At 67.4% G+C, this 227078-nt stretch carries 216 protein-coding genes and 3 pseudogenes (2 of these 219 cut by a window edge); 133 read left to right on the forward strand and 86 right to left on the reverse strand.

Going from position 1 to position 227078, the window contains the following annotated elements; all coding sequences use genetic code 11:
* The 6 genes in view from ureC to J2W14_RS01375 are tightly spaced (at most 34 nt apart) and all read left to right on the forward strand, a layout consistent with a single transcriptional unit that may run on beyond the window.
* Positions 1–1019: the 3' portion of an urease subunit alpha gene (ureC, locus tag J2W14_RS01350; protein WP_307457285.1), read on the forward strand. The gene continues 772 nt to the left of window position 1, outside the view; only the last 1019 of its 1791 coding nucleotides appear in the window; its start codon lies beyond the left edge, outside the window; its stop codon occupies positions 1017–1019.
* Positions 1020–1038: 19 nt separating this feature from the next.
* Positions 1039–1521, forward strand: coding sequence for an urease accessory protein UreE (gene ureE, locus J2W14_RS01355; RefSeq protein WP_307457286.1), 483 nt, complete (start codon positions 1039–1041; stop codon positions 1519–1521).
* Positions 1502–2191, forward strand: a complete 690-nt coding sequence (locus J2W14_RS01360; protein WP_307457288.1) for an urease accessory protein UreF — start codon at positions 1502–1504, stop codon at positions 2189–2191. The genes ureE and J2W14_RS01360 overlap by 20 nt, the downstream gene beginning before the upstream one ends.
* A gap of 34 nt (positions 2192–2225) precedes the next feature.
* Positions 2226–2843: an urease accessory protein UreG gene (ureG, locus tag J2W14_RS01365; RefSeq protein WP_307457291.1), complete on the forward strand. Its 618-nt coding sequence runs from the start codon at positions 2226–2228 to the stop codon at positions 2841–2843.
* Positions 2840–3715 carry an urease accessory protein UreD gene (locus tag J2W14_RS01370; protein ID WP_307457295.1) on the forward strand — a complete coding sequence of 292 codons (876 nt, stop codon included), beginning with the start codon at positions 2840–2842 and terminating at the stop codon, positions 3713–3715. Before ureG ends, J2W14_RS01370 begins: the two co-directional genes overlap by 4 nt.
* The gene (locus tag J2W14_RS01375) at positions 3715–4767 is read left to right on the forward strand and encodes a HoxN/HupN/NixA family nickel/cobalt transporter (protein WP_307457298.1); all 1053 of its coding nucleotides are present in this window, start codon (positions 3715–3717) and stop codon (positions 4765–4767) included. The genes J2W14_RS01370 and J2W14_RS01375 overlap by 1 nt, the downstream gene beginning before the upstream one ends.
* A gap of 76 nt (positions 4768–4843) precedes the next feature.
* Here the strand turns inward: J2W14_RS01375 and J2W14_RS01380 are convergent, their stop codons facing one another.
* The 4 genes from J2W14_RS01380 to J2W14_RS01395 all read right to left on the reverse strand — a co-directional run bounded on the left by J2W14_RS01380 (position 4844) and on the right by J2W14_RS01395 (position 8823).
* On the reverse strand, positions 4844–6211 hold the full coding sequence (locus tag J2W14_RS01380; RefSeq protein WP_307457300.1) for an MFS transporter: 1368 nt from the start codon (positions 6209–6211) through the stop codon (positions 4844–4846).
* A gap of 82 nt (positions 6212–6293) precedes the next feature.
* Entirely contained in the window at positions 6294–6764 is a 471-nt protein-coding gene (locus J2W14_RS01385; protein ID WP_307457303.1) for an RpiB/LacA/LacB family sugar-phosphate isomerase, read from the reverse strand.
* Positions 6761–7717 (reverse strand): ribokinase, encoded by a 957-nt coding sequence (locus J2W14_RS01390; protein ID WP_307457306.1) that lies wholly within the window; start codon positions 7715–7717, stop codon positions 6761–6763. The genes J2W14_RS01385 and J2W14_RS01390 overlap by 4 nt, the downstream gene beginning before the upstream one ends.
* Before the next feature lie 80 nt (positions 7718–7797).
* Positions 7798–8823 (reverse strand): LacI family DNA-binding transcriptional regulator, encoded by a 1026-nt coding sequence (locus J2W14_RS01395; RefSeq protein WP_307457309.1) that lies wholly within the window; start codon positions 8821–8823, stop codon positions 7798–7800.
* A 429-nt stretch (positions 8824–9252) separates the two neighbouring features.
* Here J2W14_RS01395 and J2W14_RS01400 point away from each other — a divergent pair, with 429 nt between their 5' ends.
* Positions 9253–9936: a GntR family transcriptional regulator gene (locus tag J2W14_RS01400; protein WP_307457312.1), complete on the forward strand. Its 684-nt coding sequence runs from the start codon at positions 9253–9255 to the stop codon at positions 9934–9936.
* A 1-nt stretch (position 9937) separates the two neighbouring features.
* Here the strand turns inward: J2W14_RS01400 and J2W14_RS01405 are convergent, their stop codons facing one another.
* The 3 genes from J2W14_RS01405 to J2W14_RS01415 all read right to left on the reverse strand — a co-directional run bounded on the left by J2W14_RS01405 (position 9938) and on the right by J2W14_RS01415 (position 12888).
* On the reverse strand, positions 9938–10765 hold the full coding sequence (locus tag J2W14_RS01405; RefSeq protein WP_307457315.1) for a putative hydro-lyase: 828 nt from the start codon (positions 10763–10765) through the stop codon (positions 9938–9940).
* Positions 10766–10769: 4 nt separating this feature from the next.
* Entirely contained in the window at positions 10770–11987 is a 1218-nt protein-coding gene (locus J2W14_RS01410; protein WP_307457318.1) for an NRAMP family divalent metal transporter, read from the reverse strand.
* 157 nt (positions 11988–12144) lie between these two features.
* Entirely contained in the window at positions 12145–12888 is a 744-nt protein-coding gene (locus J2W14_RS01415) for a GntR family transcriptional regulator (RefSeq protein ID WP_370871161.1), read from the reverse strand.
* Positions 12889–12996: 108 nt separating this feature from the next.
* Between J2W14_RS01415 and J2W14_RS01420 the strand changes: the two genes are divergently transcribed.
* The 4 genes from J2W14_RS01420 to J2W14_RS01435 all read left to right on the forward strand — a co-directional run bounded on the left by J2W14_RS01420 (position 12997) and on the right by J2W14_RS01435 (position 18573).
* Complete coding sequence (locus J2W14_RS01420) at positions 12997–13761, forward strand: LamB/YcsF family protein (protein ID WP_307457321.1); 765 nt, start codon at positions 12997–12999, stop codon at positions 13759–13761.
* A gap of 45 nt (positions 13762–13806) precedes the next feature.
* Positions 13807–15504 (forward strand): carboxyltransferase domain-containing protein, encoded by a 1698-nt coding sequence (locus tag J2W14_RS01425; RefSeq protein ID WP_307457324.1) that lies wholly within the window; start codon positions 13807–13809, stop codon positions 15502–15504.
* Entirely contained in the window at positions 15504–17258 is a 1755-nt protein-coding gene (locus J2W14_RS01430; RefSeq protein WP_307457327.1) for an acetyl/propionyl/methylcrotonyl-CoA carboxylase subunit alpha, read from the forward strand. The genes J2W14_RS01425 and J2W14_RS01430 overlap by 1 nt, the downstream gene beginning before the upstream one ends.
* Before the next feature lie 178 nt (positions 17259–17436).
* Positions 17437–18573: an acyl-CoA dehydrogenase family protein gene (locus tag J2W14_RS01435; RefSeq protein ID WP_307457330.1), complete on the forward strand. Its 1137-nt coding sequence runs from the start codon at positions 17437–17439 to the stop codon at positions 18571–18573.
* A 267-nt stretch (positions 18574–18840) separates the two neighbouring features.
* Here the strand turns inward: J2W14_RS01435 and J2W14_RS01440 are convergent, their stop codons facing one another.
* Both J2W14_RS01440 and J2W14_RS01445 read right to left on the reverse strand, forming a co-directional pair.
* Positions 18841–20256 (reverse strand): ferredoxin reductase, encoded by a 1416-nt coding sequence (locus J2W14_RS01440; RefSeq protein WP_307457332.1) that lies wholly within the window; start codon positions 20254–20256, stop codon positions 18841–18843.
* Positions 20253–21557, reverse strand: a complete 1305-nt coding sequence (locus J2W14_RS01445) for an aromatic ring-hydroxylating oxygenase subunit alpha (RefSeq protein ID WP_307457334.1) — start codon at positions 21555–21557, stop codon at positions 20253–20255. The genes J2W14_RS01440 and J2W14_RS01445 overlap by 4 nt, the downstream gene beginning before the upstream one ends.
* Positions 21558–21717: 160 nt before the next feature.
* On the opposite strand from J2W14_RS01445, the gene J2W14_RS01450 reads away from it, so the two are divergent.
* Entirely contained in the window at positions 21718–22650 is a 933-nt protein-coding gene (locus J2W14_RS01450; RefSeq protein ID WP_307458258.1) for a LysR family transcriptional regulator, read from the forward strand.
* Between the two features lie 153 nt (positions 22651–22803).
* Here J2W14_RS01450 and J2W14_RS01455 read toward each other — a convergent pair whose 3' ends face one another.
* From J2W14_RS01455 to J2W14_RS01475, 6 genes and pseudogenes are all read right to left on the reverse strand, one after another.
* A complete protein-coding gene (locus J2W14_RS01455) occupies positions 22804–24828 on the reverse strand; it encodes a BCCT family transporter (RefSeq protein ID WP_307457338.1) in 2025 nt (674 codons plus the stop codon).
* A gap of 652 nt (positions 24829–25480) precedes the next feature.
* Positions 25481–26281 (reverse strand): IclR family transcriptional regulator, encoded by an 801-nt coding sequence (locus J2W14_RS01460; RefSeq protein WP_307457340.1) that lies wholly within the window; start codon positions 26279–26281, stop codon positions 25481–25483.
* A gap of 383 nt (positions 26282–26664) precedes the next feature.
* Positions 26665–26908, reverse strand: a pseudogene (locus J2W14_RS21185) (molybdopterin molybdenumtransferase MoeA); the annotation flags it as partial.
* 87 nt (positions 26909–26995) lie between these two features.
* The gene (folE, locus tag J2W14_RS01465; RefSeq protein ID WP_307457343.1) at positions 26996–27583 is read right to left on the reverse strand and encodes a GTP cyclohydrolase I FolE; all 588 of its coding nucleotides are present in this window, start codon (positions 27581–27583) and stop codon (positions 26996–26998) included.
* An 8-nt stretch (positions 27584–27591) separates the two neighbouring features.
* Positions 27592–29919, reverse strand: a complete 2328-nt coding sequence (locus tag J2W14_RS01470; RefSeq protein ID WP_307457345.1) for an FdhF/YdeP family oxidoreductase — start codon at positions 29917–29919, stop codon at positions 27592–27594.
* Between the two features lie 12 nt (positions 29920–29931).
* Positions 29932–30801 (reverse strand): methylenetetrahydrofolate reductase, encoded by an 870-nt coding sequence (locus tag J2W14_RS01475; protein WP_307457348.1) that lies wholly within the window; start codon positions 30799–30801, stop codon positions 29932–29934.
* A 180-nt stretch (positions 30802–30981) separates the two neighbouring features.
* On the opposite strand from J2W14_RS01475, the gene J2W14_RS01480 reads away from it, so the two are divergent.
* Complete coding sequence (locus J2W14_RS01480; protein ID WP_307458261.1) at positions 30982–31677, forward strand: GntR family transcriptional regulator; 696 nt, start codon at positions 30982–30984, stop codon at positions 31675–31677.
* Between the two features lie 31 nt (positions 31678–31708).
* Here the strand turns inward: J2W14_RS01480 and J2W14_RS01485 are convergent, their stop codons facing one another.
* The 5 genes from J2W14_RS01485 to purU all read right to left on the reverse strand — a co-directional run bounded on the left by J2W14_RS01485 (position 31709) and on the right by purU (position 38600).
* Positions 31709–33391: an anthranilate synthase component I family protein gene (locus J2W14_RS01485; RefSeq protein WP_307457350.1), complete on the reverse strand. Its 1683-nt coding sequence runs from the start codon at positions 33389–33391 to the stop codon at positions 31709–31711.
* A 122-nt stretch (positions 33392–33513) separates the two neighbouring features.
* Positions 33514–34389: a bifunctional 5,10-methylenetetrahydrofolate dehydrogenase/5,10-methenyltetrahydrofolate cyclohydrolase gene (locus tag J2W14_RS01490; protein WP_307457354.1), complete on the reverse strand. Its 876-nt coding sequence runs from the start codon at positions 34387–34389 to the stop codon at positions 33514–33516.
* Entirely contained in the window at positions 34386–35012 is a 627-nt protein-coding gene (locus J2W14_RS01495; RefSeq protein WP_307457356.1) for a cyclodeaminase/cyclohydrolase family protein, read from the reverse strand. Before J2W14_RS01495 ends, J2W14_RS01490 begins: the two co-directional genes overlap by 4 nt.
* A gap of 126 nt (positions 35013–35138) precedes the next feature.
* Entirely contained in the window at positions 35139–37631 is a 2493-nt protein-coding gene (locus J2W14_RS01500; RefSeq protein WP_307457358.1) for a GcvT family protein, read from the reverse strand.
* 54 nt (positions 37632–37685) lie between these two features.
* Positions 37686–38600, reverse strand: coding sequence for a formyltetrahydrofolate deformylase (gene purU / locus J2W14_RS01505; protein ID WP_307457360.1), 915 nt, complete (start codon positions 38598–38600; stop codon positions 37686–37688).
* A 118-nt stretch (positions 38601–38718) separates the two neighbouring features.
* Between purU and J2W14_RS01510 the strand changes: the two genes are divergently transcribed.
* The 8 genes from J2W14_RS01510 (at position 38719) to pdxS (ending at position 48507) form a co-directional block, all read left to right on the forward strand.
* The gene (locus J2W14_RS01510; RefSeq protein ID WP_307457363.1) at positions 38719–39399 is read left to right on the forward strand and encodes a GntR family transcriptional regulator; all 681 of its coding nucleotides are present in this window, start codon (positions 38719–38721) and stop codon (positions 39397–39399) included.
* A 203-nt stretch (positions 39400–39602) separates the two neighbouring features.
* Positions 39603–40901 (forward strand): serine hydroxymethyltransferase, encoded by a 1299-nt coding sequence (gene glyA, locus J2W14_RS01515; RefSeq protein ID WP_307458263.1) that lies wholly within the window; start codon positions 39603–39605, stop codon positions 40899–40901.
* Positions 40901–42121 (forward strand): sarcosine oxidase subunit beta family protein, encoded by a 1221-nt coding sequence (locus tag J2W14_RS01520; RefSeq protein ID WP_307457366.1) that lies wholly within the window; start codon positions 40901–40903, stop codon positions 42119–42121. Before glyA ends, J2W14_RS01520 begins: the two co-directional genes overlap by 1 nt.
* 14 nt (positions 42122–42135) lie before the next feature.
* Complete coding sequence (locus J2W14_RS01525; RefSeq protein ID WP_307457370.1) at positions 42136–42531, forward strand: sarcosine oxidase subunit delta; 396 nt, start codon at positions 42136–42138, stop codon at positions 42529–42531.
* Positions 42528–45488: a sarcosine oxidase subunit alpha family protein gene (locus J2W14_RS01530; RefSeq protein ID WP_307457373.1), complete on the forward strand. Its 2961-nt coding sequence runs from the start codon at positions 42528–42530 to the stop codon at positions 45486–45488. Before J2W14_RS01525 ends, J2W14_RS01530 begins: the two co-directional genes overlap by 4 nt.
* The gene (locus J2W14_RS01535) at positions 45481–46116 is read left to right on the forward strand and encodes a sarcosine oxidase subunit gamma (protein WP_307457376.1); all 636 of its coding nucleotides are present in this window, start codon (positions 45481–45483) and stop codon (positions 46114–46116) included. Before J2W14_RS01530 ends, J2W14_RS01535 begins: the two co-directional genes overlap by 8 nt.
* Positions 46116–47489 (forward strand): L-serine ammonia-lyase, encoded by a 1374-nt coding sequence (locus tag J2W14_RS01540; RefSeq protein ID WP_307457379.1) that lies wholly within the window; start codon positions 46116–46118, stop codon positions 47487–47489. Before J2W14_RS01535 ends, J2W14_RS01540 begins: the two co-directional genes overlap by 1 nt.
* Positions 47490–47592: 103 nt before the next feature.
* The gene (gene pdxS / locus J2W14_RS01545; protein ID WP_307457382.1) at positions 47593–48507 is read left to right on the forward strand and encodes a pyridoxal 5'-phosphate synthase lyase subunit PdxS; all 915 of its coding nucleotides are present in this window, start codon (positions 47593–47595) and stop codon (positions 48505–48507) included.
* 286 nt (positions 48508–48793) lie between these two features.
* Here the strand turns inward: pdxS and J2W14_RS01550 are convergent, their stop codons facing one another.
* Positions 48794–49672 carry a helix-turn-helix transcriptional regulator gene (locus tag J2W14_RS01550; protein WP_307457385.1) on the reverse strand — a complete coding sequence of 293 codons (879 nt, stop codon included), beginning with the start codon at positions 49670–49672 and terminating at the stop codon, positions 48794–48796.
* Positions 49673–49862: 190 nt separating this feature from the next.
* Here J2W14_RS01550 and J2W14_RS01555 point away from each other — a divergent pair, with 190 nt between their 5' ends.
* The 3 genes from J2W14_RS01555 (at position 49863) to J2W14_RS01565 (ending at position 52157) form a co-directional block, all read left to right on the forward strand.
* On the forward strand, positions 49863–50906 hold the full coding sequence (locus J2W14_RS01555) for an NAD(P)-dependent alcohol dehydrogenase (RefSeq protein WP_307457387.1): 1044 nt from the start codon (positions 49863–49865) through the stop codon (positions 50904–50906).
* A gap of 111 nt (positions 50907–51017) precedes the next feature.
* Positions 51018–51704 carry an HD domain-containing protein gene (locus J2W14_RS01560; RefSeq protein ID WP_307457390.1) on the forward strand — a complete coding sequence of 229 codons (687 nt, stop codon included), beginning with the start codon at positions 51018–51020 and terminating at the stop codon, positions 51702–51704.
* A 72-nt stretch (positions 51705–51776) separates the two neighbouring features.
* The gene (locus J2W14_RS01565) at positions 51777–52157 is read left to right on the forward strand and encodes a DUF7793 family protein (protein WP_307457393.1); all 381 of its coding nucleotides are present in this window, start codon (positions 51777–51779) and stop codon (positions 52155–52157) included.
* Here J2W14_RS01565 and J2W14_RS01570 read toward each other — a convergent pair.
* Entirely contained in the window at positions 52154–52954 is an 801-nt protein-coding gene (locus J2W14_RS01570) for an IclR family transcriptional regulator (protein WP_307457395.1), read from the reverse strand. The genes J2W14_RS01565 and J2W14_RS01570 overlap by 4 nt on opposite strands.
* Before the next feature lie 120 nt (positions 52955–53074).
* Between J2W14_RS01570 and J2W14_RS01575 the strand changes: the two genes are divergently transcribed.
* The 8 genes from J2W14_RS01575 to J2W14_RS01610 all read left to right on the forward strand — a co-directional run bounded on the left by J2W14_RS01575 (position 53075) and on the right by J2W14_RS01610 (position 60302).
* Positions 53075–53578 carry a tripartite tricarboxylate transporter TctB family protein gene (locus J2W14_RS01575; RefSeq protein WP_307457400.1) on the forward strand — a complete coding sequence of 168 codons (504 nt, stop codon included), beginning with the start codon at positions 53075–53077 and terminating at the stop codon, positions 53576–53578.
* 2 nt (positions 53579–53580) lie between these two features.
* Positions 53581–55083 carry a tripartite tricarboxylate transporter permease gene (locus J2W14_RS01580; RefSeq protein WP_307457403.1) on the forward strand — a complete coding sequence of 501 codons (1503 nt, stop codon included), beginning with the start codon at positions 53581–53583 and terminating at the stop codon, positions 55081–55083.
* A 69-nt stretch (positions 55084–55152) separates the two neighbouring features.
* Positions 55153–56157 carry a tripartite tricarboxylate transporter substrate binding protein gene (locus J2W14_RS01585; RefSeq protein WP_307457407.1) on the forward strand — a complete coding sequence of 335 codons (1005 nt, stop codon included), beginning with the start codon at positions 55153–55155 and terminating at the stop codon, positions 56155–56157.
* Between the two features lie 32 nt (positions 56158–56189).
* A complete protein-coding gene (locus J2W14_RS01590; protein WP_307457410.1) occupies positions 56190–56819 on the forward strand; it encodes a methyltransferase in 630 nt (209 codons plus the stop codon).
* A 19-nt stretch (positions 56820–56838) separates the two neighbouring features.
* Entirely contained in the window at positions 56839–57627 is a 789-nt protein-coding gene (locus tag J2W14_RS01595; RefSeq protein WP_307457412.1) for an NAD(P)-dependent oxidoreductase, read from the forward strand.
* Positions 57628–57708: 81 nt separating this feature from the next.
* Positions 57709–59046 carry a TRAP transporter large permease subunit gene (locus J2W14_RS01600; RefSeq protein ID WP_307457417.1) on the forward strand — a complete coding sequence of 446 codons (1338 nt, stop codon included), beginning with the start codon at positions 57709–57711 and terminating at the stop codon, positions 59044–59046.
* A 12-nt stretch (positions 59047–59058) separates the two neighbouring features.
* The gene (locus J2W14_RS01605) at positions 59059–59316 is read left to right on the forward strand and encodes a hypothetical protein (protein WP_307457421.1); all 258 of its coding nucleotides are present in this window, start codon (positions 59059–59061) and stop codon (positions 59314–59316) included.
* Positions 59313–60302: a cyclase family protein gene (locus tag J2W14_RS01610; RefSeq protein ID WP_307457424.1), complete on the forward strand. Its 990-nt coding sequence runs from the start codon at positions 59313–59315 to the stop codon at positions 60300–60302. Before J2W14_RS01605 ends, J2W14_RS01610 begins: the two co-directional genes overlap by 4 nt.
* A 123-nt stretch (positions 60303–60425) precedes the next feature.
* On the opposite strand, the gene J2W14_RS01615 is transcribed toward J2W14_RS01610, so the two are convergent.
* The 5 genes from J2W14_RS01615 to J2W14_RS01635 all read right to left on the reverse strand — a co-directional run bounded on the left by J2W14_RS01615 (position 60426) and on the right by J2W14_RS01635 (position 64222).
* On the reverse strand, positions 60426–60917 hold the full coding sequence (locus J2W14_RS01615; RefSeq protein ID WP_307457428.1) for a hypothetical protein: 492 nt from the start codon (positions 60915–60917) through the stop codon (positions 60426–60428).
* 69 nt (positions 60918–60986) lie between these two features.
* A complete protein-coding gene (locus J2W14_RS01620; RefSeq protein WP_307458265.1) occupies positions 60987–62336 on the reverse strand; it encodes a permease prefix domain 1-containing protein in 1350 nt (449 codons plus the stop codon).
* Positions 62336–62698, reverse strand: coding sequence for a PadR family transcriptional regulator (locus J2W14_RS01625; RefSeq protein WP_307457431.1), 363 nt, complete (start codon positions 62696–62698; stop codon positions 62336–62338). The genes J2W14_RS01620 and J2W14_RS01625 overlap by 1 nt, the downstream gene beginning before the upstream one ends.
* Before the next feature lie 102 nt (positions 62699–62800).
* Positions 62801–63514 carry a GAF and ANTAR domain-containing protein gene (locus J2W14_RS01630; RefSeq protein ID WP_307457435.1) on the reverse strand — a complete coding sequence of 238 codons (714 nt, stop codon included), beginning with the start codon at positions 63512–63514 and terminating at the stop codon, positions 62801–62803.
* 27 nt (positions 63515–63541) lie between these two features.
* On the reverse strand, positions 63542–64222 hold the full coding sequence (locus J2W14_RS01635) for a GAF and ANTAR domain-containing protein (protein ID WP_307457437.1): 681 nt from the start codon (positions 64220–64222) through the stop codon (positions 63542–63544).
* Positions 64223–64571: 349 nt separating this feature from the next.
* Between J2W14_RS01635 and J2W14_RS01640 the strand changes: the two genes are divergently transcribed.
* The gene (locus J2W14_RS01640) at positions 64572–65132 is read left to right on the forward strand and encodes a hypothetical protein (RefSeq protein ID WP_307457440.1); all 561 of its coding nucleotides are present in this window, start codon (positions 64572–64574) and stop codon (positions 65130–65132) included.
* Positions 65129–65506 carry a DUF6221 family protein gene (locus tag J2W14_RS01645; protein ID WP_307457443.1) on the forward strand — a complete coding sequence of 126 codons (378 nt, stop codon included), beginning with the start codon at positions 65129–65131 and terminating at the stop codon, positions 65504–65506. Before J2W14_RS01640 ends, J2W14_RS01645 begins: the two co-directional genes overlap by 4 nt.
* A gap of 78 nt (positions 65507–65584) precedes the next feature.
* Here J2W14_RS01645 and J2W14_RS01650 read toward each other — a convergent pair whose 3' ends face one another.
* From J2W14_RS01650 to J2W14_RS01660, 3 genes are all read right to left on the reverse strand, one after another.
* Positions 65585–66631, reverse strand: coding sequence for a cytochrome b/b6 domain-containing protein (locus tag J2W14_RS01650; RefSeq protein ID WP_307457445.1), 1047 nt, complete (start codon positions 66629–66631; stop codon positions 65585–65587).
* Positions 66632–67293: 662 nt separating this feature from the next.
* A complete protein-coding gene (locus tag J2W14_RS01655; RefSeq protein ID WP_307457448.1) occupies positions 67294–68280 on the reverse strand; it encodes an electron transfer flavoprotein subunit alpha/FixB family protein in 987 nt (328 codons plus the stop codon).
* 11 nt (positions 68281–68291) lie between these two features.
* Positions 68292–69068, reverse strand: a complete 777-nt coding sequence (locus J2W14_RS01660; protein WP_307458267.1) for an electron transfer flavoprotein subunit beta/FixA family protein — start codon at positions 69066–69068, stop codon at positions 68292–68294.
* Positions 69069–69278: 210 nt separating this feature from the next.
* Here J2W14_RS01660 and J2W14_RS01665 point away from each other — a divergent pair, with 210 nt between their 5' ends.
* Positions 69279–69482, forward strand: coding sequence for a hypothetical protein (locus J2W14_RS01665; RefSeq protein ID WP_307457451.1), 204 nt, complete (start codon positions 69279–69281; stop codon positions 69480–69482).
* Positions 69483–69552: 70 nt separating this feature from the next.
* Here J2W14_RS01665 and J2W14_RS01670 read toward each other — a convergent pair whose 3' ends face one another.
* Complete coding sequence (locus J2W14_RS01670; RefSeq protein WP_307457454.1) at positions 69553–69900, reverse strand: hypothetical protein; 348 nt, start codon at positions 69898–69900, stop codon at positions 69553–69555.
* A 151-nt stretch (positions 69901–70051) separates the two neighbouring features.
* Between J2W14_RS01670 and J2W14_RS01675 the strand changes: the two genes are divergently transcribed.
* Entirely contained in the window at positions 70052–70237 is a 186-nt protein-coding gene (locus tag J2W14_RS01675) for a hypothetical protein (RefSeq protein WP_307457457.1), read from the forward strand.
* A gap of 102 nt (positions 70238–70339) precedes the next feature.
* On the opposite strand, the gene J2W14_RS01680 is transcribed toward J2W14_RS01675, so the two are convergent.
* From J2W14_RS01680 to J2W14_RS01700, 5 genes are all read right to left on the reverse strand, one after another.
* Positions 70340–70738, reverse strand: a complete 399-nt coding sequence (locus tag J2W14_RS01680; RefSeq protein WP_307457459.1) for a VOC family protein — start codon at positions 70736–70738, stop codon at positions 70340–70342.
* 34 nt (positions 70739–70772) lie between these two features.
* Entirely contained in the window at positions 70773–72308 is a 1536-nt protein-coding gene (locus J2W14_RS01685) for an FAD-dependent oxidoreductase (protein WP_307457462.1), read from the reverse strand.
* A gap of 78 nt (positions 72309–72386) precedes the next feature.
* Positions 72387–72797 carry a four-helix bundle copper-binding protein gene (locus tag J2W14_RS01690; protein WP_307457466.1) on the reverse strand — a complete coding sequence of 137 codons (411 nt, stop codon included), beginning with the start codon at positions 72795–72797 and terminating at the stop codon, positions 72387–72389.
* A gap of 127 nt (positions 72798–72924) precedes the next feature.
* Positions 72925–73191: a hypothetical protein gene (locus J2W14_RS01695; protein ID WP_307457469.1), complete on the reverse strand. Its 267-nt coding sequence runs from the start codon at positions 73189–73191 to the stop codon at positions 72925–72927.
* 198 nt (positions 73192–73389) lie between these two features.
* Positions 73390–74589: an NAD(P)/FAD-dependent oxidoreductase gene (locus tag J2W14_RS01700; protein ID WP_307457471.1), complete on the reverse strand. Its 1200-nt coding sequence runs from the start codon at positions 74587–74589 to the stop codon at positions 73390–73392.
* A gap of 465 nt (positions 74590–75054) precedes the next feature.
* On the opposite strand from J2W14_RS01700, the gene J2W14_RS01705 reads away from it, so the two are divergent.
* Together J2W14_RS01705 and J2W14_RS01710 are read left to right on the forward strand one after the other, a co-directional pair.
* Entirely contained in the window at positions 75055–75675 is a 621-nt protein-coding gene (locus J2W14_RS01705) for a hypothetical protein (RefSeq protein ID WP_307457475.1), read from the forward strand.
* 22 nt (positions 75676–75697) lie between these two features.
* On the forward strand, positions 75698–76150 hold the full coding sequence (locus J2W14_RS01710; protein WP_307457478.1) for an SRPBCC family protein: 453 nt from the start codon (positions 75698–75700) through the stop codon (positions 76148–76150).
* A 78-nt stretch (positions 76151–76228) separates the two neighbouring features.
* Here the strand turns inward: J2W14_RS01710 and J2W14_RS01715 are convergent, their stop codons facing one another.
* Complete coding sequence (locus tag J2W14_RS01715; protein WP_307457480.1) at positions 76229–76846, reverse strand: hypothetical protein; 618 nt, start codon at positions 76844–76846, stop codon at positions 76229–76231.
* Between the two features lie 171 nt (positions 76847–77017).
* Here J2W14_RS01715 and J2W14_RS01720 point away from each other — a divergent pair, with 171 nt between their 5' ends.
* The 9 genes from J2W14_RS01720 (at position 77018) to J2W14_RS01760 (ending at position 86552) form a co-directional block, all read left to right on the forward strand.
* On the forward strand, positions 77018–77566 hold the full coding sequence (locus J2W14_RS01720; protein WP_307457482.1) for a GNAT family N-acetyltransferase: 549 nt from the start codon (positions 77018–77020) through the stop codon (positions 77564–77566).
* 49 nt (positions 77567–77615) lie between these two features.
* Positions 77616–78887: a 3-hydroxyacyl-CoA dehydrogenase family protein gene (locus J2W14_RS01725; protein ID WP_307457483.1), complete on the forward strand. Its 1272-nt coding sequence runs from the start codon at positions 77616–77618 to the stop codon at positions 78885–78887.
* A 65-nt stretch (positions 78888–78952) separates the two neighbouring features.
* On the forward strand, positions 78953–80143 hold the full coding sequence (locus J2W14_RS01730; RefSeq protein ID WP_307457484.1) for an acyl-CoA dehydrogenase family protein: 1191 nt from the start codon (positions 78953–78955) through the stop codon (positions 80141–80143).
* 10 nt (positions 80144–80153) lie between these two features.
* Complete coding sequence (locus J2W14_RS01735) at positions 80154–81788, forward strand: AMP-binding protein (RefSeq protein ID WP_307457486.1); 1635 nt, start codon at positions 80154–80156, stop codon at positions 81786–81788.
* Positions 81785–82984: an acetyl-CoA C-acetyltransferase gene (locus tag J2W14_RS01740; RefSeq protein ID WP_307457488.1), complete on the forward strand. Its 1200-nt coding sequence runs from the start codon at positions 81785–81787 to the stop codon at positions 82982–82984. The genes J2W14_RS01735 and J2W14_RS01740 overlap by 4 nt, the downstream gene beginning before the upstream one ends.
* The gene (locus J2W14_RS01745; RefSeq protein WP_307457490.1) at positions 82968–83651 is read left to right on the forward strand and encodes a TetR/AcrR family transcriptional regulator; all 684 of its coding nucleotides are present in this window, start codon (positions 82968–82970) and stop codon (positions 83649–83651) included. The genes J2W14_RS01740 and J2W14_RS01745 overlap by 17 nt, the downstream gene beginning before the upstream one ends.
* A gap of 115 nt (positions 83652–83766) precedes the next feature.
* Entirely contained in the window at positions 83767–84675 is a 909-nt protein-coding gene (locus J2W14_RS01750) for a hypothetical protein (protein ID WP_307457492.1), read from the forward strand.
* Complete coding sequence (locus J2W14_RS01755; protein WP_307457494.1) at positions 84672–86138, forward strand: PGAP1-like alpha/beta domain-containing protein; 1467 nt, start codon at positions 84672–84674, stop codon at positions 86136–86138. The genes J2W14_RS01750 and J2W14_RS01755 overlap by 4 nt, the downstream gene beginning before the upstream one ends.
* A gap of 18 nt (positions 86139–86156) precedes the next feature.
* Positions 86157–86552 carry a hypothetical protein gene (locus tag J2W14_RS01760; protein WP_307457496.1) on the forward strand — a complete coding sequence of 132 codons (396 nt, stop codon included), beginning with the start codon at positions 86157–86159 and terminating at the stop codon, positions 86550–86552.
* A 10-nt stretch (positions 86553–86562) separates the two neighbouring features.
* On the opposite strand, the gene J2W14_RS01765 is transcribed toward J2W14_RS01760, so the two are convergent.
* Positions 86563–87246, reverse strand: coding sequence for a response regulator (locus J2W14_RS01765; RefSeq protein ID WP_307457499.1), 684 nt, complete (start codon positions 87244–87246; stop codon positions 86563–86565).
* A gap of 268 nt (positions 87247–87514) precedes the next feature.
* On the opposite strand from J2W14_RS01765, the gene J2W14_RS01770 reads away from it, so the two are divergent.
* Positions 87515–87751: a hypothetical protein gene (locus tag J2W14_RS01770; protein ID WP_307457501.1), complete on the forward strand. Its 237-nt coding sequence runs from the start codon at positions 87515–87517 to the stop codon at positions 87749–87751.
* 109 nt (positions 87752–87860) lie between these two features.
* Here J2W14_RS01770 and J2W14_RS01775 read toward each other — a convergent pair whose 3' ends face one another.
* Together J2W14_RS01775 and J2W14_RS01780 are read right to left on the reverse strand one after the other, a co-directional pair.
* On the reverse strand, positions 87861–89147 hold the full coding sequence (locus J2W14_RS01775; protein ID WP_307457504.1) for an MFS transporter: 1287 nt from the start codon (positions 89145–89147) through the stop codon (positions 87861–87863).
* A 22-nt stretch (positions 89148–89169) separates the two neighbouring features.
* Positions 89170–90411: a M20 metallopeptidase family protein gene (locus J2W14_RS01780; RefSeq protein ID WP_307457508.1), complete on the reverse strand. Its 1242-nt coding sequence runs from the start codon at positions 90409–90411 to the stop codon at positions 89170–89172.
* 136 nt (positions 90412–90547) lie between these two features.
* Here J2W14_RS01780 and J2W14_RS01785 point away from each other — a divergent pair, with 136 nt between their 5' ends.
* Positions 90548–91582 carry an Lrp/AsnC family transcriptional regulator gene (locus J2W14_RS01785; protein ID WP_307457511.1) on the forward strand — a complete coding sequence of 345 codons (1035 nt, stop codon included), beginning with the start codon at positions 90548–90550 and terminating at the stop codon, positions 91580–91582.
* 323 nt (positions 91583–91905) lie between these two features.
* On the opposite strand, the pseudogene J2W14_RS01790 reads toward J2W14_RS01785, so the two are convergent.
* A pseudogene (locus tag J2W14_RS01790) lies at positions 91906–92100 on the reverse strand (acetylxylan esterase); the annotation flags it as partial.
* Positions 92101–92425: 325 nt separating this feature from the next.
* Between J2W14_RS01790 and J2W14_RS01795 the strand changes: the two are divergent.
* Together J2W14_RS01795 and J2W14_RS01800 are read left to right on the forward strand one after the other, a co-directional pair.
* Entirely contained in the window at positions 92426–93157 is a 732-nt protein-coding gene (locus J2W14_RS01795) for a FadR/GntR family transcriptional regulator (RefSeq protein WP_307457515.1), read from the forward strand.
* Positions 93158–93217: 60 nt separating this feature from the next.
* Positions 93218–94000: a glucosamine-6-phosphate deaminase gene (locus J2W14_RS01800; RefSeq protein ID WP_307458269.1), complete on the forward strand. Its 783-nt coding sequence runs from the start codon at positions 93218–93220 to the stop codon at positions 93998–94000.
* Positions 94001–94055: 55 nt separating this feature from the next.
* Here the strand turns inward: J2W14_RS01800 and J2W14_RS01805 are convergent, their stop codons facing one another.
* From J2W14_RS01805 to J2W14_RS01840, 8 genes are all read right to left on the reverse strand, one after another.
* Positions 94056–95297, reverse strand: coding sequence for an N-acetylglucosamine-6-phosphate deacetylase (locus J2W14_RS01805; RefSeq protein ID WP_307457518.1), 1242 nt, complete (start codon positions 95295–95297; stop codon positions 94056–94058).
* An 11-nt stretch (positions 95298–95308) separates the two neighbouring features.
* On the reverse strand, positions 95309–95995 hold the full coding sequence (locus J2W14_RS01810) for an N-acetylmannosamine-6-phosphate 2-epimerase (protein WP_307457522.1): 687 nt from the start codon (positions 95993–95995) through the stop codon (positions 95309–95311).
* 45 nt (positions 95996–96040) lie between these two features.
* Positions 96041–96979, reverse strand: coding sequence for an ROK family protein (locus J2W14_RS01815; protein ID WP_307457526.1), 939 nt, complete (start codon positions 96977–96979; stop codon positions 96041–96043).
* A 44-nt stretch (positions 96980–97023) separates the two neighbouring features.
* Entirely contained in the window at positions 97024–97941 is a 918-nt protein-coding gene (locus tag J2W14_RS01820) for a dihydrodipicolinate synthase family protein (RefSeq protein WP_307457528.1), read from the reverse strand.
* Positions 97942–97986: 45 nt separating this feature from the next.
* Positions 97987–98793 (reverse strand): ABC transporter ATP-binding protein, encoded by an 807-nt coding sequence (locus J2W14_RS01825; RefSeq protein ID WP_307457530.1) that lies wholly within the window; start codon positions 98791–98793, stop codon positions 97987–97989.
* Positions 98790–100892 carry a dipeptide/oligopeptide/nickel ABC transporter permease/ATP-binding protein gene (locus J2W14_RS01830; RefSeq protein ID WP_307457532.1) on the reverse strand — a complete coding sequence of 701 codons (2103 nt, stop codon included), beginning with the start codon at positions 100890–100892 and terminating at the stop codon, positions 98790–98792. Before J2W14_RS01830 ends, J2W14_RS01825 begins: the two co-directional genes overlap by 4 nt.
* Before the next feature lie 3 nt (positions 100893–100895).
* Positions 100896–101852: an ABC transporter permease gene (locus tag J2W14_RS01835; protein WP_307457533.1), complete on the reverse strand. Its 957-nt coding sequence runs from the start codon at positions 101850–101852 to the stop codon at positions 100896–100898.
* Positions 101853–101965: 113 nt separating this feature from the next.
* Positions 101966–103624, reverse strand: coding sequence for an ABC transporter substrate-binding protein (locus J2W14_RS01840; protein WP_370871162.1), 1659 nt, complete (start codon positions 103622–103624; stop codon positions 101966–101968).
* Positions 103625–103772: 148 nt separating this feature from the next.
* Between J2W14_RS01840 and J2W14_RS01845 the strand changes: the two genes are divergently transcribed.
* Positions 103773–104675 carry a DUF4862 family protein gene (locus J2W14_RS01845; RefSeq protein ID WP_307457539.1) on the forward strand — a complete coding sequence of 301 codons (903 nt, stop codon included), beginning with the start codon at positions 103773–103775 and terminating at the stop codon, positions 104673–104675.
* 26 nt (positions 104676–104701) lie between these two features.
* Here the strand turns inward: J2W14_RS01845 and J2W14_RS01850 are convergent, their stop codons facing one another.
* The 3 genes from J2W14_RS01850 to J2W14_RS01860 all read right to left on the reverse strand — a co-directional run bounded on the left by J2W14_RS01850 (position 104702) and on the right by J2W14_RS01860 (position 107830).
* Positions 104702–106420 carry a sialidase family protein gene (locus tag J2W14_RS01850; RefSeq protein ID WP_307457542.1) on the reverse strand — a complete coding sequence of 573 codons (1719 nt, stop codon included), beginning with the start codon at positions 106418–106420 and terminating at the stop codon, positions 104702–104704.
* A 130-nt stretch (positions 106421–106550) separates the two neighbouring features.
* On the reverse strand, positions 106551–107237 hold the full coding sequence (locus tag J2W14_RS01855) for an ankyrin repeat domain-containing protein (RefSeq protein WP_307457546.1): 687 nt from the start codon (positions 107235–107237) through the stop codon (positions 106551–106553).
* Positions 107238–107245: 8 nt separating this feature from the next.
* Positions 107246–107830: a GlcG/HbpS family heme-binding protein gene (locus J2W14_RS01860; RefSeq protein WP_307457549.1), complete on the reverse strand. Its 585-nt coding sequence runs from the start codon at positions 107828–107830 to the stop codon at positions 107246–107248.
* Between the two features lie 214 nt (positions 107831–108044).
* Here J2W14_RS01860 and J2W14_RS01865 point away from each other — a divergent pair, with 214 nt between their 5' ends.
* Together J2W14_RS01865 and J2W14_RS01870 are read left to right on the forward strand one after the other, a co-directional pair.
* Complete coding sequence (locus J2W14_RS01865; protein ID WP_307457552.1) at positions 108045–109238, forward strand: sensor histidine kinase; 1194 nt, start codon at positions 108045–108047, stop codon at positions 109236–109238.
* Entirely contained in the window at positions 109235–109861 is a 627-nt protein-coding gene (locus J2W14_RS01870; RefSeq protein ID WP_307457555.1) for a response regulator, read from the forward strand. Before J2W14_RS01865 ends, J2W14_RS01870 begins: the two co-directional genes overlap by 4 nt.
* Positions 109862–109890: 29 nt before the next feature.
* On the opposite strand, the gene J2W14_RS01875 is transcribed toward J2W14_RS01870, so the two are convergent.
* Both J2W14_RS01875 and J2W14_RS01880 read right to left on the reverse strand, forming a co-directional pair.
* Positions 109891–111123, reverse strand: a complete 1233-nt coding sequence (locus J2W14_RS01875; protein ID WP_307457559.1) for an amidohydrolase family protein — start codon at positions 111121–111123, stop codon at positions 109891–109893.
* Positions 111110–111730, reverse strand: a complete 621-nt coding sequence (locus tag J2W14_RS01880; RefSeq protein ID WP_307458301.1) for a hypothetical protein — start codon at positions 111728–111730, stop codon at positions 111110–111112. The genes J2W14_RS01875 and J2W14_RS01880 overlap by 14 nt, the downstream gene beginning before the upstream one ends.
* A 160-nt stretch (positions 111731–111890) precedes the next feature.
* Here J2W14_RS01880 and J2W14_RS01885 point away from each other — a divergent pair, with 160 nt between their 5' ends.
* Positions 111891–112241, forward strand: a complete 351-nt coding sequence (locus tag J2W14_RS01885; RefSeq protein WP_307457563.1) for a DUF3846 domain-containing protein — start codon at positions 111891–111893, stop codon at positions 112239–112241.
* 173 nt (positions 112242–112414) lie between these two features.
* Here J2W14_RS01885 and J2W14_RS01890 read toward each other — a convergent pair.
* A pseudogene (locus tag J2W14_RS01890) lies at positions 112415–112614 on the reverse strand (aldehyde dehydrogenase family protein); the annotation flags it as partial.
* 79 nt (positions 112615–112693) lie between these two features.
* Between J2W14_RS01890 and J2W14_RS01895 the strand changes: the two are divergent.
* The 3 genes from J2W14_RS01895 (at position 112694) to J2W14_RS01905 (ending at position 115752) form a co-directional block, all read left to right on the forward strand.
* Positions 112694–113266: a GNAT family N-acetyltransferase gene (locus tag J2W14_RS01895; protein ID WP_307457566.1), complete on the forward strand. Its 573-nt coding sequence runs from the start codon at positions 112694–112696 to the stop codon at positions 113264–113266.
* A gap of 324 nt (positions 113267–113590) precedes the next feature.
* Positions 113591–114844 (forward strand): aminopeptidase P family protein, encoded by a 1254-nt coding sequence (locus J2W14_RS01900; RefSeq protein WP_307457569.1) that lies wholly within the window; start codon positions 113591–113593, stop codon positions 114842–114844.
* Between the two features lie 80 nt (positions 114845–114924).
* On the forward strand, positions 114925–115752 hold the full coding sequence (locus J2W14_RS01905; protein ID WP_307457572.1) for an IclR family transcriptional regulator: 828 nt from the start codon (positions 114925–114927) through the stop codon (positions 115750–115752).
* 39 nt (positions 115753–115791) lie between these two features.
* Here the strand turns inward: J2W14_RS01905 and J2W14_RS01910 are convergent, their stop codons facing one another.
* The gene (locus tag J2W14_RS01910; protein ID WP_307457575.1) at positions 115792–117396 is read right to left on the reverse strand and encodes a PucR family transcriptional regulator; all 1605 of its coding nucleotides are present in this window, start codon (positions 117394–117396) and stop codon (positions 115792–115794) included.
* A 105-nt stretch (positions 117397–117501) separates the two neighbouring features.
* On the opposite strand from J2W14_RS01910, the gene J2W14_RS01915 reads away from it, so the two are divergent.
* Both J2W14_RS01915 and J2W14_RS01920 read left to right on the forward strand, forming a co-directional pair.
* A complete protein-coding gene (locus J2W14_RS01915; RefSeq protein ID WP_307457578.1) occupies positions 117502–119031 on the forward strand; it encodes a purine-cytosine permease family protein in 1530 nt (509 codons plus the stop codon).
* Positions 119032–119047: 16 nt separating this feature from the next.
* Positions 119048–119851 carry a creatininase gene (locus tag J2W14_RS01920; RefSeq protein ID WP_307457582.1) on the forward strand — a complete coding sequence of 268 codons (804 nt, stop codon included), beginning with the start codon at positions 119048–119050 and terminating at the stop codon, positions 119849–119851.
* Positions 119852–120119: 268 nt separating this feature from the next.
* On the opposite strand, the gene J2W14_RS01925 is transcribed toward J2W14_RS01920, so the two are convergent.
* Positions 120120–120935, reverse strand: coding sequence for a CPBP family intramembrane glutamic endopeptidase (locus J2W14_RS01925; protein WP_307457585.1), 816 nt, complete (start codon positions 120933–120935; stop codon positions 120120–120122).
* A gap of 107 nt (positions 120936–121042) precedes the next feature.
* Between J2W14_RS01925 and J2W14_RS01930 the strand changes: the two genes are divergently transcribed.
* Together J2W14_RS01930 and J2W14_RS01935 are read left to right on the forward strand one after the other, a co-directional pair.
* The gene (locus tag J2W14_RS01930; RefSeq protein ID WP_307457588.1) at positions 121043–121516 is read left to right on the forward strand and encodes a MarR family winged helix-turn-helix transcriptional regulator; all 474 of its coding nucleotides are present in this window, start codon (positions 121043–121045) and stop codon (positions 121514–121516) included.
* Between the two features lie 89 nt (positions 121517–121605).
* Positions 121606–123063, forward strand: a complete 1458-nt coding sequence (locus J2W14_RS01935; RefSeq protein WP_307457591.1) for an MFS transporter — start codon at positions 121606–121608, stop codon at positions 123061–123063.
* A gap of 77 nt (positions 123064–123140) precedes the next feature.
* Here J2W14_RS01935 and J2W14_RS01940 read toward each other — a convergent pair whose 3' ends face one another.
* From J2W14_RS01940 to J2W14_RS01955, 4 genes are all read right to left on the reverse strand, one after another.
* Positions 123141–123899, reverse strand: coding sequence for a maleylpyruvate isomerase family mycothiol-dependent enzyme (locus tag J2W14_RS01940; RefSeq protein WP_307457593.1), 759 nt, complete (start codon positions 123897–123899; stop codon positions 123141–123143).
* A complete protein-coding gene (locus tag J2W14_RS01945; protein ID WP_307457597.1) occupies positions 123899–124720 on the reverse strand; it encodes a fumarylacetoacetate hydrolase family protein in 822 nt (273 codons plus the stop codon). Before J2W14_RS01945 ends, J2W14_RS01940 begins: the two co-directional genes overlap by 1 nt.
* A complete protein-coding gene (locus tag J2W14_RS01950; protein WP_307457600.1) occupies positions 124717–125862 on the reverse strand; it encodes a cupin domain-containing protein in 1146 nt (381 codons plus the stop codon). The genes J2W14_RS01945 and J2W14_RS01950 overlap by 4 nt, the downstream gene beginning before the upstream one ends.
* Before the next feature lie 198 nt (positions 125863–126060).
* A complete protein-coding gene (locus tag J2W14_RS01955) occupies positions 126061–126882 on the reverse strand; it encodes an IclR family transcriptional regulator (RefSeq protein ID WP_307457603.1) in 822 nt (273 codons plus the stop codon).
* A gap of 49 nt (positions 126883–126931) precedes the next feature.
* Here J2W14_RS01955 and J2W14_RS01960 point away from each other — a divergent pair, with 49 nt between their 5' ends.
* The 12 genes from J2W14_RS01960 (at position 126932) to J2W14_RS02015 (ending at position 140323) form a co-directional block, all read left to right on the forward strand.
* The gene (locus J2W14_RS01960) at positions 126932–128287 is read left to right on the forward strand and encodes an MFS transporter (RefSeq protein WP_307457606.1); all 1356 of its coding nucleotides are present in this window, start codon (positions 126932–126934) and stop codon (positions 128285–128287) included.
* Entirely contained in the window at positions 128280–129536 is a 1257-nt protein-coding gene (locus tag J2W14_RS01965) for an FAD-dependent oxidoreductase (RefSeq protein WP_307457609.1), read from the forward strand. Before J2W14_RS01960 ends, J2W14_RS01965 begins: the two co-directional genes overlap by 8 nt.
* A gap of 163 nt (positions 129537–129699) precedes the next feature.
* Positions 129700–130494 (forward strand): IclR family transcriptional regulator, encoded by a 795-nt coding sequence (locus tag J2W14_RS01970; RefSeq protein WP_307457611.1) that lies wholly within the window; start codon positions 129700–129702, stop codon positions 130492–130494.
* 230 nt (positions 130495–130724) lie between these two features.
* Positions 130725–132002 (forward strand): cytochrome P450, encoded by a 1278-nt coding sequence (locus J2W14_RS01975; RefSeq protein WP_307457613.1) that lies wholly within the window; start codon positions 130725–130727, stop codon positions 132000–132002.
* A gap of 5 nt (positions 132003–132007) precedes the next feature.
* Positions 132008–133171: a PEP/pyruvate-binding domain-containing protein gene (locus tag J2W14_RS01980; RefSeq protein ID WP_307457616.1), complete on the forward strand. Its 1164-nt coding sequence runs from the start codon at positions 132008–132010 to the stop codon at positions 133169–133171.
* A 69-nt stretch (positions 133172–133240) separates the two neighbouring features.
* Positions 133241–135109, forward strand: coding sequence for a PEP-utilizing enzyme (locus tag J2W14_RS01985; RefSeq protein ID WP_307457618.1), 1869 nt, complete (start codon positions 133241–133243; stop codon positions 135107–135109).
* Positions 135102–135908 carry an SDR family NAD(P)-dependent oxidoreductase gene (locus J2W14_RS01990; protein WP_307457621.1) on the forward strand — a complete coding sequence of 269 codons (807 nt, stop codon included), beginning with the start codon at positions 135102–135104 and terminating at the stop codon, positions 135906–135908. Before J2W14_RS01985 ends, J2W14_RS01990 begins: the two co-directional genes overlap by 8 nt.
* A gap of 47 nt (positions 135909–135955) precedes the next feature.
* A complete protein-coding gene (locus J2W14_RS01995; RefSeq protein ID WP_307457624.1) occupies positions 135956–136276 on the forward strand; it encodes a 2Fe-2S iron-sulfur cluster-binding protein in 321 nt (106 codons plus the stop codon).
* Positions 136277–136278: 2 nt separating this feature from the next.
* Positions 136279–137622, forward strand: coding sequence for an NAD(P)/FAD-dependent oxidoreductase (locus J2W14_RS02000; RefSeq protein WP_307457626.1), 1344 nt, complete (start codon positions 136279–136281; stop codon positions 137620–137622).
* Positions 137623–137663: 41 nt separating this feature from the next.
* Entirely contained in the window at positions 137664–138407 is a 744-nt protein-coding gene (locus J2W14_RS02005; RefSeq protein WP_307457629.1) for an HD domain-containing protein, read from the forward strand.
* Entirely contained in the window at positions 138404–139936 is a 1533-nt protein-coding gene (locus tag J2W14_RS02010) for an aldehyde dehydrogenase family protein (protein ID WP_307457631.1), read from the forward strand. Before J2W14_RS02005 ends, J2W14_RS02010 begins: the two co-directional genes overlap by 4 nt.
* Before the next feature lie 78 nt (positions 139937–140014).
* On the forward strand, positions 140015–140323 hold the full coding sequence (locus tag J2W14_RS02015; RefSeq protein ID WP_307457634.1) for an antibiotic biosynthesis monooxygenase family protein: 309 nt from the start codon (positions 140015–140017) through the stop codon (positions 140321–140323).
* Here J2W14_RS02015 and J2W14_RS02020 read toward each other — a convergent pair.
* Positions 140320–140934, reverse strand: coding sequence for a DUF6919 domain-containing protein (locus J2W14_RS02020; RefSeq protein WP_307457637.1), 615 nt, complete (start codon positions 140932–140934; stop codon positions 140320–140322). The genes J2W14_RS02015 and J2W14_RS02020 overlap by 4 nt on opposite strands.
* A 371-nt stretch (positions 140935–141305) precedes the next feature.
* Between J2W14_RS02020 and J2W14_RS02025 the strand changes: the two genes are divergently transcribed.
* The 9 genes from J2W14_RS02025 to J2W14_RS02065 all read left to right on the forward strand — a co-directional run bounded on the left by J2W14_RS02025 (position 141306) and on the right by J2W14_RS02065 (position 149724).
* Positions 141306–141869 (forward strand): LacI family DNA-binding transcriptional regulator, encoded by a 564-nt coding sequence (locus J2W14_RS02025; RefSeq protein ID WP_307457641.1) that lies wholly within the window; start codon positions 141306–141308, stop codon positions 141867–141869.
* A 100-nt stretch (positions 141870–141969) separates the two neighbouring features.
* Complete coding sequence (locus J2W14_RS02030; protein WP_370871165.1) at positions 141970–142269, forward strand: hypothetical protein; 300 nt, start codon at positions 141970–141972, stop codon at positions 142267–142269.
* 55 nt (positions 142270–142324) lie between these two features.
* A complete protein-coding gene (locus J2W14_RS02035) occupies positions 142325–142765 on the forward strand; it encodes a protein-tyrosine phosphatase family protein (protein ID WP_307457643.1) in 441 nt (146 codons plus the stop codon).
* Positions 142766–142886: 121 nt separating this feature from the next.
* Complete coding sequence (locus J2W14_RS02040) at positions 142887–143171, forward strand: DUF1540 domain-containing protein (RefSeq protein WP_307457646.1); 285 nt, start codon at positions 142887–142889, stop codon at positions 143169–143171.
* A 192-nt stretch (positions 143172–143363) separates the two neighbouring features.
* Positions 143364–144902, forward strand: a complete 1539-nt coding sequence (locus J2W14_RS02045; protein WP_370871177.1) for a pyridoxal phosphate-dependent decarboxylase family protein — start codon at positions 143364–143366, stop codon at positions 144900–144902.
* Complete coding sequence (locus tag J2W14_RS02050; protein WP_307457649.1) at positions 144899–146260, forward strand: lysine N(6)-hydroxylase/L-ornithine N(5)-oxygenase family protein; 1362 nt, start codon at positions 144899–144901, stop codon at positions 146258–146260. The genes J2W14_RS02045 and J2W14_RS02050 overlap by 4 nt, the downstream gene beginning before the upstream one ends.
* Positions 146257–146820 carry a GNAT family N-acetyltransferase gene (locus J2W14_RS02055; protein ID WP_307457651.1) on the forward strand — a complete coding sequence of 188 codons (564 nt, stop codon included), beginning with the start codon at positions 146257–146259 and terminating at the stop codon, positions 146818–146820. The genes J2W14_RS02050 and J2W14_RS02055 overlap by 4 nt, the downstream gene beginning before the upstream one ends.
* Complete coding sequence (locus J2W14_RS02060) at positions 146817–148781, forward strand: IucA/IucC family protein (RefSeq protein ID WP_307457655.1); 1965 nt, start codon at positions 146817–146819, stop codon at positions 148779–148781. The genes J2W14_RS02055 and J2W14_RS02060 overlap by 4 nt, the downstream gene beginning before the upstream one ends.
* Positions 148782–148983: 202 nt before the next feature.
* Entirely contained in the window at positions 148984–149724 is a 741-nt protein-coding gene (locus J2W14_RS02065; protein WP_307457658.1) for a peptidase E, read from the forward strand.
* Between the two features lie 12 nt (positions 149725–149736).
* Here the strand turns inward: J2W14_RS02065 and J2W14_RS02070 are convergent, their stop codons facing one another.
* Positions 149737–150843, reverse strand: a complete 1107-nt coding sequence (locus tag J2W14_RS02070; RefSeq protein ID WP_307457661.1) for a GTP pyrophosphokinase — start codon at positions 150841–150843, stop codon at positions 149737–149739.
* A gap of 221 nt (positions 150844–151064) precedes the next feature.
* Here J2W14_RS02070 and J2W14_RS02075 point away from each other — a divergent pair, with 221 nt between their 5' ends.
* The 10 genes from J2W14_RS02075 (at position 151065) to J2W14_RS02120 (ending at position 160630) form a co-directional block, all read left to right on the forward strand.
* Complete coding sequence (locus J2W14_RS02075; protein WP_307457664.1) at positions 151065–151859, forward strand: alpha/beta hydrolase; 795 nt, start codon at positions 151065–151067, stop codon at positions 151857–151859.
* 43 nt (positions 151860–151902) lie between these two features.
* On the forward strand, positions 151903–153294 hold the full coding sequence (locus J2W14_RS02080) for a TrkH family potassium uptake protein (RefSeq protein ID WP_307457667.1): 1392 nt from the start codon (positions 151903–151905) through the stop codon (positions 153292–153294).
* Entirely contained in the window at positions 153287–153982 is a 696-nt protein-coding gene (locus J2W14_RS02085) for a potassium channel family protein (protein WP_307457670.1), read from the forward strand. The genes J2W14_RS02080 and J2W14_RS02085 overlap by 8 nt, the downstream gene beginning before the upstream one ends.
* A 78-nt stretch (positions 153983–154060) precedes the next feature.
* Complete coding sequence (gene nhaA, locus J2W14_RS02090; protein ID WP_307457673.1) at positions 154061–155410, forward strand: Na+/H+ antiporter NhaA; 1350 nt, start codon at positions 154061–154063, stop codon at positions 155408–155410.
* A 127-nt stretch (positions 155411–155537) separates the two neighbouring features.
* Positions 155538–156911 carry an MBL fold metallo-hydrolase gene (locus J2W14_RS02095; protein ID WP_307457676.1) on the forward strand — a complete coding sequence of 458 codons (1374 nt, stop codon included), beginning with the start codon at positions 155538–155540 and terminating at the stop codon, positions 156909–156911.
* Positions 156912–156973: 62 nt separating this feature from the next.
* A complete protein-coding gene (locus tag J2W14_RS02100; RefSeq protein WP_307457679.1) occupies positions 156974–157978 on the forward strand; it encodes a carbohydrate kinase family protein in 1005 nt (334 codons plus the stop codon).
* Positions 157979–157987: 9 nt separating this feature from the next.
* Positions 157988–158500, forward strand: coding sequence for a YbhB/YbcL family Raf kinase inhibitor-like protein (locus tag J2W14_RS02105; RefSeq protein WP_307457683.1), 513 nt, complete (start codon positions 157988–157990; stop codon positions 158498–158500).
* A gap of 52 nt (positions 158501–158552) precedes the next feature.
* On the forward strand, positions 158553–159371 hold the full coding sequence (locus tag J2W14_RS02110; RefSeq protein WP_307457684.1) for an HAD family hydrolase: 819 nt from the start codon (positions 158553–158555) through the stop codon (positions 159369–159371).
* A gap of 149 nt (positions 159372–159520) precedes the next feature.
* Complete coding sequence (locus J2W14_RS02115; RefSeq protein ID WP_307457687.1) at positions 159521–159769, forward strand: hypothetical protein; 249 nt, start codon at positions 159521–159523, stop codon at positions 159767–159769.
* 117 nt (positions 159770–159886) lie between these two features.
* Positions 159887–160630 carry a glycerophosphodiester phosphodiesterase gene (locus J2W14_RS02120; protein ID WP_370871178.1) on the forward strand — a complete coding sequence of 248 codons (744 nt, stop codon included), beginning with the start codon at positions 159887–159889 and terminating at the stop codon, positions 160628–160630.
* A 17-nt stretch (positions 160631–160647) separates the two neighbouring features.
* Here J2W14_RS02120 and J2W14_RS02125 read toward each other — a convergent pair whose 3' ends face one another.
* Positions 160648–161667 carry an ADP-dependent NAD(P)H-hydrate dehydratase gene (locus J2W14_RS02125; protein ID WP_307457693.1) on the reverse strand — a complete coding sequence of 340 codons (1020 nt, stop codon included), beginning with the start codon at positions 161665–161667 and terminating at the stop codon, positions 160648–160650.
* Positions 161651–162400, reverse strand: coding sequence for a histidine phosphatase family protein (locus J2W14_RS02130; RefSeq protein WP_307458273.1), 750 nt, complete (start codon positions 162398–162400; stop codon positions 161651–161653). The genes J2W14_RS02125 and J2W14_RS02130 overlap by 17 nt, the downstream gene beginning before the upstream one ends.
* 143 nt (positions 162401–162543) lie before the next feature.
* On the opposite strand from J2W14_RS02130, the gene J2W14_RS02135 reads away from it, so the two are divergent.
* On the forward strand, positions 162544–163668 hold the full coding sequence (locus J2W14_RS02135) for a glycerate kinase (RefSeq protein ID WP_307457695.1): 1125 nt from the start codon (positions 162544–162546) through the stop codon (positions 163666–163668).
* A 34-nt stretch (positions 163669–163702) separates the two neighbouring features.
* Here J2W14_RS02135 and J2W14_RS02140 read toward each other — a convergent pair whose 3' ends face one another.
* Both J2W14_RS02140 and J2W14_RS02145 read right to left on the reverse strand, forming a co-directional pair.
* Positions 163703–164365 (reverse strand): DUF6766 family protein, encoded by a 663-nt coding sequence (locus J2W14_RS02140; RefSeq protein WP_307457698.1) that lies wholly within the window; start codon positions 164363–164365, stop codon positions 163703–163705.
* A gap of 49 nt (positions 164366–164414) precedes the next feature.
* Positions 164415–164888 (reverse strand): DUF6328 family protein, encoded by a 474-nt coding sequence (locus tag J2W14_RS02145; protein ID WP_307458275.1) that lies wholly within the window; start codon positions 164886–164888, stop codon positions 164415–164417.
* Between the two features lie 283 nt (positions 164889–165171).
* Here J2W14_RS02145 and J2W14_RS02150 point away from each other — a divergent pair, with 283 nt between their 5' ends.
* Both J2W14_RS02150 and J2W14_RS02155 read left to right on the forward strand, forming a co-directional pair.
* Positions 165172–166071: an SDR family oxidoreductase gene (locus tag J2W14_RS02150; RefSeq protein WP_307457702.1), complete on the forward strand. Its 900-nt coding sequence runs from the start codon at positions 165172–165174 to the stop codon at positions 166069–166071.
* A 68-nt stretch (positions 166072–166139) separates the two neighbouring features.
* Positions 166140–166658, forward strand: a complete 519-nt coding sequence (locus J2W14_RS02155) for a hypothetical protein (protein ID WP_307457705.1) — start codon at positions 166140–166142, stop codon at positions 166656–166658.
* A gap of 128 nt (positions 166659–166786) precedes the next feature.
* On the opposite strand, the gene J2W14_RS02160 is transcribed toward J2W14_RS02155, so the two are convergent.
* Positions 166787–168124, reverse strand: a complete 1338-nt coding sequence (locus tag J2W14_RS02160) for a uracil-xanthine permease family protein (RefSeq protein WP_307457708.1) — start codon at positions 168122–168124, stop codon at positions 166787–166789.
* Positions 168125–168336: 212 nt separating this feature from the next.
* On the opposite strand from J2W14_RS02160, the gene J2W14_RS02165 reads away from it, so the two are divergent.
* On the forward strand, positions 168337–168942 hold the full coding sequence (locus tag J2W14_RS02165; RefSeq protein WP_307457711.1) for a malonic semialdehyde reductase: 606 nt from the start codon (positions 168337–168339) through the stop codon (positions 168940–168942).
* A gap of 322 nt (positions 168943–169264) precedes the next feature.
* Positions 169265–170428, forward strand: coding sequence for a GGDEF domain-containing protein (locus tag J2W14_RS02170; protein WP_307457714.1), 1164 nt, complete (start codon positions 169265–169267; stop codon positions 170426–170428).
* Positions 170429–170524: 96 nt separating this feature from the next.
* Here the strand turns inward: J2W14_RS02170 and pgm are convergent, their stop codons facing one another.
* On the reverse strand, positions 170525–172186 hold the full coding sequence (gene pgm / locus J2W14_RS02175) for a phosphoglucomutase (alpha-D-glucose-1,6-bisphosphate-dependent) (protein ID WP_307457717.1): 1662 nt from the start codon (positions 172184–172186) through the stop codon (positions 170525–170527).
* A 136-nt stretch (positions 172187–172322) separates the two neighbouring features.
* Between pgm and J2W14_RS02180 the strand changes: the two genes are divergently transcribed.
* Positions 172323–172913, forward strand: a complete 591-nt coding sequence (locus J2W14_RS02180; protein ID WP_307457719.1) for a DUF4190 domain-containing protein — start codon at positions 172323–172325, stop codon at positions 172911–172913.
* Between the two features lie 21 nt (positions 172914–172934).
* On the opposite strand, the gene J2W14_RS02185 is transcribed toward J2W14_RS02180, so the two are convergent.
* The 4 genes from J2W14_RS02185 to J2W14_RS02200 all read right to left on the reverse strand — a co-directional run bounded on the left by J2W14_RS02185 (position 172935) and on the right by J2W14_RS02200 (position 177446).
* Complete coding sequence (locus tag J2W14_RS02185) at positions 172935–173120, reverse strand: hypothetical protein (protein WP_307457721.1); 186 nt, start codon at positions 173118–173120, stop codon at positions 172935–172937.
* A 29-nt stretch (positions 173121–173149) separates the two neighbouring features.
* Positions 173150–174619, reverse strand: a complete 1470-nt coding sequence (locus J2W14_RS02190) for a peptide MFS transporter (RefSeq protein ID WP_307457726.1) — start codon at positions 174617–174619, stop codon at positions 173150–173152.
* 184 nt (positions 174620–174803) lie between these two features.
* Positions 174804–175916 carry an alcohol dehydrogenase catalytic domain-containing protein gene (locus J2W14_RS02195; RefSeq protein WP_307457728.1) on the reverse strand — a complete coding sequence of 371 codons (1113 nt, stop codon included), beginning with the start codon at positions 175914–175916 and terminating at the stop codon, positions 174804–174806.
* A 90-nt stretch (positions 175917–176006) separates the two neighbouring features.
* Positions 176007–177446 (reverse strand): amidase, encoded by a 1440-nt coding sequence (locus J2W14_RS02200; protein WP_307457730.1) that lies wholly within the window; start codon positions 177444–177446, stop codon positions 176007–176009.
* A gap of 384 nt (positions 177447–177830) precedes the next feature.
* Between J2W14_RS02200 and J2W14_RS02205 the strand changes: the two genes are divergently transcribed.
* From J2W14_RS02205 to J2W14_RS02215, 3 genes are all read left to right on the forward strand, one after another.
* A complete protein-coding gene (locus tag J2W14_RS02205; protein ID WP_307457734.1) occupies positions 177831–178157 on the forward strand; it encodes a rhodanese-like domain-containing protein in 327 nt (108 codons plus the stop codon).
* Positions 178158–178175: 18 nt separating this feature from the next.
* Positions 178176–179156: a prephenate dehydratase gene (gene pheA / locus J2W14_RS02210; protein WP_307457736.1), complete on the forward strand. Its 981-nt coding sequence runs from the start codon at positions 178176–178178 to the stop codon at positions 179154–179156.
* A gap of 93 nt (positions 179157–179249) precedes the next feature.
* Positions 179250–179486 (forward strand): hypothetical protein, encoded by a 237-nt coding sequence (locus tag J2W14_RS02215; protein WP_307457739.1) that lies wholly within the window; start codon positions 179250–179252, stop codon positions 179484–179486.
* Here J2W14_RS02215 and J2W14_RS02220 read toward each other — a convergent pair.
* Positions 179483–180547: a diacylglycerol/lipid kinase family protein gene (locus J2W14_RS02220; protein ID WP_307457742.1), complete on the reverse strand. Its 1065-nt coding sequence runs from the start codon at positions 180545–180547 to the stop codon at positions 179483–179485. The two genes, J2W14_RS02215 and J2W14_RS02220, sit on opposite strands and share 4 nt — an antisense overlap.
* 78 nt (positions 180548–180625) lie before the next feature.
* Here J2W14_RS02220 and serS point away from each other — a divergent pair, with 78 nt between their 5' ends.
* Both serS and J2W14_RS02230 read left to right on the forward strand, forming a co-directional pair.
* Entirely contained in the window at positions 180626–181906 is a 1281-nt protein-coding gene (serS, locus tag J2W14_RS02225) for a serine--tRNA ligase (protein ID WP_307457745.1), read from the forward strand.
* Between the two features lie 133 nt (positions 181907–182039).
* On the forward strand, positions 182040–182912 hold the full coding sequence (locus J2W14_RS02230; protein WP_307457749.1) for an HAD family hydrolase: 873 nt from the start codon (positions 182040–182042) through the stop codon (positions 182910–182912).
* A gap of 90 nt (positions 182913–183002) precedes the next feature.
* Here the strand turns inward: J2W14_RS02230 and J2W14_RS02235 are convergent, their stop codons facing one another.
* Positions 183003–183602: a MarR family transcriptional regulator gene (locus J2W14_RS02235; protein WP_069950283.1), complete on the reverse strand. Its 600-nt coding sequence runs from the start codon at positions 183600–183602 to the stop codon at positions 183003–183005.
* 259 nt (positions 183603–183861) lie between these two features.
* On the opposite strand from J2W14_RS02235, the gene J2W14_RS02240 reads away from it, so the two are divergent.
* Positions 183862–186231, forward strand: a complete 2370-nt coding sequence (locus J2W14_RS02240) for a phosphoketolase family protein (protein ID WP_370871179.1) — start codon at positions 183862–183864, stop codon at positions 186229–186231.
* 17 nt (positions 186232–186248) lie between these two features.
* On the opposite strand, the gene J2W14_RS02245 is transcribed toward J2W14_RS02240, so the two are convergent.
* The 3 genes from J2W14_RS02245 to J2W14_RS02255 all read right to left on the reverse strand — a co-directional run bounded on the left by J2W14_RS02245 (position 186249) and on the right by J2W14_RS02255 (position 189008).
* Positions 186249–187010, reverse strand: coding sequence for a DUF429 domain-containing protein (locus J2W14_RS02245; RefSeq protein ID WP_307457757.1), 762 nt, complete (start codon positions 187008–187010; stop codon positions 186249–186251).
* A 37-nt stretch (positions 187011–187047) separates the two neighbouring features.
* On the reverse strand, positions 187048–188382 hold the full coding sequence (locus J2W14_RS02250; RefSeq protein WP_307457761.1) for a carboxylesterase family protein: 1335 nt from the start codon (positions 188380–188382) through the stop codon (positions 187048–187050).
* 137 nt (positions 188383–188519) lie between these two features.
* A complete protein-coding gene (locus tag J2W14_RS02255) occupies positions 188520–189008 on the reverse strand; it encodes an inorganic diphosphatase (RefSeq protein ID WP_307457764.1) in 489 nt (162 codons plus the stop codon).
* 160 nt (positions 189009–189168) lie between these two features.
* Here J2W14_RS02255 and dacB point away from each other — a divergent pair, with 160 nt between their 5' ends.
* The 15 genes from dacB to J2W14_RS02330 all read left to right on the forward strand — a co-directional run bounded on the left by dacB (position 189169) and on the right by J2W14_RS02330 (position 204597).
* A complete protein-coding gene (gene dacB, locus J2W14_RS02260) occupies positions 189169–190674 on the forward strand; it encodes a D-alanyl-D-alanine carboxypeptidase/D-alanyl-D-alanine endopeptidase (protein WP_307457767.1) in 1506 nt (501 codons plus the stop codon).
* A 184-nt stretch (positions 190675–190858) separates the two neighbouring features.
* Positions 190859–191977 carry a zinc-dependent metalloprotease gene (locus J2W14_RS02265; protein ID WP_307457770.1) on the forward strand — a complete coding sequence of 373 codons (1119 nt, stop codon included), beginning with the start codon at positions 190859–190861 and terminating at the stop codon, positions 191975–191977.
* 95 nt (positions 191978–192072) lie between these two features.
* A complete protein-coding gene (gene tilS / locus J2W14_RS02270; RefSeq protein ID WP_307457773.1) occupies positions 192073–193110 on the forward strand; it encodes a tRNA lysidine(34) synthetase TilS in 1038 nt (345 codons plus the stop codon).
* Between the two features lie 29 nt (positions 193111–193139).
* Positions 193140–193691 carry a hypoxanthine phosphoribosyltransferase gene (gene hpt, locus J2W14_RS02275; RefSeq protein WP_232082480.1) on the forward strand — a complete coding sequence of 184 codons (552 nt, stop codon included), beginning with the start codon at positions 193140–193142 and terminating at the stop codon, positions 193689–193691.
* 214 nt (positions 193692–193905) lie between these two features.
* Positions 193906–195978: an ATP-dependent zinc metalloprotease FtsH gene (gene ftsH / locus J2W14_RS02280; protein ID WP_307457778.1), complete on the forward strand. Its 2073-nt coding sequence runs from the start codon at positions 193906–193908 to the stop codon at positions 195976–195978.
* 9 nt (positions 195979–195987) lie between these two features.
* Entirely contained in the window at positions 195988–196632 is a 645-nt protein-coding gene (gene folE / locus J2W14_RS02285) for a GTP cyclohydrolase I FolE (protein WP_370871166.1), read from the forward strand.
* An 11-nt stretch (positions 196633–196643) separates the two neighbouring features.
* On the forward strand, positions 196644–197588 hold the full coding sequence (gene folP, locus J2W14_RS02290; protein ID WP_307457780.1) for a dihydropteroate synthase: 945 nt from the start codon (positions 196644–196646) through the stop codon (positions 197586–197588).
* A 14-nt stretch (positions 197589–197602) separates the two neighbouring features.
* The gene (gene folB, locus J2W14_RS02295; protein WP_307457782.1) at positions 197603–197971 is read left to right on the forward strand and encodes a dihydroneopterin aldolase; all 369 of its coding nucleotides are present in this window, start codon (positions 197603–197605) and stop codon (positions 197969–197971) included.
* Complete coding sequence (folK, locus tag J2W14_RS02300) at positions 197968–198495, forward strand: 2-amino-4-hydroxy-6-hydroxymethyldihydropteridine diphosphokinase (protein WP_307457785.1); 528 nt, start codon at positions 197968–197970, stop codon at positions 198493–198495. Before folB ends, folK begins: the two co-directional genes overlap by 4 nt.
* On the forward strand, positions 198495–199016 hold the full coding sequence (locus J2W14_RS02305) for a DUF3180 domain-containing protein (RefSeq protein WP_307457788.1): 522 nt from the start codon (positions 198495–198497) through the stop codon (positions 199014–199016). Before folK ends, J2W14_RS02305 begins: the two co-directional genes overlap by 1 nt.
* A complete protein-coding gene (locus J2W14_RS02310; RefSeq protein WP_307457791.1) occupies positions 198997–199509 on the forward strand; it encodes a PH domain-containing protein in 513 nt (170 codons plus the stop codon). The genes J2W14_RS02305 and J2W14_RS02310 overlap by 20 nt, the downstream gene beginning before the upstream one ends.
* A 36-nt stretch (positions 199510–199545) precedes the next feature.
* Positions 199546–201123, forward strand: a complete 1578-nt coding sequence (locus tag J2W14_RS02315; protein ID WP_307457794.1) for a PH domain-containing protein — start codon at positions 199546–199548, stop codon at positions 201121–201123.
* Positions 201116–202024, forward strand: coding sequence for a Rossmann-like and DUF2520 domain-containing protein (locus J2W14_RS02320; protein WP_307457797.1), 909 nt, complete (start codon positions 201116–201118; stop codon positions 202022–202024). Before J2W14_RS02315 ends, J2W14_RS02320 begins: the two co-directional genes overlap by 8 nt.
* A 14-nt stretch (positions 202025–202038) precedes the next feature.
* On the forward strand, positions 202039–202938 hold the full coding sequence (gene panC, locus J2W14_RS02325) for a pantoate--beta-alanine ligase (protein WP_307457801.1): 900 nt from the start codon (positions 202039–202041) through the stop codon (positions 202936–202938).
* A 183-nt stretch (positions 202939–203121) separates the two neighbouring features.
* Entirely contained in the window at positions 203122–204597 is a 1476-nt protein-coding gene (locus tag J2W14_RS02330) for a DHA2 family efflux MFS transporter permease subunit (RefSeq protein WP_307457804.1), read from the forward strand.
* Between the two features lie 100 nt (positions 204598–204697).
* Here the strand turns inward: J2W14_RS02330 and J2W14_RS02335 are convergent, their stop codons facing one another.
* The 3 genes from J2W14_RS02335 to J2W14_RS02345 form a co-directional block, all read right to left on the reverse strand.
* Complete coding sequence (locus J2W14_RS02335; RefSeq protein WP_307457806.1) at positions 204698–205531, reverse strand: alpha/beta fold hydrolase; 834 nt, start codon at positions 205529–205531, stop codon at positions 204698–204700.
* Between the two features lie 73 nt (positions 205532–205604).
* Positions 205605–206231 carry a thymidine kinase gene (locus J2W14_RS02340; protein ID WP_307457809.1) on the reverse strand — a complete coding sequence of 209 codons (627 nt, stop codon included), beginning with the start codon at positions 206229–206231 and terminating at the stop codon, positions 205605–205607.
* A 47-nt stretch (positions 206232–206278) separates the two neighbouring features.
* Positions 206279–207175, reverse strand: coding sequence for an alpha/beta fold hydrolase (locus tag J2W14_RS02345; RefSeq protein WP_307457812.1), 897 nt, complete (start codon positions 207173–207175; stop codon positions 206279–206281).
* A gap of 77 nt (positions 207176–207252) precedes the next feature.
* On the opposite strand from J2W14_RS02345, the gene lysS reads away from it, so the two are divergent.
* The 10 genes from lysS to dhaM all read left to right on the forward strand — a co-directional run bounded on the left by lysS (position 207253) and on the right by dhaM (position 218123).
* Entirely contained in the window at positions 207253–208785 is a 1533-nt protein-coding gene (gene lysS / locus J2W14_RS02350; protein ID WP_307457816.1) for a lysine--tRNA ligase, read from the forward strand.
* A 2-nt stretch (positions 208786–208787) separates the two neighbouring features.
* A complete protein-coding gene (locus J2W14_RS02355) occupies positions 208788–208976 on the forward strand; it encodes a hypothetical protein (protein ID WP_307457819.1) in 189 nt (62 codons plus the stop codon).
* Positions 208977–209112: 136 nt separating this feature from the next.
* Positions 209113–209439, forward strand: a complete 327-nt coding sequence (locus J2W14_RS02360) for a histone-like nucleoid-structuring protein Lsr2 (protein WP_307457822.1) — start codon at positions 209113–209115, stop codon at positions 209437–209439.
* A 399-nt stretch (positions 209440–209838) separates the two neighbouring features.
* A complete protein-coding gene (locus tag J2W14_RS02365; RefSeq protein WP_307457824.1) occupies positions 209839–212331 on the forward strand; it encodes an ATP-dependent Clp protease ATP-binding subunit in 2493 nt (830 codons plus the stop codon).
* A 260-nt stretch (positions 212332–212591) separates the two neighbouring features.
* Positions 212592–214721, forward strand: a complete 2130-nt coding sequence (locus tag J2W14_RS02370) for a S9 family peptidase (protein WP_307457828.1) — start codon at positions 212592–212594, stop codon at positions 214719–214721.
* Positions 214722–214802: 81 nt separating this feature from the next.
* The gene (locus J2W14_RS02375; protein WP_307457830.1) at positions 214803–215312 is read left to right on the forward strand and encodes an amino-acid N-acetyltransferase; all 510 of its coding nucleotides are present in this window, start codon (positions 214803–214805) and stop codon (positions 215310–215312) included.
* 121 nt (positions 215313–215433) lie between these two features.
* On the forward strand, positions 215434–215679 hold the full coding sequence (locus J2W14_RS02380; protein ID WP_307457833.1) for a hypothetical protein: 246 nt from the start codon (positions 215434–215436) through the stop codon (positions 215677–215679).
* A gap of 142 nt (positions 215680–215821) precedes the next feature.
* Positions 215822–216823 (forward strand): dihydroxyacetone kinase subunit DhaK, encoded by a 1002-nt coding sequence (gene dhaK, locus J2W14_RS02385; RefSeq protein WP_307457836.1) that lies wholly within the window; start codon positions 215822–215824, stop codon positions 216821–216823.
* Positions 216824–216825: 2 nt separating this feature from the next.
* Positions 216826–217452: a dihydroxyacetone kinase subunit DhaL gene (dhaL, locus tag J2W14_RS02390; protein WP_307457838.1), complete on the forward strand. Its 627-nt coding sequence runs from the start codon at positions 216826–216828 to the stop codon at positions 217450–217452.
* A complete protein-coding gene (dhaM, locus tag J2W14_RS02395; protein ID WP_307457840.1) occupies positions 217449–218123 on the forward strand; it encodes a dihydroxyacetone kinase phosphoryl donor subunit DhaM in 675 nt (224 codons plus the stop codon). Before dhaL ends, dhaM begins: the two co-directional genes overlap by 4 nt.
* A gap of 10 nt (positions 218124–218133) precedes the next feature.
* Here the strand turns inward: dhaM and J2W14_RS02400 are convergent, their stop codons facing one another.
* The 3 genes from J2W14_RS02400 to J2W14_RS02410 all read right to left on the reverse strand — a co-directional run bounded on the left by J2W14_RS02400 (position 218134) and on the right by J2W14_RS02410 (position 220266).
* On the reverse strand, positions 218134–218826 hold the full coding sequence (locus J2W14_RS02400; protein ID WP_307457842.1) for a hypothetical protein: 693 nt from the start codon (positions 218824–218826) through the stop codon (positions 218134–218136).
* A 24-nt stretch (positions 218827–218850) separates the two neighbouring features.
* Positions 218851–219342, reverse strand: a complete 492-nt coding sequence (locus J2W14_RS02405; RefSeq protein WP_307457844.1) for a hypothetical protein — start codon at positions 219340–219342, stop codon at positions 218851–218853.
* 87 nt (positions 219343–219429) lie between these two features.
* Positions 219430–220266 carry an A/G-specific adenine glycosylase gene (locus J2W14_RS02410; protein ID WP_370871180.1) on the reverse strand — a complete coding sequence of 279 codons (837 nt, stop codon included), beginning with the start codon at positions 220264–220266 and terminating at the stop codon, positions 219430–219432.
* 255 nt (positions 220267–220521) lie between these two features.
* Between J2W14_RS02410 and J2W14_RS02415 the strand changes: the two genes are divergently transcribed.
* The gene (locus J2W14_RS02415; protein WP_307457846.1) at positions 220522–221277 is read left to right on the forward strand and encodes a hypothetical protein; all 756 of its coding nucleotides are present in this window, start codon (positions 220522–220524) and stop codon (positions 221275–221277) included.
* Between the two features lie 98 nt (positions 221278–221375).
* Here J2W14_RS02415 and disA read toward each other — a convergent pair whose 3' ends face one another.
* A complete protein-coding gene (disA, locus tag J2W14_RS02420) occupies positions 221376–222452 on the reverse strand; it encodes a DNA integrity scanning diadenylate cyclase DisA (RefSeq protein WP_307457848.1) in 1077 nt (358 codons plus the stop codon).
* A 448-nt stretch (positions 222453–222900) separates the two neighbouring features.
* Between disA and J2W14_RS02425 the strand changes: the two genes are divergently transcribed.
* Positions 222901–224514 (forward strand): peptide chain release factor 3, encoded by a 1614-nt coding sequence (locus J2W14_RS02425; protein WP_307457850.1) that lies wholly within the window; start codon positions 222901–222903, stop codon positions 224512–224514.
* Between the two features lie 181 nt (positions 224515–224695).
* Positions 224696–226117, forward strand: coding sequence for a GAF domain-containing serine/threonine-protein kinase (locus J2W14_RS02430; RefSeq protein WP_307457853.1), 1422 nt, complete (start codon positions 224696–224698; stop codon positions 226115–226117).
* A gap of 142 nt (positions 226118–226259) precedes the next feature.
* Here the strand turns inward: J2W14_RS02430 and J2W14_RS02435 are convergent, their stop codons facing one another.
* Positions 226260–227078: the 3' portion of a PucR family transcriptional regulator gene (locus tag J2W14_RS02435; RefSeq protein ID WP_307457855.1), read on the reverse strand. The gene runs 393 nt beyond the window's last position; only the last 819 of its 1212 coding nucleotides appear in the window; the start codon falls outside the window, past its right edge — the gene reads right to left on this strand; it ends in the stop codon at positions 226260–226262.

Consider the following 227078-nt stretch of genomic DNA (forward strand, 5'->3'; position numbering starts at 1 on the left):
ACGTCCAGGTGGCCATCCACACCGACACCCTGAACGAGTGCGGCTTCGTGGAGGACACCATCCGGGCCATCGACGGGCGCGTGATCCACACCTTCCACACCGAGGGCGCCGGCGGCGGGCACGCCCCGGACATCATCAAGATCGCGGGGCTGCCCAACGTCCTGCCGGCCTCCACGAACCCCACGTTGCCGTACACGCGCAACACCATCGAAGAGCACCTGGACATGCTCATGGTCTGCCACCACCTCAACCCGGATATCCCGGAGGACGTGGCCTTCGCGGACTCCCGCATCCGCGCCGAGACCATCGCCGCCGAGGACGTGCTCCAGGATTTGGGGATCTTCGCGATCACCTCCTCGGACTCCCAGGCGATGGGCCGGGTGGGCGAGGTGGTCATCCGCACCTGGCAGGTCGCGGACAAGATGAAAAAGCAGCGCGGGATCCTGAAGGATCCAGACGGCGGCGAGCACGGCGCCGCGTCCGGACTGGGCGCGGAGAGCGACAACTTCCGCCTGAAACGCTACGTCGCGAAATACACCATCAACCCCGCCATCGCGCAGGGCATGGCGGACTCCGTCGGCTCGGTGGAGGTCGGTAAGTTCGCGGACCTGGTGCTCTGGGACCCGGCGTTCTTCGGGGTCAAGCCGGAACTGGTGCTCAAGGGCGGGCAGATCGCCTACGCCCTGATGGGGGACGCCAACGCCTCCATCCCCACGCCGCAGCCGCGCACCATGCGGCCGATGTTCGCCGCCTACGGCAAGGCCCTGCAACAGTCCTCCATCACCTTCCTCTCCCAGGCCGCCATCGACGCCGGGGTCCCGGCCGAGCTGGGCCTGGAGAAGGTCATCCGGCCCGTGTCCGGCATCCGCAGCCTCACGAAAGCGGACCTCAAGTACAACGGCGCCACCCCGGAGATCGACGTGGACCCGGAAACGTACAGGGTGACGGTCGACGGCGAGGACGTCACCTGCGAACCCTCCGATGTGCTGCCCATGGCGCAGCGCTACTTCCTTTTCTAGGCGTCCAGAGGAGACAGGAATGATCATCGACAAGGTCCTCGGCAACACGCACGATGTTCCCCCGGGTCCGGACCCGTATGCCGGGCTTCACCGCGAAAAGGTCGTGCTCCCCAGCGCCCAGCTGGTCAAACGCGTCCAGCGCGTCACCACCGACCATGGCAAGGAACTGGGCATCCGCCTCCCCTCCGGTTCCGGGGACCTGCGCGACGGCGACGTCCTGCACGTCGCGGAGGCCAACATGATCGTGGTGTCGGTGCTGCCCACCGATGTCCTCGTCATCGCGCCGCGCTCCATCCACGAGATGGGGGTAGTGGCGCATTCGCTTGGCAACCGCCACCTGCAGGCCCAGTTCTTCGAGGCCTCCTCCGAGTACGGTGCCGCCGTGATGGTCTGCCAGTACGACCACACGGTGGAGGACTACCTCAAACACGTCGGAGCGCCCTATGACCGCCAGGAGCGCGTGATGTCCGTCCCCTTCCGCCATGCCGAGCACTCCCACTAGCCCGGCGTCCTACCAGCTGGCCCTGCAGCAGCTGTGTGATTCGGCGCTGCCCACCGGGGCGTTCGCGCACTCGCTGGGGTTTGAGAGCTACATCGACCGCGGGCTGGTGCACGACGAGGCGTCGTTCGGGGTGTGGCTGGCGGCGTTCGTGGGGCAACAGCTGAGCTACTCGGACGCCCTGGCCATCCGGTTCCTCTACGAGGATGTTCCTGTTACTGAACTGGATGCCTTGCTGACGGCCCAGCTGCTGCCCCGGCAGCTGCGCGAGGCCAGCATCAAAATGGGCACCCGGCTCCTCGAGATCGGCGCCGAGATCTTTCCGTCCCCGGAGCTGGCGGAGTACCGCGAACTGGTGGGTTCCGGCCGCGCCGCCGGCCACCAGCCGCTGGCGTTCGCCGTCGTCGCGCGTTCCCTGGGTGTCCCGCTGCCCGAGGCCCTCGCCGCCTACCTGTTCGCCGCGGTCACGTCCTTGACGCAGAACGCCGTCCGGGCCATCCCGCTGGGGCAGAACGCCGGCCAGCGGCTGTTGCGGCAGGCGGCCGACGACGTCGTTGCCGCCGTCAGGCGCGCCGGAAGCCTGGACCGGTCCGACTTTGGCGCGGTCAGCCCCGGCCTCGAAATTTCGCAAATGCGGCACGAGCGCCAGCGTGCCCGAATGTTCATGAGCTAAGTCAGCCGCGAGAGAAATATGTCTGGAGAAGAATATGTCTGAGCCCATCAAAATCGGCATCGGCGGCCCGGTGGGCGCCGGCAAAACCCAGCTCGTGGAGCGCCTCACCCGCCACATGAGCCGGGAGATTTCCATGGCGGCGATCACCAACGACATCTACACGATCGAGGACGCCAAGATCCTGGCGGCCAACGGGATCCTCCCGATCGACCGGATCATCGGAGTGGAAACGGGCGGCTGCCCGCACACCGCCATCCGCGAGGACACGTCGATGAACACCGCGGCCATCGAGGAGCTGAAGCAGCGGCACCCGGATCTGCAGGTGATCTTCGTGGAATCCGGCGGGGACAACCTCTCGGCCACGTTCAGCCCCGAACTGGTGGACTTTTCCATTTACATCATCGACGTGGCCCAGGGCGAGAAGATCCCGCGCAAAGCCGGCCAGGGCATGATCAAGTCCGACCTTTTTATCATCAACAAGACCGATCTCGCGCCGCACGTCGGCGCGGACCTCTCCGTGATGGAGCGGGACTCGCGCGAATTCCGGGGCGAAAAGCCGTTCTGCTTCACCAACCTCAAGACCGACGAAGGACTGGAACGCGTGATCGAATGGATGCGGCGCGATGTCCTGATGCTTGACCTGGCGTCATGAGCACGACGGCGGCCGTTGAGCCTCCCGCGGTTGCTTCACCAATGGGGGAGCTTGAGTTGCGGATTGCCGTGCGCGGGGAGAAGTCCGTGGCCGTGCATCAGTACCATCGCGGGGCCTTGCGGGTTTTGCGGGCGCATTACCTGGATGATTCGGGGCAGGTTTGTTATGTCGTGGTGAATCCTGGCGGGGCGTATCTGGGGGCCGATCTCTATGTCATCCATGTGGAGGTGGCGGACCGGGCGAAGCTGCTGCTCACCACGCAGTCGGCCACCAAGATTTACCGGACGCCGGGCTCCTTCGCGGAGCAGCGGATGCGGCTGCGGCTGGGGGAGGGATCGCAGCTGGAGCTGGCCCCGGACCAGCTGATCGCCTACCGGGAGGCCAGCTACCGGCAGAACACGCACATCACCCTGCACCCGACGTCGAGCCTGGTCATGTCCGAGGTCGTCACCCCCGGCTGGTCGCCGGACGGTGCCTCCTTCCGTTACGAGGAACTGCGGCTCCGGACCGAGATCCGGGTCGAATCCGGGGGGAAGAGCGGACTGCTGGCCCTCGACAACCTGCTGATCCGGCCCCCAACGCACGACGTCACGGGGATGGGGTTCATGGAGGACTTCAGCCATGTGGGGTCCCTGATCGTGGTCGACCGGCGCGTCGACCAGGCCCTCGCGGACGAACTGCACGTGCTGACGGCCGGGAATGAGGCCTACACGGGAGTCTCATTAACTGCCACAGTTGATGGCATCAGCGGTCTGGTGCTCCGGTCCCTCTCGAACAGCACCGAAGAACTCAACCGGCTCCTGTGCGCCTGCAGCGCCCTGCTCCGGCAGCGGTGGCACGGCACGGCGCCCCTGGACCTAAGGAAATACTGATGACCACGTTGACCGGAGTTACCGCCCTGTACCGTCAGCGCGAGCAGCTCCCGTTGCGGACCCGGCTGTTGGTCACCTTCGGTGCGGTGCTGGCCCTGCATGCGGCCGCCGTCGTGCTCCTGCTGACCGGTCTGGTGACGGCCGGCGAGCCGCTGGCGCTCGGCCTGGTGCTGACGGCCTACCTGGCGGGCATCAAACACAGCTACGACTGGGACCACCTCGCCGCCATCGACAATTCGACCCGCAAGTTCGTGGCCCAGCGCCGGGACCCGGTGAGCGTCGGGTTCGCCTTCAGCCTGGGCCACAGCTCGGTGGTGATCCTGGCCGGGATCCTGGTGGTCGGCGGCGCCGCGCTGGTGGGCCAGTTCATGGAGGACGGCACCACCGGCAACCTGGTGCTGGGGCTGATCGGCAGCGGCGTCTCGGGGATCTTCCTTCTCGCGATGGGGCTGTTCAACGGATCCGCCTTCATCCGGACCGCGCAGGCCTACCGCAGCGTGCAGGGCGGCGGAGCGGTGCGGGAGGAGGACCTGGAGGCGAAGGGATTCGTGGCTCGGCTGCTGGCCAAACCCCTGTCCCGCGTCCGGCGGCCGCGGAACATCTACGTCATCGGCTTCCTCTTCGGACTGGGTTTCGACACGGCCACCACGATCGGCCTGCTGGTGATGGCCACGGCCGCATCGCTTGCCGGGGTCTCCCCGCTGGCCCTCCTGGCGCTTCCGCTGGCATTTGCCGCCGCCATGACACTGTGCGACACCATCAACGGAGTCGCCATGATGCGGATGTACAGCTCCGCCATCCACAATCCGCAGCGCACGCTGGGCTTCAACGCCCTGATCACCGGCATCTCCGCCGTGTCGGCCCTGGCCATTTCAGTCATCACCCTGGGCGGGTTCTTCAACGCGGCCTTCGGACTTGAGGATCCCGTGACCGGCTGGCTCGGGGACGTCGACCTGGGCGAGGCCGGGCTGCTGCTAGTGGCATCCCTGCTGACCGTCTGGGGAGCGGCCTCCGTGCGCGGGCGGTTGGCCATGTCACGTCGAGGGACCTAGCAGGCCTACATAGCCACTTAAGAAATGCGACCCGGGTCCGTCGAAGAGGGCGGGCCCGGGTCGCATTTTGTCCGTTCTAGCGCACGGAGGACGGTGCTGGCTGGTCCGCTGCGGAAGCGGCCGGCTCGCCGGCGATGATGGCGTCCACCTCGGCCTTTTCCTTGGCGCCCCAGGTTTCCCGGGTGTTCAACACCCCGATGAGGCCGATGACGCCCACGAGGACGTACAGCGAGGCGCCGCCGGCCCAGCCGAAGACGGAGGCCAACAGAACGGCCAGGAAGGGTGCGAATCCGGAAATGGACGCGGCAACCTGGTAGCCAATTGAGGCACCGGACGTCCTGGTGTTGGTCTGGAACAGCTCTGCGAACCAGGCACCCTGCGTGCCGGTAAACGTGGCGTGGATGATGCCGATGCCGATCACGAACGCCAGCACAATCAGGAACGGATTACCGGTGTTGCTGAGCAGGAACATCGGGAAGCCAAAGGCGATGACGGCGATGGTTCCGCCAAGGTAAAGCTTGCGACGGCCGATGCGGTCGGTAAGCGCGCCGGCGATCAGCGTGACCGGGATGGCAAGAAGGCTGGCGATCACAATGCCGGTGAGGCCGATGGCCCGGTCATCGGGGTTGTTCTTGGCGATGTAGGAGAGCAGATACGTTGCCGTGACGTAGTACGCGCAGCTCTCCACAATGCGAAGAGAGATCACCCGCAGGATGTTTCGCCAGTCGTTCTTGATCACGGTGGTCAGGGGGTTCTTGACGATCGCGCCCGTGGCCTTGGTGTGTTCGAACTCGGGGGATTCCTCAAGCTTCATCCGGACCACCAGGCCGACAACGATCAGGATGGCGCTGGCGAGGAACGGCAACCGCCAGGCCCAGTCGGTCTGCAGCGACGCGGAGAGCAGGAAGGCGGCGTTGGCCAGGGTGATGCCCAGCGGGTTGCCTGCCTGAGGGATGGCGGCGAAGCGGCCTCGCTGCTTCCACGGCGCGTGCTCGAACGTCATCATAACGGCGCCGCCCCACTCGGCCCCGAAGGCCAGGCCCTGGATCATCCGGATGATGACGAGCAGGATGGGTGCGAGGATGCCGACCTGCGCGTAGGTGGGGAGGCAGCCGATCAGGACGGTGGCGATGCCCATGGTCAGCAAGGCACCGACCAGCACGGGCTTCCGGCCATACTTGTCGCCGAGGTAGCCGCCGACGGCCCCGCCGATGGGCCGCATCAGGAAGCCCACAGCCAGCGTGGCGAAGGCCAGAAGAGTTCCGACGACGGGGTCCGTGTTGGGGAAGAAGACCTTGCCGAAGTACAGTGCCGCGGCCGTGCCGTAGGCCACGAAGTCGTAATTTTCCACGCAGGTGCCGGCGGCCGAAGCCATGGCAGTCTTGATCTTTCCGGGGGAACCGTGGGCGGCCTGGCGGGGCCGGTCCGTAATTGCTGCCGTCATGTTCGATATCTCCTTTGATATTGCTGGTCAGCCCTGGGCGGTGCGCCGAAGGCCTGTTGAACTTCTGGTGGGGCCGGACCGGTCAGATTTCGGCGGCCAGTTCCCGTGCTCCCTCGAGCTCCATCTCGCGCAGTTTCTGGACCCGCCGGATCGTGTCCTCGTCGTTGTCGAACTTGGCGTCCAGGAAGGACTCGAGGACTTCCTTGGCCGTGGCCCTGCCGATCAGCCAGGCGCCCATGGCGATGGCGTTCGCATCGTCGTGTTCCACGCTCTGATGGGCGGAGTAGACATCGTGTCCCAGGGCGCAACGGATGCCCGGGATCTTGTTGGCCGCCATGACGGCGCCCACCCCGGTCCCGCAGACCAACACGGCCCGCTCGGCCTCGCCGGAGCGGACCAGATCGCAGGTGGCTCGGGTGATGTCCGGGAAATCGACCGGGGTCTCGCTGGGTGCGCCGCAGTCGATGACCTCATGGCCGAGGTCTTCCAGGACGGACTGGACGAAGGCCTTCAGGGGGAAGCCGGCGTGGTCGTTGCCGAGTGCGATTTTCATGAGACTCCTTGGTACGGAATGGCGGGGTTGGTTGTTGCGGGGGACGGCTCGGATGCCGGTATTTCATGGCGCCATGGAATCGATTCCATGGCGCCGCTGCGCGTGACGGCGAGGGCCGATGCGCGGCTGGCTTGGATCAGTGCGGCAGGCAGCCGGCGTGGGCCGCCTGCGAGGGACGCGGCGAGGTAGCCCACGAACGTGTCGCCGGCCCCTGTGGTGTCCGTGGCGGTAACTTTCGTCGCCGGGACGTGCACAAGGTTGCCGTCCAGGACCGTGTGGGACCCTTCCGCTCCGGCGGTGCAGACGATTGCCGGACCAAGAACTGGTGGGAGCGTCTGGACCAGGTCCCGGTGGCTCCCGCGTATCCCGGCGTGGCCTGCCAGGACTTGGATTTCCTGCTCGTTCACTACCAGGAGGTCGACGTCGTCGAGCAGCCCGTCGATCCGCCGGGGGGCGGGGGCGGCGTTGAGGATGACAAACGCCCCGCGGCTCTTAGCGGTCCGTGCGGCCTGCCGGACCAGCGCCGTCGGGATCTCCAGCTGCAGGACCAGGACGTCGCCGGCCCGCATGGCGGCGAGTCCGGCTTCGACGTCGCCTGCGGTGAGCCCCGCATTAGCGCCCGGACTGACGATGATCTGGTTTTCGCCCTGGTCGTCGACAGCGATGACGGCAGTCCCCGTGGCGGCGCCGGCGACGACCCGTACATGACCGGCGTCGATGTGGGCCCCGGACAGGACCTCAAGGATTCGCCGTCCATGGGCGTCGTCACCGACAGCGCCGGTGAATTTCACCGAGGCACCCGCGCGGGCCGCCGCAACGCCCTGGTTGCCGCCCTTGCCGCCGGGGCTGAACGTTGCGTCCGATCCCGGGACGGTTTCGCCAGCCCTGGGCAGGGAGCGGACGCGGATGTTCTGGTCGATATTGAGGCTTCCGACCACAAAAACCGTGCTCATGGGACCTGCTCCTTTAGTGGTGTCGGATGGTGCCCCAAGCCGGAAATCAGAGGGGTCGGACGGGACGGAAGCGGCCGCTATCACGGCTGCCCCACGCTGGGGCCAGTCGTGCCTGAGGAGGCGCGGACTATCAGTTCGCTGGGCAGGACGACCGAGTCCGGCTTCTGACCGTCGATAACCTCGAGCAGGAGCCTGACCGCGGTCCGGCCCATCGCCTCCACGTCATGGGAAATGACGGTCAGCGGCGGATCCAGCAGGGAAAACCATTCGATGTCATCGAAGGCAATAAGCGCCATGTCCCGGCCGATGCGCAGGCCCTTCCGGTTCAAGGTGGCCAGCGCGCCGACGGCCATGGGGCTGTCGGCGGCCAGCAGCGCGGTCGGCGGCTGCGCGAGGCCCAGCAGGTGGTGCGCGCCGGCCGAACCGCTGGCGGACTGAAAGTCCCCGAAATAGGTCAGGGCGGGGTCGGTGCTCAGCCCGAATTCCCGGGCGGAACGGGAGAAGGACTTGAGCCGGTCCCGTCCCGTGGACGTGGTCTGGGGCCCAGCGATGTAGCCGACGCGCTCGTGTCCCTGGCGGGCGAGGTGCTCCACCGCCTGGCGGATGCCGGTATCACTGTCTGTTGTCACACTCGGGACGTCGACACCGTCGACAGTCCGGTCGACGAATACCGTGGGGATTCCCCGTTCCAGCAGGGCGTGGAGGCTGGAGCTGCCTTCACCCTGGGGCGCGGCGATCACGCCGTCCACGCGCTGCGAAATGAAGGTGTCCAAATACCGGTCCTGCTGCGGAATGCTCTCGTTGGCGTTCCCGAGGAGGGTGACAAGCCCCTCGGCGAGTGCCGCCTGCTCCGCGGCGTGTGCCAGATCGGCAAAAAACGGGTTGCGGACGTCTGAAAGGAGCAGCCCGATGACGTTGGTCCTGGTGGATCGGAGTGCTCGGGCCTGGGCGTTGGGATGGAAATCCAGTTGGGCGACCGCCGCGGCCACTCGCTGTCTGGACTGCGGCGACGTCGCCGGATTCCCCGACAGCACCCTTGACGCCGTGGCCGGCGAGACGCCGGCCAGTGCCGCTACGTCCTTGATGGTGATGGAAGGTCCTGTCACTGCTGCACACCTCATTGTGGGACTGCTTGTGAACTGCTCATGGAATCGATTCCATGGAATCGGTTCCACAAGTATGTGATGCGAATTACGTTGTGTCAATGGCTTCGGCTTCACGATCAGGATTGTGTCAATGATTGCGGCGTGATCGGCGTGAACGCGGACGAATGCCTATGGTGCCTGTGTTACCTGTGACTCCTTGAGGAATGAGACGGCGGACCCGCGGAGTGTCCGGTGCGGGGTCACGACGCGGAAGATTCCCCGCGCCTCGCGGAATTCCTGGCGCGCCGGTATTCCGGTAGCGGCAGGTGTTCACCGCCGCGCAGGCCTGAAGGCGCGTCGCAGCGATGCTGGCCTGGTCGTCCTGGTCGGCCGGGTCGGCCGTGCCGGACGCGGCGCGGGGAGTGCACGCTTCTTCGGTAGATTGGATCCATGCCGATGAATACCGCGCTTGAAGGGATCTCCGACGAGGTCCAGGCGACTCACGCCCACACCGGGTCGTGGGTGGCTGCTGTGCTGCGTTCGCGCATTTCGGCGGGCCAAATCGCCCCGGGAACGAAACTCTCCGAGCAGAGACTCTCCGAGGTCCTGGGCGTCTCACGGAATACGCTGCGGGAGGCTTTCACCGTCCTCGCCGGTGAGTCCGTGGTGCGGCGCATTCCGAATCGCGGCGTGTTCGTGTCCGCGCCGCAGGCCGAGGACGTCCGTGAAATCTACCGGGTCCGCCGGCTGATCGAACCGGCGGCCGTGCTGTGGGGGGAATACCGGGCAGAGACCCTGGATGCCCTCGACGCCATCATCGACCGGGCCCGCGCCGCCCTGAGCGCGGGGGCCGTGACGGAGATGGCCGATGCCAACCAGGACCTGCACAAGGCGCTGGTGGCGCTCTCCGGGAGTGCGTCAGTGGATGAACTCATGGACAGGGTCCTCGCCCAGATGCGCCTGGTCTTCCACGCCATGGCCACCACAACGGACTTCCACAGCCACTACGTGGAACGCAACGCCGCCCTCGTGGCGCTGCTGCGTGCCGGCCGCCGGGACGAGGCCGCGGCCGAGTTGCGCCGGTACCTGGACGCCGCCGAGCACGAACTCCTGGTGCATATCGGCGCCCAGTAACCTACGGGACCTGGTACGAGGTGTCGCGCGCGTCCGTGATGAGCATGTGCCCCGGGGCGTGGCCGATTGCCAGTGCCGGCCTCGACTCCATCACGGCTGCCTGCGGCGTCACCCCGCACGCCCAGAAGACGGGCACATGGCCGTCCGGGATCCGGACCGGGTCGCCGAAGTCGGGGCGGCCCAGATCCGCAATGCCCAGTTCGGCGGGGTTTCCGACATGGACCGGCGCGCCGTGCACGGCCGGATAGCGGGAGGTGATGCGGACGGCGTCGGCCACCTGGGAGGCCGGAACGGGCCGCATGGAGACCACCAGCGGGCCGGCCATTTGTCCGGCCGGTTCGCAGCGGACGGACGTGCGGTACATGGGCACGTTCACTCCCTGGTCGATGTGGGCCACCCGGATGCCGTTGTCCTGGAGGGCGGATTCGAAGGTGAAGCTGCAGCCCACAATGAACGTCACGAGATCATCGCGCCAGTGGTCCGTGATGTCGGTTGGTTCGTCGACCTTCCGGCCGTCTTGGTACACCACGTACTTGGGCACGTCGGTGCGGATATCACCTCCGGCCAGCAGCGCACCGGAGGTCGCGCCGGCGTCCAGCACGCCCAGGACAGGGCAGGGCTTGGGGTTGCGCTGGGCGAACAGCAGCACGTCGAAGGCCTGCGCCTTGGGCACGATGATCAGGTTGGCCTGTGCGTAGCCGCTGCTCCAGCCGGAGGTCGGCGTCACGAGGCCGGCGCGGAACAGGGCCCGGGCCTCGGCCGGGAGCAGACCTGACGGGTCTGCGGGGCGGGCGATGCGGGACGGGACGTTCACCTCGGGAAGATTCATTGGTCTAGGCCCACAGCTTTGCCAGGCTGGTCAGCGAGCTGTAGCCGAGGAACAGTGTCAGCAGCCAGGCCACGATGCCAATGACCAGCAGGCCCTTGGGGTAGACGTAGCCCTGCATGAGGTCCCGGCGGCGCCAGGCCACCCAGAGCAGGACTCCGAACCCGACGGGGAGGATGAGGCCGTTGAAGGCGCCGGCGAAGATGAGGAGCTGCTGCGGGGCCTGGCCGATCAGCAGGTAGGCCACGGTGCAGAAGGAGATGAAGCCGACGGTGATCAGGTTGCGGGTGCGGTCCTTGGTGGTGGACTTCGTCACGAAGGAGACCGAGGTGTACGCGGCACCGATCACGGAGGTGATGGAAGCGGCCCACAGGATGACACCGAAGACGCGCATGCCGATGTCTCCTGCTGCGGCCTGGAAAGCGGAGGCGGCAAGGTTGTTGCCGGTCAGGGCCACGCCGCCGGCGACGACACCGAAGATAGCCAGGAAGAGCAGGATGCGCATGACGCAGGTGACCAGAATCCCCACGATCGAGCTCTGCGTGATCTGTTTGACGTTCTCAACGCCGGTGACGCCGGTGTCCAGCATGCGGTGGGCACCCGCGTACGTGATGTAGCCGCCGATCGTTCCGCCGATGAGGGTGGTGATGACCAGGAAGTCGACCTTCTCGGGCATCACGGTGTTCTTGAGGGCCTCACCCAGCGGCGGGGCCGACACGACTGCCACGTACAGCGTCATCAGGATCATCAGGGCACCGAGGATCACCACGATCCGGTCGAGGGCCACGCCCGCCCGCTTGCTGAGGAAGATCAGGATGGCCAGCACGGCGGAGATGGCCCCGCCGATTTTGGGATCCAATCCCATCATGGCGTTGGTGCCGAGCCCGGTTCCGGCGACGTTGCCAATGTTGAAGACGATCCCGCCCATGAAGACGAGCGCGGCCAGGAACCAGCCGACGCCGGGGAGGACCTTGTTGCCGAGCTCCTGGGCCCGCAGGCCGGAGACGCCGATGATCCGCCAGACGTTCGCCTGCACGGCAATGTCGACCAGGATGGAGACCAGGATCGCGAAGGCGAAGGCGGCGCCGAGCTGGACGGTAAAGGCTGTGGTCTGGGTGATGAACCCCGGGCCGATGGCACTGGTGGCCATGAGGAACATGGCGCCCAGCAGGGCGGAACGCCGGGCGGCCGGTTTGAGGGCGGCCTTGACGGTGGTGGTTTCCATGGGGAGTCCCAACAGTTGGGTGACTGGCGTCACAACGATTGTCTCCCGCAACTGTACCGACTGTTGAACAATCTGCGCAAGGAATTGTTCAACAATTTTAAAGTGTGCTGTTCCGGCCCCGGTGATTTACCGGGGCCTCCGGCGGGTCAATTTTCGCTCAGTCGCCGTGGACCGCGCGCTGTTTCTCCTCCGAGTTATTCAGGTAGGCCAGCAGTAGGTCCCCGGCGCGGTCCAGCTGCCCGGCCTCAAGGGTCTTGCAGATTTTCTCGTTGTCGTCGAGGTAGCTGCGGTAGAAATGCGCATCCACGGTGGCCTTGTGAAAGAACAGTCGCATCTCGGCCAGCACCTGGGCCATGATCGTGTTGAGGCGCCGGCTCTCGGCCAGCGCCACGATGGCCCCGTGGAAATGCTGGTTCGCGGTGCCGAGGGCTTCCTCGTCGTCCGCTGCCGCCGCGGCCTTGCCTTCCTCCACCGCCGCGCGGACCGCCGCCACCCGCTCGGGGCTTCCTCCGCCGCGGATGGCGCTCACTTCAATGAACCGGCGCACGGTGTAGACGTCGTGGATCTCGCCCGGCCCCAGGGTCGCGACGAACACGCCGCGGTTGGGGTGCCGGACGACCAGCCGCTCGGCCGCGAGCTCGGCAAAGGCCTCGCGGATGGTGTTGCGGGAAACGCCCAGCTCCTCGGAGATGGTTGATTCGGTCAGCCGTGCGCCCGGCAGCAGCAGCCCTTCCGCCAGCTGCAGCCGCAGCTCGGCCGCGACCCGGTCCGCCACGGAAGGGGTGGCCACCCGCAGCCGGGCCGCCGACCCCAGGGCCGCACCCGCGGTGCCGGAGGCCTTGCTGCGTCCGGCGGCGATTGAGCCGGGAAGGCCAGGGAGTCCTGATTCGGCGCTCGTCATAGATGCGAATCTACACGATCGTCACATCGTGGAATTGAAGAATTGTTGAACAATTCTGAGATTTGGTGCATCCTAGATAGAGGAACCCCCATGAGACGAGGATCACAAATGGCAACCATCGACCTGAACAGCGACGTCGGCGAATCCTACGGACGCTGGAGCCTGGGAGATGACACGGCGATGTTCCGTTCGGTTTCCAGCGCGAACGTTGCCTGCGGATTCCATGCCGGGGACCCCAGCGTGATTCGGAAGACCTGCCGCGAGGCGGTGGCCGCCGGCGTCGTAATCGGCGCCCACGTCGGCTACCGCGACCTGGCGGGTTTCGGCCGCCGCTTTCTGGACATCGACCCGATCGAACTCGCGGACGACGTCGTTTACCAGATCGGCGCGCTGCAGGCCCTGGCCGCGGCGGAAGGCGGCAAGGTCACCTACGTCAAGCCGCACGGCGGTCTGTACAACGCGATTGTGGCGCACACCGCGCAGGCGAAAGCCGTCGTCGACGCCGTGAAATCCGTCGACCCGAACCTGCCCATCCTGGGCCTGCCGGGCTCAGAGGTGCTCCGCCTGGCCGAGGCCGCCGGCCTCCGGGCCGTGACCGAAGCCTTCGCGGACCGGGCCTACAACCCGGACGGCACGCTCGTGTCCCGCACCCTGCCCGGAGCCGTCCTGCACGACCATGCGGAGGTCACTGAGCATGTCCTGCGGATGGCCTCAGATTCCGCCGTCCGCACCATTGACGGCTCCATCCTGAAGATCCGCGCAGAGAGCATCTGCGTTCACGGCGACTCCCCGGGCGCCGTCACCATGGCCGCCGCAGTCCGGGCGGCCCTGACCGCCGCCGGCATCAGCACGGCCGCATTCGTCCACGCCTAAGCGGCGCGGCCCCCTCGAAGCACCGCCAAACGATGAAGGCAGCTCATGATTGATACAGCAGGGCAAACCCTGGCAGTACAGAAGGTCCGCTCCGTGCGGGCGGTGGGAACCCGCGCGGTACTGGCCGAGCTCTCCGGAACCCAGGACGTGCTGGCCCTGCAGGCACTGCTCGTTGAGCACCCGTTGCCGGGCCAGCTGGACGTCCTCGCCGCGGCGGAGACGGTGCTGGTGACAGCGGATTCGCCGGTGTCGGCACGGCGGATCGCCGCACGGCTGCTCCAGCTCGACCTCACCGCCCCCGCGCACCGGGAGGGCGAGCTGGTGGTCATCGACACCGTGTACGACGGCGAGGACCTCGCCGAGGTGGGCGAGCTGACCGGCCTTGGAACCGACGGCGTGATCGCGGCCCACACCGGCCAGATCTGGACCGTGGCCTTCGCCGGCTTCGCGCCGGGCTTCGGCTACATGGTGGGCGAAAACCAGGTGCTCGAGGTGCCGCGGCGCAGCTCCCCGCGCACCGCCGTCCCCGCCGGTTCGGTGGCGCTGGCCGGGAACTATTCGGCAGTGTACCCGCGCCGTTCGCCCGGCGGCTGGCAGCTGATCGGACGCACCGGCGCCACCATGTGGGACCTGGACCGGGAACAGCCCGCCCTGGCCGCCCCCGGCCACCAGGTGCAGTACCGCGCGGTCCGCGACATCGTCACGCTGGCGCCGGAACAGCAGGCCCAGATTCCTGCTCCCGAGCTGAGGTCCGGACTGCGGGTCGTCGCGCCGGGGCTGCAGAGCCTGATCCAGGACCTTGGCCGTTACGGCCACTCCGGCCTGGGCGTCTCCGCGGCCGGCGCGCTGGACCGGGCCTCGCTGCGCCGGGCCAACCGCCTGGTCGGGAACGCGCCGTCGGCCGCCGCGGTGGAGACCGTCGCCGGCGGGCTCACGGTGCAGGCCGTTGGAGACCAGGTCCTCGCCGTAGCCGGGGCGCCGTCGGAGCTGACCATCGAGTCGCGCTCCGACGCCGGCTTCGACGCCGGCTCCGACTTCGACGACGCCGACGAGGCCGGGTCCGGTCCGTCCTGGCGGACCGTCCCGATGGCCACTCCTTTCGCCCTGCTCGACGGCGAAACCCTGAGCATCGGCGCCCCCGAGAGCGGCTTCCGCAGCTACCTCGCCGTCCGCGGCGGCGTTGACACCGCCCCGGTGCTCGGCAGCCGCTCCACCGACACCATGTCAGGGATCGGCCCCGCCCCGCTGGCGACTGGCCAGCTCCTCGCCGCCGGCGGGGAGGCCGAATCCGGCGTTGTCGGCCACCCCGAACTGCAGCCGGAGTACCCGGGCACCGGGGTCACCGTGCTCGACGTTGTCCCCGGCCCCCGCGCCGACTGGTTCGATCAGGGGGCGCTGGACTCGTTCACGGCCCAGGACTGGGAAGTGAAGCCGCAGTCCAACCGGGTGGGCATGCGCCTGCAGGGAACCCCGCTGCAGCGCACCCGCCAGGGCGAACTCGCCAGCGAGGGCACCGTCGCCGGCGCCCTGCAGGTTCCGCCGGAAGGGCTCCCCGTGCTCTTCCTGGCCGACCACCCGATCACCGGCGGCTACCCGGTGATCGCCGTGGTGGTCGACTCCCAGCTGGACCGCGCCGGCCAGGTCCCGATCGGCGGGAAGATCCGCTTCCGCTGGGCCGAATCCACCCTCACCGGGAACGCCACCCCCCAACCCGTCACCCCCGAAGAAGAAGCGAGTTACTGATGCGCAAGGTCCTGATCGCCAACCGCGGTGAAATCGCCGTCCGGATCGCCCGGGCCTGCGACGACGCGCAGCTGGCCTCCGTCGCCGTCTATGCGGACATCGACGCCGACGCCCTGCACGTCTCCGCCGCGGACGAGGCCTACGCCCTGGGCGGCAACTCGCCCGCGGACACCTACCTCAACATCCCCAAGCTGCTCGCCGCGGCGGCGGAGTCCGGCGCCGACGCCCTCCACCCCGGCTACGGCTTCCTGTCCGAGAACGCCGACTTCGCCCAGGCCGTCCTTGACGCCGGCCTCACCTGGATCGGGCCCACCCCGGACGCCATCCGGCTGCTCGGCAACAAGATCACCGCCCGCGAGACCGCCGTCCGCGCCGGCGCCCCGCTGGTTGCCGGCAGCGATGGCCCGGTGGAATCCGCCGCCGAGGCCCGCGCCTTCGCCGAGCAGCACGGCCTGCCGATCGCCATCAAGGCGGCCTTCGGCGGCGGCGGCCGCGGCATGAAGGTGGTCCGCGCCCTCGACGAGGTCGAGGAAGCCTTCGACTCCGCTGTCCGGGAGGCCGTCGCCGCCTTCGGCCGCGGCGAATGCTTCGTGGAGCGCTACCTCGACCGGCCGCGCCACGTCGAGGCGCAGGTCCTCGCCGACGCGCACGGCAACGTCGTCGTCGTCGGAACCCGCGACTGCTCGCTCCAGCGCCGCCACCAGAAGCTCGTGGAGGAGGCGCCCGCGCCGTTCCTCAGCGACGAACAGACCCGCCAGATCTACGACGCCGCCAAGGCGGTCTGCCGCGCGGCCGGCTACTCCGGCGCCGGCACGGTGGAATTCCTGGTCGCCGCGGACGGCACCGTGGCGTTCCTCGAGGTCAACACCCGCCTGCAGGTGGAGCACCCCATCACCGAGGAAACCACCGGAATCGACCTCGTCCAGGAGCAGTTCCGCATCGCCGCCGGGGAACCGCTGCGCCTCACCGCGGACCCGACACCGCGCGGCCACGCCTTCGAATTCCGGCTCAACGCCGAGGACGTCGGGCGCGGCTTCCTGCCCTCGCCCGGCACCGTCGAGGAGTTCCACGCCCCCACCGGCCCCGGCCTCCGGCTCGACACCGGCGTCCGCCCCGGCTCCTTCGTCCCGCCGCAGTTCGACTCGCTGCTCGCGAAACTGATCGTCACCGGCGCCGACCGGCAGCAGGCGCTGCGCCGCGCCCGCCGCGCCCTCGCCGAAATCAGCATCACCGGGGTGGCCACCGTGCTCCCGTTCCACCGCGCCGTGGTCGACTCCCCGGACTTCACCTCCGAAACCGGCCTCGGGATCCACACGCGGTGGATCGAAACGGACTTCGCGGACACGATCGCCGCCGACCCGCGCTTCGGCACCACCGCGCCCGACGGCGAACGCCGCACCATCACCGTCGAGGTGGACGGCCGCCGGATGGCGGTCGGGCTGCCGGCGGACCTGCTGGACGGCTGGGCCCGGTCCGGCGTGCCCCTTCCCGCGGGGGTTTCCGTGGGCGGAACGTCCGACGGCGGAGCTGCCGCCCCCCACCCCGGGGAGCTGCGCGCCGGGATGGCCGGGACTGTGGTGAAGTGGCTCGTGGAACCGGGCGCCGAGGTCGCGGCGGGGGATCCCGTTGTCGTGCTGGAGGCGATGAAGATGGAAACCCAGGTCCCGGCCCACCGCGACGGCACCGTGACCGGCCTCCGCGCGGAAGCCGGCGGCGTCGTTACTGCCGGCGCGGTGCTGGCCCTGATCGGGTAGCCGCTCGTTCCTGGTTCCTGTGGCCCGCCGCTCGTTCACCGGCCAGTCGGCAAGCAGCGGGGGATCGGGGCCATGTCGGGTCCGGAGGGGGTCGTGAATTAAATGTAGTAGGAAGTCCTAGTAATAATTGGGCCGTCGTACTACATTGAGTCAAGATCTACACTTCGGAGGACTGGGAATGTTTGAACTCAACGAGGACCAGCAGTCGCTGGTTGCGATGGTGCGGGACTTCGCCAACGGGGCTCTGGCGCCGAACGCCGCGAAATGGGACGAGACCAAACACTTCCCGGTGGACGTGCTGCGCGAAGCCGGCGCCCTGGGTATGGGCGGCATCTATGTGCAGGAGCAGTTCGGCGGCTCCGGGCTAACGCGCAGCGATGCGGTGCTGATCTTCGAGGAACTGGCCAAGGCTGATCCGACGATTGCCGCCTACATCTCCATCCACAACATGGTGGTCTGGATGATCGACTCGTTCGGCAACGATGAGCAGCGCGCCCAGTGGGTGCCGCAGCTTGCCTCCATGGAAGCCCTGGGCAGCTACTGCCTTACCGAGCCCGGCGCCGGCTCCGATGCTGCCGCGCTGAGCACCAGGGCGGCGCGCGACGGCGATGAGTACGTGCTGAACGGCGTCAAACAATTCATCTCCGGGGCCGGGTCGTCGAGCTACTACATCGTGATGGCCCGCACCGCCGACACCGGAAGCCGCGGCATCACGGCCATCGTGGTCCCGGCGGGGACCCCGGGCCTGTCGTTCGGTCCGAACGAGAAAAAGATGGGGTGGAACGCCCAGCCGACCCGCCAGGTTATTTTCGACAATGTCCGGGTTCCGATTGCCAACCGCCTCGGAGACGAAGGCAGCGGTTTTGGGATCGCGATGAAGGGGCTCAACGGAGGCCGCGTCAACATGGGCGCCTGCTCCCTGGGCGGCGGCCAGACTGCCCTGGACAAGTCGGTGGCCTACCTCAAGGAACGCGAGGCGTTCGGCGGACCGCTGATCAACCAGCAATCCCTGCTGTTCCAGCTGGCCGACATGGAAACAGAGCTAGTGACCGCCCGGACGCTGCTCTGGCGGGCAGCGGACGCGCTGGACCGCGGCGCGCCCGACGCCGTCAAGCTCTGCGCCATGGCCAAGAGGGTCGCCACGGATGCCGGGTTCAACGTGGCCAACAGCGCTATCCAGCTCCACGGGGGCTACGGCTACCTTTCCGAGTACGGACTGGAGAAGATCGCCCGGGACCTGCGGGTCCACCAGATCCTCGAAGGCAGCAACGAGATCATGCGACTGATCATTGGCCGCACCGTGGCCGGTACCTAGCCAGGGACGCGGTTATTACCGTTGACAGCCGGGCGTTCCCGACAGTCGGCCGCCCCTTAGCCCTGCTTCAGCGGTTCCTGAGCTGAAGGTCGCCCACCACGGGGTGCCGAAAGTGCTTGAGCCCGGACAGCTCCACCGCGACGGCACCGTGACCGGCCCCTGCGCGGAAGCCGGCGGCGTCGTTGCTGCCGGCGCGGTGCTGGCCCTGATCGGGTAGCCGCTGATTGCTGCGTGCCGGCCTGTCCGGCCTAGAGCAGCAGGAGGCGGCTAAGCATCGATCACCAAATCGGTGCGCGCGGTAGAGCAGCAGGGCAGAAACTTGCCCGCATCGATTTCCCGTGCCCGGATCCCGCCCTGGTGGTTCATCTCGACCTCCCCGGAAAGCTTGACGACCTTGCAGGAGCCGCACATGCCTTCCTTGCAGTTCGCGCCGATCCTGACGCCCGCACGCTGGGCCACCCCGAGGATGTGTTCGGCGGGGTCGATGCGCACGTTGATGCCGGTGCGCATGAAGGACAGAGTGAGGCTTCCCGTTCCGACAGTGTCGAAGCTCGAGGCATCGGGGGAGCCTGCCTCCGGCCCCACGTCCGGACTGCCGCCTCGGCCTTCGGGACAGGGCGCGTCCGGGGCGACGGTTTCCAGCGGCAGCCCTGTGGCCTTCAGGGTTCCCCCGGCGTCGTAGCCGGGCTCGTAGAGCCCGAACGCGGTGGGCTGGCTTTCGTAGTAGTCCTCAGCGGAATCGGCGATTTCCTCGGCGATTCCCTCCGCAATGTCCACCGCAAGCGCGAGCTCCGCCTGGTATTCAAGGATCGTCTGGCGGTCTCCCGAAAAGAATTCCATGTGGATGGAGGTGTCGTCGACGCCGACCTTCCCAAGGAGCTCGGTGGCGGTGTTCAGGTAACCCTCGGGGCCGCAGGCATAGACCTGGCGGCCGTTGGCATCGGGGGCCACCTCGTCGAGCATGGCCGCCGTCAGCCTTCCGGTGAGCCCTTCCCACCCCTCGGGTTTGCCGCGGTCGCCCAGGGAGTAGAAGACCTTGACGCGCGAGTCCACGGAGGCGATGTAGGCCAACTCCTTGTGGAAGGCAAAGTCTCCGGCCGCCGCTCCGTGGTAGAGCACCACGACATCTGCCTGTCCGGGCAGGGAGTGGATGGTCCGCACCATCGACATGATGGGGGTAATGCCGGCGCCGGCGGCCAGCAAGAGGTACCGTGCCCGCCGGTCGGCGTCGGGCAGGTGGAATGCCCCGACCGGTCCCAGCATCTCGAGGATGGTGCCGGGTTTGACGTTCGCGTGCACCCACGGAGAGACCTGTCCCGTGTGGTCGCACTTGACTGTGATGTTGAAGGTCCACGGCTTGGTGGGCGAACTGGACAGCGAGTAGCTGCGGTCCACCGCTTCCTGGTCCTCGCCGTTCACGGGAAAGGCGACATTCACGTATTGGCCCGGACGGAACGCCAGGGGCGCCCCGTCGGAGCGGCGGAACACGAAGGTCATCATGCCGCCCACCTCGGGAACGGTCTCGACACATTCGGCCATGAACTCCTGCGGATGCCAGGGCCCCAACGCGCGGGCGGCACCGGCGGGTCCGTCGGTGCCGCCCATCACCCTGTTCCACGGCATCTCAAGACCGCGAATGCGCTGTGGTTCCTGGATTGCCGTGACGGTGCCGAGTTCAATCATGCCAAGTGCTCCTGCACGCGCTGCACATACCAGTTGATGAACGCCTCGACCTGGTATTCGCTCTTCATGTACGGGCCGGGCTGATAGGCGGGGCTGCCGGCGCCCTTCTGGCACAGCTCCACGAACGCCTTGTCCTGCAGGTTGGTCTGCTTCCAGGTGTGGGTGAGCTTCTCCAGGTCGTAGTCGACGCCTTCCACGGCGTCGTCAGCCACCAGCCAGGTGGTGCGTACCAGTGTCTGGTGCTCATTGACGGGGAAGACGGCGAACGTGATGACGTGGTCCCCGAGGAAATGGAACCAGCTGTTGGGCTGCAAATGCATCGAGCAGCGGCCAAGGCGGAAGTCCCGCAAGTCTCCGAGCAGCTTCTTGGACAGCCTGTGCCCGTCGGGTGAGAACGATTCGCCGTCACCGTCGAGCGAGTCTCGCGAGATGCGGATTCCCGCCACACGGGTGTCGAGCTCCTCGACGACCTCATAGGGAAGGCCATAGCGGCGGCAGCGGTCCTCGAGCGAGGACTGTGCTTCCTTGTTGCGGTCCCACACCTCCTCGAGATGGAGCGGGATCAGGCCCTCCGTCAGGCCCCAGGTGGGAAAGAGGGAGCAGGCGAGTTCCGGGTGGCCGTCGCAGTGGTAGCACTCACGGTTGTTCTCCATGACGAGCTTCCAGTTGCCCTCCTCGACGATGTTCTGCTGGTAGGCGATTTTCGTCTTCGACAGATCGTGCGGCGCGAGGTAGGGCTCGAATATCTTTCCGGTTTCGTCGAAATCCGTCGGCGGTTCGTCCGCAATGGAGACGAAGATGAGTCCGGCGAACACGCGGCTGTGGGCGCGCTTGAGGCCGAAGCAGCCCTTGTCGAACTTCGTTTCCCCCGGTGCCGAGGCATGGATCAAATCACCGTTGGGGGAGTAGGTCCAGGAGTGATAGCCGCATACCAGGTTGCCCGTGGTCCCCGCGGGTTCGGTCAGGACGCGGGCGCCGCGGTGGCGGCACACGTTGTGCAGGACGTTTACGCCGCCGTCGTCGTTGCGCAGCACGATCAGGGAGTAGGGCCCGTAGTCGACAGTGACGTAGTCGCCCGGTTCCGGGAGCTCAGCGATGCTGGCGGCAAAGATCCAGTGCTCGCCAAAAATGGCCTTCATGTCGATGTTGAAAATCGTCGGGTCCGTGTAGAAGGGGGCATCGAGGGAATATCCCACGCGTCGGAAATCGAACAACTCGGTGATTTCCGCCACCTGCTCGGCAGGCAATGATGAAGCGAGTTTTCCGCGTGAATTGAGGGGCACGTTCACTGGAGCAGACATGTGTTTCCTCCCGGGAGGGGTAAGTAAATGTGGATTCGTGGGGACTACGGGGTTGGTGGGGGCAACCGGCGCTGTCGAAAACGTTCTAGTCATGAGATTAGGGAGGATCGATCTGCAAGAAAAGCGCAAGATTTTGGAAATAACCGTGCATAATTGGTGCATGATCGATCCGCGGCTTATAACACTTCGGGTGTTTGCCCGGTGCGGCACCGTCGGGGCAACCGCGGAGCTCACGGGTTATTCTCCCTCCGCCGTCTCCGCGCAATTGCGGGAGCTCCAGCGTGTGCTTGGAATGCAGCTGCTGACGAAGGACGGCCGGGGGGTGCGGCTGACCGCCACGGGCCGCTATCTCGTGGCGGGATCGGACGCGCTCATTGCGGAATGGGAGAGCCTGCGCGCCGCGGCCATGGAGGCCGGCGACCAGGTGCAGTCCCGTTTTGGGCTCGGCGGATTCTCCACGGCGGCTGCCCAGTTGCTCGCGCCGCTGGCCGCCACCCTGCGCTCGACACGCCCCCTCCTGGAGGTGCAGGTACTCGAGGCCAACCCGGCCCGCTGCTTCGACTTGTTGGTTGCTGAGCGAATCGACCTCGCGGTCGTCGTCGCGATGCAGTCCGACACCTATGTTGAGGACGATAAGCGCTTCGAGCAGACCCTTCTGCTCGACGATCCCTTGGACGTGATCATTCCCGCCGACCATCGGTTGGCATCGCGGGAAACGGTGACGCTCGAAGAGCTGGCGTCGGAACCCTGGATCACCGAGGCCGCCGGTTCCACCTACCATGCCCTATTCACCGCGGCGTTCACGGCAGTTGGGGTGACACCGCGGATTGCCCACGAGGCCGTTGAATGGGAAACCCAGATCGCCTTCGTTGGTGCGGGACTGGGCGTGGGCCTGCTGCCGCGGCTGGCGCCCCTGCGCAGTGCCGAAAACGTGATTAGACTGCGCATTACCGGCAAGGGGAAGCCCGCGCGCCGCATTGTCGCTGCGGTGCGCAAGGGCAGCATCGCATCGCCCCTGATCCAGGAGTCGCTCGGCATCCTGCAGGTCAGCGCCAATCGGATACTCACCGCCCGGCCCAAAGACGATCTCTGAGACCGGATGGCCGCGATTCGTTGTCGACAGGCCAGCAGGTCCTGATGGTGGCGACACGTCCGCTCAGCCGGCCTTGGAGGTGGGCGTGCCTAGGCGGCACGGGCCGGAACAAGCCGCGTGCCGCCTAGGTGGGTTGCTACTTAAGGTGCGCAGCTATTTACTGTCCGGGACTGGATGCCGGGGTTCGACGGTTGGGATGCTCCCCGTGGGAGTACCTCCCAGACAGTCCGAGTCGGGGCACGTTTCGGCGCAGTCGTGCTTTGTTACGAGGTCGAACTGCACGCCGCCGTGTTGTTCCACGCCAGTGCGTATGGCCCGTTCCACTACGGATGTGGCCAGGCGACGCCGCAAGGAGAGGGGATCGCGACGCAGGTCCTTGGTGAGGGCAAAGCAGAGCAACATCATGACGATGACGAACGGTAGCGCTGCCACGATGGTGATTCGTTGCAGGCCAGCCAAGGCTTCCGAAGGTTCATCGCCGCCGGCCAGCAACATGACCGCCGCCACCGCGCCGGTGAGGCAGCCCCAGAAGATGACCACGCCGCGGCGGGGGTGCTCGGCGCCATTGGAGCTGAGCGATCCCATCACGATGGAGGCAGCGTCGGCGCCAGTGATAAAGAAGATGGCGACCAGAACCATGGCCAGCACGATAACGGCAGTGGTAGCCCAGTCAGGCATGCTCAGGTTCTTGATCAGGTCGAAGAGTGCTCCGTCGAAGTTGACGGACGGTGTCCCGTTGACCATGGTGACCAGGCCGGGGGTATTGGCCTTGTCGGCTTCCTGCTGGACGTGGAAGGCGGCGCCTCCGAAGACGGCAAACCAGATCACGCTGACGACGCTGGGCACCAGCAGCACACCGGTGACGAACTGGCGGATGGTGCGGCCGCGGCTGATGCGGGCAATGAAGAGTCCTACGAACGGCGTCCAGGAGATCCACCAGGCCCAGTAGAAGATAGTCCAGCTGGTCATCCAGCTTCGCAGGGACTCGTCGCCGACCGCTTCAGTCCGGGACGCCATCTCGGCCAGGTCGCGGGCGTAGTCGCCGACCGCGGAGGGGATCAAGTTGAGGATAAAAAGGGTGGGGCCGGCGATGAAGACGATCAGCGCAAGGACGACGGCCAGGACCATGTTGATATTGGAGAGCCACTGGATGCCGCGGCTGATGCCAGAGACGGCCGAAGCGACGAAGCATAAGGTCAGGACGGCGACGATCGCCACGAGCACGGGGGTGCCGATTTCGCCGAACCAACCGTTGGAGGTCATGCCGCTGCCAATCTGCAGGGCACCCAGGCCCAACGATGCGGCGGTACCAAACAAGGTGGCGAAAATGGCCAGGATGTTGATGAACTTTCCGAGTGGCCCTTCGACCGTCCTGACGCCGAAGATCGACGTGAAGGCGACGGAGATCAGTTGCCTGCGACCCAAGCGGTAGGTGCCGTAGGCCATTGCGATGCCGACTACTGCATACATGGCCCAGGGATGCAGGGTCCAGTGGAAGATCGAGGTGGCCATGGCTGTCTGGATGGCTTCGGGGGTCCGGCCGTTCACGGTGCCGGGCGGCGGAGAGATGTAGTGGTAGAGCGGTTCGGCCACTCCGTAAAACATCAGCCCGATGCCCATGCCGGCGGCGAACATCATCGCGACCCAGGAGACAGTACGGAATTCGGGTTTTTCACCATCCTTACCGAGCGGGATGTTGCCGAACTTGCCCATGGCCAGCCACAGGACAAAGACCACGAAGAGCGACGCCAGGAGCATAAACAGCCATCCTGTGTACTCCATGACCCAGTTCAGGGCACCCGTGGAAGTTTCGGACAGACTGTCGCGTCCCACGAAGCCCCAGATAACAAAGGCAATGGCTATGACGCCTGTGATCCCGAACGTGACCTTGTCGAGAACGAGCTTATGGTTCCGTCGATCCGCAACTGCTTGCTCGGTCTTGGCATGACGCAACTCTTCGAGGATCTGCTCGTACTCTTCGACGTCCGGCAAGATGGCCGTGCCTCCGTCCTCCGGATCGAGGACAGCGGGGGATGTGTCTACATCCTCGGAGACAGCGAAGACTGCTTTACTCCTCTTCCCACTTCCAGGTTCCTTGTTAAGCGGAGCATCTGCCACGCCGTTGTCAGCAGGCAACTCCTCGGGTGTATGGGATTTTAAGTCACTATCAAAAGCCATGAGCGGGTCCTTTGCTCGGGGAGGCATGGGCCTGCGGTTAAACATTGCCCTCGGGAGTCAGACCGGGCGGAAGGTTGGGGACCTCGTCCGATTCGGTGATCATGATGTGCCGTCGACAATTTGCACTTCGTAGGTGCAGACGGAATCGTTCCGTATGACTCAACGGAAATCGCACTAAGCAACAGATTGCGCCCGATAAAAAGGGATGTCAAGGGTTTTCGCTGATCTGCCGGGAATCTTGACATGCAACCCGGGATACGTCACGCTGTTGCATATCGCGACTATTGTTGCGCAGGAAGCAGTTGGGGGGTGGGATATGGGGACGCTTGCTGTCGTCGGGCATCCCTCACCGGCCTCTCCGCTGCCGAGCTGCCCGTGCCCAGGGTTTCGTGGAAACAGACGACGACGATCGCCAGGCAAAGTGGCGCTGCTCGACCACGGCGCACCTCAGCAGCCGCTGAAAGACCATATTTCTGGTCCGACCAACACGTCATGGGATCAAACATCTACGCGAAGGGCGGGTACTGGTTCCGAGCGAGCACCACATCAGCGCAGTCCACGACTGGATTCGGGAAGTTGTAGCGGACGTCATTCCGGCTAGCTAATCGAGCGCCCATTTGCCCTCCGATATGCCCGACCTCCGCGGTTGGGCTTATCGGCTTCTGTAGCCCATTTTCGCGCTAATGGACAGCCCAGCCGCGCGGAGCCCTTCGATGAGTCCGGGATCCTCTTCCGGAGCGAACCGGAACGCAGGACCCGAGATACTCACCGCGGCGATTACCTTCCCAAGATGGTTATAAATGGGAACTGCGACCGCTGACAGGCCGATTTCGAACTCCTCGTGGACGACCGCATAGCCTTGCCGGGAAATTTCGACCAGCTGCTTCTCTAGTTGCGCACGATTCGTCACGGTACGCGGAGTGCGGGCTGGCAGGCCGACGGTCTTGAGGATGGTGTCCCTTTCGTCGGCCGGAAGGGCAGCAAGCAGAACCTTGCCGCTCGACGTGGCATGCAGGGGCGTTAGGCTGCCGACCCAGTCGTAGGTTGCGAGCGTGGAGGGGCCCATGGCCTGGTCCACGTTGACGGCATAATTCGATCGCAGGACGGCCAAGTTCACTGTTTCCTTGTAGCGCGCAGCGAGGCTCTCTAAAACGTCTCTGGCCTCTCGCACCACGCTCAATCGGCCCGGGATGGACGATGCTAATCGCAGGATTCCAAAGCCCAGCTGATACTTGCCGCGTTCGCTGTTCTGGCGGACCAGTTCACGACCCACCAGGGACCCCATCAGGCGGGATACTGTGGATTTGTGGACGCCCATCTCGTCAGCGATCTCACTGACGCCGGCATCACCCTCACGGGCGAGGATATCCAGAATCTGGAGGGCACGGTCCACCGATTGGACGCCTCCGCCCTGTGCGTCTACGCCTTGATCCGGGTCGTTGCGTGCGGCCATGTCGCCTCGTGTCCTTGTCCATGCGGTGTACCCAGGCCTGGAAGTCCCAGCCGAACTGCAACCCTAGTCAACTTTCATCCTAGACCGCCTCAGGCGCTGGCTCGTCAACCGTCATCCCAGCCTTCGCGCGGCCGTGCAATCCACGGAGTTCGGGCGCATAAACCGGGGCGGAAGGGGCGTTGAACCGGTACCGGCCTGGCCGTCTGACCACGGTTACCGGCTTCGTCGCCCTCGACGGCCGCCGCCCTGTTCACGGGGACGGTGGAGACGCTGAGCCCGGCGGGGACATCGCTGCGCGCGGACAGATTAGCCTTTCGCGGCCAGCGCAGACACTCAAGCTGTGCACCCTGCTGAATCCAATCAACATCTCTCCGGTTTCGACGTCCGACGACGAACCGACCGTCCGGGAGGCCAGAACAGCAGGATGGCCTCGGCGCATGGCGATGCCGTCCCGCAGCAGTCGCCCACCGGGCGCGGCCGTCCGGTTCCGCCTGTCGTTATAACGACGTCCGGCTGCTCCCCGGGGAGTGCCTCGGAATCTTCCAGGGCAGCTAGGGATTTTCAGGGATGCCCCCCAGCAGTGAAATGACGGTGCCCAGTTGGGGGACCGGACGTGTCTCGGACCTGTGCGCGGTCATTGAGGGCCAGCAGGAGCTTGCCATCCATGTCCTGTGTGATCTGGCCGCTTTCCTTGCGGAGTATCGAAGTTGCGCCTTAGCGCCCGTGTATCAGGCTGAGCGCCTCAGCCCGGGCCGCCGGCAGGCGGAGCTCCCCGCGGACGGCTGACGTGATGGTCTTGGCCCCGGGCTTGCGGACACCGCGCATCGACATGCAGAGGTGCTCGCACTCAATAACCACAATGGCCCCCAGGGGCCGCAGCGAACTGACCAGCGCATCAACGACCTGGGTTGTCAGCCGTTCCTGGACCTGGGGCCTGCGTGCAAAGACATCGACGAGCCGGGCCAGCTTGCTCAGTCCCGTGACGAGGCCCTCAGCCGATGGGATGTAGCCAACGTGGGCTACGCCGTGGAACGGCACCAGGTGGTGTTCGCAGGTGGAGTAGAAGGGGATGTCCTTGACGATGACCATTTCTCCGTGCCCAAGGTCAAAGGTCTTATCCAGCACGGCCAGGGGGTCCTCATGAAGCCCGCCGAATATCTCCGCAGCCGCCCGGGCTACCCGCGCGGGCGTATCCACGAGCCCTGGCCTGTCAGGGTCCTCTCCGATCGCAAGTAGATATTCGCGGATGGCCTGCTCAACCCGCGGCCCGTCCACACCCTTGGACGCTGTTGCCGTCATCATGTCGGCGCTCACGCTACGGCCCGTTCAAGCCGCACGATGACGGACTTGGATGTCGGTGTGCCGCTCGTGTCGGCTACCGAATCGAGCGGCACGAGCACGTTGGTCTCCGGGTAGTAGGCTGCCGCACAGCCCTTCGGGGTCGAGTACGAAACGATCCGGAAGTTGTCGGCCCGCCGCTCTGTCCCGCGGAACTCGGAAATCAAATGAACCATGTCACCGTCCCTGAAGCCCAGCTCAGCGATGTCAGCCTCGTTGACAAGAACCACCCGGCGCCCACCGTGGATACCGCGGTATCGGTCATCCTTGCCATAGATGGTGGTGTTGTACTGGTCGTGTGAGCGCAGGGTCTGAAGGACCAGCCTCCCCTCGGGTACTTTGATGAATTCCAGCTCGTTGCCGGTGAAGTGGGCCTTGCCCGACGCGGTCTGGAACTGTCTGGCGTCCCGCGGAGGGTGGGGGAGGACAAAGCCGCCAGGGTGCTGTATCCGCTCCTCGAAATTTTCGAAGCCGTCGATGACCGCCTCGATGTGTTTCCGGACCAGGGAGTAGTTGTCTTTCATCGAGAGCCAGGCAGCTTTAGGCGTGTTGGGCAGTGGGCGGTTGTCGCTGTCGGTGAAGAGCTTGTGGGCGAGGTTGCACACTATGGCCACTTCTGAGTGGAGGTGCTCGCTTGCCGGTTTAATACGTCCGCGGGACGCATGGACGGCGCTCATGGAGTCTTCCACTGTAACTCTCTGGTCGCCGGTGCTCTGCGCGTCCTTCTCGGTCCGGCCCAGCGTCGGGAGGATCAGCGCGCGTCGGCCCGTGGACACGTGGGAATGGTTCAGTTTCGTGGAGATCTGTACCGTCAGGTCTGTGTTTGCCAGTGCCCGCTCTGTGACCTCGGAATCCGGGGCCGCCCGGACGAAATTTCCGCCCATCCCGATGAAGACGCGGACTTTGCCGTCCCGCATGGCGCGAATTGCCGCGACGGTGTCGTAGCCGTGTTTGCGGGGGGAATGGAACTTGAACTCCTGGTCCAGCCTGTCATGGAACGACTTTGGCATCTTTTCGAAGATGCCCATGGTCCGGTCGCCCTGGACGTTCGAGTGGCCGCGTACGGGGCATACTCCTGCTCCGGGCTTCCCGATGTTGCCTTGGAGAAGCAGCACGTTGACGACGTCGCGGAGGGTGGGAACTGAGTGTTTGTGCTGGGTCAGGCCCATGGCCCAGCAGACGATGGTGGCACTGGAGGCCAGCAGGCGTTCGCCCGTGGACTTGATCTGCTCCAAAGTCAGGCCCGTGGCCTCGACTATTTCACTCCACTCGACCTTTTCGAGGTGCCGCAGGTATTCGTCGATGCCGACGGTGTGGTTATTGATGAATTCGTGGTCCAGGACCGTAGTCAGTCCCGGGGTCTTCCTCCCCTGTGTCTCGGCCTCGAGGACGTATTTGCCAAGCCCTTGGAAGAGGGCCTGATCCCCGCCGGCCCGGATCTGCAGGAAGTCGTCGGTCAGTTGCGTGCCCACGAGCGTTCCGGAGATCGTCTGCGGATTCTCGAACCGGATGAGCCCGGCCTCGGGAAGTGGGTTGACGGAGATGATGACGGCGCCGTTCTTCTTCGCTTTTTCCAGGGCGCTGAGCATGCGCGGGTGGTTAGTACCTGGATTCTGCCCGGCAACGAAGATCAGCGAAGCTGTCTCGAGGTCGACGAGGCTGACCGAGCCCTTGCCGATGCCGATGGTTTCAACGAGGGCCGAACCCGTGGACTCGTGGCACATGTTGGAGCAATCGGGGAGATTATTCGTGCCCAGTCCCCGGACGAGGAGTTGGTAGAGGAACGCGGCTTCATTCGAGGTCCGCCCGGAGGTGTAAAAAACTGCCTGGTCGGGATGGTCCATTTCTTTGATCTCCTGGGCGATCAGCTCATAGGCTGCCTCCCATTCGATAGGCGCGTAGTGCGTTGCCCCCTCGGCCAAAAGCATCGGGTGCGTCAGTCGGCCCTGCTGACCCAGCCAGTAGTCGTCCCGTGTTTTCAGGTCCTCGATGGAGTGTTGGGCGAAGAACTCGGGGCTGACGCGGCGGCGCGTGCCCTCCTCGGCCACTGCCTTCGCGCCATTTTCGCAGAACTCGGCCGCGTTGCGCTTTTTGTGTTCGGGCCACGCGCAGCCCATGCAGTCGAACCCGTCGACCTGGTTGACTGCCAGCAGCGTTTGGACACTGCGCAGCGGACCCATCTGCTCGAGGGAGATCTTCAGCGAATTCACTACCGCGGGGATTCCGACGGCCTTGGTCTTAGGTTTGGTGACAGTCAGCTTTGACTCGTCGATGTTATGGAGGGGGGCTCTTGAAGCCATGTGATGTTCCCTTCAGATCTTGGCAGGAAAAAGGGTATGGGCTGCGACTCTTTGAGGCAATGTGCTCGGCTGCTGCGTCGGCAGACTGTCCACGAGGCCCGGGAGGCGCGACAGGTCGTTGAAGGTATAAACGTGGAACCCGGCAAAAAGAGGATCGCCCGCCAGCTCGTGGTGAACCTGGCGGATGAGCTGGGCACTGTCGTAGTTAAAGTCGCCACGCCTCCGCAGAGCACGCGCCATTCCTGTCCCGCGGGCCAGCTTGATGGAGCGGCCTACGCCGAGGCGCGCCCCCATGGACACCAGCTTCTTGATGGAGACCGGACCCGGGACCCCAACCCATACCGGAAGCATTACGTCGTTTTTGCGGATCGCATGGAGGTAACGGCTGATTGCCTGCGCGGAAAAGCACATCTGAGTAACCAGTGAGGAGGCCATCGGCGCCTTGGCCCGGAGGCTGCTCATGAGCTGCTCCTGGCTAAGCTCGGGGTGGCCTTCGGGGTAGCCGGCAATGCCCAAGGAGAACTCAGGCGAGTACGCCTTGACCGCCTCCAGGAGTTGTCCGCTCCATGAGTAGGGACCCGCAGGCGTGCGCCGGTCACCCGCAACGAGGAACAGCTCGGAAACTCCCGCGCCCTGCAGTTGCCGTAGCAGGGAATGCAGCTCGGCCTGGCTGGTAATGCTACGGGCGGCGAGATGGGGAACAGTGTGGTAGCCCAGTAGCGCGAGATTTATGGATGCTTCTACGGTCCGGGCGGGACCGTGATGCGGAAGACACGTCACACTGACAGAACCCGGAGCACCGAGGGCCAGGGGGAGTTGGCTGAGCAGATCAGCAGACGGCACAACTTCCAGCCGCACCCTTGCAGCAGCTTCCTTGCTCATTGCGCTCCGTTCTTTGAGCCAACCCGTACTCTGCCCGTTGGGGAGGGCCGCATCCATTCGGGAACCCGGGGCAAGGCTTGACATTCCTATGCTCATATAGTGATATATCAGTTCTAGGAATACTATGTTCATGGAGCCTCCACGTCAAGGCTCAGTCGTACTTCGGGAGGGGACTTGAAAATGGCAAGTGGTGGCGGATTACCCGTGGATGCGGGAGGACCGTATCTGCCGGGGAGGCACGACGAAGAGTCCTTCGCCGACTTCGCCTATAGGGTCCTGTGCGACGAATTAATCGTTCTGGACATCAAACCGGGTGAACCCCTCAACGATGAAGTGATTTCCAAGCGCCTCGGGGTAGGCAGAACGCCGATCCGGGAAGCTATGAAGCGGCTCGAGAGCGACCATTTGGTGGTGGCCTATCCCCGGCGGGGAACATTCGCCGCGGGCGTGGACATAACTGATCTGGCTGAAATCTCCGAGATACGCCAACTTCTAGAGCCGGCAGCTGCAGCGCGCGCTGCGCGGATGGCGTCGCCGCAGCTTCGGCAGGACCTTAGGGATTTTGCCCGGGAAGTCGGGCAGCTTCTGCCGGGGATGCACTCGCAACGGGATCTCATGCGTTTGGATATGCGGGTCCACCGGATGATCTATCGGGCCACTGGAAGTCGGCACCTCGAAGAAGTCCTGATTCGATACGACAACCTGGCAACGAGGATTTGGAGCCTTGTGCTGGAAAAGCTCCCGCCAGTGTCGGAGCATATCGCCCAGCATATTGAGCTTCTCGAATGCATCGCGGAAGGGGATTCCGAAGCAGCTGCACGGCTGACCACCCAGCACGTGGCCGACTTCGAGAATCTGATCAGGGCCGTCCTGTAAACCACCTGGCCTGGAGCCGCACGGCATGACCTCAACCGGGAAAAACGGCGCCTAGAACGCCAAGGATGGCCTTGGCTTTTGTGTGGATCTCTGCCAGCTCATCGTCCGGGTCGGAATCGGCTGTAATGGCCCCACCGATACCCACGGACAGCCGCTGCCGTTCCGCAGGAGGGGTGTGGAAGACTCCGCTGCGAATGGTGACCGAAAGGTCTGCCGCGCCGTTTGGGGAAAAATAGCCAACCACACCTGAATAGGGTCCGCGCGGTTGGGATTCCAATGCGTCGAGGATGGCCATGCTGCTGATCTTGGGTGCCCCGGTCATGGAGCCGGGAGGATAAGCAGCCGCAACAACAGCCGTCCTTGACCGGCCACGGGCAATTGTGGCCTCTATGGTGCTTACCAGCTGGTGCACCGTCGTGTAAGTCTCCACTTCGCAGAGCCGGGTCACAGAAACCGTTCCCGGTTCGGCATGGCGGGACAGGTCGTTTCGCATCAGATCCACGATCATGATGTTCTCCGCCCTGTCCTTTGCCGAGGTCATCAGGTCATGCTTCAACTGCCTGTCCGCCCGGGGCGACGTGTCCCGCCGTCGGGTTCCCTTGATGGGTTCGGCACGGACGCGACCGCCCGCGGTGATACTGAGGAACCGCTCCGGGGAGGAACTCGCGATGGTCACTGCACCAAGCTGGACGAGGCTTGCGAACGGCGCCGGGCTGGCCCGGCGGAGTCTGCGGTATAAGTCCCACGGATCCATGCTCTCGCGGAGATTGGTAAAGATCTGGGTCGTGAGGCACACCTCGTAGGAGTTTCCCTGCACGATTTCGTCCTGGGACGCTGCGATTTTTTGAAGGTAGGACTGGCCGGAGTCCGCTGCGCTGAACTGCACGGCCGGCAACCGGCTGCTGAGGGGCCGGGGCGCGGAAGGCAGGCGCCGGATGCGTCGGGCGACGTTCCTGCACCATTGCTGGCCTTCTGCGCCGGCTTCCGCAAGAAGGTACAGGCAACGTGCCTCGTGGTCGAACACCACGGCCCGGCTGCAACGGATCAATGAGGCATCTGGCAGGGGCGATTCCACCGCGTTTCCGCCACACTCGCGTTTGAGCTCGTAACCCAGGTAGCCCAGCCAGCCGAGGGCGAACCCCAAACCGGGGGGAAGAATGGGCACCGGTGCCTGGCTGCTGTGCCAATTCCTGTCCAGCCAGCTGAAGAAGGGACCCTGGAACCTCGCTATCACCAGCTTTGATTCCATGATGGTTACGCCGTTCAGGTGCTGCGCCCTCATTCCGCGGGCGCCGGAATCGTCGGCCATGATGCTGTAGCGGTTACGTCCGGCCACGGGGTCCGTTGCCGCGTTCGAACTGTCCAGCCAGACGCGGTGGCTGGACAGCCCGTAGAGCTCGTGGAAGGCTGCTTCCGGATCCGGGTAGTCCGCCAGCGGCACACATTGGAGGGCGGGGGTGGCAGGCAGTGTCCGGAGACCGCGAACAGCGGAGAGAGCGGGAAGCTGGGCCAGGGCCTCGGCAGCGTGAACGGGCGCTTCAGGATGCGAAGGGTCCAGGACTGTGACTTCAGCAGGCACCCCGACCCGGCCGTTCTTCGGCCCGGCGAGTATTCGGAGCAGGCAGTCTCGGGTGTCGCCCCGGCTGGTCACGAGGACAACTTCGGGGCATTCGCCGGGCGCGTGCAGCACCTTCCGGCCGGGTTGAGTTCGCACCGTGCAGAAGGAACTCAACACCGTTTCGAGCGCGGAAACAAAGGCTAGCCCTTCAGGCGTATTCCCGCCTTCGACGGCCACGACAACGGATTCCGGGTGCCGGCAGCTGTCCCTGCCGTGGATCACCCGGCAGTTCCAAGGACCAAAGTGCGCGACTGTTTCCGCGCGGCCTCGGTTGTATGCAGGAGAAGCAGGGAAGTGGTGACGGAGCCGACGCCGCCGGGGACAGGTGTCAGTGCCGCGGCAACGCCACGCACGCTGGCTTCGTCGACATCCCCCACGAGGGAGCCGTCGGGAAGGACGTTGGTGCCGACGTCGATCACTACGGCAGCGGAAGAAACGTGGTCGCCTTTGAGCAGGCCGGTCCGCCCGGCTGCGACGACCACGACGTCGGCGGTCTTGGTGTATTTCTCCAGCGGACCTGACTTGGAGTGGCAGACGGTAATGGCCGCGTCACGTTCCAGCAGCAGCAGGGACAACGGCTTCCCCACGACGGCGGAACGGCCAATGATGACGACGTTCCGGCCCGCGAGCGGGATGTCGAAATGGTCAAGGATTTCGATTACGGCGCGGGCCGTAGCCGGCGCGAACGACGGCTGCCCGACAGCCAGCCGGCCAAGACTCAACGGGTTCGCGCCATCGATGTCCTTCTCCGGGTCAATATGCCCGACCAGCACATCTGTCTCGACACCAGGAGGCAGAGGCGTCTGGAGGATGATGCCGTTCACCGACGGATCAGCGCTGAGGTCCTTTAGTGCGGCGGCCAAGACCTCCCCGGTAGCATCGTGGCCAAGGTCCACAATGCGGCAACTGATCCCGGCCCTTTCCGCGGCCCGTTCGATGGACCGGACATACCAGTGCGTGGAGCCGTCGTCCGTGGCCACAACCACCGCGAGCGTTGGGTGCAGCCCGTCGGCCTCAAGGCCCCGGGCCTCATCCTGGGCTTTCTGCTGAATGGTCTTGGCCAGTGTTTTTCCGGAGAGGAGTGAGGTGCTCAACCGAGAATCCTTTCGCGCACACGCCGTACGAGGGAGTCCGCCGCCAGGACGACCTTTTCTTCCAGGCCGTCGGTTTGGCCAGCCAACCGTGAACGGGCTGCGGCGTCTTTGATGGCCACCACGTTGATGTCGATGTTCACCCGGGCCGTGGTGGCGGCTGCGCGGGCTGCGTCGGCGGCCGCGGCGATGTCGCTGATCACGTTGGCGTTCGCGACCTCGAAGAGTTCCGTGGCAAGATCCACGATGGCACCGGCGACCTTGATGAGCTGTGCGGGCGGTTGCGCGGCCAGGATGAGGGCTTCCTGGATGGACGCCGTTCGTGCGGCCCTGAGATCTTCCTGGCCGGACGGAAGTTTGTACGAATCGATGACGCCCTGGAACGCATGTTTGTCAGCGTCGGCCAGGCGCAGGGCCTCCACTACGAGTCCGTCGGCGGCGGTGATGGTCCTTTGAACGAGCTCGGCGTGCTGCTCGTATTTCGCACCGGTGGTGTATCTGGCGACCATGGCGACGAGCGCCGCCCCCTGAGCGGCGTGGAGGGCCGCGGCTGCGCCGCCGCCTGGGGTGGGTTCGCGTGCGGCAAGGCTGGCGAGGTACTCGCTGATTGTTTCTGAACTGATCATGTTGTCTCCCTGGGCTGAAGCTCGAGTCGACTAAGCGGGGTGTGGGACGAGCCATGGAAGAGCGGCGGCCCGGACTCTGGTTCGAGGGAGTCCGGGCCGCGCGCCCTTCAATGGTCCGGCGCGTGGTTAGCCGCGGAGCCTGGTCATTGAGGGGTCGTACAGCGGATCTGCGGTGACTGTGGCCTGGATGCGCCGTCCGAAGTACTCGATCTCGACTGAATCACCCACGGAGACAGCGGCCGGGAGGTACGCGTAGGCGATCGGCTTGGCGACGGTGTAGCCGTAGGCGGCACTGGTGACATAGCCGACCGCCTGGTCCTTGTAGAACACCGGTTCCTTGCCCAGGACGATGCTGCGGCCGTCGTCGACCGTCAGGCAGCGCAGGCGGCGGGCGGAGCCTTCCTCGGTGCGGCCTTCCAAAGCGGCCTTTCCGACGAAGCTCTCCTTGGTCATCTTGACGGCGAACCCGAGGCCGGCTTCCAGGGGATCGTGCTCGGTGGTCATGTCAGTGCCCCACGAGCGGTAACCCTTTTCGAGACGCAGCGAGCTGAAGGCGGCCCGGCCCGCGGCGATAACGCCGTGAGGCTGTCCGGCCTTCCACAGGGCATCCCAGAGGCGCTGTCCATTGTCCGCACTGGTGTAGAGCTCCCAGCCCAGCTCGCCGACGTAGGACAGGCGCATCGCGGTGACGGTGACGCCGCCGATGACCACCTTTTTGGCACGGAAGTAGCGGAGGCCATCGTTGGAGAAATCGTCGCTGCTGACGGTGCTGATGAGGTCCCGTGCCAGGGGGCCCCACAGGCCGATGCAGCAGGTGCCTCCTGTCGTGTCGCGCACCTGTACCCAGTCGCTGGCCGTACCGCTTTCCGTCTGGTGGCGTGCGGCCCGCTCAAAGTAGGCGGTATCGATGTTTCCGTTGGCTCCAAGCTGGAAGGTGTCTTCACTCAGGCGGGCAACGGTGATGTCGCTGCGGATGCCGCCGGCGTGGTCCAGCAGGAGGGTGTAGGTGACTGCGCCGGGCTTCTTTGTCATGTCCGCGGTGGTGAGTTCCTGCAGCAGCTTCAGTGCACCCGGGCCGGAGACCTCGAGGCGCTTGAGCGGAGTCATGTCGTACATGGCCACTGCCGTGCGGGTCTTCCAAGCTTCCGCAGCTGCAATGGGCGAGCTGAACATCCCTGACCAGGCATCACGGGCCGGGGGCTGCCACTCAGCCGGCATCTCCTTCAGCAGGTCCGCGTTGGCTTCGAACCAGTAGGGGCGTTCCCATCCGCCGCCCTCCAGGAAGAATCCTCCCAGGGCCTTGTGGCGGGCGTAAAAAGGGCTGACCCGGAGGTTGCGGGGGGAGAGCTTGGACTGGAGCGGGTGCAGGACATCGTAGATTTCAACGAAATTCTGCTGTGACGTTTCGCTGACATATTCCGGGGTCAGCTGGACCTCTTCAAAGCGGTGAATATCGCAGTCACCCAGATCGATCTCCGACCTGCCGGTGGTCAGCAGTTCGGCAACGGCGCGGGCGATGCCGGCTGAGTGGGTCACCCAGACGGCTTCGGCGACGAAGAAGCCATCCAACTCCTTGGACTCGCCCACCAGGGATCCGCCGTCGGGGGTGAAGGAGAAGATGCCGTTGAAGCCATCCTCGATGTCGCTTTCCCGCAGCGCAGGCAGCATGCGCTTGGTGGCTTCCCACGCCGGGAGGAAGTCTTCCAGGGTGAAGTCCAGCCGGGACGGCATGTTGTGATCGCTGATCGCGGCCGGCTCGTAGGTGGCCAGGTCCGCAAGGTCCACGGGCATGGGGCGGTGCGCGTACGAACCGATACCGTAGCGTTCGCCGTGCTCGCGGTAGTAAAGGTCCTGGTCCTGGTGTCGCAGGATGGGCAGGGAGGCGCCGTTGGGCAGGTCGTTCTTGCCCTTCAATGCCGGCACCGGAGTGGTTTTGACGTACTGGTGGGCCAACGGCAGAAGGGGGACGGACATGCCGATCATCTCGCCGATCTTGGCCCCCCAGAAGCCTGCGCAGGAAACCACGATGTCCGCGGGGATAACACCGTCGGACGTCTCGACGCCCGTGACGCGCCGGCCGGACTGTTCAATACCCGTGACCGTGGTGTTGCCCCGGTAATTGACGCCCGCGGCTTCCGTACGCTTGATCAGCAGCTGAACGGCGCGGGCGGCGTTGGCCAGGCCGTCGCTGGGGACATGGAGCCCGCCCAGGATGTCTTCCTCGTTCAGCAGCGGGTAGAGCTCCATGCACTCTTCACGCGAAAGCATCTTGCCGCTGATTCCATACGATGCGGCGTATCCGAGCTTCCGCTTCAGGTCCGCGAGACGGGTCTCGGTGGTGGCGACCTCGAGTCCGCCGACCTGGTTGAAGCAGTTGACGCCGTCCTCGGTTAAGGACAGAAGCTTCTCCACCGTGTACTTGGCGAAGAGTGCCATGGACTTTGAGGCGTTGGTCTGAAAGACGAGACCGGGGGCGTGGGACGTGGAGCCCCCGGGCATGTTCAGCGGTCCCTGGTCCAGGACAGTGATGTTGTTCCAACCCCGGGTGACCAGTTCGTCGGCCAGGTTCGTGCCGACGATTCCAGCTCCGATAATGACAATGCGTGGCGTCGATGCCATGTGGTTTCTCCTGCTGATCTTCGTGTGTTGTCTTTGCTGGTTCGGTGGTCGTGCTTAGCGGAACACGACTGTGCTGGTTTGGTCCAGCAGCACACGGTGTTCGCAGTGCCACCGCACGGCGCGGGACAGTGCCAGTGCCTCGGCGTCCTGTCCGACCGTTGAAAGCGCGGTCGGTCCGTAGCTGTGGTCGACCCTGATGACTTCCTGTTCGATGATTGGCCCCTCATCCAGTTCCGCGGTTACGTAGTGGGCCGTGGCGCCCACGAGCTTGACTCCACGGTCGTAGGCCTGGTGGTAAGGGCGAGCACCCTTGAACCCGGGGAGGAATGAGTGGTGGATGTTGATAGCCCGGCCTTCCAAGGAGCGGCAGAGGTCGTCGGACAGAACCTGCATATACCGGGCGAGCACTACGAGGTCGATTTTATGCTCATCCACCAGTTCCAAAAGGCGCCGTTCGGCATCCAACTTTGTCTCAGGGGTCACTGGAAGGTAGATGAAGGGGAGGCCCGCGGCCTCGGCCATGGCCCGGTGGGTTTCATGGTTGGAAACGATAAGGGCGATGTCGCCTCCGAGACTTCCGCCCCGCCAGCGGAAAAGCAGGTCGTTCAGGCAGTGGCCGAACTTGGACACCATCACCATGACGCGCTGCTTGGTTTCGTCGTGAAAACTGAACTTCATGTCGAACCGGTCGGCGATCGAACGGAATTCTTCCTCGAGCCTCTCCGGGGTGTGGTCCGCCGAGCCGGAGAAGGCGGTGCGCAAATGCAGCGTCTGGCGGAGGCCGTCATCGAACTGCTGGTGTTCGTCGATGTTGAAGCCACGCTCAAAGAGGAAGGTGGTAACCGCCTGGACGATGCCCGCGCGTTCGCCGCACGACAGTGTGAGCACGAATTTCTGCGTTTGGTCGTCCTCGCGAGCCTCCGACTGAGTCAGCGTGCTGGTAGATGAGTCTGTCGCCACTAGGGTCATGTCTCCTCCTTAGATATATTTCAAGATCTACTACTGATATATTAGCGTGGAAATCAGCGTATACTGGTCGGTGGGTGAGGTCAATAGCCTTCTAGGCTTGAGTGAAAAGGGGCACGTTATGGCTTTTGAAGTTCTGGCAATCGCCGACGATGCGGCAAAGAGGTCGTTGGCCGACGTCGCTTACGAGCGCATCAGGGACCGGCTGCTGATGCTTGACATCAAGCCCGGCGATCTCCTCAATGACGACGACCTCGCCAAGGACCTCGGCGTCGGGCGGACTCCGGTACGTGAAGCCTTGAAGCGGCTGGAGCTCGATCGCCTGGTAGTTTCCTATCCGCGACGGGGGACTTTCGCGACGCGGGTGGAGGTCACCGACCTTGCGTTCATTTCCGAAATACGCACCCAGCTCGAACCCCTTGCCGCCTCCCGGGCGGCGCGGGTGGCGACGGATTCGATGAGGGAGCGGTTGCGGGGTGTTATGCGCGCTGTGGAGTCTTTCGACACCAGTACGGCATCCGCGGTCGAAACCCTGCGGCTGGATGCTCGGGTGCACCAAGGCATATACGCCGCCGCCGGCAATCCCCACCTCGAGGACGTTCTGATTCGTTATGACAATCTCGCGATACGCATCTGGTGCGTGGTCCTGGATCGCCTTCCCGACCTTTCGCGCCACGTGCATGAGCACGAGGACCTGCTCCGTGCGGTTATCGACGGGGATGAGGCCCTGGCGGCGGAGCTCGCGCGAATCCACGTCAGCGGCTTCGAGCACGCTGTACGCGAAGCTCTTTTCGCCACTTAGGCCACATCTCCAGCGGCCTTGAGCTGAAGCGCGGCCGGGAGGCCGTGCTTCAGCCGCCCCGGCCGCCTGGTCTCTTTGTGGCCCTTGGCTCTGCCGGCCAAACCGGCCGGAAAATCTGTTGACACCCATCGGAGTGGATAGCATACTTGAATCACGACACTAATATATCAACAGGATATTAGTTAGCAGACTTAGGAGAAATGATGGTCGACGTTCTGACCCGCTCGCTCGCAGAGACCGATCCGCTGATCCACGCCGCTATACAGCAGGAACTGCTGCGGCAGCAGGGCACCCTGGAGATGATCGCCTCGGAAAACTTTGCGCCGACTGCCGTTATGGAAGCGCAGGGATCTGTCCTGACCAACAAGTATGCCGAGGGTTACCCCGGCAAGCGCTACTACGGCGGCTGCGAGCACGTCGACGTCGTCGAGCAGTTGGCCATTGACCGGCTCAAGTCACTCTTCGGTTCCGAATTCGCTAATGTCCAGCCCCACTCCGGCGCGCAGGCCAATGCATCGGCCATGTTCGCACTCATCCAGCCCGGTGACACCATCCTGGGGCTGAATCTCGCGCACGGCGGCCACCTGACTCACGGCATGCGGATCAACTTCTCGGGGAAGCTGTACAAAGTTGTCCCGTATGGCGTTCGCGAGGACACCATGCAGATCGACATGGCCGAGGTGGAGCGCCTCGCCGTTGAGAACAAGCCGCGTCTGATCGTGGCCGGCTGGTCCGCCTACTCCCGCCAGCTGGACTTCGCCGAGTTCCGCCGGATCGCCGACCTGGTCGGCGCGTACCTGATGGTGGACATGGCGCATTTCGCCGGTCTGGTGGCAGCCGGGCTGCACCCGAACCCGGTGCCGCACGCCCACATCGTCACGAGCACCACGCACAAGACCCTTGGCGGCCCCCGTGGTGGTGTGATCCTGACAAATGACGCCGACATCGCCAAGAAGGTTAACTCCGCGGTTTTCCCCGGCCAGCAGGGTGGACCGCTGGAACACGTGATCGCGGCGAAGGCTGTCGCTTTCAAACTCGCGGCGGAGCCCGAATTCCGGGAACGCCAGGAGCGCACCCTGGAAGGTGCGAGCATCATCGCCGAACGCCTGTTGGCGGCAGACGTCGCCGAATCCGGTGCGACTGTGGTCAGCGGCGGCACCGATGTGCATCTGGTCCTGGTGGACCTGCGGAGCTCGGACCTGGACGGCCAGCAGGGCGAAGACCGCCTGCACCGCATCGGCATCACGGTCAACCGCAATGCCGTCCCGTTTGACCCGCGCCCGCCCATGGTCTCGTCCGGTCTTCGCATCGGCACCCCGGCCCTTGCCACGCGTGGCTTTGGCAAAGCCGAGTTCACCGAAGTGGCCGACATTATTGCCGCAGCCCTCAAACGCGAGTTCAGCGAGGACACGGCAGCAGAACTTCGGCAACGGGTTGAAAACCTGGCAGAAAAGTTCCCCCTTTACCCGAACCTCTCCGCTGACACGAACGGGGCAGCATAATGAGCGCGGACCAGCTTCCGGAACACCCGGATTTCCTCTGGCGCAACCCGGACCCCAAGAAGAGCTACGACGCCGTGATTGTCGGCGGCGGCGGGCACGGCCTCGCCACCGCCTACTACCTGGCCAAGAACCACGGGATGACCAACATCGCCATCCTGGAAAAGGGCTGGCTTGCCGGCGGCAACATGGCCCGGAACACCACGATCATCCGCTCCAACTATCTCTGGGACGAGTCCGCGGCGATCTATGAGCACGCCCTGAAACTTTGGGAGATCCTGCCGGAGGAACTCGAGTACGACTTCCTGTTCAGCCAGCGCGGGGTCATGAACCTCGCCCACACCCTGGGCGATGTGCGCGAAAGCATCCGCCGGGTCGGGGCCAACAAGCTCAACGGCGTCGACGCCGAGTGGCTGGACCCGCAGCAGGTCAAGGAACTCTGCCCCATCCTGAACATCAACGACAACATCCGTTACCCGGTCATGGGTGCCACGTACCAGCCGCGCGCCGGCATCGCCAAGCACGACCATGTCGCGTGGGCCTTCGCCCGCAAATGCGATGAGCTCGGCGTGGACATCATCCAGAACTGCGAGGTCACCGGCTTCGTCAAGGACGGAAACAAGGTGGTGGGGGTCAAGACCAGCCGCGGCACCATCAACACCGAAAAAGTCGGCCTCTGCGCCGCCGGGCACAGCTCGGTTCTCGCGGAAATGGCCGGGTTCCGGCTCCCCATCCAGTCCCACCCGCTGCAGGCACTGGTGTCCGAACTCCACGAACCGGTCCACCCCACGGTGGTCATGTCCAACCACGTCCACGTCTACGTCTCCCAGGCGCACAAGGGCGAACTGGTCATGGGCGCCGGCGTCGACTCCTACAACGGCTACGGCCAGCGCGGCTCCTTCCACGTGATCGAGCACCAGATGGCAGCCGCCGTCGAACTCTTCCCGATCTTCGCCCGGGCCCATGTGCTCCGGACCTGGGGCGGGATCGTGGACACCACCCTGGACGCCTCCCCGATCGTTGGCACCTCCCCGGTGGAGAACATGTTCGTCAACTGCGGCTGGGGCACCGGCGGATTCAAGGGGACCCCGGCGGCCGGCCTGACGTTCGCCCACACCATCGCCACCGGCACCCCGCACGAGCTGAACAAGCCCTTTGCCCTGGAGCGCTTCGAAACCGGCGCCCTGATCGATGAACACGGCGCCGCCGCCGTGGCCCACTAGAGAGAGGTAAGGACATGCTTCTGATTTCCTGCCCCAACTGCGGTTCCCGCGACGAGACGGAGTTCCACTACGGCGGCCAGGCCCACGTGCCCTACCCGGAGAACCCGAACGAACTGAACGACCGCGAATGGGCCGAGTTCCTGTTCTACCGCGACAACACCAAGGGCGCCTTCGCCGAGCGCTGGCTGCACAGCACCGGCTGCCGCCAGTGGTTCAACATGCTCCGCGACACGGTCACGTACGACATCCAGGCCATTTACCCGATGGGCGCCTCCCGGCCGGCAACCGCCATCCCGGCGGCGGCTGAATCCGGCACCGCCAGCACCGCCGCCGACAGCACCACCACCGGTGACGCCGCACCCAGCACCGCCGCCACCAGCACCACCGCCCCGGAAGGAGCAACCAAGTGACTTCCCAGAACGCCCGCCTCGCTGCCGGCGGACGCATCGACCGCACCATCTCCTGGCGTTTCACCGTGGACGGCGAGGAATTCACCGGCCACCCCGGCGACACGCTCGCCTCGGCCCTGCTCGCCAACGGCCGGATCACCGTCGGTAACTCGCTCTACGAGGACCGGCCCCGCGGCATCTTGGCCGCCGGCGTCGAGGAGTCCAACGCCCTGGTCAAGGTCGCCCCCCGGTTCCCGGGCCACGTGGCCGAGTCCATGCTCCCCGCCACCACCGTCACCCTGGTGGACGGCCTGAAGGCAGAGCTGCTCAACGGCCTGGGCCGCCTGGACCCGGAGGAGGACCGCGCCGAGTACGACAAGAAGTACGTCCACACCGACGTGCTGGTCATCGGTGGCGGCCCCGCCGGCCTGGCCGCGGCCCGCGAGGCCGCACGCACCGGTGCCCGCGTCATGCTGTTGGATGATCAGCCCGAACTGGGCGGATCGCTGCTGTCCGGCCCCACCGCGCCGGACCTGGCCGAGACCATAGAGGGCAAGCCTGCCCTGGAATGGGTGGCGGACGTCGAAGCGGAGCTCGTCTCCGGCGCCGAGTGCACCGTCCTGAACCGCACCACCGCCTTCGGCGCCTACGATGCCAACTACGTCATCGCCGTCCAGAACCGCACCGACCACCTGTCCAGCCCCGCCGCTTCCGGGGTGTCACGGCAGCGGATCTGGCACATCCGCGCCAACCAGGTGGTTCTGGCCCCCGGCGCCCACGAACGCCCGCTGGTCTTTGAGAACAACGACCGGCCCGGCATCATGCTCGCCTCGGCCGTCCGCAGCTATCTCAACCGCTACGCGGTGGCCGCCGGGCAGCGCGTGGTCATCGGCACCACCAACGACAGCGCCTACGCCCTCGCCGCGGACCTGCGTGCCGCCGGCGTGAAGGTCGCCGCCGTCGTGGACGCCCGCGCCAAGCTCACAAACGTCGCCGCAGCCTCCGCCGAAGCGGGCACCCGCGTGCTGATCGGCAGCGCCGTGGCCGCCACAGCTTCCGGTTCCGCCGACGGCCGGGTTGGGAGCGTGACGGTCCGCAGCATCAACGACGACGGCGACCTCACCTCCGGCATCGAAGAGATCGCCTGCGACCTGCTGGCCGTCTCGGGCGGCTGGAGCCCGCTGGTCCACCTCCACTCCCAGCGGCAGGGCAAGCTGCGCTGGGACGAGGATCTGGCCGCCTTCGTGCCCAGCACCCTGGTCCCGAACCAGCAGACCGTCGGCTCCGGGCGCGGCAGCTTCGACCTCGGCGACTGTCTCGCCGAAGGCATCTCCGCCGGAACCGCGGCAGCCATGGCCGCCGGCTTCAGCCCCGACAATTCCGGCGCAGGAGCCGGCCCGCTGGCCCTTGCGGAACCGAAGGCGTCCGCCCCGACCCGGCAGCTGTGGCTGGTCCCGGGCCAGGAGGGCACGCCGGATGACTGGCACCACCACTTCGTGGACTTCCAGCGTGACCAGTCCGTGGCCGACGTGCTGCGCTCCACCGGAGCGGGCATGAGGTCCGTGGAACACATCAAGCGCTACACCTCGATCAGCACCGCCAACGACCAGGGCAAGACCTCCGGCGTCAACGCGATCGGCGTCATCGCCGCGGCACTGCGCCAGGCCGGCGAAGCGTCCCGGGGCATCGGCGACATCGGCACCACCACCTACCGGGCACCGTTCACGCCGGTGGCGTTCGCGGCACTCGCGGGACGCCAGCGCGGCGAACTGTTCGACCCCGCCCGCGTCACCTCGATCCACCCGTGGCACGTCGCCAGGGGTGCCCTGTTCGAAGATGTCGGGCAGTGGAAGCGCCCCTGGTACTACCCGCAGGACGGCGAGGACATGGACTCCGCGGTGTTCCGCGAATGCGCCGCCGTCCGCGAGTCCGTGGGCTTTATGGACGCCACCACCCTGGGCAAGATCGAGATCCGGGGCAAGGACGCGGGTGAGTTCCTCAACCGGGTCTACACCAACGCGTTCAAGAAGCTCGCCCCCGGATCGGCCCGCTACGGCGTGATGTGCATGGCGGACGGCATGATCTTCGACGACGGCGTGACCCTTCGCCTCGACGAGGACCGGTACTTCATGACCACCACCACCGGCGGCGCCGCGAAGGTGCTGGACTGGCTCGAGGAATGGCTGCAAACCGAATGGCCCGACCTGGACGTGCACTGCACCTCGGTGACCGAACAGTGGACCACGATCGCCGTCGTGGGGCCCAAATCGCGGGCGGTCATCGCCAAGGTGGCGCCCGAACTCGCCGCAGGCGGCGGGCTCGACGCCGAAGCCTTCCCGTTCATGACCTTCCGGGAAACCACCCTCGCCTCCGGCGTGCAGGCGCGGATCTGCCGGATCTCCTTCTCCGGCGAACTGGCGTACGAGATCAATGTGCCGGCCTGGTACGGCCTGAACACCTGGGAAGCCGTGGCAGCGGCCGGTGCGGAATTCAACATCACCCCGTACGGCACCGAAACCATGCACGTGCTGCGTGCCGAAAAGGGCTACCCGATCGTCGGCCAGGACACCGACGGGACAGTGACCCCGCAGGACGCCGGGATGGAATGGATCGTCTCCAAGGCCAAAGACTTCATCGGCAAGCGCTCCTACGCCCGCAAGGACGCCAGCCGCACGGACCGCAAGCACCTGGTCAGCGTCCTTCCCGTGGACGGATCGCTGCGGCTGCCGGAAGGAACCCAGCTCGTGGAAAAGGGGATCACAACGAACCCCGCTGACGGACCCGTCCCCATGCAGGGCTTCGTGACCTCGAGCTACCACAGCGCCGCGCTCGGCCGCTCGTTCGCCCTGGCCCTGATCAAGAACGGCCGCAACCGCATCGGCGAGACTCTCGTGGCCGCCGCAGGTGACCAGCTGGTGGACGTTGTTGTCGCCGAAACCGTACTTTTTGACCCCGAAGGGACCCGCAAAGATGGCTAACACCGCAGCACTCACAGGCTTCAATGGACTTCGGGACATCCGCCGCAGCCCGGCCTCGCACCTGGCCGAGGCCCTGGAAGCCGGCTCCGTGCCGGGAACGGTGGTCCTGAAGGAAGGCCCGTTCCAGACCATGGCCGGGGTCCGCGTCGCCCCCGGCTCCGCGGAAGGCTCGCGGATCGCCGCCGTCACCGGCGGCCTGCCGGCCCGTTGCGGCGAGGTGGCCGGCACGGACAGCATCAGCGTCCTCTGGCTGGGGCCGTCCGAGTTCCTGGTGGTGGCACCGGAGGAGGCCCATGACTCCCTGGACGGCAACCTCATCGGTTCCCTCACAGCCGCCCTGGGCAACGCCCCGGGCCAGGTGGTGGACCTCTCCGCAAACCGCACCACGTTCGAACTCTCCGGCCCACGAGCCCGGGCAGTGCTGGAAAAGGGCTGCGCCCTGGACCTGCACCCCCGTAGCTTCACCCCGGGAACGGCGCTGGCCACGGAGGTCGGTAACATCCCCGTGGTGCTGGAGAAGACCGGGGAGGACAGCTTCCGGATCTTCCCGCGCGCCTCCTTTGCGGAGTTCCTGGGCCGCTGGCTCCTCGACGGCATGCGCGAGTACGCGTCCCCCGAGGTGCCCTGATGGCGCTTAGCGCCCTGGACCTGTTCTCTGTTGGCATCGGGCCCTCCTCCTCCCACACGGTGGGCCCGATGCGGGCGGCGAAGCTGTTCGCCGACGGACTCAAAAGCGACGGACACCTAAGCTCCACCAAACGGGTCCAGGCCGAGCTGTTCGGCTCCCTCGGGGCCACCGGCAGGGGCCACGGTTCGGACAAGGCCGTTGTCCTGGGCTTTCAAGGGCTGGATCCGGAAACCGTGGACACTGCCACCGCCGATGACCAGGTGGCCGCCGCTGCCCTGGATGCCGAACTCCGGATCGGCGGGGAGCACCGGGTGGACTTCAACTGGGACGAGGACGTGGTGCTGCACCGGCGCAAGTCCCTGCCGGCCCACCCCAACGGCATGACGTTCCGGGCGCTGGACCACACCGGCGCCGTCCTCAGCGAACGGAGCTTCTATTCAGTCGGGGGCGGCTTCGTTGTTGACGGCGACGCTGACGCCGGAGACCAGGTGGTATCTGACGCCACCATCCTTCCTTACCCGTTCGCGACCGCCGACGAACTCCTGGCCATCTGTAAACGGGAGGGCATGTCCATCTCCGACGTCATGTTGGCCAACGAACTCACCTGGCGCAGCGAAGCGGAGCTTCGCGAGAAGCTGCTGAAACTCTGGGCGGTCATGCGCCAGTGCGTGGACAATGGCTGCGCCGCCGAAGGAATCCTTCCCGGCGGGCTGAACGTCAGACGCCGGGCGCCGTCGCTCTTCAAGACCCTGACGGCGGACACCGGCGTCACCGATCCGCTCCGGGCGATGGAGTGGGTGAACCTCTTCGCCCTCGCTGTCAATGAGGAAAACGCGGCCGGCGGGCGGATCGTCACCGCCCCGACCAACGGAGCGGCCGGGATCGTGCCCGCAGTACTGCACTACTACGTCAAGTTTGTCCCCGGAGCCAACGACGACGGCGTCATCCGCTTCCTGCTCACGGCAGCCGCAGTCGGAATCCTGTTCAAGATCAACGCCTCCATCTCCGGGGCCGAGGTCGGCTGCCAGGGCGAAGTCGGTTCCGCCTGCTCCATGGCCGCCGCGGGGCTCTGTGAGGTCCTGGGCGGGACGCCCGAACAGGTGGAAAACGCCGCCGAAGTCGGGATCGAACACAACCTGGGCCTGACCTGCGACCCAGTGGGCGGGCTGGTGCAGATCCCGTGCATCGAACGCAACGCCATCGCCAGCGTCAAAGCCATCAACGCCGCCCGCTTGTGCCTCCACGGCGACGGCAGCCACAAGGTTTCCCTCGATAAAGCCATCAAGACCATGCGGGAGACCGGAGCGGACATGATGACCAAGTACAAGGAGACGTCACGCGGTGGCCTCGCGGTCAACGTCATCGAGTGCTGAGCCCGTGAAGTGCCGGTGGCCCCGAGTGTGAACAGACATCTCGGGGCTTGTCCCATTAGTAAATGCCTGGCCTTGCAGGCATCCCGCCCGTTTGGAGCAAGAAGTGCCTCTTAGACCACTCCCGTACGAACACGTCGCCGTCGCTGGCAGCAGCCGCGTCAAGCGCGGCATGGCGGAGATGCTCAAGGGCGGCGTCATCATGGACGTCGTCAACGTCGAGCAGGCCCGCATCGCTGAGGATGCCGGCGCCGTGGCGGTCATGGCGCTGGAACGCGTTCCGGCCGACATCCGCGCCCAGGGCGGCGTGTCCCGCATGTCCGATCCCGACATGATCGAGGCGATCATCGCGGCCGTGTCCATCCCGGTCATGGCGAAGGTCCGGATCGGCCACTTCGTCGAGGCCCAGGTCATTCAGACCCTCGGTGTGGACTACATCGACGAGTCCGAGGTCCTGACCCCGGCCGACTACGCCCACCACATCGACAAGTGGAACTTCACCATTCCGTTCGTCTGCGGCGCCACCAACCTCGGTGAGGCCCTGCGCCGCATCAACGAGGGCGCGGCCATGATCCGCTCCAAGGGCGAGGCCGGCACCGGCGACGTCTCCAACGCCACCACCCACATGCGCCAGATCCGTGCGGAGATCAAGCGTCTGGCCGGCATGGCCGAGGACGAGCTCTACGTCGCCGCCAAGGAACTGCAGGCCCCGTACGAACTGGTCAAGGAAGTTGCCGCCACCGGCAAGCTCCCCGTGGTCCTGTTCACCGCCGGCGGCATCGCCACCCCGGCCGACGCCGCGATGATGATGCAACTCGGCGCCGACGGTGTCTTCGTCGGCTCCGGCATCTTCAAGTCCGGCAACCCGGCCCAGCGCGCCGCCGCCGTCGTCAGGGCCACTGCCTACTATGACGACCCGGAAGAGATCGCCAAGGCCTCCCGCGGCCTGGGCGAGGCCATGGTCGGCATCAACGTGGACGAGATCCCGGAACCGCACCGCCTGGCCCAGCGCGGCTGGTAGCGGATCATGTTGGCTACGAGCCCGGAGAAGACCTCGACTGGACGTGGGCTGCGCAGCGACCGGGCCCGGTTGCCGGGCCACACAGTGGACGTTTTCGCTCGACGGCGGCACGGCGACACAAAGCCCGACAATTACCTCAGCACCGGTGACGTATTTGAGTTGGCAGGCGCCGGGTTGCAGGGGGCGGCAGCACTCGTTTCAGAGCGATCGATTAACGGCTTGGTCAGCTCTTCCAGCGTTCCGCAGCTACGCGAGACCCGCCGCGGGTGTTGCGCCTTTGCTCCCCTTAGCCCTGCTTCAGCGGTTCCTGAGCTGCTGCCTGTGTCGCGGCCCAGCTGACCAGCAGCCGCAGCGCGTCCCCGGTGGGAGAACCGGGCTCGGCCGTGTAGACCAGCAGCGACAGCCCGGCGTCCGCCGAGAGATCCAGGGACTCGTACATAAGGTGGAGGTCTCCCACCACGGGGTGCCGAAAGTGCTTGAGCCCGGTGTAGTGCAGGCGCACGTTGTGGGCCGCCCACCGGGTCCGGAACTCTTCACTGCGCGTGGACAGCTCCCCCACCAGGTCGGTCAGGCCGCGGTCATAGGGGTCCCGGCCGGCCTCGGTCCGCAGGATCGCCACCGTGTCGTTCGCGGCGCGCTCCCAGTCCGGGTAGAACCCGCGGGAACGGTCGTCCAGGAAGAGGAACCGCGCAAAGTTGGCCGGCCGGGCGGGGCTGCCGTACATCTCGGAGTACATGGCCCGGCCGAGCTGGTTGGCTGCGAGGATGTCCAGGCGCCCGTTGCGCACGAACGCCGGGGCGCTGGTCATCGCGTCGAGCACCAGCTGCACGCTCGCCCGGACCGGCTGGGTGCCGGGGCGGCGGCGCTGCGGCTTGCGGGTGGTGCTGGCGGCCCGGGCCAGGTCGAACAAATGGGCCTGCTCCGCCTCATCCAGCTGCAGCGCCCGCGCCAAGGCTTCCAGGACGCCCTCGGAGACTCCGGAGAGGTTTCCGCGCTCCAGCCGGGTGTAATACTCGACACTGACCCCGGCCAGCATGGCGACCTCGCCGCGGCGCAGTCCGGGGACGCGGCGGTTGCCGCCGTAGACGGGCAGACCCGCCAGTTCCGGGGTGATTTTCGCCCGCCGGCTGGCAAGGAAGTCCCGGGTCTCGCTCTGGTTGTCCATACCTCCAACGGTAGAGGGTGCGGCCCCGTAAGGGAGTCCCTGCCAGTACCCCTCACAGCAGAGCCTCCCTCACCGGCTGCCGAGTGGTGTTTGATGGATAGTGCCCCCGATGACGACCGGGCCGAAAGGCCGCACCTGACCGGTGCCGGACGCCGGGGCACCCCCCACACCATCCACAAGCAGGAGATCCATGCTTACCGTTAACGCTTACGCCGCCCCCTCCGCGACGGAATCCCTCGTTCCGACCACGATCGAACGCCGGGACGTTGGCCCGCACGACGTCCTGATCGACATCAAGTTCGCCGGCATCTGCCACTCCGACATCCACACCGTCCGTGGCGACTGGGGCCCCCAGCAGTTCCCCTTGGCACCGGGCCACGAGATCGCCGGCATCGTTTCCGAGGTCGGCTCGGCCGTCACCAAGCACGCCGTCGGCGACCGGGTCGGCGTCGGCTGCATGGTGAATTCCTGCCGCGAGTGCGTCAACTGCCAGAAGGGCGAGGAGCAGTACTGCCTCGCCGGCAACACCGGCACGTACGGCGCGGTGGACCGCGACGGCACGATCACCCAGGGCGGCTACTCCACCCATGTGGTCGTGACCGAGGACTTCGTCGTCCGGATTCCCGAGGGCATCGAGCTGGACGTCGCCGCGCCGCTGCTCTGCGCCGGCGTCACCACGTACTCGCCGCTGCGCCACTGGGGTGCCGGACCCGGCAAGAAGGTGGCCATCGTGGGACTCGGCGGCCTCGGACACATGGCCGTCAAGCTCGCCCACGCCATGGGCGCCGAGGTGACCGTGCTGTCACAGTCGCTGAAGAAGCAGGAAGACGGCCTGCGCCTCGGCGCGGACCACTACTACGCCACCAGCGACGAAAACACCTTCACAGATCTGGCCGGCTCCTTCGACCTGATCATCAACACCGTCAGCGCGAGCATCGACATCAGCTCCTACCTGCAGCTGCTGAGCCTCGACGGCGCCCTGGTGAACGTGGGAGCCCCGGCCGAACCGCTGCCCGTCAACGCGTTCGCCCTGATCATGGGACGCCGGTCCTTCGCCGGATCCATGATCGGCGGCATCCGGGAGACCCAGGAAATGCTCGACTTCTGCGCCGAGCACCAGCTTGGCGCAGAGATCGAGGTCATCCCGGCCGGGAAGATCAACGACGCCTACGAGCGCGTGCTGGCCTCCGACGTGCGGTACCGCTTCGTGATCGACACCTCCACGCTGGGCTAGTCCACGCCTGGAAAAAGGGCCCGGCCGGCATCAACCGGCCGGGCCCTTCCTGGTTCCGCTGGACGGAAGTTGGTCCTTGCCCGCGGCCGGTTCGGCGGGCACGCTGGCAGGATGATCAAACTGCAGCCCGGCGCCAACCTTTCCGGCTTCGACATTTCCGCCGGGATCGAGGCGCAGCCCGACGGCGTTATCGCCCTGGACCCGGACCTGGCCGCCATCTGGAATCTTGCTGCGCCGTACCTGTTGGTCCGCGACAATGACGCCCACACGCTCTACGCCTTCGGACTGGCCCGGGCCCTGCTCGCGGCGCACCCGGAGGCGGATGCCGCCGTCGTCCTCCCCGCGATCATGCTGCACGACATCGGCTGGTCGCAGGTGCCGCCCGCGGAGGTTTTGCAGGCGATTGCGCCCGGCGGCGGCAGGCCCGATCTGGTGCTGCTGCACGAGAAGGAAGGCGCGCGGCTCGCCGCCGGGATCCTCGCCGCGGCCGGCTACGACGCCGGGAAGGTGCCGGCCGTTGTGGACATCATCGACGGGCATGACTCCCGACGCGAGGCGATCTCGATCGAGGATGCGATCGTCAAGGACGCGGACAAGACCTGGCGGCTGAGCCCGCACGGCATCGACACGGTGATGGACTGGTTCGGCCTGGACCGCGGCCAGGCGCTGCGGCTGTGCAGCCAGCGGGTCCACGGGCACCTGTTTACCGCGGAAGCCCAGGCCATGGCTCGGGCACTGTCCGCGCTGGAGTCGGTGACGCTGTGGCCGCAGCGGCAGGCGCTGTTGGGCGGGGAATAGGAACGTCTGCCTGGGGCGCACCGGGGCCGCGCTGCAGGGTATCGTCCCAGCTCAGGCCTTAGAATAAGCCCAATGAACCCTGAACCAGCTGTCGCCGCCGAAGGGAAGAATTCCCTCAGCGTGCGCGCGGGGATCATTGAATCCGTCTGGCGCCCCGGTTCGTTTGTGGACGTCGGCGACGCCAAGGACGCCATGCTGGCCGTGGAGCGAATCAGCGGGGGAACGCCGATGCCGATGCTCTCCGAAATGACCGACGTGGAAATCAGCGCCGCAGCCCGGTACGAATTCGCGCAGACCACGGGCGTGCTGGCCATCGCGGTTCTCGGATCCAGCGCTGTTGACCGCGTGGTTGCCGCCGCCATGAGCCGCCACACGCTGTACCCGCACGAGTTCTTCACCTCCAGGATCGCCGCCCTGACCTGGCTGGCGGACGTCGCCAGGGGCCGGGCTTAATACACGGAGCCTTGAAGCAGTTCTGCCAGTCTGCCCGCGGCGCGGCGTAGTTCGGGAACGGCTGCTTTGAGGGCTGGTTCGGTGGCTGTCTCGACCGGGCTGGTCAGCGCAATGGACTCGCTGGGCCGGCCGGCTCTGTTTGGAACGGCGACGGCGACCGACAGTACGCCGGTGGCGCGCTCGTCGGCGGAGTACGCGTACTCGATCCCCGGCTCGGGCAAGCGGGCGCGAAGCTGCTCGACGGTAAATGTGGGTGCTTCTTGGCCGGCCGCGATAGCGGCGGCCGTCACCTGTTGCAGCTCTTCATCGGTCGCCGAGGCCAGCAGAATCTTGCCTGCCGCGCCAACCGTCAGCGGGAGCCGTTTACCCAGGGGCAGATCATAGGTGAGGGGCGATGCGCCGTCGACCCGGGCGACCAGGATTCTTTCAAAGCCCAGCCTCGTATAAAGGGAAACCGTGAGTCCCGTTTGCGCGGCGACCTGCTGGAGAACCGGCCGGGCAGAAACTACGAGCGGATCGTTCTCAAGATAGCTTCGGGCCGCGGGCAGGACGGCAGGCCCGATCCGGTACGACTTGTCCGTTTGGCTGACCATGCCGAAGTCCTGAAGAACGCGCAGGATCCGCAGGGTGGTCGGCAGGCTCATCCCACACGTCCTGGCCAGGTCGCTGAGGCGCTGGGGCCGTTCCGCGCGCTGGAGCTCGGCAAAGACCTCCAGTGCGCGGGAGAGGGAGCGCATGTTCCCCGCTTTTGGGCCGTCTTCGGCTGAGCCGGCGGAATGTGTCGATGTCACCGTCATTCTTTCATTCTATGTAATTTCCTTGCGCTTGACAGTGAGTGTGTCTCCTGTCACTATTTCTCTAGACGCAATAACCTTTCATTGTATGAAACTAAACTCACGGAAAGTAAGAAGGAAACGATGACAACGGAGTCACTGATAACGAAACCCGAGAGCGCCATCCGCGTCGCTCCCTCGGTGCTGGTGGGTATCGGAGCTTTTGCTGCCGTCGGCGTCTATGTGCTGGTCGGCTCGGTAGAACTCAACCTCTGGACGTCACTGGGCCCCGGACCTGGCTTGTTCCCGTTCGCGATGGGGGCAGTTCTTGTCGCCATGGCCGTTCTCTGGCTGGTCCAGGAGCTGCGCCGCCCCAGCGAAACCGCCGAGGGTGTTGACCGGGGACTGGTGGTCGCCGTTGTGCTGAGCCTGACGATTCTCGCCGCCCTGATGGACCTGCTCGGGTTCCAGCTGAGCATGTTCCTGTTCCTCATGTACCACCTGAGGTTGCGCGGCCGCCGGTCCTGGGTCTCTTCGCTGATCACTGCCCTCGCCGGAAGCGTCGGCGCCTTCTACGCCTTCAATTACGGCCTGAACGTGACGCTGCCCGTTTCCGCCTTCCCGCTGCTGAACATGATCGGACTGTAGACGTGGATACCCTCAACGAACTCATGGGCGGTTTCGCGGCCGCCATGACCTGGCAGAACCTCCTCTTTGCTTTCCTGGGCTGCCTCCTCGGGACCATCATCGGAGTCCTGCCCGGAATCGGTCCCGTCGCCGGTGTGGCGCTCCTGATCCCCCTCACGATGAACCTGGACGCGACCGGTGCGATCATCATGCTGTGTGCCATCTTCTATGGCACCGCCTACGGGGGAACCATCACCAGCGTCCTGCTGAACACTCCCGGTGAAGCAGCCTCTGCAATCACGACCATCGACGGCTACGCGATGACAAAGGTGGGCAAGGCGGGGGCGGCACTGACCATCGCCGCCGTCGGATCCTTTGTCGGCGGAACGATAGCAACCATCGGTCTCGTCGCGGCGGCGAAACCCCTCGGGGAACTGGGCCTGCTCGTCGGACCACCGGAATTCTTCGCCCTGATGGTCGTCGGCATATCCCTGCTCGTCGCACTGGCTGGCAAGTCAATGGTCAAAGCGGTCATCTCCGGCGCGCTCGGCCTGTTGATCGCCATGGTCGGCATCGACCCCGTCGCCGGCGCCCCGCGGTTCACTTTCGGCATGGACCGGCTCCTGGACGGAGTCAGCTTCGTCGCCGTGATCGTGGGCGTCTTCGGACTCTCGGAACTCCTGTCCCACCGCAAAGAGACCGCGACCCCCACGGTGCACGCACCGAACATGCGCGCGCTGCTTCCCACCGGGAAGGAATGGCGCCGGAGTGCCCCGGCCATGGCCCGCGGCACGGGCATCGGCTTCGGCCTGGGCCTCATCCCGGGCATGACCGGTTCCGTGTCCTCCCTGCTGGCGTACGGCGCCGAAAAGAAGTTCTCCCGCCACCGCAGCCAACTGGGCAAGGGCGCCATTGAAGGTGTCGCCGGTCCCGAAACAGCCAACAACGCCCACGCGAACGCCGCACTGATCCCGCTGTTCACCCTGGGCATCCCGGCATCACCGACGATCGCCGTGCTGATGGGGGCCTTCCTTCAACAGGGCCTCACGCCGGGCCCGACCCTCTTCACCGAACACTCCGAAATCGCGTGGGCGATCATTGCCAGCCTGTTCATCGGAAACCTCCTCCTGCTGGTTCTGAATGTTCCCCTGGTCGGTCTCTGGACCTCCATCCTCCGGGTACCGTCAACGATCCTGACGCCTCTCATCCTGCTCTTTATGGTCATCGGCGCCTACACGATCAACTTCAGCGTCTTCGACGTCTTCGTGATGATCGGCTTCGGACTCCTCGGACTCGCCCTGCGCCACCTGGATATCCCGCTGGCCCCCATGGTGCTGACCCTGGTCCTCGGACCCCTCATGGAGCGCTCCCTGCGGGAGTCCCTCGAAATCTCCCAGGGCGACTTCGGCATCTTCACCAGCCGCCCCATCTCCGCGGTCCTCATCGGCCTCGGCATCCTGATCGTCTTCAGCCCCCTGCTCAAGTTCCGCAAGCCCAAGGCACTGAACGAAGACCCCGAAACGTAAACCGCCGGGCTGTCCGGCTGTTCACACCCTGCACCTGCATTACCAAATTCACTTCAAAGGAGAAGAACAATGATCACCCGTTCACGCATCGCCGCTGCCTTCGCGGCAGCAACCCTGATCGCACTCACCGGCTGCGGCGCCAACGCCGGAGCCGCCAACACCGCCGCTGACGACTTCCCGAAAAAGGGCAAGTCCATCGACCTCGTCGTGGCCTTCGCCTCAGGCGGCGCCGTCGACACCGCCGCCCGGCTCATCCAGCCGATTTTGGAAAAGGAACTCGGCACCAACGTCGAGGTCATCAACAAGCCCGGCGCCGGCGGACAGATCGGCTACACCCAGCTGACCAGCGCCAAACCCGATGGGTACACCATTGCCGCGACCGGTTCCCCCTCGGTGGTCGTCTCGCCCCTGGATCCCGCCCGCGGTGCCAAATACACCCGCGACAGCTTCCAGCCCCTCGGCCGGCAGGTCATCGACCCCGCCGTCATCGCCGTCCAGCCCGACAGCCCCTACCAGACGCTGAAGGACCTCCTGGAAGCCGCCAAGGCCGATCCCAAGTCCATGACCGCCAGCACCACCGGCCTGCAGACCGGTGAACACTTCGCCATGGCGCAGATCCAGGAAGCCACCGGCGCCGAGTTCGCACCGGTCCACTTCTCCGAGGGCGCATCGCAGGCCACTACGGCGTTCCTCGGCAAGCACGTGGACATCCTCGTCGCCAACGTCAGCGACGTGACCGACCTGACCAAGCAGGGCAAGGCACGGGTGCTGGGCGTCATGACGGCCGAGAGGTCCCCGTCGTTGCCGGACGTTCCCACATTCAAGGAATCCGGCTACGAAGTTGAGGCCGGCACCGTCCGCGGCTACTCTGCCCCGGCCGGGCTGCCGGACGCCGTAGCCAAGAAGCTCGAAGCTGCCATCCAGAAGGCCATCGAAGACCCGTCCGTCGTGCAGAAGATGAACGACCTTGGCCTGCAGACCAGCTACCTCACCGGCGAAGACTACAAGCAGTTCTGGGCGGGACAGGAAGAGGACTTCAAGAAGGTCCTCCCGCTGGTTCAGAAAACCGACTAGTCCCCAAGCGTTCCCCGACGGAAGAAATCATCATGACAATCCCAGCAATTGACACTATAGACACCGACTTTCCCCGCCCAGACCGGGACGCCGTCGAACGGCTCGCCAAGCTGCCGGCCGCCAACATCGGCGACGCTATGGACCGCCTCGGCGTCGCACACTCCGCGATCCAGGCCATCTGGCCCGGAGCTCTCCTTGCCGGGCCCGCCTTTACAGTCTGGACCCGCCCCGGAGACAACCAGGGCATCCACCGGGCACTGGAATTCGCGCGTCCGGGAGACGTCATTGTTGTCGCCGGAGGCGGGGATGAATCCCGCGCCCTCCTCGGTGAACTCATCGGTGAGCGGGCCATCAACCTCGGCATCGCCGGCTTTGCCCTGGACGGGGCGGCACGCGACGCCGAGGCCCTCGCTGAAATCGGCATGCCGGTCTTCGCCCGTGCCACGACCCCCGCGGGACCGTATAAGAACGGACCCTCCCGTCTGGGGACGCCCATCTCATTCGGCGGGATCCCCGTCCTTCCGGGCGACGTCATCATTGGCGACTCCGACGGCGTGGTGGTCATTCCCCGGGAACAGGCAGCCGCAGTAGCCGAAGCCGCGGAAGCAGTCTTCGCGGACGAAACCAACCGCCGGCGAGCCATCGTCGCGGCCCGACACTAAGCAAGAAAGACAGAAACTCATGACAGCGTGCACCGTCATAGGCCTCGGCGAAGCCGGAGCCACCTACGCCGCAGCCCTCACCGCCGCCGGCCACACGGTCACCGGGTTTGATCCCGTTGCCCCGACCACTCCTGCCGGCGTCACCCGGGCAGCTACCGCCGCCGAAGCCTGCGCCGGGGCTGACGTCGTCCTGGTCCTCACCGGAGCGGGCGCCGCGCGAAGCGTGGCGCTGGAGTGCCTGCCGGTCCTGCCCGCCGGCAGCTGCTACGCCGACTTCACCTCATCCTCCCCGCAGGTCATGCGCGAACTCGGCCAGCTTCCCAGCCGGGCAGCCTTCGCCGACGTCGCCATCCTCGGACCGGTGCCCGCGCTGGGAGCGAAGACGCCCCTGATGGTGAGCGGGCCCGGATCCCAGGCTGTCGCTGATCTCCTGGCCCCGGTCGGTGCGGAAATCGAAATCGCCGACGGTGGGCCGGGTGCGGCCATGGCCCACAAACTTCTCCGCAGCGTGCTGATGAAAGGCCTGGCCTCCGTGGTCGTCGAAGCGGTCACCGCGGGCCGGGCGGCCGGGCTCGAACAGTGGATCCGGGCTCAAATCGCAGGGCAACTGGCCGGAGACGGCCAGGCGGTCATCGACCGGTTCCTCACCGGCACCGCCAAGCATGCCCTGCGCCGCTCCAAGGAAATGCAGGACACCGCAAGCTACCTGTCGGACCTCGGTGTGCCGGCCGAGATGACGTCCGCCTCCGCCGCTGCCTTGACCCGCATGGCCGAGGAAACGGCACCGGCGGCCGCAGCCTTGCGCTGACCCCGTCATCCGGCAAAATCAGGGACAATAGCCAACGATGAACCTTGCAGCAGCAAGAAATTCCCCGGCAGGAGCGGCAACATGATCGGCATCTGGGCCCTGGGAGCCTACCTGGCCGTCATCCTGCTCTGGACGACAGTGCTCAAGCGCAGCGTCGGGGAAGCCATGATCCTCGGCTTTATCGTGGTGCTTCCCTTTACTGGAGCCTCCGCCGTACAAATCGGAGGGGCAGCGCTGTACGCGGCCGTGACCGATGAAATCGTCTACGCGACCATGGCGTTCGTCTTTATGGGGTATCTGCTGGACAAGACCGGAGTGCTGGACCGGCTCATCGACCTGCTGAACTCGCTGATCGGCGGCGTAAAGGGCGGCCCCGCCTGGGTCTCGACCGTGGCGTCCGCCGGCCTCGGCGGGGTCGTCCACAACCAGGCGGCCATTGCCGCGACCGTCGGCTCCGTCACCATCCCCTGGATGGAGAAATCCCGCCTCGATAAGCCCTCGGCCGCGACACTCGTGGCCGGTAACGCCGGAATGGGCATCACCTTCCCGTTCAGTGCGTCGATGTTCGTCCTCGTCGGCTCGGCCACAGTCGGGCCCCTGCTGGATGTCGACGACCTCGTCCTTCCCCTGCTCATCGGGGGTCTGTGGTGCTTCCTGCACCGGCTGATCGTCACGTGGCTGCTGATCCGCACGAGCGGGATGGCCCCGCTGGATGCCGCGCACCGGCTGCCCGTCCGGGCAGCGTTCGGCCGCGGCTGGGCGACTATGCTGCTGTTCGTCGTCGTGGCCATCCCGCTGACCATCACCTCCGGCTCTATCGCCACGGCACTGTCGGACTGGACCGGCGGGGATGTCACCCAGTCCGTCAGTGTCATCGTCTGGATCCCGGTGGTCCTCATCATTACGGGGGCGCTGCTCGGCAGAAAGAGGCTGCCTGGCAGCGGCCGGGCCTGGTGGGCGCTGCTGCAAAACTCCGCCCCGAGATTCGGTATTGTCGGCGTCACCGTCGTTTTCGCCTTCGCCGGAGCCAACGCCCTCGCCGCCACCGGCCTCCCCGAGCAGATGACCACTGTGCTCAACCAGATGAACCTGCCCCTGTGGCTGCTGGCCATCCTGATCGGCCTGATCGTCATTGCCGTCGCCGCCCCGCTGTCAGCGACGGCCACGATGGCCGCTGTCGGAACCGTCGGCGTCGCCACCCTCGTTGCTGCCGGCGTTCCGGCGACCACAGCGGCCGTTGCCGTGCTGGTCTTTTCCTCCTGCGAAGCAGCGGTTCCCCCCGGAGGCGCGCCGCTGTACGTCGCGTGCGGCATCGCAGACGTCGACCCCGTCAAAACCTTCGCCCGCCTACTCACCCACTACGCCCTGCCGCTGCTGGGCATCGGTGTGCTGATCATCGTCGGCGTCCTGCCGGTCTAAGGAACCTAAACCATGCACCAGATCAGACGGACCACCGAGATCATCTTCGTCCTGACCCTCGCAGCACTCCTGCTTGGGGGAGTGGCGCTCGTGGCCGGCCAAGCAATCGCCCTGGTCGCCGGCCAAGGCGCATGGTTGGAGTTCTTCAACGATTCCATCAAGACGCCGATGTGCCTCTCGGCCTCCATGTGCGCAATCGCCGGCTTCCTCCTTAATTACAAGCGTCACCAGAAACAAGGACAGGCTCCCCAGAAAGCAACGTCGCGATGACAGAAACCACGGACGACGGGATCTATCCGACCTTTGCTGAGTTGCTCGAGAGGGAGGGCAAGCTCGTCGGCACCTCGTGGGGACTGTTCTCCGAATCCGACCGAGGAACGCCGTCCTTCATCAAACCCGACGCCGTCCTGGAAGCCAAGAACTGCATCAGGACCGGCACGGTCTTCGGCCTGGACTACCCGGCCGACGCCTTCGATCCCGGAATGTCACTCAAACGCAGGGCACCTCGGCACACCATCTACTCCTCGCACCCGGCACACCGGGACGACTTCCTGGACGGATACTACCTTCAGGGATCCACACAAATCGACGGGCTCAGGCACCGCCGGGCAGACGACGTCGGCTTCTACAACGGCACCCCGGATGACCGCATCAAGGAGGGCACGCCGGACCTTGGCATCCAGGAATGGGCAGACAACCCCATCGCCGGCAGGGGAGTGCTCATCGACCTCGACGGCTACCGCACCGGCCAGGGCAATCCCATCGACCATCCGGGAGGTGAGCCACTCGGCCTCGACCTGATCCAGTCCGCCATCCAGGCCCAATCCCTCACCATCCGACCCGGAGACATCCTCATGTTCCACACCGGCTGGTGCGAATGGTTCCTGGCCCTGACCCTAGAGGACAAGCAACGGACCCGGGACAGCCGACGTGCCACCGGCCTCGCCCAATCGGAGGAATTCGTCGCCTGGGCGTGGGACCACCGCCTCGCACTGCTTGCTGCCGACAACTTCGCCCTCGAATGCCTGCCGGCCATATCCGGAAGCCCCTTCCGGCGTTCCGCCCCGAACGACCACGGCATGATGCACCAGCAACTCCTCGCCAAGCTCGGCATGCCCCTGGGCGAACTGTGGCGGCTCGGACCGCTCAGTCGTTACATGAAAAATACGGGCGACTGGGACGCCTTCGTCAGCATCAAACCACTGAACATCACCGGGGGGACCGGTTCACCAGCCAACGCCACGGCGGTGGTCTGATAGTCAGCGACCGAGCTTTGCAGCTTTGCGACGGACCTGAAACCACCGCGGGTATTGCCCCGGATTTCGTGGAGGCCGGTCCTGGCAGATGGCGTCCTCGACGCCGATGGCCTAGACCCTAGATCACCGTCCGAGTCCCCGTTCGTCGCCGGCCCCGCCCGCGGAGACTCCGCTCAGGGTGTCGATGTAATCCAGCGTTTTGGGGCTGACATGGCGCACGGCCGCAAGGGCCTCCCGGAGAACGGATCGCCTGGCCGGGTCACCGAGTGCGCCCCGGAGTTCCACGACCGTCTCGATGCCCTGGCCCTCGAACACGCGCGTGATGTCCTCGACCTGGGCCAGGCGGCCCGGCGAGGGCCAGTCGATAACTTCCGAGAGCTTGCCCGTAGCGAGGTGCCGCCGGAATCCACTGGTCGTGGCGGCATCCGGCCAGGCCGCAATGAGAGCATCAACGCGCGGCTTGACGGTCTCGTGGTAGTTCTGCCGTCGCTGCAATGTGGCATCGACGATGATGGCGCCGATGTGGTCCCAACCACGGCTGGTTTCGGTCGAGGCGTCTACGCCGTGTGAGTCCGCTGGCGCCGGATGGTTGGCGGCATCATTATCGCTAGTCATAAGTGAATACTTCCATGTATCGTCATTTTCATCCGCGACCGAGGTCCATGGCCCCTGAGGAGGGGCCGATCAGGCGAAGCCGAAAATGGGCGGGAAGGCCAGGACAACGAGGGCCGCCCAGGCGCCGTAGACCGGCAGGTACCCTGTCTGCCAGCGCTCGACCGCGGCAAAAGGGCGTCGGCCGCGCAGGAATCCAAACGCGAGCCAGGCCGCGCGGAGCAAGTGCACCAGCAGCAGAATATTCAGTCCGAGTGCCGCGACCTTGTTGGGGCTGTAGCCGAACTCGGCGATTCGGGTCACCATCGCAGTGAGCATCACGGCATCCAGGGCAAGGGCCGCGACCACGAGGACCAACTGCAGGGCATCAAACAGGCCGGGGACCGTAACCGAGTCGCGTGCGGAAATCGAGTAGAGCAGCAGGCACAGAACCAGCACGAGGATAGCGTCCATCAGAATCAGCAGGTTCCGGTCGACGTCGACCAGTCCACCGGCGGTGGCAAGCACGGGCAGAAGGACCAGCAGCATGACAACGGTCAGCGGCGTGAAAACACGGGTCAGGACCGGGGCGATGTTTTCGACGACCTGCTGCTTGGCTTCGACCAGCCAGGTCGCGACCAGAAGCGCGCCGGGCATCGCGAGCGGCAGGATCCAGCCCTCCAAAACCGGCTCGAAGTCGGCGCCAATGGCCTGGAAGGTCGCGGATGTCAGTGCGATCAGGACTGCGCCGCCGAGGGCAAGCAGCGTGTAGTAGATCGCGAGCTCGCCGGTAAATCGGACGAAGTCCATGCGTCGCTTGTCGGACCGCCACCTCCCGCCGACGTAGGCCACTCCCACCAGCAACCACAGGATGACCGGTGCGTGCAGGGCGGCGAGCATCTGGGTGGCACCGTCTTTCGCGAACGGGTAAACGTTGAGCACGACTGCCAGAACAACAAATGCAATGCAGAGTGTCGCTGCCACCGCACCGGTGAGGCGGCGCTTCCAGGCGAAGTACGCGGCCAGGAACGGGAAGACGAGCAGGCCGAGGCTGCGCATCAGCGCGTCGCCGTCGCCGATCCACGCCAGTCCGGCCTTGACCGCCAAGCCCGCCCCGACGGCGAGCGTGAGGACCACGGCCAGCTCGCGCCACGGTGATGTCCCGGCGCCGTCGGGACCCTCCGGCACCAGAACGAGCTGCTTCCACAGCCGCTCGGAATGTTCGCGGGCAAACTCGTGTGAGACGGCGTCGAGGTTGCCCAGGCGTTTGATGGCGACCAGGAAGGCCTCCTCATCATCGAGACCTGTCGCCTGCCGGTCGGCGATCTGCTCACGCAGGTGGTCTTCCAGCTCTTCGACGTCGGCGGGAGAGATCGCCTGCCTTCGCTGAACGTAGCCGCGCCACCGGTCGATCTGGGCCTCCAGCTCGGCGTGCGGGGTCATCACGCCCACCCCTCAACCGCGGCAGCAGGCCGCGGCGGCGACTGCCACACCTGCCGCAGCGCGTCTGCGACCACGGCCCACTGCTCCTGCCGGTCGGCGAGGGCCTCCCGGCCTGCCGGCGTGATGGCATAGTGCTTGCGCCGCCGCCCGGCATCGGACGTACCCCACAACGACGACACGTAGCCGAGACGCTCGAGCCGGTGCAGCAGGGGGTAGAGCATCCCGTCGGTCCACTGCATGCCACCGCCGGACAGCTCACCGACTCGTTTGAGGATCGCGTAGCCGTAGAGGTCGCCCTCCGTCAGGATGCCCAGCACCAGCGGCGTGGCTGAAGCGGCGACTAAGTCTTTGTCAATGCGCACGGCGACTCCCATACCTAGATCTGAAGGGTATCAAACATAGCAGATCTAGGTATAGGCGGCCCGGGCCATCTTTAACGCGCCCGGGCAACGCGTACTTGGGTGTTACAGGGTAATTCTGCGGCTGATGATCTTGTCCGCTGTTTCGTAGATGGTCTGGTTGTGGGCGCGGGCATAACCGCGCAGCAGCGCGAAGGCGGCGCTCATGTCGACATTGGACGTGTGGGCGATGACGCCCTTGGCCTGTTCGATCAGGATGCGGCTGTTCAAGGCGCGCTGCAGCTGCTCGTTAATCAGGGCGCTTTCCCGCGCGGCGCGTTCCTGCAGCAGGGTAATGGTTGCCACGTCAGCGAAGGCCTGGGCAATCGCGGCGTCGTCGGCGGTGAGGGGGCCGGTCTCGTGGCCAAAGAGATTGAGGGCACCGATCGTGCGGCTGCGCAGGCGCATGGGGACGGCGTGCAGGGACCGGAACCCCTGGGACAGCGCAGCGGACTGGAAGAGGGGCCACCGGGAACCCTGCGTCGCGATGTCGTCAATCGTCACCACGGCTCCGGTCCGGTAGCAGTCCACGCACGGACCCGCGCCAGCCTCGAGCTGGAGGACTTCCACGAGCTGGCTTTCCTCGCTCGTTGAGGCCATGACCTGGAGGTCCCCGGCCGGATCGACCAGCACGAGCCCTGCGGCGGCGGCGTCAAGAATGCCAACTGATTCATCCACCAGCGTGTGGAGGAGGTCGAAGACGTCGTAATCCGCCACTAATGTGTCCGCTATCTTGACGAAAGCGGCACTCACGCGTCCTGCGCGGCTTATCATCGCCATACCCGGATTCTACTGCACGCGCCCATCTCAGCCGCCTCCGGGGGTGAAGTCAAGGCTTCTGCTGACGACGTCCCGGGCGACCTCCCGGACGGTACGCCCATGGGAAAATGCGTGAGCCCGCATCAGCAGAAGTGCGTCCCGCGCAGACGTCCCGGCCTGTGCCAGGACCATTCCCGTGGCCTGGTGTACCTCGCGGCGTGAAAGGGGAGAGCCATCCGGCGGGGCCTCGGTGCCGTCTCCGGGTGCAAGGGTCAGGAGCTGGCGCAGCAGGAGCCAGGTGGCGGCGTCGGCGAGTTGCAGGGCTGTGGAATGCTTTGCCGGGCTCAGCGGGCCGGATTCCGAACTGTAAAGCTCCACGACGCCGATATCCAGCGCGCCGAGCGCGAGCGGGAAAACGAAGATGGCCGCAACATCCAGCTCCAGCAGGGATTTTGCAAAGACCGGCCAGGCGGCGTGCGGCCCCCTGCGCACATCCGGCAGAAGCACGGGTCTGCGGGCCTTCAGGGCTTCCCAGCGCGGGCCTTCCCCCAGATCGAACTGCAGCTCATCGATCCTTGCCGCCACTGCGTCGCTGGCACAAACCAGTGTCTCCGGGGCCAGGCCGGAGAACACTGAGATCGCGGCCCCGGAGATCGGCAACGCCTCCACGAACCCGGTGCAGAGGCCGGCATCGAATCCCTGTGCCACCGCGTCTGTGCCATCACCCATGCCGGGCAGCCTGGCAGGTTGTATCCATGAAGCCGAAACTTCCGGCCGGGGGAGATAGGTGCCACTCAATCGTCCGGTACAAAATACTGGCCATGGGGTCGTGCCTCCTCGGCCTGGTCGGAGTGCCATCAATCGCTAGTGAACCACCCACGTGTTTGCTTCAGTCTATGCCTGCTCACCGTCGAGCCCGCTGGCGGCACCGGTTCCCCGTTTCTGCCGTGGCTGGCGCAGCGGCACGGACCTGCCCCCGGCGCCCTACCGTCTTGCTTCAAGATCAGATAAAATGACTCCGTTGCCCTGGACCCCGGTAGCGCCATCATTCGGCGAACTATCCAGGAGGATCCCAGCGATGAGAGTCAATCCCAACCTTCGACCCGAGTCCGTACACCCGTTCCACCGCTCCGGGGCCATCACTGATGGTCCGCATCCCGGACTCAGCAAAGCGAACGAACCGCAGGGCGGTCAGGCGCAGGATGGCGAGCAAGCACCAGCGCCGCCAGGCCAGGCCCGACAGCAGGACCTGGCGGCCGAACTTGCCGACTTCTTATGGAAGCGGCAGGAACCGGGCCTGGACCAGTTGCCGTCGTCCACCAAAGGCCGCAGTGGTGAGCAGGATTCCGGAATTTGGCGGGATCAGCTCTTGGCAGAGATCGAAGGCCTCGCAGCGACGCTGAAAGAGAAGGTGGCCCGGTACTCGTTGACGCAGACGCCTTCGCCCTCCGAGCTGGCCGCCGAACCAGCCAACGAGACTGCCGTGTTGTGGATTCAGGATGCCCTTGAGGATATTGCCGCGACTGCCTTGGGCATTGAAATGGCGTCACGCAAACTCTTCATCCAGGCGGCTTCGGACGGGGTGCAGGATTCGAAACGCGAAACAGCCCGCGAACAAACGGCAGGGACCGCAGAATGACCAGCCCCGTCGAGGCGGACTGGACCCATCTCGTTGAGTTTCTCGAAGCGCGCATCGCGGAGCAGGAATCAGCCATCCGGGAGGGAACCTTCGCCCTGGGGACCGCCGATGCTCCTGAAAGCAACCACAAAGTCTCCTTGGGTCAGCTGATGCTGGACGAGTGCGCCCAGAAGCGGGCAATCATTGCCAGCTGGAAGGAAGCGGCCGGCGCCGAAGGGATCAGCGATCTCAGCCAGGCCGAAGGAACGATTGCCATCGCCCGCAGGTCAATGCTCACCATTCTCGCGGGCTCCCATCGTGAGCATCTGGACTACGACCCGGCCTGGTCACCCGCACTGCCAACAGGTATGCCCGGAGAACCCGCCAAGGTCTGAAGTGCCCGGCCCCGGCGGGGGCGGGCATGCCCGCAGCCTGAGGATCGCACTCGCCGCCCGCCACCCAGACGCCGAAGCCTAGCGGCTGCTCACCTGACCGAACAGCTTCGCGATGGGTGCGAGCAGAATCGGGCGGGCGGCGTACCACCCGGCCACCGTGACGGCGATTGCGGCCGCGAAGAGCCAGAACCCGACCCAGTTCACCACATCGGTGCCGCCGAACATGTGGTTCAGGTTGCGCAGCGCACCGGTCGAGAACACCAGGAACACGTGGATGAGAATGAACAGCACGAAAAACAGCATCGTCGGGAAGTGGACAGCGCGGGCAACTTCCACCGGGTAGATCTTGCTCAGCGTCTTCGCGTTCTTCGGCCAGAATTCGCTCATGCGCACACCCGTGATCGCCGCGAGCGGGGCAGCGATGAACACCACGATGAAGTACATCAACTGCTGCAGGCTGTTGTAGTTCACCCAGCCGTTCTCCACGGGCCAGTCGAGAGTCATGTACTGCAGCAGCGCGGAGAGCGCATTCGGGAATACTTCCCAGCTGGTCGGCACGATTCGCATCCAGTGGCCGGAGGCAAACAGCAGCACCACGAAGATGAGACCGTTGGCCAGCCATAAGATGTCGAGCGACTGGTGCAGCCACAGGTTGATGCTGATTTTCTTGCCGCCCCGCTTCGGCGTCCAGAACGCCGGCGGCTTCTGCTGCGTGCGCACCTGATAGCCGGAGCGAATGATGAGCACCATCAGGAAAAGGTTCAGGAAGTGTGTCCACTGCGCCCACCACGGGAATCCCGGTTCGGCGGTTGCGGGCAGGTGGTATTCGCCGGGGTACCTCTCGAGGAACGCTGGTACGCCCGGCAGCGTCGTTACACCCCGCGCGGCGAGCACAAGAATCGCCGCGGCGGCCACGGCGCCGACCGCGAGGAGCACGACGCGCCTGATCCACTGGCCCAGGGTCAGCGAACCGTAGAGCCTTGCTTCGGCCTTTGGCCGCACGGGCTTCTCGGCGGCGACGGAGGGCGCCGGCGATGCTGGGGCGGCTGTCGGCGCGGGCGGGCTCGGGGCCGCCGTCGGCTCCTCCTCGGCAACGGTCTCCACCACGCTGGCGGTCTCCGCCACGCCGGTTTCCGGGGCACGGGCCGGGGCGATGGGTCCGGGAGCTGCGTGCACCGCGGGGGCGGCGGCGACCGCCGGAGCAAGCGCCGCCGGCGGCCACGGTTCACCACCGGGGAAACGGGGAAGCCCGCGACGAAGCGGTGTGGTTCCCGTCGTCAGGGTGGCGGGTGCAGGTGCGGGTGCTGTGGCTGGGGCAGCTACCGGCGACGTCGTTGCCGGCACTGCTGCTTTCTCAGAAGCATCTGCAGCAGCCTCTGCGGCCGGCGTCGTTGTGGCGCCTGCGGCGGCGGGAGCCCCGGACGGAGCCGCCACCGATACCGAAATCTCGCCCGCTGGCGGCCAAGGCTCGCCGCCCGGCACGCGCGGCAGGCCGCGGCGCAGCTGCCGCGCCCCTGCGGGACCTGGGTTCACGGGAGGGACCGGAGCGGACACGGCCGTCGGACCCGGTGCCGTTTCCTGGGAAGCGGCGGCAGTAACGGGACCGGCGGCGGAGGGCGTTGCGGCCGCCGGTTCGGCGGCGACCAATCCCACCGCCGAATCAGGCGCCGACCGGGCTGCGGTTCCGGCCGTGACCACGCGCGCGGGCGCCTGGCCTGCCGGCGGCCAGGGATCCCCGCCTTCGACGCGCGGCAGGCCCCGCCGGATCGACCGAGACAGAGACGCCATCACTGATTCTTCCGAGCCTCAAGGGCGGTAATCAGCTGCGGCACAACCTTGAAGACATCTCCGACCACCCCAAAGTCGGCGATTTCGAAGATCGGCGCGTCTGAATCCTTATTGATGGCGACAATCGTCTTCGCGGTCTGCATGCCGGCCCGGTGCTGAATCGCCCCGGAGATGCCCAGCGCGATATACAGCTGCGATGACACGGAAACCCCGGTCTGGCCGACCTGATGCGACTGCGGGATGTAGCCTGCATCCACCGCGGCACGCGAGGCGCCAACGGCCGCACCGAGCGTATCGGCGAGCTGTCCGACGAGGGCGAACTGTTCCTCCGACCCGAGGCCGCGCCCGCCCGCGACCACCTTCGCGGCACCTCGCAGCTCCGGCCGAGAGGTGGCAACAACGGCCTCGTCGAACGAGTCGATCCGCGCGGCCGGCTTCCCGGAGGGCGTCACTGCCAAGGTTTCCGACGCTTCCGGCTGAGCGGTAGCACGCGCTTCGATGGAGCCCTGGCGAACCGTAATTACGGGCGGACCAAACGTGGACGTTGAGGTCACGTCGTACGCACCGCCGTAGACGGAGTGGTGGGCCACGACGCCCTCGTCATCACGTGACACACCGATCGCATCGACGGAAACCGCGGCACGCGAACGAGCCGCGTATCGGCCGGCAAGGTCGCGCCCGTTCAGCGAATGCGAGATCAGGATCGCGTCCGGCTGCACCTGCTCCACAGCGGCGGCAAGCGCGTCAACGCCCGGCACGCCGAGCTCGGAAGGATCCGGAGTCTCCGCGATGAGTACGTGCGCGGCACCAAGGGCTGCGGCCTCCGCAGCGGCGGCGCTTCCGGCACCGGGTGCGGCAAGCACCAATGCAATGGGCGTGCCGCACCCGGCTGCAGCGCCGAAGAGCCCGGCCGCAGCCTTCTCGAGTTCACCCGAAGCCTGGCTTTCGACGACGACGAGGATTGCGTCACGAGGGAATTCAGTCATGTCGTTATTCCTTAAGCCAGTCGGTTGTCGATAAGGAAGGCAGCGAGCTTCTCGCCGGCGTCTCCCTCGTCAATGATTTTTACGCCAGCCGCCCGCGGCGGCTTCTCTGCAACGGACAGCATGATCGAACGCGCCGCCTCGGGGTCGTCCGGCGTGACCCCGAGGTCTGCCAGGGTCAGCATCTCAAGGGGCTTCTTCTTGGCCGCCATAATTCCCTTGAAGTTCGGGAAGCGCGGCCCGGGAAGCGCTTCGGTAATGGAGATCACGGCGGGCAGGCTCGCTGACACCTTCTGCACACCGGATTCGACGGGCCTGGAGCCGGACACGACGCCGTCGCCGATCTTCACGGAACTGAGGCCGGTGGCGAGCGGCACGTCCAGCAATTCTGCGAGCATCGCGGGAATCATGCCGCCGGAGCCATCGGTGGAGACGTTGCCGGCGATCACAAGGTCAAACTCAACGCGACGGATGGCTGCGGCGAGGGTTTCAGCGGTGAGGCCAAGATCCGCGCCCCGGAGCGCCTCGTCAGAGACGTGAGTGGCGCTTCCCGCGCCCATCGCCAGCCCCTTGCGTATCGTTGCCGTGGCACCCTCGGGAGCGAGGGAAAGGACTGCGACCTCAGTGCCCTCGTTCGCGTCGGCATACGTCAGCGCAAGCTCCAAGGCCCGCTCACCGATCTCATCAATGACTGCCTCGCTGGCTTGTCGATCGGCGAGACCTGTTTCAAGGTTCAGTTTTCGGTCCCCGTAAGTGTCGGGGACCTCCTTTACAAGGACGATAATCTTCATCGATGGCTCTTCCTGTGGCGGGCTTGTCTCTCTATAGGAGACATACCGGATCTCCATTGAGTCTACGAAAGTAGTTTCACTCCTGCTGACAGCCGCACCACCACCCACTGGCCAACCGGCGCTTGCGAAGCGTCTTCAGAGGTCTAACTTAGATGCATGGAGTCCCTGAGAGGTCCTTTGTATCTGGATGTCGCGGCGAAAGGCTTGTCCTTGGCAGGCATTGCGTTGATGATTTTCGCGGAGGGCGGCTGGTTCACCGCGGGTATGTTCATGGTGCTCGTCGGTGTGCTGATCGGGGCATGGGCCGTGTTTGCCGCGCGTCGGGTGCGGTCACCGGGCGGGCCCGCCCGCCCGGCGCCTTTCGGCACCTGGAGCCGGCGCGACGCCGGTCCGGAAAAGGACAGCGAATCCTGAACAGCGAGGATTCGCCCGGTCCGCAGCCAACCCGAGGTTACGGCGCGAAGGTCCCGGCATGTGCGGCCGCCTAGTCTTTGTCGAGTTCCTCGAGCAGGGATTTCGCTGCCGTGGCGATGTCGTCGTGGTCGTACTGGGCTGCACGGCTCTCGATGGCAAGAATTGCGCAGCGGTGAAGCCGCCGGAAATCCCCGAAGGGAAAGCTGTAGCGTCCCTTTGTGTCGTTTGATTTCTCGCTGTCTTCGCCGAGGTGCCACTTTCCGTATTCCGCGTACCCGTGCTTGTCGATGAATGCGTTTTCCTGGTCCGTGTCCGGGGCATGTTCGCTCCAGTCATCGCGCGTATCCCGGGCGACTCTGGCGTCCCTGATCAGCTGCCGGGCATGACCCAGTGCCGCATTGTTGGTCTTGATTGTCATGACCTTGCCTTCACTCTCTCGTCTTCCCTCGCCGGCAGGTGTCATCGGCCGTACCCAAGACCTAATCAGCATGCTTAAGGTGCCGCAATCCCCGGGATAGCGCCCGGGATTCCATCTTTCCGAGGCGGACTTCCGGTGAGACGATTCCAGTATGAGCGAGAAGAAGGCTGCGGCTCCGCGGGAGCATGGGCGCCATCAGGAGGACTACGCCGGTACGCCGACCACGCAACAACTGCGCATAGTGGGCCAGCGCAGACGGGACGCCGAGGAGAAGCTGGAGCACCATCTGAAGAAGGTCCAGCACAAAGATGATCTCCACGGCGACGCAGGCCCCTGAAAAGCATCGAAGACGGTTGAAGCCGGGCCACTGCTGGTAATCGGTCCGAAGAGTGGGTGAGGCGGCTCGGCGATTTCACGTGCCCATGTCCGGCTGTCTCGGCTAGTTCTCGTCCGGTTTCATTTGGATGAGCTGAATGAGGTTGCCGCACGTGTCGTCAAAGACGGCCACGACTGCCGTGCCGATGTCGGTCGGCGGCTGCGTGAACACCACACCCTTGCCGGTCAGCCGGGCGTGCTCGAATTCGACGTCGTCGACGGCAAATTGAGCGAGCGGGATACCGTCCCGGACGAGAGCATCCCGATACGGCTTCACGGCAGGGTGGTCCGCCGGCTCCAGCAGCAGCTCGGGACCGTCCGGCGATTCCGGTGATTTAACGGTGAGCCAGAAGTTGTCACCGAGGGGTATGTCATGGTGTTTCGTGAAGCCGAGCACCTCGGTGTAAAAGGCGAGGGCTGCTCGCTGGTCGTCCACGAACAGGCTCGTCAGGGCAATTTTCATTTTTCCGTCCTCTTTCTGGTGGGCCATCGTAGCGTCAATCCGCGGCCGGCAGCGTCTTGGTGGTGGGGCCTTGCAGGACGTCCCCGGCGGGAGTGAAGCGGGAGCCGTGCAGTGGGCAGTCCCAGGTTTTCTCGGCGTCGTTCCAGCTCAGGATTCCGCGCAGGTGGGTGCAGACAGCCGATACCCGGCAGGTGACGCCGTCGACGGTGGACACGGCCACGGGTTTGCGGCCGTGCCGGACGATGATGCCTTCACCCTCGGCGGGGACCGTGGCTGCTGCGGCGTCGGGCGGGGCCGCTTCGGCTTTCGCCCACCCCCTGGCCATGGTCATGACGGTGTCAGCGTTGAGCGCGACGGCGGCGGCGGCCCCTTTGGGTGACGTGACCCTGTGGTGGATGGCGGCGGCCCCTTTGGGTGACGTGACCCTGTGGTGGATGGCGGCGGCCCAGGGGAGGTTGCCGCCGAGAATCTCGGCGGTAAGGGCAAGCGAGGCTGCGACGCTGTTGCTCATGCCCCATTTGTTGTAGCCGGTGGCGAAGAGAATTTTGCCGCCGCCGCGCGGCATTTTCCCGAAGAACGGCATGAGGTTGGTGGCCTGGTAGTCCTCTCCTGACCAGGTATGGGTCGGTTCCGCGCCCGGGAAGTGCCGGCGCGTCCAGTCCACAAGCTCATCCAGGCGGGCCCGGGGGGAGGGTTCCCTGCCGACCTGGTGCCCGTTGCCGCCCGCGATGAGCATCTCCCCGGTGTCGCTTGGGTAAGTGCGGAGCGAGCGGCCCGGCGTTTCAGCGGAGAGGTACATTCCGGACGGGATCGGGGTCGAGGCCGGCACACGGAACGCCGCGGCGTAGGACTGGGAGGCTTTCAGCTTGGCGAAATACAACCCCCGGTCCAGGACGGGGATGCCCGTGGCCAGCACGACGCGCCGTGCGTAAACGTTCCCGGCGCCGGTCGTGATGGAGACCCTGCTTCCCCTGGAGACATCCCGGACCCGCACCCCTTCAACTAGAACTCCGCCATGGGCGCGGAAGTCCGCGGCGAGGCTCTCTAGGATGTCCATGGGGTTGAACTGGGCCTGGTCCGGGAGGCGGATGGCGCCGCGGGTAGCGAACGGGAGTCCGGGGTCCGCCACGTCCTCGACGGCCAGGCCGGCGGCCCGGCTCACGGCGAACTCCGATCGGACGCGGTCCGCGCCTCTGTCGGATACTGCGAAAGTGTAAGCATCCCGGCGCTGGAAGGGCACCGCCCTGTCCTGGAGATGCCGGAGCAGCCAGGCCTGCCCTTCCCTGTTGGCTTCGACGTAGGCGTTGACGATCTTCTGGGAGTACTGCCCGCGCAGTGCGGACAGCACCGTGCCCTGGAGCAGGCTCAGCTTCGCGGTGGTGTTGCCGGTGGTTCCCGCCCCGACCGAACGGGCCTCCAGGACTGCAACCGTCATGCCGGACCGCGCAAGCAGCAGCGCGGTAGCCAGGCCGGTGATCCCGGCCCCGACGACGACCGTGTCGTAGGTGGATCCGGGAACGAAATCGTCAACTGGTATTGCTTGGTCTCGGTCCAGCCAGAGTGAGGTCATGACAGCACTTCCTGTCCTTGGAGCTGCGTATGAAGGAGACCCCACATCCGCGCAAATCGGTGAAGCTCGACAAGTTACTCAGCCTGATGCAGCCAAAAGGGCAGCGCAGGCCTGTTCGCACCGGCGGCATGCCGCGGCACAGATCCTGCAGTGCTCGTGCATGCCGGCGTGCCTCTCGCATTCCTCGGCACAGGCCGAGCAGGCGGCGCGGCAGGCCTCCAGCATCGCGCGGCCAACTCCGGGGTTGGATGCCGTCTGCCGCATCAGGATGATGCCGGTGGCAGCGCAGACGTCCGCGCAGTCCAAATCCGAGCGGAGGCATGAGACGAGGTCGGAGACCATGTCTTCAGCAAGGCAGGCGTCTGCACAGGATGTACATGTTTGGGCGCACTGATGGCAGGCGGCAATGCATTCGGCCAGCTTGGACTTCTCTGAAATTTCGGCCGCCTGGGGGTGGACGTCGAGCATGGCGGCAATGTGGTCGGACATGATTAGGCTCCTGTCGCGGTCATAGGGCGGCCGGCCTGCCGCCGTTATGCCCCACGATAAACCCGCGCTGACCGTGCCGTCAGCCCCCAAGAGGCGGGCCGTCGAGGCTGGCAATTCCCCCCTTTATTCAGGCCGACGGCGATCCTGGTGGCACCGGGTGCCCTACCGGCGGGGAGACGGCCATCGATTTGAGGAATGCCTGATCTCGTGCGGAGAGCGGGAGTTGCCCGTTCTGATCAATCCCCTCCTCCAGGGCCTCGGGGTCATCGCTCGCTTGAAGAAGCGTTGCGGTCACACTGCGGGGAAGGATGACGCTCCCGGGATTCGCCCGCAGCCACTCTTGCGTCTTTGGATCCAGCTTGTTCCAAAGGTGCTCAATAGTCGTGTTGCCCATGGTTCCTCCTAACGGCATTCGCTAATAAGCGCCGAAAACCGGACTGCCGTAGTGGCGGTTTGCCCGGAATGTGTGAATTCCTGCTCTTCAGCCGTGACAAGAACTCTTAACCATTCTGGCGACTCCCTGTCATACAGCTCAAGACCTCCCCGAGCCCCGCCGATCAGTCCAGGATCGTTGGCGCCGGGTGGCTCAGTCCTAAGCGCGGCCCTTGAGGATCAGGTTCCAGTACACCTGAGGGAAGATGTCGCGGTCCACGACCCACGATGCGCGGCTCTCTTTCCATGTCGGCAGCTTCGGGACGGAGGGCATGGGCCGGTACTGGTCATCGAACTCGGCGAAGACAACCGTGGAGCGGGAAACCGTAAAGGGGCACACGGAATATCCGTCGTACTTTTCCGTCAGGGGTTTCCCGTTTCGGGCCGCAGCCAGGTTCTTGGCCAAGACCTTCGTCTGCTTTCGCAGCGCGCCGCCGGATTTGGAGTTGGTGGTCGCCGCGGCATCCCCCAAAGACCAGATGTTCGGAAAACGGACGTGCCGGAGCGTCTGCGGGTCCACTTCCACAAATCCGCCGGAGTCACCCGGGGCGGGCAGCTCCGTGGCCTTGAGCCAGTCCGGGGCTGACTGGGGCGGGACGGCATTGAGCACGTCGTAGCGCAGCTCTTCGGTGGACCCGGTTGCAGTGTCCCGGATCAGCGCGCTCCGTGCCGCAGCGTCCACCGAAACCAGTTCGCTGTTGAGACGCAGTTCAATGCCGTACTCGGCAATCTTGCGATTAAGCTCGTCATCCACTCCGGGGGTACCGAACACGGTGGGGTATGGCTGGATCATGACTACCCGGATGTCCTGGAGCACTCCCTGCTCCCGCCAGTAATCGCAGGCGAGGTACATCGGTTTCTGCGCGGCGCCGCCGCATTTGATGGGGCCGGAAGGCATGGTGAATACGGCGGTCCCGGTCTTGAGGCCGCCGAGCAGCGTCCAGGCCTTGGCTGCCAGGTTGAATTCATAGTGGGACGCGCCGGACGGGGAATGGACGGCCTCGCCCAGACCCGGGATCTTGTCCCAGTCCAGCTGCAGTCCGGGGCAGACCACCAGGTGGTCAAACCCCAGCCGGCCGCCCGCGGCCAACGACACCGTGCTCGCCGCCGGGTCGATGCCCACCGCGCTGTCCCGGATCCATTCCACGCCGCGCGGCATGACGGAGCGCTGGGGCCGGATGGCTTCTGAGGCCTTCGCCCTCCCGCCGGCGATGTGGGAGAACAGCGGCTGGTAGTGGTGGTGGTCCCCGGGCTCCACCACGGCCACATCCTTACCCCCGTAGCGATGAAGGCGCGCCGCGAGGGAAACACCGGCGTTGCCCCCGCCGATAATGACGACTTCGCGGTGCTGCCCGGCCACGGCGTTACTTCCTCCTGCCGCGGGTAGGGCCCTCGGGCGTGTTCCATTCCACGGGTGTTCCCTGGTTCAGCAACATTGGCACTCCTCGGATAGGGCCTGTTCCAGCGGCGCATGCGTGACCAGCAACCGAAGTCTCAATACTAAGCATGATGATCTTTATTGGGTAACGTTTTGCTCGTTCCAGCTTGACCGGGCCGCCATATACCTTCTGCCTCAAGGCTCTTAATGTTGTTGTAGGGGCGGACCAACACTCGCCCGCTCCAGCCAGAGATAGCAATGAAGGCCTGCGATGCGTCCCCGGGGACACTCGCCACGCTGGGATGCTGCCGGCCTGGAGAGGGGAATCTAATGGAAACGCGTGTGGAACCAAGGACTTTCTGGGGGAGGATCGCCGCGATTGCGCTTCCCCTCGGCGTCATTATGTTGGTGGCGGCTACGGCTGTGCACCCGTCCAGGGAAGACGTCATGAATCACACGGCGGTCTTCAGGGAGTATGCGCAGACCGACGCCTGGATTGGCATCCACTTCACGCAGTGGCTCGCCAGCCTGGTGTTCTTCGGCGGGCTGGTGGCGCTGTACTTTGCCATGACGCCCAAGCGGGAAGGAACGACTGCGCTGGCACGCTTCGGCCTTGCCGCGGTGGTGCTGACTGCGGCGGCCATCACCATGCTTCAAGCGGTGGACGGTGTTGCGCTCAAATGGGCGGTTGACGCCTGGGCGGATGCTCCTGCCGAGCAGGAGTCTTCAGCGTTTTCGGCCGCCATGGGATTGAGGTGGACTGAATACGCGTTGCAGAGTTATTCCAATATCCTGCTGGGGCTGACGCTTATTTTCTTTGGTCTGGCCATCGCATTCGGCGCCGCATATTCCCGCTGGCCGGGATGGCTGGCTGCCGCCTCGGGGGTCGCCTGGATAATCCATGGCCTGATGGTTTCCTACGTGGGCCTGTTCGACTCGGCGCCCCGGCTGGTGGCTCTGGTGCTCTTGGCCGTCTGGGCTTTCGTGATGGCTGTGCAGATGTGGCCCAGCGGCCGCCGCGGACATGCCGCCCGCACCGCTGCCCCCGCGGGCCCGGTCACCGCATAGTTTGGGCATTGGAGTGGTCCTCATGCCTCAACGTCACATCACGGTGCAACGTCGCATGTCTGCCTCCACGGGTTCCGTATGGGCCCTGTACGCCGACTTCCCCAGTCTCGCGAGCCATTGGAGCGGCCTCAGGGCCACGAAAGCCATCGGCGACCAGAACAGCGGCGTGGGCGCTCGGCGCCGCGTCGAACTGAAGCCGATGGGCAGCATGGATGAAACCGTCACCACTTGGGAGGAGGGTCGCAGGATCGACACAAAGAATCAGTCGAGCGTGTCGGTGCCGTTCAAGCAGGCAGAGTCCACGCTCACGCTCGAGCCCGACGGCGACGGAACGTTGGCCACCTTCGACTACCGATATGTACCCCGGGGTGGCCCTATCGGCCGGTTCACCGGTCCATTGATCGACAAGATGCTGACGGCGACCTTCACCTCCATGCTGGCCGCGACCGAGGAGGCCGCCCTCGCGAACAGGTAGCGGGACGTAGGCCGCCAGATCCGGGAGCACTGCCAGACGCGCCAGGGCGGATTCCTGGTGCCAGCCTTGCCCGCGGGCTCACCAGAAGGTCTGCACGCCGGAGGCGGCGTCACGCAGACGGGAGCCGTCCAGGGAAACGGAGCACTCCTCCAGGCCGAAATCTTTCCACTGTGCGACCAGCCGGAGTGTCCCCGCCGGCGGCAGCGGCCAGAGCCAGAGCGATCCGGAGCCGGAGAGTTCGTCGTCGCCGCCGTTCCCGCCGCCGTTTCTCATCAGGAGCACCGGTGGATCTGGCTCCTTGGTGCCTTCGAAGAATCCGTGGGGGTGCGCACCGGTGCTGGACTTTGATCCGTCAGGGAAAGCCGCACCGAACAGCAGCATCGAAGCTCCCCCGGCGCCCCTGCGGGCGCCGGGTCCGGGCCGGAAAAACATCTCGTTGAGGTCCGCCCAATCCTCGTCCGTCTGGTCGCCCCGGCGGCTGATGACCCAGGACACATCGAACGAACACCCCGTCGAGAAGACGTCGGCGCTCTTGACGGCCATCACGACCGTCGGGCTCCGGTGCAGGAACTGACCGATGTGGACGACGACCGGAAGCTCGTACGGCGGGGCGCCGGCCCAGACCGGCGGCACGTACCTCACCGCCCGCCCGCGCGGGGGAGAGGGCGGCACCGGAAAGTCCTGGAAGAACGTCATGGTTGGTCCTTTCGTCGGCGTGGCTGCAGGCCGGCAACCGTCAGCTCGACGGCAGAGCGAAAGATCCCCCCGAATCGGCCTCATTTCGCCAGTGTAGACAGGTTCACGGCGGGCCGCTCGGTTCCCTCGGCCGTCGGGCGGCCGGACCCCGCGTCTGGTTGACTGGTCCCTATGATCAGGGGCGCCCGGGCAGAGGATCTGTCGAAGATGCGCGGCATCGAGGCCGCCGCGGGCGAGGCCTTCCGGCTGGTCGGCATGGCGGCGATCGCGGACGATCCGCCGCTGGCCCTGGATGCCTTGGCCGTTTACCAGCAGGATGGCAGAGCCTGGGTGGGCACCGATTCCGAGGACGATCCGATCGCCTACATTCTGCTCGACGTCGTCGATCGGTTCGCGCACATCGAGCAGGTGACCGTCCACCCCCGATACGCCCGCCGCGGCATTGGCCGGGCGCTCATCGAAGAAGCCGCGCGCTGGGCCGGAGCATGCGGACTGCACGGACTGACCCTGACGGCCTTTGATGAAGTTCCCTGGAATGCCCCCTACTACCGGCGCCTCGGCTTCCAGGAGGTGCCCGAATCTCAATGGTCGGAACGCATCCGGCAGATAATGCAGTCCGAACGTGACCACGGTCTGGCGGTCTGGCCGCGGGTTGTCATGAAAAGGACGGTCCCCTCCGGCGGCAGCTCGACCGTCCCCCAGCCACCACCACCCATGTGAAACTCAGTATCTATTGACGTGAGACTCAGTTTCACGATAGAACGGTGACATGGTTCCCGACAATGTCGTTGAAACTGCCACGCTCGCGGAGGCCGGAGCAGCCGCCTCCCGGGGCTCCCGAAGGTCGGCCAGCGCGTACGCGGAGGCCCTCCTGGCCGGTGAACGGCACAGGCCGCAGGGCGCGCCCGGCGCAGTCCCGCGCCCTGTCCGAAGCGTTGGAGTCATCGGGGCCGGGCTCATGGCCAGTCAGCTCGCCCTGCTCTTCGCCAGGCAGCTGGGGGTTCCGGTGCTGATCACCGATCTGTCCCAGGAAAAGGTGGACGGGGCCCTGACCGGGATCGCCGGACACCTGGAGAAGCTGGTGGCGCGCGGGCAGCTCACTCCAACGGCAGCGCGGGAACTCGGGAGTCTTGTCCGCGGAACGGTGGACAAGCGCGAGTTCCGGAACTGCGACGTGGTCATCGAGGCCGTGTTCGAGGAGCTGAGCGTCAAGCGCGCGGTCTTCGCCGAGATCGAGCCCCTGCTGCGCGAAGACGCGCTGCTGCTGACGAACACCTCGTCCCTTTCCGTGGCAGCCATCGGCCGCGGCCTGACCCATCCGGAACGCCTGGTGGGACTGCACTTCTTCAATCCGGTGGCGGTGCTGCCGCTGGTGGAAATCATCAGCACCGAAAACAACGACGACGTCAGCGTCGCCTCTGCCTGTTCGCTCGCCCGGCTCCTGGGCAAGACCGCGGTGCTTGTCACGGACACGCCGGGCTTTGTGGTGAACCGGATCCTGAGCCGGCTGTTCTGCGAACTGCTCCGGATCATTGATGACGGAGCGGAGGTACAACTGGCGGACCACGCCCTGGATCCGCTGGGACTGCCGATGACCCCGCTCACCCTGCTGGGATTCATCGGACCCGCCGTCCAGCTGCATATCTGCGAGACCATGCACGCCGCCTATCCGGACCGCTTCTACGTCAGCACCAGCCTGGCCGCCATTGCGGCGGCGCGCCTGCGCGGCTATCTCGACAAGTCGGGCACCGTGCTTCCCGCGGCCGCGGCCGCCGCCCTGCTGCCGCAAGCCGACGCAGGCCCGCCGGCACCCGGCGCGGAGTCCATCAGGGCACGGATCCTGGATGCCCTGGCGGACGAGGTGGGCCTGATGCTGGCCGAAAACGTGGTGGCCGGACCGGCGGACGTGGATCTGTGCATGCTGCTTGGCGCCAACTTCCCCGTGCACCAGGGCGGCCTCACACCGATGCTTGACCTCAGCGGCGCCTCCCGGCGCGTGTGGGGAAAGGAATTCCACCCCGGCCCCGGCTTTGCCGAATAGCCACCCCGCGCGGGCCGTCCCAACCGGCACCGCCCTTCACCCTTTTCCTCAGTTCCTCCCAAAGGATGCAAGCCATGCCCGACTATGACGTCTCCGAACCGCTCGATACCGACTACTACTCCGTCTTTGCGAACGTTCCTGCCGCCGACCGTGACGTCTGGAACCGCGCCAGGGCCTTCACCGCGGAGGCAATGCCGCAGATGAACGACTACTGGGAGCGCGCCGAGTTCCCCGCACACCTGGCGAAGCGGATGGGCAGCCTGAACCTCCTGGCCGACGGCATCGCGGTCCCGGGCCTGGACCTGATGTCACCCCTGGGCGCCGGACTGGTCAACATGGAAGTCTCCCGCGGGGACGGTTCGCTGGGTACCGTGATCGCTGTCCAGGGCGGCCTGGCCATGCGCTCGATTGCACTCTTCGGGTCCGAAGCCCAGCGCGAGACCTGGCTTGGACCGCTGGGCCGGGGCGAAAAGCTCGGCGCCTTCGCCCTGACGGAACCGGAGCACGGCTCGGACTCCGTGGCACTGGAAACCACCGCCACCCTCGACGGCGGGGAATACGTCCTCAACGGCGAGAAGAAGTGGATCGGCAACGGCGCGGCGGGGGATGTCTCCGTGGTCTGGGCACGCGATGACGCCGGGGATGTCCGCGGCTTCCTGGTGGAACAGGACCGGGAGGGGTACGAGGCCGAGACCATCACCGGAAAGGCGTCGCTCCGCGCGATTCACCAGGCCCGGATCCGGCTCAACAATGTCCGCATCCCCAAGGCCAACCTGCTCCCCGGTGCGCGCACGTTCAAGGACACCTCCAAGGTCCTGGTGGCGACGCGCCTGGGCGTGGCCTGGTCGGCCCTTGGCCACGCCACCGCCGTCTACGAAGCCGCGCTGAACTATGCCACCCAGCGCACACAGTTCGGCAGGCCGCTCGCGAAGTTCCAGCTGGTCCAGGAACGGCTGACCTACATGCTTTCGGAGCTGACCAGCATGCAGCTGCATTGCGTCCATCTGGCGGGTCTTGATGCGGCCGGCCTGATGCGACCCACCCAGGCCGCGATGGCGAAGTACCACAACACCCGCAAGGCCCGGGAGCTGGCATCCATCGCCCGCGATATGTTGGGCGGCAACGGCATCCTTCTGGAAAACCACGTGATCCGGCACCTGTTGGACATCGAATCGATCCATACCTATGAAGGCACGCAAAGCATTCAAACCCTATTGATTGGCCGCGATGTCACCGGACAAAGCGCCTTCGCCTAAAGGACCCGCCATGACCACCATCGAGCGTCCCAACGAAACCCCGCTGAGCCCCCTGCGGTTCCTCCAGCGTTCCGCCGAGGTCTTCGGACACAAGACGGCGATCATCCACGGTGATCGCTCCTACACCTACACGGACTTCGCCGCCGAAGCCCAACAGCTCGCCAGGGCGATCAGGAGCAGGATCCAGCCGGGCGACCGCGTGGCCTTCCTGTGTCCCAATGTGCCTGAACTGCTGATTGCCCACTACGCCGTTCCCCTCGCCGGGGGCGTCCTGGTGGCCCTGAACACGCGGATGACCGCCCGGGAACTCCAGTACATCCTGGAACACTCCGAAGCCAGGCTGCTGTTTGCCGATTCGGAGCTGCTCGGCACCGTGGCGGGACTGGACCTTGGCCCGACACAGCTGGCCGGCGTGATCGAAGTGCCCGACAGTACCATCCCCGATCCGGTGGTACCGGCGGGGATCAACACCACCCGCTATGCGGATTTCCTCGCGGGACCGGACAGCCGGGATGCAGATCTCCCGTGGGGGGTCCAGGACGAACGCGCCCCCATCACGCTGAACTACACCTCAGGGACCACGGGCAAGCCCAAGGGCGTGCTGTATTCACATCGCGGGGCTTACCTGAACTCACTCGGGGAAACCATCCATAACAAGTTCACCGGCGACACCCGCTATCTGTGGACTCTTCCGATGTTCCACTGCAACGGCTGGTGCACGACGTGGGCGGTGACCGCCGTGGCGGGTGTCCATATCTGCCTACGCGCCGTGCGCGCGGATGCAGTCTGGGACGCTATCGACACCCTCGGCGTCACCAACCTCTGCGGCGCACCCACGGTGTGCAGCATCATTGCCGGCGCGCCCCAGGCGCACGAGCTGACCGCGCCGCTGCTGATCACGACGGCGGGCGCCCCGCCCTCGCCCGCGATCATCACGTCCCTGGACTCACTCGGGATCACCGTGGTGCACGTCTACGGGCTGACCGAGGTGTACGGCCCCTACACGATCTGCGAGTACCAGTCCGAGTGGGATGATCTGTCCCCTCAGGACCGGGCCGTGAAGATCTCACGGCAGGGTGTGGGAATGCTGCAGGCCGAGACGGCGCGCATCGTGGACCTGGATATGCGCGATGTCCCGGCGGACGGCACCACGCTGGGGGAAATCGTGCTGCGGGGCAACAACGTGATGCTCGGATATTTCAAGGACCCCGAGGCCACCGCCGAGGCGTTCGCCGGCGGCTGGTTCCATACCGGAGACCTCGGCGTGATGCATCCGGACGGCTACATCCAGCTCAAGGACCGGGCCAAGGACATCATCATCTCCGGCGGCGAGAACATCTCCACCATTGAAGTCGAGCAGGCCATCAGCAGCCACCCTGCGGTGTTGAACGTGGCCGTGATCGGCGTCCCGCACGAAAAATGGGGCGAACGTCCGGTTGCCTTTGTCATCCGCAGCAGCTCCAGCCCGGTCACCGCCGAAGAAATCCGCGCTCACGTCCAGGGCCTGCTCTCCGGATTCAAGGTGCCGGACCGAATCCTCTTCCCCGACGAACTCCCGCACAACTCCACCGGCAAGGTCCTGAAGTCCCAACTGCGGGCCCTGGGCGTCAGCGCCGCGGCGCACAGCCAGGAAGCCGCCCAGTGAGCGGCCAGGACATCGTCATTGTGGGCGCGGCCCGCACGCCGCAGGGAAAACTGATGGGCCAGCTGGCAGCGGTGAGCGCCGTGCAGCTTGGCGCCGCCGCCATCGCAGCGGCCCTGGGCCGCTCCGGGATCGAACCGGCGGCCGTCGACGCCGTCATCGTGGGCCAGGTCCTGACCGCCGGCGCGGGCCAGAACCCGGCGCGCCAGAGCTCCGTGGCGGCAGGAATACCGCTCAGCACCCCCGCCGTCACGGTGAACAAGGTGTGCCTCTCCGGGCTGACGGCCATCATCGACGGCGTCCGGCTGCTGAAGCTGGGCGAGGCGGACGTCGTCGTGGCCGGCGGCCAGGAATCCATGAGCCATGCGCCGCACCTGCTCGCCCGCTCGCGCGCCGGTTACCTCTACGGCAGTGTCATGGTCCTGGACTCGGCCGGCCACGACGGGCTGACTGATGCCTTCGACGACGAAATCATGGGTGTTGCCACCGACCGGGCCAACGGGGACCTGCAGCTCTCCCGCGCGGCGCAGGACCGGATCGCGGCGCTGTCGCACCAGCGAGCGGCCCAGGCCCAGGCCGGCGGGCTGTTCGACGCCGAGATGGCCCCCGTCGAAGTGCCGCAGAAGCGCAGCTCACCCACGGTGGTGAACATCGACGAGGGGGTCCGCCCGCAGACCACCCAGGAGGTACTGGCCGGGCTGAAGCCGGCCTTCACCGCCACAGGGACCGTCACGGCCGGCAACGCCTCCCCGTTAAGCGACGGCGCCGCGGCCGTCGTGCTGGTGAGCCGCGCGTACGCGGACGCCAACGGCCTGGAGGTGCTGGCCGTCGTCGGGCCCGCCGGGCAAATTGCCGGGCCGGACACGACGCTGCCGGACAAACCGGCGCAGGCCATCACCGCCGCCCTGGCCCGCGCGGGCTGGACGCCCGGTGACCTGGACTTCGTGGAGATCAACGAGGCCTTCGCTTCCGTGGTTGAGCACTCCGCGGCCGTTCTGGGCGTCGGTTTGGACAAGGTGAACGTCAACGGCGGTGCCATCGCCATCGGACATCCGATCGGAGCCTCCGGTGCGCGCCTGGTCGTCTCGGCCGTCCATGAGCTGGTGCGCCGCGGGAGCGGCAAGGCCGCCGTCGCACTCTGCGGCGGCGGCGGACAGGGCGACGCGCTGTTACTGGACCGGGATGGCATCAGTGGCTAATTTCCGTTCCGAGGTGGCCGAGGCCGCCCTGGATCTGTTCACCGACAACGGCTACGATCCGACCAGCGTGGACGATATTGCTTTGGCGGCCGGGATCTCCCGGAGCACCTTCTTCCGCCAGTTCCGCGCCAAGGAAGACGTGATCTTTGCAGACCACGAAGCCTTGCTCGATGAGCTGGGCAGCTATCTGGCCGCGGACCATCCCGATCCGTGGGAGGCCGTGTGCCAGGCCGCGGCACTCGTCTTTGGGAAGTTTGCTGAGCGCCGGGAAATAGCCCAAAAGCGCTACCACGTGGTGCAGGCGGTGCCCGCGCTCCGGGACCGGGAAACGATCATGGTATCCCGCTATGAGCGGCTTTTCTCCGACTACCTCCGGCAGGCCCTCCCAGGCCTGGCGGCACTTGATGCCATCCGGTTCGCGGCGGCCGTCACGTCCACCCACAACTATGTGCTGCGCGAAATGATGCTGGATTCCCCCCGCGGATCCCTCCGGAATCTGGAACACGAATTGCTGGCAGTGCGCCGCATCTTCGGCGTCCTGTCACCGGGCGACCCGTCCGTTGCCCCCGCCGCGGATGACCTCGTGGTGGCCGTATTCCCCCGGTCCACACCCACCGCCGAGGTGGCGCGCCGCATCCAGGACACGCTCGACGGGCGCTCCGCCTAGCCACCGGACCCCCACTCATGGGGAAGTTGTCCCCATGGCCCCCTTCTCGGTCCGTGCTGTAGCGTGCCTCTCATTGGTTGAGCCTCCGACCAGTTCCGAACCGAAGGTCTCAGCCATGCCAGATTCCGCAGTGATACCGGCGACAACCACCTACCGGATGACCAGCCTCGCCTGGGCCTTGGCCGTGTACCGCGCCGAGGAAACGCTGCGGGGCGAAGCGGGGGTGGACATGTCGGGCTACCGTCCCGGGCCGGAGGTTGCGCTCCTGGCAGGGCTGGACGAACCGACCCTGGCCGGACTCGAAAGCGAGCTGACCACCGCCGGGATCACGGACGCGGCAGGAAATATCCGGCCCCAGTGGCTGCGGGCGTTGGGGCAGGCTGCGACCGCACGGGTCCGGGTGAGCCTGGTGTCACGCTCGGCCGGCCTCTCGACGCATTGCAGGGTGGACCTCTTTGACGGCCGCGGCATCGCCGTCGAATTTACCCGCCCGGTCGTCACTGCCGCAGACGGAAGGGTTGCCGCGCTCGACGTCGCCGGCATCGTCACGGTCACGCTGCTCTCGGAGGCGGTCCTCTGGCCGGTGCTGGCCAGGTCGATGCCTCCGTTCCTCGAGCTGACCGCCGGGGGAGGGGACCCGGACTCCGGCACTGAGGATTCGGGTCCGGTCCCCGGCCGCGACGGCGCGAAGACGACGCTCTCGGCAGCAGACGTCGCCGCCCTGACCGGCGGAGGGGACGCCGGAGTTCGCCCCGGCGTCGCAGCCGCCGTGGCCGCGGCGAAAGCCACTGTCCACCTTGAGGTGCAGTCCCGGGCCGCCGGCACCCACGTGCCGTATCGCGCGGCCGGAGTCTGGGCGTTGTCCGACGGCCTGTTTTCCGTCCGCACCGCCGGACCGACCACGGCGCGCCGCCTGGTGATGGTGGAAAGCGCGAGCGGCGACATCGCCCGCCAGCTTGTCTGGCACGTGCTCGGCGCCCGCGATTTCCTGGCCCGCCACGCCAGCACGGAGCCGGCGTCATGAGCCTGTACGGAATGGACCTGGAACAAGGTGAGCACCTCGCCAAGGAACTCACCCGTGCCAGCCAGCGCTTCGCGCAGCTGAGCGGGCAACTGACGCCGATCATCACGGCCGGTCTCTGGCGGGGGCCCGACGGAGAGCAGTTCCGCGGCGACTGGAAGTCCCACAGCAGGATGCTGCTGGCCGCCTCGCAGGCGTTGCGGGATGCATCTGAGGCCGTGCGGGCAAACGTCCGCCAGCAGCAGTACGCCAGTTCCGGACCCACAGCCGACGGCCAGCCCGACGGAAGTCAGCCCGGCGGCACCGCGGCGGCTTCGCTGCTGGACAGCTTCCTGGCGGGTGCCGGCGACCTGTGGGACGGAACCGGTGAGGTCATCGACACCGTGGGCGGCAAGGTCGGCGACGGGCTGAGCTGGCTGGGAGGCCGGGTTTCGGAGTCCGTGTCCAACCTCGGCGACGCGGGCGGCGACGTGGTTGGCAGCCTGGGAGACATGGGCGGCCTGGGCTGGGACTTTCTCAGCACCGGGGAGCCCCCTTCGGTCACCGAACTGCTCGCAGGCGGAACCGGGCTGCTGGCTGCCGGTCTGAATGCGAACGTTGCCCTGTCCACCGCCGGGCTCCTGCACCCGCACATCCTCGATGACGGCTCGCCGGTGGCGGGCGACCCGCAAACCGTGGGCGTCGGCTCAGACCCGGCGCAGAACGGCCACCGCAGCACCCCCGTACCCAGCAGCCTCGCGCAGATCATGGGAGGAGTCACGGCGGCCTACGACGACGGCGGCAAGGCCGGGACTCCCGACGCGGCAGTTCGGATTACCGTCGTGGACAAGGGCAACGGGCCGGCATACATCGTGACCATCCCGGGCACCTCGGAATGGAATGTTCGCACGGGCTCCAACCCCATGGATACCGTGGGCAACCTGTCCTCCGCGGCCGGAAACATGTCGACAGCATCGCTGGCCGTTGAGATGGCGATGCGCCAGGCCGGGATTCCAAGCGACGCGCCGGTCATGCTGGTGGGACACTCGCAGGGCGGAATGACCGCCGCCAACCTGGCGGCCGACCCAGAGTTCCGCGGCCGCTTCGCCGTCACCAACGTCATCACCTACGGTTCCCCGATCGACTCGACCCGCATCCCCGGCGACGTGAACACGCTCGCCCTGCAGCACCCGTTCGACGTCGTGCCCCGCCTGGATCTCGGCAACTCAAAGCCCGGTGGCCCCGTCCTGGTTGGCTGGGAAAGCAGCAGCGGCGCCACGGTCGTCACGCTCCCCAGCCCGGCGGGCGCCGGAATGGGCGACGTTATGGGCAACCACGACTACAACGCCTACGTCGCGTCCGTCGAGGCAAACGAATCCTCGGGCGCCCTCGCGGCCTACCGGAATGATCCGTCGACGCAGGCGTTCATAACGTCTGAGCGCGGCCAGGTCAGGTCAACAACGTCCGGCATCGGCCGAGAAGAATAGAGTCGTAACATGCGAAAAATGTTCACCGTTCTGGCCGTGGGTCTGCTGGCCATGGTCCTGGCGGGTTGCGGGGCAACACCGGGAGCCTCGGACCCGGATTACGCCGCCAAGTACAAAGCGGCGGTCGAGGAGCTGGCTCACGTCGCCAGCGTGGACGCCAGCTACAAGTCCTCCGGTGGCATGGGCCGGAGCGGGGATGTTTTTCTGCACGCCGACACCTCCGACCGGGAAGAGATGATGGGCCTCCTGCGGGATGCTTTTCCGGCGATTGTGGACGCCGCAGCCGGCGACCCGGAAGTGAATCTGGCGATCCAGGTGATCTCTGCGGATGAAGCGTCGGCTGTCTCGCCCACCGATCTGGGGTATTCCGGGGCCGGGTCTTTGACCAGTTACCGGACGTTCCTAAGCAAATAAAGATTCGGGCTCAGGCGCCCAGGAGTCGGCGGTCGTGCGCGAACGCGACGAGCTGCAGCCGGGTGCGAAGTTCAAGCTTGTCCAGCACGCTGCGCAGGTGAGTCTTGATGGTCGCTTCCGAAACGAACAGGCTCTCCGCCATTTCGCCGTTGCTCAGGCCTTTGGCGGCGAGCAGAAAGACGTCCCGCTCCCGTGCGGAAAGGACTTCGAGGACTGCCAGGTCCGGCCCCGAATTGGCTGCGTTCCGGGCGGCATGTTCGAAGAGGGAATGGACGGATCCTGGCGCGATAACGGAATACCCGGAGTGGACGGTGCGGATGGCTGCCAGCAGAAATTCAGGTTCCGCGCTTTTGAGCAGGTACCCGCTGGCGCCCGCCTGGACCGCTTGAACCACGGACTGGTCCCGGTTAAAGGTGGTCAAAGCGATGATTTTGGGCACGTCGGTGCCGGAAGCCTCGGCGTGCTGCACGATCCGCCGGGTGGCTTCGACGCCATCCATGACCGGCATACGCAGGTCCATCAGCATGACGTCCGGAGGGCACTGGGAGACCAGCGCTATTGCCTCCTTCCCATTGGCGGCCTCGCCCGCGAGTTGCATGTCCGCCTGGCTCCCCACGAGCATGCGGATACCCGCGCGGAAGAGGGGCTGGTCGTCGACCAGGGCTACGGTGATGGCCGCCCCGGCATCAGCCACGGCCGTCTTCTTCCCCTGCAGACTCTGTCGGACCGTTCAGGGCACTGGCTGCCAACACAGCAGGGGCTTCCCCCTGCTGGAGTCGGCCCAGACGGGCGCGCCGGTCATGATCGGCAGCACTGTCGAGCGCCCCGCGCCGGTGGAGCTCGCCACCATTGCGGCGCCTGCCCTGGCGGTCACTCCGTAGCGCCCGCTCGGCGGCAGCGATGGCGCGGCAGGCTGGGACGGAGCTCTTTCAGCGGCCGCCGCACCGTGACAGACTGCGGCCATGAGTATCGAGCAATGGTGGCCGAAGCTGAAGCCCTCAACGCGGGACTGGCTGATTGAAAACAACGGCGACGCGGTGCCGGCGGAGGTACTTGATGAGATCGAGGCTGCTGGCGGATCGGTCGCTTCCGGCGCCTGGTGGGTGGGTGAGAACGGGCCCGCCGGCTTCTATTTCTCGGACGAGGCCATCGACTGGATTGAAGCCGTAGGAAACGGCGAGACACCCGACAATCGCTGACGTCTGCGCAGGGATTTTCACGTCAACCCGCAAAGTGCCCCCAGCCTGCAAGCTGGGGGCACTTGGTGGAGGACCGCACGGCCTTTCCTGACGGGTCCTTTCGGACTGCCTAGTGCGTCAGGTCCTTGCCCTTGGTTTCCGGGATGGTGAAGACGAACAGCACGCTGACCAGCAGCAGCACCACCGCATACACGTTGAACACGTTGGCGAGGCCGATGGTCCCGAGCCAAGTCTGCAGGTACGGGGCGGTCCCGCCGAACACGGCCACGCAGATGGAATACGGGACGCCGACGCCGATGGTCCGGATGCTCGTGGGGAACAGTTCCGCATAGACGGCCGGAACGATCGCGGCGCTGGCGGCAATGAAGATCAGCATGACGGACATGGCCACGGCCAGTTGCCAGGCCGAATCCTTCAGCAGCCAGGTCATCGGGAAGTGCATAATGGCGGCTCCGGCGGCACCGGCCCAGAGCACCTTCTTGCGGCCGATCTTGTCGGACAGCCTGCCCCAGAACGGCAGGACGGCGATGAACACGATGTTGGCAACGACACTGGCCCAGAGGGTTTCACCGCGATCGATCTTCAGCGTCGTCGCCGCGTAGCTCGGGGCCACGACACCCCAGATGTAGTAGATCACCGTGAGGCCCACGGTCAGTCCGATGACCTGGAGGGCCTGCTTGCGGTACTGCACGATCTGCGGCCAGATCGGGGCGCGCTTCTCGGAGGCCGTCTCGCCTTCGAAGGCCTCGGACTCGTGCAGCTTGGAGCGCATGATCAACGCGTAGAGGCCCATGACGGCACCGACCAGGAACGGGATGCGCCAGCCCCAGTCATTCATGGCCTCGGTACTCAGGGTCATGTTGAGGACGGCGCCGAGCAGGGTGCCGGCCAGGATTCCCACGGTGCCCGAGGTGTAGATCAGGGTGGCCCACAGGCCGCGCTTCTCTTTCGGGGCCACTTCGGAGAGGTACGTCTGCGACGACGGCAGCTCACCGCCGTGGGCCAGGCCTTGGATGAGCCGGGCCACCAGCAGCATCACCGAGGCCCAGACCCCGATGGTCGCGAAGGACGGCGCGACGCCGATCATGAGGCTGCCCAGCGACGCGAGACCCACGGCGAGCGTCATGGACGTCTTGCGGCCGATCCGGTCGCCGATCCAGCCGAAGAGGAAGCCTCCGACCGGACGTGCCACGAAGCCGACGGCGAAGATCGCCAGCGTCGCCAGCACCGCCGAGGCGGGATCGGCCTTGCTGAACAGCTGGCTGGCGATGAAGGGCGTGAACGTGGCGTAGATCGCCCAGTCGTACCATTCAACAGCGTTCCCGATGCCCGTCCCGAGGAGGGTCTTCCGGGTGGCCGCCCGGCTGGAGAGCTGGGGGTTGGTGATGGTGGTCATGATGTCTCCGAAAGATGTAGGGCTAGGAAGCGGGGGACGTAGGGGTGCCGGCGGACGCCAGGGCTGCGATCCGGGCAATGGCGAGCTCGGCGTAGAGCGCCGCACCGTCGGCGAGGACGCCGTCGTCGAACGTGGCATACGGGGAGTGGTTGAAAGCGGTTTCGGTGTGGTCCGCTTCCGGGGCGACGGCGCTGAGCCCGATGAAGGTGCCCGGCACCTCTGCCATCACCCGGGAGAAGTCCTCGGAGCCGCTGAGCGGGGTGGCCCAGCGGGTCAGCCGGGACTCCCCGAACAGGTTCTGGATGGTTTTCTCCGCGGTGAGGGTCTCGTTTTCGTCCGTGATGCTCAGCGGGTATTCCCCGCGGTATTCGACGTCGACCTCCAGGCCGTGGGCGTGGGCGATGCCCTTCACGAGCATGGGAACCGCGGTCATCATCCGTTCGCGGGAGGCGTGGGAGAACGTCCGGACGGTCGCTTCGATGCGCGCCGATTCGGGGATGACGTTCCGGGTGGTTCCCGCGTGCAGGACGCCGACGGTCAGGACGACCGGGTCGAACATGTTGAACTGCCGGGTGATCATGACCTGCAGCGCGGTCACCATTTCGGCGGCTGCGGTGACGGGGTCCTTGGCCGCGTGCGGGGCGGATCCGTGGCCGCCGGCGCCCAGGACGGTGATGAACAGCCCGTCCGAGGCGCTCAACATCACGCCCGGCTTCGTCGCGAACTGGCCGTGCGGCTCCAGCGAGGAAAAGACGTGCATGCCGTAGGCGGCGTCCGCGCGCCGGCCCGCGGCGTCCAGCACCCCTTCGCGGATCATGTGCCCGGCGCCGTCGTAGCCCTCCTCGCCCGGCTGGAACATCAGGACGACGTCGCCGGCCAGCTGCTCGCGGCGTTCGGCCAGCAGGGTGGCGGCCCCGGCGAGCATCGAGGTGTGGAGGTCGTGCCCGCAGGCGTGCATGGCGCCGTCGACGCGGGAGGAGAAGCCGACGCCGGTGCGCTCCTGGACGGGAAGGCCGTCCATGTCCGCGCGCAGCAGGACAACAGGTTTGTCGGCCGAAGTGTGCGGTGCGCCGCCGCGCAGGACCGCGGTGACCGACGTCGTGGTCTCGCCGAGGGTGATTTCGTACGGCAGGCCGTCGAGGGCTTTGAGAACTTTCTCCTGGGTGCGGGGGAGTGACAGGCCGATCTCCGGCTCCTGGTGCAATTCGTGGCGCAGCCGGGTGATCGGGCTGTGCAGTTCCCTGGCATCGGCGGTGACCGACATATGTTCCCTCTTCCCGAACGATTGGTATGTGCTAGCACCAATTCTGGAGTGACTGGAGTCACATCAGGCGGAATGGCTGGAAAAATGCAGAAGTATGATGGCTAGAACAGGAATCATGCATGGTCGGAGGGATCCCGTGGACATCAGTGAGGAAGACCTTCAGCTGATCAACGCACTGCAGATCGCGCCGCGGATCAGCTGGTCCGATGCCGCCGGCATTCTGGGCGCCCACGCCACCACGCTGGCGGCACGCTGGGACCGGCTCAGGGCCTCCGGCACTGCCTGGAGTACGGCCCACCTGATCGGCGATCCGAAGCAGATGTGCCTGGCGCTGGTGGACGTGGACTGCGAAATGAAGCTGCGCGACGACGTCACGGCGGCGCTGGCGGCCATCCCGGAGGTGGTCACGGTGGAGGAGGCGGCCAGCAACCGGGATCTCATGCTGACGGTCATCACGCCCACCCTGGCCCACTTCAGCGGACACGTGATGCCGCAGTTCAGGAAGATCCCGGGCCTCACCAAGTACCAGACGTCGCTGTGCACGCGGTTGCACTCCGGCGGTTACGCGTGGCGGCTGAACGTCCTGGACAAGTCGCAGAAGGCGGCGCTCCAGGCGCTCGCGGGGCCCGAGGCCTCCGGCCTGGCCCCGGCCGGGAACCAGGGTGCGCCGCTGCCGCAGAGCCACCGGGACCTGATCCCGTTCCTGGCCAGGGACGGCCGGGCGGCGGCCGCGGACATCGCCCGCGCCCTGGGCCGCAGCCCTGCCACGGTCCAGCGGCAGCTGAACCGGGTGCTGGCCAGTCAGGTCCTCTCGTTCCGGTGCGAAATCGCGCAGAAACACTCGGGATACCCGGTGACCTGCCAGTGGTTGGCCAACGTCCCGCCCGGCCAGCATGAGGCCGCTGCGGCGGAGCTGCGCAGCTTCCGCAACATCCGGCTCAGTGCCTCCACCACCGGGCGCACCAACTTCGTGATCCTGATGTGGCTGCATTCCCTGGCGGACGTCATGAACGCCGAACAGGCCCTGCAGCTGCGGATCCCCGGAATCCAGCTCGTCGAAAGCGTCGTGGTGCTCAATGCCGCCAAGCGGGTCGGCTGGATGCTGAACCCGGATTCGACGGCGACCGGCGCCGTCGTCGTGCCCGCGGCCGAGCTGGCACCGACCGCGTGAGGTCCGGGGAAGCAGGCCACTCTGCGAGGGGCTGTGGCCTAGTTCTTCTTCCAGTGCTTGGGCCACTTCACGTTCAACAGCAGCAAGCCCAGCAGGAGCCCGTCAACGCTCATGATGCCGGCTATGAGGTAGGCCCAGCCGATCATCATGGGTTGCTCACCGCCGACCGACAGCCCGAAGTGTGGGGGTGCATCAGAATGCCCATGACAATCTCCTGACCTGGAATCCCCCCAGACACTCGATAGTCGTCCCAGTGTGCCACGGCGGCGCCCTCGAGGGAACAGTGGAAAAGCTCAGCTGAAGACAGCCACTTCTGTCCGTGACTAGCCGGCAAGTAGGGCAGCCACGTAGAGCAGCTGGCGGACCCAGTGGTGCTCCTGCCCGCCCTCGTGGTTGTTGAACCGGTAGACCTCGATCGCCTTGGGAGGGGGAGTCCGCGAGGGGCCGGCCGCTCCCGTGCCGTAGGCATTGTAGGCGGCGAAGACGGTGGACGGCGGGCAGGTATCATCCATTTCTGACTCCCGGCGACGTCGCCGCCGGCGAGGTGTGTCCGCCGCAACGGACGAGCTGCAGAACGGCCGTGATGACGTGGTGGTCCTGGACTCGCGCGGACAACAGGTTACATTTGACCGGCTTCAGATCACGCCCAAGGGTCGGTGGACCTAACGCACTTTGCGCTGCCGGGGCCCGGGCGCCGGGCCCCGCCACCTGATATTCCGGGTGATCGACGAAAGAGGCGGGAAAATCTCTCATCGTCGCAGGAAAAATGAGACATTGGACATCCCATCTCCTGTAGGCTGACTATAAGAGTGGTCGATCACAGCCACGGCCAGAAGGAGTGACATGAGCATCGAATCCCAGGTAGTGTCTCCGGCCCGTTTCAGCGCTCAAATCAGGTCCCATGCGCTGCAAACGCGCATCATGGACCTCATCCTGGAGCAGGGTCTGGACGTCGGGGATGCCCTGCCCACTGAAAGTGAGCTTGCCGCGGTGCTGGGTGTTGGGCGCAACACTGTCAGGGAATCCCTGAAAGTACTGCAGGCACTTGGTGTGATCGAGATCCGGCACGGTTTTGGCATGTTCGTCGCACCGAACAACTTCAGTGCGCTGACGGACGGACTGGCCTTCCGCGGCCGGCTGTCGCTGCGGCACCGTGGTGAAGAGGCCATGGAGCTGATTGACGTGCGCCAAGCGCTGGAGTCCGGCCTCATCGGGTCCGCGATTGACCTCATGACCGAAGAGCAGCTCGGGGACCTGCGCGGCACCATGGAATTGATGGAAGCTGCCGCGCAGGCAGGGAAGCCTCTGGCCGAACTGGACGCGGAATTCCACCGGAAGCTCTACGCGCCACTGAACAACGAGCTTCTTATAAATCTCATGGATGTCTTCTGGAAGGTCTACCGGCAGATCCACCGGGCCCTGGGCTCAGGGCCGGTGGACCTGGGGGAACAGGCGCGTGTCCACTGGGAGATTTATCAGGCCGTGGCTGACAAGGACAAGACGCTGGCCTCCGAGCGGCTCCAGCGCCACTTTGACGGCATCCGGCTGAAACTCAAGGACGTCGCGGCAAGGTAGGCCCCAGGCCGGGCCCTGCCTCACGTCGATCCGAACCACCTTTAGAAAGTGCTTCCCGTGATGGAAATTTTTGTTGTGCCCAACGCCGGCGGAACCGGTGCTGTTGCTGCCGGCATCCTGGCCGCCGTCATCCGCAGCCGCCCCGACGCCGTCCTTGGCGTTGCCACGGGAGGCTCACCCCTGCCCGTGTACGAGGCCCTGGCGGGCCACCGTCTGGACATGTCCGGTGTGCGCGGTTTCGCGCTGGATGAGTATGTCGGGCTGCCGGCGGGCCATCCGCAGAGCTACGCCGAAGTGGTGCGCCGCGAAGTAACGGAACGGCTGCACCTGGACCCCGCCAGCGTTTTCGTCCCCGACGGCGGTGCGGCGAACCCTGAAGAGGCGGCGCAGGACTACGACCGCGCCATCGCACGGGCCGGCGGCATTGACGTACAAATCCTGGGGATCGGACACAACGGGCATCTGGCCTTCAACGAACCGGGCTCAGCCCTGGACTCGCGAACCCGGGTGGAAGCCCTGACGGAGCGAACACGCCAGGCCAATTCCCGGTACTTCGACAGCCCCGGTGACGTCCCCGTGCGCTGCATCACCCAGGGCCTCGGGACCATTATGGAAGCCCGGCAGCTGCTGCTAGTGGTTCACGGGGCGGACAAGGCCGACATCCTCTGCGAGGCACTGACCGGCCCCGTTTCTCCGGAGTGCCCGGCCTCGGTGCTGCAGCTGCACCCGCACGTGACAGTGGTCGCCGATGAAGCTGCGGCAGCGCGGCTAATGGTTGTCCCGGCGGGATCCGTCCACGGAACAGGGCTGGTCAAAGTGCGTGCGGGAGCCGCTGTTGCCTGAGACCGGTGCCGCGCCAGCGGCCCGCCCCGGTACGGGCGGGCCACCGGGGTCCGGATCAGGCCGGGAAGCCCAGGATCTGCCCGCCGCGGAGGACGGCGGCCAGCTCGAAATGCTGGTCGACGGCGATGATGTCGGCGCGCATTCCGGCGCGGAGGCTGCCGATTTCCGTGTCCAGGCCCAGGACGCGGGCGGGGACGAGCGAGGCCGCCATCACCGCATCGGCCGGGCTTACCCCTGCCGCGATGGTCGTGTGGACAACCTCCAGCAGGGTCGCCGTTCCTCCGGCGAGGGCGCCGTTGCTCCGGAGGGTGGCCACGCCGTCGAGCACCACAACGTCGGAGGGGCCCAGCACGTAGTCACCGTCGGGTAGCCCGGTTGCCGCCATCGAGTCCGTCACCAGAGCGATATTCCCAGCTCCAACCAGTTCAAAGACCATCCGGATTGTCTCCGCGTCCAGGTGGACCCCGTCGCCGATGAGTTCGACGACGACGGACCCGGCGGACGCCAGCCGCAGGCACGCCGCGACCGGCCCGGCGCCCCGGTGGTGCAACGGCGGCATTCCGTTAAATAAGTGGGTCACGGTTGGCCTGGCGTGCCGTCCGAAACGTCCCGGGGCGCTGCCGACCAGGTCCGCGGCGTTCGCCAGCGAGGCCGCCGTCAGCTGGGCATCGGCATCGGTATGGCCCAAGGAGGGGGTGACGCCGTGCTCCGTGAGCATCCGGACCAGCCCGCCCGCGCCCGGCAGCTCGGGGGCGTAGGTCATCGTCTTCAGAGTTCCGGCGGCGGCCTCCAGCATTTGCCGGAGCAGACCGGGGTCGGGGTCCCGGAGCCACGCCGGGTTCTGCGCGCCGCAGCGGGCCTGCGAGAGGAACGGCCCTTCGGAATGGATGCCCGCGATGAGTCCGTCTGCGGCGAGGTCCTTGAGTACACCGAGCCCCCGCAGTAACTCATCGCCGGAGGCAGTAACCAGGCTGGCCAGCAGCGTGGTGGTCCCGTGGCGGTGCAGGAAGTCCACGGCCTCCCGGCATGCTTGATCGTCGCCGGTCGGGAACCCGCCCCCGGCGGCACCATGGCAGTGGAGGTCCACGAGCCCGGGCAGAAGTGAGCTGCCAGGCGGCAGCGGGATCTCCTGCGCATCAGGAAAGTGCGCGGCATTGAAGCCGCTGCCGGGTCCTGCATAGGCAATCCGGCCATCCCTCACCGCCACTACGGAGTCCGCGACATATGCACCGTCGCTGAGGAGAGCGCCCCGCAGGACGTAGGCAGGGGCTGTGTCGGTCTGGCGGGACTCCGTCATGGGATCCGGCCTCAGGAGTGCAGCGCGGCAGTGAACCAGCCGGTAATGGTGGCCGGGTGGGTGATGGCAGTACCGACGACGACGGCGAACGCGCCGGCGTCGAGCGCCTGGCGGGCCTGGCCCGGCGTGTGGACCCGGCCTTCGGCGATGAGCGGCCTCCCGAGGCCGGCCGCGGCGATCTGCTCCAGCAACTCCAGGTCAGGTCCGTGGGTTTTGGAGCGTACACCGGTGTAGCCGGCGAGGGTGGTGCCGACCAGGTCCGCCCCGGCGTCGACGGCGGCCGCGGCGTCCTCTAATGAGCCGCAATCCGCCATGACGAGCGCCTGGGAGCCGGCCCGGATCCCGGCGACGGTCTCGGCCAGGGACAAGCCGTCCGGTCGCGGGCGGCGGGTGCCGTCGATGGCGACGATGTGCGCTCCGGCATTGGCCACTGCCAGGGCATGCCGCAGCGTCGGGGTGATGAAGACGCCGTCATGGCCGTCCTTCCAGAGCCCGATGACCGGGACCTCGACGGCGGCTCGGGTGTGCTGGATATCGGCCAGCCCCTGGACCCGGACGGCAGCCGCGCCGCCGATGACCGCCGAGGCCGCGAGCTGCGCGGTGGTGCGGGGGTCCCGCATCGGTTCTCCGGGGTAGGCCTGGCAGGAAACGATGAGCTGGGAGCGGAGGGACTCAATGCCCGCGGGGGTCAGGATCATGTGTGCCTGGTTTCTGTTGTGCGGTTCGGTGGTGGCGGACGGGGGTCAGTTGAAAACTAGCCGTGCGGCGCCGACGATGGCCGCGGAATTTTCCAGCGTGGCGCGGAGGACAGGCACACGCACCAGCGGGTCCAAGAGCTCCCGGCGCAGGGCGGCTTTCATGGGTTTCCACCACAGCTCACCGGCATCGGCCAGCCCGCCGGAGACCACCACGATCTCGGGGTCCAGCACGTTGACGAGGCCACCGGTCGCCTGGCCGGCGGCAGCGGCTGCCGTGCTGACGGCCCGGCAGGCCGCAGGGTCGCCGCCGCGCGCCAGCGCAAACACCTCGCGGGTGTCCGGGACGGCGGGGGACCCGCCCAGCCGCAGGAACGCCGCGTGGATGGCCGGTCCGGAGGCCACGGCTTCCACATGGCCCGAGCCGCCGCAGGAACACGGCAGCGCCTCGCCGCCCGCGTAGGCGTACGGGGAAGCGAAGTGTCCGACGTGTCCGCCGACGAAGCGGTGGCCAAGGACTGGCCGGCCGGCCAGCACCAGGCTTCCGCCTACGCCGGTTCCGAACGCGATCAGCAGCGAGCTCGCCGTCCCGGCCGCCGCCCCGCGCCAGGCTTCGCCGAGCGCATGGGCGTGCACGTCATTCACGGCGCGGACCGCGCCGTGGGGAAGCCCCAGCCGCCGGGCCAGGCCCTCGGTCAGCGCCGTCCCGGCCCAACCCTGGATGGCGTCCGTCGCGGAAACCACCACACCGCGCCCGGCGTCGACCACCCCGGCGGAGCCCAGCCCAACCCCGGCGACGGAGAGGCCGTCGGCCTGGGCGCGGAGCAGCATCCGGGAAACGAGCGCCGCCGTGACGTCCAGGACAGCCTCACCGCCGGAACGGTTCAGCGTCGGGATCGTCTCCGAGAACAGCAGCGCGCCGTCCTCCGAGACCACCCCGGCAGCGGTCTTGGTGCCGCCAAGGTCCACGCCAACAGCGTGCGCCATGTTTCTCCTCAGTCCTGGGTCGTTGCGGGCGTGCTGGCCGAAGCTTAGACCAGGCCGTTGCGTTCGAGGATGACCTTGATCGCGGTGGTCTCGTCCTCGTTCAGCGCGGGCATGGGCGAGCTCATGGTGTTGGACTCGATGATGCCCATGAGCTGCAGGGCCGTCTTGAAGGCACCCAGGCCGGCCGCGCCGCCGGAGACCCGGCCGTTGGGGGTGTAGACGATCTCGAACAGGTCGGCAATGCGGTCCTGTTCGGCAGCTGCTTTGGCCCAGTCGCCGGCTGCTGCGGCGTCCATGAGGTTCCGGTAGCCGCGGGGGTCCACGTTGCCCAGACCCGGGACGACACCCTGCGCCCCGCCGAGGAGGGCCCCGTCGACGACGACCTCGTGACCGGTGAAGATGTCGAAGTTGGGGATCTCCCGGGCGGCCAGCAGGAGCTGGCGGAAAGCGACGTCGTCGCCGGAGGAGTCCTTGACGCCGGCGATCACACCGTCCCGGCCGAGCCGGACCAGCAGGTCGGTGGGCAGCTTGAAGTGAGTCCGGACGGGGACGTCGTAGGCGAAAATCGGTGTGCTGACGGCGTCGTGGATGGCGCGGAAGTGGGTTTCCGTCTCCTCCGCGTTGCCGATCGCGTAATACATCGAGGTCACCACAATCGCGTCGGCGCCGAGGTCGATGACCTTGCGGGCCTCCTCGATGACGCGGTTCGTGGTCTGTTCGTTGGCTCCTACGATCAGCGGAACGCTGCCGGAGTTGGTGGCGGCGATGGTGCTGACGACGAGCTCGCGCTCGGCGTTCGTCAGGTAGGGAACCTCGCCGGAGGACCCGAGGACGAAGAGGCCGGACACGCCGCCGTCGAGGAGGTGCCGGGTGAGGTTCTGCAGCGAGCCGGTGTCGATGCTGCCGTCGGCGTGGCGGGGGGTGACGACCGGGGGAATGACGCCTTGGAATTGGGTAGACAAAGGTAGCTCCAATGATGGTTCGGTGGACTGGGACAAGATGGGGAATCAGGGGTGCAACAGGCTGGGCGCGGCGCCAAGCAGCTTCTTGGTGTAGTCGTTGCTGGGATGGTCGAAGACCTGCGCGGCCGGTCCCTCTTCGACAATTTCGCCGAAGTACATGACGCAGATCCGGTCCGAGACATAGCGGACCGTCTGGATATCGTGCGAGATGAAGACCATGCCGAGGTTTAGCTGGGTCTTCAGGTCCGAGAGCAGGTTCAGCACCTGGGCCCGCACCGAGACGTCCAGCGCCGAGGTCGGCTCATCCGCGACAATGATGTCCGGGTCCAGGGCCAGGGCGCGGGCAATGGCAACGCGCTGGCGCTGGCCGCCGGAGACCTGCGACGGCGTCACCTCGGCGGCGGAGTAGGGCAGCCCGACGAGCGCGAGCAGGTCCTTGACCTTCGCGGCCCGCGTCGCCGCGGTGCCGATCCCGTGGATCTTGAGCGGGTCGGTGAGGATGTCCTGGATGGTCATGCGGGGGTTGAGCGCCGTGGAGGGGTCCTGGAAGACCACCGAGACCGTGCGGCCAAATTCCTTGCGCAGGGCGGCGTTCCGCTTGATGGCGGGCTTCCCGTGGAACAACACCTCACCTGACGTGGGGGTCTGCAGCCCCACCAGCACGGAGGCCAGGGTGGATTTGCCGCAGCCGGATTCGCCGACGATCCCCACGGTCTCGCCCCGGCTGATGGTGAAGTCCACCCCGTTGACGGCCTTGACGATGTTGGGCCGGAACAGGCCGCCGGTGCGGGCCCGGTGGTGGACCTTGACGTTTTTCAGTTCAATCACGGGCTTGCCGGTTGATGTGCTCACTTGGCATCCTCCTTGAGGTGGCTGGCCCAGTAGTGGTCGCTGGCTTCGCCACCAGCGGATTCCACAGCCGTCAGGACGAGCCGCTGGTCCGGGTCGGCGTCGGGCCGCAGCGAACGGGGGGCGAACCTGTCGCCGGCGGCGAACTCCCGGGGTGAGGGCACGGTGCCGGGGATCTGGTGCAGCCGGGCGGCGTCGGCCTCAATGGAAAGCACGGCGCCAAGCAGGCCACGGGTGTATTCGTGCTGGCGGTTCTGCAGCAATGCGGATGCCTGCGCGGACTCCACAACCTGCCCGGCATACATCACGGTGATGCGGTGCGCGAGCGACGCCACCAGGGCGAGGTCGTGGCTGACGAACACCATGGCGAAGCCCAGCTGTTCGCGCAGCTCGTTGAGTAGCTGCACCACCTGGTGCTGGACGGTCACGTCCAGTGCGGTGGTGGGCTCGTCCGCGACCACGATACGGGGGGAGCGGGAGAGCGCCATCGCGATCAGGACACGCTGCCGCTGGCCGCCGGAGAGCTCATGCGGGTAGCTGGCAAGGGTGCGGACGGGGTCGAGTTTGACCATTTCCAAAAGTTCGGCCGGGGTCTTGCGGCCGCCGCGGCGGGTGAGCTGCGTCAGCTGGTCCTTGATCTTCATCGAGGGATTGAGCGAGCTCAGCGCGTCCTGGTACACCATGGCGATCTGCTGGCCCCGGAGGCCTTCGTAGGCCTTGGCGCTGCTGTTGCCGGTTGCGGGGTCAAGCAGCTCCTTGCCGTCGAAGGTGATCGAGCCGGAGATCTTGGCGGTCTTGGGCAGCAGACCCATGATGGCCAGCGAGGTGATGGACTTGCCGCAGCCGGATTCGCCGACGAGCCCCATGGTTTCACCCTCGCGGACGCTGAAGGAGACGTTGTCCACGATGGCGGTGTCGCCGAAGCGGCCGGGGAAGTGGATGGAAAGGTTTGTGACCTCAAGGACCGTGCGGGCGGTATCCGGGACCTGGGGGAGGCGGTCCGTCCGGCCGGCCTCGACGGCGGTCAGCAGCTTCAGCTCCCGGTCCAGCAGGGCGTGCGGGTTGACCGTCGAGGCGTCCCTGACCTGCGGAAATCCGGCTTCGGGAACGGCATCGCCGGCGGCGCCGCGGACGCCGTCGAGCTCACGCTGCTCCACCACGGAGCCCTGGGCCACCGACGTGCCGATCTCGGCGTCCACGGCGACGGCGGCGGGGGAGGACCCGTCGTCGTCCTTCACGACAGGGGCCCGGCGGAGCTTCGGATTCACCATGGCATCGGTGAGGCCCTCGGCCAGGATGTTCAAGGCGAGCACCGTGAGCAGGATGGTGAGGCCGGCGAACGTGGTGGCCCACCAGCCGCCGGAGAGGACGAGGTTGCGGCCGTAGGAGATCACATTGCCCCAGGACGGTGCGGGGTCCTGGACTCCGGCGCCGAGGAAGGAGAGCGAGGCCTCCAGGATGATCGCGTCCGCGACCATCACGGTGGCGAAGACCAGGACCGGGGCCGCGGTGTTGCGGACGATGTGCTTGAGCAGGAGGTAGAAGCGACCGGCCCCGATCACCCGGGCGGCACGGACATAGTCTTCCCCGTATTGGGAGAGCACGTTGGCGCGCACCACCCGGGCGAGCTGGGGCGTGTAGATCACCGCGATGGCCACGATGATGGTGGGCACCGTGTTGCCGAACGCGGCCAGAAGCACTGCGGCCAGGGCGATGCCCGGGAACGCCATGAGGATGTCCATGAGCCGCATGATTAGTTCGTTGACGGGTTTGCTGGAGGTCGCGGCGAGAGAGCCGAGCAGCGCACCGGCGGCGACCGCCAGCGAGACCGCGCCCAGGCCGATCATCAGCGAGGACTGGGCGCCGTAGAGCAGGCGCGAGAAGATGTCCCGGCCCAGGCGGTCAGTGCCGAAGAGGTGCTCGCCGCCGGGCGCCGTCGCCGGAATGAAGGACTCCAGGGGGTCGTGCGGGGCAATGAGGGGCGCAAAGATGGCGGAAAGGGTGATGGCCACCAGGAAGACGAGGGCGAGCCGGGAGGTCCAGGGGAGGGCCTTGAACCGGACTCCGGGGGCGCTGAGGCGCTCAGCGAGTTTGCTGCGCATGGGTCAGACCGTCCTGATTCGGGGGTTGATGAGCAGGTACAGAAGGTCGACGGCGATGTTCACGAGCACGAAGGTGACCGAGATGGTCAGGACCACGCCCTGCACCAGGTTTACGTCGAGGTTGGTGATGCCGTTGAGGATCAGCTGGCCCATCCCGGGCAGGGCAAAGATCATTTCAATCACGACGGCGCCGCCGAGCAGGTAGCCGATCCGCAGTCCCAGCACGGTCACCGGGGTGACCAGGGCGTTCCGGAGGACGTTTTTGGACACGACCTCCCGGTAGGGGACCCCGTTGCCGATTGCTGTCCGGACGTAGTCGCGATCCAGTTCCTCGACCATCGAGGTGCGGACCACCCGAATGAGGGAGGCGGAGACCGGGATGGCGAGGGCCAGGGCCGGGAGCGTCATCGAGTTCAGCCAGCCGCCGAAACCGGATTCGGGCGCCGCGATGCCGCCCGACGGGAAGGAGGGGTTGGCGCCGAGGGCGAACCACTGGATCAGCAGGATGCCCAGCCAGAAGGACGGTGTTGCTACGGCTGCGATGGAGAAGACCCGGACCATTTGGTCCGGCCACTTGTCCCGGTACAGTGCGCCGATGATACCGAATGGAAGCGACAGCATGACCGCGATCAGCACCCCGAGGAAGGTGAGCTGGAGGGTCAGCGGAAACGCGGTGGCGATCATGTCGGCCACCGATTTCGCCGGGGGTGTGGTGACTCCCAGGTCGAACTGGAGCAGCTTTGCCAGGAACCGGAAGTACTGCAGCACCAGTGGGTCGTTGAGGCCGTTGTTCTGCCGGTATTGTTCCTTGGCTTCCTCACTGGCGCCGTCGCCAAGTGCGCTGCTCGCCTGGTCGCCGGGGGCGGCCTGGAGGACGAGGAATACCAGCAGGGTAATGCCCAGGATCATCAGGGGCAGCGCAGCAAGTCTGCGGCCCAGCAGACGCAATATCGTGACCAAAGTTGTCTCCGGAATTCGTGGAAGTGTGTCCCGGCCTCAGCCGGCGCGGGTGGCAGGTGCTGCGGTCCGGGCGGAAGGGGGGACCAGCCCGGACCGCAGTGTTTCGGCCTGGATCAGGCGGTGCGGCCGACGCCGATGAAGCCGACTCCGGTGGTTGGCAGCGGCTTGAAGCCACTGAGCTTCTTGGCATCCCAGGCGCTGGGAAGCTGGCGGTGGAAGATCGGGTACAACGGGAGCTCCTCGGACACCAGATCCACGATGTCGCCGGTCAGTTTCTTCGCCTCGGCCTTGCTGGACTGGCCGGCTTTCGCCATGAGGTCCACCAGAGTGGCCCTTTCCGGAGTGGAGGCCCAGTATGCCCGGCCCTTCATCCAGGTGTCGCCGGCGTAGAACCAGCTCAGCAGCAGGTCGGCGTCGTTTCCGAAGACGGAGGGATCGCCCGGGGCGGCGACGACGGAGTAGTCTCCCTTGCCCACGCGGTCCGTGTACAGCGCGCCGGACTGGAGGTTCTTCAGGGTGACCTTGACGCCGGGGATCTTGTTCCAGGATTCCAGCATCAGCGGGGCCACATCCTTGACCCAGGCCGTGTCCGTGGTGAGCAGCTCGAACTCGAGGTTCGTGACACCGGCCTGCTTCAGCAGTTCCTCGGCCTTCTTGGGGTCAAAGCCGTAAACGTTCTTGGCCTTGACGTAGTCCGGGTGCCCCTCCTGGAAGTAGGAGCTGGCAGCCTTGGCGTTCCCGAACAGCGCCTTCTTGATGATGGAGTCCTTGTCCAGGCCATAGTGCAGGGCCTGGCGGACCAGCTTGTTGTCGAACGGGGCCTGGGCGCAATTGAACATCAGGAAGAGCAGTCCGAAGGACTGGACGGATTCCACGGTTGCCTTCGATTTCAGTCCCTCGATGTCGAGGTAGGGAACATCCTCGATCGCCTGCACGCGGCCGGACTGAATCGCCGTGACACGGGCGGCTGCGTCCGAGAGCAGGAGCCAGTTCATGCCCTTGGCCAGTGCGGGCATAGGGCCGTTGTAGTCCGGGTTTGCCTCGAACACGATCTTGTCGTCCTTGACCGCGGACACCAGCTTGTACGGGCCCGTGCCGACCGGCTGGGCGTCGAATGCCTTGAGCTGGTCTGAGCCGAGCGGGAAGTTCGCCACGGCCTTGGGGACGATCTTGACGACGGAGATGCGCGGGGCGAAGCCGGGGAAGGCGTACTTCAGCGTGAACTCGACGGTCTTCGCGTCGACGGCCTTGACGTCCTGGATGAACGGGATGAACTGGGAGAACAGCGACTTGTTCGCCGGGTCCATGACCCGGGTGAAGGAGAAGACCACGTCCTCGGCGGTGACCGGGGAACCGTTGTGGAACTTGGCGCCGTCGCGGAGTGTCACCTGGTAGGTGGTGTCGTTGATCTGCTTGGGATCGGCCGCGGCGAGGGCGTTATACGGCTCGCGGGTGGCGGGATGCAGTTCCACCAGGCCCTCGTAGACGTGCAGGTTGGCGGCCAGCGGCGTGGCGCCGGAGGACGACAGCGGGTCGAACCCGGTCGACAGTGCGTAGGAGATGCCCACTTCGATGATGAGGTCTTTGTTGATCGGTGCGGTGTTGGCGGCAGCTCCCGCCGTCGTGGTGGCCGCTCCGCCGCAGGCGGCGAGGGAGGTGGTGAAAGCCGCGGCCACGCCCAGCGCGCCCGACAGCTTGAGGAAGCTCCGGCGGCTGGCGTCGTTGACCAGCGGCAAGTTCGTTGATGTCCTGCTCATAATTTGCCTCACCATTCGAGTATATTTATCGGATGTAGGACGTCCGATGCTTGTAGTGAAAACTGTAAGGGGCATCACACGGGCCCGTCAAGCGGATGAAGTGCTGCACGCCGGCGGTCCCACAACTCGACGTCCGCAGCGGTTCAGGTCGAAGGAGCGAAAAATGTCATTGATCGTCGGCGCCTATCCGGCCCAGCCCGAGGGGCCTCCTCAGAGGCAGTTCTTTGAGGAGCTGTCAGCTGTCCCGGCCATCCGCGGCCTTGAGCTTCCCTACCGCGCGTGGGGAGGGGAACCGTGGCCCGCCGGGGCAAACGCCGGGTGGTCAGCCGTGGTCACGGCAATCCCAGGAACCATGCAACGGGTCGGCGGGGACGCACGGTTCGGTCTCGCGTCCATGGACCGGGAAGGTCGTCGGGCCGCTGTTGACTTCACGGCGGGCATCCTGAGCTATGTCGCGGGTCTTCGGGATCACGGGCACCGCGTGGAGGCGGTCGCGCTGCACTCCGCACCGTCCGGGCACGGCTCCCCAGCGGCCTTCACGGAGTCGCTCGGGGAAATCCTTGGATGGGACTGGCAGGACACTTCCGTGGTGGTCGAACACTGCGACACTCCGCGTGCCGGGCTGGTGCCCGAAAAGGGCTTTCTCGCATTCCGTGACGAGGTCGATGTCGTCCGGGCGTTCCGGGAGCAGGGCCGGGACATCGGCATGCTCGTGAACTGGGCCCGGTCCGTCATCGAGACCGGTGAGAGCCGCACGGCCGCAGACCACGTGGCCGGGGCGCGCGAGGCCGGCGTCCTCGGGGGGCTGATGTTCTCGGGCTGTTCGGCCGAAGCCACCGAGTTTGGTTACCCGTGGATCGATGCCCACCTGCCCGCCGTCGAGGTCGAGGGGGCCCCGGCCAGCTCCCTGCTCAACGCCCGCGAGATCGCCCGATGTCTGGGCGAAGCCGGCGAACCGCCGATCATCGGTCTCAAGATCGGCTTGCCGAGGGCGGCGGTATCAGCCTTCGAGCGGGCGGCGCGCGTGCGGCAAATGTGCGCGCTCGTGATGGCTAACGCCGGGTGAAAGGCGGATCCCAGCCCAAAGTGGCGTTAGGGGGCGCAGCCAGCCTCCACCTGAACCGCACCCGTGGCCAGGTCGAAATGGAAAATTCGCCCGAGGCGCACGTGCTGATCGCCGTAGGTGCCTTCGACAACGAAGGTGAGGGTGAGGACGCCCCGGGTCACGTCCTGGTCCGTGACCGCGTAGCTGGGCGTGAAATAGAGGGTTTCCTCGGCCGGAGCAAGGTCCGCCGCGGGGAATGCCTCTGCGCCGGGTCCGGACAGGCGGACCGCCGTTGCCGTCCGGGCGCCGTCATTCCGGGTTCGTCCCGTGAAGGCGAGGATGTCCCCTGCTTTGTAGCCGGGGATGATCGCGCCGTAGTTCAGGTCCTGTGCCTCGCGGCTCCCGATGACCTGGGTGCCGGTTGAGTAGCCCTGGCCGATCTCCTTCCACGTCTGTACACCCCAGTCACCGCTGTCCGAGGAGATGCTGTGGAACTTCCCGATGTTCTGCCAGACGGCGGGCCGGCCGGGGGTGATGGAGCGCAGCTCCATCTCGAAGACGAGTCCGGCCCCCGAGGTGGCGGGCGCCCTGATCCCGGTGGCGGTCAGCTGGGCCGAAAGCTGCTGGGCCGGGAGGGAACAGAAGACGATTTCCCGGTACCCCTGGCGCTCATACAGGACACCGATGTTGCCGTCCGGCAGCCGTGCGGCCGTCGAATACGCTGAGCTGCCCGGGCACAGAACCAGCTTGGCGGGCCAGGTCAGCCCATTGTCGGGGGAAAGGCTGAGGACCGTGTTGCGGCGCAGCCCGGTGTCGTGATTGTTGCTGGCCAGGAGCCACGAATTTGTGGACTCCGAGGCGAAGGTTCCCAGGGCCGGGGCGCCGTCAAAACGCACCAGCGAGCCGTTGTCACTGGGATCGGGCAGGTCCTCGACCGGATGCAAGGGACTCCAGCTGTGTCCGCCGTCCTCCGAGACGGCCGCGAGGCGGCGGGGAGTGGCCCGGCTGTGCAGGAGGAGCCGGCCGTCCGCGAGGGCGGCGACTTTGTTCTCGTTGGGGCCGGCGCTGCCGGGCCCGGCGCCGAGAAGCTCCCCGAGCGTCCAGTTTTCGCCGTGGTCATCGCTGTAGGCGGAGGCTGCCATGATGGCCCCGCCGGCCAGGACGACGTACTGCTGCACCAGCCTTCCTCGGAACGGCCCTGTGTGGATCTGGATACCCTGCCCCGCGGAGGCGAAGATCCCCGTGATGGCGGGAGCCTGGGGGCCGGGGGTTCCGCGTGCGGGCGGGCGGACCTTCAATTGTCCGGTGATCCGCTGGTGCTGCCAGGTCAGCCCGTCGTCATCGGAGAAGCTGACATCGCAGTGTTGCACCTCGTCTTCCGGTTCCAGTCCCGCCCGGGCTTCGAAGAAACCGGCATGGGTCCCCGCGGAGTGGAACATGAAGATCCGCCCGGTGTCTGCATCAACCAGCAGGCTCGGGTCGCCATAGCCGTGCAGCCCGACGCCGGTGCGCACCACTTGCTGGCTGCCCCAGGTTCTTCCGCTGTCGGTGCTGCGGCGCAGCAAAAGGTCAATCGGGCTCGGGAGATCATCAAGGTTTGGGCGGCCGTCGTAGGCAGCAAGGACGGTGCCCCGCAGTGAGACGGCCAGGGCCGGGATTCGGTATTGCCGGTAGCCGGCGGCACCGCGGACCGCGAGCACGTGCTCAACCTCGGGTCGGGCCAGCGGAATATCCGTCGACCCGGCGGCGCGAAGGTGGGATGTCATATGTCCATTGTAGGTCGCTGGCCCGTGCCTGCTCACGGTCCTTTGTGGTGTCGGCGCAATTCCGGCCAGAACAACCATCCTGCACGTTGCAGATGGTCAGACAGGCCGCTGCCGGCGTAATAATCCCCGCTCATTGCTCCGTGGCGGGCCCCGCCCTGATGATGTTCACGATCTCGGCAAATCCCAGCCGGTGGGCGTTCTCCAACGCCGTTCGTCCCTGAGGGTCCGGGATCGCCGGGTCCGCGCCGGCGGCGAGGAGCTGCTGGACCACGTCCTGCTGCCTGGGGCCGCCGTTGTTGAGGAGGATGGCCTCCTGTAGGGCGGTCCAGCCCAGGCTGTTGACGTGGTTCACGGGCACCCCTGCTTCGAGGAGGATCCGCACGGTCTCCACGTGTCCGTGTTCGCTGGCCGGGATCAGCGCTGTCCCGCCGAACCGGTTGGTGCTGGACACGTCGGCGCCGTTGGAGAGCGTCAGCCGCAGGACCTCATTGAATCCTTCAGCCCCGGCATAGAGGAACGCTGAATCCTGGATCGAGTCCTTGGCGTTAACGTTGCCGCCGGCCCGGATCAGCTCGGCCACCCGACCGGCGTCGTTGGCCTTGGCAGCCTGGACAAGGCGCCGGTCCAGTGACGCTTGAGCCTCCCGGGGCCGGACCGGCGGGGCCGACGTTGTCGAAGAATGTGGCGGCGCCTGCAGCCCGGGAATGGCCCCGGCGGTCGGGGACTCCAGCCCGAGGGGCCGCTCGCTTCCCGGGCCACAGGACATCAGCCCGAGCACCGCTGCCGCGATCAAGACAAGATTCCGGATCCCGGCCACGGTGACGCCTACTTGGCTGTGCCCGGCGCGGCACTGGCAATGGTTTCCGCACCGGCTGCGGCGCAGGCTTCGTCGAGCATGCCGTCGGGAGCCCCGCCGACGCCGATGCCCGCCACGGACACCCCGTTGAACTTAAGCGGAACCCCGCCGGCCAGGAAGAGGGTGCCGGGGAGGTCAGCGATGCTCGGCCCGTTCCCGTTGATCCTCTTGGACAACTCGCTGGTCGGCGTTCCGAAGGCCGCAGCGGTGTAGGCCTTTTGCCGGGCCGCCTCGATTGTGTGCTCGGCGGCGTTGTCGCCGCGGAGCAGGGCCTGGACGGTCCCGAAGCGGTCGACCAGCGCCACCGTCACGAACGGCAGCTTGTCGGACTGGCACTTCCCGAGGGCGGCCTGGACGGCAGCAGCGGAAGCATCCACGCTGATGCGGTTCTGGGCGACCACGTTCTCCGGAACCGGCTGGATGTCCGCCGCCGGGACGGCAAGGCTGGCCGCGGCGGGGGTGGGCCCGGCGTTGGCGGCGGCCGTCAGCCCGCCGGTCAGGAGCAAAACCCCGGTGGTGGCGGCGGCAGTGATGATCTTGTTGGACTTCTTCATGAATTCTCCTTGGAGTGCGGTCTCGGGGCGTGCTCCAGGCTGATGGCCTGGGTCCCGAATCCATCTTTTCCGCTCCCGTGCGGGTGGGCATCGGGCATTCGGCTGACGCTTCCTCCCCCGTAAGGCCAGCAGTATCAGCCAAATGGCTGAGGCCGGCGCCACGTCGCGGGCTCTAGCATGGTGGGTAGTACTCCATCCACCGGAACCGGATCCCATGCCTGACTTACCAGCCGCCCCGCCGGTGCCCTCCCGGCGCGACCGTGCCGCGGGGAGGGGACCGCTGGGCCGGATCGACGCCGTCGTCCATCTCGGTTTTGCCGTGCTCCTGGTGGCGTCGGCGGTCCGCTACATGATGAGGCACAGCCCTGCGGATAACTTGGGGGTGTTGGCACTCGCCGCGGCGGTCTGTACGCTCTACGCTCTGATCGCCGTGCTCTCGCAGCGGCGTCGGCCGTGGGCGGTGTGGATGTTCGTCCTGGTAGTGCTCTGGGCCGTGCTGGTGATGGTGGCGCCGAGCTTTGCCTGGTGCTCGTTCGCGCTGTTCTTCCTGTGCCGCACGGCCTTCACCGGGTGGGTCGGCTACGTCGCCGGCGGCGCGACGGCGGCGGCTACTGCGTTCGGGCTGTTCCGGCTTGGCGGCGGAACCGATGTCGCCATGCTCCTGGGACCCCTGGCGGTGGGCGTCATGCTGACACTGATCCATGACCGCATCGAGCACGACGCCGAGGAGCAGCGCCGGCTCCATGCAGCGGTGTCGCTGGCGCAGGGTCAACTGGCGGCCACCGAGCGCAGGGCGGGCAGTATCGAGGAACGTGCCCGGGTTTCCCGGGAGATTCATGACACCGTGACCCAGGGCCTGGCCAGCAGCCTCCTGCTCCTGGAAGCGGCCCACCGGTCCTGGCCCGCGCCGGCCGCACGTGAGGACGTCCGCGCCGCGAGCGGGATGCTGCGGCAGAACCTGGCCGAAACCCGCAGCCTGGTGCATGACCTCGCTTCCCCGGGGCTGGATACGGCCCCCCTGCCGGACGCCGTAGCCAAAGCGGCGTCGCAGTACCTGCCGGGTGTGCACCTGCTGGTCACCGGCGAGCCCCGCCCGGTTCCCGCCGACACCCGGCACGCCCTGCTGCGGGTGGTCCAGAGCGCGGCCGCCAACACGGCCCTGCATGCGTCCGCGGCCAACGCCACGGTAACGCTGGGCTTCCTGCCGGGCGCCGTGACGCTGGATGTGTACGACGACGGCGCGGGCTTTGATCCGTCGTCGCTGGCGCCGCCTTCGGACTCTGGAGGCTACGGACTGCGCGCCATGCGCCAGCGGGTCGAGCAACTCGGCGGCGTATTCTCCGTGGAAAGCAGCCCCGGCGGCGGGACGGTTGTGGCCGCGGAACTGCCGACCAGGGAGAAACAGTGAAGACCATTACCGTGCTGCTGGCGGATGACCACCTGGTCGTCCGCAGCGGGCTCAAGGCGCTCCTGGCGACCCAGCCCGGCATTGAGGTGGTGGCCGAGGCAGCCTCCGGTGAGGAGGCACTCGCCCTGGTGGAGCAGCACGGCCCGGCCGTGGTGATGATGGATCTCGCCATGGGTGCCGGCATGGACGGCATCGAGGCCATCAAGCGGTTGCGGCAGCGCAACAGCCGGCAGGCGATCCTCGTGTTCACCACGTATGACTCCGACGCCGATATCGTCCGCGCCGTCGATGCCGGGGCGATGGGCTATCTGCTCAAGGAAGCCTCCCCCGAGGAGATCTTCGCAGCTGTCCGCGGCGCGGTCCACGGCAAGAGCGTGATGAGCGCACCGGTAGCCTCGCGGCTGTTCCAGCAACTGCGCAACCCGGACGCCATCCTGACCCCGCGCGAGGCCGAGCTGCTGAGCCTCCTGACCGAAGGACTCAGCAACCGCGAACTCGGCCAGCGGCTGTTCATCTCCGAGGCCACGGTGAAAACGCACCTGGCACACATCTACGCCAAACTCGGGGTCGAAACCCGTTCCGCGGCGATCGCCACCGCCATCCGCCGCGAGGGCATGCGCTAGGCGGGCATCATCTGGAGTCCCCTGCCCCGTTAGCGGGAAGTGCGCGGAAGGACGACCAGCCCGTCAGCGACGAGCCTGCCCTCGCGGATGACGGTGCGGTCGGTGCCGCGGTCCATGACGGCGCTGGTGATGGTTTCGCCGTCGATTAGGACGATGTCGGCCCGATCCCCCACAGCCAGCCCGGGCCGGTCGTCGGGATTGGTGAGGCGCGGGATGGTGCGGTCAATGATGGACGCGCCTCCGATGGTGGCGATCGCCGTGCAGTGCTCGATCAGCCTGTCCTTGCGCAGACGGTGAGTGAAGGCCAGTTGCCAGGTGCGGTCGAGCATGTCGCAATTGCCGTACGGGCTCCAGTAATCGCGCTGGCCGTCTTCGCCTAAACCGACGCGGATACCCGCCGCTGTCATCCGGGCCAGATCAAACTGTGTGCCGCCACTGGCCGGGGCGACCGTCGCCCAGGCCACGTCCAGTTCGGCCATCTGCTCCATAAGCCGGGCGGTCACATCGGGGTGGATGTTGGCCAGATCGTAGGCATGGGACAGCGAGACGCGTCCCTCCATACTCAGCGCCCGGGTGCGTTCGAAGATCAGTTCGGCGCTGAAGACCCCCAGGTGGCCGGGCTCGTGCAGGTGGATGTCGACGTCGACCCCGTACTTTTCAGCCAGGCCGAACACGATGTCCAGATGGCGGACGGGGTCACGGTCCAGCTGGCAGGGGTCAATGCCGCCGATGGTCGTGGCACCCGCGCGGAGGGCCGCCTCCAGGAGCGGGACGGTGCCGTCCTCCAGCAGGAGGCCGGCCTGGGGGAAGGCCATGATCTCTACGTCGGCGGCGTGGGCAAAGCGCTCCTTGGCAGCCATGACTGCCTCGAAGCGTTCAAGCTTGCAGTCGACGTCGACCTGGGCGTAGGAACGGACCCGCGTGGTACCCCGCGCAATCATTCGCTCCAGCGTCCCCGCAACGACCTCCGGGTAGGGGATGGGGGTGTTACGCCAGTTTTCCCGGTCGTTGCACATCATGTTCCACACGCCGGGGGAGGCGGTGTGCTCTCGGAACGGCAGCCCGATCCGCGTCGAGTCGAGGTGGACGTGCACGTCCGTGAAGGAGGGCAGGGCGATCCGGCCCCGCCCGTCGACCGCCCCGCCGGCAGATTCGGCGGCTTCGACGGCGGTCACCGCGGGGCGAACAGCCGCAATCCGCCCCTCGCGTATCTCAAGGTCGACGGCGTCCCCGCCCCAGGGGCGGACGTTAGTAATGAGCATGGTGATTCCTTTCGGCCGGACTGTGAATGACGCTGGGGAAGATGCCCATCCCGCGGGACCGCACCTTTGCCCACCAAAGCATGTACCAGAACTGGAAGGCTATCTGCACGATGACTTCGAGACGGGCGACATGGTCCATGAAGCGCTCCGCATCGCGCAGGCCTGCAAGCCCCTGCGTGGACAGGCGTTTTGTTGTCGTTCGGACTGCAGATTTTTTGGGTTTCTTTGCATCCGCGCTGATTCCATGATTCCAATTTAAACTGCGGACTGGCATTAATAATTTAAATCGGTATGGTGATGGGTAGGTAGCGTTTAGAAAGGCATGATTCCATTGTCGGAAAAGTCTCCCAGAAATAGCAGTGCCAAAAAAACGGGAAAGTCGATTCTCGAAAAGAGAGCCGAAAAAAGGGCGAAAACCGAAACCAGCGAGAATCTCTTCGCAAAGCCGCGCAAAAACCAGCGGTGACACGCCGCCCATGACGGCCCACCAGCCGCATGCGCGCGTTTCCCCTGCGTTACCAAGCGCCGCGGCAGCCGAACCCGAGATTCCCAGCCGTGCCCGGCTGCCCGTAGCAGGCCACACTGGCGCCGTGGATTCCCAAGCCACTAGGGCCCGAATCTAATTCCTTTCCCCGAGTCCAATTCCCACGCGGAGCCGACGATTCCTGGTGCATCCAAATGCCGTGACTGGGCACCGCCTAATTCCCGCTTGGCCCGCGTTTTGAGCCTTCCGGGTCGCAACCGTTCTAACACAGAAAGGACCAGTAATGCGCGCGAAACGCATCGCCCTGGTTATCCCGGCAAGTCTAAGTCAGCCCGTCCGCGTCGAAAAGATCAACACGGCCCTGGCCGCGCGCCAGACCCTGGTTGAAGGAAACGTCGAAGCAATCACCGGCAAGGATTGGCACGTTTATCTGAACGACGAGGCAGACTTTATCCCCCTGCCCCTGAACGCCCGGGCCGAAGTGCTGATCCGCGAAGCAGGGTTACATCTCGAGGAGACCGTCAGCGGGACGGCTGTGTTTCTTGGCCACGAGGACAACGGCGATGAAGCAGATGCGCCGGCACACCTGCTCCAGCTGGCCGAACGCCTCTTCGGCACCGCGCTGGCCGCCTAACAACGACGGAAGATCCGCGCAGCTAAGTCCTTTTCACACGCTGCACCCGGGGCAGTGGGTCCGACGCTGTACCACCACGGTCCCGTTGCCCTGGAGGAAGACGCGGCCTTCGCAGTGCCAGCGGACGGCGTTGGAAAGTGCCTCGCGCTCGGTGTCGCGTCTGGCCGCCAGGAGAAGATCTCGGTGCTCGTGATCGCGGCGCCGGCAGGAACATCCGTCACGACGGTTGGTTCGATGAAAGAGCCAGGCCCCTCCATGGCGTTGCCTCCGACGGCGATCGTCAGGCCGTCCCTGCGGACCTCGTCGAGCGCGGCCAGACCCGTTCGTAGTGGGCTATGGAGATCATGGAGCCGATGTCGACGTCGTTGCCCGCGCCGGCGCAGGCCTGGTGCTCTAGGCGCGGGGCCTGTGTTGGGCCAGAATCGGAATCTGAAACGAAAGGACTCCGCGGAATGGCCATCGAAGTCCGTCCGGCGACGCAGTTTGAGGACGTCAAGGCAGTGCTGGGCCCCAAACGGCCCGACGCCAACGTGTGCTGGTGCCTGAGCTACCGCATCCCCTCCAGACAGAACCTGGAGTTGCGCGGCCTGGAGCGCGGGGAACTGGTCCGGCAGCTGACCGGCCAGGACCCGCCGCCCGGCGTGCTCGCATACGACGGCGACGACGTGGTGGGCTGGGCGGCAGTCCATCCGCGCGCCGACACCAGCTTTGCCCGCAACCGCAAGATCCCCCACGTGGACGAGCTCGCCGTGTGGTCGGTGTGGTGTATTCGGGTGCGACCCGGGCATCGCGGCCATGGAATCTCCCACCGGCTGTTGAAGGGCGCCGTCGACTTCGCCCGGAGCTACGGCGCGCCGGCCATCGAAGGCTATCCGGTCGATAATCAGGGCCAGCACGTCGACCTCACCATGGCCTATGTGGGCACCCGGAAGCTCTTCGAAGAGGCCGGGTTCGTCAAGGTCTCAGACACGGACTCCGTTATCAACGGCTTTCCGCGCGTGCTGATGCGCCTGGACCTGCGCTGACATCGACGACGTGACGCCGCCGTAACGGCGGCCTCCGCGAGGGTCAACGTCCTGTGCACGCGCGCCCGAAGCAGTGCCCATCAGATCTCATTGCTGCAACCGAGCCTCGTCCAGCGCAACAATTTGGGCTGACCGGTCCAGCGAACGTTCCGCGGACCCGTCAGGCATTCACGAGAAATTTCCCGGTCCAGAAGCGAAAAGCGTTGACTGTGTCAGCAGTCATGGCTAATCTGATGCAACAGCGTTGCGTTGAATGCAACCAACACGGGGTGCTCACCCGTTCCGACGTTCCCCGTGAAGAAACCATCGACGAAAGGCACCACAATGACCACGACCACCGACAACGCTTCGTCCATCGCCGAACTGGAGCGCCTCAAGGTCCTGCATAACGGCACGAAGGTCAGCCTCACGTTCTCCGACGCCGAGTTTGAGCGCCGGCTGGCCGGACTGCGCCGGATCATGGCGGAGAAGAGCCTGGACGCCGTCGTCCTGACGAGCTACCACTCCATCAAGTACTACTCCGACTTCCTGTTCACCTACTTCGGCCGCTCCTACGCCATGGTGGTCACCAAGGACGACACCGTGACCGTCACGGCCAACATCGACGCCGGCATGCCCTGGCGCCGCAGCTACGGCGACAATGTGGTCTACACGGACTGGCGCCGCGACAACTACATCTTCGCCATCCAGGAGGTGCTGCGCACCCGCGGCATTTCCCCGCGCCGGATCGGCGTCGAAGATGACTCGCTCCCGCTGGACAACCGCAACAAGATCCAGGCCGCCTTCGAATCGGCCACCCTGATCGACGTCGCCCAGGCAGCCATGCGCCAGCGGATGATCAAATCGGCCGAAGAGATCGAGGTCATCAAGCACGGGGCCCGCATCGGCGACCTGGGCGGGGAAGCCATCCGCAACGCCATCACCGGCGGGATCACCGAATACGAGGTCGCCCTGATCGGCACCGAAGCCATGGTCCACGAAATCGCCCGGACCTTCCCGGATTCCGAAATCCGGGACACCTGGGTCTGGTTCCAGTCCGGCATCAACACCGACGGCGCCCACAACTGGGCGACCACCCGCAAGATCCAGGAACACGACATCCTGTCCCTGAACTGCTTCCCGATGACTTCCGGCTACTACACGGCCCTGGAACGCACCCTGTTCTACGGCGAGCCCGACGCCCGCTCCCTGGAGCTGTGGAACATCAACGTGGAAGTCCACAAGCGCGGCCTTGAACTCATCAAGCCGGGCGCGGTCTGCAAGGACATCGCGGCTGAACTCAACGAGATCTACGTGGGCCACGGCCTGCTGGCCAACCGGACCTTCGGCTACGGGCACTCCTTCGGCGTCCTCAGCCACTACTACGGCCGGGAGGCCGGACTCGAGCTCCGCGAGGACATCGACACCGTGCTGGAACCGGGCATGGTGGTCTCCATGGAACCGATGATCACGGTCCTGGACGGCCAGCCCGGCGCGGGCGGCTACCGTGAGCACGACATCCTGGTGGTCGGCGAGGACGGCGCGGAGAACATCACCAAGTTCCCGTTCGGCCCCGAATACAACATCGTGGGCGCCTGATCCGCTGACCCGCAATGAAGCGGCGCCACGTCTGACGTGGCGCCGCTTTTCGGCCCCCGTACGGAATGATGGGAGGCACCATGAGTCCAGAAGAATCTGCTGACACCCCCACAAACGGCGACACCAAGGGCACCTCCGTCATCGTCAACGCCATCGCCGTGCTGCGGACTTTCACCGCCGACGAGCCGCTGCTCGGGGTCACCGAGATCGCCAACCGCGTCGGCCTGCACAAAAGCACCGTTTCCCGGATCCTGGCCACGTTCGAGCAGGAGCACCTCGTGGAGCGCGATCCGGAAACCCGCCGCTTCCGTCTAGGCCTGGGCCTCATCGCCGTTGCCGGCCCGCTGCTCGCGGAACTGGAGGAACGGCGAGTGGCGTACCCGGTGCTGCGGGAACTCACCGAACAGACCGGCGAAACCAGCGCCCTGATGGTCTGGAACGGGTCCGAGTCGATGTGCGTGGAACAGATCGCCAGCCACCACCAGATCAAACACACCACCCCGTTGGGCGCCCGCTACCAGGACGCCATGAGCGCCTCCGTGCAGGTGTTCCTCTCCGCCGAACCGGCCGAGCGTGTCCGTGCCCTGCTCCGCAGCGGAGCCATCACCTATCCGGGTCTGGATGATGCCAGCCTCGACGGTTACCAGACCAAACTCAGCGACGTCGTCCGCCGCGGGTGGGCCATCAACTACGGGGAATCATCCATCGACGAGGTCGGCGTCGCCGCGCCCGTCTTCGACCACCGCGGGGACATCGTGGCCGCCGTGCTCATCCCGGCCCCCCGCTTCCGTGTCTCCCGCGAGCGGCTGCAAAACCTGGGCGAGGCGTGCGCCGCTGCTGCGGGCCGGGTCACCACGCGCCTCGGCGGACGTCCGCCGGCGAGGCCGGAGCGGGCCGGCCCCGGGTAGGACTCAGGCCGGCCGGGCTCCTCCGGGCAGCCTGACTACTCAGGCCAGCCGGGCCAGCCGGGCGGCCAGATGCAGTGCCGCCAGCCGGCCCGAGTCCCGGGGGTCGCCGCCGCACAGCTCGAAGATCCGCCGCAGCCGCTGGTGCATCGACTGCCGCTCCACATGAAGCTCGCGGGCCGCGTGGGCGGTGTTGCAGCCGCAGTCCAGCCACGTGGCCAGGGTGTCGAGCAGCCGCGAATTTCGCTGTGCGTCGTGATCCAGGAGCGCGCCCAGTTGCTGGCGCACGAAGTTCCGCCGCTGGTACGGGTCCAGCGATTGAACAGTGAGACGTTCCACCGCGAAGGCTTCGGCGTCGATCACGGGACGGTGCACGCCGCCGCTTCCCGGGCGGGCCTGTTCCGGGGAAGCCGCCAATTCCAGCGTGAGCTTGGCTTCGGACAGCGACCAGGGAGCGTCCGAAATGCCGGCCACCAGTGGGCCCACGGCGGCGAGCGTTCCGTCCATGGCGGGCAGCTCCGAGAGGTCTGCCAGGAGCCGCTGCCGGCTCTCTTCCGTGGCATCCCCGGCCAGACTGGCTATGGCGAGAAGCTCGGCGTTGTCGACGTAGGTGGCGTGGGACTGCGCCGCCCGGGACAGGTGCTGCTCGAGGGATGTGCGCAGCTGTTGGGAGATATCCGAGCGCACCACCACGGCCACGAGCGGGGCGGAGACCGGAATTCCGGCGGCTGACGCCAACTGTTGCAGCCGCCAGGGCTGGCTGCCCGAATCGATGGCGCGGATCAGTGCTGCTCCGGCAACCTCCCGCAGTCCGGGGGACATCCGCTGCAGCATGGCCAGGGCCAGAATGTCCACGGAGCGTTTTCCGGCAGTCCGGGCAAGGTTCTCGTCCTCCTCCGCCGGAACCCGGAGCAAGAGCTGCGCGGCCAGGATGCCACGGACCGGAACGTCGATGTGGATCAGGCGTGCATGCTCGTGCGGCGCGGATTCTGGTATCCCGGGTCCAGGGGTCCCGGGCTCGGGCGCGGCACTGCTGGCGTCTGCGTCGGCGGCGGTGCCGGCGTCGGCGGTCTCGGCATGCGCTGGCGTGGCACTGGCCAGGGGTGCGCCGGTGAGGGATGCCAGCGTCACCTCACTGTGGGTGATCCCCGCGAGCACGGCCAGGATCCGGTCCAGGCTGCCGCCGTGTGCCAGCTCGACGGCCATCGCGTGACTGGCCTCATCCGCCCGCCGCAGCTGCGAGACCGACTCGCTGACCAGTGAGGAGTTGATGGCCTGCATAACACTGACAAACGGCACCACCTTGCGCAGTTCGATCAGCGGAAGGCCGGCTGCTTCGGCAGCGGCCACCATCGAGGACGGGAGTGATGGGAGGGCGACGCCGGTTTCGATGGCCAAGGCAGCCACTCCGCGCTCTGCCAGCTGGCGGATGTAGGTGACCCGCCGCTCCTCGGAGGCGAGGGCGAGGGCCTCCCCTCCCGTCAGCAGGAGTTCCCCGCCGTCCAGCAACGGCGCGATGTCCAGAATCTCACTGGAGTGGATCCAGCGGAGCTGGGTCCTGGCCGCGGTACCTGCCGCCGCCCGGACCACCGGATCAGCGGCCGCAAGGGTCGGATGGGCTAAGACATCCTGAAGACGTACTGTCATGACACTCCGTCGCGTAAAGCAAGCATTAACTAGACACATCCTATATAGCCGGATGTGGCATATGCCACATAATCTTGAAGGACCCACTCACTCACGGAGGCTCCAATGCGTGAAACCCCCCCAATGATTTCGGCTAGCCCCGCCCCCGCAGTCAACGAAGACTGCGAAGCCTGGCTCCAGCCCATCCCCGAATCCCAGCGGACGCGGAAGGTCTCAGGCCAGTTCTGGATCTGGGCCGGCGCCAACCTCGCCCCGATCAACTGGGTGCTCGGCGCCCTCGGCATCCACCTCGGCCTCGGCTTCGCCGACACCGTCACTGTTCTGGTTTTGGGGAACCTGATCGGCATGCTGCTCTTCGGCTGCTTCGTGCTGCTGGGCCAGAAGACGGGGGCGACCGGCATGGTCCTGGCCCGGGCCGCGTTTGGCCGCCGCGGAAACTACCTTCCGGCAGCCATTCAGGCGCTGCTGGTCATCGGCTGGTGCGCGGTCAACACCTGGATCATCCTGGACCTGGTGATGGCGCTGTTCGGCACCCTCGGCTGGGTTGACCCGACGGCCCAGAACTACGCCTGGAAGATCGGCGTCGCCACGGCCATCATGGCCGCGCAGGTCGCCATCGCCTGGTTCGGCTACAGGGCCATTGCGGCCTTTGAAAAGTGGACCGTGCCGCCCACCATCATCATCCTCGCCGTGATGTCCGCCGTCGCCTGGTTCGGCATGAAGATCAACTGGTCCTACGCCGGACCGGCCGGCAATATCCTCGAAGGCTCCGAGCGCATCGCCGCGATGAGCGCGGTCATGACGGCGATCGGCATCGGCTGGGGCATCACCTGGTTCACGTATGCCGCCGACTACTCCCGCTTCGTCAGCACCGAAGTGCCCAAGCGCAAGGTCTACCTCGCCTCGGTCCTGGGGCAGTTCATCCCCGTCGTCTGGCTCGGAATCCTGGGCGCCAGCCTGGCCACCAACAGCGGTGAGATCGACCCCGGCAAACTGATTGTCCAGAACTTCGGCGTCCTGGCGCTCCCGGTCCTCCTGATGGTCCTGCACGGGCCCATCGCCACCAATATCCTGAACATCTACACCTTCTCCGTCGCGACGCAGGCCCTCGACATCACCATCAGCCGCCGCAAGCTCAACCTGTTCGTCGGTGTGTTCTCGCTCGCCGCCGTCGTCTTCTTCATCTTCCAGGAGGACTTCGCCGCCGTCCTGGACGCGTGGCTGATCGGACTCGTAGCGTGGGTGGCCGCCTGGGGCGGCGTCATGCTGGTGCACTACTTCTGGATTGAGAAGCGTTGGCCCAGCGACCCGGCCCGGCTGTTCGACGCGGTGGGCACCAAGCGCCTCCCGGGTGTGAACCCCGCGGGCATCGCGTCCCTGCTCATCGGAATCTTCGCCACCTGGCTGTTTATGTACGGGCTGGTCCCGGCAATGCAGGGCCCCATCGCCGTAGCCCTCGGCGGGTGGGATCTGTCCTGGCTGGCCGGCGGACTGTCCAGCGCCACGGCCTACGCCCTGATGGGGCCGCGCTTCCACAAGAAGTACCTTCAGGTGCCCAGCGCCGACGAGGCTGCCCCGGTTTCCGCTCAGCATCGCATCAGCGACCTCTCCGCAGCCACCACCACCGCCCTCTGACCAGGAGATCACCAGCATGGACAAGTCAGTATTTCTGGAAGACCTGGATGCCTTTGCCTACCGCGAAGCCTTGGCATCAGGGGAGGCGATCGTCCTCATTCCCGTCGGTTCCCTGGAGCAGCACGGCCCGCACCTTCCGCTGGGAACGGACACCATCCTGTCTTCCCATTTCGCCGAGGGTGTCGCGCGGCGGCTGGGTGCACTGGTTGCCCAGCCGATCGCCTACGGGTACAAGTCGCAGCAGAAGTCCGGCGGCGGCAACCACCTCTCGGGCACTGTCAGCCTGGATGGCGCCACCCTCGTCGGCGTGGCGCGCAACCTGGTCAAGTCCTTCCTCAAGCAGGGCGTCCGGCACGTGGTCTTCATCAACGGCCACTTCGAGAACTATCAGTTCCTGTACGAGGGAATCGACCTGGCCCTGGACGAACTGGGGATTGAGCCCGGGGCCGAGCAGAGCGTGCTGCTGCTGTCGTACTGGGACTTTGTCAGCCAGGACACGCTGATGCAGGTCTACCCCGATGGCTTCCCGGGCTGGGACATCGAGCACGGCGGGGTCCTGGAAACCTCACTCATGCTCCACCTCGAACCGGCCCGGGTTGCCATGGACCGCCTGATCGACGGGCCTGCCGCGGTCCTGCCGCGCTTCGACAGGCTGCCGGTGGTGCCGGAGCGGACACCCGCCACCGGGTGCCTGTCATCCGCCGCGGGCTCCAGCACTGCCAAGGGCGGGCTGCTGTACGGGCAGGTGGTCGGAGATCTGGCCGCCGACCTCGCAGGTGAACTGATCCGTGAACCCGCGCTCGCAGTTGTTCCGGCGTAGGGCATAACGATCCACAGGCCTCCTCCGAAGGGGTAGCTGCGCTCCTGCCCGGTTACCTCTTCGGAGGAGGCCTGGCCACGGCGTGTCGCCTGGTCCGGGCCGCTTCCCTGGACGGGTAACTGGGCGGGAGCGCGGGACCCGCCGCTCACTCTGGGTTGGCTGCCCGGCTGCCCGGCTGGCGGTCTGCCCGGCAAACCGCGACCACGCCCTCGAGGTGCTCGCGGACAGCTGGTACCACCTGCTGTCCGGCGAGGGCTGAAGGCAGCGCTCAGTACAGGAAGATCGGCAGCCAGTCGTGGTTGTGGGCGTGCACCAGCGCGAGGAACAGCACGAAGTCGAAGGCCAGGTGCACCGTCACGACGTAGGTGAGGGACTTCGTCAGCTTGAAGGTGTAACCCTGCAGCAGGGCGAACGGGAACGTCAGGAGCGGCCCCCACGCCTGGTAGCCGATCTCCCACAGAAACGACGAGAAGATCACGGCTTGCAGGATGTTTGCCAGCCAGTCCGGAAAGTGCCGCCGCAGCAGTGCGAACGTGGTGCAGACAAAAAACAGCTCGTCCCAGATGCCAACGGCGTTCACTCCGAGAAAGAGCTTCCAGAAGATCGCCGGGTCGGAGGCGTCCGGCCAGTTTTGGTAGACCCCGGTGCTGATCAGGTAGACGGGCAGAATGAAGTATCCGAGCAGGACGACGCCGATCAGGTACAACCTCGCGGTCAACGGCCATTTACGGCCGGTGTTCACCGGAAACTTGATGATGTCCTCGCGGTAGACGAACCGTGACACCAGCCACGGGACCAGTACGGCCAGGGCGAGGGCGCCGCCCATGAGGACCATGTGCTGGGTGCTCAAGTCAGCGTTAAGCGGAACAACGCTGATGATGACCATTCCCGCCGCGATCAGCGCGAGGTGCCGCATCAGTTCGCGGTCAATGATGGCCGCCGCGACCAGGCCCCCGGCAAGCAGACCGTAGCCAAGGTCATTCTCGGCGCCGAACAGCAGCACGCCGGACACGGAGACAAGCCCCGCCGGCACCAGTTTCCAGCTGAGTGCGGTACGGGGACGTTCCGTCGAGATCGATGTCACCCCACCAGCATGCCAGTGCCGTCCGTGGAGCGGAACGGCTCAGGGGCAGGCACCTTGGGCCGCAGGCGCCGGACGGGGTGGTCCGGCCCGAAGCCTATGCTTATGGAATGGAAAGTGTTGGCGCAAAAGACGGACCGGCGAAGGTTGTGGACCACCGCGCCCTGGCCGTGTCGGTGATCGACATTTCCTCCGATATCCGCCGGAAATCGCTTAATGACACCGGCGTCCGGCCGCTGTCCAACGGCGTCCTGGAAATCCTCCGGGTCATCGAAAGCCACCCCGGCATCACGGTCGCGGAAGTCGCGTCCCGCCTCGGCCGGCAGTTCAGCAACGTCAGCGTCCAGCTCCGCGAACTGGTCGCCGCCGGCCTCGTCACCCGCACCCGTGACGCCGCCGACAAACGCTTTGTCGCCCTCCATCCCACCGCGGAATCCCAGCGGATCAAGGCGCTTCTGGAAGGCGCCTGGGCGGAAGCGCTGGCCTCGGCAAGTTCCCGGCTGCTGCCCGAAGAGCGCGAACAAATCGCAGCCAGTCTGCCGGCCCTGCAGCGCCTCGCTGCGCTCCTCGGGGAGCCCGAGTAACCCTCATCACCGCCAAAACCGTCCCGAATCACGCCTGGATAGTAGTTATACTTGCATAAGTATTATTACTTTGAAGGGTGGTCCTGGGCGTGGCAACAAAGTTACTAGATGCGGGTATTCAGCAGGGGATCAGGCCTAAGAACCGCTGGTGGGCGCTGGTGTTTCTGGCCCTCGCGCAATTTATGGTGGTGCTGGACGGCACGATCGTGAACCTGGCACTGCCGCGCCTCCAAGTGGAGATGGGCATCAGCGATTCGACGCGTTCCTGGGTGGTCACGGCCTACGCTTTGGCCTTCGGCGCCTTCCTGTTGCTCGGCGGACGGATCGCGGACTTCTGGGGCCGCAAGCGGACCTTTATTGTGGCCGCCGTCGGCTTTGCCGTCGCGTCCCTGCTCGGCGGCATCGCGCAGCAGCCGTGGGAGCTGATCGGCGCCCGCGCCCTGCAGGGCGTCTTCGCTGCGCTGCTGGCCCCGGCCGCCCTGGCCCTTCTGACCGTCGCCTTTCCGGGCGGCAAGGACCGCGGCACGGCGTTCGCGGTCTTCGGCTCCATCACCGGTGTCGGTGCCGCCGTCGGCGTCCTGCTGGGCGGTTTCCTGACCGAGCACGTGAGCTGGCGCTGGTGCTTCTTCGTGAACGTGCCGATCGCCGTCATCGCGCTCGCCGGCGTGTGGTCGCTCGTCAGCGAAAGCAAGGCCCAGGGGTCCACCAAGTACGACTGGCCTGGTGTCGTCCTGGCTGCCCTGGGCCTGGGCTCCCTCGTGTTCGGCTTCACCAACGCGGAGCACGGCTGGGACGCCCCGGAAGCCTGGGGTTTCATCGCCGTCGGCGCCGTGCTCATTGTGCTGTTCGTCGTCGTCGAACGGAAGGTCAAACACCCCCTTCTGCCGCTGCGCGTGGCCACAGAGCGGAACCGCGCAGCGGCCTTCCTGGCCTCGTTCCTGTCTGGTGCGGTGCTCATTGGCGGCATCCTGTTCATCAACTTCCACATCCAGATCGTGCTCGGCTTCGCGCCGTTCCTCGCCGGCCTCGCGTCGCTGCCCATGACGGTGGCGGTGATCATCACGGCAGGGCTGGTCGCGAAGAACCTGCACAAACTGGGGGCCAAGATCCCCACGGCCGTGGGTCCGGTCTTCCTGGCGGCAGCGATGCTGTGGCTCACCCAGGTGTCCGCCGAGGGCGGCTACCTCGTGAACATGCTGCCGGCGCTGCTTCTGATGGGTGCCGGGCTGGGCATGATCTTCGTGCCAATGCAGAACCTCGCCCTGTTCGGCGTGGACAAGGATGATGCCGGCGTGGCCAGCGCCTTGGTCAACGCCTCGCAGCAGATCGGCGGCTCCCTGGGTATCGCCCTGTTCAGCACCATCGCGGCGGCCACCGCGGCCGGAGGCGCCTCGCTGGCCGCGCTCTCGAACGGCTACTCCATGGTCTTCCTCTGGGCCGCGGGCGTGGCGATCCTGATCACACCGATCGCCCTGCTGCTCATCAACATCGACCGAAGGGAGTTCACCGGCACCGACGGCGACGCGCCCGTGGTCCATCTGGGCTGACCCCGGCCGGCGGGAGTTAAAACGGAAAGGCCCCCTCAGCGAGGGGGCCTTTCTCGTGCTGTTGTGCGTAGTGCGGCTCAGATCCACTTCGGTGCGGCCGGAACCGTACCATTGGTGGTTTCAGTGCCGGGTCCCGTGGCGGTGATGCCGCTGCGGCCGCGGCCTGCGGCCCATTGGACGACGGCGGCCAGCGGTCCGGAGACCACGGTCGCCGACTCGGCTGTGGTGTCGCCGAGGGTGAGTTCCTGGTCGGTTACCTTGATCACTAGGCCCGCGTCGGTGCCGCGGGTGTGCCAGGCGCCGATGATGTCCGTCAGTAGCCGTTCGAGCACGGGTGCCGGGATGTCCCGGAAGCTCGCGCCGTTGTCGAGATCGACGGCGTGCATCCAGACTTCGCGGGTGCGCATCCAGACCGTTTCCGTGGCGGGCACTTCCCGGCCCTGGATGGTGCGGACTGTGTGGTGCCAGGCGTCCCCGGGCAGGTCCCGCCATTCGACGTTCAGGTGCACGGCGGAGTGGTCGAACAGGTGCCGCAGCGCGATCGGGCTCAGCGTGGCGCCGAAGTCGATCTCGTGGTCCCGGACCGCGGTGGAGGCATACATCGGGGTTTCCACCCCGGTGGCTGCCCACTCGACGAGCCGGGCGATGGCACGGGCGTTGTGGCCGATGTGCGCCGTGATGTGGCGGCGGGTCCAGCCCGGCAGCAGCGAATCGCCGTCGAGTTCCGCGTCGGTGAGTTCGTTGAGCTTGCGGGCGAAGAACGCCGTGCCGCGGCGCGCCTGCAGCAGGGCCGCGAGCAGCTCCGGGTCCGTCGTCTGGTCGTGGCGGGCAACCATCAGGCTTCCTTGACCACGCGGTTCTTCAGCTCTCCCAGGCCCTCGATGGTGGTGACCAGGAGCTGGCCTTCCTGCAGGTAGCGCTTGGGGTCCTGGGCGTGGCCCACCCCTCCCGGGGTGCCGGTGGCGATGACGTCGCCGGGGTTCAGGGTGATGATGGCGGAGATGTAGGAGACCAGGAACTCGGGTGTGAAGACGACGTCGTTCGTGGGGGTCTGCTGCTGGATCTCGCCGTCGACCGCGGTGGTCATGAGGCCGCCGCTGAACTCGTCCTTGGTGACCAGGGCGGGACCGAACGGGGTGGACTTCTCCCAGGTCTTGCCCTGCAGCCACTGGATGGTGCGGAACTGGTAGTCGCGCATGGACACGTCGTTCAGGACGGCGTACCCGGCGATGTGGTCCGCGGCGTCGGCTTCGGCGATCCGGCGGCCCTTCTTGCCGATCACGACGGCGAGCTCGGACTCCCAGTCGACGGTGTCGGATTCCTGCGGCAGGGCCAGGTCATCGTTCGGGCCAATCAGGGATTCCTGGTACTTGGCGAACAGGGTGGGGAACTCGGGGACTTCCCGGCCCATTTCCTTGATGTGGTTGCGGTAGTTGTGGCCCACGCAGATGATCTTGCCGGGGGAGGGAACGACGGCGTCCAGGTCAGCGCCCTCGAGCGGGTGCGTGGCACCGGACGCGGCCTGCGCGGTCGCTTCCCAGTCCGCGGTGCGCAGCAGCGCTCCGACGTCGGCGAAGCCGTCGATCTCGGTCAGGGTGCCGCCGTCCTGGCGGACAGCCTTCGTGCCGTTTTCAGTGCGGAGCGTGAGGAGTCTCATGTGTTGTTGCGTCCTTCGATGTAGGTGCGGTTGAAGTTCAGCCGTTCGAAAATGGGGGCGTCGCTGAATCGGAACAGATCAAACTCCGTTTGAGAGCCAGCGTCCGCCTGCAGGGACCACTGGGTCCAGGACGGGACGACGAACAGGTCGCCCTTGGTTAGGGTCCTTACCTCGCCGTTCAGGGTGGCGGTGCCGGAACCTTCGAAGACCTGCCAGACGCTGGAGCCGACCTCGCGGAGGGCCTCGGTGGTGGCGCCGGCGCGGAGGCGGTGGAATTCGGCCCGGATGGTCGGCATGACGTCCCCGCCGGTGGTGGGGTTGGTGTAGCGGACGGCGGCGTGGCCCTGGGACACGGTGGCCGGATGGCCCTCGTCCTCGAGCAGCAACTGCTCGGTGAGGGCCCGGTCCGTGTATTCCCAGCGGTACGCCGCGATGGGGGAGCTCGTGGTGTCATCCAGGCCTGAGAGCGGGCGCAGGCCGGGGTGGGCCCAGAGCCGCTCGGAGCGGGAGATGTCCGGGGTGGCCTCGTCGGTGACGCGCTCGGTGCCGAACTCGAAGAACCCGGCGTCGGCGTAGTGCACAAACGGGATGTCCAGGCCGTCGATCCAGGCCATCGGCTCATCGGTGTCGTTGTGGTGGCCGTGGAAGTTCCAGCCCGGGGTCAGCAGGAAATCCCCGCGGGACATCCGCACCGGATCCCCGTTCACGACCGTCCAGACACCCTCGCCCTCGACGACGAAGCGGAACGCGTTCTGGGAGTGGCGGTGTTCCGGAGCGGTCTCGCGGGCACCGAGGTACTGGATCGCTGCCCACAGCGTCGGGGTGGCATACGGCGTCCCGGCCAGGCCCGGGTTGGCCAGGGCAATGGCGCGGCGTTCCCCGCCGCGGCCCACCGGAACCAGGTCCCCGGCGCGGGCGGCCAGCGGGTACAGGTCGCTCCACCGCCAGACGTGGGGCACCGCCTTGGGCGTCGGGACCATCGGCATCAGGTCCCCGATCTCGGTCCAGAGCGGGATCAGGTTCTCGCGGTCAAAATCCCGGTACAGCTCCTTGAGCTGCGCGGCTTCCTCGGGCGTCGGCTCCGCAGCGACGTGCTGCGCGGCCACTGATTCGTGAGTCGTGTTCTCGGCGCTGATGGACACGTGGGCCTCCTCGGTAGGTCAGAACAATTCTTGGGCGTAGTTCGACTCTACGGACGCGGCGGTGTGACCCCCAGCATATTCTGCCAGTCAGAATTGTTTGATTGGTCCCCGCGCGGGCTCGACTGACTGACTCGCAGCTGAGGCCGTTATGAGCCCTCAAAACGGCCTAAGCTGCGAGTCACTTGGACCGCGGGGTGTTCAGTCCGGCTCGGCCGGATTGGCCGCGATATCGATCTCCAACTGGCGGCAGGTTTCCCGCAGGGCGGGGACGAGCCCGGCGTCGAACACCGTGCGGAAGCGGGTCGCGGGAGTCGCGACGCTGAGCGCGCCGACCACGTGCCCGTGCCGGTTGTGCAGGGCCATCCCGAGGGCGCTCACTCCATCCTCGGTGCCTTCGAAATTGGCCGCGAAGCCGTTGCCGCGGATGGATTCCAGCTCGCGCAGGAACGCCGGGTAATCCGCAGCTGGAATCGTGTCCCCGCCAATCTCGGCATTGTTGCTGCGGAAGAGCTGATCGATCATGTGGGGTTCCAGTTCGGCGAGCATCGCCTTGCCCCCGGAGGTTCTATTGGCCGGCATCACGGTCCCCTGCCGGTCACCCACCCGCAAGACATTGTTCCCTTCCACCGTGGCCAGGAAACGCACCTTTGTCCCCACCCGCACCATGAGGTTGACGGTCTCGTTGAGCTGCGCGGAGAGCAGCTCCATGTGCGGCTGGGCGAGCGAGCGGAGCAGCCTGGTCCAGCCCAGCCCGGCCGGCCCGACCCCCATGGCCGGACCGGGCACGTACCGGCGGGTCTCGTCCTGCACGGCGAATCCGCGGTAGACCAGCATGGCCAGGAGGCGGTGCGCGGTGGACGGGGCAACCCCCAGCTCCTCGGCGGCGTCCTTGAGCCGCAGCGTCCCGACGTCGCGAAGCAGCTGCAGGAGCTGCAGCGCGTTGTCGACCGCCTCGATGGAATAGGTCGGCCGCTTCTGCACGGGCTTCCGGGCCGACTTGGACGCTGGCTTGTTCTGCACATCAGAATTGTATTGTGGTTCACCTGCGACGGCTAGGACAGTGAGTGGCATGAATCACACACCTTCCGCTGCAGCGCCGCACCGGTCTTCGCCTGGGGCTCCGGCCCCCACCGCCGTTGGGCCCGCCTCACGGTTCTCCAAAGGCTCGGCACTCGCCGTCTTCGTCTGCTGGCTTTTGGTGGTCTTCGATGGCTATGACCTCATCGTCTACGGCACCGTCCAGTCCTCCCTGATCTCCGAAACCGGATGGGGCCTGACCAAGGCCACGGCCGGAACCATCGGGTCCATGGCCTTCCTCGGCATGATGATCGGGGCGATCTTCGCCGGCCGCATGGCCGACTCCTGGGGCCGCCGCCGCACCATCCTGGGCTGCGCCATCGTCTTCTCCATCTTCACCGTCCTGTGCGCCTTCGCCCCCAACGCGGCCGTCTTCGGCGGCCTGCGGCTCCTTGCCGGCATCGGGCTCGGCGGGCTGGTGCCCTCGGCGAACGCCCTTGTTGCCGAACTGGTCCCCACCAAATGGCGGTCCACCATCGCCACCCTGATGATGTCCGGTGTTCCGATCGGCGGATCCATCGCCGCGCTCGTCGGCATCCAGCTGATCCCCGCCTACGGCTGGCAGTCCATGTTCCTCGTGGCCGTGCTGGCCCTGGTGATCGTGGTGCCGCTCGGACTGAAATACCTTCCCGAGACGCTGGCTCCGGTCAGCGCCACCGACAAGGCCGCCCGCAAGGCAGCCGGCAAAGACAGCGGGATCAAGGAACCGTCCGGCTTCTCCTCGCTGCTCCGCGCCCCGTACCTGGGGGTCAGTATCCTGTTCGCCCTGGCGACGATCGCCACCCTGTTCGCCTGGTACGGGCTGGGCACCTGGCTGCCGAACCTGATGCAGCTGGCCGGCTACAACCTGGGGTCCGCCCTGACCTTCGCCCTGGCCCTCAACCTGGGTGCCGTGGCCGGTTCGGTCATCACGGCCTGGGCCGGGACCCGGTTCGGTCCGGTGCCGACGGCCATCGCAGCGGCCGCCGTCGCGGCCGGCGCGCTCATGGTCCTGGTGACCGGACCGTCAGTCACCGTCGTGTACCTCATGCTGGTCCTCGCCGGCGTCGGCACCCACGGCACGCAGTGCCTCATCATCGCCGCCGTCGCGAGCCACTATCCCGGACACCTGCGGGGGACCGCGCTGGGCTGGGCGCTGGGGACGGGCCGCATCGGCGCTGTCGCCGCGCCCCAGGTCGGCGGCCTCCTCCTGGCCGCCGGGCTGGGCGTCAATTCGAACTTCCTCGCCTTCGCCGGTGCAGCCGCCATCGCCGCGGTCCTGCTGGCCGCCGTCGGACTCAAACTCAAATCCAAATCGTCAATCTCCCCCACACCCTCACTCTCACCAACAGGAGCAAGCAATGTCTGAGCACGCCACGTCCACCGATGTCCTCGTCATCGGAGGGGGAATGGCCGGACTGGCCGGAGCCCTCGCGCTGCGTGAAAACGGAGCCAACGTCACCCTCGTGGAGCGGGCCCCGGAATTCGGCGAGGTCGGTGCCGGGCTGCAGATGGCGCCCAACGCCTCCCGCGTTCTCCAGCGCTGGGGCCTGCTGGAAAAGGCGCTGGAAATCGGTGTCCAGCCCAAGCACCTGGTCTTCCGTGACGCCGTCACCGGTGAGGAACTCACACGCCAGACCTTGAACGGGGAATTCACGGACCGCTACGGCGCGCCCTACGTCGTGATCCACCGCAGCGACCTGCACCGGGTCCTGCTCGAAGGCTGCGAGGCTGCCGGCGTCACGCTCGTCAACGACGTCATGGTCGAGAGTGTTGAAACCGTCAACGGCCGCGGCGTGGCGCACACCGCGGCCGGCGTGGACTACGAGGCCGACGTCGTGATCGGCGCCGACGGGCTCAAGTCCACCCTGCGCCCGCTCGTGGCCAACGACGAGCCCGTCCCCTCGGCCTACGTCGCCTACCGCGGCACCGTGCCGATCACCGAAAACACCCCCAAGGCGGACCTCGAGGACGTTATTGTCTACCTCGGCCCTGACTGCCACCTCGTGCAGTACCCGCTGCGCAAGGGCGAACTGCTGAACACCGTGGCCGTCTTCAAGTCCGCCTCCTTTGAACGCGGCGAAGAGCAGTACGGCGGAGTCGACGAGCTCGAGGCTGCCTACAAGGACTGCGTCCCGGCGGTCCAGGAAGCGCTCAAGAACCTGGCCACCGGCATCCGCTGGCCCATGTACGACCGTGACCCGATCGAAAACTGGGTCGCCGGCCGGATGGTGCTGATGGGCGACGCCGCGCACCCGATGCTCCAGTACCTCGCCCAGGGCGCCTGCCAGGCCCTCGAGGACGCCGCCGCGCTGCAGGACGCCAGCAACGGCACCGTCTTCACCGCCAACGGCATCCACCCGGAAGCCTGGGACGGTGCGATCCGGGAATTCAACACCCTCCGCGCCGGCCGCACGGCCCGGGTGCAGCGCACCGCCCGCGTCTGGGGCGAGTCCTGGCACGTCTCCGGACTGGCCCGGACGCTGCGCAACCTGCTCTTCAAGAGCCGCAAGGACAACGACTTCCGGTACAACGACTGGCTGTACGGCACCGACGGCGACGGCGTGCCGCCCGTCCGCGCGGCCCGGGCCAGCGTCGCGGAACGCGTCTCCGCCTGACCGGCTGTTTTTGGACGGACTCCGGGCCGGTTCCTTCGTGGAGCCGGCCCGGAGCCCTTTAATACCGGTCCGGACTACACTCGATTCCGGGCGGGCCACCGGGCCTGGTGACGGCACGAAGCGCGTCCAGCGCCGGTGACAAGCCCGCGACAAGGAGGTCAGGATGGCCGGCGGCAGCCGCGAACCGGGCAGGACCGTGACCTCGAAGGTCCTCGCCATCCTCGAGGCCTTCGAGAAGTCCCGTGGCGCCCTGAGCCTGACCGACATCGCTGAAAAATCCGGGCTGCCACTGAGCACCGCGCACCGCCTGGTCAACGAACTCACCGACTGGGGATTTCTCTCCCGCGAACCGAACGGCCGCTACCAGCTGGGCATCCGGCTCTGGGAACTGGCCCAGAACACCGGGCGACAGTTGCGCGACGCGGCCCGGCCCTACATCCAGGACCTCTTCTCGCTCACCGGCGAAACCGCCCATCTGGCGGTCCGGGCCGGCCACGAGGTGCTCTACATCGACCGCGTCTACGGCTCCAAGCGGGTGCCCCGCGCCGGCCGGGTCGGCGGCCGCCTGCCCATGCACGCGACCGCCGTCGGAAAGGTCATCTTGGCCTTCGAGGAGGACTGGGTCCGGGACGCCTACCTGAACCGGCAGCTGGAACGGCACACCGCCCATACGCATGTGGACCCCAAGAAGCTGGCCGCGGAGCTGATCCAGATCCGCGAACAGGGCTACGCCACCACGCTGGAGGAGGTCCGGCTGGGGTCCTGCTCGATCGCTGTGCCGGTCTTCCACACCGGCAGGATCGGCGCCGCGATCGGCCTGGTGCTGCCCACCAGCCAGGCCGCCACGATGACCCGGCACCTGCCGGTCCTGCGGGGCATCGCCGCCCAGATTGAGCGCGCCACGGCCCGGATTCCGCTGGAAACGCTGCTGGGCAGCCACGTCGCCGGCGCGGACTGAGCCGGCAGGGAACTGGCCCGGGTCGAGCACCCCGCCGCACGGCTTCCGGTGGTCTGAGCCGGCAGCCCTCGACTTGCGGCCGGCCTGGATACCGGTCGCGGCCGGGAACAACTGGCTTCCGCTCAGTGGAAGTAAATCCTGCCCTCGGAGAGTGATCGGGCCCACACTGGGAATAAGAACCCCCGGCAGGCACCGCCGCCGCCGGCGGGACCGAAAACCAAGGAGCCCAGATGTCATCGTCGACTGAAACGGCAGGCCACTGTCCCTTTGGCCACGGCGCCGAAGCCCCCGCCGGGCACCACGGCTACGAGCCGTTCCAGATGAAGAATCCCTTCCCCGCCTACGCCGAACTCCGGGCCGAGCAGCCCGTGATGTTCGACGAGAGGGTCGGCCTGTACGTCGTCTCCCGCTATGACGACATCAAGGCCGTCTTTGAGGACTGGGAGACCTTCTCCAGCGAAAACGCCCAGGCCCCCGTCCGCGAACGCGGCGTCGCCGCGAAGAAGATCATGGAAGACGGCGGCTTCACCGCCTACTCCGGCCTGTCCGCCCGCCGCCCGCCGGAGCACACCCGCATCCGCGCCGTGGTGCAGAAGGCCTTCACGCCCCGCCGCTACAAGGCACTGGAACCCTTCATCCGGCAGAACGTCATCGAGCTGCTCCAGACCATGCTGGCCCGCCCGGAACACCGCGGCGACATGGTCAAGGACCTCGCCTACGACGTCCCCACCATCACCATCCTCACCCTGATCGGCGCGGACGTCTCCCAGGTGGACACCTTCAAGCGCTGGAGCGACTCCCGCGCCGCGATGACCTGGGGCGACCTCAGCGACGAGGAACAGATCCCGCACGCCCACAACCTCGTCGAGTACTGGCAGGAATGCCTGCGCCTGGTCCGGGTGGCCCACGAGGAGGGCGGGGACAACCTCACCGCGGACCTCGTGAAGTCGCAGCAGGAGGGCGCCGAGATCTCGGACCACGAGATCGCCTCCGTCCTCTACAGCCTGCTCTTCGCCGGCCACGAGACCACCACCACGCTGATCTCCAACGCCCTCCGCGAGCTCCTGGCCCGGCCCGAGCAGTGGAATCAGCTCGTCGAGGACCCCAAGAAGATCCCCGCCGCCATCGACGAGGTCCTCCGCTACGCAGGCTCGATCGTCGGCTGGCGGCGCAAGGCCCTCAAGGACACCGAGGTCGGCGGCGTCGCGATCGAAAAAGGCGCACAGCTGCTTCTCCTGATGGGCTCCGCCAACCGTGACGAGAACAAGTTCGACGCCGGCGAGGACTTCGACATCACCCGCCCCAACGCCCGCGAGCACCTCTCCTTCGGGTACGGCATCCACTACTGCCTGGGCAATATGCTCGCCAAGCTCCAGGCCAAAATTGCGCTCGAGGAAGTCGCCCGGCTCGCCCCGGAGCTGCAGCTGGAGACGCCGGAAGCCATCACCTTCCGCGAAAACCTCTCCTTCCGCGTCCCCGAGACCGTCCCCGTCAGCTGGAAGGCCTGAGAAATATGCAAAGCAACGAATACATCCAGTTCTTCGACGGCGGCATCGAACCGAAGCTCGAGAACCTCGGCGGCAAGGGTGCCTCCCTGGTCACCATGACCTCCGCTGGCATGCCCGTCCCGCCCGGCTTCGTCGTCACCACGGCCCAGTTCGACGCGTTTATGGAGGAAGCCGGCATCACCCGGCACATCCACCAGCTGCTCGCCGATCTGGACCCCGAGGATATGGGCCAGGTGGACAAGGTCTCCGCCGCCATCCGCGAGGACATCTGCTCCCGGGCGGTGCCGCAGGCGCTGCGCGAGCTCACCGTCGGCGCCTACGAGGCCCTGATGTCCCGCTTCGACGCACCCGTCCCGGTGGCGGTCCGCTCCAGCGCCACCGCCGAAGACCTGCCGGACGCCTCCTTCGCCGGGCAGCAGGACACCTACCTCTGGCTCGACGGCGTCAAGGCCGTCACCGAGCACATCCGGCAGTGCTGGGCCTCGCTCTTCACCTCCCGCGCCATCATCTACCGGCTCAAGAACAACATCCCCAACGAGGGCCTCTCGATGGCCGTCGTGGTGCAGAAGATGGTCAACGCCCGCGTCTCCGGCGTCGCGATCACCATGGACCCCACCAACGGCGACCGCTCCAAGATCACCATCGACTCCTCCTACGGGGTCGGCGAGATGGTGGTGTCCGGCCAGGTCACCCCGGACAACATCATGCTGGACAAGGTCACCCTGACCGTCATCTCCGAACACCTCGGCGACAAGCACGCCGAACTGGTCCCCGTCGCCGGGATCCGCGGCCTCGTCGAGCGGGAGGTCGACGCCGAACGCCGCGGCCGCCGCAGCCTCACCGACGCCGAACTCACCGCCGTCGCGCAGATGGCCAAGCGCGCCGAAAAGCACTACAAGTGCCCGCAGGACATCGAATGGGCCCTCGACACGGACCTGCCCGACGGCGAAAACCTGCTCCTGCTGCAGTCCCGCCCGGAAACCGTCCACTCGTCCAAACCGTCTGTCCCCTCCTCGGCGGCCACCGGCGGCTACTTCAGCGGACTCAGCCCCGCGCCCGCTGGACCCGCGCCCGGATCCCCGACGACGGCGGCCGGCCCGGCGCCGTCGTCCGCGTCCGGCTTCAGCCTCGGAAGCATCACCGCCGCGCTGCTGAAGCCCTCCTTCTAAAAAAGTTTTGGCCCGCTCGTCCGCTCCGTCACCCAGGCTCAACGCCGAGCCCGTATTGAAAGGACCGCCATGTCCCTGAAGTCCTTCCCCAAACCTTCCGAGCTCACGGTCCCCGCCGGCGCCGAGGGCTGGGAAAAGATCTACCCGTACTACCTGGTCTTCCAGGACAAGCTCAAGGAACAGGAGGATGCCAAGTTCTGGTTCTGCGACAGCCAGCACTGGCCCACCGTGTTCAAGCCCTTCGAGACCATCGGCGGCGAATTCGCGGTCAAGTGCCTGGGCCAGTACAACGCCCGGCACCTGATGATCCCCAACGCCAACGGCATCGAGTTCCGCATTCACCTCGGCTACCTCTACATGTCGCCCATCCCGGTGCCGGAGGACCAGATCGCCGCTCGGGTGCCCCTCTTCGAGCAGCGCGTGGGGCACTACTTCCAGAACTGGGAACAGCTCCTCAAGCAGTGGCACGTCAAGGTCAAGGGCACCATCGAGGAGATGGAAACCATCTCCTTCCCCAAGCTCCCGGACGTCGTTCCGATGGAGGACATCCTCTCCGGCAAGGGCAAGGACGGCTCCGAGAAGCTGCTGGAGAGCTACGACCGGCTGATCCAGCTCGCGTACCAGAACTGGCAGTACCACTTCGAATTCCTCAACCTCGGCTACATCGCGTACCTGGACTTCTTCAACTTCTGCAAGCAGGTCTTCCCCAACATCCCCGACCAGTCCATTGCCACCATGGTGCAGGGCGTGGACATGGAACTCTTCCGCCCCGATGACGAGCTCAAGCAGCTCGCCAAGCTCGCCGTTGAACTCGGGCTCCAGGCGCACTTCGGGAACACGGACGACGTCGACGCCACCCTGGCCGCCATCGCCGCGGCCCCCGGCGGGGACCGCTGGGCGGCCCAGTACGAGAACGCCAAGGACCCGTGGTTCAACTTCACCGTGGGCAACGGCTTCTACGGCCATGACAAATACTGGAACGAACACCAGGAAATCCCGCTCGGCTACATCGCGGACTACATCCGCCGCGTGGACGATGGCCAGGAAATCATGCGCCCGATCGAGGCCCTGATTATTGAACGCGACCGCATCATCGAGGAATACCGGGACCTGCTGGAAGGCGAACACCAGACGCTGTTCGACGCCAAGCGCGGCCTCGCCGCCACCGCCTACCCGTACGTGGAAAACCACAACTTCTACATCGAGCACTGGACCATGGGCGTCTTCTGGCGCAAGATCCGTGAACTCGGCCGCATGATGCAGGCCGAGGGCTTCTGGACCGAACCGGACGACCTGCTCTACCTGGGCCGCAACGAGGTCCGGGACGCGCTCTTCGACCTGGTCACCGGCTGGGGCGTCGGCGCCAAACCGATCGGCCCGGACTACTGGCCCGAGGAGATCGAACGCCGCCGCGGGATCGTGGACGCGCTCAAGACCGCCCGGCCCGCCCCGGCCCTGAACACCCCGCCGGAAATCATCACCGAACCCTTCACCCGGATGCTCTGGGGCATCACCACCGAGCAGGTCCAGCAGTGGCTGGGCGCCGGCGAAGCCGTGGAGGGCGGCGGGCTACGCGGCATGGCCGCCTCGCCCGGCGTCGTCGAAGGCCTGGCCCGCGTGGTCACCGACGCGGACCAGCTCTCCGAGGTGCAGCAGGGCGAGATCCTCGTCGCCACCGTCACGGCGCCGTCCTGGGGCCCGATCTTCGGCAAGATCAAGGCCACGGTCACGGACATCGGCGGCATGATGAGCCACGCGGCGATCGTCTGCCGTGAGTACGGCCTCCCGGCCGTGACCGGAACCGGCTCGGCCTCGACCACCATCAAGACCGGCCAGCGGCTGCGGGTGGACGGCACCAAGGGCACCGTCCAGATCCTCGACGAGGAACCGGAACTGCAGGTCGCCGGGCCCGGCGCCCACAGCCACAGCCATGTCTGACCGGAATATGCCTGCTGCGGAATATGACGGTGCGGGCCAGCCGGGCCCGGCGGTCCAGCCCGCCCGCACCGTCCTGATCACCGGTGCCGCCGGCGGCCTGGGCCGGGCGTTCGCGCTCGGCTTCGGCCGCCGCGGCTACCGGGTGGCGGTGGCGGACGTGAACCTCGACGGCGCGGAGGAAACGGCCAAACTGGTCCTCGACGCCGGTGCCGACGCCGCCGCCTTCCACGCCGACGTCACCAGCGTCGACTCCACCGAGGCCCTCGCGAAAAGCTGCGCGGACTTCGGCAACGGAAGCATCGACGTCGTGCTGAACAACGCGGCGGTGTATGCGGGGGTGACCCGCAGCCCGTTCGAGGACATCGACCCGGCCGAATGGGACCTGGTGATGAACGTGAACCTCAAGGGCCCCTGGCTCGTGACCCGGGCCGCCAGCCCGTACTTGCCCGAGGGCGGGCGCGTCATCAACCTCTCCAGTGCCACGATCTTCAGCGGCTCGGAGCAGTGGCTGCACTACGTCGCCTCCAAAGGCGGGGTGGTGGCCCTGACCCGGGTGATGGCCAAGGAACTGGGCCGGCGGGGGATCACGGTCAACGCGATCGCCCCCGGCTTCACCCTCACCGAGGCCAGCTACGGGCTGATGGAGAACGCCGAGAACTACGGCGTGGACCGCGGTGCGATCAAGCGGGCCAGCCAGCCGGAGGACATCGTCGGTGCGGCGCTGTTCCTGGCCGGGCCGGACAGTTCCTATTACACCGGGCAGACCATGGTGGTCGACGGCGGCCGCCAGTTCATCTGACTCTGCCCTCTTTGCCAACTTTCCGCTTTCAACCCCAAGGAGAACCAATGCCAACGGTTCATTTCACCGACGCCGAGGGCGACGTCCGCGACGTCCAGGGCAATCCCGGCGACTCCGTCATGGAAACCGCGGTTCGCAACGGCGTCCCCGGCATCGTGGCCGAATGCGGCGGGTCGCTATCCTGCGCCACGTGCCACGTCTTCGTCCGCGAGGACTGCCTGTCGAAGCTCCCGCCGATGGAGGACATGGAGGACGAGATGCTCTACGGCACCGCCGTGGACCGCGAGGACAACTCGCGGCTATCCTGCCAGCTCCGGCTGACGGACGAGCTGGAACTGTTCGTCACCACCCCGGAAACCCAGGTGTAGTGATGGGCACCCATGTTGCCGCCGCCGAAAAGACCGCCGCCGAGCAGCCGTCCGCCGGCGCCGCAGCGCAGCCGGACAGCCCCACCCGCACGGGCCTGCTGATCGTCGGCGCCAGCCAGTCCGGTGTCCAGCTCGCCGTGTCCCTGCGGGCGCTCGGCTTCGACGAGCACATCACGCTGCTCGGCGACGAGGACCACCGCCCCTACCAGCGCCCGGCCCTGTCCAAGGAGTTCCTGCAGGGCACGGTGGAGAGCGAATCCCTGATCTTCCGCTCCAATGAGTACTGGGCCGAGCACAACGTGGAGCTGGTCAAGGGCGAATACATCGTCCGGATCGAGAAGGAAGCGGACGGCTCCGGCGTCGCGCATGCCGCCTCGGGCAAACAGTTCCCCTTTAAGCGCCTCGCCCTCACCGTGGGCGCACGCGCCCGGAAACTGGAGATCGAGGGTGGGGACCTGGACGGCGTGCTCTACCTGCGCAACGCCGACGACGCCCTGGCGCTCAAGGCCCGGGTGGGGGACGCGCAGGACGTTGTGGTGATCGGCGGCGGGTTCATCGGCCTCGAAGCCGCGTCCAGCCTGCAGAAGATGGGCAAGAACGTCACCGTGCTGGAATTCGGCCCGCGGCTGGTGGGCCGCGCCGTCGGCGAGGAAACCGCCGAGTACTTCCTGCAGGCCCACCGCACCCGCGGCCTGGACATCCGGCTCAACACGAGCGCCAAACGCTTCACTACCGCTGGCACAGCAGATAATCGCACCGCCGTCGCCGCCGTCGAACTCCAGGACGGCACCGTGCTGCCCGCGCAGATCGTGCTGGTCGGCATCGGGGTCATCCCCAACACCCAGCTGGCCGAACAGCTCGGCCTCACCGTGGACAACGGGATCGTCGTGGACCGCTTCGCGCTGGCCTCAGACGGCACCACGGTGGCGATCGGCGACTGCGCCAACATGCCCAACCCGGTGCCCGGCTCGGAACCCGGCGAGCGGATCCGGCTGGAAAGCGTCAACAACGCGATCGAACACGCCAAGGTCGCCGCCTACTCGCTCACCGGCCGGCGCGAGGAATACGCCGGCATCCCGTGGTTCTGGTCCAACCAGGCCGACCTCAAGCTCCAGATCGCCGGACTCTGCAACGGCTACGACCGGACCGTGCTGCGGCGGGATGAGCAACGCGGCAAATTCAGCGTCCTCTACTACCGCCAGGGCCAGGTCATCGCCGCGGACTGCGTCAACGCCCCGCTGGACTTCATGGCCGTGAAAAACGCCCTCGCCAAAGGCCAGAACATCCCCGCCAACGCCGCCGCGGACCCGGCCACACCCCTCAAGACGATCACCACGGACAGCTAACTCCACTCAGACAGTAAGTCGGTCCCACCCGAAGGAGCATTATGACCACCCCCAAGACCCCGGTAGCCGACACCGGCACCGCGACCCCGGTTTCCGACAACCCGGCGGCTGCGGATTTCGCCGCCGCGTACCCGGTCCGGCCGGTCCCGGCGCCGGGACCGGTGGACACCGCCCCGATCGCCACCACTCCGGCGGCGCTCGAGGACCTCGATGGGCTGTGGCGGGCCGTGGTGCACGAGACCCGCACCCGCGGCAACGACATCCATCTGCCGATCTCCCTCGCCTTCGCCGAGCGGCTCTGCCGCGCCCACCCCGAGGCCGACGCCGAACTGGTCCGGGTGGCCACCCTGCTGCACGACACCGGCTGGGCCCACGTGGACGAATCCCGCATCATCTCCGAGGGCTTTACCGGCGACTGGCGCAAGGCCACCATCCGCTACGAACACGAGAAGCAGGGCTGCGACGTGGCCCGCCGGGTGCTGCCGGGCCTGGGCTACTCCACGGACTTCATCGAGCGTGTCTGCGCGATCATCGACGGCCACGACACCCGCCCGGTGGCCCACTCCCTGGAGGACGCGCTGATGCGCGACGCCGACCGGCTCTGGCGCTTCGACCAGGCAGGGATTGCCCTGGCCTCCTCCTGGTTCAAGATGGACCCGGCCACCTACACGGACCGGCTGGCCACGGAAATCGTGCCCGAACTCATCACCCAGGCCGCCCACGACATGGCCACCGCCGACCTGAACCGCTCCACCGCCCTGCTCAAGACGGCGGTGATCCGGTGACCGCCGCGACGCACGACGCTCCCGCACTGGCCGCCCGCGCCGCGCTCAAGCTCCCGTACACGCACGTGGACGATATCTTCGTCGACGGCGTCTGGACCCCGGCGCGCGGCACCGGCCGCAACCCGGTCACCGATCCCGCCACCGGCGAAGTCTGGGGCTCCGTCCCGGACGGCACCCCGGAAGACGTGGACGCCGCCGTCGGCGCCGCCCGCCGGGCGTTCGACGACGGCGGTTGGCCGCGGCTGGCGCCCTCCGAACGGGCCGCGTACCTCCTGCGCATCGCCGAGGAGGTGGAGAAGCGCGCCGGGGAACTCTCGCTGACGAACACCCGCGAGAACGGATCGCCGGTCTCCGAATCCGCCGGGGCCGCGGCCAACGCCGCGGGCATCTTCCGCTACTTCGCCACCCTCGCCGGCTACCTCGAACGCGAGGACGTCCGGGCCTTCCCCAAGGGCGGCGGCGAATCCGTGGTCCGGCGCGAACCGATCGGCGTGTGCGCGCTGATCGCACCCTGGAACTTCCCGATCAACCTGGTGGTCATCAAACTCGCCCCGGCGCTGCTGGCCGGTTGCACCGTGGTGATCAAACCGGCGTCGCCCACCCCTCTGTCGCTCCGGGTGATCATCGACGCGGTGGCCGCGGCCGGTGTCCCGGCCGGCGTCGTCAACCTGGTCACCGGGTCCGGGCGGCTGGGAGATGCCCTGGTGAAGCACCCGGGCGTGGACAAGGTGGCGTTCACCGGGTCGACGCCGGTCGGCCGGAAGATCGCGGCGGCCTGCGGCGAACTGCTGCGCCCCGTCACCCTGGAGCTCGGCGGAAAATCCAGCGCGATCGTGCTGCCGGACGCGGACCTGGACGCGATGTCCAAGGTGCTGATCCGCTCTTCGATGCGCAACACCGGGCAGACCTGCTATATCTCGACCCGCATCCTGGCTCCCGCCAGCCGCTACGACGAAGTCGTGGATATGGTCACCGGCACCATCGCCGCCGGAAAGCAGGGCGACCCGCTGGATCCGGACACGGTCTTCGGGCCCTGCGCGACGGAATCCCAGTACCACACGGTGCTGGAGTATGTGGACTCGGGGCTGGCCGAAGGCGCCCGCGCCACCACCGGCGGGCGCGCGGCGTCCCTGGGCGGCGGGCTGGAGGGCGGGTACTTCGTGGAACCCACCGTTTTCGCCGACGTCACCCCGGACATGCGGATCTCGCGGGAGGAGATCTTCGGCCCGGTCATCTGCATCCTGAGGTACGACGACGCCGGCGGCAGCGCTGACGAGGCCGTTGCGCTGGCGAACAACACGGAGTTCGGGCTGGGCGGGCTGGTGTTCGGCGGCGATCCGGACGCGGCGCTCGCCGTGGCGGACCGGATGGACACCGGCTCGGTGGGCATCAACTTCTTCGCCTCCAACCACGCCGCACCCTTCGGCGGCCGGCACGACTCCGGGCTCGGCACCGAGTACGGCATCGAGGGCCTTAACGCGTACCTGAGCTACAAGTCGATCCACCGGAGGCGGCCCGCCCACGGGTAAATCGGCCCTACCGGCAGGACGGTGGCCGGGCCGATAATCGGGGGTATCCACCCCTTGCAGACTATGGAGGCGATCGACGTGTCGGTTTATACGCTGGGAATTTGGCTGGTGCACCCGGGCCGCGAGAATGATTTCGTGCAGGCCTGGCGGGATCTGGCCCGGAAGACCCAGGAAGACTTCCCGCACGCGAAGGCCGTGCTGATGCATGACCACGACGTCCGGAACCGGTTCATCAGCACCGGACCGTGGGAATCCCTGGAACAGGCCGAGCAGTGGCGGGCGTCCGCGACGTTCAAGCAGAGCATGGAGGGCATGCGCGAGATGCTGGAGCATTTCGAGGCACGCACCCTGGACGAAGCCGCCAGCATCGGCTGGGACTCGCTCTAGCCGCCTGCTTCCACGCCGGCCAGCGCCGTGAGTACTGCCGGCAGGAGCAGGCCGTTCCGTCCCCACACCGGGTCGAAGACCTCCACGTACCAGGACTCGGCCAGCAGCAGGGCGAGGGTGTCGTTGGCCTCCTCGGACCAGTCCCGAAGCTGCTCTTCGCCGGCCGGGCCTTCGCTGCTGCCCAGGACTGTCGCCACTTCGCCGTCCTGCAGGGTGACGGGGATGGAAGACTGGCTCGCTTCGCCGGGAGCGTGGGCGACGGTCACCAGATCGGTCCGGCCGGACAGCGCCAGGAGCGCGGCCGCCGACTCCACGCTGCAGAATCCCGTCACGTAGGCGCGCTGCGAGTGCCCCTCTGCGAGCACGCCGGGTTGGGATTCCTTGGTAAAGAGCCCGCTTCGGTTCAGCTCCGCGAGCTCGCCGGCGATCGCGGTCGTCTCATCGTCGATGCTCGGGGCAAAGGTTCCCGGCTGGTATTCGCTCCGGCCTTCCAGCCAGCGGGCGGTCAGTTCGCCGGCTGCCGGGATGGTGCCCGCCTGCCGCCAGACCTCGCGGTCCGCCAGGAGCCGCCCGAAGGTGTCCCTTTCGGTGGTGTATCTGTCTTCTGCCATCGGATCTACGCCTCCCTGGCGTTGGTGACGTGCGAGGAGCCGCGCAGCACGGCGAAGATGCGGTCGGCTATCCCATCAACCATAGTGAGCCGGTGGGTAATGCGGCGAGGTCAACGACAAGTCCTCTACCTCCTGTGATCTGCTGGCTTGTTAAGCAATCTAGGCCAGCCGGGCCCGGGTTCGCAGATTCTCGTCCCACTTCGTCTCAAGCGAAGCCCAGTTTGACCTGTCCGCGGACCCGGAAACCATCGGCCCGCTGGCGTTCACCAAGAACCTCCCCGCGGGCTAGAGTTCACACTGGGCGTCGAGCCCCAGAGGAAGTTTTCAGCAACGCCGCGAATCCGCGGCGGAGAAGTACCCGGGAGTCATCAGTGCGGCACGGATCCAAGCCCACCATCCGCGACGTCGCGGAGGCGGCAGGCGTGTCCCTGACCACGGTCTCCTACGTGCTATCCGGCCGCCCCGGCGGCAACACCCGGATCAGCCAGCCCACCCAGGACCGTGTCCATGCCGCGGCCCGCGAGCTCGGGTATGTGCCCAACCGGGCCGCCCGCGGGATGCGGCGCGGACGCACCGACGTCGTGGCCGTGGCCATCACCGACCTCGACGATCCCTGGGACCGCGCGCTCGCCGCGGCGGCCGCCAGGATCCTGCCCCCGCACGGCTACCAGCCGGTCATCCTGGTGGGCGAAAGCTGGCGGCAGTTTATGCTCTCCGGTGGCGCCGACGGCGTTATCCTCGGCTCCGTGCCGGCGGAGCGCACCTCTGCCGACCTCGAAGCGATGGCGGAACTGGTCGAGCGTGGCGTGGCCCTGCTGGTTTTCTTGGACACCCTGCAGCCGCAGGGTGTCGACGTCCTGGCGCCGGGGGCCGCGGCGGCGGACGCCGTCGGCGAGCAGGCCGTCGCAGCGTTGATCGCGCGGCTTCGGGACTAACCGCCCGGGCAGCGCGGTCCGGGACAATACCTCTAGCCGTCCTGCAGCGGACGCCGCGCCAGCCAGGCCCCAGTTCGACTACGCGCTGGATCCCAAGCGCGTGGTCATCGATATGGGCGCCAGCCGCCTGTGGGACGCCTCCACCATTGCATCGCTGGACGCCATCACCGAAAAATACCGACACCACGGCAAGAGCGTGGACGTCGGGGGCCTCAATGACGCCAGTCTCCTAATGCGCCAACGCCTCGATGCGCCAACGCCTCGATGCGCCAACGCCTCGGCGGCAAGCTCGGCGCCGGCCACTAGGCCGCGCTCCCGCCCAGTTACTTCTGTCCGCACCCGGAAGGCCACGGCGTGCCGCCCGGATTCGCAGGGATTTCAGGCTGCGGCCGAGGAGTAACCGGGCAGGAACGCGGGCGGTGCGTGTTGTCTACAGAAGGGCTACGCTCGGGAAGATGACGCAGACCTGGGATCCGGGCCAGGGCGGAGTCCTGGAACTTCCTTCCGGCCGTCTGATCCGCGGCCGGGGGCTGCTCCTGCCGTTTCCCGCCGGGCCGCGGCCGGAGTTTGGCCTCTACCTGCTGGGAAGGCGCCCGGCCCCGGTGCCCTGGGATTCCCGGTGGGTCCGCTGGCGGGATTTACGCCTGCCCGCCGACGACGCCGACACCCTGGACGCGCTCATGGAGGCCTGGCGCCGGGCCGAGACTGAGCGGGTCGAAGTGGCCTGCTGGGGCGGCCGCGGCCGGACCGGCACCGCCCTGGCCTGCCTTGCGGTCCTGGACGGCGTCCCGCCCGCGGAAGCCGTGGCCTTCGTGCGGGCGCGCTACCGCAAGGGCGCCGTTGAGACTCCGTGGCAGCGGAAGTACGTCGCACGGTTCCAGAGCCCCCGGGCATAGGGCGGCTGCATCCCGGCGGCATTAGGTCACACAATTGGGTCTTTTTGTTCGCCGAGGATCGGCCTACCGTGGACAGACGGAGCCGCCCAGCCCGGGTGGCCGGACCACGGAGGAATATCCCATGACGACGCACGTAGCCGACTGCAGCGTGACCAATTGCTCCTTCAACGACCACTCCAACTGCAACGCCGCCGCCATCACCGTCGGGGGCGCCGAAGATCACGCCTCCTGCGCCACCTTCATCGATATCGGTGTCCACGGCGGCCTGCCCAAGGTCCTCGCCGACGTCGGCGCCTGCCAGCGCACCGAATGCGTCCACAACGACCACCTCATGTGCCAGGCCGCCGAAGTACATGTCGGCCCCGGTGCCGACAACGCCGATTGCCTCACCTACGCCCACCGGTAGCCGCACGCACCGGCCACCAGCCAACGAATCACCGCCTCAAGGGAATTAAGTCACACTAGTTTGACGTTAAGGCTTGCCTAAGTAAGGGTTAGCTTAGTCGATGCTGTCTAACGTCAAACGAAGGATTCCTCTGTGGCGCCCGTAACCCCTGTGGATGTTCACCCCGTGCCTCCCGGCACCCAGGCCGGCACTGTGGCCGGCGTCCAGCCCGGCACCGGTTCCCCGGCCCGGCTGGTGCAAAATGCCGCCGCCCACCTCTTCAACGCCCGCAACTCAGCCGGCTACACGGCCGAGGTGCTCAGGGGCGTCAAGACGGTCGCCGCCAGGGTCTCGGGTTGCACGCGACCGTTCACCGGGGCCACCCCCGGCGAGCTGAAGCGCCGCGTCGATGGCGTGGACCTGGGAGTTCCGCTGGGGGATACCGCGGCTGCCCTCGAGGAACTGGAGGACGTCTACCTCCGGGACGCCGTCTATTTCCACGACGCCAAGTACGCGGCGCACCTGAACTGTCCCGTGGTGATCCCGGCCCTCGTTGCCGAGGCAGTCCTGTCCGCCGTGAATTCCTCGATGGACACCTGGGACCAGAGTGCGGGCGCCACCATGATCGAACGGCGGCTCATCTCCTGGGCCGCCGGACGGCTCGGGCTGGGCGATTCCGCGGACGGCGTCTTCACCTCGGGCGGGAGCCAGTCCAATTTCCAGGCCCTGCTGCTGGCCCGGAACCAGACCGTCGAATGGCTGAAACTGGACCCGGAACACGACGGGCTCCGGCTGCCTTCCCTCCTGGAGAAGCTGCGGATCTTCACCTCCGCGGACAGCCACTTCAGCATCCGAAAGTCCGCGGCCATGCTGGGGCTGGGGTACGACGCCGTCGTGTCCGTCCGCTGCGGGCAGGACCACCGGATGGATCCGGAGGCGCTCGCCGCGGAACTGGCACGGGCCCGGAACGACGGCCTCATCCCCATGGCGGTGGTGGCCACGGCCGGGACCACCGACTTCGGGGCCATTGATCCGCTGGACGAACTGGCCGCAGCGGCCCGCGGGCACGGCGCCTGGTTCCACGTCGACGCAGCCTACGGCGGCGGGCTGATGGTCTCCGGGCGGCACCGGCACCTGCTCGACGGCGTCCACCGGGCGGATTCGGTCACGGTCGACTTCCACAAGACGTTCTTCCAGCCGGTCAGCTCGAGCGCCCTGCTGGTCCGGGACGCGGCCACGCTGCGGCACGTGACTTTCCACGCCGACTACCTGAACCCGGCCGCCGCCGTCGACCGCCCCAACCAGGTGGACAAGAGCATCCAGACCACCCGCCGTTTTGACGCCCTGAAGCTGTGGCTGACGCTGCGGATCATGGGTGCCGACGCGCTCGGGGCGCTCTTTGACGAGGCCATTGACCTGGCGTCGGGTGTGGGTGCCGTCCTGGCTTCCGATCCAGATTTTGAGCTCGCCGCCCCGCCGCAGCTCAGCACGCTGGTGTTCCGCTACCGTCCTCTCCGGCCGGACGGCCGCCGGCTGTCAGAGGACGCCGCGGACCGTCTCAACCAGGACATCCGCTCCGCCGTCTTCGCCTCCGGCGAGGCCGTGGTGGCCGGCACCACCGTCGCGGGCCGTCACTACCTGAAGTTCACCCTGCTGAACGCCGAGGCCGGCGTGGAGGACATCCAAAGCATCATCGAGCTGCTCCGGACCACCGGGGCATCGCTGCTGGCCGCCGCGGAGGTGTCCGTATGAACGCCGGCGCACCGCCGCGGATCCACGACTTCGCCGCGATCGGCGTCGGGCCCTTCAACCTGGGCCTCGCGGCGCTGAGCGAGCCCGTCGACGGGCTGGACGGCGTCTTCCTCGAGCGCCGGGAATCCTTCGACTGGCACCCCGGGATGATGCTCGAACCGGCCCACCTCCAGGTCCCCTTTATGGCCGACCTGGTGACCCTGGCGGACCCGACGTCGTCGTATTCGTTCCTGAACTTCCTGAAGCAGACCGGACGGCTGTACCGCTTCTACATCCGGGAAAACTTCTACCCGCTGCGCGCCGAGTACAACCAGTACTGCCAGTGGGTGGCGGGCCAGCTGGATTCGGTCCGGTTCGGCACGGACGTCCGGGGAATCAGCCACGACGACGGCGTGTACCGCCTGGCGGTGGACGGCCCGGACGGTCCCGGGGTGCTGCACGCGCGGCGGCTGGTCCTGGGCACCGGCACCTCGCCCTATGTTCCGGCGGCCTGCGGCGGCATCGTGGACGCCGGGGGACTGGTCCTGCACAACGCCGAGTACCTGCCGCGGAAAAGTGACCTGCAGCGCCGGCGGAGCATCACGATTGTCGGCAGCGGCCAGAGCGCCGCCGAAATCTACTACGAGCTGCTGCAGGAGATCGACGTCCACGGCTACCGGCTGGACTGGGTCACCCGCTCCGGCCGGTTCTTCCCGCTCGAGTACACCAAGCTGACCCTGGAGATGACGTCGCCGGAATATGTGGACTACTTCCACGCCCTGCCGCAGGAGAAGCGCGACGGCCTGGTCAGGAGCCAGAAGAACCTCTACAAAGGCATCAACGCGGAGCTGATCGACGCCATCTACGACCTGCTCTACACCAAGAGCCTCGCCGGCATGGTGGACACCCGGCTGCTGACCCACTCGGCGCTCACCGGCGCGGCGTGGGACCCGGTGTCGGCGTCGCACACCCTGCAGCTGCGGCACGAGGAAACGGGCGCCGAGTATGCGCTGGAGACCGAGGCCGTGGTGCTTGCCACCGGCTACAGCTACCGCGAGCCGGAGTTCCTGGCCGGCGTGCAGCACCGGATCGCACGGGACAACAGCGGCAGGTTCGCCGTGGACCGCAACTACAGCACCGGCGTCGAACCCGGGGAGATCTTCGTCCAGAACGCGGAACTGCACACCCACGGCTTCGTCACCCCGGACCTGGGCATGGCCGCCTACCGCAACTCCTGCATCCTGCGCGACATGACCGGCCGCGAGGTCTATCCGGTGGAGCGCAGCATCGCGTTCCAGCAGTTCGGGCCGCCTCCGGAGGCAGTGCGGCAGGGCGCCGTGCCCGGCGCTGTCCGCGCAGCGGCGGGGGCGCCGGCATGAGCTTCACCTTCCGCAGCCTGGTCCCGGTGGCCGACGCGCCGCTCCTCCACTCATGGGTGACCCAGCCGTACGCCACCTTCTGGGACATGCTGACCTGCACCGTTGAGGACGTCGTGGAGGAGTATTCGAGGATCCAGTCCAGTGGCCACCACCACGCGCTGCTGGGGCTCGACGACGGCGTCCCCGCCTTCCTGACCGAGGCGTATCTGCCGGAATCATCGCCGCTGGCCGGCGTGTACGCCGTCCGGCCGGGTGACCTCGGGATGCACCTGCTGGTCGCCCCGCCGGCCGGTCCGCCCCGGCCCGGCTACACCACGAGGGTGATGGACGCCGTCCTGGAGCGGCTGTTCGCCGGCCCGGGCGTGGACCGCATCGTGGTCGAACCCGACGCCCGCAACACGAAAATCCACCTCCTCAACGCCCGGCTGGGTTTCCTGCCCGCCGGGGAGGTGGCCCTGCCCGGGAAGCAGGCCCTGCTCAGTTTCTGCACCCGGGAAGGCTTCCATGCCGCCCGCCTTGACCTTCATTCGTCCCCGACCCGCCAGGGAGCACCGCTATGACCATCGCTGACCTCGAATCCGTCCTGACCGCCGGCACCGCCACCGCCCACCTGACCCCGGAACGCTGGGCCGCCGCCAACCGGCACGTCATCCGCAAGGCGCTCGCCGAGTTCTCGCACGAACGGATCCTCACGCCGGAACTGCTCACCCCGGAGCCCACGCCCGAAGGGGCCGGGGGACTGTCGAGAACTGGTGCCCCGTGCCCTGCCGTTCCGGCGGATCCCCGGGATCCCGCCCACTACCGCGTCACCAGCGACGACGGCGCCGTGGAATACCGGTTCACGGCCCGCAGACTCGAGCTGGACCACTGGTCCATCGCGGACACGTCCATCCGCCGCATCGAGGCGTGGGCATATCCCGACATGCCCACGCCAGGGGCTGAAGGAGGGGCATGTCCCGCGGGGCCGGGGGCTGAGCTTGATGCCCTGCGCTTTGTCACCGAGTTCCGGGACACCCTGGGAATCCGCGAGGAGATGCTCCCGGTATACCTTGAGGAAATCAGCAGCACGCTCTCCAGTCACGCCTACAAGCAGTGGCGCGGCCAGCCCTCGGCCGCGGAACTGGCAGCAGGCGTGACCGGCGGGGCCGACGCCGCCATCGATTTCCAGACCATCGAACGGAGCATGACCGAAGGCCATCCCTGCTTCGTGGCCAACAACGGGCGGCTGGGCTTCGGGATCGCTGACTACCGTGCGTTCGCCCCGGAGGCGGGAGCCCCCGTGCAGCTGGAGTGGATCGCGGTGCACCGGACCCAGGCCGTCTTCACGTCCGCCGAGGGCCTGACTTACCGCAACCACCTCGACGCCGAACTGGGGACGGCCGCCGTCGGGTACTTTGACGCCGAGCTCGGCGCCCTGGGCCTGGACCCGGCCGACTACTTCCTGATGCCGGTCCACCCGTGGCAATGGGACAACAAGCTCGCCGTGACCTTCGCCGCGGAACTGGCGCGCCAGCACATCGTGCATCTCGGAATCGGGGCGGACAGCTACCAGGCCCAGCAGTCCATCCGGACGTTCTTCAACACGGCCTCGCCGGAGAAGTGCTACGTCAAAACGGCCATGTCCGTGCTGAACATGGGCTTCATGCGCGGGCTGTCGCCGCAGTACATGAAGGCCACCCCCGCCATCAACGACTGGCTCCAGAAACTGATCCTCAGCGATGCCACCCTGCAGCAGCGCGGGCTGAAACTCATCCGCGAGGTCGCCGCCATCGGTTACCACAACGGCTACTACGAGGCCGCGGCGGCGAAGGAGTCGCCGTACCGGAAGATGCTGTCAGCGCTGTGGCGGGAAAGCCCGCTTCCGCTGCTGGCTGACGGGCAGCAACTGGCCACCATGGCGTCCCTGCTGCACGTCGACGCCGCGGGAAAACCGATGGTGTCCGCGCTGATCGAGCGTTCCGGATTGGAGCCGGCGGAGTGGCTGCGCCGGTACTTCGAGGCCTACCTCGTCCCGCTCGTCCACTGCCTCTACGCCTACGAGCTGGCCTTTATGCCGCACGGCGAGAACGTCATCCTGATCCTCGAGAACGGTGTCCCGGTCAGTGCCGTGATGAAGGACATCGCCGAGGAGATCGTCGTTATGGGTGACCGCCTGGAACTGCCCGACGAGATAGCCAGGATCAAGGCCGAGATCCCGGACGAGGAGAAAGTCCTGGCCATCTTCACCGACGTCTTCGACTGCATCTTCCGTTTCCTCAGCGCGCTGCTGGAGGAAGACGGCCAGCTCAGCGGCGAGGAATTCTGGCGGACCGCCGCGGCCGTCCTGCGGACCTACCAGGGCAAGCACCCCGGGCTCGCGGACCAATTTGCCCGGCATGAGCTGTTCGCCGACGACTTCCCGCTGTCCTGCCTCAACCGGCTGCAGCTGCGCAACAACCAGCAGATGCTGGACCTGACCGACCCGTCCGGCGGGCTGCAGATGGCCGGCCGGCTGCAGAACCCCCTGGCACGGTTCGCCTGAGGCCGCCCTCGACGCCGGAATCTCCCCACGTTTGAACTCGGCGCCCCGCGTTTCGTGCCGAATCGCCGGCGAGTACCGGCGTCGCTTGTTCAAAGGTGGGGAAACCGCGCAGGCCGGCTTGCGGATTCCTGCCAGCCATTCCCACGGGGGCGGGTAGCCTCTATGGCGAGACCGTATGTCCCCGACCTAGGAGAACCCCGCCATGGCTGCCGAAAGTCCGACCATCCTCGCGACCTCCGGTGGCTACAAACCGGGGGAGCGGACACGCCTGGAGTTCAACAAGCTGGTCCATTACGCCGTGGACCTGTCCGGGGTCACCGGGCGGGCGCCCAGGGTCGCCCACGTCGGCACCGCCAGCGGCGACCAGCGCTGGTTCAACAACGAAGTCAGCGAAGCGGGGAGCGTCGCCGGCTTCCAGCTCACGCATCTGAACCTGTTCACCATGCCCAACGTCGCCAACGTCGAGGAATACCTGCTCGGCCAGGACCTCGTCTGGGTCAACGGCGGCTCCGTCGTCAACCTCCTCGCCGTCTGGCGCGCCCACGGGCTGGACTCGATCTTCCGGCGCGTCTGGGAAGCCGGGGTAGTGCTCGCCGGCGTCTCGGCCGGGTCCATCTGCTGGTTCAACGGCGGGACCACCGACTCGTTCGGTCCCGAGCTGCGCGCGGTGGACAACGGCCTCGGACTGCTTCCCTACGACAACGGGGTCCACTACGACTCCGAAGCCGCACGCCGCCCGCTCGTGCACCGCCTGGTGGCGGAGGGAGCCCTGGGCGAGACCCACTGCACGGACGACGGCGTGGGCCTGCTCTACCGCGGGACCGAACTGGTCGAGGCGGTCTCGGAAACTCCCGGCAAAGCCGCGTACCGGGTGCGGCTGGTCGACTCCGGGAACTCAGCTGCTGAACTGCTCGAGGAACGCCTGGAGCCGACCGGACTTTAGGGCGGCGTTCCCCTACCCCTGCGTCAGCCGGTAGCGCTCGATCTGCTTGAGCCGGCGCAGGAGGCTGTCGCGCCGCGGGTGCGGGACGGCGTCAGCCGGTTCGGCGGTGAGGTCGATGTGCTTGGTGCCGTACTGCCAGAGCAGCAGGTCATCGAGCAGCCGGTCCGGGCCGGGGGAGTAGCGGTGGTCCAGGGCCCTGCGGACCTCCGTGATCCGGTTGGCGCTGAGCAGTCCGGCCAGCTGCATGGTCTGGTTCAGGCCGTGGGCGGCCATCAGCTCCGCGGCCCAGCCCCAGTCGTCGTCGACCTTCCGGTCCACGTGCGGCAGCAGCGTGCGCCAGACATCGCGGATCCGGTTCGGGGTGAGCTGCGCGGCGCCTTCGCCGTCCATGTCCCAGTAGCTGCGGACCTCCTCGTAGCGTTCGTGCAGGTCAGCAAAGGCCCCTTCCACGGTTTCCAGCATGGCCGCCGTGGCAGTGAACTGGCGGTCGAAGTGCGGGGTCCAGGCGCGCGGATCCTCGGCTTTGAAGCGGATGTCGTGCTCGATCTCGCTCCAGGCGTGCGCGAACACGGTGCGGATCTGGCACTCGAAGAAATAGCTGCCGTTCGGCTGGACCTCCGGGTTGAAGGCCTGCTGGTACTCCTTGACGGCCTCGTTCTGGATGGTCCGCAGGATCAGGTGGCGGCTGGAGTAGCCGTAGGTCCCCGACTCGATGGAGCCGATGTCCTTCTCGCGGTCGCCGCGGCAGTCAAAGAGCTGGCGCTGGCGCTTGATCAGGTTGGCGACCACCGCGTTTTCCGCCGGCAGCTTCGTGATCACCCGGATGCCCACCATGTCATTCAGGGTCCGGAACGGATCCGGGAACTTCAGCACCGGCGGGCCGCCCGGTTCCAGCGGCTCCTCGATGCGGGAGATCTTCTCGCGGAAGGATTCGACCGTCTTGGTGCGGCCGGTAACGAACAGCGGCGTCACCTCGGTGCCCTTGAGCATGCTCCGCAGCGTCAGCAGGACCTCGCGGGTGACCAGCTTCAGGGCAGGGCGCACCCGCTCGTAGAGTTCCACGTTCTCCTGCACGGACTCGCGCAGTTTCGGGTCCAGTCGATCCCAGTTGCTCGCCATGCATCCAGCTTACGGCCGGGGTACGACGGCGGAGGGGTGACACCCCCGCCCCGACCGGCCCGGCAACCCGGGCCGGTGCCGCCTTACGCCGTGCCGCGCAGCGGTCAAGGTAGGCTCCTCACATGGCTGATGTGCGGCGTCGGGCTTTGATCGCGGCCGCAGCGACGGTGACTCTGGGGGCAGTCACCGCCGCCTGTTCACCGGGCCCCAAGGAGGACACTGTGAAGCGGCATAGGTACAGCTACGGCGACGATCCCAGCCAGTGGGGGGAGCTCTTCCTGCCGGAGGCCGCCGTCACCAAGGGCGTGGTGGTGGTCATCCACGGCGGCTACTGGCGCTCGCAGTACGGCGCGGAACTCGGCGAACCGCTGGCCAGGGACCTAGCGGCGCACGGTATGGCCGCCTGGAACCTGGAGTACCGCCGGGCCGGCAACGGCGGGGGCTGGCCCCATACCTTCTCCGACGTGCTCGCCGGAATCGACAAGCTCGGCGACATCGCCACCGAACATGACCTCAGGCTCGACCGGGTCGTGGCGCTGGGACACTCCGCCGGCGGGCACCTTGCGGTCTGGGCTGCGGGACGGAGCCGCCTCTCCCAGCTCGGCGCCCCGGACGCTGACCGCCAGCTGCTGCGCAGGGACGACAAATGCGCAGTGCACCTGACCGGCGTCGTCAGCCAGTCGGGGGTGCTCAACCTCGCGGAAGCCGAACGCCTGAACCTTAGCAACGGCGCGGTCAGCAACCTGCTGGGGGGCTCCTCCGAGAAATACCCGAAACGGCATAAATATGCGGATCCGATGAGCGCAGTGCCGTTGAAGGTCCCCGTTTATGCCGTCCACGGCACGGACGACGCCGACGTCCCCGCGAGCCTGTCCGACTCCTACACGGCGGCGGCCAAGTCCGCCGGTGCCCCGGTCCAGCTCCTGAAGGTCCCGGGCGACCATTTCGCCCTGATCGACCCGAAGGCCGCCGCCTACCGGAAGTGCCGCGAACTCGTGCAGCTTCTGCTCGGCTGAAGCCCGTCCGCCGCGGCCGCCGCCCGGTGGTAGCGTGGCGCCTATGCAAGTCGAAGTTCCCGAGGTTCCGCGCGCCCTGGCTTCGGGCGTCACCCGGTTCCTCCGCGTGGTCGCGCCGCGCCACCCGGCCCAGGTGATTGTGCTGGGCTTCGCCGCTGCCGTCGCCGTCGGGACCGGGCTGCTGCTGCTCCCGATGGCCAAGGCCAGCGGGGGCGGGGCCAGCCTGCTGGAGGCGCTGTTCACCGCCACCTCCGCCGTCTGCGTCACCGGCCTGATCACCGTGGACACCCCCGTCTTCTGGAGCAGCTTCGGCCAGGTGGTCATCCTGGTCCTCATCCAGATCGGCGGCTTCGGCGTGATGTCCTTCGGCACACTGCTCGGGGTCCTGACCGCCCGCCGGCTGGGCCTGAAGTCCCGGATATCCGCCGCTGCCGAGACGAAAAGCAGCGGCTTCGGTGACGTGCGCCGCGTGCTGGTCGGCGTCCTGCGGATCAGCGTGGTGGTGGAAGCAGTGCTGGCGCTGATCCTCACGGTCCGCTTTATGGCCGGGTACGGCTACCCGCTGGGCGAGGCGGTCTGGCACGGCGTGTTCCACTCCATCTCGTCCTTTAACAACGCAGGCTTCGCCCTGTACTCGGACAACCTGATGGGGTTCGTCGGCGATCCCTGGATCTGCCTGCCGATCGCCGCCGCCGTCATTATCGGCGGACTCGGATTCCCGGTCCTCTTCGAACTGGGCCGGCAGTACCGGCGTCCCATCCACTGGAGCATGAACACCAAACTCGTCCTCGTCGGCTCGGGCACCCTCCTCGCCGGAGGGACCATCTTCCTCACCGCCGTCGAATGGGCCAACCCGGCAACCCTGGGCGGCCTCCATCCGGCCGAGCGCATGCTGGCCGGTTTTTTCCAGTCCGTCATTACCCGCACCGCAGGCTTCAACAGCATCGACATCGCCCAGATGAACCCCGTGTCCTGGCTGGGCATGGACATCATGATGTTCATTGGCGGCGGCCCGGCCGGTACGGCCGGCGGCCTGAAAATCACCACGTTCGCCGTGCTCTTCTTCATCCTCAGCACCGAGCTGCAGGGCGGAACGGCCGTGAACATCTTCGGCAAGCGCCTGTCCCGTGCGGTGCACCGCCAGGCCATTACCGTGGTGCTGCTGGCGATCGCCCTCGTCACCGGCTCCACGATGTTCCTGATGCTGATCACCGACTTCGGGCAGGAACGGATCCTGTTCGAGGTCATTTCGGCCTTCGCCACGGTCGGGTTGTCCACCGGCATCACCGCCGGCATGCCGCCCGCCGGTCAGCTCGTGCTGATCATGCTCATGTTCGTCGGCAGGCTGGGTCCGGTCACGCTCGGCGCAGCCCTGGCGCTGCGCGAACGACCCCTGCTCTACGAGTACCCTAAGGAAAGGCCCCTCATTGGCTAGGAACATCTTCTCGTCCCACTCCGCTGCCGCCAGTGACAAGGCGTCCTCCGTGGTGGTCATCGGCCTCGGCCGTTTCGGCGGCTCGCTGGCACTGGAACTGGAAGCGCAGGGTACCGAGGTGCTCGGCATCGACGCCAGCGACGAAATCGTCCAGTCCTACAACGGGCGCCTCACCCACGTGGTTAGGGCCGACTCCACCAAGGAAGAGGTGCTGCGCCAGCTCTCGGTCCATGAATTTGACCGTGCCGTGGTCGGCATCGGCTCGGACATCGAAGCCAGCATCCTGACCACCTCCCGGATCCTGAAATTCCAGCGTCCCCAGATCTGGGCGAAGGCCATCAGCGAACCGCACGCCGAGATCCTCGGCCAGCTCGGCGTCGAGCACGTCATCCGTCCCGAACACGACATGGGCAAGCGCGTCGCGCACCTGGTCCTGGGCTCGATCCTTGACTACGTGGAATTCGAGGACGACTTTGTCATGATCCGCACCAGCCCGCCCTCCGCCGCCCGCGACCGGCCGCTGGGCGTCCTCGGACTCCGGGAAAAATACGGCATCACCATCGTGGCGGTCAAACGCCCCGGCGGCACCTGGGGCCACACCACGGCGCAGACAGTGCTCTACGACGACGACCAGATCATCGTCCAGGGCAGCAAAGCCAAGGCCGAACGGTTCAGCACCATGCAATGACCCACTAGACTGGGTTGCAGGTGCGCCGGGAAGTCTGGTCGGCATAGTTCTGTCGACCCAAATTTTAGGACTCCCCGCATGAGCCCCACACCCCCTCCCACCCGGCCGCGTCTGACCATCTTCGGCCGTGGCAGCTACGCCGAATCCCTCCGGATCGGCGAGATCCTCCGCAAGGAAACCGTCGGCGGCGCCCTCCTGGTGGCCGCCGCGGTGATCGCCCTGATCTGGGCCAACTCGCCGGTTTCCGAGAGCTACTTCGCCCTGCGGGACTTCAAGTTCGGCTACGAACCCTGGCACCTGGAACTGAGCCTGGGCGCCTGGGCGGCGGACGGGCTGCTGGCGATCTTCTTCTTCCTGGTCGGCCTCGAACTCAAACGCGAGTTCATCGCCGGGGACCTGCGGCAGCTGAACAAATCGATCGTTCCGGTCGCCGCTGCCGCCGGCGGCGTCGCCATCCCGGCCGTGATCTACGCCGTCGTCAACCTCGCAAGCCCGGAGACCCTGCGCGGCTGGGCGATCCCCACCGCCACCGACATCGCCTTCGCCGTCGCCGTGCTGGCTATCATCGGCTCGCACCTGCCCAGCGCCCTGCGGATCTTCCTGCTGACCCTGGCCGTCGTGGACGACCTGATCGCCATCACCATCATCGCCATCTTCTACACCAGTGACCTGCAGCCGATGCCGCTGCTGCTGGCCCTGATTCCGCTGGGCATCTACACCTACCTGGCGCACAAGTACCGGCGCTTCTTCAAAATCCAGGCCTCGGCGGCGTGGCTGATTCTGCTGCCGCTGGGCGCGGTCACGTGGGCCCTGGTCCACGCCTCGGGGATCCACGCCACAGTCGCAGGTGTGCTGCTCGGCTTCGCCATCCCGGTCCTGCGCTCCAAGACCAGCGGCGGACCGGACGCCGGTCCGGGACTCGCGGAGGTCTTCGAACACCGCTTCCGTCCGATCTCGGCCGGCGTCGCCGTCCCGATCTTCGCATTCTTCTCCGCGGGTGTGGCCGTGGGCGGCTGGGAAGGACTGGGATCGGCGCTGACCGACCCGGTGGCTGTCGGCATCATCTTGGCGCTGGTTCTCGGCAAGCCGATCGGCATCATGGGTACCACCTGGCTGCTCACCAAGGTCACCAAGGCCCGGCTGGACACCAGCTTCAAGTGGATCGACGTCTTCGGGGTGTCCCTGTTGGCCGGCATCGGTTTCACCGTCTCGCTCCTGGTCGCCGAGTTGAGCTTCGGCCACGGCAGCCTGCACGACGACCATGCCAAGGTGGGCATCCTCGCGGCCTCCGTGCTGGCAGCCCTGCTGGCAACGGTGGTGCTGCGGACCCGGAACCGGCAGTACCGCCAGGCCGAAGAAGCGGAGAAGGTCGACGCGGACATGGACGGAATTCCCGACGTCTACCAGCAGGACGACCCCGCCCGGTAGTCCCGCCGGGCGGCGACGGTCTGCCGCCAGTATCAGGGGTTGCGCTCATACCCCTGGGGGTTTGATCATGGAGTGTGCGCAGCCGACGGCCTCGCCCGGTTGTGCCCTGACCAGCCAGGAGCGAATCATGGACGTCATTGTCATTGAGACCACCCAACTCGGGGACCGCAGCTACCTCGTCCATGACGGCTCCGTGGCGCTGGTCATTGACCCGCAGCGGGACACGGACCGCGTCGATGCGGCCGCCCGCGACGCCGGCGTCATCATCACCCACGTCGCCGAGACGCACGTCCACAACGACTACCTCACCGGCGGCCTGGAACTGGCCCGCGCACACGGCGCGAGCTACCTCGTGAACGCCGCAGACCCGGTGACATTCGAGCGGCAGCCGATCACGGACGGGCAGACCGTCCGGGTCGGTGCGTTGATGGTCAAGGCTGTCGCCACCCCCGGCCACACCCACACCCACCTGTCCTTCATCGTGGACGACGGCGGGCGGCAGGCCGTCTTCTCCGGCGGAAGCCTGCTCTACGGCTCGGTCGGCCGCACGGACCTTGTCGGCGCCGAGGACACCCTCGGCCTGACGCATGACCAGTACACCTCGGTGCACCGGCTGGTCGACGAGGCCGCGCCCGACGCCGCCCTGTTCCCGACCCACGGGTTCGGTTCCTTCTGCTCCTCCGGCCCGGCCAGCCGCGCCGGATCCTCCACCATCGGCGAACAGCTCACCAGCAACCACGCCCTCACGGACCCTGACGAGGACCACTTCGTCCAGGAACTCATCGCGAACCTCACGGCCTACCCCTCCTACTACGCCCACATGGGGGTCACCAACACCGCCGGCCCCGGCCCGGCGGACCTGACCGTGCCGGAGTCCCTCGACGCCGCCGAGCTGATCCGCCGGCTGGAGGACGGCGAGTGGGTCGTGGACCTGCGCCGCCGTGTGGCGTTCGCCAGCTACCACCTGCTGGGCAGCGTCAGCTTCGAATACGGCACCAGCTTCAGCACTTACCTGGGCTGGATCCTGCCCTGGGGGGAGCAGTTGACCCTCGTCGGATCCCGCGACGACGTCGAAAAGGCCATCCGCGACCTTTCCCGGATCGGCATCGACTCCCCGGACGCCGCCCTCGGAACGGACCCGCACACGCTGGCGCCCCGCGCCGCCCTCGCCTCCTACCCCCGCGTGGGCTGGGACGGCGTGCTCGCCGGGAAGGCTCCCGGGGACACCGTCGTGGACGTGCGGCGGGCCGACGAATTCGCCGCCTCGCGGGTGGCCGGGGCGGTCAACGTCCCGCTCCATGAACTTCTGCGGCGGCTCGATTCCGTGCCCGCCGGAAAACTGTGGGTGCACTGCAGCACGGGCTACCGGGCAGGCACCGCGGCGAGCCTGCTGCAGCGCGCCGGCAGGGACGTAGTCCACATCGACGCGAAATTCGTCGACGCCGGCCCCGCCGGAATCGCGGTGGACAACGCCCCGGTCTCCGCGGCCACCCCGGCCTGAACGAAACACCCGCGCACCGAAACACTGGGGCGCCGGCCCGCGTTCTCTGGCAGAGTATGAGCATGCTCACAGTAATTGGCGAGGGCCTGGTCGATGTCGTCCAGCGTTCCTCCGGTATCCAGGCCCATGTCGGCGGCAGCCCCCTCAACGTCGCCGTCGGGCTGGCCCGGCTGGACCATCCGGTGCAGTTCATCGGCCGCTACGGACGCGACGCCTACGGCGAATCGGTGGCCGCCCACCTGAAATCCAGCTCGGTGCTGCTTCCGCTGGCCCCGGACGAACTCCCCACCTCCGTGGCGACCGCCCTGATCGACGACGACGGCGCCGCCAGCTACACCTTCGAGCTCGCCTGGGAACTGCCCGGGCTCGCGGACCGGCTGCCGTTCATGCTGCAGGCGACGACGCTCCTGCATACCGGTTCGATCGCCACCATGCTGGCTCCCGGTGCCGCCGAGGTGCTCGTCGCCGTCGAGTATGCCCATCCCTCGGCGACCATTAGCTTCGACCCCAACTGCCGGCCCAGCATCATCACCGATGTGGACTACGCGCGCCGGCAGGCGGAGAAGTTCGTCACCCTGTCGGACGTGGTCAAGGCCTCGGACGAGGATCTCGAATGGCTCTACCCCGGCGAGGATCCGCTGGACTCGGCCCGGCGCTGGCTGAAACTCGGCGGCTCGGAGGGCCCGGCGATGGTGGTGGTCACCCGCGGCGCCGAAGGGCCCTGGGGCGCGAATGCCGCCGGCGAGGCGCACTTCGCGGCGCCGTCCGTGAAGGTCGCGGACACCGTCGGCGCCGGGGACTCCTTCATGGCAGCGCTGCTTTCCGGCGTGGTGGACCTGGGCCTGGCGGGGGCGCAGAACCGCAAGGACCTGCGTGAGCTCTCGTCCGAAAGCCTCCGCGACCTCCTCGCCCACGCCGCCTGGGCCGCCGCCGTCACCGTGTCCCGGGCCGGCGCCAACCCGCCCACCCGGGCGGAACTGACCCGGATGGAACTGCGCGGCCAGGCTCTCCGCCCCACCGACGCCGCGCTCATCGACCCTGAAAGTGCAGAACTCCCCAGCAACTGAAAGGCAGCCATGGCACACCACGATGCCCCGTCCTTCCGCGTCAGCAGTGAGTCATTCCAGGACGGCCAATCCCTGCCGCCGGCCCAGCGCGGAGCCTCGACCGGGGCCGGGGCCAAGGACGAGTCCCCGCAGCTGAGCTGGAGCGGCGCCCCCGCCGGAACCCGGGGCTACGCCGTCACCATGTTCGACCCCGACGCCCCCGGCCACGGAGGTTTCTGGCACTGGGCCGTGCTGGACCTCCCCGCGGACCTCACGTCCCTGCCGGCCGGAGCAGGCTCACGCCAGGGCGGACATCTGCCGCCCGGCGCCTTCCAGCTCAAGAACGACGGCGGCACCACCGGCTACATGGGGGCCGCGCCGCCCCGGGGCCACGGCCCGCACCGGTACGTCGTCACGGTCCACGCGCTCGACGTCGCGCACTCCGGGCTCGACGCCGGCGCCCGACCCGCGAAGCTGGAAGCCAAGCTCGCCCCGCACACTCTGGCCCGGGCAAGCCTGACCGGGATCTACGAACGCCACTAGGCCCGGGCAGCCGCCGGAAACCGCACCGGCACCGCCAACGTAGACTGGCAGTATGCGGCTGGTAGCGAGTGACATTGACGGAACGATCCTCGGCCACGACGGCAAAATCAGTGATCGGACCGTCCGTGCGTTCCACGCCTGCCGGGAAGCGGGCATCGAGCTGGTGTTCGTCACGGGCCGCCCGCCGCGCTGGCTGCATCCCCTGCAGGACCGGCTGGGCCACACGGGAACCGTGATCTGCTCTAACGGTGCCGTGGTCTGGGACCTCGAAGCGGACCGCCTTGTTTCCGCTCGGGGCCTGCAGCTCGACGCCGTCTTCGAGACGCGCCGCATCATCCAGCGGCTGCGCCCCTCCGCGCTCTTTGCCGCGGAAACCCTGACCGGCTTCCACCTGGAACCGGGATTTATTGGCACCGGCTCCAACGGGCTGCTGGCCGAGGTCACGCCGGCTCCGCTGCACACGACGCTCACCGCCTCGGATTCCGTGGTGAAGTTCCTCGCCATTGTCCGGGAGGGCACGGCTGACGAGTTCCTCGCCGAAGTCACGCCGGCCGTCGCGCACTTGGCCGCCGCGACGCATTCGGCGCCGAACATCGCGCTCCTGGAACTGTCCCTGCCTGGGGTCAACAAGGCCGTCACGCTTGCCGAATACGCGGCCGCCCTGGGCATTGACTCGGCTGACGTCGTGGCGTTCGGGGACATGCCCAACGACATCGAGATGCTCCGCTGGGCCGGTGACGGCTACGCGATGGCCAGCGGTCACCCGGAGGCCATCCTGGCCGCCGGGCAGCAGGCCCCGCACTTCGACGACGACGGCGTCGCCCAGATCCTCGAGGCCAAGCTCGCAGCCCTGGGCGTCCGGCTTCCCTGACCCGGCGTCCGGGATCCGGTTTCCCTGACCCGGCGCCCCTGACCCGGCCGGCGCAGACACCGTATTCCCAGCTGGCGGTCAACTGGCGTTCACCTTGGCGTCCTACGCTGGCATCTCACGACGGATCAGCTGACTGACGGTGGGACATCATGGCCAGGTACCGCACGAAGAACATGGACGACACGCCCCTGCGCCCGGCGGCGCCGGACGCGCACTGGAAGAGCCTGCAGCAGGGCGACCGCGTCAGTGTCCGGCTGGCGCCCGGCTACGAAACGGGAGGCCGGGTGGACGCCGTCACGGCGGACCGCACCGCCGTCTGGGTGGACCTCGACGGAGGCCGGGGCCGCACGCTCCTGCACTGCAGCGACGGCGTGGAGATCCTCCCGCACGCCAACTGATCCACCCCCGCCAAGCCAGCCCGCCGACTGGATTGCGCAGGGCTCCGCTAGGCTTCAGGAGTGAGCAGCCCGCACCCGTTCTTTGCCTCCGGTGACGGTCCGGGACGTCCCGTGGCCATGGCGCACCGCGGCTTCTCCCGGGACGGCCTGGAGAACTCTATGGCAGCGTTCCGCGCCGCCGTCGAACTGGGCTTCCGGCACCTGGAGACGGACGTGCACACCACGGCCGACGGCGTGTTGCTGCTGTTCCACGACGAAACCCTGGACCGGATCACAGACGCCCACGGCCGGATCTCGGAACTCCCGGCCGAGACCGTGGCGCGGGCGAGGATCGGCGGCGCGGAGCCCATCCCGCTCTTTGAGGAACTCGCCACGGCCTTCCCGGACGTCCGGTTCAACCTCGACGTCAAGGACTGGAACTCGGTGGACACCCTGGCCGCGGCGATCGAACGGTTCGGCCTACACGACCGCGTGCTGATCGCCAGCTTCTCGGACCGCCGGCGCCGGGCCGTGCTAAAGCAGCTGAGCCGGCCCGCCGCGAGCTCGGCCGGCATCCTCTCCAGCGCCCTCTTCGTCCTGCTCGGACCCGTGCTCCCGGCGCCCCTGCTGCGCCTCACGGCCGGACGTGCGCTGCGCGGCGTCGACGCCCTGCAAGTTCCGGTCCGCTACGGTGCCGTGACAGTCGTGACCCCCGGCTTCGTCCGGCGCGCCCACCGGCACGGTCTGCAGGTGCATGTCTGGACCGTCAATGACGCCACGGAGATGCACCGGCTGCTGGACCTCGGCGTGGACGGGATCGTCACCGACCGGGCTGACCTGCTCAAAGAAGTCCTGCAGGAACGCGGCGGCTGGAGCGGCTGAGCCCCGGACAGGCCGGGTCAGGAGCCGAGCTCCATCATCAGCGGCGGCAGTTCGTCCGTGAGTTCGCGGGCGAGGTAGCCGAGACCGCCCAGCCGGCTCGCGAGCCGGTCGCCAGCCGCCGCATGCAGATGGGTGCCCCAGCAGGCGGCCTGCGCGTCCGTGGTTCCCCGCGCCCGCAGCCCGGCAATGGTCCCCGACAGCACATCGCCGGAGCCCGAGGTGCCCAGGCCGCTGTGTCCGGTGGTGATCTCCCACAGCGAGGCCCGGGCCCCGCCGCCCTCGGCACCGCCGGCCTCAGCCCCGCCGCCCTCGGCACCGCCGGCCTCAGCCCCGCCGCCCTTAGCGCCGTCGGCCCGGCGGGCTGCCCCCACCGGCCGCGCGATCACACCCTGGCAGCTCACCACTGCGCCGTACTTCTCCGCGAGCTCCGGCACGTCCCGGGCGAGGTGCCCGGCGTCGTGCCCCAGAAGGATGCCCGCCTCGGTGACATTCGGGGTCAGGATTAGCCGGCCCGCCCAGGGGCCCAGCTCCCCGGCCAGCTCGGGCAGGCTGCCCAGGGCGAAGGCGTCGAGGATGATGGCCGGCGGCCGCTTCCCCGCCGGCACCTTGAGGAGGGCGCGGAGCAAGGCGGTGGCCTCGTCCTTGTCGTCCAGGCCCGGGCCGATCAGCACCGCGTCCGCGGCTTCGACCGGTGCGGCGAGGACGGCGGCTGCCGACGAGCCCTTGACCGTGCCCGACGCGGTTTCAGGCAGCCGGAGCACGCCCGCCTCCGGCAGCGCCACCGCGAGGGGCACGGCCACGGATTCCGCCACGGCCAGGGTGAGCCGGCCGGCGCCGGAGCGCAGCGCGGCCACCCCGGCGAGCAGCACCGCGCCGGGCGTCATCCGCGCCCCGCCGATCACCAGCACCGATCCGCGGTCGTCCTTGCCGGAGCCCCCGCCGGGCAACGGCCAGGCCCGCAGCAGGGTCGGCGTCACGGACTCAGGGCGGGCCGGCCCCTGCCCGCTCCCCGGGGCCGCCTTAACGTGGGTGGACATTGGCATCTCCGGCATGTTCGGTCACGGGGACTCCCTCGCTCATCAGGTGGTCTGCCATGTTGAAGCTCTCCAGCTGCCACGCGCCCGTGCCGCCGGGCCGGACGAAACGGCTCACGGAGGCATTGAGGATGGCGGTCGTGGCAGCGATGTCCAGCAGTTCGCGCTCCGTCAGCCCTTCCAGGATGTAGCGGATCAGCAGGATGACGGCGTCGTGGCAGACCAGCAGCACCCGCTGGCCGGGGTACAGCCGGTCCATGTCGGCCAGCAGGGAGCGCAGGCGGAGGACGACGTCGGCCCACGATTCCCCGCCGGGCGGGCGGTAGTAGAACTTGCCCAGCCAGCGCCGCCGCTCCGCCTCCTGGGGGAGCCGGGCCTCCACACCGGCGGAAGTGAGCATGTCCAGGATGCCGAGCTCACGGTCACGCAGCCGCTCGTCCAGCAGGACCGGCGTCTGCCAGCCTGCGGTGTGCACGGCCAGTTCCGCCGTCTGCCGCGCCCGGAGATACGGGGAGGACCACACCGCGGCCCGCCCGTCAGCCGGGACCCCGGCGAGCAGGCTGCCCAGGGCCAGGGCCTGCTCGTGCCCGGTCCCGGACAGCTCCACGTCCGCGTCACGCGCGGGAACATTGATGACGTGCGCACCGGACTGGTGCGCCAGCGTGGCGGCGACGTTTCCTTGGCTCTCGCCGTGCCGGACGAGCAGAAGCTCGGCCATGCCTGGCGGGCCGGTCATGCGCTGGCGGGTCGTTCCGTTCTCGTTCACCGCTACCCCCTCGGTCCGGGCCGATTCTGTGTGGCTGCCACGTTACTACCGGCGCAGTCGCCTGTCGCCGGTGTCCGACGCCGGTCCCGGCCGGGGACTGGCAGGATGGACCCATGCGCATTCTGATCGCCCCGGACAAATTCAAGGGCTCCCTTACCGCCGCCGAAGCCGCCGCCGCCATCGCCGAAGGGGCCCTGCGCGTCTATCCCGACGCCGAGGCCATCCAGTTTCCCGTGGCCGACGGCGGCGAAGGAACCCTCGAGGCGGCCGTTGCCGCCGGATATGAGGAGCGGGTGAACGCGGTGGTGGGCCCGATCCTGGCGCCGGTGGGCGCCGCCTGGGCGATCCGGAAGGACGCCTTCGGCGGGGCGACCGCCGTGATCGAGACCGCGCAGGCCTCCGGGCTGGCGCACATGGAACCCACCCCCGCCAACGCCCTGCGCGCGCACAGCTACGGCTGCGGCCAGCTGATCGCCGCCGCCCTCGACGCCGGCGCGACGGAGATCGTGCTGGGCCTGGGCGGTTCGGCCATGAGCGACGGCGGCAGCGGCGCCCTGCGCGCGCTGGGCCTCAAACCGCTCGACGCCGCGGGAAGTGTGGTGCCGCTGGGCGGCGGCTCGCTCGCCGAGGTGGCACGGCTCGACGTCAGCGGCCTCGACCCGCGGCTGGGCTCGGTGACGTTCCGGATAGCCGTCGATGTGCAGAACCCGCTCGTGGGCGGCGACGGCGCCGCCCACGTGTTCGGTCCGCAGAAGGGCGCCGACGAGGACGCCGTGGAACTGCTCGACGCCGGGCTCCGCAACTGGGCCTCGGTGCTGCGCCAAACCACCGGCCGGGACGTCAACGTCCCCGGGGCCGGTGCGGCCGGCGGCTTCCCGGCGTCGTTCCTGGCCTTCAGCAACGCGGCGCTGGAAGGCGGCTTCGAGCTGGTGGCCGGACTGACCGGACTCGCCGACAAACTCGCGCAGGCGGATCTCGTGATCACGGGTGAGGGCTCGCTGGATTCGCAGTCGCTGACCGGCAAGGCGCCGATTGCCCTCGCCGACGCCGCCCAGAGCCTCGGAATTCCCGTGATTGTGGTCGCGGGACGGATCCTGGTCACCCCGGAGGACCTCGCCCGGCACGGTGTGGTGGCCGCGGCGCAGCTGCTGGACCTGGCCGGGAGCCCGGAGGACGCCGTCGCCAACGCCGCCAAGTACCTCGCCTGGGCCACTAGCCAGGTGCTCGAGGGCGCCTGAGCGCCCATGCGCCCGCCTTTCGGGCGCCCGTCTCTCAGGCGCCCGTCTCGTAGTGCGGCTCCGCGACGGGTTTGGATTCGGGGGAGCCCCGCTCGCGCAGGTACACCGAGGCGCCGACTAGGACGGCGACGGCCAGGAACTCACTCTGCCAGTTCTGGAACGACTCGAACCAGAAGCGGCTCGTGGCCAGGTACGCCAGGACGGTTACGGGCGGCTGTCCGTGGCTCTGCTGCTCGGAACTGTATTCCTCGCTGCCGCCGACGGCGTGGAGGGCGAAGGATGCCAGGAACAGCAGCAGGAACATGATCGACAGGGAGTGTTCATAAAGCTTGAGGACCCAGCCTCCGCGCCGCACCGGCCACGGGGTTGCGGCCTTCAGGGGCGCGTCCCGCGGGTCCTCGTCCTGCGCGGCAGCCCGGTCCACCGGTTTGGACTCCGAGGATCCTTTCTGGAAAAGGAACACCGTCAGGATCACGTACATGCCCATCTGCAGGAACTCGGACTCCCAGTTCTCAAAGGTCGCCTCAAGGAACGCCCCGGTGCCGAGGTACTCCAGCGCCGTCACGCCCGGCCCGCCGTGGACCAACTGGTCCTCGCTGTACTCGGCGGCTCCGCTGATGACCATGCCGCCGAAGAACACCAGGAACAGGCCGATATTCGCCAGCAGCAGGCCGTGGTCCTTCACCCACCCGCTCACGGTCCGTTCCGGCCGTATGCTGTGCTGGTGGCGTGCGGGGCCGGCCATCTCAGTTCTCTTTTTCGGCCTGCCGACGGAGCCTGCTCGGCACGTAGACCAGCAGGATCAGCAGCACCGCCAGCAGTACCGCGCCGGCAGTCAGCCCCGCCGCCCGGCCCGCCGTGACGTCGAAAACCAGTGCTGTGGTGCCGACGCTGAGCAGTCCGATGCCGGCCAGGGAAACCTTTGCGATCCGGTCCGCGCTGGACACGAGGGCGGCCCGGAGGTGCAGGCGGAACAGGCGGCGGTGCACGCTTACGGGCAGCAGGATCAGGGCTGTGGTGAGGGCGGCCAACGCCACGTTGGCCAGGTATAGGTTGGTCTGGAAGTCGTCCAGCGTCTCGAACCGCGACTGGAAGGGAAGGGTCAGCAGGAACCCGGCCAGGATCTGCACACCGGTCTGCAGCACGCGCAGCTCCTGCAGCAGTTCCATCCAGTTGCGGTCGAGTTTTTCGACGGCGGACTCGTTCCTGCTGTCCTGCAGGGACCGTCCCTGCGCGGGTTCAGTCGGGGCGGACTCTTGTGGAGCGGACGCAGACTCTGGATAGGACACTGGAACCTCCGGTGAATGAGGATCAGGCTGCGGTGGCAGTTAACACTCAACGTAGGCTTGAGCGTTACGAAATTCAAGCCGTTACTAAGGGTGCTGATGAGTTTCCGGGTAGGGTGGAACTGTTTACTTCGTGGGGTCAGCTTCGCAGGTCCGGGTTAGCGCCCGCGGCCCGGGGAGCAGCCCCTGGAAAACCGACACATTGGGTAGGTGGACTATGAGTGATTCAACCAAACAGCAGGACCAGCCGCGCGACCCCCGCGGCGGCTACTACTCCGGGTCCTTTCCGGAGCAGGTGCAGGAACAACCGGGCCTCACCGCGCCCATGGACCCCCAGCCGGACCACGGCGAGGAGAGCTACCAGGGCAGCGGAGCCCTCGAGGGCAAGGCCGCGCTGATCACCGGCGGGGACTCGGGGATCGGCAAGGCGGTCGCCATCGCCTTCGCCCGCGAGGGGGCCGACGTCGCCATCTCCTACCTGCCGGAGGAGGAAGCAGACGCCCAGGACACCGCCGCGTGGATCCGCAAAACAGGCCGCAGGGCGCTGCTGATCGCCGGTGACGGACGCCGGGAGGATTTCGCCACCAGGATCGTGGACGACACGCTCGCCGAGTTCGGCCGCCTGGACGTCGTCGTGCTGAACGCCGCGTACCAGAAAAACCGCGACAGCTTCGAGTCCCTCGCCACGGAGGAGTTCGACCGCGTCTTCCAGACCAACCTGTATTCACTGATCTGGACCGCGCGGGCGGCGGTGCCGCATCTGAAGGCGGGCGCGTCGATCATCACGACGGCGTCGATCCAGGCGTTCAACCCCTCGCCCCAGCTCATTGACTACGCCATGACCAAGGCCGCCCAGGTCGCCTTCACCAAGGCGCTGGCCCAGGAGCTCGGCCCGAAGGGGATCCGCGTCAACGCCGTGGCGCCCGGCCCCATCTGGACGCCCCTGATCCCCGCGACCGAGTGGCCGGAGAAGCTCCCGTCCTTCGGGCAGGACACCCCGCTGCAGCGGGCGGGACAGCCGGCGGAACTCGCGCCGGCCTACGTGCTGCTGGCCTCCGACCAGGGCTCCTACATTTCCGGCGCGGTCCTGCCCGTCACGGGCGGCAAAGGCCTCTGAGCCGCAGGGCATTTCCGGCTGACCCACGAAAACCACGCAGTTCACGATTCCAGCAGGGAAGGAACAGCATGTCCCAGGAGAAACAGCAGGAGCCGATCGAGGAAGCCGGCGGCTACGGAACCCCCACCGCGGAGCAGGAGCTGCCCGGCGGGGACACGAAGAAGTTCGCCCAGCCCCGCGAGGAAGAAGCTTTCGACGCCGCAGGGCTCAGCCAGGACAGCCCGGACGGGGAAACCTACCCGGCCGGCGCCCCGGACCTGAGCCAGTTCGGCACCGAAGACCAAGACAGTGCAGGAGAACCCGGAGCAGGACGCTTCGGAGGAACGGAGGAACAAATGAGTTCGGAAAACGCCAGCACCACCCCCGGATACGATGCCGACACCTCGGAGAATTCCGAGGCAGCCTTGCCGTCCTCGGAGGCGGAGATGGACGCGACCAACACCGAAGAGCCCGACGCCGGCCGGCCGTTCTCCTCGGAGCCCGGCCAGGACGCGGCCGGCCTGCCGGACGGATCGGGAACGGACCTGCCGGATGACAAGTCCCCCAAAGACCGCGACGACGACGAGGAAGCCTTCGACGCCGGCTAAAGCCCGCCACCCAAGCAGCGAAGGCCGGGACCCGAACACCCACGTGGTGTCCGGGTCCCGGCCTTTCGGCTGCAACGGGGGCGGCGTCGCGGTGGCGCCGCCGTGGCGCCGCGGCCGTGAGCCGTCGGTTAGCGGCGCTTCTTCGGCGGGCGCTTCGCGGCGGCGGTGGCAGCGGCCACGACGCCTTCCGTTTCCGGCTCGGCCACCGTGCCGCGGACCTTCGCGATCGCCGTCATGCCGTGGTAGATCACCAGGGCCGCCGCGGAGCCCAGGGCGATGCCGGTGAACACCAGGTCACCGATGGTCCAGGTGTAGTCGGCGATGCCGACAATGAGAGCGACGGCGGCGGTGGTCAGGTTGATCGGGTTGGAGAAGTTGACCTTGTTCTGCACCCAGATCTTGACGCCCAGGACGCCGATCATGCCGTAAAGCATCGTCGCGGCGCCGCCCAGCACGCCGGCCGGGACGGTGGCGATGAGTTCGCCGAATTTCGGCGAGAAGCTCAGCACCACGGCGAAGACACCGGCCACCCAGTAGGCCGCCGTCGAATAGACCTTGGTCGCGGCCATCACGCCGATGTTTTCGGCGTAGGTGGTGGTGCCGGAGCCGCCGCCCATGCCGGCAAGGACGGTGGCGGCGCCGTCGGCCATCAGCGCGCGCCCGGAGACGCCGTCGAGGTTCTGGCCGGTCATGGCGGACACCGACTTCACGTGGCCGATGTTCTCCGCCACGAGCACCAGCACCACCGGCACGAACAGGCCAACAACACCGAGGTGGAATTCGGGAGTCTGGAAGAACGGCAGCCCCACCCAGGCGGCGGCGTCCATCTTGGAGAAGTCCACTTCGCCGCGGACCATCGCCACGACGTAGCCGACCACGACGCCGACCAGGATGCTCAGCCGGCCCAGGATGCCGCGGAAGAAGACGCTGACCACGATGATCGTGGCCAGTGTGATGAGGGCCGTGATCGGGGCCGCGTCGAAGTTGTTCTTCGCCGCGGGCGCGAGGTTGAGGCCGATCAGCCCCACGATGGCGCCCGTGACGATCGGCGGCATCAGGCGGTTGATCCAGCCGGCACCGAATTTCTGCACCACCGCGCCGATGATCGCCAGCCCGACGCCGGCCAGCACCACGCCGCCGAGCGCGCCGGCGACGCCGTACTGCTGCTGCGAGGCCATGATCGGTGCGATGAACGCGAAGCTGGATCCGAGGTAGCTCGGCACTTGGCCCTTGGTGATGACCAGGAACAGCAGCGTGCCGATGCCGGAGAAGAAGAGGGTGGTGGCCGGCGGCATGCCGGTGATGATCGGGACCAGGAAGGTGGCGCCGAACATGGCGACAACGTGCTGCATCCCGACGCCAATGGTCAGCGGCCAGGCAAGGCGCTCATCCGGCTTCACGACCCCGCCCGGGCGGATGGCCTTGCCGTTGCCGTGGAGCTTCCATTTGGTACCGAGCATGCTCATTGCCGGGGCCTTTCAGAGAATGTGTGGCGGGGCGGGAAGGAATCTTCCGGAGCAACTTTACCGCGCCGGTGTTTCCGGCATGCGTCGGCGGCGCCGCTGTGCCGGACATCACGGGGCGAGACGGGAAGCAGGAGGCACAGGTTGAAGTTGCAACCATAGACAGGAACCAGTGGCCGCCGCCCCGGCGGTCACGCACAGCGAAAGGGACGCTCATGACCATCGCCCATGATGAAGCAGTAATCGACGCCGCCGCCGTAGACGCCATCTTTGCCGAGGCCCGTACGCCCAACACCTTCACCGGCGAGGTCACCGATGAGCAGGCCCGGGCCATCTACGAGCTCACCAAGTTCGGTCCCACCGCGTTCAACTCGCAGCCGCTGCGCGTGACCTACGTCCGGTCCGCGGCGGCCCGCGCCACGCTGGTCGAGACCCTCGCCAACGGCAACCGCGCCAAGACCGCGTCCGCGCCGCTCGTCGCCGTCCTCAGCTACGACACGTCCTGGCAGGATCAGTGGGACAACTTCCTGCCCGGCTACAACGCGCCCAAGGCCATGTACGACGCCGCCCCGGACCTCGCCGCGGCCACCGGCAACAACAACGCCCACCTGCAGGCCGGCTACTTCATCCTCGCCGTCCGGTCCCTGGGCCTGTCCGCCGGACCCATGACGGGCGCGGACTTCACCGCGATCGATGCGGCGTTCTTCCCTGACGGCGGCCAGAAGAGCTTCCTCGTGGTCAATATCGGGCAGCCCGCGGCCGACGCCTGGGGTGCGGCGAAGCCGAAGTTCGCATACGACGACGTCGTCCGCACGGTCTGATTTGAACTGCTGACGCGGAGACGCCCGCGGGGCTGAGCTGGCGCGGAGGTGCCTCCGGCACCATGGGGGACAGGCCGGAGGCACTCGGGACGCTATTCTGCGGTTGAGCGCAAGGCCGCATCCGGGGCCGCTTCCCAGTTTAGTCCGCTTCGAGGCCGATAACACAGGGCCGTCGGGCCCTTTCAACGGTGCAGTCCGGCCCGCGCGCGTCGCATCCGAGTCCGCGGTCACATTTCCTTGCCGCGGGGTGCAATACTAAGGTCACTTGCGGCGCGGAGTCGACGCATATCTGGCTATTGCGAGCGGACCGGGGGGCCACTACATGATGCTTGACATCGCAACCTTGCGTGTCGCCCTGGCGGTGGTCGATCTGACCTTGCTGCTGCTGTTCTACTTCATCACCTTCCGCCGGACGCGTTCGAGCTACAGCGGCTGGTGGTGCCTGGCGCTGCTGCTGTTTCTGTCCGGCAACGCGGCCTACCTGATGGACGGCACGCCACACCAGGTCTGGACCAACCCGCTCGGGAACGTGCTTCTCGTGACCGGCGCGGCCAGCATCTGGGCGGGCGCCCGGTCGCTGCGGACCACGGTTCCAAAGATCTGGTACCTCGCCGCCGGCCCTGCGATCACCGGTGTGGCGTCGGTGCTGGACCAGCCGGCCACCAACGTGTGGTCAGGCGGCCCGGCCTATCTGGGATTCATGGCCCTGCTGATCGGCTTCGGCTGCCGGGAACTGTTCCTGCTGGACCGGCACTTCTCGCGCGTGCACCTCACCCTGGCCGTGGGCTCCGGTCTCCTGGCCGCGTTCTATCTGGGCCGCTTTGTCACGTTTGTGCTGGAGGGGCGTGACGGGTCAGTGTTCCTGACCGTCTTTGGGTCCGTCCCGATGACGGTCTGCTCGGCCGTGATCATGGTGGTGGCGTCCTTCACCATGGCGGAACTGAGCTACGAGCAACAGACCCAGGACCTCCGCGCCCGTGCCACAGTGGACGGGCTCACCGGACTGCTGAACCGCACGGCGTTCCTGGACCTCGCCGAGAACGAACTGCGCCGCCTCAACCGGGCCAGAACCACGGCGTCGCTGATCCTGGCGGACCTGGACCACTTCAAGGGCATCAACGACGAGTATGGCCACTCGGCCGGTGACGCCGCGCTGCAGGCGTTCGCGGACGCCTGTACCACCACGGTCCGCTCGTCCGACCTGGTGGGCCGCTACGGCGGCGAGGAATTCATCATCCTCCTGCCGGGCGTAACGCCCGAACGGGCCGGCGAAATTGCCTCGGACGTCAGCGCCCGGATGCAGGCATCGACGTCGCCGGTGATCCCGCGTCTGCCGACCGCCAGCTATGGAATCGCCTCAACCGCGCCGGGCCGGGTGGACCTCGACGCAATGATCGCCTCCGCGGACGCAGCCCTCTACCGCGCCAAGACCCTGGGCCGGGACCGCTCCGTCCTCGCCGGCCGCCTCGAGGAAGAACCGGCCTGAACCGGCGGCGGCCCCGGCCGGCGGCGCAAACAGGACAGCCCGCGGGCTGAACGAGTCAGCCCGCGGGCGGGTGCCTGAAGGAGCCAGCCGGGGCGGCTAGGAAATGACCCCGTCCACCAGCGCCTTTGCCTCGGCCTGGACCTGCTTGAGGTGCTCGGCCCCCTTGAAGGACTCGGCGTAGATCTTGTACACATCCTCGGTGCCGGAGGGCCGGGCCGCGAACCAGGCGTTCTCGGTGACGACCTTGAGCCCGCCGATCGCAGCCCCGTTGCCCGGCGCCTCCGTCAGCTTGGCGGTGATGGTTTCACCCGCAAGTTCGGTGGCGGTGACATCCGACGGCGAGAGCTTCCCCAGCGCCGCCTTCTGCTCGCGCGTGGCCGCGGCGTCGATCCGCGCGTAGACGGGATCGCCGAACTGGTCGGTGAGGCCCTTGTACAGCTGCGACGGCGACTTGCCCGTGACGGCCGTGATCTCCGAGGCCAGCAGTGCCAGCAGGATGCCGTCCTTGTCCGTGGTCCACACGCTGCCGTCCATCTTGTTGAACGATGCGCCGGCGGACTCCTCGCCGCCGAACGCCCCCTCGCCGGACAGCAGCCCGGGAACGAACCACTTGAAACCCACCGGCACCTCAACGAGCTTGCGTCCCAGGCTTTCGGCCACACGGTCGATGATCGAGGACGAGACGAGGGTTTTGCCGATCACGGACTGCGGGTTCCACCCGGTCCGGTGGCGGTACAGGTAGTCAATCGCGACAGCGAGGTAGTGGTTCGGGTTCATCAGCCCGCCGTCAGGGGTCACGATGCCGTGCCGGTCGGCGTCGGCGTCGTTGCCGGTGGCGACGTCGAAGGCTGCGGACCCGTCCGCACCAACAGACATCCTGTTGATCAGCGAGGCCATCGCCGACGGCGAGGAGCAGTCCATCCGGATCTTCTCGTCCCAGTCAAGCGTCATGAAGGCCCATTGCGGATCGACGGTGGGGTTGACCACCGTGAGGTTCAGGTGGTGGCGTTCGCCGATCTCGCCCCAGTAGTCCACCGACGCTCCGCCCATCGGGTCGGCGCCGATCCGGACGCCGGCCTCGCGGATGGAATTGAGGTCCAGGACGGACGGGAGGTCGTCCACGTAGCTGCTGAGGAAGTCGAACTTGCCCGTGCTGCCGGCGCTGAGGGCGTCGGCGATGGGAATCCGCTTGACCCCGCGCAGGCCGTTTTCCAGCAGCTCATTGGCGCGGTTGGCGATCCAGCCGGTGGCGTCCGAGTCGGCGGGGCCGCCGTGCGGGGGGTTGTATTTGAAACCGCCGTCGCCGGGCGGGTTGTGGCTCGGGGTCACCACGATCCCGTCGGCCTGCGGGGCCCCGGCGGGGGAGTTGTTGTTGTGCGTCAGGATGGCGTGGCTCAGCGACGGAGTGGGGGTGTAGCCGTGGCGGGCGTCGATCAGGACGTTGACGCCGTTGGCCGCGAGGACTTCCAGGGCGGAATTCTGGGCCGGTTCGCTCAGGGCGTGGGTGTCTTTGGCGAGATACAGCGGCCCGGTGATGCCCTGGCCCGCCCGGTACTCCACGATCGCCTGGGTGATGGCGAGGATGTGGGGTTCGTTGAAGGAGGCCTTCAGGCTCGAGCCCCGGTGCCCGGACGTGCCGAAGGCGACCCGTTGGCCGGGGTCGCCAAGATCCGGCGAAACGTCGTAGTACGCATCCAGGAGCGCAGTGAGATCAACAAGGTCTTGGGGTTGGGCAACAGTGCCCGCGCGGCTAGCCATGGCACCAGCATGCCAGACGGGCGTGGCAGGCAACATGATTTCCGCGCATTACGGCCCCTGTGACGCAAGAATTGTCCTGCTCTTCGCAACCGGACGGCGGTAGGCTGAACCCAGAGACGTCAAAAGGGGGAAAACCATGACTGACCAGCCGAAACCCGAGAAAGACGCGACACCGGAGGGCTACCAGCCGCCGTCGTACATTCCCGGCCAGGAGTCCGGCGAGCAGTACCGCCGGCCCGCCGCCGACTACGGCCAGCCCACGGAGCCGTTCGGCACGGCGGAAGGCGCGGCAACGCAGCAGCCCTTCGGCCAGGAGCCCTACGCCGAGCAGCCGTACTGGCAGCAGCCCTACGGCGGCCAGGCCCAGCAGCCCTACGGGCAGCAGCCGTACGGCGCGCCGGTTCAGTACGGCCAGCCGGGCACCCCGTTCAACGCCTACGGCCAGCCGGCGTATTACGGCGTGCCCCCGGAGCCCAAGGGCCTGAGCATCGCCAGCCTGTGCTGCGGCATCGCCGCTTTCATCGGGCTGGGCTTCTTCCTCCTGCCGCAGCTCGCGGCGGTCATCCTCGGGCACATGGCCCTCAGACGCGAACCGTCGAGCAAAGGCATGGCCATTGCCGGTCTGGTGCTCGGTTACGCGGGGATCGCGCTGACCATACTGGCGATCGTGCTCATCGCGGTGGGGCTGGCCATCACCAGGGCAAGCTACGGGAGCATCGGGGCCTAGCGCAGCCGTCAGCAGTCGTAGTCAGCGGGTAAGCGCGGCCAGCAGCCGCCCGGCGTTGGACTCGAGCCAACCGCCGCGTGATTGCGGCCGGTGCGGGCGGCGGATGGTTCCGCCGACCCGCGCCACACCGTCGGTGACATCGCCCGCCGGCATAAGTTCGACGTCGGACGCCTCGCCTGCCGCGGGGACGTACCCACGCCGACTCAAGCGGTGGGCGGTGCCTGGAGCTCATCGGCTCAGCGTACGCCGCCCATGAGCTTCTTGATCGCCGGCGAGGCCGCGGCCAGACCAACGGCCAGCAGCATGGCGGTGCCGCCGATGCCGATGAAGTACGGCAGTTCGTCCGCCGGGTTGTACAGGCCGGACAGGATGCCGGCCAGCGTGGTGCCCAGCGACACCGAGAGGAAGAACAGTGCCACCATCTGGGTGCGGAAGGCCTCCGGAGCCAGCTTCGTGGTCACGGACAGCCCGATCGGGGACAGGAACAGTTCCGCGAGCGTGAACAGGAACAGGATCCCCACCAGTGCCAGCAGCGGGGTCTTGCCGTCCCCGGCCAGCGGGATAAACGCCAGGAACGCCAGGCCCATGACAAAGAGGCCGATCGAGAACTTCAGCGCCGAGCCGGGCTGCTTGCGGCCCAGACGGGTCCAGAGGGCGGCCATGACGCCGGCGAAGATGATGATGAACACCGGGTTGATGGACTGGACCCAGGCGGCCGGCATTTCCCAGCCGAACAGGTTCCGGTCCAGCTTCTCCTCCGAGTACACGGCGATGAAGGTGAACTGCTGCTGGAACAAGGCCCAGAACGCGGCCGAGGCGATGTACAGCGGGATGAATGCCGCCACCCGGCGGCGTTCGGTCCCGTTGACCTTCTTGCTGCTGAAAATCAGGGCGAAGTAGAGCACGGACGCGCCGATGGCCGCGTAGGCCATGGACATCGCCAGGTTCTCGGCATTGACGATGCCGGTGGCCAGCAGCACGGCGATGACCGCGGCGATGGCGGCGAAGCGCAGGCCGTATTTGGTGCGCTCTTCGGCGGGCAGCGGGTTGTGCACCCGGTGCGCCTCCGCCGGCAGGTTCTTGCGGCCCAGCGCGTAGATGACCAGGCCCACGGCCATGCCGACGGCGGCGGCGCCGAAGCCCCAGTGGAACCCGTGGCTTTGCTGCAGCCAGCCGGTGACCAGCGGGCCGATCAGCGCGCCCGCGTTGATGCCCATGTAGAAGATGGAGAAGCCGGCGTCGCGGCGTTCGTCCTTCTCCCGGTAGAGGCTTCCCACCAGGGCGGTCGCGTTGGCCTTCAGGCCGCCGGAGCCGACGCCGACCAGCACCAGGCCCGCGATCAGGCCGGGGATGCCCGGCACGAAGGCGAGGGCGATGTGGCCGGCCATGATCAGGATGGCGGAGCCGAAGAGCACCTTTTCGGAACCGAGGAGCCGGTCCGCGAGCCAGGCGCCCAGGATGGTGGAGAGGTAGACGCCGCCGCCGTAGGCGCCGACGAAGCCGGCGGCCAGGCCCTGCTCAATGCCCAGGCCGCCCTCGGCGGCCGTGAAGTACATGTAGTAGAGCAGGATGCCCTGCATCCCGTAGAACGAGAAGCGCTCCCACATCTCTACGGAGAAGAGGCTGGCCAGCATCTTTGGGTGGCCGAAAAAGGACGTGTCGCCCGGCGTTGTCGCGGTGGGCTGGGATAAATGAGTAGTGCTCATTTACTTAATGCTGACAGTGTGACGCGGGATTGTCACATTCGCGGGGTCCCGGGGCAAGCCACCCGCCCGGTGTTTTGCCCCCGTTTTCCCGCCCGTTGCGCTGTCAGATAATGCTGCTCTGGAGCCGGAATGACAGCATTATCTGACAGCGCAACCGGAGGTCGGGGCACGGACGGGGCCGCGGCTAGCCGGCGTCGAACATGATGACCTGGCGCACCGCTTTCCCGTCGGCCAGCTGGTCCATGGCCTGATTGATGTCCGCCAGGGCGATACGCGCCGAGATCAGCTCCTCGACCGGCAGTTTCCCTTCCCGCCAGAGCTGGGCGTACTTGGGAATGTCCCGGGACGGCACCGCGGAGCCAAGGTAGCTGCCGACGATGGTCCGGGCCTCGGCCGTGATGGTCAGCGGCGGGATCTGCGCGCGGGCGTCCGGGTGCGGCAGTCCCGCGGTGATCGTGGTTCCGCCCGCGGCGGTCGCGGCGAAGGCGGTTTCGAAGGCCTTGGGATTCCCGGCGCACTCGATCACGTACCTGGCCTTCACCCCCTCCTCGAGGACCTGCTGCGGGGTGTACGTTTCGTGGGCGCCCAGGCGGCGGGCGTGCTCGAGTTTGTCGTCCAGTGTGTCCACGGCAACGATCCGCGAGACACCCTGGGAGACCGCCGTGATCAGCGCGGCCATGCCGACGCCGCCGAGCCCGACAATCATGACGCTGTCCTGCGGGCGGGGCCGGGCCGCGTTGAGGACGGCACCGCCGCCGGTCAGCACGGCGCAGCCCAGGACGGCGGCGACGTCCGCGGGGACGTCATCGCCGACCGGCACGGCCGAGGCGCGGTCCACCACGGCGTGGGTGGCGAAGCCGGAGACCCCCAGGTGGTGGTAGATCTTTTCGCCGCCGCGGTCCAGCCGGATCGACCCGTGCAGGAGCGTTCCCTCGCCGTTGCTCTTGGACCCCGCGGTGCAGGGGAGCCGGCCGTCCTCGGCGCAGTTCGCGCACTGTTCGCAGCGGGGCAGGAAGGACATCACCACGCGCTGGCCCGGCACCAGATCCGTGACGTCCGAGCCGACCTCGACGACGCGTCCGGCCGCCTCGTGCCCCAGCAGCATCGGCACCGGGCGGACCCGGTTGCCATCCACCACGCTCAGGTCCGAGTGGCAGATGCCGGCCGCCTCGATCCGCACCAGGACCTCGGTGGGTCCGGGGCCTTCCAGCTCCAGCTCGGAGATGGTGATGGGCCGGGAGTCCGCGAACGGGCGGGGACGGCCGATTTCCTCAAGTACTGCACCGGTGATCTTCATCGATCCCTCTCGTGTCGTTGCCAGCTCGTGGGGTGTCGGGGCGGTGGCTCCGCCCGGCTGGACATGTCCACCGTACAACTGCGCCCCAATCTAGAACCCCAGCTGCGCGGCCAGTTGCAGCAACAGCGCCTCGGAACCCATCGGCCCGATCAGCTGGATGCCCATCGGCAGTCCGGCACCCCTGGCGCCGCCGGTCCAGTGCGCCGGAATGCTGATCGCGGGCAGCCCGCACACGTTCACCATGGACGACCAGGGCGCGTACTCGCACTGCTTGCGGTAGTCGCCGTCGGCGTCCCCCGTCCAGGTGGCCGCCGGCCAGTAGCCGTCGCCGTGGGCCGCCCCGGTGAACCAGCCCACCGGGCGGGGCGTCTGGGCCAGCGCCGGCATGAGCATCAGGTCCCACGCGGCGTACTGGGCGATGGTATCCCGCTGGAATTGGCGCAACAACCCGACGGATTCGGCGAGTTTCGCGGGCCCGCGCTGCTGCGCGCGGCGCCGGAACGTGCGGGTCAGCGGGGTCAGGAGCGCCTCGCGCTGGGGAACGATCCGGGCATCCCCGACGGCGGCGGTCCAGGCCGTGGTGAAGGCGGCCGGGTAACGGTTGTCGTAGCGGATGGAGGAGTCCGAGGTTTCGTGGCCGGCCGCCTCCAGCAGCCGGATGCCCTCGGCAAGGGCGTCGAGCGCCTCGGGATCCGGGGTGAACGGGAAAATCGTCTGCCAAGGGCTGTCCAGGCTCACGCCGATCCGCAGCCTGGGCGGGTCCTGGCCGGCGAGATTCAGGTAACCGGGGGCGGGCTGGGTGGAGGGATCCGCGGGGCCGGGCACCATCGCATCCAACAGCAGGGCTGCGTCCGCCGCGGAACGGGCCAGCGGCCCGGACACGACCAGGCCGGCAGGATCACCGGTGCTTTCACCGGCCGGTACCAGCCCGCGGCCGGGCTTCAGGCCCACGAGCCCGCACGCGGCGGCCGGGATGCGGACCGAACCGCCGCCGTCGGAGCCGGGGGCAAAGGGAACCAGCCCGGCGGCCACCGCCGCGGCACTGCCGCCGGTGGATCCCCCGGAGCTGCGGCTGAGCGCGTGCGGGTTCCGCGAGGGCGGCGCGATCCGGTTCTCGCTGTAGGCCGTCAGCCCGAACTCCGGGACCTGCGTTTTGCCCAGCGAGACCACGCCGGCGCTCTTGAGCCGCGCGACAAGAGCGCCGTCGGCCAGCGCCGGCTTGTGGTCCAGGGCGGCGCTGCCGTGGGTCGTGACAACACCGGCCACGTCCGTCAGGTCCTTGAAGGCCACCGGCATACCGTGCAGCAGCGCCAGCTCGGTCCCGTTCCGGGCCGCCCGGGCGTGGGACTTGTCCGCTGCGGCTGCATCCCGGAGGGCATGCTCCGCGGTGACGGTGATGAACGCGCCGAGGTGCCGGTTTTCCGCGGCGATGCGGTCCAGGAAATACCCGGTGACCTCCCGGGCGGACAGCTCGCCCGAGCGGAGGGCATCGCGGAGGTCCACGGCGGACAGCTCGTAAATCTCAGCCACAGTGGCGCGGCTCCAGGACGTTTCCCGCCCGCCGCTCCGGGGGACATGTCCAGTGCTGGAGCGGCCGGGTGGACATGGTGGCATTGTGCCCGGTCCTGGTGGCCAGGGGAGGGCATGTCCCACGGTAAGGGATAGGGCGCTCCTGGCGACATGTCCAGTGTTGGCGCGGCCGCATGGACATGGTGGCATTGTGCCCAGTCCTGGCGGCAAGGGGAGGGCATGTCCCGAAATGCCGGGGGCGGGCAGCCGGAATCGTGCGACGGTGAGCTGCCGGGGATCTCCTGTGCGCCATCCCAGAAGCGTAACCTGCAGCCGGGTAGGGGTGCGGCACTGGTGGCTGGCGATACGCTGGAGGCAGACCATGCATTCTGCGGAAGGACGACCATGAGCGACTTTGACACCGTGACCGTGTCCGGCATCCCCGAAGATGCCAGGATCCTTGACGTCCGCGAGGACTACGAGTGGGTCGCGGGCCACGCCCCCGGGGCGCTACACATCCCCCTGGACCAGCTCCCGGCCCGGCTCGAGGAGCTCGATCCGGACGAGGACCTCTACGTCATCTGCCGGACCGGGGGACGATCCTTCCGGGCGGCCCAGTGGCTCTCCGGGCAGGGGTATTCCGCCCTGAACGTGGCCGGCGGCATGGACCAGTGGCTGGAAACCGGAATGCCCCTGGTGTCCGACAACGGCCTCAAGCCCGTCATCCTGTAGTTGAAGAAAGAAGCGCCGATGCCCGCATCACCCGTCACGTACACCTTCCTCGGACCCGCGGGCACCTTCACCGAGGCAGCCCTGATGCAGGTTCCCGGTGCGGCGGACGCGATCCGCGTTCCGTCGACGAACGTCAACACGGCGCTGGACAAGGTCCGCGACGGCTCAGTGGACGCGGCCATGGTGCCGATCGAGAATTCCGTGGAGGGCGGCGTCACCGCCACCCTGGACGCGATCGCCACCGGCCAGGAGCTGCGGATCCTGCGCGAGGCCCTCGTGCCGATCAGCTTCGTGCTGGTGGCACGGCCCGGGACCCGGATCGAGGACATCCGCCGGATCTCCACCCACGGCCACGCCTGGGCGCAGTGCCGGCTGTGGGCCGAGAAGAATATTCCGAATGCAGAATATATTCCGGGCTCCTCCACGGCCGCGGCGGCCATGGGGCTCCTGGAGGGCGACACGCACTACGACGCGGCGATCTGCGCCCCGATCGTGGCCACCGAACAGCCCGGGCTCGCCGTGCTCGCGGAAAACATCGGGGACAACCCCGGTGCGGTCACACGGTTTGTGCTGGTGGGCCGGCCCGGAACACTGCCGGAGCCCACGGGTGCGGACAAGACCACCGTCGTCGTTCCGCTGCCGGAAGACCGCCCCGGCGCCCTGATGGAGATTCTTGACCAGTTCGCGACCCGCGGCGTGAACCTCAGCCGGATCGAGTCACGGCCCACCGGCCAGTACCTGGGCCATTACTTCTTCAGTATCGACGCCGACGGCCACGTGGCCGACGCGCGCGTGGCGGATGCCCTGGCGGGCCTGCACCGGATCAGCCCGGCCACCCGCTTCCTGGGTTCCTACGGCCGCGCCGACGGGCACCGGACAATCGTGGAGCCGCACACCTCCGACCAGGCCTTCCGCGCGGCGCATGCCTGGGTCAAAGACATACTGTCCGGGGCATCCGTGGTGCCGGAATATATGTCCAAGGCTTCGCCCACAGCGTAGACAAATGCCACTTCCGGCACTTCCACCCCTCGGCAACTGTGCGTATGCTTGCCTGATCCATATTGGGGAAGTCCTCTACCGAGGGAGCAGGTCATGGCAAACACCAGCCTTGAAAATGACGGCCAGGGAATGATCGTGAATCCCAAGCCGACCGCTGACAACCAGGACTGGGACGGCGACGACGCCGACCGTGCAGACCGGCTGCGCTTCGAAGAGGAGCAGGCCATGATCCGCGAGCAATCCGAAGCACGGGCCGCCAAGGCCGCTGCGGAGGCGAAACTGATCGCGGACGCGCACAAGGCAGCCGCCCCGAAGGAAGCCAGCGCCTAATCTCCCTCGGTGCCGTCCTTGACCCGGACGAGCAGCGAACCGGGGGCAACCTGCACGGTGACCTTCGTGGCCTCACCGGACGGATCGCCGTCGACCTGCGTGGGCACCGGCTCCGCGCAGCTGATGACGATCTTCCCGGAGCGGTAATACGTCATCACCGGCAGGTTTCTCTTGTGCTTCAGCACGATCTTCCAGTACATCGCCAGCCAGCCGATCGCGCTGCGCGGACTCATCACCACAACGTCCAGCATCCCGTCATCGATCATGGCCTGGGGGATGAAGTCGATCCCGCCGGGGATCAGGCCGCAGTTCGCGAACAGGACGCTGCGGATCTTCCGGCTCTGTTCGGGCTGGTCATCCAGCGAAATGGACACCTTCTTGCGCCGGCCGGGGAGGTGCCGCACGCCCGCTTCGGTGTAGGCCAGCCAGCCCACAGCCTTCTTGAGCCCGTCGATGGTGTCGCCCACCACCTCTGCGTCCATGCCGATGCCGGCAATGACCAGGAAGGTGTGCTCCGAGGACTCCTTGGTGCGTGAGTTCTCCACCCTCATCCGTGCCGTGTCGATGAAGCGCTGATGGCCGAACAGGGCGGTCTGGACGCTGCCGTGCAGGTCGCCCACATCGAGGTGGATATTGCGGGCCAGCAGGTTGCCGGTGCCGAGCGGGATCAGGCCCATGGCGATGTCCGTGCCCGCAAGAATGTCCGCCACCACCCGCACCGTGCCGTCACCGCCGCCCACGAGGACGACGTCGGCGCCGTAGTCGACGGCGGCCCGGGCCTGCGCGAATCCGGGGTCCTCGGCGGTGGTGTCGAAAAACCGCGGCGGCACCCAGCCGGCTGCGGCACACGCACTTTCAATCAAGGTGCGGGCCTCGTCCGACCGGGCCTTGATCGGGTTCATCACCACGGCGACCTTCTGCTGGCCCAGGCCCGGACTGTGCGTTTCCTCCCACACGGCGCTGCGCGTGTGCCGGGCCTTGAGCTTGCGCACTCCCCACCAACTGGAGACGGCAAACGCCAGGACTCCAGCGATGACGAGGTAGAGCAGCCAGTCGCGCATTGTGCTCCCACACTATCCCGCCGGTGGCCGGCGGCCTGATTGCCCGGGAAGGGCGGCCGGATTGGATACTCTTGTCAGGTGATCGACGTAAAAGACCTCAGCGAAAATCCGGACAAGTTCCGGGCCAGCCAGCGCGCCCGCGGCGCCGACGAATCCGTGGTGGACGCGATCATCGCCGCGGACTCGGCCCGGCGTGCCGCCCTGATCCGCTTCGAAAACCTCCGGGCCGAGCAGAATGCCTTCGGCAAGAAGGTGGCACAGGCCAAGGGCGAGGAAAAGCAGGCCCTGCTGGCGGAGGTCAAGGTCCTCGCGGGCGAGGTCAAGGCCGCTTCCGCCGAGGCTGACGTCGCCCAGACCGCCCAGGAAGAACTGCTGCGCGCCATCCCCAACCTCATCGAGGACGGCGTTCCCGCCGGCGGCGAGGACGACTACATCGTGGTCAAGACCGTCGGCGCCCCCCGCGAATTCACCGACTTCGAGCCCAGGGACCACCTGGAAATCGGTGAGCTGATCGGCGCCATCGACATGGAGCGCGGCGCCAAGGTATCCGGCTCGCGGTTCTACTTCCTGCGCGGCGCCGGAGCCCGGCTGGAAATGGCGCTGCTGCAGATGGCGATGGAGCAGGCGATCGACGCCGGCTTCGTGCCGATGATCACCCCGACCCTGGTGCGCCCGGAGACGATGCAGGGCACCGGGTTCGACGTCAAGCACGACGCCGAGATCTACCGGCTCGCCGAGGACGACCTTTACCTCGTGGGGACCTCGGAAGTGGCTCTGGCCGGCTACCACGCGGACGAGATCCTGGACCTGTCCGCGGGCCCGGTCCGCTACGCCGGGCAGAGCTCCTGCTACCGCCGCGAGGCCGGCTCGCACGGCAAGGACACGCGCGGCATCATCCGGGTCCACCAGTTCAACAAGGTGGAGATGTTCATCTACACCACGGTCGAGGAGGCCGCGGCCGAGCACGCCCGGCTGCTGGCCTGGGAGGAGGAGATGCTGGGCAAGTGTGAACTGCCCTACCGGGTCATTGACACCGCCGCCGGGGACCTCGGCAACTCCGCGGCCCGCAAGTTCGACTGCGAGGCGTGGGTCCCGACGCAGGGCGCCTACCGCGAGCTGACCTCGACCTCCAACTGCACAACCTTCCAGGCGCGGCGGCTCAACATCCGCGAACGAGTGCTGAACGAGGACGGGGCCCCCAAAGGCACCCGGGCCGTCGCCACGCTCAACGGCACCCTGGCCACCACCCGCTGGATCGTCGCCATCCTGGAGCACCACCAGAACCCGGACGGCTCCGTCAACATCCCGCAGGCACTGCAGAAATACCTCGGCGGCATGACAGTCTTCCCCGTCATCTGAGCCGCCGTTTCCCGGCCCATGACCCCGCAAAGTGCCGCGGGGCCATGGGCGTCAACAGCTGTTCACCCCGGGTTCACCGGACGCTGTGGCCTGCGTCCTAGCGGCGGTCGGGGGTGTCTGCTCTACTTGTGAGATGACAACATTGACTGAATCCTCAGTCGCCGGCAACGATGACCGGCGAGACAACAACCGAAACAACGTAACCACCGCAGCCCACAAGCTGATGGTGGCGCTCGACGTCGACGGCACCCTCGTGGACCACGACGGCCACATGTCCGTTCCCGTCCGTGAAGCCGCCCAGGACGTTGTGGCTGCCGGCCACCACGTCACCATCGCGACCGGCCGCTCACTGAACGCGACCCTGCCGATCATCGAGCACATCGGCATCGACAACGGCTACGCCGTGTGCTCCAACGGCGGGGTCACCCTGCGGCTGGATTCCGGCCTCCCGGACGGCTACGAGATCGTGCACAAAGCCACCTTCGACCCGGGCCCCGCGCTCCGGGCACTGCGCAAGCGGCTGCCCTCGGCCAAGTACGCGCTTGAGGACGAGGACGGCAACTTCCTCTCCACCGAGCGCTTCCAGGACATGAGCTTCGGGGTGGAGGCAATCGGCGTCGACTTCCAGACCATGCTGGAAGCCACCGCGGTCCGCGTGGTGGTCTTCAGCGCCGAGAACACGCCCGAGGAGTTCAACACCGCCATCCGGCACATCGGCCTGGCCGGCGTGACCTACTCGGTGGGGTGGACGGCGTGGCTGGACATCGCCGCCGCCGGCGTGACCAAGGCCAGCGCCCTGGAGCACCTCCGCGGGCGGCTGGAGATCGAGGCACACCGCACCGTCGCCGTCGGCGACGGCCGCAATGACATTGAGATGCTCACCTGGGCCGCCCGCGGTGTGGCCATGGGCCAGGCGCCCGAGGAAGTCATCGCCGCCGCGAACGAGGTCACCCACTCCGTGTTCGACGACGGCGCCGCCCACGTGTTGCGCAGCCTGCTGCTCTAGGTTCCGACGACTGCTCCAGGCGCCGCCGGCGGCGGGCTCCGACGGCGGGCTCCGACGATGTCGGGGCGCCGGCCTGCAGGGTGCGGGCGGTCAGCGCACCTCGAGGATCAGGCCAAGCAGCCTGGCCGCGGCGGGCCGCGCCGCGTGTTCCTCATTCCACTGCGCCCGCGCCACGGCCTTGCTGACCGCCTGGGTGGTGATCCCGAGCTCCTCGGCCACCGCCTTTTGCTGACCGCGGACCCCCGGGGTCAGCAGGTCCAGGACCCGCCATTCCGCGGGGCTGCGGTCGTGCACGATGTGGCCCAGCAGCCGCAGCACGGCCTCGGACTCCGCGGCGAGGTCGGCGAGCGGGCCCTCCACGGCCACCGGGATCCGGTCCTTGCCGTTGCGCAGCCGGTCGACGGCCCGGCGGGCGTAAATCAGCCCGTGGCCGGAGGCGTCCTTGATCTGGTTCGGCAGGGGTTCATTGACGGGCCCGACGCCGATGCCGACGTACCAGCTGCCGGTCCGCAGTGCGATCATCGCCGCTTCGACGGCCTGCTGCGGGGAGTCCACAATGCCCTGGACCTCGTCCTCCACCGAGCGGTCGAAATCCAGGCGCGCCGGGATGTGCCGCAGGTCCTTGAGGAGCTGCGGCACGCAGTCGCCGTCGCGCCGGCTGTCGGTTTGGTTGATGGTCAGCGTGAACATTCTGGATCCACACTACCCGGTGGAAAGGGGCTGGCAAGAGCGGCCCCTGGACACGTCCCCGCGGGCTTGTATCCGGTCCGGGGACGTGTTGCGATGGAGCCTGCGTACCGTTCCGGGCCCCTGTAAAGCGAGGAATCCATTGACCAGCGAGTTGACCAGCGACCTGAACAACGACACCGATCGGACCGTGGGCAGCGCCGCGGGCACGGCGCCCGGCGCGCGGCCGGAAAGCGCCTCCCGTGAGCCCGGCGGCGCGGAACTGGAGCTCGTGGACCGCTGGTGGCGGGCCGCCAACTACCTGTCCGTGGGTCAGATCTATCTCCGCTCCAACCCGCTGCTGCGGGAACCCCTGAGTGCCGGCGACACGAAGTCCCGGCTGCTGGGCCACTGGGGCACCACGCCGGGGCTGAACTTCGTCTACGCCCACCTCAACCGGATCATCCGCCGGGACAGCCAGAGCATGCTGTTCATTGCCGGCCCCGGCCACGGCGGCCCCGCCGTCGTGGCAAACGCCTGGCTGGAGGGCACCTACTCCGAGATCTACAGCAACGTCGGTGACGACGGGCAGGGCATGGCTGAGCTGTTCCGGCAGTTCTCCTACCCGGGCGGCATCCCCAGCCACGCCGCCCCGGAAACCCCGGGCTCCATCAGCGAGGGCGGCGAGCTCGGCTACTCCCTGGCGCACGCCTACGGCTCCGTCTTCGACAACCCCGACCTGATCACCGCCGTCGTCATCGGCGACGGCGAGGCCGAAACCGGGCCGCTGGCGGCGAGCTGGCACTCCCACAACTTCCTGGACCCGGTCCATGACGGTGCGGTGCTGCCCATCCTGCACCTGAACGGCTACAAGATCGCCAACCCCACCATCCTGGCCCGCATGCCCGAAGCCCAGCTGGAACAGCTGCTGCGCGGCTACGGGCACGAGCCGCACTTCGTGACCGTGGGCCATCCGGACGACTCCGCGGCCGCGCACCGGGACTTCGCCGCCGTGCTGGACGACTGCCTCACGGAGATCCGGGCGATCCAGTCCGCGCGCCGGAGCGGAACTGCCGGCGGCGGCGCCGACCGCCCCGCCGCAGACGGGGCCGCGCGGTGGCCCATGATCGTGCTGCGTTCGCCGAAGGGCTGGACCGGGCCCAAAGTCGTCGACGGGCTGCAGGTGGAAGGGACATGGCGGAGCCATCAGGTGCCGCTGTCGGAGGTGCGCACCAACCCGGAGCACCTGGGCCAGCTCGGGGAGTGGCTCGAGTCGTACCGGCCGGCCGGGCTCTTCGACGCCGCCGGGCGGCTGCGCCCGGAGGTCGCGGCGAACGCCCCCGAGGGCGAACTCCGGATGAGCGCCTCCCCGTACGCGAACGGCGGCGTGCTGCTGCGGGACCTCAAACTGCCGAAGTACGAGGATCATGCCGTCCCGGTGGCGCAACCGGGGGTCGAGCGGGTCAGCGCCATGATCACCCTGGGGTCCTGGCTGCGCGACGTGATCAGCCAGAACCCGGAGACGTTCCGGCTGTTCGGCCCGGACGAGACGGCATCCAACCGCCTGCAGGACGTCTATGAGGTCACGGACAAGGTGTGGCAGTACCGGATCGAGGAACTCGATGAGCACCTGGCCCGCGCCGGACGGGTCATGGAGGTGCTCAGCGAACACCTGTGCCAGGGCTGGCTGGAAGGGTACCTGCTGACCGGCCGGCACGGCGTCTTCAGCTGCTATGAGGCGTTCATCCACATCGTGGATTCCATGTTCAACCAGCACGCCAAGTGGCTCAAGGTGCACCGGGAACTGGCCTGGCGCCAGCCGGTCGCCTCGCTCAACTACCTGCTGTCCTCGCATGTCTGGCAGCAGGACCACAACGGCTTCTCGCACCAGGATCCCGGCTTCATCGATCACGCCGTGAACAAAAAAGCCGAGGTCATCCGCGTCTACCTGCCCCCGGACGCGAACACGCTGCTCTCCGTGATGGAGCACTGCCTCGATTCACGGGACTACGTCAACATCGTGGTCAGCGGCAAGCAGCCCTCGCCGACCTGGCTCGGCCCCGCGGACGCCGCGCACCACTGCCAGCGCGGCCTGGGGATCTGGGAGTTCGCCGGCTCCGAGGTCCCCGGCGAGGAACCCGACGTCGTGCTGGCCTGCGCCGGCGACGTGCCCACGGTCGAGACGGTCGCCGCGGCGGAACTGCTGAAGGCCGGCGCCCCGGGGCTGAAGATCCGGGTGGTCAACGTGGTGGACCTGATGCGGCTCCAGGACGCCAGCGAACACCCGCACGGGCTGACGTCCCGGGACTTCGACGGGATCTTCACGGCGGACAAGCCCATCATCTTCGCCTACCACGGCTATCCGTCCCTGATCCACCGGCTGGCGTACCGGCGGACCAACCAGGAGGGCCTGCACGTCCGGGGCTATAAGGAGGAGGGCACCACCACGACGGCCTTCGACATGGCCATGCTCAACGGGATTGACCGCTTCCAGCTCGCCATCGACGCGATCGACCGGGTGCCGGGCCTGGCGGAGAAACACTCGCTGCTGCGGCAGGCGCTGCAGGACAGCAGGATCCGGGCGCACAACCACACCCGGGACCACGGAGAGGACTCGGAGGACATCAGCGGCTGGACCCTCGGCCGGGAGTAGGCCCGCAGCCGCACCGGCTAGGGCAGGGTGCCGCTGAGCCCGCCCAGCCCGCCGGTGGGCAGGTGGATCCAGCCTTCGGTCAGAGCGGCCCGGGCGTGGGCGGCATCCGGGCGGAGCGTCACGCCGAGGGCGACGGCCCGCGCGGTGAGCGCGGCGATGAGCGCGTCGAACATGTCGTCGGAGCCGGCCAGCCGGTCCTCGTGGCCGGCCAGGTCCAGCCAGGGTGCTGCCTGCTGCAGGGCGTCGAGGAGCACGGTGAGCCGCTGCGTTTCCGTTCCGCCGCGGCCCTTGTAGCCGCGGGCCAGCAGGCCCCAGGATTTCAGCGACGCCGCCGGGTAGACCTCGGCGAGCCGGCCGCTGCCGTCCCGGGCCTGCGGGCCGTGGTCCCGGGCGATTTTGGCCTGGATGACGGCGCAGCGCATCGCCGGGTGGGCCAGCCGGTCGGCGGAGACGCTGAGCGGGATCAGCCCGGCGCGGGCGGTGACGAAGCGGTCGGTGTCCCGGTAGGCCAGCAGCCGGCGTCCCTCGATGCCGTCGTAGTCCAGCACGGGGTGCGGCTCGAAGCCCAGATGCCCGGCCAGGAAGGGCAGGAAGGCGTCCGGCCAGCCCACGGGGCAGTCGATCCCCGTCATGTCGCTGGCGCCGAAGAGCCGCACGATCTCCTCGTCGCCGACGTCGAGGGCCAGGTGCGCGAGGCGGGCGGTGCCGTTGCCCCAGTCGATGACGGCGGCCGCGGTCTTCCGCGTGGCCGCGGCGAGGTCGACGCCGAGGGTCTTCACCGCGGCCGGCCCGGGACGGCAAGCCTGAGGATCCGGTTCATCCGGCGCTGACCGAGCGGTACTGGAGGGCGCCGGGCAGACCGCCCCGGCTGTCCAGGCCCTCCCCGGCCGCAAAACGGGCCCACACCGCGCGGAGGGCCCGGCCCTGGGCGTTGATGTCCTCCCAGCTGGCGCCCGTGAGCAGCCCGGCACCTGCCCAGGTCTGTTCGTCGCCGAACAGCAGCGGCAGGTCGACGGTGTGCGCGGCCCCGTAAAAATTCCCCGGCGCCGCCCAGGAGAGCACGTAGCTGTATGCCGTGCCGCCGGCCTGGGCGTGCCGGCGGGCGAACCTCCGGGCGGCCCGGCCGTACACCGCCTCGGTCACGGCCCAGTTAATGGCCTTCACCACGGCGGTCCCGAGCACCGGGACCTTGGCCACACGGCCGACGACGGGGTTGCGCGGCAGGAACAGCCGGGCTTCCTCGGAGGTGTGTCCGATCAGGACCTCGATCCCGGGGGCCGTGGCGTTCCAGGCGTCCTCAATGCCGGATTCCGGCGGCAGGGGGGAGTGCCCGTACTGGGTGCCGAACGGCATGGCCGCGACCAGCCCGAACTTCCGGGCCACCTGCGACACATGCCCTTCGATCTCCACAACGTCCATCGCGGGGGTGTCCTCGGTGACGTGCTCCGCCGCGATACCCATCGCGGTGCTCATCTTTTCCCGGCCCCGGGTAATGCCCAGCGGCGCGCTTTGAATGATGGCGCGCTGGAACAGGGAGGGGGCCTCCGCCGTCGCCATTAGGTGGGCGACGGCGTCGCCGCCGGCGGACTGCCCGAAGGCCGTGACCCGTCCCGGGTCGCCGCCGAAAGCGCTGATGTTGCGCCGGACCCAGCGGAACGCCTCGAGCTGGTCCAGCAGGCCGAGGTTCGCGGGCCGGCCCGTGCCCGTCGCGAGGTACCCGAACAGGCCCAGTCGGTACGTCACGGACACCACGATGACCCGGTTTTCGGCGACGAGGGCCCGGGGATCGAAGATGGCCAGGTCACCGGAACCGGAGGTGTAGGACCCGCCGTGGAGCCACACCATCACGGGAACCCGCTCGTCCGCAGCCAGGCCGGCCGGCATGGTGATGGAGAGCCGCTGGCAGTCCTCACTGCCGGGCAGCTCCCCGTAACGGGTGCCGAGGATGTCATCCAGGAACGGCACCGGGGCCTGCGGGCACGCCGGGGACAGGGCCGTGGCGGCGAGGACTCCGGTCCGGTCCGGTGCCCTCACCGGTGGCTGGAAACGTCCCGCGGCGGCATAGGGGATTCCGGTGGCCCGCACGACGTCGCCGTCACGCCAGCCGGTGACCGGACCGCAGGGAGGACTAAAGGCAGGCTCGGCGTTCATAAGCCAACGATTTCACACATTCCTGACCTGTCACTCACAACGGCCGTCCACGCTTAAACAGCAACGCGGGGTCACTCACGGCCCATATCCGGCGGACGGATGGGCGGCAAGTGACCCCGCGTTGGAGCTGGGGGACGTTAGTGCGTGTGGGGAACGTAACGCTTGATGGATGCCTCAAGCTCGGCCTCGGCGGCGGCGCGGTCGCCCCAGCCCTCGGCCTTGACCCACTTGCCCGGCTCCAGGTCCTTGTAGCGGGTGAAGAAGTGCTCGATTTCCTTGATCAGGAATTCGCTGACGTCACTGATCTCCTTGATGTGATCAAAGCGCGCGTCGACCGGCACGCAGAGCACCTTGGCGTCGCCGCCGCCGTCGTCGGTCATGTTGAACACGCCGATGGGGCGGGACTCAACGATGACGCCGGGGTGCAGGTCGAAGTCCTGCAGCAGCACCAGGGCGTCCAGCGGGTCGCCGTCTTCGCCCAGGGTGTTCTCGAAGAAACCGTAGTGCGTGGGGTACTGCATCGAGGTGAACAGGACGCGGTCCAGGCGGACGCGGCCCGTTTCGTGGTCGATTTCGTACTTGACGCGTGATCCCTTGGGGATCTCGATGGTCACGTCATGCTTCATGGACTGCTCCTTGAGAAATTCAGGGGATGCGCGGTTTTCGGGCGTGCGCGGCACGCACAAAAGGCTGCCGCTGCCGCCGACTACTATTGAGGATATAGCGAGAGGCCCGGGTTTCAGGAACTTGGGGGGACATTTCAGCACTAAAAGGACCAGCAGCGGCATGAAACGCAGAACGACCCACCCGGGCGCCGACCCGGTGACCGGGCGGCTGCGGCGGAGCCTCCCGCTGCTGCTCCAGACCCTGCTTGTCGCGGCGCTCGCCCTCCCCGCCGGAGTTGCCGTCGCCCCCGCTTTCCTCGGGCCCGGCCCCGCCGAGACCGCCGCGCAGACCACCCCGCCCTGGCACCAGGTCCCCGGCACACTGGCCGCCCGCGACGGCGCGGCGGCCGGCACCACCCCGGACGGCATAGAACCGCTCTCAGCCGCCGCCCCCGTCCCGCAACCCGGTCCGCTCGCGGCCCGGCTCAACGAAACCCTCCGGGCCGACGGCTCCGGGAACTTCACCGGCGTCGTGCAGGACGCCCTCACCGGGGAGGTCCTCTTCGACCGTTCCGGCGACGAGGTCCGGGTCCCGGCCTCCAACATGAAGCTCCTCACGGCCGCCGCGGCCCTGCGGACCCTCGGCCCGGAACGCCGCTTCAGCACCCGGGCCGTGGCCGGGGCGGCCCCCGGGTCAGTTGTGCTCACCGGCGGCGGGGACGTGCTCCTCGGTGCCGGCGAATCGGTGCCCGGCGCCGTGCTGGGCCGCGCCGGGCTCGCCAGCCTGGCGCAGTCGGCCGTCCGGGCCCTGCAGGACGACGGCGTCTCCGCCCCCTTGACGGTCCAGCTGGACGACTCCCTGTTTACCGGCCCCGCGCTGAACCCGGCCTGGAACCTGGAGGATGTCGCCGCCGGCGAGATGGCCCCGCTGTTCCCGCTCGCCTTGAACTCGGCCCGTTTCGACCCGGCCACAACCACCGGCCCCCGCCCCCAGGATGCCGCGATGGGCGCCGCCGAGGCGTTTCATGCCCAGCTCGCGGCGGCGGCCGGCGCGGCCGGACTGACGGTGGCGCCCGGCGTCGCGCGGGTCCCCGCCGGAACGGACGACGCCGGCGCCAGGGTCCTGGCCGAAGTCCAGTCCGCGACGGTGGGCCAGCAGGTCGACTTGATGCTGCGCACCTCGGACAACTACCTCACCGAGGCGATCGGCCGCATGGCGGCGCTGGCGGCCGGGCAGCCCGGCAGCAACGACGGCGCCGTGGCAGCCGTGCTGCAGCAGCTGGAAGAGCTGAAGATCCCCGCCGGCCCGCTGCGCGCCGCAGACGTCTCCGGGCTGGCCCTGGCAAACCAGGTCTCCGCCCGGCAGCTCTCCGAAGTGGTCCGGGCCATGACCTCGGGCGCGGACACCCGGCTGCGGGCCGGCCTGGCCGGCTTCCCGGTCGCCGGGCTCACCGGAACCCTGGGGGACCGGTACGTGGACGACGCGGCGACAGCCGGCGGTGCAGGCCTGGTCCGTGCCAAGACCGGCACACTCAACACGGTCATCGCCCTGAGCGGCTACGTCGTGGACGCCGACGGCCGGCTCCTGGTGTTTTCCTTTATCGGCAACGGACTCACCCCGGGGGCGGGGAACAAAACCGCGCTGGACCGCACCGCCTCCGTCCTGGCCGGCTGCGGCTGCCGCTGACCCCTCCCGCTGACCCCCGCGGCCGGCGTCGAACCGTCGACTGCTCCGTAACCGCCCTTTTGGACCCCGAAAACGGCAGTTACGGAGCAGCGGATGGCCTGGACGACGGCGTTGAGCCCGGCGGCCGTTCGCCGCCCGACGAATTTAAGGCGCAATGTCAGTCCGCTGTGATCTGATGGAGCCTATGGAGTCCTCTGCCCGCGAGACATCAGCCCAAGCCCAAGCCCTGATCAACTGGGAGCTTGCCGCCTCCACCGCCGCCCGGCTGACGCCCGCCGGTCCCGTCCTGGGATCGGCGGAGATCGGCGCCGCCGTCGACAACCTGCGGCTGATGGCGGACCTTTCCGTGCCCCACGTCCATGACATCACCGGCCTGGAGGCCGCCCGCGACCTGCGCGACTCCTCGGTCCTGGTGGTGGACCGCGCCTCCTGGTCCAAGGCCAACACGCAGAGCTTCGCCGTGATGCTCCAGCCCGCGATGGAAAAGATGCTCGAGAGCCGCCGCGGCACACTGAACCCCGGCACGGCCAGCGTCAGCGGCGCCATCACCGGCAGCCAGCTCGGCGCCATCCTCGCCTTCCTCTCCAGCAAGGTCCTGGGCCAGTACGACCCCTTCTCCGCCCTCGCCGAGAACTCCACCGCCCCCGCCGGCGGCCGCCTGCTCCTGGTGGCGCCGAACATCATCTCCGTCGAGCGTGAAATCAACGTCGAGCCCGAAGACTTCCGGCTCTGGGTCTGCCTCCACGAACAGACCCACCGGGTGCAGTTCGCCGCGGCACCCTGGCTGCGACACCACATGCTGGAGGAGATCGACAGCCTCAGCGGGCAGCTGCTCGGCAACGTCGACTCCCTGATGGAACGGGCCTCGGCCGCCGCGAAGTCGCTCAAGGACCGCACCGCGTCCGGCTCCGCCCCCAGCCGGGGCGCCATCCTGGACCTGCTGCAGAACCCCGAGGAAAAGGCCGCGATCTCGCGCCTGACCGCCCTCATGAGCCTGCTCGAAGGGCACGCCAACGTGGTGATGGACGCGGTCGACTCCAGCATTGTGCCCTCCGTGAAGACCATCCGGCAGCGCTTCAACTCCCGGGCCAAGGACCGCGGCGTGATCGAAAAGTTCATCCGCAACCTGCTCGGACTGGACGCCAAGATGCGCCAGTACAGCGACGGCGCCAAGTTCGTCCGCGAAGTCGTGGACGTGGCCGGAATGGAGGGCTTCAACCGGGTCTGGGAGTCCGCGGACCACCTGCCGACCGAGGCCGAGATCCACAATTCCCGGCTCTGGCTCGAGCGGATGGGGCACTAGGTCCCGTGACATCCAGTCCCGTTTCGAGCGGACGGCTTTCGGGCGGCCGACGCCGGCCCGGTCGGCTGGCGCCCGTCGTCGGCACGGCGCGGAAGATGCTGCAGGACGCCCTGGCCGGAGCGGGTTACCCGCAACGGATCCTGGTGGCCTGCAGCGGCGGACCTGACTCACTGGCCCTCGCCGCCGTCGCCGCGTACTTCGCCCGCCGCGGTCACGTCGACGGCCACCCCGTCTCCGTGGGCGCCGTCGTCGTGGACCATCAGCTGCAGCCCGGATCCGCCGAGGTCGCCGCCGCCACCGCCGTGACGCTGCGGGAACTGGGGCTCTCACCCGTCCAGGTCAGCACGGTCCAGGTGGCCTCCACCGGGATGGGGCCGGAAGCGGCCGCCCGGGACGCCCGGCACGCCGCCCTGGAAGCCGCCGCCGACGACACCGGCGCCCAGGCCATCCTGCTCGGCCACACCCTTGATGACCAGGCCGAACAGGTGCTGCTGGGGCTGGCCCGCGGCTCCGGAACCCGTTCCCTGGCGGGCATGCGGCCCGCCCGCGACCGCCTGCTGCGGCCCTTCCTGGGGCTGCGCCGCGCGGACACGCTCGAGATCTGCGAGGTCGAGGGCCTTGACCCCTGGCACGATCCCAGCAACGCGGATCCGGCGTTTGCCAGGTCCCGGACCCGGGTGGAGGTGCTGCCGCTGCTCGAGGAGAAGCTGGGCCCGGGGGTGGCCGAATCGCTGGCGCGGACTGCCGCGATCCTGCAGCTGGACGCCGATTACCTCGAGGACGTGGCCAACGACACCTTCCTCCGGCTCCGGGAACAGTCCGGCGGCACCATCAGCCTCCCGGAGGAAGCCGTGCGCGAGCTGGCACCGGCCGTACGGTTCCGCGTCATCGCGAAGGCCGCGGCCGCCGTCGGGGGCCAGCAGCCCAGTTACCAGCGACTGCTCGCCGCGGAAGCACTGCTCCGCCGGCAGGGATCGGCGGGTCCGGTGGAGCTCCCCGGCGGGGTCAGTGTCTACCGGCTCTCGCTCGCCGAGCTCCTGGCCGAGGGGCAGTCCGGCCCCGGCGGTGTTCCCCGCGAAGCGGCCCGCTGTGGGAAGCTTGTATTCCGGCCTCAAAAACCGCCCAAAATATAGTTGCCCCCGCATCTACACAGGAGTTATTGGTGGATTCAAACGACGTCCAGGCAGATCTCAAGCACGTTCTGTACTCCAAGGAGCAGATCCAGACACGGATCACCGAACTCGCTGCCCAGATCGACAAGGACTACGAGGGCCGCGATCTGCTGATCGTCGGCGTGCTCAAGGGCGCCGTGATGGTCATGGCCGACCTCGCCCGTGCCCTTCACAGCCACGTTTCCATGGACTGGATGGCCGTCTCGTCCTACGGGTCCGGCACGCAGTCCTCCGGTGTGGTCCGCATTCTCAAGGACCTGGACACGGACCTGATGGGCAAGGATGTCCTGATCGTCGAGGACATCATTGACTCCGGCCTGACCCTGTCCTGGCTCAAGACCAACCTGGAGTCCCGCGGCACGGCCTCGGTCGAAATCTGCACCGCCTTCCGCAAGCCCACGGCCGCGAAGGTCCAGATCGACGTCAAGTATGTCGGCTATGACATCCCCAACGAGTTTGTAGTCGGCTACGGCCTGGACTACGCCGAGAAGTACCGCAACCTGGACTTCGTCGGCACTCTGGCGCCGCACGTCTACGAGTAGCGCACCCGCCGGGTACCTCCGGCAGGACAGGCCCGGCGCGGGCCCGGCAGGGGGCCGGTCCCGCCCGGCTCCGCTACGCCCTCAGGGAACTTTTGGACTTCACCGTGCGTGAGCTTATGCGACGGTGTATAGCTAGACACTGACGCAGTACCACACGCGCGCAGAACGGTCGCCGTGCAGCACTACCAGGAGGGACGGGGCCTGCCCCGAACAGATGAAAGCTAAGAGTTTCTTCAAGGGCCCGGGCATCTGGATTGTCGTTGTTGTTGGCATGCTCCTGCTCGCCTTTGCCACCCTGTCCCCGGGCGGCGCAGCCCGGATCGATACGGACAAGGGCCTCGCGCTGCTGACCGACACCGGCGGCAAGGTTGAACAGGCAAAGATTTTCGACGCCGAAAACCGCGTGGACCTGGTCCTGAAGGAAAACCTGCAGGTTGACGGCCAGGACAAGGGCAAGAACATCCAGTTCTACTACGTCAACGCCCGCGCGGACGACGTCGTCAAAGCCGTCACGGACGCCCGCCCGCCGAGCGGCTACACCGACCAGCCGGTCGAGAACAACTGGTTCGCCGGGCTGTTCTCCCTCCTGATCCCGGTCCTCCTCCTCGGCGTCCTGTTCTGGTTCCTGCTCTCCCGCATGCAGGGCGGCGGCTCCAAGGTCATGCAGTTCGGCAAGTCCAAGGCCAAGCTGGTCAACAAGGACATGCCCCAGGTCACTTTCAGCGACGTCGCCGGCGCCGACGAAGCCGTCGAGGAACTCGAAGAAATCAAGGAATTCCTGCAGGAACCGGCGAAGTTCCAGGCTGTGGGGGCCAAGATCCCCAAGGGCGTGCTGCTCTACGGCCCTCCCGGCACCGGCAAGACCCTGCTGGCCCGGGCCGTCGCCGGCGAAGCCGGCGTCCCGTTCTTCTCCATCTCCGGTTCCGACTTCGTGGAAATGTTCGTCGGCGTGGGCGCCTCCCGAGTCCGCGACCTGTTCGAGCAGGCCAAGCAGAACGCCCCCGCCATCATCTTCGTGGACGAGATCGACGCCGTCGGCCGCCACCGCGGTGCCGGCATCGGCGGCGGCAACGACGAACGCGAGCAGACCCTCAACCAGCTGCTGGTTGAAATGGACGGCTTCGACGTCAAGACCAACGTCATCCTGATCGCCGCCACCAACCGCCCCGACGTGCTGGACCCGGCCCTGCTCCGCCCGGGCCGCTTTGACCGCCAGATCTCCGTCGAGGCCCCCGACCTGATCGGCCGCGACCAGATCCTGAAGGTCCACGCCAAGGGCAAGCCGATGGCTCCCGGCGTCGACCTGAAGGCCGTGGCCAAGAAGACCCCCGGCTACACCGGTGCGGACCTGGCCAACGTCCTCAACGAGGCGGCCCTGCTGACCGCCCGCTCCAACGCGAACCTGATCGATGACCGCGCCCTCGACGAGGCCATCGACCGCGTGATGGCCGGCCCGCAGAAGCGCAGCCGCGTCATGAAGGAACACGAACGCAAAGTCACCGCGTACCACGAAGGCGGCCACGCCCTCGTAGCCGCGGCGCTGCGGAACTCGGCCCCGGTCACGAAGATCACCATCCTGCCCCGCGGCCGCGCCCTGGGCTACACCATGGTGGTCCCGGAGAACGACAAGTACTCCGTCACGCGCAACGAACTGCTCGACCAGATGGCCTACGCCATGGGCGGCCGAGTCGCCGAGGAGCTCGTCTTCCATGACCCGTCCACCGGCGCGTCCAACGACATCGAGAAGGCCACCGGGATCGCCCGCAAGATGGTCACCGAGTTCGGCATGAGCGAACGCGTCGGCGCGGTGCGCCTCGGCCAGGGCGGCGGCGAGCCCTTCCTGGGCCGCGACGCCGGCCACGAGCGCAACTACTCCGACCAGATCGCCTACATCGTCGACGAGGAAGTGCGCCGCCTGATCGAGGGCGCCCACGACGAGGCCTACGCCATCCTGATTGAGAACCGCGACGTCCTGGACGAGCTGGCACTCGAACTGCTGGAACGCGAAACGCTGAACCAGGCCGAAATCGCCCAGGTCTTCACCAACATCCGGAAGCGTGATTTCCGCGAGATCTGGCTCTCCAAGGAGACCCGCCCGATCCAGGAAATCGGCCCGGTGGAATCCCGCCGCGAGAAGGCCGAACGCGAAGCGCAGGAAGAAGCCAAGGAAGCCCGCCTCGAGGAACCGCTGGACACGTTCCCGCCGCACGCCCAGGGTGTTGTCTCCGGACAGGAGCCCTTCCAAGGCGGTGTAACGGATCTCGGGCCCGACGGCCATCCCGGCTAGGCTTCTTCCGTGACTTCTTTCTTCAATGACGACGACGACGCTCCCGCCACCGATCCCCAGACGGCGGGAGCGCCCGTCCCCGGCATCACCCCCGTGGACCAGCCCCGGATCGAGGCGGCTATCCGTGAGATCCTGCTGGCCATCGGCGAGGACCCGGACCGCAGCGGCCTCCTGGACACCCCCAGGCGGGTCGCGAAGGCCTACACGGAGATGTTCGCCGGGCTCCACCACGATCCGGCCGAAATCCTGGCCACCCAATTCGACCTGGACCACGAGGAACTGGTCCTGGTCAAGGACATCCCGTTCTACTCCACCTGCGAGCACCACCTCGTTCCGTTCCATGGCGTCGCGCATGTGGGCTACATTCCCTCGCACGACGGGAAAGTCACCGGCCTGAGCAAACTCGCGCGGCTCGTGGACATGTTCGCCCGCCGCCCCCAGGTCCAGGAACGCCTCACCACCCAGATCGTCGAAGCCCTCGTCACCCATCTCAAGCCCCGCGGCGCAATCGTTGTCATCGAATGCGAACACCTCTGCATGTCGATGCGCGGCATCCGCAAGCCCGGCGCCAAGACCGTCACCAGCGCGGTGCGCGGGCAGCTCCATGACCCGGCCACCCGTGCCGAGGCCATGAGCCTCATTATCGGAAGGTAAGAACACAGACTATGGATTCCCTAGCCGCAGCCCCCGGAACCGGACCGGCGACCTCGCCCCTGCCCGTCCTGCGCAAGGCCCGGCCGGCCGCCAAATTGGAAAACCTCCCCACGGACCGGACGCTCGTGATGGGGATCCTGAATGTCACCCCGGACTCCTTCAGCGACGGCGGCAAGCACGCCGCCGCGGACACCGCCATCGCCGCCGGCCTGCGGATGTTCTACGGCGGCGCCGACATCATCGACGTCGGCGGTGAATCCACCCGCCCGGGAGCGGTCGAGGTCGGCGTCGAGGAGGAGCAGCGCCGGGTGCTGCCCGTGATCCAGGCGCTGGTCAAGGCCGGTGCCCTGGTCAGTATCGACACCACGCACGCCGCCACCGCCGCGGCGGCGCTGGACGCCGGCGCCGCCATCATCAATGACGTCTCCGGGCTCACCATGGAGCCCGAGATGGCCGAACTGGTGGCCCGCAGCAAGGTCCCTTACATCCTCACGCACCGCCGCGGCAACGCCAGCACGATGGACTCCCTGACCGAGTACGGGAACGTCGCGGAAGACGTGGCCGCGGAACTCGCCGGCGTCCGCGACAAGCTGTACGCGGCCGGCGTCGCCCCGGAACAGATCATCCTGGACCCGGGACTGGGCTTCGCCAAGAACGAGGAGCAGAACTGGGAACTGCTCCGCCGCCTGGACGTCCTGCAGGCCATGGGCCACAGGGTGCTCGTCGCAGCCTCCCGCAAGCGCTTTCTCGGCAGCCTCCTGACCGTGGCCGGCAAGGCCGCCCCGCCGGCCGAACGTGACGCCGCCACCGCCGCTGTCACCGCCATCAGCGCCCACCGGGGTGCCTGGGCGGTCCGCGTGCACGACGTCGGCCCCAGCCTCGACGCCGTCAAGGTCGCTGCCCGCATGACCCCGGCGCAGGCACCCGCCGCGCCGCCCGCCGCCGGCGACAACTGAACCGGCAGGCCACCATGGACCAGATCACGCTGAGCGGCGTCACCGCCGTCGGCCACCACGGAGTGCTGGATTTCGAGCGGCGCAACGGCCAGCCGTTCGTCGTCGATGCCGTCCTGCACCTGGACTTCAGCCGTGCCGCCGCCTCCGACGACGTGCTGGACACCGCGCACTACGGTGAGGTGGCCGAATGCATCCGGGGCTGGATCACGGGGGAGCCGCTGAACCTGATCGAGGCGCTGGCCGTGCGGATCGCCGAGGACGTGCTGGGAAGGTTCCCCGTCGCCGCGGTGGACATCACCGTGCACAAGCCCAGGGCCCCGATCGCCGTCGAATTCGGCGACGTCTCCGTCAGCGTCCGGCGGACCCGGCAGGACCAGCGATGAACTACACCCGGGCCGTGCTCGCGCTCGGCAGCAACCTGGGGGCTCGCAGCGACACCCTCTCGGCGGCCGTCGCGGACATCGTCGACCCGCCCGAGGTCCGCCTGCTGGCCATCTCGCCGATTGTGCAGACCAAAGCCGTCGGCGGGCCGGACGGCCAGCCGGACTTCCTCAACATGGTGATCGCCGTGGAGACCACACTGGCGCCCCTGGAGCTGCTGCAGCACTGCCACGCGGTGGAGCAGAAACACCTCCGCGTCCGCGACGTGCACTGGGGTCCGCGGACCCTCGACGTCGACATCATCACGTACGGGGATCTGGCCAGTTCCGACCCGGAACTGACCCTGCCCCATCCGCGCGCAGCCGAGCGGGCGTTCGTGCTCTACCCGTGGTCGCTCATCGACCCCGGCGCCGAGCTCAACGGCGAACGCATCGGCGAGCTCGCCGCCAAGGCCGCCGACTTCGCCGACCTGGTGCCCTTCGACGGGTTCGAAAACCTCCACGGCGTGGCCGGAGCGGCCGAGTGATGAAGTTGACCAGCCCGCTGGTGCTGCTGGTGATCAGCGTGGCCGTGGGGATCCTGGGCTGGCTCGCCGCCCTGCTGACCACCCGCTACGGACTGAACACCCCCGTGCTGCCGCTCAACGGACTCATCACGATGGGCGTGATCATGGTGCTCACCCTCGTGCTGGGCATCCGCGTGCTCCGCTGGCGGAACGGCAAAAAGAAGAAAATGCTCAACCCGATCCTGGCCGCCTGGACCCTCGTCCTCGCCCAGGCCTGCGCCTACACCGGCAGCGTGCTGCTGGGCTGGCATGCAGGGATCTTCATTGACCAGCTGCGCCTCTGGAATCTGCGCAGTGACCAGACCCTCGCCTGGCAGGCCCTGGCCATGGCCGGCGGCGGCCTGGCCATGATCGGGGTCGGCCTGATGGTGGAACGGTTCTGCCGGATCCCGCCCGAGGAGGGAGACGGCGAATCAGTCCCGGGCCTCCAGGACAAGCGCAAACCCAAATCGGAAGGCGAATATGCGTACCGAGGCGATTGACCCCCCGGGCATCACGTGGCTGCGCGTTTCGCCGAAATACATCACGGTGCGGCTGGCCAGCTGGGCGCTGGCCAACCTCGTCGTCGTGGCGCTGCTGTGCGTTCCGCTGATCCTTGTCGTCAGCGGCGTGTGGGAGAACTTCCCGCTCTGGCTGGCCGTCGCCCTCCCGGCCGTGATGCTGGTCCTGGCCCTCTGGCGGCTGCTGCTCATTCCCCGCCAGGTGCGCGCCATCGGCTACGCCGAGCGTGAGGACGACCTGCTCATCCGCCGCGGCATCTTCTTCCAGCGCACCCTCGTGGTCCCCTACGGCCGGATGCAGTACGTGGACATCGGCGTCGGGCCGGTGGAACGCGGCCTGGGCCTATGCACGCTGAAACTGCACACCGCCTCCGCCGGCACCAACGCGGAAATCCCGGGCCTGCCCGCCGCGGAGGGAGCGCGGCTCCGCGAGCAGCTCTCCGCCCGCGGTGAAGCCCGGCTGGCCGGACTGTGACGGGTCCGCTGTGAGGACCTCCATTAGGGGAACACAGTGAAGCCGGACGCGGCCCCGGAGGCGTCCGCCGGCGCCGACGCGGGAACCCCCGACGGCGGGTGGCTGCGCGTGCACCCCGCCTCGCCCTTCGTGCGCGGCTGGGTGGCGCTGGCCGCCATTGTCTTCTTCTTCTTCCGGGACACTTTCGAGCGGATGCTCCAGGGCGGCCCCCTCGTCGACGAGCAGCTCGCAGGCCGGGCGCCATGGCTGCTGTTCGGCGGCGGCGTGCTGCTGCTGCTCACCGGGGCGGGCTACGTCCTGAGCTGGTACTTCACCCGCTACCAGGTGGCGGAGGGCTATGTCCGGATCAACACCGGCTTCCTCTTCAAACAGCAGCGGCAGGCCCGGCTCGACCGGGTCCAGGCCATCGACATCGTGCAGCCGCTGCTCGCGCGGATCTTCGGGCTGGCCGAGCTCAAGTTCGAGGTCGCCGACGCCGGGGAGTCCGCGGTCCGGCTCGCCTACCTCCGCATGGACGAAGCGCGGCAGCTCCGGGCCACGATCCTGGCCCGCGCCGCCGGCGTCGTGCCGGACCCCGCGCAACCGGGGGCCGCCGCGGCGGAGGCGCCGGAACACGCCGTGCTCACCGTCCCGCCCGGGCGCCTCATCGGATCCCTGGTGCTGAGCGAGCAGAGCGTGGTCGTGGTCGTCGGCGGGCTGGCCTCCGTGGTGCTTTCCGCCGCCACCGAAAACCGCAGCTTCTACCTGTTCCTGATCCCGGCCGTGCTGGGCATGGTCGCCGCGTACTGGAACTCCCTCAACCGGGGCTATAACTTCACCGCGGCCATTTCCCCGGACGGCATCCGGCTGCGCTACGGGCTGCTGGACACCCAGGCGCAGACCCTGCCGCCGGGGCGGATCCAGGCCCTGCGGGTCAGCCAGCCGCCGCTGTGGCGGGTCCTCGGCTGGTACCGGATCCAGGTCAACGTGGCCGGTTACGGCGCCGCGGGAGGCAACGGCGAGGCCTCCTCCCGGACCACGCTCCTTCCGGTGGGGACCTTCCCCGACGTGCTCACCATGCTCTCCCTGGTCCTGCCCGACCCGGGCACCCCGGACCCGGTGCGGATCTTCACCGCCGGCGTCAACGGCCTCGCCCCTGCCGTGTCGGGGGAGGAGACCGCGGACGCTGCCGGGGCGCCGGGTTCCGGGACGGACGACGGCGGCTTCGTCACCACCCCGCGGCGCGCCCGGCTGCTGGCCCCGCTGGGCTGGCGGCGCAACGGCTTCAGCGCCACCGACACGGCCCTGCTGATCCGCTCGGGCCGCTGGTGGCGGCACCTCGTGGTGGTCCCGCACCAGCGCACCCAGTCCATGGCGCTGGAGCAGGGCCCCCTGGCCCGGCGCTTCCGGGTGGCGGACCTGGTGCTGCACACCACCGCCGGGCCGGTGTCCCCGCGGCTGATCCAGGCCGGCCTCGACGAGGGCCGGGCACTGCTGGATGAACAGGCGGCCCGGGCCCGGGCCGCGCGCAAACGCCAGACCAGCGAGCACTGGCTGGACCAGGTCCGCCCGCTCGTGGCCGGCCCCTCCCACACCGAAGAACCCAACAGTCAGGAAGACCCGCAGCATGGCTAAACCAGGACGACTCGGCATCGGAATCATCGGCGCCGGCAAGGTCGGCGCCGTCCTGGGGGCGGCGCTGCGCGGCGCGGAACATGCCATCATCGGGGTCTCCGCGGTCTCGGACGCCAGCCGCGAACGCGCGGAGACGCTGCTTCCGGGCGTCCCGGTGCTGGACGTGCAGGACATCGTCGAGCGCGCCGAACTCGTGCTCCTGGCCGTCCCCGACGACGCGCTCGGCCCGCTCATCGAGGGACTGGCGAAGCTCGGCGCCTGGCAGCCCGGCCAGCTCGTCGCCCACACCTCCGGCCGCTTCGGCGTCGGGATCCTGCATCCGGTGCGGGCCGCCGGCGCCATCCCGCTGGCGCTGCACCCCGCGATGACCTTCACCGGGATGAGCCTGGACCTGACCCGGCTGCTGGACTGCACCTTCGGAGTCACGGCGGACGCCGCGATGCTGCCCATTGCCCAGGCCCTCGTCGTGGAGATGGGTGCGGAGCCCGTCGCGATCGCCGAGGCCGACCGCACGCTCTACCACGCGGCCCTCGCGCACGGCTCAAACCACCTCGTCACCCTGGTGGCGCAGGCCTCGCAGCTGCTCCGGGAAGTCGGCGTCGAGGCCCCCGAACGCATGCTGGGACCGCTGCTGCGGGCGACCCTGGAGAACGCGCTCGCCTCGGGCGAATCGGCCCTCACCGGGCCGGTCGTCCGAGGCGACGTGGGCACCGTTGCCGCACACGCCGAGTCCCTGCGGGAGCACGACGGCGGCTCGGGCGGCGATATTCTGGAGGCGTACCTGGCCATGGCCCGGGCGACGGCCCGCCGGGCAGGACGCCGGGGACTGCTGAAGCCGGAGCAACTCGGCGACATCACGCAGGCGCTCGAGGGCCCGGACCTCGACGGCCCGCAAACCTAAGGAAGGTCCCCAACTTGGCGATCCAACTCGTGACCACGGCTGCCCGGCTCCGGACTGAAAGCGCCCGCCTGCTCCAGGAGAAGGGCGGCACCTCGCAGGGCCTGGTGCCCACCATGGGTGCCCTGCACGAGGGGCACGCCGAGCTGGCTCGCACCGCCGTCGAGCAGAATGACGTGGTGGTGGTGAGTATCTTCGTGAACCCGCTGCAGTTTGGCGAGGCCGTGGACCTGGAACGCTACCCCCGGACCCTGGAGGCGGACCTGGCGCTGCTGGACGCCGTGGGCGTGGACCTGGTGTTCGCTCCGGACGCGGCCGAGGTCTACCCCGAAGGGGCACCCCGCGTCCGGATCAGTGCGGGCGCGGTGGCCGAGAAGTGGGAGGGCGCGTCCCGCCCCGGGCACTTCGACGGCGCCCTGACCGTGGTGGCCAAGCTGCTGCACTACGGGACGCCCGGCGCGGCCGCGGGCCCGGAACTGCCGGCTTACCGGGCGTACTTCGGCCAGAAGGATGCCCAGCAGCTGGCCCTGGTCCAGCGTATGGTGGCGGATCTGAACTTCCCGGTCCAGATCGTCCCCGTGCCGATCGTGCGCTCCGCGGACGGCCTCGCGCTGTCCAGCCGCAACCGTTTCCTTTCCGCCGAGGAACGCGAGGCGGCGCTGGTGCTCTCGCGGGCGCTGCGCCTGGTCGAGGAACGGGCCAACGCCCACGAGCCCCTGGACCTTGAGTCCGCGCGGGCCCTCGTGGAGTCCCAGCCGCTTGTGCACCTGGACTACTTCGAGGTGGTGGACCCCCGAACCCTGGACCCGCTGGCCGAGAACTGCCGGGACACCCCGTTCCGCGGCGAGGGCCTGGCGATCATCGCGGCCACGGTCGGCCCGGTCCGGCTGATCGACAACGTCCCACTGGATTCCTAGCCGTTTCCGCTCTCGGCCGGGCACCTGCCGGCCGCCGTGCGGTGCTGGCCCGGCGGGCCGCCGGACGCAGGCCGCCGGAAACTATCTCCGCCGCCGGGAATTACCGTGGCCTGTCGCCGGTTGGCACCTGATGTAGCGACGACGCTCGCCACCCCACTTCGAAACTCCCTGAGGGAATCCCCTATGTCTACTGACGTCTCTTCAAAGCCCGCCGGCGATCCCGTGCAGGCCCAGGCCGCCGCGGAGGCCGCCGCACCGCCGGCAAAGATGTCCCGGGAATCGGTCACCGTCATCGCCACCCTGCTGGTGGCCACCTTCGTGGTGATCCTGAACGAAACCATCATGAACGTTGCGCTGCAGCGCCTGATGGTGGATCTCGGCGTCACCGCCCCCACCGTGCAGTGGCTGTCGACCGGTTTTATGCTCACGATGGCCATCGTGATCCCCACGACCGGCTTCATCCTGCAGCGGCTGTCCACCCGCGCGGTTTTTATGCTGGCCATGGGCCTGTTCTCCGGCGGCACACTGCTCGCGGCGCTGGCGCCCGGATTTGAAATCCTCCTGCTCGCACGGATCGTCCAGGCCGCGGGCACGGCCATCATGCTGCCCCTGCTGATGACCACCATCCTCACCCTGGTCCCCGTGGCACGCCGCGGTTTCGTGATGGGCAACGTGAGCATCGCCATCTCGGTGGCGCCGGCCATGGGCCCCACAGTGTCCGGACTGATCCTCGAGCACTTCTCCTGGCGCTTTATGTTCGTCTTCGTCCTGCCGGTCGCGCTGGCCGCCTTCGCGATCGGCGCCCGGTTCCTGACCAACATCGGCGAAACGGAAAAGACCCGGCTCGACGTCCTGTCCGTGCTGCTGACCGTTCCCGCTTTCGGCGGGATCGTCTACGGCCTGAGCCAGATCGGCGGCGGCGAGTCCGGCCCCGGCTCGCCCGCCGTTATTGCCCTCGCCGTGGGCGCCGTGGCCATGGTGGCCTTTGTTCTCCGCCAGCTGCGGCTGCAGAAGTCCGAGGCGCCCCTGCTGGACCTGCGGGCGTTCACCTTCCGGATGTTCACGGTGTCCGTGCTGCTGCTCGTCGTGGCCATGATCGCCCTGTTCGGCTCCGTGATCCTCCTGCCTTTGTACCTGCAGGAGGTCCGCGGTCTGACATCGCTGGAAACCGGGCTGACCCTGCTGCCCGGAGGACTCGCGATGGGCCTGCTGGGCCCGTTCATCGGGCGGCTCTTCGACAAGGTCGGCCCGCTGCCGCTCACCGTCACCGGCTCGTCCCTGCTCGTGGTGGCCCTGTTCCAGTTCTCCCTCCTCGACGCGGGCACGCCGGTCGGGTGGATCATCGCGCTGCACGTGGGCCTCAGCCTGGGGCTGGCCCTGATCTTCACGCCGGCGTTCACCACCGGGCTGAACCCGCTGCCGCCGCACCTGTACTCCCACGGCTCGGCGATCATGAGCACCCTGCAGCAGGTGGCCGGTGCCGCCGGAACGGCGCTGCTCGTCTCGATCTACGCGGTGGTGTCCGCCAGCGCGGGAATCGTCGCGGGAATGCACGCGGCGTTCCTCACGGCGTCGGTCATCGCCGTCGCCGCCGTCGTCCTGTCCGCGCTGATGCGCAAGACCGCGGCAGCGGACCACCCCGCCCCCGCCGCCCACTAACCCGACCCGCTTAAACCAACGCGGGGTCACTACCCGCCCATCCCGAGGCCTCGGATGGACGCTTAGTGACCCCGCGTTTTGCTGTGCCGCGGCTGAGTTGTTAGCTGGCGAAGAACTCGCTGAGTGCGGAGATGAGCTTGTCCGGTGCCTTGTTGACGCCGTCGTGGCCCATCCCCGGCAGGATTGTGTAGCTGGAGCCGGAGAGCACCTCATGGATCTGGGCGCAGGCCACACCGAAGTACGCGGGGCTCTTCTCGCCGACAATGATCAGCGTCTCCAGCGGCAGCTCCAGGAACGGCTCGGCCGGCATGTCGGCGGCGATGATGGCCTTGATCTCCCGGACCCCGGTCTTCATCAGCTCGCGCATCTGCTTGCCGAGCGGGGTGCCGGCGGCCAGTTTGTTCGCCAGCGTCAGCATGGACAGCGGCATCCGGGACAGGGCGCTGCCGGTCTCCAGGCCCCGGAGCAGGACGGCGAGGGCGCGGTCGTCGTCGCCGGCCGCTGTCGCCTTCTCATATTCGGTGGTCCAGTCCGCAGTGACGCTGTGGTTCACGGAGACGGCCGGGTCGTACACGGCGAGGCGTTCCACCGGCAGCGTGCGGGCGGCGTGCAGCGCCACCGCGCCGCCGAAGCTGTGCCCGAAAACGTCGGTGCTGGAGGTGTGCTTCATGACCGCGGCGAGGTCTTTGATGTCCACGTCGAGGGTGTAATCCTCCGGCTGCGGGGAGGAGGAGCCGCGGCCGCGCCGGTTGAAGGTGTGCACCGGCCGCCCGAGGGACGCGCTGAGCTTCTGGGCGAAGCGGGTGTAGTCGGCGGCGGTCACCATGGACGCCGCAACGACGACGACGCCGGAGCCCGCCGAGGCCAGCTCGGCACCCGTGCTGAAAAGCTCGATCGTTCCGCCGTCGGGGGTTCTGATGTTCTCGCGGGTCATGGTCAGAGCCTAGCCGAGGCTGCAGCTACGGCGTAGTAGGGGTCCGGGGCGCCGGGCGGCAGGGGCTAGCCGGCTAGCCGCCTAGCCGCCCGCCGGAGACCTCGAGGTAGCAGGAGCCGCACAGTGACTCGTACCAGACGTCCTGGCCGTCGATCGCGACCTGGTCGCCGTCGAAGACCACCTGGTCTCCGGCCCGGCGGGTGTTGAAGATGGCTTTGCGGCCGCAGCGGCAGATGGTCTTGAGTTCCTCGAGTGTGTGCGCGATTTCCAGGAGCCGCAGCGATCCCGGGAACGCCCTGGTGCGGAAGTCCGTGCGGATGCCGTAGGCCAGCACGGGAACGTTGTCCAGGACGGCGATCCGGAAGAGGTCGTCCACCTGGGCCGGTTCGAGGAACTGCGCCTCGTCCACCAGCAGGCAGGCCACCGGCTGGGTGTCCACGTGCTCCAGCAGGGCGTCGGGGTCATCCCCGTGGGCGTGGGCGGTGAACAGCTCCCGCGCGGACGCCCCGGCCGGGATCAGGAGGTCCACCGACCGGGTCATGCCCAGACGGGACACGACGTCGGCGTCGCCCTTGGTGTCGACATCCGGTTTGGCCAGCAGGACACGCTGGCCGCGCTCCTCATAGTTGAAGGCGGCCTGCAGCAGCCCCGTTGACTTGCCGGAGTTCATCGCGCCGTAGCGGAAGTAGAGCTTGGCCAAGGGGGTCCTTTCGAAAGGGTCGCCCACCGATTGTAAAGGCGCGCCGCTCAGCGGCCCAGCTTGATCCGCCGCCTGCGCGCCGGGAGGCGGTGGAGATTCCCTTCGTCGGCAAGGAGGAACCGCGCAACCGCCCCGGGCAGCCGGATTCCGGGCCGGAGCGGGCTTTCGTGGATCTGACCTGGCAGCACGGCAAATTCGATAGAAGGGATGGCGGCGGCGAGTTGCCGGCTCGTTTCGGTGAAGTACTCCGGGCTCCAGCTCCCGCTCAGCATCAGGGTGGGCATCGTGACCGCCGCGAAGTCGGCCAGCTCGGCATCGGCGTCCAGCACTGCCCGCATCTCCGCGACGGCGGTGGGCAGCAACTTGCGCATTTCGGCGCCCTTGGTGGTCCGTGCGGAGAGGATGCTGAGCATCCGCAGCGCGCCGAGCGGGAGCTTGGACACGGGCCCGCCGACCTCAATGCCTTGGACGAGGTGGGCCCAGGCGTCGTCGAGTTGCCCGGCAGCAACCGAACGCTCCAGCTCGGGCCGCCAGCGCCGGGTGAGGCTGCCGGACAGGGACACCGCCGCATCGTAGGTCACCATCCTGCGGATCGGCAGCGTCCGTGCCGCCTGGAGGGCCAAGAAGCCGCCGTAGCTGTGTGCCACCACGTCGCGCGATTCCGTTTCCCGCATGACCGCAGCCAGATCACCGACCTCCATGGCCACCGAGTAGCTGGCCGGTTGCGGGGAGGATCCTGCGCGCCCGCGACGGTTGTAGCAATGGACCGGGCGGCCCAGCAAGCGACTGATGGTCCGCGCGAACGGACGGTACAGCCCGTCAGTGATCATTGTGCCGTGCACGATCACGATCCCGGGCCCGGGCGGCAGGCCGGGAGCCGGACGGAAGGAGTGCAGCTCGAGGCGCCCCTCGCCGTCGTCAGTGCAGATGGTCCGCGTCTCCACAGCCCTGAGTCTATTCCGCACCCGCCCCCGGCCGGGAGGGACCGCCCCGGGCAGAATCCCCGGTAAACTTGGGGATTGTGACTTCCCAAAACACCTCCGCCCCGAATACCGCCGCCGATTCCCATGAAGCCAGCGAGCAGACGCGCATCCGCATGGAGAAGCGCGCCAAGCTGATCGAGCGCGGCGTCGAGGCGTATCCGGTCGGTGTTGAGCGCACCCATTCGCTGGGTGAAATCCGGGAGAAGTACGCGCACCTGCAGGCCGACGAAACCACCGGCGACGTCGTCGGGGTGACCGGGCGCATCGTCTTCATCCGCAACACCGGCAAGCTCTGCTTCGCCACGCTCCAGGAGGGCGGCGTTGACGGCAAGGCCGTCCGGCTGCAGGTCATGCTGAGCCTGGCCAACATCGGCGAGGACGCGCTCGCCGACTGGAAGTCCCTCGTGGACCTGGGCGACCACGTCTTCATCAAGGGCGAGGTCATCTCCTCGCGGCGCGGTGAGCTCTCCGTCATGGCCGAGTCCTGGGCGATGGCCTCCAAGGCGCTGCGCCCGCTGCCCGTGCTGCACGCCGGACTCAACGAGGAGACCCGCGTCCGCCAGCGCTACGTGGACCTCATTGTCCGCGATGAAGCCCGCGAAATGGTCTACACCCGGGCCGCGATCACCCGCTCCATCCGCGAGACCCTGCACCGCCAGGGCTACGTCGAGGTGGAAACCCCGATGCTGCAGTTGGTCCACGGCGGCGCCACGGCCCGTCCGTTCGAGACCCACATGAACGCGTTCGACCAGAAGATGACGCTGCGGATCGCCACCGAGCTCTACCTCAAGCGCACCGTTGTCGGCGGGATCGACCGGGTCTACGACATGGGCCGCGTCTTCCGTAATGAGGGCGTCGACTCCACCCATAGCCCGGAATTCACCACCCTGGAAAGCTACGAGGCGTGGGCGGACCAGTTCGTCATGGCGGACCGGATCAAGGAACTCATCCTCGACGCCGCCGACGCCGCCGGAGTGGGCCGCGTCCTGCAGACCGAGGCCGGGGAGATCAACCTCGACGGCGACTGGGCCTGGATGGCGGTCTACCCGGGGCTCTCCGAAACTGTGGGCCAGGAAATCACCCCGGAGACCCCGGCGTCGGAACTGCTGGCGCTCGCCGCCAAGCACGAGGTCAAGGTCGACGCCAACTGGGATGCCGAAAAGCTCGTCGTGGAACTCTTCGGCGAACTCGTCGAACCGACGCTGCTGAACCCGACCTTCGTCTACGACTACCCGCCCTCCGCCCAGCCGCTGGCCCGCCAGCACCGCGAGGACGACCGGCTGATCGAGGCGTGGGACCTCATCATCGGCGGCATGGAGCGCGGCACGGCGTTCTCCGAGCTCATTGACCCGGTGATCCAGCGCGAACGGCTCACCGAGCAGTCCCGCCGCTCCGCCGCCGGCGACGTCGAGGCCATGCAGCTGGACGAGGACTTCCTGCGGGCCCTGGAGTACGGCGCCCCGCCCATGGGCGGCATCGGGCTGGGCATTGACCGGCTCGTTATGCTCTTCACCGGCGCCGGGATCCGCGAGACAATATTGTTCCCGCTACTGAAGCCCGAAGGACACTGACCATGGAGTACATCGCCGTATTGCTTCCCTCCGTGGTCGTCGGCCTGATTTTCTGGTTCGCCATGAAATCGATTTTCAATGCCGACAAATCCGAACGCCAGGCGGAAGCGCGGGCCCAGGCGGAAGCTGACGAAAAAGCCCAGGCGCCCGATACGCTCCGCAACCACGGCCATTCCAGCGGCCTGAACTAATAGCAGGCTATTCGACCTTGGGTTTTCCTTCGGAAACTCTTTTTCACTTTGACTCGTTGCCATTAAGCGGAGGATACTTTTAAGCAGATAGATCCTGCTTTTCCTAAATACTCATCCTTTTGGAAAGAGAGTCTTAATGGCACAGAAAGTAAAAATCATCCTTGTTGATGACCTTGATGGCGGATCCGCGGACGAGACCGTCCGGTTCGGCTTGGACGGCGTCAGTTACGAAATCGACCTGTCTTCGGAAAATGCTGCAGAACTGCGCTCGGCAGTTGAGCGGTTTGTAGGCCACGCACGCAAGACCTCAAGCGGCCGAGCCACCCGCACCAAAATTTCATCCGGCCGGAACCAGGACTCCGCCCAGATCCGGCAATGGGCCCGCGATAACGGCTATGCGGTAAACAGCCGCGGACGCATCCAGGCGGAAATTCAGGAAGCCTACCAAAAGGCGAATTCCTAGCCGTCTAGGCAAATCCCGCGTCGCGGACACAGCGCCGCGGCGCAATAACGATGACTTTGCCCCCGTCTGGGTCGGGGGCTTTGTCGTGTGTGGGCTCTGACGCTGACGGGTCGCCACGGAGGCACCATTGCGTCGGGGAGCCGGCCGGCGAGGCGCCTGGGTCCGGTTCTGATCCGGCCGACGCCGCGCCCGGCGCCCGCCCGGCGCCCCGCCCGCCGTCGGGCCGTTCGCCGTTGCTTCAGCCCCGGCCGGCAGGCCTGTCGGAGATCCGGCGGGCCCGCGTTTGCGCCCCCATGTGACGCGGCGGAGGCGTCCCGGTTTCCCCTGTGGCGAACAAGCCACAAATCTTGAACCCGGCCACGTAGCATCAAAGTACGTCGTAGCTAGGAGTGTGGCGAAATGTTTGAGCGATTTACGGACCGTGCCCGTCGCGTAGTTGTGCTTGCCCAAGAAGAGGCACGCATGCTGAACCACAATTACATTGGTACCGAACACATCCTCTTGGGTCTGATCCATGAAGGTGAAGGTGTTGCTGCCAAAGCCCTTGAGTCCTTGAGCATTTCGCTCGACGGCGTCCGCGAGCAGGTACAGGAGATCATCGGCCAGGGCCAGCAGGCCCCGTCCGGTCACATCCCCTTCACCCCCCGCGCCAAGAAGGTCTTGGAACTCTCGCTCCGCGAGGCCCTGCAGCTGGGACACAACTACATCGGCACGGAGCACATCCTGCTCGGCCTCATCCGTGAGGGTGAAGGTGTTGCCGCCCAGGTGCTGGTCAAGCTCGGTGCGGACCTCAACCGCGTCCGCCAGCAGGTCATCCAGCTGCTCTCGGGCTACCAGGGCAAGGAAACCACCGGAGCCGGTGTTGGCCCGGGCCAGGCCGAGGGCACTCCTGCCGGTTCCGTCGTCCTGGACCAGTTCGGCCGCAACCTGACCCAGGCTGCGCGCGAGAACAAACTGGACCCCGTCATCGGGCGCGAGTCCGAAATGGAACGCGTCATGCAGGTCCTGTCGCGCCGCACCAAGAACAACCCCGTGCTGATCGGTGAGCCAGGTGTCGGCAAGACCGCCGTCGTCGAGGGCCTCGCCCAGGCGATTGTTCGCGGCGACGTTCCGGAGACCATCAAGGACAAGCAGCTGTACACGCTGGACCTCGGGTCCCTCGTGGCCGGCTCCCGCTACCGCGGTGACTTCGAAGAGCGCCTCAAGAAGGTTCTCAAGGAAATCCGCACCCGCGGCGACATCATCCTCTTCATCGACGAGATCCACACTCTGGTGGGTGCCGGTGCCGCCGAGGGAGCCATCGATGCGGCCTCGATCCTGAAGCCCATGCTGGCCCGCGGCGAGCTCCAGACCATTGGTGCCACCACGCTGGACGAGTACCGCAAGCACATCGAGAAGGACGCCGCGCTGGAACGCCGTTTCCAGCCGATCCAGGTCAAGGAGCCCTCTGTCGCGCATGCGATCGAGATCCTCAAGGGCCTTCGCGACCGGTACGAGGCGCACCACCGCGTCACCATCACCGACGGCGCCCTCGCCTCGGCAGCGAGCCTTTCCGAGCGCTACATCTCGGACCGCTTCCTGCCGGACAAGGCGATCGACCTGATCGATGAGGCCGGTGCACGGCTGCGCATCCGCCGGATGACGGCCCCGCCGGAGCTCAAGATCATGGACGAGAAGATCGCCGCCATGAAGCTGGAGAAGGAATCCGCGATAGACGCGCAGGACTTCGAAGGTGCCGCCTCGCTGCGCGACAAGGAGCAGAAGCTCATTGCCGAGCGTGCCGAGAAGGAACGCCAGTGGAAGACCGGCGGCATGGACGACATCTCCGAAGTTGATGAGGACCTGATCGCTGAAGTTCTGGCGAACTCCACCGGCATCCCGGTCTTCAAGCTGACCGAGGAAGAGTCCTCGCGACTGCTGAAGATGGAAGACGAGCTGCACAAGCGCGTCGTCGGCCAGAACGAGGCCATCAAGTCCCTGTCCCAGGCGATCCGCCGCACCCGTGCAGGCCTCAAGGACCCGAAGCGTCCGGGTGGTTCGTTCATCTTCGCCGGCCCCACCGGCGTCGGCAAGACCGAGCTCGCCAAGGCCCTGGCCGAATTCCTCTTCGGCGAGGAAGACGCCCTGATCACCTTGGACATGTCCGAGTACTCGGAGAAGCACACGGTGTCGCGTCTCTTCGGTGCCCCCCCGGGCTACGTGGGCTACGAAGAGGGCGGACAGCTGACCGAAAAGGTCCGCCGTCGTCCGTTCTCCGTTGTCCTGTTCGACGAAGTGGAGAAGGCGCACGCCGACCTCTTCAACTCGCTGCTGCAGATCCTGGAAGACGGCCGACTGACCGACTCCCAGGGCCGCGTGGTGGACTTCAAGAACACCGTGATCATCATGACCACGAACCTCGGCACCCGGGACATCTCCAAGAGCGTTGCCACCGGCTTCCAGTCCGGCACGGACACGCAGACTGGCTACAACCGGATGCGGGCCCGCGTCACGGAGGAGCTCAAGCAGCACTTCCGTCCCGAGTTCCTGAACCGTGTTGACGACGTTGTGGTCTTCCCGCAGCTGACCCAGGACGAGATCATCGAGATCGTGGACATGTTCGTCGGCCGGCTGGAGAAGCGCCTCAAGGACAAGGACATGGGCATCGAGCTCACGCCCGCGGCCAAGATCCTGCTCGCCACCCGCGGCTACGACCCCGCCATGGGTGCCCGGCCGCTGCGCCGGACCATCCAGCGCGAGATCGAGGACCAGCTCTCCGAGAAGATCCTCTTCGGCGAAATCCACGCCGGCGACATTGTTGTAGTGGATGTGGACGGCGAAGGCGACGACGCCAAGTTCACCTTCGCGGGCAACACCAAGCCGCGCATCCCGGAGATCGCTCCGAGCGTCTAAGCATCGGCTCAAAGGCCCCGTCTTCCCGAAAAGGAAGGCGGGGCCTTTTGTTGTGCCATCTGACGCATATGGTCGTTATGGGGGCCGCTTTGGCGGCCATTTGCGTCAGATGGGTGCGGGTGTGGCGCCGCCTCGTGCCGGTGCCGCAGCGCCCACGCGGTGAGAGCACCCAACGGGGCCACCCCGACGGGTCTGAAAGCAGTGTTTCACTGTGGGTGAAATTGGTGTGATCCAGCGCACAGGGGGTGTTGAATCGGTGCATGGCTTCCCCCGATGCAGAGACCCTGGGCGAAAAACCCGAGACCCCCTTCCACGACCTGGACCATTACCTCGCGATTCCGCGGGTGGCGGGCCTGGCGTTGAGCCCGGACGGCAGCCGTCTGGTCACCACCGTGGCCACGCTGAACGCCAAGGGCACCGAATACGGCACTGCCCTGTGGGAACTGGATCCGGCCGGGCAGAAGCGGGCCCGCCGCATCACCCGCAGCGCCAAGGGCGAGGCCGGCGCCGTGTTCGCCGCCAGCGGCGAGCTGTACTTCACCTCCGCGCGCCCGGACCCGGAAACCCCCGACGCGGACCCGGTCAAAGCCCTGTGGGTGCTGCCCGCGGACGGCGGCGAGGCCCGCGTTGTGCTCACCCGGGCCGGTGGAGTCAGTGCGCTCCTGGCCGCGAAGGACACCGGCGCACTTTTCGTCAGCGCCGCCGTGCTGGCGGGGTCCACGGATGAGGACGACGACGAGGAGCGCCGCACGGCGCGCAAGGACAACAAGGTCGCCGCCATCCTGCACAGCGGCTACCCGGTGCGCTACTGGGACGCCGATCTGGGGCCCGCCCAGCCGAGGCTTTTCGCCGTCGAACCCGGCGAGGAACGGGAGCCGGGCAGGCCCACAACTGTTGACGCCGCTCCGCCGCTGCAGCTCCGGAACCTGACGCCCGACGCCGGTGCCGGCCTTCGCGATGCCGAGTCAGTCGTCAGCCCGGACGGCAAGACCATTTACAGCAGCTTCGCCAAGCCGCTCGCGCGCGCGAATTCACGGTCCGTCCTCGTCGCGATCGACGTCGCCAGCGGCACCCGGATCGTCCTGCTGGACACCGAGGGGATGAGCTACTTCCCCGGGCCGGTGAGCCCCGACAGCCGCACCCTGGTGGTGCTCAGCGAGAGCGACACCACGCCCGAGTCGGCCCCGCAGGTCAGGCTGCACCTGCTCGACGTCTCCGGCCCGGTGTCCGCAGCGGCTTCGGCCGCCGCGCTGGTGCCGCTGGCGCACGGCTGGGACCGCTGGCCGCGCCCGGCCGCCTGGCTTCCGGACGGATCGGCCCTGCTCGTCACCGCCGATGAGGACGGCGCCTCGCCGGTCTTCCGGATCAGCGTGAGCGGGGACGACGACGCGGGCCAGGTCACCCGCCTGACCGCCGACACCGCCGCCTACACCGACGTCGTGGTCGCCCCGGACGGCCGGACCGCCTATGCGCTGCGCAGCTCCTACGAATTTCCGCCGGAAGCGGTGCGCATCGACCTCGCCGGCGGCGACACCGTCCGGCTCCCTGCCCCCGCTGAGCGCCCGCACTACCAGGGCTCGCTGGAACGGGTGGAAACGACGGCGGCCGACGGCGCCCGCGTTCCGGCATACCTGGCGCTTCCGGACGGCGCCTCGGCCGGCCGCCCGGCCCCCCTGCTGCTCTGGATCCATGGCGGCCCGCTCGGTTCCTGGAACGCCTGGACGTGGCGCTGGAACCCCTGGCTGCTCGTGGCGCAGGGCTACGCCGTGCTGCTGCCGGACCCGGCGCTCTCCACCGGCTACGGCCAGCACCACATCCAGCGCGGCTGGGGCGCGTGGGGCAAGGCCCCGTTCACCGACCTGATGGCCATCACCGACGCCGTCGTGCAGCGGCCGGACATCGACGAGACGCGCGCCGCCGCCATGGGCGGCTCCTTCGGCGGCTACATGGCCAACTGGGTGGCCGGCCACACAGACCGGTTCAAGGCGATCGTCACCCACGCCAGCCTCTGGGCACTGGACCAGTTCGGCCCCACCACGGATGCCGCGCAATACTGGCTCAAGGAGATGACGGCCCAGATGGCGCTGGAGAACTCCCCGCACCTGCACGTGGAGAACATCAGCACCCCCATGCTCGTCATCCACGGCGACAAGGACTACCGCGTCCCGATCGGCGAGGGCCTGCGGCTCTGGTACGAGCTCCTCTCCAAGTCCTTGCTCGCCGCCGACGAGAACGGCGAGTCCGAGCACCGTTTCCTCTACTTCCCGGACGAGAACCACTGGATCCTCCAGCCGCAGCACGCCAAGGTCTGGTACGGCGTAGTCGAGCACTTCCTCGCCAGGAACCTGCTGGACAAGGATCTGCCGGTGCCCGCCGAGCTGGGCCTCTAGGCCGCCGCCGTCCGGCGCGGAGGCTGGTGCCCCAGGCGCCATTTTCCGAACCAGGGTAAGCGTCCCCCGTAGGATTGGGCTGTGACTGAGACAATCCGCATCCGCCCTGCCCGCACCAGCGACGTCGGGGCGATCAAGACGCTCGTGGCGCCGCTGGCCGAGAAGCGGATCCTGATGGCTAAGGAAACCGTGGCCTACTACGAAAGCCTGCAGGAGTTCCGGATCGCCGAGTCCCCGGACGGCGAGGTGATCGGCTGCGGGGCGCTGCACGTTATGTGGGAGGACCTCGCCGAAGTGCGCACCCTTACGGCCTCAGATGCCTGGCGCGGAAAAGGCGTGGGACACCTGCTCGTTGAGCGCCTGCTGGAGGACGCCAAGGCGCTGGGGGTGTCCCGTGTCTTCTGCCTGACCTTCGAGGTGGACTTCTTCAAAAAGCACGGCTTCGAGGTCATGGCCGACCAGACCGCCGTCGACCCGGTCGTGTATTCGGAGTTGCTGCGCTCGCACGATGAGGGCGTTGCCGAGTTCCTCGACCTGGCGCGGGTGAAGCCCAATACGCTCGGCAATACCCGGATGATCAAAACCCTGTAAAACCGCGCCCGGACAGGCCACCACGGACCAGGTCTTCCCATCTATAAATTTGATGGATAAACTGATCCCGGTCCAGGGGGTGGACCACCCGACATCCGGAGGCAAGAAATTGCACGAACGCGTGACTTTTCCAGATTTCTCCGCATTCCAAATGACCATCGCCGGCGGGGCGCCAGCACACCACACCACGGATCCGGATACCCGGGAAGTCACCGCCGAGGGCCCGGCGGGTCATCGCCCGGACCTCGCGTCCGGCCCCGGGCCGGCGCCCGGAACCGATCAGGGGCGACTCAACGCGCCGCCGTTCTCCTGGCTTGGCAGCGACGCCTGGCCGACCTTCCCGCTGTGGGCCGATAAACCAAGCTGAGGCACCCGCGGATCCGGGGAAAGCGGCCGTCCGGCAGCACCCGATTCCGTTCCCGAGGTTGTGAATCCGGAGCCTACCGCTGGCAGGGGCCCCGGTAGTAGGGTCTAACCAAGCAGCCAGGACACCATCCAGGGAGCACGCCATGAAGAAGCTCATCAATGATCCCCGCGCCGTGGTTGACGAGTCAGTGGAGGGCTTCGGGCTTGCCCATGCCGACCTCGTGACCGTCTTTGCGGACCCCAAGTACATCGTGCGCAAAGACGCGCCGGTGGCAGGAAAGGTCGGGCTGGTCTCCGGCGGCGGCAGCGGGCATGAGCCCCTGCACGGCGGCTACGTCGGTCTGGGGATGCTCGACGCCGCGGTGCCGGGCGCCGTGTTCACCTCGCCAACACCCGACCAGATCCTTCCGGCAACGCTCGCCGTCAACTCAGGCGCCGGCGTCGTGCACATCGTGAAGAACTACACGGGCGACGTCCTGAACTTTGAGACCGCTGCGGAGCTTGCCCAGGCCGAAGGCGTCGAGGTCCGCACAGTGCTGGTCAACGACGACGTCGCGGTGCTGGACTCGCTGTACACCGCCGGACGGCGCGGCGTGGGCGGAACCGTGCTGGTGGAAAAAATGGCCGGTGCCGCCGCCGAGCGCGGGGACAACCTCGACGCCGTCGCAGCCATCGGCGACCGGGTCAACCAAAACGTGCGCAGCATGGGCGTCGCGCTGACCGCGTGCACCGTCCCGCATGCGGGTGCGCCCAGCTTTGTCCTGGAGGAAAACGAAATCGAGATCGGCATCGGCATCCACGGCGAGCCCGGCCGGCACCGCATCCCGATGGAAAACGCCGACGGCATCACCGACCGCCTGCTCGAACCGGTCGTCAGCGACCTCGGCTTGGCGTCCGGGGACACGGTGCTCCTGTTCGTCAACGGCATGGGCGGCACCCCGCAGAGCGAGCTCTATATCGTCTACCGCCGCGCCGCGCAGCAGCTGGCCGCGCAGGGCGTCACCGTGGCACGGTCACTCGTGGGCAACTACATCACCTCCCTCGAAATGCAGGGCTGTTCCATCACGGTCCTGCGCCTCGACGATGAGTTGACGGGCCTCTGGGATGCCCCCGTCCACACGCCGGCCCTCCGCTGGGGGGTCTGACCGTGGGGCTGGACGTCAACTGGGCACTCCGCTGGCTGACCCTGTCGGCCCAGGCCATGGCGGAGCACCGGGAAGAGCTCATCGAGCTGGACCGGCCGATCGGCGATTCGGACCACGGCGAGAACATGGACCGCGGGTTCAAAGCCGTGATGGTAAAGATTGCCGAGGCGCCGCCGGAAACGGCCGGGGCGGCCCTGAAGCTGACCGCCATGACCCTGATGTCCAAGGTCGGCGGAGCCGCCGGCCCGCTATACGGCACGGCCTTCCTCCGGGCGGGCACGGCGCTGGGCGAGGCGTCCGACATCGACGCCGCCACCCTCGCCACGGCGTTCCAGGCTGCCCGGGACGGGATCGTGGCCCGCGGAAAGGCGGAATCGGGCGACAAAACGATGGTTGATGCCTGGACCCCGGCAGTGGACGCGGCCGCCGCCGCGGCCGGCGACAGCGACGTTTTCAAGGTCCTGGTGGCCGCCGCCGAGGCGGCAGAGGCCGGGGCCGTCTCCACCGACCCGATGCTCGCCCGCAAGGGACGTGCCAGCTATCTGGGGGAGCGCAGCATCGGCCACCGGGATCCGGGCGCCGTCTCCAGTGCCCTGATCCTGCGCGCCGCCGTCGGGGCAGCTGAATGACCGTCAAGCTCGTCGTCGTCTCCCACAGCGAAAAGATCGCCGACGGCGCCGCCGAGCTTGCCGCCCAGATGGCGCCCGACGTGCTGATCCTTCCCGCCGGCGGCACCGACGACGGCCGGATCGGCACCAGCCTCGAGCGGGTCATGGCGGCGCTGGAGCAGGCCGGGGATGTCAACAGCGACGGCATCGTCGTCCTGACGGACCTGGGCTCGGCCGTGATGACGGCCGAATCCGCGGTGGAATTCCTGGCGGACCCCTCCTCCGTGCTGCTGGCCGACGCGCCCCTGGTCGAAGGTCTGGTCGCGGCCGCCGTGGCCGCGCAGGCCGGAGCGGATTCCGCGGGCGTGAAGGAAGCAGCGGAAGCCGTCTACCGGCCCCCGGCCGCGGCACAGCACGTTCACGAGCACCGGCCGCCGGAGGCGACAGGGGACTTCGAACTCATCAACCAGGCCGGCATGCACGCCCGACCGGCCGCGAAGATCGCTGGCGGACTCTCCGGGATGGACGCCGAGGTGACAGTGAACGGCGCCGACGGCGCATCTATGACCGAACTGATGATGCTCGCGGCAGCCAAGGGAACGGTGCTGCACGTCGAAGCCAGCGGCCCGGACGCAGGCAAAGCCGTGGACTACCTGCGCGGACTGATCACGGCGGGCTTCGGCGAACCTTAGCGGACCGGTCTCAGACCGCACCGGCCGCGGTCAGGTCCGGCGCTGCCGTGGCGTGCCGGGAGCCGCTCCAGGCGATCCACACGCCGGCAACAGCCATCAGCAGCGCCCCTGCGGCCTGGGTCGGCAGGCTGCTCCCCGTCGTCGCCTGCCCCAGGACGACGCCCAGGAGATAGAACACGACGGCGCCGGCCGCCCAGAGTGCCCCGGCCCAGCGCGGCAACATGTGGGAACGCCACACCGCGACCCCCAGCAGGATGTTGCCGAGGAAAGCGAGCACGAGGCCAATCAGGAACGCCCCCGTCATGGACCCCGGGAATTCCAGCAGCATCACCTTCTCGTTTCCGGCCAGGTAGGCCTTTCCAAGGGCGGGGGTGACGAAGGTGGAGATCACGGCCGGCACCAGCAACAGGGCGGTGCCGGCGGCGGCGGTGACCATTGCCGCCAGCGCCAGGCCGCCCACCCGGCAGTTCGCCAGGCAGCAGCCCAGTGCGAAGACGCCGAAGATCGCCAGGATTGTGCCCAGCGTGCTGCCGAACAGGTGGCTGAACTGGTAGGAGTCGGAGCTGACAAACCGCGCCCAGGCGTCCGGGTCCTTCTCCTGGTTCGGCTGCGGCTCCAGCGTGGACCAGGCAGTCACAAGCCACGACACCGGCAGCGCCCACAGCCCGGTCCGGATCCAGCGGCTGATGTTTTGTGAGTTCATGGTGTCCACCTTTCTCCACGCGGTTTAGACGGCCCGGAGGCCTTCCGCATCCAGCAGCACTCCGGCTGAGATGAACCTGCCGCACTGTTCGCCGTACGGGTACGCCACCCGCGGCGTGAACGTCAGGGTCCGGACGGGCAGGGGGAGGCCGCCGGCGCCGGTGCCTGCCGCCGTCACCTCGATGGGGGATTCCGTGAGCCGATCCAGCATGAGCATCCCGGTCATGGTGCCGTCCGGCGTGGCGGTCGCGGAACAGGGACGGTCCTTGTCCGGTCCCGGTTCGCAGCCCTGGTCCACCGTGGTGCTGCCCGGGAACAGCTCAAGGTCAGCCTCCGTGCAGCGCCCGTCCTGGCAGGCCTTGAGGCGGATTGTCTTCACGGAACCGGCGTACTCCCGGGCCACCGTCAGTGCCACTACCTGTGCCTGGGCGATGGCCGGGCACGCCGTTTGGGGCTGGCACCCGGCGCCCAGCAGGGCGGTGCAACCCAGGCCCACGAGTGCTGCGAACGCGCGCATGCTTCAGGGTAGTTCCGGCAGCCCGGCCGAGCTAGGGTCCGGCGTCCTGGGGCCCGGCGTCCTGGGGTGATCAGGCGGGCAGGGGGATCAGGCGGGCAGCAGGAAACCTGCGGGATGCAGTTCGGCCAGCCCGTCGCTCAGCAGCCCGGCCAGCGCGCGGTCCAGCTGTTCCGGGGCGCAGCCAAGCCGGTGCAGGGCGGCCAGCGGAATTCCGATCCCGGCCGGTTCGAAGCCAAGATCCGCCGGCGCCCGGTGGAAGAGCTCGGCGGCCACCGGCGACTCGGCCACGCGGAGGACAGCCATCACCGCACCCCGCACCTGTCGGTCCGTTCCGTGCCAGGACTGCCCCTTGGGCGTGTACGTCGGCGGCGGCTCCCCGGCTGCGAGCCAGGCGCAGGAGCCGCTGACCGGGCATTCCCCGCACTTCGGCGACCTCGCCGTGCACACCAGCGCTCCCAGCTCCATAACGGAGGCGTTCCAGCGGACGGAGGGGCCGGCGTCGTCGGGCAGTGCCTGCGCGGCAAGCCGCATCTCCGCGGCGGTGAGCGCCGGCGACGGCAGGGCCGCGCCGGAAAACAGGCGCGCGTGCACGCGGCGGATGTTGGTGTCCACCACGGTTTCGCGGCGCCCGAAGGCGAAGGCGGCGACGGCCGCCGCGGTGTAGCTGCCCACCCCGGGCAGCTCCAGGAGTTCCGGGTACGTGCCGGGAACGTTTCCGCCGTGGCTGGCGCCGATGGCGGCGGCGGCCGCGTGCAGCCGCAGGGCCCGCCGCGGATAGCCCAGCCGTCCCCAGGCCCGGACCGCTTCGCCGGCGGGCTCCCGGGCCAGGTCGGCGGGCGCGGGCCAGCGCCGCAGCCATTCCTCCCAGACCGGCAGCACCCGCACCACTGGCGTCTGCTGCAGCATGATCTCGCTGACCAGCACGCCCCACGGGGTGCATTCCGGCGCCCGCCACGGCAGGTCCCGGGCGTTGGCCCCGAACCAGGTGTCGAGAGCCTCATGGAGGGCGGTCAGCGGAGCAGCCGCGGGAAGGTCGGCCGGAAGCACTGAGGCGGGGGCGGCGAGGGCGGTGGGGGAATCGGCTAGAGCTTTGATGGATCCAGCGTAATAGACGAGGGCCACACACTGCCTGCGGCGTGGGAGGGCCCCATACCCGGCGCGGTTCTCTAGCCTAGAAGGATGGGCAGGCACGACAATTCAGGAACTCACGGTTCCCGCCCGGGGACTTCCGGCAGCGGAGCATCCTCGGGCCGGAAACCGGCGCGCCAGCCTGCGCGGAAGCCCGACGGCAAGCCCGCGGGTAAAGCTGCGGGCAAAGCTGCGCGGAAACCGGCCAGTCCCGTCTACCGCCGCCGCCGGCTGTTCGTGGGCGCCGCCCTGCTGCTCGTGATCGCCGTCGCCTTCGGCGGATTCGCCGCCGTCTCCAGTGTTGTCAATGCCGGGCAGTCCAATTCCGGCGGGGGCACGGCCCTCTCGGGCCAGGAAACGCTACCGGCCGCCGGCCCGGAAACCACGCCTTCCCCTTCGGCAACACCGACCGGGAACGGCTGCGAGCAGAACCTCCTGACCGTCACGGCCGCCACGGACAAGGCCTCCTACGCGGAGGGCGAGAACCCGCTGCTCACACTCAAGGTGACGAACGGCAACAAGGTGCCGTGTCAGGTCAATATCGGGACATCACAGATGGAATTCCTGATCACCAGCGGCTCGGACCGGATTTTTTCGTCCACTGACTGCCAGACCGACCCCACCGAGCTCATCAAGACCATCGCGCCGGGGCAAAGCGAGACGGCGAACTTCCCGTGGCAGCGCAACCGCACCGTCCAAGGCTGCGCCCCGATCGAGGCAAAGCCGGGGGCGGGCGGCGCGTACTACGTCTTCACCGCACGCCTGGCGAACAAAACCAGCCCCAAGGCCGTGTTCCAGCTCAACTAATCCCAATCGACCAATTCCCATGGACTAATTCCCATCGATTGCTCCATGGGCGCCCTTTTGGGGCCCCAAAAGGGCAGTTGCGGAGCACTCGACGGGGGTTAGAGGAAGCGATCCAGCAGGCTTGCCTCGGCCATCCGGCTCAGGCCTTCACGGACCGTCCGGGCGCGCTGGTCGCCGATGCCGTCCACGGTCATGAGGTCATCGATCGTGGCCGCCATCAGGAACTGAAGGCCGCCGAAGTGGTCCACCAGTCGGTCCGCGACGGCCTTCGGTACGGCCTTCAGCCCGGACAGCAGCCGGTAGCCGCGCGGCTGGACGACGGCGTCAAGGTTGGCCTCGCCGCCGGCGAAGCCGACGATCCCGGCGATCTTGCCCAGGTCGATCAGTTCGGTGGGACCCAGGCTCACGAGTGCCTTCACGGCCTTGTCGATGTCGTCGGCGGTCGCGTCGGGACCCGAGTAATCGCGGATGATGACGTCGCTGCCGGGGCCGCGGCCCACGGTCAGTTCGTCCAGCTGGAGCGAGAGCAGCCGCCCGTCCTCGCCGAGTTCGAGCACGTACTGCGAGATTTCCTCGGAAATCCGGCGGACCATCTCCTGGCGCTGCAGGGTGACGGCGACATCGCGGACCGTCACCATGGCCTCGATTTCCAGGGCCGAGAGGGAACTGGTCACCTGGTCCAGACGCGAACGGTAGCGTTCCAGGGTTGCCAGTGCCTGGTTGGCGCGGGCCAGGACCTTCTCCGAGCCCTCCAGGACGTGCCGCAGCCCGTTCACGTAGAGGGCGATGATCTGCATGGACTGGCTGACCGAGATGACCGGAACGCCCGTCTGGATGGCGACGCGCTCCGCGGTCCGGTGCCGGGTGCCGGACTCCTGGGTCTCGATGCTGGAGTCGGGGACCAGCTGCACGGCCGCGCGCAGGATGTTGCTGGCGTCCTTGTCGCAGATGATGGCGCCGTCCATTTTGGCCAGTTCCCGCAGCCGGGTGGGGGAGAAATCGATGCCGATGTCGAAGCCTCCGGAACAGATGGATTCGATGGTCCGGTCGATGCCCAGGACGATCAGGGCGCCGGTCCGTCCGCGGAGGATGCGCTCCAAGCCGTCGCGGAGAGCGGTGCCCGGTGCCACCCGGCCCAGGGTCGCCTTGAGTGAATCTTCAGGGCTCCGAGCCATAGACGTTCCCTTCAAAGGTGCAGGCCGCAGCCCGCAAGTGCGCCGGTTTCCAGTGATTGCCGGCAGGATCAAAAGTACTCGGTTCCCCGCTCTCCCCATAGTAGAGGTAAAGCGGGCCAACTTCCGCACGGACAAGCCCCAAAGTGGTCCATTGGGGCGTCCGCAGGGGCGCCTCCGGAACGGCACTTTGGGCGGACGCCCGGGCCCGTACTTTTCGAGCAGCCGCGCTCCGGCTTCGCGCCGCCATTCCTCCCGCTTCGCGGGGGCGGGGCGGGCTGCGATAAACTGGAAGCCTTGGGTGTTCCGTCGGCTACCCGGCGCCGCGCCCCAGCAATCCTCCACAGCAGTCCCGCACAGCCACGCAGAACAACACGCGATCCCACCGGGCCAGCCGGATTCCCGCCAACCCGGGAGCGCAACCATTCAACGCCGCAGCGAAAGTAGCACCGTGTCCCAAGAAGTCCTTAGCCCCGCCCGAGTCCAGGAGATTCACAAGCAGGCGGCCCGGCGTCGGACTTTCGCTGTCATTTCACACCCTGACGCCGGCAAGTCCACGCTGACCGAGGCGCTCGCCCTGCACGCGAAGGTGATCGGCACGGCCGGTGCCTCCAGCGGCAAGTCCAACCGCAAGGACACGGTTTCGGACTGGATGCAGATGGAAAAGGACCGCGGCATCTCGATCAGCTCCGCGGCCCTGCAGTTCGGCTACCGGGACACCGTGATCAACCTGCTGGACACCCCCGGCCACGCAGACTTCTCCGAGGACACCTACCGGGTGCTGGCCGCCGTCGACTGCGCCGTGATGCTTGTGGACGCCGCCAAGGGCCTGGAAACCCAGACGATGAAGCTCTTCGAGGTCTGCAAGCAGCGCAACCTGCCCATCATCACCGTGATCAACAAGTGGGACCGGCCGGGCCTGGACGCACTGGCCCTCATGGACGAGATCACCGAACGCACCGGCCTGCAGCCGATGCCGCTGACCTGGGCCGTTGGCATCTCGGGTGACTTCCGCGGCGTCTGGGACCTGCGCAATGACCGCTTCGCGCAGTTCAAGCGCAACAACGCCGGCGCCAACATCGCCCTCACCGAATACTTCACCCCGGAGCAGGCCGCGGTAAGCCAGGGCGATGACTGGTCCAACGCCGTCGACGAGGCCGGGCTGGTCATCGAGTCCAACCTCGAGTTCGACGTCGACGCCTTCCACGCCGGCAAGGCCACCCCGATCCTCTTCAGCTCCGCCGCATTGAACTTCGGCGTAAAGGAAATCCTCGACGCGCTTGTGGATTTCGCCCCGCCAGCTGCCCCGCGGCCCGACGTCGAAGGCGCCTCGCGGCCCGTCGATGCGCCCTTCTCAGGCTTCGTTTTCAAGGTCCAGGCCGGCATGAACAAGGCCCACCGCGACCACGTCGCCTTTATCCGGGTCTGTTCCGGCAAATTCGAACGCGGCATGGTGGTCACCCAGGGCCGGACCGGCAAGTCCTTCGCCACCAAGTACGCCCAGCAGGTCTTCGGACGGGAACGCGAGGTCATCGACGAGGCCTTCCCCGGGGACGTTGTGGGACTCGTCAACGCCTCCTCGCTGCGGGTGGGCGACAGCCTGTTCCTGGAGGAGCCGGTGGAGTTCCCGGCCATTCCGCTGTTCGCGCCGGAGCATTTCCAGGTGGCACGCTCCAAGGACCCCAGCCGTTTCAAGCAGTTCCGCCGCGGCATCGAGCAGCTCGAGCACGAGGGCGTCATCCAGGTGCTCCGCTCGGACGTCCGCGGCGACCAGGCCCCGGTTCTGGCCGCCGTCGGGCCCATGCAGTTCGAAGTGGTGGAGGACCGTATGGCCCACGACTTCAGCGCGCCGATGCGCCTGGAGCGCCTGCAGTACTCCATCGCCAGGATCTCGACGGCGGACGCCATGCCGGCGCTGGCCAACGTGCCCGGCGCCGAGGTGCTGCTGCGCTCCGACGGCGAGTACCTCGCGCTGTTCAATGATGTGTGGGCCCTGCGCCGGATCGAGAAGAACCACCCCGACCTGACGCTGCTGCCGATAGGCACCCACAACCCCGCCAAGTAGCAGCCGGGGCCGCCTGAGGGCGGACAAAATGGGCAGCCCGCAGGTCTTTCCGAAACAGGAAACCGCGGTATCATAAGTAACCTTGCTAATTATGCGGGCGCCGGATTTTCACGAATGCCGGTTTTGGACTGATCCGCCCGGCGCCACCGGCGGACCCCGCTATAAGGGACACGAACACCACTTGACTGAGCTCATTTCACAACCGGCCCGTGCCACGCCGGCCACCCCGAAGCAGCGCATGGAATCCGGGTACCTGCTGAGCGGCCGGTACCGGATTGAAGACCTTATCGGCCGCGGCAGCCAGTCCACCGTGTTCCGGGCCTACGACGAACTCCTGCAGCGCGAGGTGGCCGTCAAGCTCTTCCGCAACGACGCGGACGGTCTGGAGCAGACCCGCCGTCAGGGCGAGGAAATCCGCATCCTGGCCGGAATGAGCCACCACGCCCTCGTTACGCTCTTCGACGCCGGCGCCGACCTAAGCGACCCGAACGACCGGCTCACCTACCTGGTGATGGAGCTGGTGCGCGGGCAGGACCTGCGCTACCGTGGCGCCCAGGGCCCGCTCTCGGCGGTGCACATGGCCCACATCGGCTACGACCTCGCGGACGGGCTTTCCTACATCCACCACCACGGCATCGTGCACCGGGACGTCAAGCCCGCGAACATCCTGCTGGTTAACTACAGCAACGAGGACCGGCGCCCGCGGGCCAAGCTCACCGATTTCGGCGTCGCCGTCTTCACCCGCAGCGGCCCAATCTCGGACGAAGGCGGGACCTCCGGGACACCGGCCTACCTCAGCCCCGAACAGGCGGCCGGCGAACCGGTCGGCCCGCTCAGCGACGTGTATTCGCTCGGCCTGGTGTTGCTCGAGGGGCTGACCGGAAAAATGGTGTACCCCGGCGCTCCCATCCAGTCCGCCGTCGCGCGGCTGCTCAACGACCCGAAGATCCCCGAGGAGCTCGCCCCCATGTGGGTAGCGCTGCTGTCCTCCATGCTGGCCCGCGACCCGGCGCAGCGCCCGCACGCCCGGGAAGTGTCGCTGGCCCTGCGCCAGGAAGTCATCAACAGCGCCGCGCGCCACCGTATGGACCCGGCGCCGGTGCCCTCGGACGAGGAAGGCCGGATGCGCGCGGTCGAGCGCTACCGGATCCTGGACACCCCGGCGGACGGCGCCTTCGACCGGATCGCGGGCCTCGCGGCCCGGATGTTTTCGGTCCCCATGGCGATCGTCAGCGTGGTGGACCATGACCGGATCTGGTTCAAGGCCCACCACGGAACCGAGGTCACCCAGATCAGCCGCGACCCGGGGCTGTGCGCCTCCGCGATCCTGCAGGATGACACCTGGGTCATCAAGGACGCCGCCAGGGATCCCCGCACGCTCGCCAACCCGCTGGTGGCCGGCGACTTCGGCCTGCAGTTTTACGCCGGGGTTCCGCTGCGCACCCCGGACGGCTACAACCTGGGCACCTTCTGCATCCTGGACCGGGAACCGCGGGAGTTCAGCGCAGAGGACACCCGGGCGCTACAGGACCTGGCCGCGATCGTGATGAACGACCTTGAGCTGCGGCTGCAGAGCCGGGAAGCGCTCACCCGCCAGGCGTAGCCGACGGCCGGGCGCCGGCTGCCGCCGGGTGTAACGCCGGCAATGTCTGACGCCTGCGCTGTCTAACGCCTGCTGGGTGTAACGACGGCTCTGCTTAACGCCTGCTGGGTGTAACGACGGCTCTGCTTAACGCCTGCTCTGCTTAACGCCGGCCGGCGTGGAGCGCCAATTCCAGTTCGAACCGTGCCTTCGGATCCTCCAGCGTGTCCCCGAACAGCTCGCGCAGCTGTGCCGCCCGGTAACCCACGGTCTGCGGATGGATGCCCAGCTCTGCCGCGACCGGGCCACGCTGGCCCCAGTGCCGCAGCCAGGACAGCAGCGTCTCCGCCAGCCGCTCGCGCTGGGCCGGGCGCAGCCCCTCCAGTGGCGCCAGGCGGCGGTTGGCGAGCTCCGCGATCGCAGAGGGCTCGGCCCCGAGAATCACCTCGGCCAGATGCTCGTCGGCCCAGATCGGCGGGTCATCAGGGCCGTCCCGCGGCGGCAGCACGGAAGCTGCCAGCACCGCCAGACGCAGCGAATCCGGGACCTTTTCCCAGCCTCCGGCCGGCCCGACGGCCGCCCCGCGGCCGCGCAGCGCCTTTTCCAGGTCCGCCCGCGCGGCCCGGGACTGCCGTGCCGGAACCAGGGCGACGGCGTCGGTCTCGCGTTCGATGATCAGCGTTCCGGCCCCCAGCCGGATCCGCAGCCCGGCAGACCGGTTCACCGGCAGGGTCACCACCACCATCCGCTGCGGCAGCGACCAGTCCGCCATGGCGGCCGTCTGGCGCAGGGCCGCCTCATCGGCCTGGCCCAGCAGGAGCAGATCGAGCAGTTCGGTGCGCCGGCGGTCCACCGCGCCGGCCCGTTCGGATTGTTCGAAGGCGTACGCCTCGGCGCTGACCGCGGACAGCTCGTCGATGTAGGCCAGGATCGATTCGCCCAGATCCACCACAACGGTCTGGCCAAGGTGATGTTCCACGGA

The organism is Pseudarthrobacter oxydans, assembly GCF_030812335.1.
GTDB classification, from domain to species: domain Bacteria; phylum Actinomycetota; class Actinomycetes; order Actinomycetales; family Micrococcaceae; genus Arthrobacter; species Arthrobacter oxydans_B.

What these genes read in the sequence shown, in the direction of transcription:
- ureE (WP_307457286.1), top strand. Translation starts at nt 1,039, where the DNA reads ATGATCATCGACAAGGTCCTCGGCAACACGCACGATGTTCCCCCGGGT.
- J2W14_RS01360 (WP_307457288.1), top strand. Translation starts at nt 1,502, where the DNA reads ATGCCGAGCACTCCCACTAGCCCGGCGTCCTACCAGCTGGCCCTGCAG.
- ureG (WP_307457291.1), top strand. Translation starts at nt 2,226, where the DNA reads ATGTCTGAGCCCATCAAAATCGGCATCGGCGGCCCGGTGGGCGCCGGC.
- J2W14_RS01370 (WP_307457295.1), top strand. Translation starts at nt 2,840, where the DNA reads ATGAGCACGACGGCGGCCGTTGAGCCTCCCGCGGTTGCTTCACCAATG.
- J2W14_RS01375 (WP_307457298.1), top strand. Translation starts at nt 3,715, where the DNA reads ATGACCACGTTGACCGGAGTTACCGCCCTGTACCGTCAGCGCGAGCAG.
- J2W14_RS01380 (WP_307457300.1), bottom strand. Translation starts at nt 6,211, where the DNA reads ATGACGGCAGCAATTACGGACCGGCCCCGCCAGGCCGCCCACGGTTCC.
- J2W14_RS01385 (WP_307457303.1), bottom strand. Translation starts at nt 6,764, where the DNA reads ATGAAAATCGCACTCGGCAACGACCACGCCGGCTTCCCCCTGAAGGCC.
- J2W14_RS01390 (WP_307457306.1), bottom strand. Translation starts at nt 7,717, where the DNA reads ATGAGCACGGTTTTTGTGGTCGGAAGCCTCAATATCGACCAGAACATC.
- J2W14_RS01400 (WP_307457312.1), top strand. Translation starts at nt 9,253, where the DNA reads ATGCCGATGAATACCGCGCTTGAAGGGATCTCCGACGAGGTCCAGGCG.
- J2W14_RS01405 (WP_307457315.1), bottom strand. Translation starts at nt 10,765, where the DNA reads ATGAATCTTCCCGAGGTGAACGTCCCGTCCCGCATCGCCCGCCCCGCA.
- J2W14_RS01410 (WP_307457318.1), bottom strand. Translation starts at nt 11,987, where the DNA reads ATGGAAACCACCACCGTCAAGGCCGCCCTCAAACCGGCCGCCCGGCGT.
- J2W14_RS01415 (WP_370871161.1), bottom strand. Translation starts at nt 12,888, where the DNA reads ATGACGAGCGCCGAATCAGGACTCCCTGGCCTTCCCGGCTCAATCGCC.
- J2W14_RS01420 (WP_307457321.1), top strand. Translation starts at nt 12,997, where the DNA reads ATGGCAACCATCGACCTGAACAGCGACGTCGGCGAATCCTACGGACGC.
- J2W14_RS01425 (WP_307457324.1), top strand. Translation starts at nt 13,807, where the DNA reads ATGATTGATACAGCAGGGCAAACCCTGGCAGTACAGAAGGTCCGCTCC.
- J2W14_RS01430 (WP_307457327.1), top strand. Translation starts at nt 15,504, where the DNA reads ATGCGCAAGGTCCTGATCGCCAACCGCGGTGAAATCGCCGTCCGGATC.
- J2W14_RS01435 (WP_307457330.1), top strand. Translation starts at nt 17,437, where the DNA reads ATGTTTGAACTCAACGAGGACCAGCAGTCGCTGGTTGCGATGGTGCGG.
- J2W14_RS01440 (WP_307457332.1), bottom strand. Translation starts at nt 20,256, where the DNA reads ATGATTGAACTCGGCACCGTCACGGCAATCCAGGAACCACAGCGCATT.
- J2W14_RS01445 (WP_307457334.1), bottom strand. Translation starts at nt 21,557, where the DNA reads ATGTCTGCTCCAGTGAACGTGCCCCTCAATTCACGCGGAAAACTCGCT.
- J2W14_RS01450 (WP_307458258.1), top strand. Translation starts at nt 21,718, where the DNA reads ATGATCGATCCGCGGCTTATAACACTTCGGGTGTTTGCCCGGTGCGGC.
- J2W14_RS01455 (WP_307457338.1), bottom strand. Translation starts at nt 24,828, where the DNA reads ATGGCTTTTGATAGTGACTTAAAATCCCATACACCCGAGGAGTTGCCT.
- J2W14_RS01460 (WP_307457340.1), bottom strand. Translation starts at nt 26,281, where the DNA reads ATGGCCGCACGCAACGACCCGGATCAAGGCGTAGACGCACAGGGCGGA.
- folE (WP_307457343.1), bottom strand. Translation starts at nt 27,583, where the DNA reads ATGATGACGGCAACAGCGTCCAAGGGTGTGGACGGGCCGCGGGTTGAG.
- J2W14_RS01470 (WP_307457345.1), bottom strand. Translation starts at nt 29,919, where the DNA reads ATGGCTTCAAGAGCCCCCCTCCATAACATCGACGAGTCAAAGCTGACT.
- J2W14_RS01475 (WP_307457348.1), bottom strand. Translation starts at nt 30,801, where the DNA reads ATGAGCAAGGAAGCTGCTGCAAGGGTGCGGCTGGAAGTTGTGCCGTCT.
- J2W14_RS01480 (WP_307458261.1), top strand. Translation starts at nt 30,982, where the DNA reads ATGGCAAGTGGTGGCGGATTACCCGTGGATGCGGGAGGACCGTATCTG.
- J2W14_RS01495 (WP_307457356.1), bottom strand. Translation starts at nt 35,012, where the DNA reads ATGATCAGTTCAGAAACAATCAGCGAGTACCTCGCCAGCCTTGCCGCA.
- J2W14_RS01500 (WP_307457358.1), bottom strand. Translation starts at nt 37,631, where the DNA reads ATGGCATCGACGCCACGCATTGTCATTATCGGAGCTGGAATCGTCGGC.
- purU (WP_307457360.1), bottom strand. Translation starts at nt 38,600, where the DNA reads ATGACCCTAGTGGCGACAGACTCATCTACCAGCACGCTGACTCAGTCG.
- J2W14_RS01510 (WP_307457363.1), top strand. Translation starts at nt 38,719, where the DNA reads ATGGCTTTTGAAGTTCTGGCAATCGCCGACGATGCGGCAAAGAGGTCG.
- glyA (WP_307458263.1), top strand. Translation starts at nt 39,603, where the DNA reads ATGGTCGACGTTCTGACCCGCTCGCTCGCAGAGACCGATCCGCTGATC.
- J2W14_RS01520 (WP_307457366.1), top strand. Translation starts at nt 40,901, where the DNA reads ATGAGCGCGGACCAGCTTCCGGAACACCCGGATTTCCTCTGGCGCAAC.
- J2W14_RS01525 (WP_307457370.1), top strand. Translation starts at nt 42,136, where the DNA reads ATGCTTCTGATTTCCTGCCCCAACTGCGGTTCCCGCGACGAGACGGAG.
- J2W14_RS01535 (WP_307457376.1), top strand. Translation starts at nt 45,481, where the DNA reads ATGGCTAACACCGCAGCACTCACAGGCTTCAATGGACTTCGGGACATC.
- J2W14_RS01540 (WP_307457379.1), top strand. Translation starts at nt 46,116, where the DNA reads ATGGCGCTTAGCGCCCTGGACCTGTTCTCTGTTGGCATCGGGCCCTCC.
- J2W14_RS01550 (WP_307457385.1), bottom strand. Translation starts at nt 49,672, where the DNA reads ATGGACAACCAGAGCGAGACCCGGGACTTCCTTGCCAGCCGGCGGGCG.
- J2W14_RS01555 (WP_307457387.1), top strand. Translation starts at nt 49,863, where the DNA reads ATGCTTACCGTTAACGCTTACGCCGCCCCCTCCGCGACGGAATCCCTC.
- J2W14_RS01560 (WP_307457390.1), top strand. Translation starts at nt 51,018, where the DNA reads ATGATCAAACTGCAGCCCGGCGCCAACCTTTCCGGCTTCGACATTTCC.
- J2W14_RS01565 (WP_307457393.1), top strand. Translation starts at nt 51,777, where the DNA reads ATGAACCCTGAACCAGCTGTCGCCGCCGAAGGGAAGAATTCCCTCAGC.
- J2W14_RS01570 (WP_307457395.1), bottom strand. Translation starts at nt 52,954, where the DNA reads ATGACGGTGACATCGACACATTCCGCCGGCTCAGCCGAAGACGGCCCA.
- J2W14_RS01575 (WP_307457400.1), top strand. Translation starts at nt 53,075, where the DNA reads ATGACAACGGAGTCACTGATAACGAAACCCGAGAGCGCCATCCGCGTC.
- J2W14_RS01585 (WP_307457407.1), top strand. Translation starts at nt 55,153, where the DNA reads ATGATCACCCGTTCACGCATCGCCGCTGCCTTCGCGGCAGCAACCCTG.
- J2W14_RS01590 (WP_307457410.1), top strand. Translation starts at nt 56,190, where the DNA reads ATGACAATCCCAGCAATTGACACTATAGACACCGACTTTCCCCGCCCA.
- J2W14_RS01595 (WP_307457412.1), top strand. Translation starts at nt 56,839, where the DNA reads ATGACAGCGTGCACCGTCATAGGCCTCGGCGAAGCCGGAGCCACCTAC.
- J2W14_RS01600 (WP_307457417.1), top strand. Translation starts at nt 57,709, where the DNA reads ATGATCGGCATCTGGGCCCTGGGAGCCTACCTGGCCGTCATCCTGCTC.
- J2W14_RS01605 (WP_307457421.1), top strand. Translation starts at nt 59,059, where the DNA reads ATGCACCAGATCAGACGGACCACCGAGATCATCTTCGTCCTGACCCTC.
- J2W14_RS01610 (WP_307457424.1), top strand. Translation starts at nt 59,313, where the DNA reads ATGACAGAAACCACGGACGACGGGATCTATCCGACCTTTGCTGAGTTG.
- J2W14_RS01615 (WP_307457428.1), bottom strand. Translation starts at nt 60,917, where the DNA reads ATGACTAGCGATAATGATGCCGCCAACCATCCGGCGCCAGCGGACTCA.
- J2W14_RS01620 (WP_307458265.1), bottom strand. Translation starts at nt 62,336, where the DNA reads ATGACCCCGCACGCCGAGCTGGAGGCCCAGATCGACCGGTGGCGCGGC.
- J2W14_RS01630 (WP_307457435.1), bottom strand. Translation starts at nt 63,514, where the DNA reads ATGGCGATGATAAGCCGCGCAGGACGCGTGAGTGCCGCTTTCGTCAAG.
- J2W14_RS01635 (WP_307457437.1), bottom strand. Translation starts at nt 64,222, where the DNA reads ATGGGTGATGGCACAGACGCGGTGGCACAGGGATTCGATGCCGGCCTC.
- J2W14_RS01640 (WP_307457440.1), top strand. Translation starts at nt 64,572, where the DNA reads ATGAGAGTCAATCCCAACCTTCGACCCGAGTCCGTACACCCGTTCCAC.
- J2W14_RS01645 (WP_307457443.1), top strand. Translation starts at nt 65,129, where the DNA reads ATGACCAGCCCCGTCGAGGCGGACTGGACCCATCTCGTTGAGTTTCTC.
- J2W14_RS01655 (WP_307457448.1), bottom strand. Translation starts at nt 68,280, where the DNA reads ATGACTGAATTCCCTCGTGACGCAATCCTCGTCGTCGTCGAAAGCCAG.
- J2W14_RS01660 (WP_307458267.1), bottom strand. Translation starts at nt 69,068, where the DNA reads ATGAAGATTATCGTCCTTGTAAAGGAGGTCCCCGACACTTACGGGGAC.
- J2W14_RS01670 (WP_307457454.1), bottom strand. Translation starts at nt 69,900, where the DNA reads ATGACAATCAAGACCAACAATGCGGCACTGGGTCATGCCCGGCAGCTG.
- J2W14_RS01675 (WP_307457457.1), top strand. Translation starts at nt 70,052, where the DNA reads ATGAGCGAGAAGAAGGCTGCGGCTCCGCGGGAGCATGGGCGCCATCAG.
- J2W14_RS01680 (WP_307457459.1), bottom strand. Translation starts at nt 70,738, where the DNA reads ATGAAAATTGCCCTGACGAGCCTGTTCGTGGACGACCAGCGAGCAGCC.
- J2W14_RS01685 (WP_307457462.1), bottom strand. Translation starts at nt 72,308, where the DNA reads ATGACCTCACTCTGGCTGGACCGAGACCAAGCAATACCAGTTGACGAT.
- J2W14_RS01690 (WP_307457466.1), bottom strand. Translation starts at nt 72,797, where the DNA reads ATGTCCGACCACATTGCCGCCATGCTCGACGTCCACCCCCAGGCGGCC.
- J2W14_RS01695 (WP_307457469.1), bottom strand. Translation starts at nt 73,191, where the DNA reads ATGGGCAACACGACTATTGAGCACCTTTGGAACAAGCTGGATCCAAAG.
- J2W14_RS01705 (WP_307457475.1), top strand. Translation starts at nt 75,055, where the DNA reads ATGAATCACACGGCGGTCTTCAGGGAGTATGCGCAGACCGACGCCTGG.
- J2W14_RS01710 (WP_307457478.1), top strand. Translation starts at nt 75,698, where the DNA reads ATGCCTCAACGTCACATCACGGTGCAACGTCGCATGTCTGCCTCCACG.
- J2W14_RS01715 (WP_307457480.1), bottom strand. Translation starts at nt 76,846, where the DNA reads ATGACGTTCTTCCAGGACTTTCCGGTGCCGCCCTCTCCCCCGCGCGGG.
- J2W14_RS01720 (WP_307457482.1), top strand. Translation starts at nt 77,018, where the DNA reads ATGATCAGGGGCGCCCGGGCAGAGGATCTGTCGAAGATGCGCGGCATC.
- J2W14_RS01725 (WP_307457483.1), top strand. Translation starts at nt 77,616, where the DNA reads ATGGTTCCCGACAATGTCGTTGAAACTGCCACGCTCGCGGAGGCCGGA.
- J2W14_RS01730 (WP_307457484.1), top strand. Translation starts at nt 78,953, where the DNA reads ATGCAAGCCATGCCCGACTATGACGTCTCCGAACCGCTCGATACCGAC.
- J2W14_RS01735 (WP_307457486.1), top strand. Translation starts at nt 80,154, where the DNA reads ATGACCACCATCGAGCGTCCCAACGAAACCCCGCTGAGCCCCCTGCGG.
- J2W14_RS01745 (WP_307457490.1), top strand. Translation starts at nt 82,968, where the DNA reads ATGGCATCAGTGGCTAATTTCCGTTCCGAGGTGGCCGAGGCCGCCCTG.
- J2W14_RS01750 (WP_307457492.1), top strand. Translation starts at nt 83,767, where the DNA reads ATGCCAGATTCCGCAGTGATACCGGCGACAACCACCTACCGGATGACC.
- J2W14_RS01755 (WP_307457494.1), top strand. Translation starts at nt 84,672, where the DNA reads ATGAGCCTGTACGGAATGGACCTGGAACAAGGTGAGCACCTCGCCAAG.
- J2W14_RS01760 (WP_307457496.1), top strand. Translation starts at nt 86,157, where the DNA reads ATGTTCACCGTTCTGGCCGTGGGTCTGCTGGCCATGGTCCTGGCGGGT.
- J2W14_RS01770 (WP_307457501.1), top strand. Translation starts at nt 87,515, where the DNA reads ATGAGTATCGAGCAATGGTGGCCGAAGCTGAAGCCCTCAACGCGGGAC.
- J2W14_RS01775 (WP_307457504.1), bottom strand. Translation starts at nt 89,147, where the DNA reads ATGACCACCATCACCAACCCCCAGCTCTCCAGCCGGGCGGCCACCCGG.
- J2W14_RS01780 (WP_307457508.1), bottom strand. Translation starts at nt 90,411, where the DNA reads ATGTCGGTCACCGCCGATGCCAGGGAACTGCACAGCCCGATCACCCGG.
- J2W14_RS01795 (WP_307457515.1), top strand. Translation starts at nt 92,426, where the DNA reads ATGAGCATCGAATCCCAGGTAGTGTCTCCGGCCCGTTTCAGCGCTCAA.
- J2W14_RS01800 (WP_307458269.1), top strand. Translation starts at nt 93,218, where the DNA reads ATGGAAATTTTTGTTGTGCCCAACGCCGGCGGAACCGGTGCTGTTGCT.
- J2W14_RS01805 (WP_307457518.1), bottom strand. Translation starts at nt 95,297, where the DNA reads ATGACGGAGTCCCGCCAGACCGACACAGCCCCTGCCTACGTCCTGCGG.
- J2W14_RS01810 (WP_307457522.1), bottom strand. Translation starts at nt 95,995, where the DNA reads ATGATCCTGACCCCCGCGGGCATTGAGTCCCTCCGCTCCCAGCTCATC.
- J2W14_RS01815 (WP_307457526.1), bottom strand. Translation starts at nt 96,979, where the DNA reads ATGGCGCACGCTGTTGGCGTGGACCTTGGCGGCACCAAGACCGCTGCC.
- J2W14_RS01830 (WP_307457532.1), bottom strand. Translation starts at nt 100,892, where the DNA reads ATGCGCAGCAAACTCGCTGAGCGCCTCAGCGCCCCCGGAGTCCGGTTC.
- J2W14_RS01840 (WP_370871162.1), bottom strand. Translation starts at nt 103,624, where the DNA reads ATGGTGAGGCAAATTATGAGCAGGACATCAACGAACTTGCCGCTGGTC.
- J2W14_RS01845 (WP_307457539.1), top strand. Translation starts at nt 103,773, where the DNA reads ATGTCATTGATCGTCGGCGCCTATCCGGCCCAGCCCGAGGGGCCTCCT.
- J2W14_RS01850 (WP_307457542.1), bottom strand. Translation starts at nt 106,420, where the DNA reads ATGACATCCCACCTTCGCGCCGCCGGGTCGACGGATATTCCGCTGGCC.
- J2W14_RS01860 (WP_307457549.1), bottom strand. Translation starts at nt 107,830, where the DNA reads ATGAAGAAGTCCAACAAGATCATCACTGCCGCCGCCACCACCGGGGTT.
- J2W14_RS01865 (WP_307457552.1), top strand. Translation starts at nt 108,045, where the DNA reads ATGCCTGACTTACCAGCCGCCCCGCCGGTGCCCTCCCGGCGCGACCGT.
- J2W14_RS01875 (WP_307457559.1), bottom strand. Translation starts at nt 111,123, where the DNA reads ATGCTCATTACTAACGTCCGCCCCTGGGGCGGGGACGCCGTCGACCTT.
- J2W14_RS01885 (WP_307457563.1), top strand. Translation starts at nt 111,891, where the DNA reads ATGCGCGCGAAACGCATCGCCCTGGTTATCCCGGCAAGTCTAAGTCAG.
- J2W14_RS01895 (WP_307457566.1), top strand. Translation starts at nt 112,694, where the DNA reads ATGGCCATCGAAGTCCGTCCGGCGACGCAGTTTGAGGACGTCAAGGCA.
- J2W14_RS01900 (WP_307457569.1), top strand. Translation starts at nt 113,591, where the DNA reads ATGACCACGACCACCGACAACGCTTCGTCCATCGCCGAACTGGAGCGC.
- J2W14_RS01905 (WP_307457572.1), top strand. Translation starts at nt 114,925, where the DNA reads ATGAGTCCAGAAGAATCTGCTGACACCCCCACAAACGGCGACACCAAG.
- J2W14_RS01910 (WP_307457575.1), bottom strand. Translation starts at nt 117,396, where the DNA reads ATGACAGTACGTCTTCAGGATGTCTTAGCCCATCCGACCCTTGCGGCC.
- J2W14_RS01915 (WP_307457578.1), top strand. Translation starts at nt 117,502, where the DNA reads ATGCGTGAAACCCCCCCAATGATTTCGGCTAGCCCCGCCCCCGCAGTC.
- J2W14_RS01920 (WP_307457582.1), top strand. Translation starts at nt 119,048, where the DNA reads ATGGACAAGTCAGTATTTCTGGAAGACCTGGATGCCTTTGCCTACCGC.
- J2W14_RS01930 (WP_307457588.1), top strand. Translation starts at nt 121,043, where the DNA reads ATGGAAAGTGTTGGCGCAAAAGACGGACCGGCGAAGGTTGTGGACCAC.
- J2W14_RS01940 (WP_307457593.1), bottom strand. Translation starts at nt 123,899, where the DNA reads ATGGTTGCCCGCCACGACCAGACGACGGACCCGGAGCTGCTCGCGGCC.
- J2W14_RS01945 (WP_307457597.1), bottom strand. Translation starts at nt 124,720, where the DNA reads ATGAGACTCCTCACGCTCCGCACTGAAAACGGCACGAAGGCTGTCCGC.
- J2W14_RS01960 (WP_307457606.1), top strand. Translation starts at nt 126,932, where the DNA reads ATGAATCACACACCTTCCGCTGCAGCGCCGCACCGGTCTTCGCCTGGG.
- J2W14_RS01965 (WP_307457609.1), top strand. Translation starts at nt 128,280, where the DNA reads ATGTCTGAGCACGCCACGTCCACCGATGTCCTCGTCATCGGAGGGGGA.
- J2W14_RS01970 (WP_307457611.1), top strand. Translation starts at nt 129,700, where the DNA reads ATGGCCGGCGGCAGCCGCGAACCGGGCAGGACCGTGACCTCGAAGGTC.
- J2W14_RS01975 (WP_307457613.1), top strand. Translation starts at nt 130,725, where the DNA reads ATGTCATCGTCGACTGAAACGGCAGGCCACTGTCCCTTTGGCCACGGC.
- J2W14_RS01980 (WP_307457616.1), top strand. Translation starts at nt 132,008, where the DNA reads ATGCAAAGCAACGAATACATCCAGTTCTTCGACGGCGGCATCGAACCG.
- J2W14_RS01985 (WP_307457618.1), top strand. Translation starts at nt 133,241, where the DNA reads ATGTCCCTGAAGTCCTTCCCCAAACCTTCCGAGCTCACGGTCCCCGCC.
- J2W14_RS01990 (WP_307457621.1), top strand. Translation starts at nt 135,102, where the DNA reads ATGTCTGACCGGAATATGCCTGCTGCGGAATATGACGGTGCGGGCCAG.
- J2W14_RS01995 (WP_307457624.1), top strand. Translation starts at nt 135,956, where the DNA reads ATGCCAACGGTTCATTTCACCGACGCCGAGGGCGACGTCCGCGACGTC.
- J2W14_RS02000 (WP_307457626.1), top strand. Translation starts at nt 136,279, where the DNA reads ATGGGCACCCATGTTGCCGCCGCCGAAAAGACCGCCGCCGAGCAGCCG.
- J2W14_RS02005 (WP_307457629.1), top strand. Translation starts at nt 137,664, where the DNA reads ATGACCACCCCCAAGACCCCGGTAGCCGACACCGGCACCGCGACCCCG.
- J2W14_RS02020 (WP_307457637.1), bottom strand. Translation starts at nt 140,934, where the DNA reads ATGGCAGAAGACAGATACACCACCGAAAGGGACACCTTCGGGCGGCTC.
- J2W14_RS02035 (WP_307457643.1), top strand. Translation starts at nt 142,325, where the DNA reads ATGACGCAGACCTGGGATCCGGGCCAGGGCGGAGTCCTGGAACTTCCT.
- J2W14_RS02040 (WP_307457646.1), top strand. Translation starts at nt 142,887, where the DNA reads ATGACGACGCACGTAGCCGACTGCAGCGTGACCAATTGCTCCTTCAAC.
- J2W14_RS02050 (WP_307457649.1), top strand. Translation starts at nt 144,899, where the DNA reads ATGAACGCCGGCGCACCGCCGCGGATCCACGACTTCGCCGCGATCGGC.
- J2W14_RS02055 (WP_307457651.1), top strand. Translation starts at nt 146,257, where the DNA reads ATGAGCTTCACCTTCCGCAGCCTGGTCCCGGTGGCCGACGCGCCGCTC.
- J2W14_RS02060 (WP_307457655.1), top strand. Translation starts at nt 146,817, where the DNA reads ATGACCATCGCTGACCTCGAATCCGTCCTGACCGCCGGCACCGCCACC.
- J2W14_RS02065 (WP_307457658.1), top strand. Translation starts at nt 148,984, where the DNA reads ATGGCTGCCGAAAGTCCGACCATCCTCGCGACCTCCGGTGGCTACAAA.
- J2W14_RS02070 (WP_307457661.1), bottom strand. Translation starts at nt 150,843, where the DNA reads ATGGCGAGCAACTGGGATCGACTGGACCCGAAACTGCGCGAGTCCGTG.
- J2W14_RS02080 (WP_307457667.1), top strand. Translation starts at nt 151,903, where the DNA reads ATGCAAGTCGAAGTTCCCGAGGTTCCGCGCGCCCTGGCTTCGGGCGTC.
- nhaA (WP_307457673.1), top strand. Translation starts at nt 154,061, where the DNA reads ATGAGCCCCACACCCCCTCCCACCCGGCCGCGTCTGACCATCTTCGGC.
- J2W14_RS02095 (WP_307457676.1), top strand. Translation starts at nt 155,538, where the DNA reads ATGGACGTCATTGTCATTGAGACCACCCAACTCGGGGACCGCAGCTAC.
- J2W14_RS02100 (WP_307457679.1), top strand. Translation starts at nt 156,974, where the DNA reads ATGCTCACAGTAATTGGCGAGGGCCTGGTCGATGTCGTCCAGCGTTCC.
- J2W14_RS02105 (WP_307457683.1), top strand. Translation starts at nt 157,988, where the DNA reads ATGGCACACCACGATGCCCCGTCCTTCCGCGTCAGCAGTGAGTCATTC.
- J2W14_RS02110 (WP_307457684.1), top strand. Translation starts at nt 158,553, where the DNA reads ATGCGGCTGGTAGCGAGTGACATTGACGGAACGATCCTCGGCCACGAC.
- J2W14_RS02115 (WP_307457687.1), top strand. Translation starts at nt 159,521, where the DNA reads ATGGCCAGGTACCGCACGAAGAACATGGACGACACGCCCCTGCGCCCG.
- J2W14_RS02120 (WP_370871178.1), top strand. Translation starts at nt 159,887, where the DNA reads ATGGCGCACCGCGGCTTCTCCCGGGACGGCCTGGAGAACTCTATGGCA.
- J2W14_RS02125 (WP_307457693.1), bottom strand. Translation starts at nt 161,667, where the DNA reads ATGTCCACCCACGTTAAGGCGGCCCCGGGGAGCGGGCAGGGGCCGGCC.
- J2W14_RS02130 (WP_307458273.1), bottom strand. Translation starts at nt 162,400, where the DNA reads ATGACCGGCCCGCCAGGCATGGCCGAGCTTCTGCTCGTCCGGCACGGC.
- J2W14_RS02135 (WP_307457695.1), top strand. Translation starts at nt 162,544, where the DNA reads ATGCGCATTCTGATCGCCCCGGACAAATTCAAGGGCTCCCTTACCGCC.
- J2W14_RS02150 (WP_307457702.1), top strand. Translation starts at nt 165,172, where the DNA reads ATGAGTGATTCAACCAAACAGCAGGACCAGCCGCGCGACCCCCGCGGC.
- J2W14_RS02155 (WP_307457705.1), top strand. Translation starts at nt 166,140, where the DNA reads ATGTCCCAGGAGAAACAGCAGGAGCCGATCGAGGAAGCCGGCGGCTAC.
- J2W14_RS02160 (WP_307457708.1), bottom strand. Translation starts at nt 168,124, where the DNA reads ATGAGCATGCTCGGTACCAAATGGAAGCTCCACGGCAACGGCAAGGCC.
- J2W14_RS02165 (WP_307457711.1), top strand. Translation starts at nt 168,337, where the DNA reads ATGACCATCGCCCATGATGAAGCAGTAATCGACGCCGCCGCCGTAGAC.
- J2W14_RS02170 (WP_307457714.1), top strand. Translation starts at nt 169,265, where the DNA reads ATGATGCTTGACATCGCAACCTTGCGTGTCGCCCTGGCGGTGGTCGAT.
- pgm (WP_307457717.1), bottom strand. Translation starts at nt 172,186, where the DNA reads ATGGCTAGCCGCGCGGGCACTGTTGCCCAACCCCAAGACCTTGTTGAT.
- J2W14_RS02180 (WP_307457719.1), top strand. Translation starts at nt 172,323, where the DNA reads ATGACTGACCAGCCGAAACCCGAGAAAGACGCGACACCGGAGGGCTAC.
- J2W14_RS02190 (WP_307457726.1), bottom strand. Translation starts at nt 174,619, where the DNA reads ATGAGCACTACTCATTTATCCCAGCCCACCGCGACAACGCCGGGCGAC.
- J2W14_RS02195 (WP_307457728.1), bottom strand. Translation starts at nt 175,916, where the DNA reads ATGAAGATCACCGGTGCAGTACTTGAGGAAATCGGCCGTCCCCGCCCG.
- J2W14_RS02205 (WP_307457734.1), top strand. Translation starts at nt 177,831, where the DNA reads ATGAGCGACTTTGACACCGTGACCGTGTCCGGCATCCCCGAAGATGCC.
- pheA (WP_307457736.1), top strand. Translation starts at nt 178,176, where the DNA reads ATGCCCGCATCACCCGTCACGTACACCTTCCTCGGACCCGCGGGCACC.
- J2W14_RS02215 (WP_307457739.1), top strand. Translation starts at nt 179,250, where the DNA reads ATGGCAAACACCAGCCTTGAAAATGACGGCCAGGGAATGATCGTGAAT.
- J2W14_RS02220 (WP_307457742.1), bottom strand. Translation starts at nt 180,547, where the DNA reads ATGCGCGACTGGCTGCTCTACCTCGTCATCGCTGGAGTCCTGGCGTTT.
- J2W14_RS02230 (WP_307457749.1), top strand. Translation starts at nt 182,040, where the DNA reads ATGACAACATTGACTGAATCCTCAGTCGCCGGCAACGATGACCGGCGA.
- J2W14_RS02235 (WP_069950283.1), bottom strand. Translation starts at nt 183,602, where the DNA reads ATGTTCACGCTGACCATCAACCAAACCGACAGCCGGCGCGACGGCGAC.
- J2W14_RS02250 (WP_307457761.1), bottom strand. Translation starts at nt 188,382, where the DNA reads ATGAACGCCGAGCCTGCCTTTAGTCCTCCCTGCGGTCCGGTCACCGGC.
- J2W14_RS02255 (WP_307457764.1), bottom strand. Translation starts at nt 189,008, where the DNA reads ATGAAGCATGACGTGACCATCGAGATCCCCAAGGGATCACGCGTCAAG.
- dacB (WP_307457767.1), top strand. Translation starts at nt 189,169, where the DNA reads ATGAAACGCAGAACGACCCACCCGGGCGCCGACCCGGTGACCGGGCGG.
- J2W14_RS02265 (WP_307457770.1), top strand. Translation starts at nt 190,859, where the DNA reads ATGGAGTCCTCTGCCCGCGAGACATCAGCCCAAGCCCAAGCCCTGATC.
- tilS (WP_307457773.1), top strand. Translation starts at nt 192,073, where the DNA reads ATGCTGCAGGACGCCCTGGCCGGAGCGGGTTACCCGCAACGGATCCTG.
- ftsH (WP_307457778.1), top strand. Translation starts at nt 193,906, where the DNA reads ATGAAAGCTAAGAGTTTCTTCAAGGGCCCGGGCATCTGGATTGTCGTT.
- folP (WP_307457780.1), top strand. Translation starts at nt 196,644, where the DNA reads ATGGATTCCCTAGCCGCAGCCCCCGGAACCGGACCGGCGACCTCGCCC.
- folB (WP_307457782.1), top strand. Translation starts at nt 197,603, where the DNA reads ATGGACCAGATCACGCTGAGCGGCGTCACCGCCGTCGGCCACCACGGA.
- folK (WP_307457785.1), top strand. Translation starts at nt 197,968, where the DNA reads ATGAACTACACCCGGGCCGTGCTCGCGCTCGGCAGCAACCTGGGGGCT.
- J2W14_RS02305 (WP_307457788.1), top strand. Translation starts at nt 198,495, where the DNA reads ATGAAGTTGACCAGCCCGCTGGTGCTGCTGGTGATCAGCGTGGCCGTG.
- J2W14_RS02310 (WP_307457791.1), top strand. Translation starts at nt 198,997, where the DNA reads ATGCGTACCGAGGCGATTGACCCCCCGGGCATCACGTGGCTGCGCGTT.
- J2W14_RS02320 (WP_307457797.1), top strand. Translation starts at nt 201,116, where the DNA reads ATGGCTAAACCAGGACGACTCGGCATCGGAATCATCGGCGCCGGCAAG.
- J2W14_RS02330 (WP_307457804.1), top strand. Translation starts at nt 203,122, where the DNA reads ATGTCTACTGACGTCTCTTCAAAGCCCGCCGGCGATCCCGTGCAGGCC.
- J2W14_RS02335 (WP_307457806.1), bottom strand. Translation starts at nt 205,531, where the DNA reads ATGACCCGCGAGAACATCAGAACCCCCGACGGCGGAACGATCGAGCTT.
- J2W14_RS02355 (WP_307457819.1), top strand. Translation starts at nt 208,788, where the DNA reads ATGGAGTACATCGCCGTATTGCTTCCCTCCGTGGTCGTCGGCCTGATT.
- J2W14_RS02360 (WP_307457822.1), top strand. Translation starts at nt 209,113, where the DNA reads ATGGCACAGAAAGTAAAAATCATCCTTGTTGATGACCTTGATGGCGGA.
- J2W14_RS02365 (WP_307457824.1), top strand. Translation starts at nt 209,839, where the DNA reads ATGTTTGAGCGATTTACGGACCGTGCCCGTCGCGTAGTTGTGCTTGCC.
- J2W14_RS02370 (WP_307457828.1), top strand. Translation starts at nt 212,592, where the DNA reads ATGGCTTCCCCCGATGCAGAGACCCTGGGCGAAAAACCCGAGACCCCC.
- dhaK (WP_307457836.1), top strand. Translation starts at nt 215,822, where the DNA reads ATGAAGAAGCTCATCAATGATCCCCGCGCCGTGGTTGACGAGTCAGTG.
- dhaM (WP_307457840.1), top strand. Translation starts at nt 217,449, where the DNA reads ATGACCGTCAAGCTCGTCGTCGTCTCCCACAGCGAAAAGATCGCCGAC.
- J2W14_RS02400 (WP_307457842.1), bottom strand. Translation starts at nt 218,826, where the DNA reads ATGAACTCACAAAACATCAGCCGCTGGATCCGGACCGGGCTGTGGGCG.
- J2W14_RS02405 (WP_307457844.1), bottom strand. Translation starts at nt 219,342, where the DNA reads ATGCGCGCGTTCGCAGCACTCGTGGGCCTGGGTTGCACCGCCCTGCTG.
- J2W14_RS02415 (WP_307457846.1), top strand. Translation starts at nt 220,522, where the DNA reads ATGGGCAGGCACGACAATTCAGGAACTCACGGTTCCCGCCCGGGGACT.
- disA (WP_307457848.1), bottom strand. Translation starts at nt 222,452, where the DNA reads ATGGCTCGGAGCCCTGAAGATTCACTCAAGGCGACCCTGGGCCGGGTG.